Origin of the sequence: Paenibacillus sp. BR2-3 (assembly GCF_046529485.1) — a bacterium.
Lineage (GTDB): Bacteria > Bacillota > Bacilli > Paenibacillales > Paenibacillaceae > Paenibacillus_AQ.
Window position 1 is genome coordinate 865072 of the sequence record NZ_CP126311.1, and the last position, 230686, is coordinate 1095757.

Consider the following 230686-nt stretch of genomic DNA (forward strand, 5'->3'; position numbering starts at 1 on the left):
TTTCAGCGAACTGGTAGACCCCGTCCATTATGCGGTACAGGGCTGTCTGCCCGTCAACGCCGTCTCCGATGTCTGCATTCTGAAGGACAATGGAGCCATCCGGCTGCAGCTCATATTGATCGCCGGTGAGCGAGAATAACACGGAGATTCCTTCCGGTTTCATTTCATAGGCCGTAAAGTCAATGCGTCCACTGTCGCTGTCGGCCTCGGCCAGCACAACCGGCAGACCGGAGAGGGAACCCAGGCTGTCATTAAATTCAAGGCTGCGCAGGCTTTCAAAGCCGGGGATGGTATCTCCGGTTAATGTGACTATGCTGTCGTCACTCTTGATAGCCGCATAATACAAGCGGCCGCTGATATCCGTACCGGCGACATATACTTTTGAGCCATAGAGGTTTTTGCTGGAGACGACATGGCTATACTGGCCCGGCTCCTGGCCTCCCGGCAGCAGGCGCACCGGCTCTGCAATATTCCACGCGAGGTGAACAGCTGTGACCTCTTCTGACGTATCCTGCAGCGGACTAAGCTCACCATATAACTGGATCGCCTCCGCATACTGCCCTGCCCGGGCCTTGCGCCCGGCGCTTTTCAGCAGCTTGCTCGTACTATTATTGATCAATGGGAGCACCTTGGATGAGGCCAAGCCGGCATCCTCGGCAAACTTCCGGTACAGCAGGGCATGTGCTGCAAAGGCAGTAATATATTCCCCTTCCACATCCTTGTCCAGGATAAGCTTGCCGCTCTCCTCCGCTTGCCCCGCTACCCAATTAGCCGTATAATCATGCTTCTTATAACCATTCAGCAGGGACAGAGCGCTGTTCAGAAACTCTTCGACCTGTCCTGCCGCCGCCAGCGCAACCAGCTTCTTCGTATCATGGGATTTGAACCGGGAGGTCAGCTCCTGCTGTTTGAGTTCGGCTCCCCCATAAAAAGCATCGGGGATAAGGAGCAGATTCCATTTAGAGCTATCGTCTGTATTTTCAATAGTGCTCCGGCTTTGTTCCATCTCTGAATAGAATTGCTTCTTAAACTGCTGGAAGTAGGATGTCATCTCTTTCGAGAGGCCTGAAGCCGCCGATAATTGGCGATAATAAGATTCATAGGCACTTCCTGGCTTCATATACTGAGCCTTCACGCGGACAAGGGATTCATAGCTTTTCATTAATCCGGCAAAATCCCCGGTCGCCGCCTGCTCACGGGAGGATAAGGCCAGAGTTGCCAGACTATTCCGGATGGTTGTGATGGGAGCGAGCTTCTCCAAGCGGGCACTTATCTCTTCTTCCTTGTAGTCGATGGAAGAGTTGGCGGCAGCCTCACGATACTGCTTCTCTGCAGCAACAAGGTCGCCCGCAGCATACAATCGGTCGCCTTCCTGTACCGCTTTTATTTTGTCAGAGATCAGAAAAGCTTTCTGTCCGAGCAGAATAAATGCCAATATACACAAAATGATCATAAAATTCCGCGGGTTTATTAATTGTTTGAACGTCATATGTAGTGACCTCTTTCATGCTTGCAGTCCTATTGAAATTCTGGGTCCCACCTGTATTTGGACTCGATGATTTGCGCCACCGTATCTTCGAGACCGTTCCAGGGTTCATGCGGATGCGAGGCAATCAGCCTGGATAACCGCAGGAAGCGATCGCGGGGCAGGTCGTGAACGTATCTGCCGATAAAAGCAGAATACAGCAGGGCATACCGCTTCATTCGCACCGCGGCTCCGGCTACTCCCGTCAGAATGGCCGGACCTTTAACCATACGGAGAATTTGTCCCTCATAGGCTTGTACATACCGGAAAGTCCGGTCCTTGATAAGATCAGGCCGCACCTTGGCTATTTCACCGATATATTCTGCCAGCAGCGGTTCGAAATCCTTCAGCAGCAGCTGTTCCAGCTCCAGATCCATGTCTTTGCGCAGCAGAAAGCCGTGCAGCAGGGCCACGCGCTGTCTGGCGATACGGTCGCCGCGCAGCAGGATGGAGAGCTCCCGCAGCTTCTCGTAAGCCAGCACATCGTTCTCTCGAAGCACGGAGACGGCCTCCTGACGGTTCATCTCCAGCCCTTCCTTGATGAGGCCGATATTGCGTCCGAGCATTTCGTTCAGACTTTGCAGGTTTTCGGTTAACCGCACCTTGCGCTGGATGTAGTAGAGCAGTCCAAGCAGCAGTAATCCTCCCGCACCGCACAGCGCCATCTGGCGGAAGTCCTTGCCGAAGTAGACAGAGACAAGTGTCAGCAGAAGGACCAGCCAGAGACGCGTACTCATCTGCCGCCCTGCCATTGAAGCTGCGCGGTGCTCAACAGGAGAAAGGCTGGCTTTGCCGCATTTCGTACACCTTTCCTCGGAGAGAGCGGTATAACGTCCGCAGTGACGGCAGATGCGCAGCTTGTCAAAAGCGTAGCGGGGGATCTTGAAGGAGCGGAACGTGACAGGCTTTTTCTTATTCATGGACGCTTGTCTCCTTCGTTAAGAGCAGCAAGCAGTCTCTCGTCAATGTCCTCGCGGCTATGCGGATTGCGGCTGCGCGATACATACATGGAAATTTGAATTACGACATAAAGGAACGTAATCCCAAGGATAACGTATGAAATCATGGAAGTGTCCTTTCTCTCGGTCATAAAGTTGAAGTTTACAAGCTTTAATTATATCATAATGACATACTATTGACAGTTTTTAGAACCCTTATCCAGCTTGCCATATTTGCCTACTATAACACAAGAGGAGTCATCAATATGCATCGTAGTCATCGTAGTAACAGATCCATCAAATCTCGGATTTTCAATATCTTCACTGCCTTGCTGCTGGCGCTGTGTATCGCCGTCAGCCCAATCGCGGCTGTACCTGTCTATGCTGCGGCCCCGGCCCCCTCACACATCGACGCCGTTCTGCTTCTCGACGTCAGCAACTCTATGAATAAGAGCGACAGGAACAAAATCGCCAGTGAAGCGATGAAAATGTTCATAGATATGCTGGCCACACAAGGGGATAAGGTCGGTATTGTGGCTTATACCGATAAGGTTCAGCGGGAGAAAGCCCTGCTGCAGATCAGCACCGCTGCGGACAAGCAGGACTTGAAGGATTTCATCGACGGTCTGGACCGCGGCGCTTATACGGATATTGCCGTAGGGGTGGAAGAAGCGGTGAAGGTGCTGCAGAACGGAAGCGATCCGGCACATGAACCTATGATTGTAATGCTCGCTGACGGGAATAACGATTTGAATGAATCGTCCGGAAGAACGCAGAGCCAGTCCGATCAGGAGTTGAATGATGCGGTAGAAGTCGCGAAAAAGAACGGATATCCCATTTATACGATTGGTTTGAACGCCGACGGCAAATTGAATAAGCAAATTCTGGCGGATCTGTCAGACAAGACAGGCGGCAAAGCCTTCGCTACGGATTCAGCCGATGATCTGCCGCAAATCCTGAGCGAGATCTTTGCCAGCCATCTGAAGCTGAAAGTCGTGCCTGTCCAGTCGATAACGGCGAACGGCAGCTATCAGGAAGTAACCGTAAATGTGCCAAACGCCAGCGTATTGGAGGCAAATATATCCATTATGTCTTCTCAGCCGGTGACGGCGAAGCTGGCTGATCCGTCAGGGAACAGCGTGCCGATTCCATCAGCCGATGTGCTGCTTTCGAAGTCCAAAACCTACAGCCTGATCAAGCTGCTGTCGCCGCAGCAGGGAGATTGGAAGCTGCAGGTGAAGGGTGTGGCAAAGGATAAAATCGATATCAATCTCGTATTCAACTATGATTTGGAGCTCAAAATCGATCCGCTGTCTTCAGCTTCCTACAAAAAAGGAGACAAGATTGATATTGCCTCCCATCTGTTCAGCAATGGTACTCAGGTAACGCTCAGCAACTTGTATCAAAATATGAATGCGGTACTCCTTGCAACCGATGTGGATACGGGGGCTGTGGAGGAAATTCCGCTGGATAACTCCGGCGATGTTTTTAAAGGAACATTTGAGGTAAAAGAGAGCCATAATTATGAGCTGAAGGTCCGTGCGGAGGAGCAAAGCTTTTACCGTGAGAGTGATACGGTGAAGATCAGCGCGAAGACGGGAACCGCGGGAACGGGCAGTACCGGAACCGGAGCAGCTGCAGCAAATGGAGAGCTTGCCGGACCAGCCGCTTCTTCCAAAGCGCTATATTTTATAATCGGTGGTGTGCTGCTGTTATTGGCGGCAGGGATCGCGCTGTGGCTGCTGTGGAAGAAGTCCACCCACGGTTTTGCAGGCCAGATGGTGGTTGAAGTGCGTGACGGAAATACCGGAGAGAAAACCTATCCGCAATATAAGAAGCTGAACGGATTCCGGGGAAAATTCACGCTGCACCAGCTGCTGCAGCTGGCGCCTGAGCTTAAGGAAAGCGAGAAGCTGGTCTTCACGCCGGGCAAGAATGACAGGCTGCTGCTTCGCAGCGGGGAAGGCATATCGATCGAAAGATCGGGACGTGCGGCCGACGCCTCGCGCGGACTTGAACTGAAGAGCGGAGACCGGATTTCGGTGTCGCTGCACAGCGTGGATAAGACGATTCTGATCGAATATCTGGTATAGTAGTTAATCGCAGAACTTTTAGGAGGAAAGCATATGAAACCGGTAGTAAGAGAGCATATTCAGCAACTGGATGTATCCCTGGGCGGAGGCATTGTCAGCGACAAAATCAGAGTGGACACCATCGATAACCCGATGCTCATCATCGGACTTGGCGGTACAGGAATCGACGCGCTGCTGCGTCTGAAATATCAGATCAACCGCCGCTTCAAGTTGCCGGAAGATCCGTTGTCTAAGAAGAAACGGGACAAGCCGGACAATGTGGAGTTTCTGGCTTTTGAGACCAACGAGCAGGACCGCGGCAAAAAATACAAAGGCATCGGCCTCGACCCGCAGAATGAGTTTGTGCTTCTGGCGAATGCCGAAATCGGCGGACTGCTGCAAAACCGCAGCATTCTGGAGCCTTATATTACGGAATGGCTGTCGCCTGAACTGAGCATCACTGACGGTATGAACGGCGCCGCAGGCGTCCGGCAGGCGGGAAGACTGCTGCTGTTCACGAAGATTAATCAGGTTGTTGCGGCCATCGACAAGAAGATTAAGACGCTCTCCGTCGGCACAAACAAGAAGCTGATGGTGTTTCTGCTGACAGGTCTGTCCGGAGGGACAGGCAGCGGTGCGTTTCTGGATATCGCCTATATTGTACGGGGGATTATTGAACGCGATTATGGCTCCGCCGGTATTGACCGCGTCAATACGCTCGGGTACCTGTTCACACCGGATGTGAATCTGGCGAACAAAAGCCTAAGCGAGCATACGCGTGAATACATCCGCAAGAACGGCTACGCCGCGTTGAAAGAGCTGGATTACTGGATGAACGTGGACAGCCGGGGCGAGAGGTTCCGCCAGCAGTACGGCAATATTTTAACTGTAAATTCGCCGCTGGCTCCCTTTAATCTGTGTCATCTCATCTCTGCTACGAACACTGAAGGCAAGCTGCTGGAGAACGCCTATGATTACTGCATGAATGTGACGGCGGAGAATATCACCAACTTTATGGCCAGCGAGGAAAAGCAGTCGGGCGAAGAATTCGCCATCCATGACTATATCAGCAACATTCGGACAAATATTGCCCAGATGAACAAAACCTATCCGGCCAACTACGAATACAACATCATCGGGGCTTCTTCCGCCGTGCTGCCGATTGAGGAAATGACAACTTATCTGGCCTACCGCCTGTTCGATAAGATGGAGAATATGTTCCATCAGGCGCCCGGTCAGGAAGATGTAGAGAAATTTGCCCGCAAGCTCGGCATTGATCCGGGCAGCATGATCAAGACCTTTGAGTCCCGTGTGCCCGAGCCGCTGCCGGGGTATCAGAACAGTGAGCGTTTGAGCCATGCCAACGTGATCAAGAATCAGGTAGTGAGCATGGACACAGAGCTGGAACAGAACTTCCTGGCCCGTGCGCGCGAAGAATATATCAAATCCAAGAAGCAGCTTCCGGGCGAAATCGTCGGGCGTTTCGGGGAAGAGCTGGAACGGATCTTCTTGCATCCGGAGCAGGGTCCATTCTATGTCTCGCGCCTGCTGTATACCGAGAAGGGATTTTGCATTCTGAAGCTGATTCTTTCTTACATCGAGGCTCTGCGTGAGAGTCTGCTGCGTCTGCCGCGTGACATTGAGACCGCGCGTGATAGTGCGGATGACAAGCTGGGCGATGCCCGCAGCGCTTTTGTATCGAAGGAGAAGAAGAAGAACGCTTATATTGAAGCCAAGATCAACGAATATTGGCTGCTCGCAGATGTAGAACGCACGGAGCGCATGATTGAATTTTACGAGGACTTATACGAGCTTCTTAATGAGGAAAACAACCGGATATATGGTGTGTTTACGGAAATTCTAAGTGCGCTCAGTTCGATTTTTGCCAAAAATGGCGACATTCTGATTAATGGCGAAGAACAGGCCGACCACAAGGGTAACAAAACGTACTACTGGAACATCGTCAATGTGCCGGATATTTCAGCTACGATCTCGAAGATCATGGATCAGAAGGACGGCGACGATCTCATTCGTGACTTTACCCGGGAAATGCTGAATCATTCCGGACGTTGGGTCAAAGAGCAGGAGATCGATGTTGTCCGTTCCATTTCAGAATTCTTAAGTGATAAGTTCGGCGATCTGATCACCCGTTCCATGGAGGATTTCCTGGTCATGAAATATGGCAACGAAGAGCCGCTGGACAAGTTCGTCGAGCGTATTGTCGCAGGCAAACTGGATGAAGAAGCCGTACCAACCTTCCACCTCAGCAACAGCTCCGGCAGCCTGCACTTCCCGTCATGGGGTTTTGTATCCGTGCCGGTAAAGGCACCTGGAATACTGAAGGGAATTCGTAATTACCAGAACAATGCGCTCGGCAAGTCGCAGTTCACGATCAAGGAGAGCCAGGTCAAGAACCGTATATTCTGGCTGAATACGCGCAATGGGGTACCGTTATTCGTCTATACGCCGCTGCGGGTGTTCGAGGAGAATTATGAACGGACCATTCTCGATAAGGAAGGGATCGGCCGGCATTTGGTGCAGACCGACAAGAACAACTGGACGTATCTGCCTTCCCCGATCCCTGAGAAGTCATGGGGAGACACCTATGTCAATAACCGTGTCCGCGATTATAACGCCAGAGTGCGGGCTGATTTTGCCAAGGCGCTGGAGCTTGGTGTCATTAAGGAAAAAGGAATCGACGAGAACACGAGCAGCCGGTATTCGGTTGTATTCACAAAGCCTTTTGATCTTGAGGTGTTCCTGCGCGGCTATAACCTGCAGCTGCAAGCGGGACGGCCGAATATGGGCGAAGTGAAGAAGGCGGCAGATGAACTGAACCATCTGCGCGACAATGGACTGGAGCGTGAAGGGGTTAAGGACATCTTCGGCAGCATCAATAAAGAACTGGCTCAGGAGAACCTGATTCGTTCCCCGCAGCTCATCTCCCGTGTTCGTGAGGAACTGGCAAAGTATGCAGCTCTGGGAGCCAAAGCGGCAGAGCTGGAAGCCCTGCTTCATCAACATCTGGATGAAGAGAAATGGATGGACCAGTTCATTGAGGCGCTCTATACGGACAGCATCATCAAGAAAGGCGCGCTGTACGTGTATGACCGGGATGAAGAGGAGGATGCCTGGGAACCGTTCGCCAATCTCATGAAAGAACGAAGCTATGTGGAGTTTGCCGTATACCGCCATTTCCGTGAGCTGGATGAGAAAAGCCGCAGTGTGCTGCTGCGCAAGGCGGCCCGCCGTGCAGGCGAAATGACTGCTGCGGAAGACGTATCTCCGCTGCTGTATAAGCTGGAAGGCTTGTACGTCACCTTTCTTGAAGCGCGCGACAGCCTGGAATATGAGCGCGTGGAGCATGCGAACGGGGATGAGATGTACGGATTCTACAAGAGCATGACCGGCAAACTCAGCAGCATCCGCAGAAAGCTGAAATAATCCTATGACCCTAACATCGGCATTATCTTATGCGGAGCAATATGCCGCGCGGGAAGAGGCGCAGCAGAACAAGGGGGATGGACGCAGCAGCATCCATTATCCCGCCCTGTTTCTGTTCGTAGGCGAGAAGGTGACTCCGGCTATTGGTCCTGTACTGGATAGTTGTGAACGGAAATGGGATAACGCTGGCGGTGTTATGGCGCTGCATGCGGTCCCCGAAGGCGGGGATAACGATGGGAGCGGTGAGCGGTCCGGTGCCTCCGTGGACAAAGGGAGTGATGGGGGCGGTGAGCGGTTCAGCGGCGCATCCGGGGACAAAAGGAGCAGACATGAGCGGGTGCAGAGGATGACTCTGCCGGGCACGGCAGGACGTGAGCAACGTACGGTGCGGCAGGACATTTACCGCCAGTTTCATGAGCAGGTCCGGTTTCTGGCGGAGATGAATCGTGCGCTGCGTCGGCTTAGCAACAGCATAGCGGATTACGGACGACTCTATTCCTCCTTTGATGTAATCCATCTCTCTATCATTACGCGGGTCGATGACCCGCTTAATGTGTTCTTGCCGGAAATCACCCTTCTGGCGCGTGCTGTTCTGGGACAATCCTTCAAGTCGGTGCAGACCGATTTGTACGCCTTAATCCATGAGCGGGAGCAGGGTGAGCATTTCGGATATACAAGCTCCGTGGGATTGGCTTTTCTGCGTGAGCTGGAGCATATGCAGTCGGCGGAGTATACATTTAGCGCACCTCTGCTGGTTACGGAAGAGGGATTTTCGATTCCTGTGAATCATGGTCCTGCCTCACTGTTCGATCTGGTTTACCTGTTATCGGACAAAAATGAGCGCGGTATGCTCTCGGCCGGGGGGATGAGCGACAACTATGAAATTATCTCCCACATCAGCCTGCTGAAAAACCGGGTGCGTCCTTCCTCGGATCATGCCATCGGGCAGGGCGGATACAATAATATGACCTTTAAAAGCGGGATCAGGGGCAGTACGGGACGGCAGGGATATGCTTCAGCAGGGTTCTCCAGTGTGAGACGGCCAAACCGGCAAATTGCGCTGGCTGTACTGTATCATGCTTTCCGGCATCTCGTTTCAGACATGCGTGAAGGCAGTGCCTGGAGTATGCGGGAACGGCAGGCATTGCTTATGCTGGACCCGGAGAGCCTGCGGGAGAGAGCCTTGGGTTTACTGCCCGATGAAGCCGGAATTGATGAGATGACGGGGCTGATGAGTCACGGGCATCCATCCTATAATGAGCTCAAACGGCTGTCGCTGCGGGAAGCGGAGCATTTGCTGTTCGGAGACGGCGGTGAGGCTTATTTCCGCAACAACTTTACTTTTGTGTCAGGCCAGCGGCTGGAGGCGTTCGATCCTCTCCGGGTGTGGAGGTCTCTGCTGGCCCGCGGGGAAACGGGAGCCCCGGCAGTATCCTTTTATCAGCTGACGGAGTGGACGGCCGAGAGAGAGGATGCCGGAGGAAGTGTTCTGGTTCAGCTGCGGCAGCACATGGGAAGCCTGCGTGTCATGATCACCTCTGCGCAGGAGGAACTGGAGGCCTTATACGCGGATAGTGTAGAGCGGCAGCCGTTCAAGCGGGTTCCCCTGCTGGATAAGCGTACGGTGCGCAACTTTATCCATTATTTATTCTCAGCCGTTTACGGCAAAAGGTATGATCTGCTGCGGCTGGAAAGCGAGCTTTCCTTGTGCCGCCATCTGGAGTCCGGATTGGAGCAGCTTCATACGGAGAGTATCCGCAGGGTGAAGGCCATGGAGACGCTGGAGGAAGAGCTGCGGGCTGCGGCGCTGGACAGCGTCGGTCATGCGGGCGATGAGATCGGGCAGAACATCATGGAATATTACCGCGTGGTCACAGAAGAGGCAATGAATGATATTGAAGCAAAACGGGGACCCGGCGTATTCTTCAGTGATCGTTACATGGGCGATGTTTCAGCTCTGCTGGAGAAAGGAAAGAACGCCGTAGCAGAACGTCTGATTGATATTTGCCAGCGGGAGGTGCTGAAGGCAGAGCCTTTTACGCTATCCTTCGAGGAAGAGCTGCTGCGGCGGGCCAATGTTGCGGCTGCTTACGACAATCGGCAAGTATTATCCCGGGAAGAACTGTTCAAGCGGCTGTACCGCAGTCTGGAAGAGGGCGCGGTCGTTAATGTCCGGCTGTTCGAATATACCCAGGAGCACAGGCATGAGGAAAAATATTTCTTCGGCGACAGCGGCTCTGAATTTCTGCGCTATGCCTTCACCGTAGATGAGACTACACGTATTTACCGGCTGGGCTTCGTGCATGAGCAGCGCCAAAGCGGCGTGGAGAAGCTGAACCTGATGGGCGGGTTTCATCTGGAGGATCTTCTCTACTACCGCAATGGCAAAGTCTATTACGAAACCTACGTGCAGAACGGCTATGAGCTGCATGGTATAGACGCGGAGCAGCTTCCCGGCCTGCACTAAGGTGTTGATAGCAAACTCTACGGAAAGGATGAGTGATATATGCAGCGTAAAATCAATTTCCTCCTGCTCTTTTTCAGCTTGATCGGAGGGGGAATCGCCTTTGTTATTGGAGAAATACTGCTTGGCCGCTGGCTCGGAGATATGCCCTCTATTATCCTTGCAGGCCTTTATTTTGCCATAGTGGCTCTGGGTGTCGGACTGGGCTGCCTGCTCGCGGAGATGGTATCGCCCCGGCTGAACGGAGCGTCCTGGAAGCAGCGTTATCTGGGTTTATCCTGGAGGATGCTGCCCGTTACACTGGTGCTGCTGTTTGGAGTCGGAGTGGCGACGGAGTTTGTGTATGAACTGAACTTCGGAGGAGCGAAGCCGGTTAAGGATGTCGTGATGGTTATCGATGATTCCGGCAGCATGATGCAGAGCGATCCCAATAACAGCCGATACACAGCTGCTCAGGGCTTGGTTGCCCGCATGGACGGGGATAATCAGGTAGCGGTGCTGACCTTCAGCGACGACGCCACAGTGGTTCAGCCGCTGACCTCGCTCGCGAACCCGGCCGACGTTCAGCGTGTATCGGACGCCATCCTCAATCTGCAAACCACGGAAGGCGGCACTAATATCAGCGCTGCACTCTCGGAAGCGCTGGGCGTAATCAATGGTGACGAGACCGCAGACCGGGGGGCAATGGTTATTTTGCTGTCCGACGGATTCAGTGAATTTGATACCGCACGGGAACTGCAGGATTATTTGGATCGCGGGATTGCGGTCAATACGATCGGTTTGGGACTGGATGACCCTTCCGGGTCTTATCTGCTGCAGGATATAGCCAGAACCACCGGGGGTCAATATTATGATGTTACGGATGCTAACCGTCTGGGGGATGTGTTCCAGCAAATCTATGACCGTTTGGGAGACCGGACCCTGCTGACGGAGCGCAGTGATGAAACGGCGGGCAGTCCTTATTATGCTGCGGTACGTATTTTGTCGCTTATGCTGATCGGTGCCGCACTAGGGGTTGGATTAGGAATCTTGTTCGACAACCGCCACTTGGCCAAAAGCTTTGGACTGGGCGGGATCGCATCCGGTTTGCTCGCCGGTCTTGTTCTTGAGTTTGGTCTGAGCGGTTATTCATTTCTCGACGGAATGATTCGTCTGCTTGCCGTTCTTCTATTAGCTGGAATTATCGCTTTGTTCACTGGAGTGGTTCCCATTGGGGAAGGACGGATCTCCCGCAGAGGCCACAAGGGGACATCAAGCCCGGTGCCTGCCTCCAAGAACATTCCGACACCGCGCAGAGACCGGAGCAGCAAAGGATTTTAGTGGAGTTGAAAGGGGCTTATAGTCATGAGGTACGCCCAACTTAAAGTTGATGGCTCTACGCCGGTAATTAGCGATGTGAGTTCCCGGGTGGAGGATGGGTTCTGCACATTAAGATGGCGCTGGCCGGACGGTGTGCAGGCAGTCTGCATTCATAAGGGTCCCGCGGAAGAGCCGGAGAGCCGTGAACTACCGCCCGGCGGATTAAAGCTGTATACGCGTGAAGAATACAAGGCCAATAACGGTTACCGGGACAGGCTGGATGACATTGGCCTGGTGGCTTACACGATATTCGCCCGTATGACTGAGCATGGGGAGATTGTATTAGTGAGGCAGCAGGAGGGTGCCAACCGTGTTGTCGTCAGCGCAGGCAAAGCCCGTATCTATTATTCCATCCTCCCCAAAAAGGGATTGTTCCAGAAGACGAAAACTGTACATATGGCGATTACGGCGGAAGTGCCGGTTGCGAGAGACATTCTCTGCTATGTCAAAAAGAGGGGCGGCTATCCTGCGGGTAAAGACGACGGTATTCTTTTCCCGTTTGTGCAGGATTTCGCCGCAGGACGCAATGCGCTGCCACCGATTGAAATCGGCAAGGATGACTTTGTGCGCATCTTTTTCACAGACGGGCGCAAGTATGGACTCTACTACGAGCTGGTGCCGGAGTAACCATTTTGTTAGAGTGCTGCTCCTTCCGGGGCAGGCTGTGATACTTGCCAGTTGGTTTTAGTTGCACTTCGTACAATTAAAAGGCCGCCGAATCGGGAAAAAGCTCGATTAGTTGTATTCGGTACACTTATTTTCGGGGGAATCTGCCTAAACAAGCGATGTACCCATTTATAACTGCACGAAGTGCAATTAAAAGCTATATGTCCCGTTTGAAAGGGAAAATAATTGCACGAAATGCAGTTATATTCAATGCAGCAAGCCATGGAGCGAGGTAGCAGGAATGGAGCGAGGTAGCAGGAATTTTCTAACCGGGTTGATCGGGGGACGGACAGGCTTTTACTGATTAGTGAGGGCCCAATGTTGCAGGATTGGCAGCGAAACTGGTTGCATGGGCAAAATGTTTGGGATTGGCAGCGAAACGGGTTGCATGGGCAAAATGTTGCAGGATTGGCAGCGAAACTGGCTTTGCATGAGCAAAGTGTTTTGGGATTGGCAGCGAATAGGCTTTACGAAGTAAAGCTTACAGATCATGCTTACGATGTAAGCTTTACTGCGTAAAGCTTTAAGGAGGAATCAGAGATGTCTTTTTTCAGCCGCTTTATGAGGAAAAACCAGCCGCAGCCGAGGCCGCTTTTTTACGATATTGTGTGTCCGTACTGCTTCACCAAGTTCTCGCCGGAGGATGTTGTATTTCGGGCTATGCACAGCCGGGAGGACGATGAGAATTACGCGCTCGGCGAGGATGATGCCCTGAACAAATACCGGGAGCGGTTTGGCCTGGATACGGTGGAGGATGTGGAGGCGATTATTAAGCCTGCCGATATTCCGGAGGAGCATCACCATTTTACCGACCATGTGCTGACGGGTCTCACGGACCGCTATGGGGTGCTTACGCGCAGACGGCTGTGTCCGTCCTGTCACAATGAGCTGCCTATTACCGCAGGCAAGGTGCCGAGTAATATTATATCGATTATCGGTGCTTCTCAGGTAGGCAAGTCTGTGTATATGACCTCGCTTATTCATACGCTGCAGCACACGACTGCTGGTCATTTTGACGCAGCCTGCATGCCGCTGAATGCCGAGATCAGCCGCAAGTTCCGCACGCTGTACGAAGAACCGCTGTTTGAACGCGGCGATTTGCTGGCTTCTACACAAAAGGAGAGAATGCAGGAGCCGTTTATTTTTCAATTTGTATTCAAGGATGAGGAGAAACCGCCGCTTACGCTCGTTTTTTTCGATGTGGCAGGGGAGGGCATGGTCGATCAGGATTACCTTGGGCTGCACGGACAGCATATCAAGAACTCCGCAGGTATTCTGTTTATGGTCGATCCGCTGCAGATCCGTTCCATCCGTGAGAAAATCCACATTAACATCGGCGACCGCCCGGGGGAATGGGTATCGCAGTATGATGAGCCGCGCGATGTGGTGCTGACCATGTTCGGTGACTTTATCGCCTACCAGGAGAAGAGCAAAACGGATATCCCGACGGCGGTTGTCCTGGCCAAGAGCGACATGCTGCATTCTCTCAAGGATGAAGATGGCGACTATATCAAATCCAACAGCAATGTGTTCAATAACTATGTGCACCGGAAAACACTTAATCTGGACGAGTTCCACAATATCGACGGTGAAATCCGCCGTTTTATCGGTAAAGTTGACCGCCCATTTAAGGATACGATGGATGTGTACTTTTCCAATACCGCTTACTTCGCCGTATCCGCGCTGGGCAGCAATCCGGTCAATCAAAAGATCGAAGGCGTCGTCAGTCCGATCCGCGTGGACGAGCCGTTCATTTGGCTGCTGCACAAGCTTGGCTTTATCGAGGGGAGCGACGGTCCGTGAACATTTTCTCAGGGTCCGGGATCACCCAGCAGATGTACACCCGCGAGCGGCGCGGGGTTTACCGTTCCACGGAAGGCTTCGATACAGTAGCGAAATCCGAGAGTCTGGACAATAATTTTGTCAAAAAAATTCTGCATCCCTTCTGCCTCTACGATGCACCGGCCGAGCTGGCTTTGCGCGGAGAGAAGGACGAGTCGCAATATCCATCTGCGCTGCATCTTTTTCATTCGGAGAATGGGGAGACTGTGGTCGGGTGCAACAGGTATGTGGCCGCGGATTTCACCGGACAGCGCAGCGCTTTTTTTGCCCATAATTTCGTGGTTCCGGCAGCGAGAGCGGATGAAATCCTTCATCGGTACGGAGATTGGCTGCATGCGGATTTCGCTGAAAAACTCGCAGTGGAGCCAGGTGACGATTTACCTGAGCTAACCGCTATCCCTGTCCGCAGGACAGGGCCCCGCCGTGAACCGCTTGCTGTACTCCAGGCGCTGGGTATCGGCGAAACTCTATTCAAGGGCTTGCTGCAGGCCATTATGATCTCAGTAGCCGGAAAGAAGAAAATTTACATCTCACTGGATGTTCCGGTCCACGAGCTGTCCGTCCGGGCAGTGGAACTGACAGAAATCCTGTACAGTGCTCTGCCTTATGAATTCCGCCGGAGGCTGGGTGTGATTACGTACGTCAATGAGCCGAAGAGTCGCAAATATATCCATCTTACCTTTGTGGAAAAGGGAGCTCTGCGTCCGGGTGACCGCGGTATCGAGAAAGATTTCGTATTCGATCTGGCATCCGGACGCACGGGTAATGTTGACTTTGGTGAGGATCGGCAGCCGTATGCCGATTTTGTCTGGAAATCTCTGATGCGTAATCCGGCCGTCATAGAGGATTTTGGACGTTTTGCCGATGAAATGCTTGGGGGAGAGAGCGCAGAGCGCAAGATATCATTGGCTGTCTACAATGAGCTGGCAGTCTTTTATGAGATAGAACAGGGCAATGAGGTACTCTATGAGGATAACAAAAGTGCCGTACTCAGTGGACTGCTGTCCTATCTGAGAACTGACGGTGCACTAGATTCCAAGGTCAGGCTGAACGATTTGTTTCTGGAGCGGTTTGACCGCGAATTCGATCTTATCAGGCAAAAGGGTATGCTTATACCAGCTATCATGGAGAGCTTCAAGGAGTATTTCCTGTTGAAGGGTCATACCTATAGAGGCCGGATTGTTGACTATTTCATCAATGGTCTGCTTAACAGTCAGGCAGCGGGGCTCAAGGATGGGGTTAATGCCGCCTACGCTGTAATAGAGAGCAATGAAGAGCTTAGCAGAGCTTTCTTTACGAGGCTGCTTTCACAGCCCGATTTCCGCAGAATACTGTTTGAGCCCTATGTAGAATCACGGCTTGCCGCAGGGGGACAGGCAGCGGATGTGATGAGCTTTGTGGTCCGGTGGGGCCGGTTTCTCCCGGAGGCGCTGCAGCTGCCTTTTGTCCGGGATGCGGTTAGAGATTATCTGCTGGAAAAGCTGCAGCGGGAGAAGGAATCAGTAGGCGCTGTTGCTGCTATTCATGAAACTGTGACGAGGGCGGAAAAAGAGCGGCGCAAAGGATATGGAGTCGGCTCCGAGACGCTGGTTTTATTGCAGACGATGGCCTCTGCAGCTGACCGTTATTTACTGCATCGTATCTCCCTGGAGGAGATGTCGCAGGAGCAGCTGCTTGAAATTTCCTTTGTACGCTACCCTGGTGAAGTGGCTGACTGGAATCCGCCGCTGGATTACCTGAACAAGCGAAAATCGAAAGTGCTGCGTGCTGCGTACCGCTGGTTCGGGGAAGAAGGGCCGAATGAGCTGATATTCGCGGGGCTGGCTCCGCAGGAGCTGGACGATGTGCAGCTGCTGGGGCGCCGCTGGCTGAAGGAAGCGGATCAGGCGGAGCCTTTTGAACGGCTTCCGCTGGCGTTTTATTACAGCAGTGAACGTGAGGGAGGGCCGCTGGACTATGATGCCCTGCTTGATCTGATCCGAAGCAAAGCCGGTTCCAATAAAGATACGGTATATCGCTTTCTTGCCTGGTCTCAAGGAAATTCCTTGTTCAACCTGTCCAAAAAGAAGCTACAGCCGGGCTACCGGCGGGCCATATTGAAGTATTTCTTGAATCATGACCGTGAAGCGTTCAAGAACCGGGAATTCCGTAAAAGCTATGCTGATGGAGCAGGACCCGCACTGCAAAATGTGTATAATGAAGCCCGTATGCAACTGGCTTCGCCGCTGGCGCGGTGGATACGCCGCAGCCGATTTCAACTCCTGATCTTCGGTTCCTTTCTTGGAATTATACTGATTGCTTCACTCATCTTAATCAGGGTGCTGGATTCTAACGGTAATGAAACAGCCTTTCCGGAAACAACCCCACAGCCGACAGCCATTTCAGGTACCGGGGGTCAGGGAACAGGGATTGCCCCGGTTTCTGTTTATCTGAAGAATTCCCTCGGGAGTAATAGTGAGGGAGTGAGCCGGCTATTGTTCATATTTACCGCAGCAGATGATTATGCCCGGTTTAACCCTACAGAGATTAGTGTGGAATCCTCTGACGGTGTTACCGAGTCCTATAAAGTCTCCGCGACGACCAAGCTAAACGCCGTACCGTCGGCAAGCGCTTCTTCCGGAGCTGCCGGGGCGGACAACAATGCTACTGCTTCTGCTGAACCACAACCAAGTCCGACTTCTTCTCCTATAGGGAACTCTCTCTACCAGGTAGAGGTTGCTCTGGAGACTAATGCGGCTTTGGTAAAAGGAAGTTTGATTAAGGCGGGCGGGTACACGCTTACCCTCATGGCTGAATTGGACGCTGTGCCGGCTGGGGAACCAAGCGCCGGCGCGACAACGGAAGCCAGTGCGAGTCCGGCCACTAATGCGAAATAAAACGATGGGACTGACCCATGAGTAAATTTTCCTCAGGACAGAAGCACAGAGATGGAGAAGCATTGTATGACTTTGCTCCTGCTATTTCCATTAACGTATCGTTTGATTTAAGGTTAAAATCGACGAAGCTGGCGCACTAGGAAGTTAGGGATGATACGGGTCATCTTTTTTTGACTACACACTATCTTCATACATTCTCCTTATTTTTCTGATAGTCTAATGGTAGTTTTCATGAAGGAAAAAGTGCTTCTTGATTCTGAGCGTGTAAGGAGGAGGAGAACGTGAGTATAGAAAAATCCCCACCTAAGGACAAAGCACTGCTGAAAGCAACAGGTTCCGTATTGTTTGCTGTAGTGGCATCTGCTCACCATTGGTTGCATACGCTTTTGATCGCGCTTGGGTTAACGAGTTTCGGAGCCGGTTTGCTGTCGCTGTCTCCACCTGCAAAAATGACATTTTTACTGATCTCCTTGGTCCTGTCTATGTGGTTTGTGGTTGTAGCAAAGCGACGGTGGAAGGTTGCTCGCCCTTCTGCTTGGGTGTATCTTGTATCGTCCGTTATTTCCATTGCTCTTGTTGTCACAGCTCTACCGAAGACGGTTGCTGAAATCGTCAGTCAGCCGCAGCAGCAGCAAGAAGACCAGCACAATCAACATCACGAAATGAAAAAATAATAATTTGACCTGCAAACTGTGTTGTTCTAGAAACAAAAAGAGAGGCAAGGAAAGACAGAAGTGGGGCTCTCCAGATATCGGGAAGCTTTTAGGCTTGAAGAACCGATCAAAACGAGGAGGTAAAAACATGAACAAAAAATGGTTATTGCCCTGTGTTTTGACTTTAGCGCTGGTTAGTACTCCCTTTGTGGGAATTTCCTATGGGTATGCGCAGGAAGTTGACACTTCCATCTTGACGACTACACAATTGAGGAATTTACCACCATTGAAGGAGACGGATCGGATTGAACCAACAGGTAAAGTGAAAGAATTCACCCTTGATATCAAGGAGGGAAAGTGGGAACTGGTGAAAGGCACTTCCGTAGATGCCATTACCGTTAATGGGTCCATTCCGGGTCCGGAAAATTAACGGTAAAGCGTTCCCGGATACACAAGCTGTAAAGGTAAAGAAGGGAGAGGTTGTTCGGCTGCGGCTGATCAATATCAGCAACGCTGCTCATCCGATGCATTTGCACGGCCATGATTTTCGTGTGATTGCCGAGGACGGACATCCCGTCGCAGAACCGCAAGTCATGAATACGATTGACGTCGCTCCCGGTAAAACATACGATATTGAATTTATCGCCGATAACCCGGGGACCTGGTTGTTACACTGCCATGAACTACATCATACCATGAACGGCGAAGTGGAGCCGGGCGGATTGATCGGGGTTATTCAATACGACGGCCAGCCCGCTCTCGAAACAACACCGGGACAGGAAGAGGGAAAGGATAAGACGGACAAATCCGATATGCCTGACAAGAACAATATGACGGCTTTTAAGGATATGGAAAATCACCCGGCGGCATCTTATGTGGAATTTTTACGGACGAACGGAATGATTGCTGGTGTCGGTAACGGTATGTTTTTGCCCGATCAAACGATAAAAGTTAAACACCTGAATCTTTTGTTACAAAAGGTTACCGGCAAGGAATTCAACTTGGAGAAGACTGATCGTCTAACCGTATTTCAAGAGCTAGCCGATGGTTTGGGATTGGCAACTCAAGCGAAGATGCTGACAGACAAACAAACGAACACTTTGCTTGGAGATTATAAAGACCTGGCAGGCATAAGCCTTAGCGCGCTTAAAACTATCGCATTCCTGGTGCAGCAGGGAATTCTTGTTCCGAAAGAAGAAAATGGACTGCTTCGACCCAATGAGAAACTTACCAGGGCGGAGGCGGCTACGGTTATAGCCAAACTGATCCAAAAGGATTTAATTGCGATAAATAATACGGGCAACATGTGAATGTAACTATTAACACCTGATGCCATGGAAAGGGGACATCCCCTAGCCGAGGGAAAAGCTCCCCCCCCGTAATGGAGGCCACTGAAAAAGTCCCTCTTTAAGAAAAAAGGTACAGTTCCTCAAATTTTTGAGGGGCTGTGCCTTTTTTCTGTATAATTAAAGTACTAAACCAAGTAGGTTAGTCACCTTTGTGAACGGCAGTGGTAAAATCTCCAATAACGGCACTTGAAAATTCCCCATAAACAGCAGAGATTCTTCCTTACATCCAGTCCCGGAAATTTTCAGGAAGACCAGACGTATAGCAATGACAAAATAATAACCTTGTAAAGCCGCTTACTGGATTGGCAACAGCTTTTCTATAGACATACACGTGAATAATGGATATGCTTATGTATATTAAAATTAAATATTTTTCGGGAAAAAGGTGCGGGTCCCCAGCAGGGCCTGCTTAATAGGGAAGTCCGGTATAATCCGGCGCGGTCCCGCCACTGTAAATGCGGAGCGACTCTTGCATAGGCCACTGTTCACAAGAAAAGAACGGGAAGGCGAAGAGAAGCGTTGAGGCATAAGCCAGGAAACCTGCCTTTTTCGTAAAAGCTTCTATTCTTCGAGGGGTAAGAATTAGACGCATGCTTTTAGGGACTTGTGTTTCAGAGCTTCTGACACATGATCCTCTCACAGTTGTTCATCAGACCGCCCTTAAGGGGCGGTTTTTAGGTTGGGCTCTATTTCCCCTAAATTCACACACAGAAAGAGGTTAATTATGAAGCGGATTTTTTCATCAAAGCCCTTTGCGTTAGGCATGGCCTTATTGCTGGTCATTTCGGTTCTGGGTACATCTCTGGCTCCATCAGGAAAAGCATTTGCCGCGGAGCAGAATCAGACGGTTAAGGCAGCAACTGTATCTGAGGCTACTTATGCTGCAGCGGAGGCGATTCTCAGCCGTGGCATACAGTCAGACTGGCAGGCCATCGGATTGGCGCGGGGAGGCAGCAAGCTTCCTGATAGCTATAAAACGGCTCTGAAAACTGAAGTTCAGGCGCAAAAGGGTACATACACCAACGTCACGGACTATGCCCGCAAAGTGCTGGCCGCTACGGCTATCGGAATCGATGCCACGAATGTGGCGGGCTTTGATCTGGTAGAGAAGATTTACAATAATGCGAGAATGACCAATCAGGGCATAAACGGCCCTGTGTATAGTCTGCTGGCGTTGGATTCGGGTCATTACAGCGTTCCGGCCAGTGCCAAATGGACGCAGGATAAGCTCGTCAGTCAAATCCTTTCCAAGCAAAATACCGATGGAGGCTTCACACTCTCTACCGGGGCCAGCGATCCCGATGTTACGGCGATGACGTTGACGGCATTGTCAGCCCACCTGGATAAACCTGAAGTGAAGACTGCGGGCGAGCGTGCCATCACCTGGCTGTCCCAAAAGCAGCAGTCGAATGGAGGATACGGTGACAGCAGTGAAAGTGTAGCCCAGGTTATTATTGCTCTGACATCCAGTAACGTAGATCCTGCGGAAAAGCGTTTCACGAAGGATGCAGGTGATCTTATTGACAGACTGTTAAGCTTCCGTACCGCCGATGTTGGATTTGCCCACAAGATTTCCGGAAAATACGATGCTCTGGCGACCGAACAGGCTTTGCAGGCGCTTGTTGCCTACCAGTTGTTCGTAAAAGGGGAAGGCCGGTTTTATAATTTTCCGCAGCCTGTTAAACAGCCCCTTGCTGTTCAGGCTTCAGTTGTTATTGAAGGGCCGCAAGGCTTCATTGCAGAAGGCAAGGTTCAAGCCGTAAGCGCACTTGAAGCCCTCAATAAGCTGACCACCGACAAGAAAATCGTCCTTAAACTGACGAGCAGTGCATATGGCGATTACGTATCAGGAATCAAAGGGATTGAAGCCGGTCTGTACGGCGGCTATGACGGCTGGAATTATGCCGTATCGCGTGCCGGTGAGTGGATTTTCCCGAGTGTCGGGATGAGTGATTTTGTACTTCAGGCATCGGACCGTGTTGTGGTCTATTACGGGGGCAGCGGAACACAGCTTGTAGGTTCTGTCACCGTTACACCGGGTCAGCCAGCAGCAGGTAAATCGTTCGCCGTGAACGTCCAGAAGTCGTCTTTGGACTGGGAGAGCGGCAAAGTGGTAAGTGTCCCTGCCAGCGCTGTACAGGTCAAGATCGGTGCTGCTACGGTAACAACAGATGCTTACGGGACGGCGGCCTTCACTGCCGGAACGAAGGGCGGGATTCAGACTGTGACTGTGACCGGATATAGTGAGGGCAAGGCCCCAAGCGTAGCGCGGTATACACAGCGATTGTTGGTTTCTCCAGTTTTCGCTGACCAGAAGAATATATCTTCATGGGCTGACGCATCCGTTAAATATGCCATTGAAAAAGGTTTGATGGAGGGTGTAGGGGGCAGCAAGCTTACCTTCGCACCGAAAGAGTATATCACCCGCGCACAGTTAGCCGCATTGCTGTTGAGATTGACGGACAACTTACCGTCTTCGTCTTCCGCCGCTTCTTCATTCAAAGACGTGAAGACGAATGCGTGGTATTATGGATATGTTCTGAAGGCAAAGGAGCTTGGGATTATTGAAGGTGTAACAGAGTCTGCCTTTAAGCCGGACGGACTTGTAACCCGCCAGGATATGGCCGTGATGATCGCCAGAGCGTTCAAGCTGCAGAATACATCCACGGCACAGAAGTTCAAGGATAAGGGTACGATCAGCAGTTACGCGCTATCATCAGTAAATATGGTTACGGATAAAGGGTATATGACCAGCTTTAACGGGGCATTTAATCCTTCCGCTTCCGTGACTAGAGAAATGGCTGCTGTTATATCGGTCAGACTGTTTAATCTTCAATAATCGTATAGACATAAGCATAGAATAGAGCAATTAACGGAACGGGGGAGTCTGTGCAACCCTCGTTCCTTTCCCTTTTCAGGAGGTGTTTATAGTAATGTCCAAACAAGCGGCACGTTGGCTATCCCTTCTATCTGCATTGCTTATAGTTGTGTTTCTTGCGGGAGGGTGTTCTTCCGGGAAAGAACCAGCATCTGGTCAAAATAGTGCTTTGAGCAGCCCGGGCAGCGTGCAGCAGCCGACCGCTCAAGCTTCCGGGGATGCGGTGTCTCCTTCCCCGGAAGGAAACGGCATAGAAGACAATCCGTCCTCCGCAGGGAAGCTGGCTGACGCGGCGGAGGCTTCAAGTACGGCAGCGCCGAACCCGGACCCCGGCAGCGCCCAGCCTTCTGCATCAGCTTCGTCAGAGGCGGGGGGCACCTCTGACGGTGCTTCGTCCGACGGCGGCTCTGCCAAGACGCCAGTCCCTACCCAGCCGTCATCGGCAGTGACGGCCAAGCCATCGCCTGCGGCGAAGCCTGCCAGTCCATCCGCTGCTCCGGCTGCCGGAAGCAGCGAGAAAACAAATTTGGTTACAATATCTATCAACGGTGATAACGAGTACGGTCTGATTTTGGCTCCGGCAGCGGTTGAAGTGCAGAGCGGGGACAATGTAATGGATATTTTGAAGCGGGTGACACGCCAGCATAAGATTCAAATGGAGTTTCAAGGTACCGGGCCGGTTGCCTACGTTGAAGGTATTGATAACCTCTACGAGTTTGACAAGGGGGCAGAGAGCGGCTGGATGTACCGGGTGAATGGTGAATTTCAGGCTAAAGGCGCAGGTGCCTATACCGTGACTCCCGGAGACCATATTGAGTGGCTGTACACGCTGGATCTTGGTAAGGATATCGGAGCCAAGCGGCCATGAACAACGGCTTCCGGTCCATGCATCCGTCGGTTGTCCTGCTTTATTATGCGGGTCTGCTGTTATTTGCGACCCTGCTGTTTCATCCCATATTTATGTTAACGGAGCTTGGAGCTGTGATAGGTCTGCTTATCTTGCAGGGGCAGGGACGAATTCTGCTGCGGGGACTGCCTTTTTATCTGCTGGTGGCGGGTTCTGTGGCTATGTGGAATCCTTTATTTTCACACAGGGGCTCCCACATTTTGTTTTATTTTCTCGATCAGCCGATTACACTTGAAGCCGTGCTGTACGGCCTTATGATGATGCTCGTCCTGCTAACGATTATGGTTATTTTCACATCCTATAACGTTACGCTGACTACAGATAAATTTATGTATTTATTCGGTACGGTTGCTCCGAAAAGCTCGCTCCTGGTCCTTATGTCTATTCGCTTTGTGCCTTTGTTCCAGCGGCGTCTGCGTCAGATTGCGTTAATCCAAAGTACGAGAGGCATTAGCGTTAGCTCGGGTACATTGCGCAAAAGAATGGCGGATGGCATGACGCTGCTGAAGGTGCTCTTGACCTGGTCGCTGGAGGAAGCCCTGCAAACTGCCGATTCGATGAAGTCGCGCGGATACGGTGTACGTAAACGCAGCTCGTACGGGATCTATAATATGGATCGCCGGGATATCGCGGCCCTGATTGTATTGGGAGGCAGCGGCTTGTTCACGTTGTTATACAGCCTTCGAGGATACGGAATGATCCAAATCTATCCCCGTCTGAAAACCCCGGTCTATACCTGGGGAGATGCTGTGATGTACGGCAGCTTCTGCGTGTTTTTACTGATTCCATTATGGCTGGAAGGAAAGGAGAAGTGGTTATGGCGATCATACAAGCGGAACGGCTTTCCTTCCGCTACCCCGATCAAGAAAGGGACTCCCTGCACGAGCTTTCGTTCACCCTGAAAGAAGGTGAATTTGTTGTGCTTTGCGGCCCTTCCGGCAGCGGCAAAACCACACTCCTGCGTCATCTGAAACGTGAGCTGGCACCGGTTGGAACACGAAGCGGGGGACTTTGGTACAAGGGGCAGCCGCTGGATGAACTCCGGCCTGAAACAGCCGCGGAAGAGATTGGCATGGTGTTTCAGAATCCTGAGGCCCAAATCGTTATGGATACGGTGTGGCATGAGCTGGCTTTTTCCATGGAAAATATGGGCTATCCGCCAGCGGTTATGCGGAGCAGACTGGCGGAAATCGCCGGGCTGTTTGGGCTGGAGCCTTTGTTATACAAGCCGGTGCATGAGCTGTCCGGCGGACAAAAGCAGCTGCTCAATCTCGCCTCTGTGCTGCTGCTGCGGCCCAAGCTGCTGCTTCTGGACGAACCGACCTCACAGCTGGACCCGGTAGCTGCCCGCGAGTTTATACATATGCTGCATCGGCTCAACGAGGAGATGTCCATGACTGTTATCATAAGCGAGCACCGGCTGGAAGAAGTATTTCCGCTGGCTGACCGTGTATTGCTTATGGAACAAGGGTCTTTGAAGGCTGAAGGCACACCGCGGGAGCTTGTTCACTGGCTCGGACAAGAAGGGCCGCAGTCTCATGTTTCCTATCTTCCGACTGCTTCCCGTCTGTTCCTTGCGCTCTCGCCGGAAGAGGAAAGAATCACCGAAACGGTCGTTCCACTGACGATACGCGAGGGCAAGCGCTGGCTTCAGAATCGGGCAGGGATGTTGAAGAATACCGGTGGAGCGGAGACTGTCGCCATAAATGAGTCCCCCCGGAAGAGTAAAGATTCTCTGCTGACCTGCTTTGAGGTTACTTTCCGTTATGAGAAGAACGGACCCGAGGTTCTGAAGAAGCTGTCGTTATCGCTATACCGGAACGAGCTGCTGGCGATCCTAGGCGGGAATGGGGCAGGCAAGTCCACGCTGCTGCAGCTCATGGCTGGATTATCCAGGCCGCAGCGGGGCAGGCTTACGCTGGCAAAGGGAATCACCGCCGGATATTTGGCTCAGAATCCGCTGCTTTATTTCAGCCAGGATACCGTATCCGGGGAACTTCTGCATATGGCGCGATATGCGGAGTTGTCAGAATCCCATGCACAACAGGAAATTGCCAAGCTGCTTGATCTATTCCAGCTTCATGAGATTTACGACAGCCATCCGCTGGATATCAGCGGCGGGCAGCAGCAGAAAGTTGCGCTGGCCATGGTGCTGCTGTTGTCTCCGGGCATTCTGCTGCTGGATGAGCCAACCAAGGGTCTTGATCCCGGGGCCAAGGAAAGATTGGCCACCCTTTTGAAGTTGTTGTGTGATGAAGGGAAAAGCGTCGTTATTGTCACCCATGATGTAGAGTTTGCTGCAAAGTATGCGTCACGGTGTGCCATGCTGTTTGACGGGAGCATCACTGCGGAGGGATCTCCGGAGATTTTTTTCAGCGCGAATTATTTCTATACAACGGCTGTGAATCGAATCGTCCGGGACTGGCTGCCGCAAGCATTGACTATAGAGGATGTGAAATAATCCATGGGACGTTTTCGCTACCCGCTTCTCCTAGCACTTGCATTATTTGTAGTGGGCTTGGCCCTGACGGCTACCCTGAAGGATCGGCATTATATACTGCTGAGTCTGGTGCTGCTTGCTGTGGCGCTGTTTCCGCTGTTTATGCGGCTGGAGCGCCGCCCCATTGAATCGCGGGAGCTAGTTTTGCTGGCCGTGCTGTCAGCTGTGGCTGCTGTCAGCCGGATTCCTTTCGCCGCATTGCCCAGTGTAAAGCCGGTATCCGCTATTGTCATTTTATCGGCTTATGTATTTGGAGCTGAGGCCGGATTCATCATAGGAGCGGTGGTTGCGCTCGTCTCCAACCTTTACTTCGGGCAGGGTCCCTGGACGCCTTGGCAGATGTTCGCCTGGGGGATGGTTGGACTCACGGCAGGCTGGCTGCGAAATACGTGGTGGATGAAAAGAAGAGCAGGGCTGCTGGTCTTCGGATGGATCTGGGGTTTTCTCTTCGGGTGGATTATGAACATTTGGTACCTCATTGGTCTTCCTGATGCCTTCAGCTGGGGACTGGTTGCGGCGACATACGCTTCGAGCTTTTATTTTGATCTGGCTCACGCTTTGTCCAACGTGTTCTTTCTGTCTATCCTGGCGGGAGGCTGGATCAAGGTATTGCAGCGGTTTCGTAAAAAATACGGGCTGCTGCAGCAGGATGGAAAATAAAATAAGCAGCAAGCCCCCGGTTGTTGGGACTTGCTGCTAAAGAGAGGTTTCTTTGTGTTTTAGGTGTAGATAAGATTTATGAAACGGTTCCCGCTGAAAGCGGCGGAGAGGACGGAACGATTGCGGAAAAGCGGAAGCGTTCGCCTTTGTATCCGGATACAACAGCGATTGTAGCAACGTTCCGTTCGCGGAGCGTCCACTCAGAACACCTACGTAAGTCTTACTCAAAAGGAAAGGGGGTGTCCCACAGCCATTTGCATGGCTTATGGGACACCCCCTTTTTAATATCAGCGAGCAGGTTAGTAGTACCAGCCCCATACAAAGATGAACATGGTTCCGAATATCGTAACCAGACCGACGAATAGTGCATAGGCAATATTAATGTACAGCTCTTTCTTGGTATCTGCCGACTCCCCGATATGCATGAACAGGAACAGCTGCAGAGAAGCCTGGATTAGAGCTGTTACAAGCAGAATAGCCATGTTCGCGGCAGTGGACAGATCCAGGTAAATCACAGCAAGCGCTGCGGCAGAAAGGACCAGAGAGGCGATATAACCCATCACATGGCGAATTGGAAACAATTGCTTCATCATGTCACATCAGTCCTTTCAGGTAGACGAAGCTGAAAATAAAGATCCAGACAACGTCCAGGAAATGCCAGTACAGCGAGAAGATGAAGGTTTTATTGGCCGTAGCCGGATTAATACCTTGTCGCTTAAGCTGGATTAGAATAGCCGACCCCCACAGTAAACCGAAAGTAACGTGGGCTCCGTGCGTTCCGAGTAGTACAAACAAACTGGACAGGAAGGCGCTCGTCTGAAGTGTTGCTCCTTCATGAACATAGGTGAAGAACTCCATAATTTCAATCCCCAGGAAGCCGAGACCCATCAGGAGGGTAATTGCCATAAAGACCATCATGGCTTTCTTGTAGCCGTGCCGCATGGCATGAACCGCCAGACCGATAGTGAACGAGCTTGTGAGCAGCAGGAAGGTCTCCATCAGCACGGGGCCAATTTCGAAAATCTCCTTCCCGCTGGGGCCGCTGGCAAAGCGGTTTACCAATACAAAGTAAACAGTGAACAGAGTAGCAAAGAGCGCTATCTCGGCTCCCAGAAAAATCCAGAAGCCGAAAATTTTATTACTGTTTTCCTCTGTCGAGTATTCAAGCGGCTTGGACGCATCTATTTTCATACAGTCTCACCCCGCAATTTCTTTTCAGTAGCAATAACTTCTTCGGCCGGAATGTAGAAACCGTGATCTCTATCGAAGGACATAGCAGCCAGAACAATGAGAATACCGACTCCGGCAACGATCGCAGGAACCCACATGCTGAATACAAGGAAGAAACCTAAGAAGAAGAAGACAACGCCAAGGATAAAAGGTTTTCCCGTATTGCTCGGCATATGAATCTTAGTGATTTTCTCCTCGAAGAGCGGCACATTATCCTGCTTGGCAGACCAGAATGCATCGCGTGTCTTCACATTTGGAACGACAGCGAAGTTGTAAGCCGGGATCGGGCTGTGTGTTGCCCACTCCAGTGTGCGTCCATCCCATGGATCTCCTGTTGTATCCCTTGGCATGTAGCGTGTGCTCCAGTAAATGTTGTAGACCAGAATGACGAAGCCAAAGGCCAGACCGAGAGCGCCGGCGAACGAGAGCATATTGAGCGGACCAAAGCCTGTCTCCGCAGAGTAGGTGTACATCCGGCGGGTCATCCCCATCAGTCCGAGAATAAACAGCGGGAAGAAAGTTACGTTAAAGGAAATAATAATCCACCAGAAGGCGTGCTTGCCAAGACGATCATTAAGGCGGAAACCGAATACTTTAGGGAACCAGTAATGGAACCCTGCGATAACCGCAAATACGGCGCCCGGAATCAGAACGTAGTGGAAATGCGCTACAAGGAACATGGTGTTGTGATACTGGTAATCGGCGCTCGCCATTGCCAGCATAACCCCTGTTACTCCGCCAATCGTAAAGATTGGTATAAAGGCCAGGGTGTACAGCATAGGTGTCGTGAAGGTAATGCGCCCTTTGCGAAGGGTGAACAGCCAGTTGAATATTTTTACCCCTGTAGGTACAGCGATCGCCATGGTTGTAATGGAAAAGAAGCTGTTGATCATAGCGCCTTGGCCCATAGTGTAGAAATGGTGAGCCCATACCAGGAAGGACAAGAGCGAGATGATCACCATACTGAAAACCATGGAGGTATACCCATACAGGTTCTTTTTGGAGAAGGTGGCGATAATCTCGCTGTAAATACCGAAAGCCGGCAAAATAACGATATATACCTCAGGATGCCCCCATACCCAGAACAGGTTGGCCCACAGCATATCCATACCGCCGTTGGCCATTGTGAAGAACTGGGAACCAAACAGCCGGTCGAACATCATTAAGGCGAGTGCTACCGTAAGTACCGGGAAAGCGAATACGATAATAACGTTCGTAATCAGCACAGACCAGGTAAACATTGGCATCTTCATCAGCTTCATGCCCGGTGCACGCATCTTCAGAATCGTCACAATGAAGTTGATGCCTGTTATAAGCGTACCGATACCGGAAATCTGCAGTGAAAGGGAGTAGTAGTTGTTTCCAACCGTCGGACTGAACTCCAGACCTGCCAGCGGGAAGTATGCGGACCAGCCCGCATCTGGTGATCCACCAATAACAAATGAAATATTAAGCAGCATGGCTCCAAAGAAGAAGAGCCAAAAGCTGACGGCATTCAGCCGTGGGAAGGCAACGTCTCTGGCGCCGATTTGCAGCGGGATGATAACATTCATCAGACCGATGATAAATGGCATAGCCATAAAGAGAATCATTATTAAGCCGTGAGTGGTAAAGACCTCGTTATAATGCTGCGCGTTCAGAAATTTCATTTCCGGTGCTGCGGTTTGCAGACGCATCATCAACGCGTCGATACCGCCTCGGAACAGCATGAGCAGTGCAGCAAGAATGTACATGACCCCAATGCGTTTGTGATCTACGGTGGTCAACCATTCACGCCAAAGATAGCCCCATTTTTTAAAATAGGTCAGTCCGACGATAATCCCGATCGTAGCCAGAGCAATACTAATCATAGCTCCGTATATCAAGGGTTCGCCGGCAACCTTAAATTTTTCTAAATCCATTAGGATGGCTCCTTTCAGGTTGTTCAATCAAACGACAGGCTAGTCGCTTTGGTATGTTTCCTTTTCTACGGGAGAGCTTGGCAGCGGTTGATCGACTTCCGGATTAGGTACGCTGTCGAACTCCGTTTCACTGGAAGGCTCGGGAGAAGGATGGATTTTCTTGTTATCCTGATGCTCCATGCTTCCGTTATCCATATCCACGCCATCATGATCCATGCCCCTATCCATCTGACTATGTTCAACAGGAGCAGGACTAAAGGATAAGTGTGTAGAGGAATAGGATTTGCGTCCGACGTAATCCATCTCCAGAAGGCCTTTGAATTCATCCTCTGTCAGCGGCTGCGCCGTAGTTTTCACTTCTTTAACCCAGTCCTCATAGTCCTTGGCAGTCATGGCAAGTGCCTCGAATTCCATGTGGGCAAACCCTTTACCGCTGAAGTTTGAGTTCTTTCCGATAAAAGAGCCGGCAGTGTCGGCTGAAAGATTAAGTTTAGTAAGCATATCGTTCATCGCGTACTTTTGGCCTGCCAACTGCGGAATCCAGAAGCTGGCTATCGTACCGAACGAGTACAATCTGAATTCAACCGCGCGGTCAACTGGTATATTCACGTAGTTTACCGTTTCAATACCTTCCTCGGGGTAACTGAAATGCCATTTCCAGTCCGAGGACGCAGCGTAAATCACGAGCGGCTTCTGATCTTTATATTCCGCTGCAACGTTCTCTACTTGGGTGGTCGTCTTAACGGTTACGACCGAGAGGAATGCCACGATAATAATCGGAATGGCAATCCAAACCGTTTCCAGCCATTTATTGCCCTCTTCATGCGGAGGAATGTAGTCTTCGTTACTTTTCTTTGCCCGGTACTTTACAAGCACGAAGATGAATAAGATGTAGACAACCGCAAGGACACCGAGCATCACTAGAATGGATAGAATGATCGTGTCAGATAAAGTTCGTGCTGCCGGACCTTTAGGATTCAGGACAGCAATCGAACTGCAACCTGGCAAGAGTAGGACAAGGCTGAGAAAAAAAGCATATAACGGCCCTTTTTTGTTCATGGTGAACTCCTTCCTTCAATTATTCTTTTCGTCTGCCGGAAAACATTAACCTCTATATATACTAAGAATTCCACGAGCGGAATGCAAAAGACATAATTTAGCACATTTCCTAATATCGTCCTTAAAAATGGCGATTTAGTTAAATATATGTGTTCAAAATGTTACAAACAGTCGAAGGATATGATTTAAATCACTGTAGTTGTGCTGTTTTGTGGACATTTTGAGTTGTTCATATTTTGTTCATGAATTCACTATTGTTACTAACTTTGTCACATTATTTTGCTCCGTAATCCCCTGCTTTAACCGATCGGTTACAATCTCTCAAATTTCAGTCCTTCTATCTATGGTAAGTTATAGACAACTCTACTTAGATAGGAGATGAAATCCTGTGTATGCGAGGAAGGTACTGCTATTATTCTTTGCTTTAATCATTGGTTTGGGTTTGGTGCGGGAAGCAGACGCTGCAGCTGCCGAATCTCTCAGATTGGGCGTTAATGATAATTTATCTGAAATTGAAGCCGTTCCTGTGAAGGGTACTTTTTATGTTCCGCTTCGTGATCTGGCGAAGGAGCTTGAACTGGTCCTGACCGTGATGACGGATGAGATTGAGGTTAAAGGACCTAACGGAATCTTGAAGCTGCCAATTGGAAAAGGAACCGGTATTTCTCCTGATGGAAGCGAATTTACGTTGGACACATTTGTGCAAAATGGGAAGCTAATGGTTCCTGTAAAGATTGTCACTTGCTTTGGTTATACGATTTCCTTTAACTCGGAAGGTTATTTATTGAGGGTGCAGGATGCTTCTGCCAAGCTGGACGACGCTGCTTTCGCAAGCCGGTTTAAGGATGATCTGAAACGAAAGGCTGATCCTGTGAAGACTACCTTTTTCATGCTCGGACCGCATATTAGGAGTTATCCTGATCAAGGGAAGCGTATAGCGAAAGAAGAGCACAGCTTGGGGCTGCATGGCATGACGCACCGGAAAGATAAGTTTTACGCTTCTCCTTCAGCCGCATTGGCGGAGATGGAGGGGGATAATGCTGTGCTGAAGAAAGTTGCCCAGGTGACAACTACTTTGATTCGTACGCCATACGGCAGCAAGCCCTATTTTTCGAAGCCGTTCAGAGATAAGGTGCTGAGTGAGGGCTATAATCTGTGGGATTGGAATGTCGACTCGGAGGATTGGAAGTACAAGGGGGATAGCTCGAAAATATACAATTCGGTCATGGTTCAGATTTACAAGCTGCAGAAGACTAAGTTTAATCCGGTAATCCTGATGCATGATCAGAAGGCTACCCTTAAAGTGCTGCCGCGTATTTTGGAGTCCTTGAAGAAGGAAGGCTATCAATTTCAATTTCGGAGCATTACTGATGATATGGTGGCGGTGAATTTTTGGAAGGATAAACGGTGAGGAGTGCCGGTCTTTTATAATAACGGACCGGGTCTATATGATTAAGAAGAAGAGGCAACAGACTTGAGCTGACGCCTCTTTTTTTGTGTGTTAATCTCTGCGTATTAAGTGGAATGGTTGACATAACTCATTTACTGATAGCGCCTTCGTTTTAGGATGCTCTTTTATTCATATAGGTACTTGACAATCATGTTGACGAGCTCGGATTTAAGACGTTCGGCTGGAATACTTCTGGTGGAAAATACAATGGTATCCACAATGATGTTCACTGACTCGAAGACGACGATCGAAGCGGCTTCCAGATCTGAAACCTTAATCTGCTGTTTGTCTAACATCAGGTAATCCAATGTTATGCGGCGGCCCACATCATACTGCTGATCCATCAACTGCTTAATACCTTCATCGCTTAGGTACATAATGGAGAGCTCTTTATGAAATCCGGCGTAAACCTCGTGAGAGAGGATGAGGCTGTCAACCAAGTAGGCGATCAGGTCACGCTTATTCAGATTGTCGTGGTTGATCTCTGCCAGCAAAGCTTCTACCCGGGCCAGAAGCTCATCGCTGTAATTCTTGAGAACAATGATGAATACGGCTCTCTTATCTATGAAATAGGAATAAAAGCTGCCCGTGGATACCCCTGCTGCTGCCGCTATTTGCTTGGTATTGGTCTGATGGTAGCCTTTGTCTGAAAATAGCTTCATGGCCGCCTGGATAATGGCTTCCTTCTTCTTGATGCTCCGATTCTGCTGGGGCGTTCTTATTTTATCGTCTAGTTCACTCATCGCTTTAGGTCCCCCTTGTACTTCGATTGTAGAGGAGGGTATTTCTGATGTCAATAAAATATGAACTATAGTTCATATTTTATTGACAAACGTGAACTTGAGTTCATATAATCTAAACATGAACTTAAGTTCGTATTATACAGAGGGAGTGTGGGAAATGAGTTTAGGAATGAAGAGGGCCTTTTCTTTTACAGCCATCGTACTGGGATTTTTTATGGCGCTGCTGGATACGACGATTATTAATATTGCCTTGCCCGAGATGACGCGACATTTCGGAGGCACGGTGACGCAGATTTCTTGGGTGATGAACGGGTATAACCTGGCTTTCGCTGTATTCATTCTGACGGCTTCGAGGTTAGCCGATCAATTTGGGCGAAAGAAGGTTTTTCTGGCGGGCATTATGCTTTTTACCGTGGCCTCGCTGTTGGCCGGCTTTGCGACGTCGTTAGGTATGCTGATTGCACTTAGAGTTGTGCAGGGACTCGCGGGAGCGGTCATTGTACCGGTTACGATTCCGCTTACCACAACGACGTTTCCGAAAGAGATGCACGGTCTGATAATAGGCATATGGGGCGCGGTCTCGGGCCTTGCCGCTGCAAGTGGTCCGGCACTAGGTGGAATCATCACAGAGAAGCTGAATTGGCAGTGGATCTTTTTTGTGAATGTACCGCTTGGACTGCTGAGCATTGTACTGACGTTTTTGTTCATTAAGGAATCCAGGGACAGCTCTGCAGGTCGATCTATTGATTATGCCGGAATGCTGGGGATAACCGGGGGGATGTTCTTTATTACGTATGCGTTAATTAAAGTCAAAGACTATGGGTGGGATTCCGGATACATCTTGATGCTGCTGACCGTGGGTATCCTGTTTCTTCTGTTCTTCTTCTTTACACAATGGAAGGGGAAGGAACCAATGCTTCCCTTGTCACTGCTAAAAATCAGAACCTTTAACGGTGCAGCCCTGACTTTGTTTGTAGTTGGTGCAGCCCTCATGAATATATCCTTGCTGACATCCTTTTTTCTTACCCGAATGATGGGCATGACTGAATTGAAGGCTGGGTTAGTCTTGTCCATGCTTGCAGTAGGGTCAATCCTAAGCTCAGCTATTTCAGGCCCTTTATCCAATAAATTTGGGAGCCATTGGTTCGCAGTGGCAGGAATAACTCTTTTAGTAGGTGCTACTTACTCCTTGAGCGGCTTGGATGCCAGTTCCACCGTTGTGGAGGTGTTGCTCCGGCTTGGTGTAGCGGGTATTGGAGTAGGCTTCACGATGGCGCCGGTGATGTCTTCCGCAGTTCGTAACGTGCCTGAAGAGAAGGTTGGCATTTCTTCAGGCGTCATTAATATGACGAAGGCACTGGGCAGTGTGCTCGGCGTGGCGATCATTGTGACCGTACTGCAGCAGAATTTAACGGAGCAATTGGGGGCGGCAAATATCCGTGCCATAGAGGCGGTACAAAAGGATGCGGTTCTGGAGCCTTTCGTCAAGAATGCGCTTGTCAGTGTATTGGGTTCTTTGGGGAAGGGTGATGCCTCCGGATCGACGAAGGGTGCTGCAGGAGCAGATGTCTCCAGTGCTGCAATTAAGGGAGTGGAGCTTGCCGCGTCCAAGCTAGCGCCGGAGCAGCAGAAGGCGTTCTTTGCAGATCGCGAGAATCAGTTCCGGGAAATAAAGCGGCTGCTATTACAGGCTGGAGACAAGATGCAGAATGCGTCGGTAAAAGCGTTCAGCCAGACATTTGTGTTCGCAAGCTACCTGCTGCTCCCGGGTATCCTGTTCGCCCTGTTAAGCGATCAGCGCAGGAAACGGCAGGAAGAGAGTGAGTTTACCTATGAGGAGAAACAGGTAACTGAATTATAGAGAGAACTCTAAAGCAGTAGCCATGCTCAGATTGCCTGAGTGCGGCACTGCTTTTTGATTTTGACACAGATATGTCCTCTTCTCTATCGACGGAGTTCACATGCTATGTTATTATGATACTTTGATAACGTGTTAACGAACTAAAGCACACGCTATAGTGTGTTATTTACTAGGAGGAGTAGAGAGAATGAAGAAAAAAGGATTATGGGTCTTATTAGTCATTATGGTTGTTGTTGCTGCACTGGCAGGCTGCTCGAGTTCAGGAAGCAATGATGGCAAGCTGGTTATTGGTATAGATGATAAGTTCGCTCCAATGGGATTTAGAGATGATAACAATGAAATTGTCGGTTTCGATATTGACTACGCGAAAGCGGCGGCTGAGAAAATGGGCAAAGAGGTAACCTTCCAGCCGATTGACTGGTCGGCAAAAGAGTCCGAGCTAAACAGCGGACGTATTGATATGATTTGGAACGGTTATACCATAACGGATGAGCGCAAGGAAAAGGTACTCTTCACCAAGCCGTATCTGGAGAACAGTCAGGTAGTAGTCGTTCTTGCTGACTCCGCTTTGTCGAAGCTGGATGATCTGGCCGGTAAAGAGGTTGGATTGCAAAGCCTGTCGTCGGCTGCCGACGCTCTGAATGCCAGTCCGGTCAAAGACAAGATCGCCAACGTATCCGAATTTCCGGACAACGTTCTTGCCCTGACGGATTTGAAGACAAAACGTCTGGATGGAGTAGTCATTGATGAAGTGGTAGCAAGATACTATATGTCCAAAGAGCCGAACACCTACAAGCTGCTGGATGAATCTCTTGCTCCGGAGCAATACGGTGTCGGTATCAAAAAAGGAAACGAAGCGCTGCTCGAAGAACTGCAAAAGGCGCTGGATGAGCTGAACAGCGACGGAACCGCTGCTGAGATTTCTACGAAGTGGTTTGGAGAGAACAAGGTTCTGAATTAGATTGTTATCATTTAGGAGTCGGTTGGAGAAATGAATCTGGAATATATTATTAGAATTTCCGGGCCAATGTTAGAGGGAGCACGAACGACAGTTTTCTTATTTCTAGTTGTTATAGTGCTATCAATTCCTTTGGGATTCCTGGTAACATTAATGGCTAAGAGCGTCATCAAGCCGTTATCATGGATCGCGCATACCTACATTTATGTCATGCGGGGCACTCCGCTTCTGCTGCAGCTGCTGTTCTTTTGCTTTGGCCTGCCGCAGATCCCGGTGATCGGGCAGTATCTCGTCATGGACCGCTTCGTGGCGGCCAGTCTTGGTTTTATTCTTAATTATGGAGCCTATTTCGCAGAGATTTTCCGCGGCGGCATGCTCTCGATTGATAAAGGCCAGCATGAAGCGGCTAAGGTACTTGGTCTCAGCAAATGGCAGACCCTGCGAAAGGTCATTCTCGCCCAAATGTTCCGGGTCGCTTTGCCTGCGGTGGCGAACGAATCCATCACTCTGGTTAAAGATACCGCGCTGCTCTATGCGGTTGCTGTGCCGGAGCTGCTGAACTATGCTAAAACAGCGGTGAACCGTGATTTCACGGTAACTCCGTTTGTAGTGGCAGGCGTTATTTATTTACTGATGACTCTGGTGCTGACGCTGTTCTTCAAAGCATTGGAGAAACGTTTCAAATTTGAGTAGAAGGACTGTCCAAATATGAGCAGTATGATAGAAGTACAGGATTTGCAGAAATCATTCGGCAGCCTCGATGTGCTGAAAAAGGTTACCTTTTCCGTGAACCCGGGGGAAGCGGTAGCGGTAATCGGGCCTTCCGGTTCCGGTAAAAGTACGATGCTGCGCAGTCTCGTGCATTTGGAAGAGGTGACCGGAGGCAGCATATTCATTCACGGCAAGCCGCTGGTTGAGAACGGTAAATACGTCAGCGCGGCCGACATTCGCGGGATTACCGCGTCGATGGGTATGGTGTTTCAGCACTTTAATTTGTTTCCCCATTTAACCGTGCAGGGGAATCTGGAGCTTGCCCCGCGCACATTGAAACGGGAAAGTGTTGAGGAGATTACAGCCAGAAGCAAGGATCTGCTCTCCAAGGTGGGCCTCGCCGATAAAGCGGACGTATATCCTTCCATGCTGTCGGGCGGACAGAAGCAGCGGGTGGCTATCGCCAGAGCGCTGATGCTGAATCCCGATATCCTGCTGTTCGATGAGCCGACCTCGGCGCTTGATCCCGAGTTGACCGGCGAGGTGCTGCGTGTCATCCGCCAGCTTGCTGAGGAGAACATGACGATGGTTATCGTTACCCATGAGATGAATTTTGCCCGCGATGTAGCGGACCGGGTGATCTTCATGGACAACGGTGAAATCGCCGAGTCAGGAACGCCGGAGGAAATCTTCGGAAGTCCAAAGCTGGAACGGACCCGGATGTTTTTAAGCAGGGTTGAGCTTAGTGACTCCAATAACCAATAATAACAAGGACGCTTCATCATACATGATGGGCGTCTTTTTTTTACGTTGACAAATTGGTTTAACTGTATTATTAATAGTAGTACAGTTAATACACCTGAGGTACAGGTTTAGGTGCTGATGCAACAAGTGAAAGGAGGTTGGTCATGTTCGAACTGGACGTTCGCAGCCGCAAGCCGATATACGAGCAGTTAATTGATAAGGTTAAGGAGATGATTCTGCACGGGATTTTGCATCCTGACGAGCAACTCCCTTCCGTACGGACTTTATCCTCACAGCTAACTGTGAATCCCAACACTATTCAGAAGGCCTACAGAGAGCTGGAACGTGAAGGGTATATTTACTCCCTGCAAGGGAAGGGAAGCTTTGTAGCCCCTATGCAGCAAGGCCAGAATGAAGCTATAAAGGCTGAGGTACGGGACGGACTGCTGCGGTTGATGGCAGAAGCCGTGTATCTGGGGTTTACAGCCACGGAGATTAGTGAACTGTACCGGCAAGCGGAAAGTGTAAGAGAGAGGGGGATTGCTCATGATTGAGGTGCGTTCAGTGAACAAGGGTTTTTTGGGTGAGAAGGCAGTGGACAACATTTCATTAACCGTACATAAAGGAACTATTTTCGGGCTGCTCGGGTCGAACGGTGCAGGGAAAACAACGCTGCTTAAGATTCTGGCTGGCATTTATTCTCCAGAGACGGGAACGGTGAAGGTAGACGGAGTTGCAGTGTATGAACGTCGGGAGATCAAAGAACGGATTATTTTTATGCCAGACAGTCCGTATTTCTTTCCACAATCCTCAATCATGCAAATGGCTGGCTTTTATCGTTCCATTTATCCGGGTTGGAGTCAACAACGTTTTGAGGAGCTAGCGTCCATTTTTCGTCTGGATACCAAACGCAAGCTTAGCCGTTTCTCTAAAGGTATGCAGCGGCAGGCTTCATTCTGGTTGGGTTTAAGCTGCATGCCGGATGTGCTTATTATGGATGAACCGATTGACGGGCTTGATCCGGTGATGCGGCGGCAGATCAAGAATCTGCTGTTTCAGGAGGTTGCCGAGCGTCAATTAACAGTCATCATTTCCTCGCATAACCTTCGTGAAATTGAAGACTTGTGCGATCATGTCGGGATTATGCATGGCGGAAAAATGCTGGTTCAGAAGGATCTGGATGATTTAAAGGCGGACACCCACAAAATCCAAGTTGCCTTTCGTGATGAACGCCATGAAATGGTTCTTTCTGCCAAGCTGCAGATTCTGCATCAGGAACGCCGGGGAAGTGTCAACCTGTTCATTGTAAAAGGGGACCGGGACCGAATTACAGAGGCTTTCCGTGTATACGAGCCCTATGTAATTGATCTTCTCCCGCTGACACTGGAAGAAATATTTATTTATGAGATGGGGGATGCCGGATATGACCTTCAGCCGATTCTTCTTTAATCGCGGTTTAATGCGCCAAAACTTCCGCCAGCACGGATGGATCGGAATCATTTATACCCTTGGCCTTCTGTTCGCTCTGCCGATGCAAATGGTATTGGGAAATGATCCGTATTCGGAGCCCAGGGTAGTACATAATTTATTTCAAATTGGCGATAGTATACAGCAGCTGTTTATCATTTCAGTTCCGATTGCTGCAGGTTTATTTCTGTTTCGTTATCTTCAGGCTAAACCCGCCGCCGATCTTCTTCATAGTATTCCGCTTCGAAGAAGTCATCTGCTTACGGCAAATATGGCCAGCGGCCTGCTCCTTCTATTGCTGCCGGTCTGGCTGACAGCAGCGGTTACCGCATGTCTTCTGCCGTGGAACGGGAATATGTACATTTTCACCGGAGCAGATCTTTGGAGCTGGACGATTGCCTTAAGCATTATTACTGTGTTCCTGTTCAGTTTCAGCGTTTTTGTGGGAATATGTACGGGGCAGACCCTGTTGCAGGGAATAGTAACCTACACTCTGCTTATTCTTCCTGATGCTCTGAGTCATCTGCTCAGATTTCATTTTTCGCTGTATTTATACGGTTATTCTTACCAGTATAGCGTTAGTAACAGTAACGAGAGCTGGTCACCTTTTATAAGGATCATGAACCCCTCTCTTCCGTACAGCTCAGGCGAGTTGGTCATTTACGGGGCTATATCCGTATTGTGTATCGGGATGTCTTATCTGCTGTATTCCAAGCGTCAGGTTGAAAAAGCGGGCCAAGCGATTTCATTCACGTATTTCAATCCGTTATTCAAGGCGGGAGTCATGCTGTGCGCTATGCTGGTTGCAGGGAACTATTTTGCAGAAATGAAGCGGGCTCAGGTAGGCTGGGCTTTCGCGGGATATATCATAGGCGCTATTATTGGCTATATTGCCGCAGAAATGATTATTCGCAAAACGTGGCAGATTATGAAGCGGACAATGACTATTGAATTTGCCGTGTACGGGGGAATTCTGGGGCTCTTGCTATTTATACCTGTATCGGGACTGACTGGATATGAAGCCAGAGTTCCGTCTGCCGACCGTATTGACAGCGTGTATGTGGGAAGCTATTACAGGATGTATCAGCAGGACGATTCTATGAGAGTGTCTGGCAATACTGCCTTTACCAGGGCAAACCCTCTATCCAGTGATAAAGAATTTATTGCGGCAGTACGCAGGCTGCACCTGACGGTTGCGGCCATTCGTCCGGAGAATAAGCTCCGCTCTTCTTATGAGGATGATTATTCCGCATACAAAAATTTATCCATAGCTTACCAGTTGGATAATGGCCGCTTGTTGACCAGAGAATATCTGGTGCCGTTGGCCGGCTTTGAACCGGAGCTGAAGGCTGTGATGGAAATGGAGAGCTATAAGCGTGCTGAATACACATTATCCGAGCTGGATAAGAATATTGACAGAATTCAGTTAAGAAACCGCGATAAAGAAGTCACAATAGCCGACCCTGAGGAGATCTTGGAATTCAAAGCTATTTTGATGAAAGAAATTATGAATTTGTCGTACGAAGACCAGACAGATAATAAGTCGGCACTCGCTTCCATACAAACCATGATTAGTATGGATGATAAACCTAACGTTCCCTTCTTCAATTATTCATGGCGATCTTCCTACCATGAACTAGGGAAATGGCTGGAGACAAAGGGATACGCCGAAAAGGTGCTGACTACAGCAAAGGATGTTCTGTCGGCCGAAATCGTAAAGCAGGCTAACAGCGGCAGTGAAGAGGCTAACAACCGTTTCTACAACCCCGATGATTATTTCCAGCTTGCGAAAGAGGGGAATAGAATGGTTGAGATTACGGATAAGGAGAAGATCGACGCCCTTCTGGATGAGCGGCGTGACACCAACCTAAGGAGCGGTACTTATCTGGTGATGCTGAAATTCAAAACAGGTTATCCCGAATACATCACATTTAAGGAGTCTGAATTAACGCCTGCCTTAAAATTAATAATGCCATAAAAACCAATAAAGACGTTCCCGCCGGAGTTTATTCTCCTAACAGGACGTCTTTATTTATTTCAACAGCGGTTGGAACCCCATATCCAATTTCCTTTCACTGCTCAGACGTATGGGTTTAGACAAGGACCTGAGGCGTAGCCTCGGGTTTTTCTTGCGTAAATGTAAGGATGCGCGCGAACATATGTATGGCAGTCACAGGTTGCTTTTTTAGCAGGCTTTAGCCTGAGACCTCGAACATAAAACATGAACGGGTTGACGTTGACGTAAACTTTCTTAAAGCACTATACTCAATTAGGCGCTTTTTATAGATGGATCCAGCAGCGTGGTATATCCTTTTATATGGATGACGGAGGGAGCGACAATTAAAATGACGTTTAAAAAAAGGGTTTTTCTTATCTTTTTGCTCAGCTCAAGCATACCGTTTATAACCATTTTTATCATTTCATACTATACGATTGATTCCATTTTCAATAACAAAATCGAAAGCGGAATCCAAAGCAACTTGAAGCAGGTCGAGCTTTCCTTCGGGAACACCTTCAGCAATTTGAATCATATTTCCCAGCAGTTGGCTTACAGCGGAACCATAGGAAAACAGCTGGACGAGGTGCTGCATTCCTCGGGAGATTCTTTTACAAATATGAAATTAAGGGATGAGTTAAAAAGCGAATTGAACCTGATTACCTTTATGAATCCCAGCATCGGGTTAGCGTTATACTATTTTGAAAAGGATGACACCACGCAATTCGAGAATTTCAAGGTCAAGGACCATTTTTCACCAGGCAAGCTGCCACTGTTGGCCAAATATTACGGAATTTCCTATTTCGGTCCGCATGTAAGCGTAAACAAATTTTCGGATCAATATGTTTTGTCTGCATTAAGAAGGGTGGAACTGCCTGACCGTGAGGATGTATATGTTTATATTGAATCGGAGTTCGACCTGACCCGGAGCATTTTGAACAACGACCAGTTTGGAGGCGCCGTATCCCATCTTATCGTCGATGGCAATGGTCGGATTGCTTACAGTGAAGCGTCCGGCGTATTTGCGAAGGGTGCAGCATTCCCGGATTCCATCAGGGGAAAAGATATGGGTACGTATCAGGGCTTTCGCTGGTACAAGCAGACCTCGAATCAAGACTGGAGCGTCTTTTCCATTATTTCTGACTCCGATTATAACCAGGAAAAGAACCGGTGGATGCTGCTGATTCTTTTGGCCTGTGCCTTTTTCCTCTGTACGACTACGCTGCTGGCCTGGATATTGTGGAAGATGGTGTACAAACCGCTAAGCATCTTTCAGACGGAGATGAGAGGGATGTCTCAAAATCGGCAAAAAATGCCGGACCATAAGCCCACCCAAATTCCGGAGTTCGATTCTTTGCTTCATCAGTTTGCAGATATGAAGAAGCAGGTATGGAGTTTGTTTAATGAGGTGAAGCAGAAGGAGAAGAATCGGGCGGACATGGAAGTGGAGAAGCTGCTTTATCAGATCAACCCGCATTTCCTGATGAACACGCTGGACACGGTTCACTGGTTGGCCGTCATGAACGGGCAAAACGAGATTGATCGGCTTGTGCAATCCCTAAACAAGCTGCTTTATTACAACCTGGGAAAGCTGGGACAAGCCTCCACCATTGCAGAAGAGATTGACGCGCTCAAGCAGTACCTGATTTTGCAGCAAATCCGCTATGATTTTCAGTTCGATGTCCGGATTGAAGTGGAGGACGATGTACTAAAGATGCCCGTGCCCCGTTTTATTCTTCAGCCCGTGGTTGAGAACTCCCTTTATCATGGATTAAGCGACGATGGATTTATTCAGGTCCAGGTCAAGCTTGAGCGGGATATTATAATCTCCATTCAGGACAACGGCTCGGGAATGTCTGAAGAGGCCATTCATGAACTGTTGAATAACCGCACGGTGGAGCAGAACAAGGTCGGAATGGGAATCGGAATGAATTATGTCAAACGAATGCTGGAGGCCCGCTATGAGGGGGGAGCCAGATTGGAAATAAAGAGTCAAGTAGACCTGGGTACCAAAGTCATGCTAATCTTGCCAATCTCGAAGGAGGAACCCAAGTATGATTAGAGTTCTGGTGGTCGATGACGACAAGCTGGTCAGAAAAGGACTTATTTCGGCTATGCCATGGCAGAAATTCAACATGCATGTTGCCGGAGAAGCCAGCAATGGACAGAAAGCGCTAGAGTTTCTGGAAGGCAATGAAGTGGATCTGCTGCTTACTGACCTGGCTATGCCGGTGATGTCCGGTATTGAGCTTATGCGGGCAGCCCGCCAGCGCTATCCCAACCTGCATATGGTGGCGCTTACGCTTCATCAGGATTTTGAATATATTCAGGAAGTACTTCGGCTAGGCGCTATAGACTATATAGCCAAGGTGCAGCTGGAGAAAGAACAGTTTGATGATGTTCTGGCACGAATAGCGGGGCGCATTCACGAGCAGGCTCCCCTCAACCGTATGACCGTTCACCCCGCTCAAGCCATTTATGAGCATGAGCAGGGATATGTTCTTATAAACTTGAATCGGGAATCCGACGCAAATGGTCTTTCGGATAAGCTGCTCCCTCCTGGTGCGATGGAAGTCAATTCCTGCAGCTGGGTATGGTTTCCTGACGAGGGGGCGGAAAACAAGTTGTTTACCCTTTTGTCGGATCTGGTGGGAAGAGTGCCGGGCTGCATGCTTCTCAACTTGTCCAATCTCCAAGGATCTGCCTGGAGGGAGCTCCAGCAGTGGATTAGGGAGTATATCGAGAGGGCATCTTTCTATGAGTATCACCCGGACCGGCCTGCCACGGTGGCTTCCCTGAAAGACCGCTATAAACCGTATAGCAGGCTGAATGAGTTGGAACTGAACCACATAAAAGAAAGCTGGCTGCATTCCGCATGGCCTCATGATGATTATATCTTTGATCAGAAAATTCGGGATCTAAAAGCGATGAGGCTGCAGGAAAGCCAGCTTCTGGGGCTGATTTACTCCTTTGCGATTGAGTGGAATCGTTTGTACGGACAGACTCTGACCGGCAATATTCCCATGATATATTCGGTTCACTTTTGGTTTCATGTGGAGCAGTGGCTGAACCACGTTCGCGGCATCATCCGGGAATCCACCCGACATACGGCTTATTCGAAAGAGATCATGAATTGTATGTCCACAGCGGTCTATATGATCCAGGAAGAAATGAGCAGACAGCTTACGGCAGCTGAGCTCGCACAACGGCTGAATTTAAGCCGCAGCTATTTCAGCCAATGTTTTAAAGATATCATAGGCAAACCTTTTAACGAGTACTCCCGTTATATCCGGGTGGAGAAGGCAAAGGAGCTGTTATCGCATACAAATAAAACGATCATCTGGATTGCGGAACAGACAGGGTATTCAGATGAGAAATATTTCAGCCGCGTATTTCGCCAATTAACCGGCATGCTGCCCAGCGAATACCGGGCAAATCAACCGGGAGACTCTAATCGATTAGTGTAATAGTGAGGACGAAGAAAGACGCCGTATTACGATCGGCGTTTTTCTTTTTGAAATATAGGAAAGTACAAGTTTTACTCTATAATTTTCCTTATATTTTTACGAGAAACGGGTACCGTCCCTTTAAGGACGGCAAAGCCGTTTCTTCTTATGAAGGTAGGTAAATGTGTACTGGGAGGGGGGCTAATGTTGTCTGCTGACCCTAATTGCCGTCATTATTCTATCCGATCTTCCGTTCATAGCCTATCTCAGCGTATGGTCTTCGTCCTCTATAATAGGGATGTAATGTAACAGATAAGGAAAGAAGGGGAAATGATGTTAAAGAAAAAAGCAATTGTTTTGCTTGCCGCTTCCATGGTCCTTGCAACTGCATGTTCCAGTAATTCGAATGTTACGAACAACTCCAATTCCGCGAGCACAAGCTCACAGCCGGCCGATCCATTTGGAAAATACGAGACACCGGTTACAATCAATATTGCTTACAGTGTAGATCCAAACTTCAAGTCTGCCAAAGGGGAAACGCCTGAGAATAATGTCTGGAAAACAGCCATTAAAGAAAATCTGGGAATCGACCTTCAAATCGCCTGGCAGGTTGCCAAAGAAAATTTTGATCAGAAGATGAATCTGGCCATCGCCAGCAATGATTTGCCGGATGCGATGATCGTTAACCAGGTGCAGCTGAATCAAATGGTAAAAGCCGGAGAAATTGAGGATTTGACAGATGAATACAACAATTACGCATCTCCTGCAGTCAAGAAGATTATTGAAAGTACGAACGGCCTTGCGATGAGCCAAGCGACCTTCGATGGAAAGATTATGGGAGTTCCATCCGTCACCGCGCAGGATTTCAGCTGGCTGTGGATTCGCCAGGACTGGCTGGACAAGCTTGGACTGCAGCCGCCCCAAACCGTAGAAGATCTGGAGAAAGTAGCAAAGGCCTTCGTCGAACAGGACCCGGACGGCAATGGCAAGGCGGATACCATCGGTATAGCCGCAGGCACGGGACTGTTCAATGATTTTACCCAAGGTCCGCCGAACTTCGACTTCGCGGCCATTTTCTCAGCCTACAATTCTCATCCCGGATTTTGGATGAAGGATGCCGACGGCAAGCCGGTTTACGGGTCTATCCAGCCGGAGACCAAAACAGCGCTTGCCAAGCTGCGGGAAATGTATGCGCAAGGCCTGATTGATAAAGAAATCGGCATTCGCAAGGCGGCGGAAGAAACGGTCATTAACGGCAAAGCCGGCATGTTCTTCTGCGGATTTTACGCAGGTTATTGGCCGCTGCCGAGTGCCTGGCAGAACGATCCGAAGGCCAACTGGCAATCTTATGCCCTGCCGCTGGATGCCAGCGGGAAGTATTCTGTGATGAAGACCAATCCTACAGACAGCTATCTTGTTGTGCGGAAAGGATTTGAATACCCGGAAGCGCCAATCAAGATGAACAATTTTTATCTTAGAGACGAATCCATATACGGTAATGAATTTATGCTGGTCCGTAACTTCTTTGCTCCCACTGATGAAATTTCTTTTGAATATAACGCGGCTAAAGAACTTCTGGCCGGCACCAAGAAGCCGGAGGATTTTGGGGACTTCGCGGAATACAAGCTGCTGAGCAATACGTTGAAAACAATTAAGAATTCCAAAAAGGAACCTTACGACAATCTGAGTATTGAGTATTGGAACCAGCCCGATAAGGATTTCATGCGTGCCTATTCCTTGTTCGTGGGCGGGAAAAACCTGCTGGATGGCAATGTGAATAAACTTGAGAGTGCCTCTTATTTGCGGACCGAAACCGTGGTGAAGAAATGGGCTAACTTGTCGAAGCTGGAAAAAACGGCTTTCCTGAAAATTATTATGGGTGCCGCTCCGGTCGATTCTTTTGATCAATTCGTTCAAGACTGGAAGAAACAAGGCGGCGATCAGGTCACGGCTGAAATAGCGGAAACGATAAAATAGGGGGAATTCATGAGGGGGCCATAATTGGCCCTTTCATCCATCCAGAAGGAGAAATAACGGCGTGAAAAACAAGGGATTTTCAAAACATTATTACCTCATGCTCTTACCGGGATATATCTGGTTAATTATGTTCAGCCTTGTCCCGATCTTTGGTGTACTTATTGCGTTTGAGGATTACAGCCCGGTCCAAGGCGTGTTTGGTTCAGAGTGGATTGGTCTGGAAAATTTTCGTTACATGTTTACACTTAATGATAGCAAAATCATCTTCTTTAATACCATCTTCATCGCGGTTATGAAAATCATTGCCCAGCTTATAGTACCTGTTATTTTCGCCCTTCTGCTGCATGAAGTGCAGAGCAGTATATTCAAAAGATGGGTACAGACCTTGGTCTACCTGCCCCATTTTTTGTCCTGGGTCATTCTAAGCGGCATTATTATCGACATTTTGTCTTATAACGGTCCGGTCAACAATATTTTGTCCATTTTCGGTGCCGAACCTGTTCTGTTCATGGGTAAGCCCGGACTGTTTCCATTTCTTGTAGTTGGCAGTGATGTGTGGAAGGAATTCGGATTTAATACCATTATTTACTTGGCTGCACTGACAGGTATTAATCCGGCCCTCTATGAGGCATCGGCGCTGGATGGAGCCAACCGTTGGCGGAGACTTCTTCACATTACCCTCCCCGGTATTGCTCCAACTATCTTTCTGTTGCTGATTCTGAGCCTTGGGAATGTGCTGAATGCCGGTTTTGATCAAATCTTTAACTTGTATAACCCACTCGTATATTCTACCGGGGACATTATTGACACTTGGGTTTATCGGGAAGGACTTCTGAATATGCAGTATGGATTAGCTACGGCGGTAGGACTTCTAAAATCCGCGGTAGGCTTGATCCTTATTACCATTTCCTACTCTCTCGCCAACAAGTTCACCAACTACCGGATTTTTTAATAAGGAGCGTTAAACATGGTTAAAGAAACAACGGCTCTCTCTAAAATATTTAATGTGTGCCTGATCCTGCTGCTGGCGCTTATTGCGTTCATGTGCATTCTTCCTCTCTGGTATACGCTGATGGTATCGCTCAGCAGCAGAGCGGCAGCGGCCGGTGGAAATGTCGGTTTGTGGCCGATTGGCCTCAATGTAAATTCCTATAAGGAAATCATGAAGGACAGCGCATTCTTCCTGTCCTTTTGGGTGTCCGTTAAACGTGTGGTGTTGGGAGCTTCCCTCAGCTTTATCGTCACGGTACTCACGGCTTACCCGTTGTCCAAGAGCAATAAGGAACTTCGGTTTCGGAACCATCTTATGTGGGTGCTGGTGTTCACGATGCTGTTTAGTGGCGGCTTGATCCCGCTCTATCAAACTGTTAAAGCGTATGGACTCATTGACAACATATGGGTGCTGGTGCTTTCCGGCGGACTACCGGTGTTCAATGTCATTCTCGTAGTCAATTTCTTCCGGAACCTGCCCAAAGAGCTGGAGGAAGCCGCATTGGTGGATGGAGCCGGACCCTGGTACATCCTGTTCAAGGTGTTCATTCCCCTTTCCTTGCCGGTGCTGGCCACTATTACCCTGTTCAGCATTGTTGGACATTGGAACGAATTCTTCAGCGGTCTGGTCTTCATGACCAAGCCAAGCAACTATCCGCTACAGACATATATTCAGCAGATGGTAATTCAGATGGACATGTCCAAAATAAATAATGATCCGGAAACACTGAAGCGACTGAGCGAAATCTCCAACCAGACTCTGAATGCCGCTAAAATCTTTATTGCGATGTTCCCGATTCTGATTGTATATCCTTTTTTGCAAAAATACTTTGTTCAAGGTATTACTTTGGGCTCCGTTAAAGGCTGACAATCTCAGCTAAAATCGTAGAGCGGTTGGCCGAGGTTGACAAGCACTGGAAGGCTACATTATGATTTTAACTTAAGGAACACTAGCCCGGCCATGGACGATTAGTTCATGGCTTTTTTTACATCATTCTATGAGAGTTATATGGTTCGATTTCCTGAGGAGGAATACGTATGCCTGAAATCCAAGACTCGATAATCCGACAGCTTAGGGCCATTACGAGGCGGAAGCGCCCGCGTTCGGTCAGAGTGCGGGCATACCGGATGATGCTCTCGACAAGCTGTTTCGTGCCGCGCTGATGGAGGTTGGGGGAGGCATGTTTTTCATCATTAGTCGAAGCACTAGAGGAGGAATGCTGTATGGACGAAGTAAAGGATCATCTGGAGCAGGGCTTGCAGATTGTTTTTATCGGCTTTAACCCCAGCATTCGTTCGGGAGAGCTTGGGCATCATTATGCGAATCCGCGCAATAACTTCTGGAGAATACTGCATCAATCGGGTCTGACGCCGCGGCTGTACGAAGCCTCTGAGGACGAAGAACTCCTTAAGCTCGGCTATGGATTTACGAACATTGTGGCCCGTCCGACACGTGGAGTAGAGGACATTACGCGTGAGGAATATAAGCGTGGCCGTGAGCTTCTCCGGGCTAAACTGGAGCAATACCGTCCGGAAGTGGCCTGTTTTGTTGGCAAAGGCGTATATACGGAGTTCAGCCAGAGGACAAGGGCGGAGTGGGGCTTTCAGGACAGAACGGAGCCTATAGTTGATGGCGTCCGTGAATTCGTCGCACCCTCGTCCAGTGGCTTGGTCCGAATGCCTTTGAGCGGTATTGTAGATATTTACCGGAGGCTGCATGAGGCTGTGACAGAGCAGCTGTAACGGTATTATAATGGCAGCAGGCTTGGATCTTCCGTAGAAAAGGAGTAAAACATGAAATACGACGTTATTTTATTCGATGCCGACGATACACTTTTTGATTATGGAATGGCTGAGGGCCATGCGCTGTCCAGCGCATTTCTCTACTTCGGAATGCCCACGGGAGCAGAAGATTACAAGGCCAGCTACAAGGAGATCAATCAGGTGCTGTGGAGAGACCTGGAATTGGGCCGCATTACTTCCGAAGTGTTGCGGGTAGAGCGATTCAACCGTCTTTTTGCTGCCCACCAGCTTGAACTTGATGCGCAGGAATTCAGTGCTGCCTATTTGCGCTTTTTGAGCGAGGGGGCATTTCTGATCGAAGGGGCTGCAGAGCTGTGCGGGGAGCTGTCCCATTGCAGGCTGGCGATTATTACGAACGGGATCAAAGATGTGCAGACCTCCAGAATCCAGGGTTCTCCGCTGTGCGAAACCTTTGAGCAGATCATTATATCCGAGGAAGCGGGCTGCCAGAAGCCGGAGACCGGTATTTTTGAGTATGCTTTTGCCAAGCTGGGGATTTCCGATAAGGACAAGGTGCTCATTGTAGGCGACTCTCTGACCTCTGATATTCAGGGTGGTATTAATTATGGTATTGATACTTGCTGGTTTAACCCGCTCGGTAAGGTAAATGAATCCGGGATTCAGCCGAAGTATGAAATTAGCAGCCTGTCGGAGCTGTTGGACATTGCCGGTCAGAAGCATAAGCCCGCGAACGCTTAAACCCCGTCCATTGCATAGCAGGCATAAGAAAATAGACCTCAAGGCTTAGTTGGAACAAGCCTGAGGTCTATTTTTATTTGTGAAGCTTATGCTGCTTATGGCCGTGTATCCAGCGGTTTCAGATGGGCCTCAATTTGCTGGCGTTTGGACTCCAGGAATGGCGGCAGGGCCAGGGATTCGCCCAAATGTTCAATGTGCTCGTCTGTAGCAAAGCCCGGACCGTCTGTAGCCAGCTCGAAAAGAATGCCGTTGGGTTCCCGGAAGTACAGGGAACGGAAGTAGAAGCGGTCAACGAAGCCCGAATTAGGAAGGCGGACGGTGCGCACACGCTCAATCCATTGCTTTAGTTCCTCTTCATTATCTACGCGGAACGCTACATGATGGACACCGCCCCGTCCGAGGTGCTCCTGCGGCAGATTGTTACGTTCTTCAAGGTGAACCTCAGTGCCTGAGCCGCCTTCTCCGGTCTCGAATACAATGACATCAGGCTGTCCGGCTGCTGTGGAAGGATATGTGCCTTTGCGGCGGAAGCCAAGCAGACCTTCGAGCACAACGGCGGTATCCTCGGCTGTTTCTACCGTAAGGTGAGCCGGCCCCAGACCAACGATGCCGTACTCAGCAGGAACAGGGCTTTTTGCCCATGGTGTGCCGCCTGCAACCCCTTTATCGTTCTCATCCGATACGAGAATGAAGCGTTGTCCCTCGTGATCCCGGAAAGAGAGTGTTTGCCGACCGCCCAGCTCCGTAATGGTACCGTGTTCCACTTTGTGTTCTGTCAGGCGTTGATCCCAATACGCAAGAGCTTCATCACTGGGAACGCGCAGGGAAAGTGCCGAAATACTATTGTTGCCATCCTGGTTGTGTCCTGCCATCGGGATTTCGAAGAACGTTAGCTCCGTTCCGGGATTACCTTTTTCATCTCCATAGAACAAATGATAAACGGAAATGTCATCCTGGTTGACGGTCTTTTTGATGAGGCGAAGACCGAGCACTTCAGTGTAAAATTTAAAGTTCTCCGGTGCCTTTGCAGTAATGGCGGATACGTGGTGAAGGCCTTTAAGTGTTAATTCCATAATGTAATACCTCCAATTCTGTTTTGGTTACGGGGTCATATCCTGAATGGAAAGGCAAGCTTGATGGAAGTTAATCTGCCCAATCTGGCTAGACCCTATCAAAGTATGGTATATTATTCTCACAATAAAACAAAGTAAGGAGATTGGAAATGGAAAAAACTTTGATTTTTGGCCACAAAAATCCGGATACGGATACGATTTGTTCTGCAATTGCCTATGCTGTGTTGAAAAAAGAGCTGGGCTGGGATGCTGAAGCCGTTCGTCTTGGAGACGTTAGCGGTGAAACCCAATATGCGTTGGATCAATTCGGAGTGCAGGCTCCGCGTCTGGTGGAGAATGTAGCCGACGAAGCGAAGCAGGTTATTCTTGTTGACCATAATGAGCGCCAACAGAGCGCGAATGATATTGATAAGGTACGTGTTGTTGAGGTTATCGATCATCACCGGATCGCCAACTTTGAGACCGCTCATCCTCTTTACTACCGTGCAGAGCCGGTAGGCTGTACAGCAACGATTCTGAACAAGCTGTATAAAGAAAATGGAGTTGCTATTCCTAAGGAAGTTGCCGGATTGATGCTCTCCGCAATCATCTCGGATTCCCTGCTGTTCAAATCGCCGACATGTACAGCAGAAGATGTAGCTGCGGCACGCGAGCTGGCTGAAATCGCCGGTGTGGATGCCGAAAGCTACGGATTGGAAATGCTGAAGGCCGGTGCTGATCTTAGCGACAAGACTATCGCACAGCTTATTTCCCTGGATGCCAAGGAATTCAAAATGGGCGAATACAAGGTCGAAATCGCACAAGTAAATGCGGTGGATACGAACGACGTACTTTCCCGCCAAGATGAGCTGGAAGCCGCGCTTACGTCCATAATCGATGAAAAGGGACTGGATCTGTTCCTCTTTGTAGTGACGGATATCCTGAACAACGATTCCGTAGGAGTGGCTCTGGGTCGTGCGGCAGGTGCCGTAGAGCAAGCCTACAATGTGAAGCTGGATGATAACAAAGCCCTTCTTAAAGGCGTTGTCTCCCGCAAATCGCAAATCGTACCGGTTCTTACAGAAACGATTGCCAAGCTGTAGAACGTTCGAATTAGCACGATAAGTTAAGAGCTTCTGCCAAAATCATTTTGTGATGGCGGCGGGGCTCTTTTTTGCTACAATAGGGAGTGGAGTTTATATTTAAGTAATCAAGCACATACGGGATGGAGGGCTGAAAAATGACAAAAACGCGAAACACAGGATCTCTCCAATTTAAATCATTCGGTCTGGTGCTCCAGGCTTTGGTCATACTGGCGAAGAAAGGAAACGCCTGTTCCAGCTGTGAAATCGCCGAGCTCCTTTCGTCAGAGGCAACGCTTTTAAGACGGATTCTAGCCAAGCTGACCCGTGAGCATATTCTCGTGACCAGAGAAGGGCGGGATGGCGGTTATATGCTGAACAAGGACCCTGAAGACTTGACCCTGGCGGAAATTTACCGGGCTCTTGAAGTGGGGGAATCGTGTAATAAAGCGGTGAATGATACGATGTGCGTCAATGATTTCGGTGTGCAGATGAAGGCGGCCTGCGGAGATATTCTGGAGGAAATGGACCGGAGTGTACTAGGTGTGCTGGAGCAATACACGGTTGCCGATATGGTGCGCAAGGCGGGATATTGACAGGGTCTTGTTGTTTGAATTATACTGTGCGTATTAAGCTACAGTTACTGGAGATTACAGACAGACTCGTGTATGCAGAAAGCAGAAATATATTTTTTTGATGTTAACTGTGTATTTAGGTACACAGAATACAGAGATTAGGATGAGGAGGAAATACTGCGATGGCAACTGATTTGAAAGTAGAGCAGGAGTTCAGCAAGGTGATTCGGGAACGGCATTCGGTGCGGAAATATGATCCATCCTGGAAAATATCCGACGAGGAAATCAAGGAGCTTTTGGGTGAGGCCATTCTTGCGCCTTCTTCCTCCAACCTTCAGCCGTGGCGGTTCATCGTAATCAACAATCAGGAATTGAAGGAAAAGCTGCTGCCGGTTGCCAACAATCAACAGCAGGTTGTAGATGCCTCGGCTGTAATAGCCGTACTTGGCGATACGGAGGCCTACCGCAACGCAGAGACTATTTTTGATCAGGCGCTTGAAGCTGGATTTATAACCCCCGAGGTACGGGATATGATGGCTACGAACACCTATAATGCTTACTCCGGTATGAGCCCCGAGAGACTTAAGGATATCGCTCTTGTAGACGGCGGCTTGATTTCCATGCAGCTGATGCTGGCCGCAAAAGCAAAAGGCTACGACACTGTGCCGATGGGCGGCTACAATGCCGGAGCCTTCCGTGAGCTGTTCCAAATCCCGCAGCGCTATGCAACCGTAATATTGATTGCGCTCGGAAAAGCGGCGGTGGAAGGGCGTCCGACCGTAAGATTGCCTTTGGAGGATGTAACCCACTGGAACGGATTTCAAGCCTAAAATCACAGGAGCAGGGCCGATCAGAACGTACTGGTCGGCTTTTTTGTTTTCCGCGCGCTTTCTGCTACAATATTTCCAGGGCAAGTCGGCAGCTTGAGTAATGTATTGCAATGTGACCATGACTGGGAGGGGAAAAAATGATTCAGGTAGATACGGCGGACTCCGCTCATCGCTTTGATCACGGCTGGCTAAAGGGCAGTCATATTTTCTCGTTCGGGGATTTCTACGATCCTGACAATACGGCATTTGGTCCGATGCGTGTCTGCAACGATGATACAATCTTCCCCGGAAGAGGCTTTGGTGCCCATCCCCACAGCGATATGGAGATCGTGTCGATTGTACTATCGGGAAGGCTTCGGCATGAAGATAACTTAGGCAATGTAGCTGAGACCACCTTCGGCGGCATTCAGCGGATGTCTGCAGGCACGGGTGCGATCCATACGGAGCATAATCCGTCGGAGGATGAACCTGTACGCCTATTGCAGCTTTGGTTCATGCCCCGGACACGCGGGACAGCGCCATCCTATACCACAGGACGCTTTGATCCGGCGAAGCTGGAAGGAAAGCTGTTGCCGGTTGTAGCTGCTGAAGGCTCGGAAGAGGTAGTGGATATCGGTCAGGACATGACGATTTATCTAAGCCGGATGACTGCCGGTCAGGAACTGGTATTTAATCAGGAAGCCGGAAGACGCATTTTTATATATGTCATTGAAGGACAGCTCAGCGCGGGCGGGGATGCGATGCTGCACCCGGGAGATTCGGCGAGGATTACAGAAGTCAGCGAGCTTAAGCTTACTGCGCCGGAAGGGGCCTTCCTCATGCTGGTTGATTTACCGTGAGGCTTACGAAGCCAGCTTTGCTACGCAAAGCTAAGTAAACGCTAACGAAGCCAGCTTTGCTACGCAAAGCTAAGTAAACGCTAACGAAGCCAGCTTTGCTACGCAAAGCTTTTAGGAGGGACAATTATGGTGCAGGAGAGAGTACTGGTTAAACACTCGGTAACTGGCCGCATGCTCGTCAGCAGCACGGAGGGGGTGACCTACACTTTTGATCAAAAGGGTGAACTTACGCTGATTACCTTATGCGGCGTACCTGCCGACAAGGGTGCGGCGGTGGTGGAGCTGAAGTCCGAGCTGAATGTATTTCGCTTTGAAGAACCGGAAGACGGACCGACTATCAAGCATTGGTACTATGTCGGCGACAACCCGGTAGTCTATGACGAAGCGGCTAAGTGTTTAACGTTGTCGGTTCAATCGGAGATTGAGTACCGGCCGGATCAATACTGGGAGTGATCATTGCACGTACTGCCAGGTGTGTCGTTACTATAATTAATTAATTGCACTTCATACACTTATTTTGCCCAAAAATCGCTTCCGCCGGCTTTTAGTTGCACTCGGTACAATTAAAAAACAGCTAAACACTGTTTCGGCACTCTACCGAAGATATAGTTGCACCAAGTGCAATTAAGCGACCGATTCCACAAAAACTAAGCAGTTTAGCTGTACGAAGTACAATTAAAAGCAAAACAGAATATTACTCTATAAACCGAACTAAAGAATTCTATTATGAAAGGGGAGAGTTAACGAGGGGAGGTTTGGAACTGGAGGAGCGATAGCGACCACCTTTGTCCCCGGATGTTCACCGATGCAAGCGGTCTAATCCAAAACATCTGGGGATGGGCAGCGGCCGGAATTCCAAACATTCCCCGTAGTTACGGGTAAACACCCCACAGCATAGGTCAAAATCTTTAGTTCAACTTATATGGCTAGTCCAAGACTTGTTAGTTCCAGATCACTTCCGAGTACATCTAACACTTCAGGTTAGTTATTTACTCATTCCAACCGGATTATATGTATATATTCAAAGCGACAGAAGAAATGACATTGACATAAGCCTCCATCTATACTAGCTTTGTTATGAAACATAACACAATGGTAGATAAAAAGATAGGAGAATTGGAGAACATGGAATTGTTTGCAGCACTGGAGCGGGATGACTATGAGGAACTGCTGTTTTGTCAGGATAAGGCCTCGGGATTAAAAGCAATCATAGCTATTCATGATACGACGCTGGGCCCCGCGCTGGGTGGAACACGGATGTGGACCTATGCTTCCGAGGAGGAGGCGATTATCGACGCTCTTCGTCTGGCCAAAGGGATGACTTACAAAAATGCCGTGTCTGGTCTGAATTTGGGCGGAGGTAAAACGGTTATTATCGGTGATCCCAAAAAAGATAAGAATGAGGCTATGTTCCGCGCCTTCGGAAGATACATACAGGGCTTGAACGGGCGCTACATTACCGCTGAGGATGTTGGGACAACGGAAGAGGATATGAACATTATTTATGAAGAGACGGATTATGTTACCGGAACATCCCCTTCTTACGGTTCGTCGGGTAATCCTTCTCCAGCTACAGCTTACGGCGTTTATCAAGGGATGAAGGCAGCGGCCAAAGCAGCTTTTGGCACGGATTCACTGGAAGGCAGAACAGTAGCCGTTCAAGGTGTGGGGAATGTAGCTTTTAGTCTATGCAAGCATCTTTATGAAGAGGGCGCACAGCTTATCGTAACGGATATCAACAAGGAAGCTGTTCGCCGAACCGTAGAAACTTATGGTGCCAAAGCGGTAGATCCCGCCGATATTATCAGTGTGGATTGCGATATTTATGCTCCATGCGCACTCGGTGCTACGATTAATGATGATTCGCTGCCGCTCATTAAGGCAAAGGTTATTGCAGGCGCAGCGAACAATCAGCTAAAAGAGCCGCGGCATGGTGATGCTCTGCATGGCCTGGGCATTGTGTATGCACCTGATTATGTAATTAACGCGGGTGGTGTAATTAACATTGCCGATGAACTGAACGGTTACAATAAGGAACGTGCATATAAGCAGGTGGCGAAAATTTACGACAGCATCACCCGGGTGCTGGAGATATCACGCACAAGCGGTCTCCCTTCCTATGCCGCAGCGGATCACCTTGCCCAGGAGCGGATATCCATGCTGAAGAATAGCCGCAGCACCTTCCTTCGTGACGGACATCATACACTCAGCAGAAGACAGCTGCGGGGTTAAGCTATCCTTTATAAAGCCTGAACACCACTTGCTACAAAAGTGGAGGTTCGGGCTTTTTTGAAAATATAAGAAAGTATAAGTTTCACTCTATACTTTACCCTTATATTTCTCCGAGAAACGGGTGCCGTGTCCCTATAAGGACGGCGAAGCCGTTTCTTCTTGGTGCAAAGACAGTAGATGTTGTATCTTTGCATATCCAGCTAAAAAAACTCGGTCAGCTCACCCGGAACAATAACCGGTGGAACTGGCCGAGTTTTTAAATTTATTATTGAACCTTTTGCGGTTCAGGATAGGTGACGCCGAGTGTATCGACGGTTACCTTTTTCATCGCGGGCGGGTTCTCCGGCCGGTCAGCGTCGTCACGCGGAAGGTTTACGATCGCGCTAACGACTTCAAGTCCCTCCGTAACTTTACCAAAAGCGGCATAACTGCCATCCAGATGGGGAGCAGCGGCGGTCATAATAAAGAATTGGGAACCGGCTGAGTCGGCTTCCTGCGATCTTGCCATCGAGAGAATGCCCTCGCTGTGAAGCAGATTATTAACAAATCCGTTGCCGGTGAATTCTCCTGCTATGCTGTAACCCGGTCCACCCCCACCTGTACCCTCAGGATCTCCACCCTGAATCATAAAACCGGGGATGACTCTGTGAAAGATGGCTCCATCATAAAATCCTTTTTTAATCAATGAAATGAAATTATTTACGGTGTTGGGAGCAACCTCCGGATAAAGCTCTGCTTTGATCATGCCGCCGTTGTCCATCTCAATTGTAACCACGGGATGGCTTGCCGCTGCCGAAGGGACTCCTTCAGTGGCTGCTGCTGTACTGTTGCTATTTCCCGGCTTGTTGCCGCAGCCCGCCGCGATGACGAGCAGCAAGCACATGAACATTAGAAGGATCGCCGGTTTTATTCTTGTAGGCTTCACTTTCTTACTCTCTCCTTTAGCTTGGATAATCGTTGTCGTCTTTCATCATAACTCCTTTGTCCCATCACTTGCAAAAGCTGAGCAAGCCCGCCGGGCTTGGCACCTATTCCAAAGAGGTTTACAATAATAGGATGCTTCCAGGAAAAAACAGAAAGGACGGGTACACGATGAATTTTTCATGGAAGCGGAACCTGATCGTGCTTTGGGTAGGTGTTTTCTTTTGCAGTACGGCGTATTCGATCTCGATTCCGTTTCTCTCCATTTTTCTCAGCGACGAGCTTGGCGTCGATAATCATTTGGAAATATGGTCCGGTATTACCTTCGGCATCACTTTTTTGGCCAGTGCATTGATTTCACCGTTTTGGGGCTCACTCGCTGATAAATATGGCCGCAAGCCGATGCTGATCCGCTCGGGATTCAGTCTGGCTGCACTTTATTTACTTAATTATTTTGTGCATGATCCGTACTTGTTTCTTGTAGTTCGGGTGCTGCAGGGCTTGCTTGCCGGCTTTGTTCCGGCGGCGATTGCCATGGTAGCGACCAATACACCGGAAGAAAAGACCGGATATGCTCTTAGCATCATGTCTACAGCGGGAGCGTCGGGAAGTATCATCGGTCCATTGATCGGCGGCGTGGTCAGCTATTATTCCGGAAACCGCAACGCCTTTCTTTTCTCGGCCGTCATTGTGCTGGTCTCAGCCCTGATCGCAACTTTTTTTGCCAAAGAACAAAGCTTTGACCGGTCCGCGCCAAGGTCGCATGTCCGGGATGACATCCGGGAGGCCAGAAGCAACCGGGCATTTGTTACGCTGCTGACGCTTGCTGGGATCAGCACCTTCTCCGTTATGATTCTGGAGCCGCTTATTCCGATTTACATGCTGCATATGGGGGTTTCTAAAAGCACGGCCTCGTTAAGCTCGGGAATTGCATTCTCTGCGGTAGGCATAGCAACTGTGCTAATGGCACCCCAGTGGGGGAGAATTGGAAGCCGCAAAGGCTTTGGCCCCATCTTGTTCATTGGACTTATAGGCGGCGGAATCGGAAATATCCTGCAGTTTTTTGTGTCAGGGTATGTAGAGTTCGCACTGCTTCGGTTTGCCTACGGACTGTTCTATGCCGGGGTTCTGCCCTCGGTAAATGCCATGATTGTACAAGTTATTGAGCCCGGCTTCCGGGGCAGGGCCTTTGGTCTTAACCAGGCAGCCTCCCAGCTGGCAACAATGGCGGGACCTATAATAGGCGGCTTGCTGGGTGCTTTCATGCCGATCCGCTGGGTGTTTGTCATCAATGGAATCCTGCTGCTGGCCGCGGCCGTTCTCGTCAAGCTGCGAAAGCTGGAGTCGCAAATTTCCGCTGTCCGTGCGGTAGAATAGCTGGCTGCTTTACATAAAAGGGTTATCCGTTAGCCGTCATCAACAGGCTGCGGGATAACCCTTTTGCTTTTGATTGTTATAAGGCAGGCCGTTTATTCTCCTTGTGAACCATTCAATAAATCGGTACCATGTACAATTTCAATGGGGGGAGAGGCAGGATCAACGGGTGTGTCTTCCTTGATATCATCGGCATCCGGCACATCCTCCAGAGGGGGTTCTTCATCCTCGTTGTCCAATTCTCCCTCTTCAGTATAATCTGTAAGACTGCCGGTCAGTCCTGAGGCACCCGCTGCCAGGATGGCATCCGACTCGAGCAGGTCATCCCGTTCCGGGGCCGTGCGGTTGATAATTGTCGCTTCCGTCTTGTTAAATTTATTATCCATAGCGGTTCAGCTCCTTATATTTAATGCGCCGGTTTATTCACCGTCTTCATGTTCATCCCCGGGAATTGCATGGTTGATCGCTTCTTTTTGATCCTTGTCCTTCAGGGCGCCAGGGAAAGTATCTTCCTGAAACAAGCCGGAATCCACGTCAATATCGCGCTCGGTTATCAGAGAATCTTCCTCGTGGGCTTCTTCTTTGGATGATTTGGTATCGCTCATGGTATATCCTCCTGGTTACATAAGGATTTCAATTGATATATATCTCCTTTACCCTTTTACGTGGCTTCGAATCTGCGCGGAAGGGTAAACGCCGTAATCCTTAATATATTCAGTCAGGAGCAGGATTAACCGTTTGAACCAGAAAAACCCCCTTTTCCGCGGTTTTTTTGCAAAATTAGGCAGGTATAGCTCGAAGCGTGTCGAAACTAAGAATCATATAACTACTTATATTAATAACTAATGACTTACTGAGGTGTCATTATGAGGTTGTCCTTACACAAATCAGCGGTGTTACTAGTGGCGCTATTGCTGCTGACTGCTATAATTTCCCTTGGAGTGGCCATGAATGGAGGCGGAACGCCGGGTTCTTCTCTGCCGGGCTGGGAGCTTAAATGGAGCAGCGCGGCGGTTCCGGATCCGGCAAAGGCTCTGAAGGGTCCCGAAGAGGAGTGGACACTGCAAACGGGTCACAGTCCCGGGATGAAGGCTCCGGAGGGGAAATCTGCGGCATGGGTGCGCATTTCTTTGCCGAATATTGAAGATAACTCTGCAGTGTTGATTGATAAAGTATATGGAAACGATATCAAAGGGTTTGTGAACAACGTCTTAATCTACAAATCAAATGGAACAGCCAGTCTGCACGGCTCCAAAGTTCTGATTCCCTTGTCCAAGGAACAATCGGGAGCACAGCTTTTTTTATGGATCAGCGGCGAAGACCAGCCGGTCGGTATTAAAGGTGGCATCTTAACCGGAAGCTACGGGAGGCTGCTTTCTCTTTACGTGAAACAGGACTTCATGGATATCATTATTGGAGCCTCATTGATTTTTACGGCTGGAGCATTTGCGGTATGCGCTATATTTTTAAAAAGAGAGCTGTTCGTCAGTGGCTTCTTTGTTGTTCTTATTATTGTATCCTCAGGAGTATTGGTGATCACCTATTCCCCTTTTGTCCCGTTTCTTCAGAGCAGTTCCGGCAGATTTATGGATACCTTCTTTGACCTCGCCTTATTCACTTTGCTGCTGTCGTTCGCTTTCCTTTTTGAAAAAATGTTTGGTCCCGGGAAGAAGGGGATCGTAACAGGCATGCGAAGATTTCTGGTCGGCTATACGATCCTCTGTTCCTGCCTTTGGATTCTTAATTTGGGCCTGTCATACCGTCTGGATGGCTTGTACGAATATATGACGGTTAATGTTGCCGTAGTGCTGATGATTCTGCAATTTCTGCTTCTGTTGGGACAGGCTGTATATTACGCCTATCGCGGCAATGCGGACGCCCTTATTTTTTCGGTTGGATTTGCTGCTTTTGCAATGCTGATGCTTGCTGAAATGATCATGTTCTATAGGTCTGAAGGGATACATCACTTCTATTGGTGGAAATGGGGTGTGGTAATGATCGATATTTCGCTGATTGTGATTCTGGGTAGAAGTTTTGCCGGAAACCATCAGCAGGTCGTTCGTTATTCTCATGATCTGGAAAAATTCAATAATGATTTGCAGCGATCCGAGAAAATGGGGATTATCAGCGAGCTGGCTGCTTCTGTTGCGCATGAAGTGCGAAATCCGCTCCTGATCACCCGCGGCTTCCTTCAGATTCTTGGTGAAAGATCAGGCCATAAGGAGAAGGAGTACTTGCAGATGGCAGTTATGGAGCTGGACAGGGCTTCACTCATCATTTCAGATTTTCTTACCTTTGCCAAACCGGAAATAGAGGCGGCAGACCTGCTTGACGTTTCGGGAGAGTTGACGCATGTTGCGGGTGTTCTGGTTCCACTGGCCAATCTGCAGTCCTCCGAGATTGTACTAAAGCTGCAAAACGGACTGTATGTACAGGGGAGCTCTTCCAAGCTTAAGCAGGCGTTTATCAATATCATTAAGAACAGTGTTGAAGCTATACAGGAGAACGGACTGATTACAATAACATTATGGCGATCGGGAAATCACATCATCGTCAGTGTGCGGGATAACGGCGAGGGCATGAAGAGCAGTGAACTCGCCCGGTTAGGGGAGCCTTACTTCTCTAACAAAACCAAGGGAACCGGCCTTGGACTCATGGTAACCTTCCGGATTATCGAGGCTATGGGGGGCACGATCAAATTTCACAGCCAAAAGGGGGAGGGTACCGAAGTTATAGTTAAACTTCCCGCTGGTTAGAACATTTATCTTCCTTTTTTTAGAAGGAAAAGGAAGGGATTAAGCGAAGTAATAGTCTAACAGTAACATTACTTCTGAAATTTGAGGTGCTTGTATGCGATTGACGGTGAAGAGTCTTCACATAGTTGTAGTATTATTTCTTATACTTATGTCCAGCGGTTCGCTGTATGCTTCAGCCGCCGACTCAAATCCTGCTGATGATGAGATCACGAAGTGGCAAATGAAATGGGGAGATGAAGGGGGATTTTCAGGGAATCAGGTTCCTTCCTCCCAGCAGAATCAACCGGGCTGGATGGATGTAGACCCTCTCCGTGGAACGCCAGAATTGCCGGACGGGATATCCTCCGCCTGGACCCGGATGGTTTTGCCGGAAATGAAGTGGACTTCTCCAGCCATTTATATCGATACGTTATATGCTTTGCATGTTAGAGTTTTTGTTGACGACAGACTTATTTTTGAAGGCAACCGGGGTTACATCAAAGATAATTATTCGTTGCTCTTGCCCTTAAGTGTGGAGGATGAGGGCAAAACGCTATCCATTTGGGCAGATACCTTGCAGGAGAGAATCGGAATTAAGGATACGGTGGTTATCGGAGAGCATAACCTGCTGATCCATGATTATATCAAGAATGGATTAATAGATGTGATTTTGGGCAGCTCCTTTATTTTTGTGGCGGTGATCCTTTTTCTGTGCGCCTTTTTTCTGAACAAGGAGTATTTCACGATATCGTCCGGCCTTGCTGTAGTGATAGGTTCTACAGGAATACTGTCAATAACCTACTCGCCCTTCGTTTATACTTTTTACAGCTATTTAGGTCCGGCCAGTATAGTGTTCCTGGATTTGGCTCTGCTGACGTTATTGCCATCGCTTACCTTTCTGTTTGAAAAAATATTCGGCCCCGGAAAATTCTCCCTCATTAGGCATTTCCGCAAATTTCAGGTGGTTTACTCTTTGTTTTTTATGGGTTGTCTGATTATCAACTACCTCTCCGGCAATCGCTATGTGGAGTTTTATTATTTTGTATCCACCAAAGTGATCGGGTATATTATGATTGTCCAATTTATTATATTGATTGCTTGTGTAATTATTTTCTCGATCAAAGGCAATAAGGATGCCATTATTTTTGCGTTCGGTTTCGGAACCGCCGCAGTTACGTGCGTATTGGAGTTGGTATGGTATTTCATCCGTGCCGGCAATTATGACTTGTTCTACTGGAAGTGGTCGCTGGTTATTTTCATGATATCCTTGATCATTATTCTGGGACGGAGACTTGCACTGGAACATCAGCAGGTTGTTAAATATTCAAAAGAACTGGAATTATTCAACAATGAACTGCAGCGCTCGGAGAAGGTGGAGATTATTAGCGAGCTAGCGGCTTCCGTCGCTCATGAAGTACGCAACCCGCTGCAGGTCACCCGCGGCTTTCTGCAGCTGCTCAGCGAGAAATCAAGTGGTGATGAGAAGGAATTTTTATTTATTGCCCTTAGTGAGCTTGATCGGGCATCGGGCATTATTACCGATTTTCTGACCTTTGCGAAGCCGGAATTCGAGCAGATTTCAAATCTGAATGTACATGATGAATGCAAGCATATCGAGAGCATTCTCCTGCCGCTCTGTCATTTGAATGATTGCAACATGATAATGGATGTAGCCGATAATTTATGGGTGAAGGGCAACTCTTCGAAATTCAAGCAGGCTTTTATTAATATTATCAAGAACAGTATTGAGGCATTAAACCAGGATGGGACGATCCATATCGCCGCTTATGGTAAGGGAGATAAAGTTTTTATACACATAAATGATGATGGAGAGGGAATGGATCCCGATGTACTGCTTCGGCTGGGAGAGCCGTATTTCTCTCAGAAGAACAAGGGTATGGGACTGGGACTTATGGTTACTTTCAGAATAATTGAGACCATGCAGGGGGAGATTTCCTTCCGAAGCAAAAAAGGAGCAGGCACCGAATCCGTCACCGTGCTGCCTTTGGCCGCACCTCCGGAGGGTACCCACTCCTTATGAAGTTAGACGTGAGGTTCTACCAGGAGCCCAGGGTACTCGCATCCGTTTTAAGAACTCCCGATGACGGGCTGGGGGGATCACGAGGTAAAACTCATTGGAGCCCTCCTCTACTGCTTTCAAAGTGACATTGTCGGGAATGATTACGCCTAATGCTTCTTTAAGTGCTGCTTTCGGATCAGATAGCAAACGTTGCTTGAAACTTGGATCCTCCCAGGCCTTTTGAATCACTTGATTTCTAAGAATAGCTTCTGACAAAATAATCACCCTTCCCAAATGGTTATATTTTCCTAAAGAATATATCATATGTTTTTTTTGAATTCTATTATTATTTTACAGAATTGACCTATATTATAGGGTGTTTATCCGTAACTACGGGGAATGTTTGGACTTACGGCCGCTCTTGTCCCCAGATGTTTTGGATTAGACCGCTTGCTGCGGTGAACATCCGGGGACAAAGGCGGTCGCTATCGCTCCTACAGTTCCAAACTTCCCCTACGCTACTCTCACCTTTTTATCTTATAATTCTTGAATTCATTTCAGTTATTTCGTATTTTTCGATAGCCAATAATAGAGTCCGCCGCCCTTCAGGAGCATCTTTTCCGTCTCAATTGCCTCTGAAAGATGCTGTAAATTAGCCGTCATTACTTGGTGGAATTAATCCTGGGTGCTCTCATTGCTGACACTGTCTGCCCATTCCATTATGTAACGGTTGAAATAAGTCCAGAAGGATGACTGTCCCGGAAAAAAGAATCTATAGATATTCAGAAACTCCACATAGAGCAAATTGGCCAGCGGCAGCTTGGAGGGGGAGGAGGTAATGGGTTTATCCATTAAATCATCCTGAATGAAAAAGTAAAGCATGAGGAATACATTACCCTTGGACATTTGGCGACAGTCGCCGGGAGTAAGCCGGCAGCTTTCCTGCAACCAGTAGGGCAGCAAATAGCAGATATAGTTTTTATGGCTTCCTGTTTCAAAAACATTAAAATGACTAAGGTAGGATAACCCTTGGAAATTAAGCGGCTCGGGGAATTGCGAGATAATCTGCGAGCAACCTTGGAACACCAAGCGGAGTTCATCCTCATAATCATGAAACCAGTTCATAAAATCATCTCCTGTAAAAAAGCAGTTCAAATTCAAGGGAATTCCTTTACAATGGAAACTTGTGGGATGAAGAGTGCTATGGAATGATATACAAAAATGCTTGCGGAAGGGTGAAGAAAGTGGACAAGATTGTATTCGGGTTGCTGGGCGGAGGCTGGAGAGCGGAGTTTTATTTGCGTATCGCCAAAGAGCTGCCGCATCAATTCGCAGTGGGGGCCATGTTCGTCAGGAATCCTGAAAAGGCGGAGGATTTAAGACGGGTATGGGGCGTTAAGGTATATACCTCGCTTGAAGAATTTATCTCCAGCGGCGGTTATTCATTTGTTGTGCTTTGTGTAAACCGGTCCGTAAGTATGGAGTATATGCTCAAACTTGCGGCTGCAGAAATCCCGGTGCTGGCGGAAACCCCGCCCGCGCCCGATTTGGAGGCTTTAACAGAACTGTGGAAGCAGGTGGGAGGTTCCGCCAAAATCCAAATCGCAGAGCAGTATTTATTTCAGCCCATGCATGCCGCAAGAATCAGCCTTGCCCGTTCCGGTCGTCTGGGAGAAATCAGTCAGGCTCAGGTATCCGCGGCACACGGTTATCACGGGGTCAGCCTGATTCGCCAGCTACTGGGCATCGGATTTCAGAATGTGGCTATTCGTGGACAGAGCTTTCGGTCTTCGGTCATCAAAGGACCCGGCCGCATGGGTCCGCCGGTGGCGGAAGAGGTTGCCGAATCTGTACAGACGATAGCAACCCTGGACTTTGGGGGAAAGCTGGGGGTGTTCGATTTTGTGGGCGACCAGTATTTTTCATGGATTCGGGAGAACAGGATTTTGGTTCGCGGGGAACGTGGAGAAATTGTAAAGGATCAAGCGGCTTGGCTGGAGGAATTTGATACACCGCTTTATAGTAAGCTGCGCCGGGTCGATGCCGGACATGGCGGTAATCTGGAAGGCTTTTACCTCAAAGGGATTATGGGTGGCGGTGAATGGCTGTACCGCAACCCGTTTGCACCCGCGAGATTAACGGAGGATGAGATTGCGATAGCCGAAAGTCTTGCCAGAATGGGACATTACGTTCAGGGGGGACCTTCTTTTTATAGCTTGGCTGAGGGAAGCCAGGATCATTATTTGGCACTTCTCATTGATCAGGCTGCGGCATCCGGGGGGACAGTGGTCAGTTCGGAAACCCAAATTTGGTCGCCTCAATATAAAGCGGCGGAAGGGGTATGATTTATATACGATTTTCGACATATCACTTCAGTTTATGAGGTTTTTTGTCGTTATTTGTACTTTTTTGTTGACAGTTTTCAGAAAGAAGTGATAGTATTTAGGTATTATTTGCTAAACCATAATTTTCCTAAAGATAATGCTGGAGATGAGAATATTGAGAGAATTTTACTGCATTAGATGCCGTAATCTCCATAAAGTGGATATGAGAAATCATTCCTTACGTATTCTGTCCACCGGTTATCACATGGTGAGCGGACAACGCTATCAAATCTGTATTTGTGATTCTTCTTACCTATTTTCTATGTCAGGTACAGGTAATACAGAGGCGTATAACACTCCGGAATAAGTGATGTTATTAACAATAACACCCTGTCTACACGTAGACAGGGTGTTTAATGTGCTTATTTTACAAAGACCTCACACTGAATTCGGAATCATTAGAAAATATGGATATATTTATAGGTTTATCCATAAAAGAAGTCGGTAAATGTGTTATTTATTTGTAATGAAAACGCTCACAGAAAGAGAGTCAACTTGTTATTGTGATTTTTCTCATGTATGATGCTTTTAACAAAGCACAAAACAAACTCGCATTTTCCACAAAAAGGAGAATAGGGTGGTGGGATGAAAATCAGATCAACTTCGGAAGACAAAATGTTTGCATTTTACAGAATTTTTTCTCTGTCCCTCACATCGCTTATGTTTTTCCTGGGTAACACGGGGCCTTCCGTACTCTTTAAATCCCTAATCATAATTGTACTATTTATCCTCGCTCGAGTGTTCGCACTTATTTATCGAAGGCTGCGTGACCAGCCGCGAATTTTCATGCTTACTGTGGGAACAGAGATGGCGGGTATCATTCTGCTGACGTTATTAACGGGCGGCTATGATAGTCCGTTCAAGTTATATGTACTTAATCCCGTTCTAATTGCTGCCGGATCGATATCCTTTTATTTCGGATGGAACCTGATCTTTGGTTATATCGGTATCCTTGTCGTTTTTTGTTACGTTTTTTTGAATAAAACGAATAAAAATTTCTCCGAGGCTATTTTGGAGAACGGTAATTTGTTTCTAGCACTGGTACTTACGGTTATTGTTATGCAAATGGTTGTGCGGATGAAACGTCAGCGCGAAGAAGCAAATGCGCGTACGAACGAAACGATGGAGCATATCAAGTCGCTCTACAACATCGTGGAAACATCAAGCCAGCATGATTTCATGAACATTGGACAGGTAATAACCGATTATGTTGTGAAGCTTACGAAGCTGGACAAAGCATTGTTCTGGTTCGCCAAGAAGAGCGGAGAACCTGCTCCTCAGAGCCGTCAGACCGGCTGGCAGCAGCAGGAGGGACTGTATCTTTTTGCAGAGCTGGAGAAGCATGAACATGAATGGAGACTGCAAAGGGAGCCCGTTTTTAAGAGCTTGCCGGGATTGGGCGATTTTCTGCTGATGCCCGTGCGGATGAGCACCCGTTTTGTAGGAATGATCGGTGTGAAGCTGGAAGCGGCGGAAGGACTGGAAGGACGCAGATGGTATATTCAGCAATTAATGTTTCTGTCCGAGCTTAGCGCGATTATTCTTGAACGTCATGAGCTCGGAGTTATCGAGAACCGGCTGATTATCACGAACGAGCAGAACCGGATTGCGGATGAAATGCATGATAGTGTATCGCAGAGTCTTTTTGGCATTGTGTATGCAACGCATTCATTGAAACAGACATGGAAGAAGATGGCGGAATCCCAACTGGAAGAGCAAATAGAACTTATTCACGATTCGGCAACCAAGGTTGCCAAAGAGCTGCGGATCACGATCTACAGCCTAAGCTCCAAGAAAAGCGGAGGTCCAACCTGGCTGGGTATGGTGAGGTCGCATCTCAAAACATTATCCAGACTTAACGATGTGGAAATCGAACTCAAAATAACGGGTGATGACTTTAGCTTACCCTATCCTTATCATAAAGCCCTTTTCCGGATTATATCGGAAGCGACAGGTAACGCCATTCGTCATGGTGCTGCCAGGAGGATAGAAGTGGAGCTTTCTCTGAGGCCGAAATCGATAAAACTATCTATTAGCGATGATGGTAAGGGTTTTGATACCAGCCTGCTGTGGACGGAGTCGGAAGAGAATACGGGTGGACTTGGAATGAAGAACATGCAGCATTTAAGCCAGTCTTTAGGCGGTGACTTCCAGCTTTCCAGCAATGAGGCTGCGGGGACAAGAATTCTCATCACGATACCTGTCGGTGTGGTCGAATTAAAGAACGCATAAAACTTAGCGAGGAGGTCGTTCAATGAAAATTGTCATTGTAGATGATCACCCTCTGGTAAGAAGAGGGCTGGCAGCAGTTATATCTATGCAACCCAATGTTCAGTTTGCCGGTGAGGCCACGAATGGTCTGGAAGCGCTCCGTGTTTTTGAAGAGATTCAGCCTGATCTTGTGTTGATCGACTTGAAGCTTGCTGATGAGTCCGGGCTGGATGTGATCAAGATGGCCCGTGCAAGTGGGATCACCAGCAAATTTATACTCTTAACTTCATCCGCGAGCCGGGAGGATTTCCTTAAAGCGGAGGAAGTGCTGGTGGATGGTTATGTTCTGAAAGAAGCGCTGCCGGAGGAATTGCTGTTTGCCATCCAATTGGTACATAAGGGGCGGAAGTATTATGACCCCGGACTGATGGAGGACAAAATGCGAATGAGCGTAAGCAGTCCGACAGATGAGTTGACGCCGAAGGAAAAGGAAGTGCTGATTGAACTCGGACAGGGTGCATGCAACCGGGAAATTGCTTCCCGGCTGTATATTAGCGAATTCACGGTCAAAAAGCATGTCAGCCAGATTCTGGCGAAGCTCCAGGTTGCGGATCGTACGCAGGCGGCGCTGTATGCCAATGCCGTAGGGATTACCAAATACGAAATGACATACGAATAAAGCCAATACATTCAAAGCTTCTGCGAAATCCGCAGGAGCTTTTTTGTTGTGTGCAATGCTCACTTGGCAGAGGTATGCGGGGCATATGGTACTAAAGTATACCATTGACCTACACCCAAGCAGTAGACTGACTAACTCCAAAGTGAACAGGAAAGTGATGGAATGAGCCATGTGGGAAAACCAGTCGATTGATAGAATAAAAGCAAGATAACTGAAACTTTCATGATTGCTTTCAACAGTATTTTATACGGAAGGAGGGTTACTGTGGAAAAGACGATTTTGGATTACATTAACCTGATTAAAAAGAGATTATGGCTAATCACGATTTTTGTCCTTATCTCTTGTGCAACAACCTTTTATGTTACAAAAAATTTCGTTGTACCCGTCTACTCCGCCTCCGGTCAGCTGCTGGTCAACAATGTTGCCAATGTCCCAGAGGGTAACAATCTCAATGATTTGAACTTCAGCCTTAATCTGATTGAGAGCTACAAGGAAATTATCCAATCACCCGCCATTATGAAAACTGTAGTGGCCGCTCATCCCGAATTTAATCTGACGGAAGCAGAGCTGAGCCAGAAGCTGAACATTAAATCATCGGAAAAAAGCCAGGTGATCAACATCAGCGCCCGGGATGAGAGCTACACGAAGGCCGCAGGAATTGTCAATGCGGTATCGCAAACGTTCATTCGGAGTCTGCCCCATCTGATGAAGCTGGACAATGTTACATTCTTGACTCCCGCTGATCCGGCAGACATTCCAGCACCTTCCAATAGCGGTTTTATGATGAACTTGATCATCAGCTTTGTTGTAGCACTTATGGCGGCGCTTGGTATTATTTTGCTGCTGGAGACACTCAACAACACACTGCGCACCGAGAAGGAAGCCGAGCATGATCTTGGACTTCCGGTAATCGTCACGATTCCGGTGATTCGCAAACGTGATCTCGGGAAATCGTCAAAAGCAACAGTAGGGGAGGGTGCTTATGTTACGGCTGAATAACAGTCTTATCGCCGACAGCAATCCTTCATCTCATATTTCGGAGTCGTTCCGCTCGCTGCGGACGTATATCCGGCATCTCGGACTGCTGAACAGCAGCAAAGGAACCGTGCTGATGTTCACCTCAGGTGAAGCCGGAGAGGGCAAAACGACAATCCTGGCCAATCTCGCCGTTTCTTTCGTTCAAGAAGGCAAGAAAGTGGCCGTAATCGATTGCAACCTCCGAAATCCCGGACTTCATGCCGTGTTTGGGGTTGAAGGCAGTGACGGACTGGCGGCCTATTTAACCGGATCAGAGAAATCGAGTGACATTTCCGCCTATGGTAGTCTTGCGAACCTCAGCGTGATCCCAGCCGGTATCACCAAAGTCAGTCCTCCGGATTTGCTCGGCAGTGACAAAATGACAGTTTTGCTGCATGAGCTAAGAGAAAGCCACGATTTAATCCTTCTCGATACACCATCTGCCGTAGAGTACAGCGATGCCCGCATTCTCGCCCCGTATAGCGACGGAGTTATCCTTGTTGCACGGTACGGAAAGTCCAAGCGGGATTCACTTCGAAAAGTCAAAACGCTGATGGAGCAAGCAGGGTCCAAGATACTCGGTATTGCCATGAATCAGGCCAAATAACAATGATGTAAGCCTATGCTTACAAAACTTCCGGGAGGTAAAGCGATGAAAAAAGTTAAGAAGGTAATTATCCCCGCAGCAGGATTAGGAACTCGCTTTCTTCCTGCAACCAAGGCGATGCCTAAGGAAATGCTTCCCATCATCAACAAGCCCACCATTCAATACATTGTGGAGGAGGCTATCGCTTCCGGCATTGAAGACATCATCATTGTTACCGGTAAAGGCAAAAGAGCCATTGAAGATCACTTTGACAACGCCTTTGAGCTGGAGTCACGCCTGCTGGAGGACGGCAAGCTCGAACTGCTTAAAGAAGTGCAGCGTTCATCCAAGGTTGAGATTCATTATATCCGGCAAAAGGAACCGAAAGGCCTGGGACATGCAGTATGGTGTGCCAGACGGTTTATCGGTGACGAGCCCTTTGGCGTTATGCTCGGCGATGATATCGTAACCGGTCAGACCCCATGCCTGAAGCAGTTGATTGACCAGTATGAAGAAACACAGAATTCGGTGATCGGTGTACAGGTTGTACCCGACGAATTCACCAACCGGTACGGTATTATCGAACCGGACTTCCAGGAGGACCGGCTGTACCGGGTTAACAACTTCGTTGAGAAGCCGGCACTCGGAACGGCTCCGTCGAATCTGGCGATCATGGGCCGGTACGTATTTACTCCAAAGATATTCAAATATCTGGACCTGCAGGAAAAAGGGGCCGGAGGCGAAATTCAGCTGACGGATGCCATTCAAAAGCTGAATCAAAGTGAACGGGTGTACGCTTATAACTTTGATGGTACCCGTTATGATGTGGGCGAAAGACTTGGATATATTTTGACAACTCTGGAGTTCGCTCTGCAAAGCGATGATTTGCGTTATCCGGTAATGGATGCGATGGCGGAATGGCTCAGCAAGGCCGGACAAACTGCCGTGAACGGGTAAGGGGATTGTCACAGGGCGAAGAAATTCGCACAATTTTAAGGAGGAATGAGGGGAAATGAGCATGCAAAAACTGCCGGAAGATTATGAGTACGTCCTGCCGAAACTTTACATGCTGCATGCCAAAGAAGGAACGAAAGAAGCGGATTCCTACCTGATAATGAAACGGATGATCGACATCATTTTTTCCGCTCTTGGTCTTCTCGTGCTGCTGCCCCTGTTCGTTGTAGTCGCCGTGCTGATCAAGCTGGAGGACCCGAAGGGTAAAGTGTTCTTCCGGCAAAATCGTGTGGGTAAGGACGAGAAGCAGTTTCCTATGTATAAATTCAGATCCATGGTATCCAACGCCGAGGAGCTGAAGAAGAATTTGCTGGCCCACAACGAGGTAAGTGGTGCGATGTTCAAGATCAAGAACGATCCCCGAATTACGAAGACAGGAAGATTCCTGCGCAAGACGAGCATTGACGAGCTTCCTCAGCTATGGAACGTGTTGGTGGGCAACATGAGTCTGGTAGGACCCCGTCCTCCGCTTCCCGAAGAGGTGGCGCAGTATTCGGATTACGACAAGCAGCGGCTTACGGTTACGCCGGGCTGCACCGGATACTGGCAGGTACATGCCAGAAACAGCGTCGGATTCGAGGAAATGGTACAGCTTGATTTGACTTACATTCATATCCGGAGCACGATGCTGGATCTGAAGATTATTGCCAAAACAGGCCTGATGCTGCTCGGTTCCAAAGATGCATATTAACTTTATGGAAATTAGGTGAATGCCGATGCGTGAAAACGGACTCGTTCCCAAGGTTTCCATTATCATCTGTACTTACAATCGTGCCGGCTTGCTTAGTAAAACGCTGCAATCCCTTGTACCGCTGGAGAGTCTGGAGCAAGCCGAAATTATTGTGGTGGATAACCGCTCCACGGATCATACAGAAGCCGTAGTAAAGGAGTTTATTCACAGGTATGTGGATGATATGGATGTCCGCTATATTATGGAGCCGGTTCAGGGCTTGTCCGCAGCCCGGAATACAGGCATCCTGGCTTCCAAGTCACCGCTTATTGCCTTTCTCGACGATGACGCGATTCCTTGCAGGACCTGGATTACGACGATCGTATCCACCTTTGAGAGCAGACAGGATGTGATGGCTATGGGCGGCAAGATTGCTCCGATATTCGAGAGCAGGCGGCCGGACTGGCTGATCAAGCCGTTCGAACTTCCTTACACCATTGTCGATCTGGGCAACCGGATCAGAGAATACCCCGGACGCCTTCATCCCTGCGGAGCCAACATGGCGATGCGCAAAGTCGTATTTGATATCAGCCTGTTCCCCTTGGAACTCGGAAGAAAGGGTGAATCGCTTCTATCAGGCGAAGAGGCCTGGCTGTTCGGACAATTGCAAAAAGAAGGACATTCGATCCTTTATCATCCGCTGATGGCTGTCGATCATTTCGTACCGTCTAGCCGTCTGACGGAAGCCTGGATTATGAAACGTTATTACAGCCAGGGCATTTCCAACGCCATGAAACGCGAAGGGTTGAAGGGCAATCTGCTCCTGCTGGGAAAGACAGCTGCCAAAATAGTCTACATACTGGCAGATTCCGTCATTTCCAGGAGCCAGGGACGAAAGCTTCTGAACAAATGCCGTCTGGAGAGTATTCGCGGAACTCTATATATGATCTGGAACCGAAAGAGGGAATCCGCAGCGGGGTGAGGAAAAGACATGACTAATTTTGAGTGGGCCTCCAAAATGAACGCCTTGCCATACGGGATGCTCTTGTGTCTGTCCGCCCTCTTTCTCGGAACGGCGGTCATCTACCAACCGGGGTTAGCGATAGTTGCAGTGTCCCTGATCATCCTATTGGCCGTTTCGATCTCCAGACCTGAACTGATCAGCTACTTTGTACTAGTTACAACGGCGATATCGATTAATTTCCTCTACAACGGCAGCCTGTTCGGAATGGAAATATTATCGCTATACAAGATGGCTATACTGGCGCTGCTGGTGCCCTGTATTCTGGTAAACGGTCTGCGCTTCAAATTGAGTCATCCGCTATGGGTGATGGTAGCTCTGGTGTTTATCACCTTCGGATTTTCGATCTGGCTGCCGCAGATGACGTCCTCCATTGCTGTCAAAGCCTTTATCGGTCTTTCGCTTCCCTTCGTATTTCTCTTGATCAACTGGAAAAAAGAAGTGGCTGAACGGCATATCAAGATCATCTGCTTGCTGCCGGGAATCAGTATTGTGGCAGGAATACTGCTGCAGGCCGCCCATCTTCATAATTTTCTGGATGTTGAATTTACAGGAGCTGTGCGGATACAAGGAGCGAACATTCCCGCACATCTGGCGATGCTTGCATTCATGGGGATCGCAATCCCGTTTATCGAGATCAAGCGAAATCCGCAGTCTGCGCGTTTCTTTTACAGCATGCTGGCTCTGAATTTCTTCATTTTGGTCGGAACGGGTACACGGGGACCTATACTGGCATTGGTTTTAATGCTTTTATATTACTTTTTCGATATCCTCCGTCAATATCTTAAGGGCAGAACCTACTTTCTGATCCCGCTGCTGTGCTCATTTCTTCTGATCTTCGCCGCGGTGTTCATGCAGCTGGACAATATCAAAAAGCGTTCCTTTGAAAGAACGACGGATACCGGCATTGATTTGTCGGGGCGGGCGGAGGCCTGGGAGTATTTCTTGAATAAGGCAGCGGATTCGCCATGGACCGGAAGAGGGCTGGGAGCAGTCACTGTAGCAAATGATGGAACGCTGTACAAAGGCTTTGTCGTTCCTCACAACGAGTATATCCGTTTTTACTTCGACGGGGGGTACATCGGCTCCATTCTGCTGCTGCTTTCCTTGCTCACTGTGTTTCTTCTGATCTACAGAGCTTTGGCACCGCCGGCCAAACCCTATTATCTGCTCTTTATTGCAGCGTTTCTGATCTATTCATTCTCTGATAACACGCTGTCGACGGTCCAATTCATTATTCCGTTCTGTTGGTACCTGAACTGCCTGTACCGATCTTCACAGTAGGCCGATTCCCCACAAAAAGAAGTGATACGATGAACCAAGTAAATATGTTCGATGTCAACTTTGATAACTATGACTTTATGGATCTGCTTGATTATATTGACAGAGCGATACAGGAAAGGAATCAATCCTACATCCTGACCTGCAACGTCGATCATGTCATCAAGCTCAGGAAAGACAAGGAGTTCCAAACCATTTATTCAAAGGCCGGCGCGGTTGTTGCTGATGGCATGCCGCTCATCTGGGCCTCACGAATGCTTGGAAAACCGCTCAAGCAAAAGGTATCCGGAGCCGATTTGTTCAGCCGTCTCGGCAATGCCTTCGAGCAAAGGAAATACCGCCTTTTCTTTCTCGGCTCGGCACAAGGGGTGCCGGAGAAGGCAATTATGAATCTCAAGGCAGCTTATCCTCAAATCAACGTCGTCGGCAGTTATTCTCCTTCCTACGGGTTCGAGAATAACGAGGAAGAGAACAATCGTATCATCGAGATGCTTACCGAGAGTCGGCCGGACATTGTTTTCGTCGGTGTGGGTGCGCCCAAGCAGGAGAAATGGATTTACCGCCATTACATGTCTTATCAGGCTCCGATATCCATTGGAGTAGGGGCCACTTTTGACTTTCTATCAGGGGCGGTTAAGCGGGCGCCGGACTTTATGCAAAGAACAGGCCTGGAGTGGTTCTGGAGGCTCAGTCAGGAGCCGGGGCGTCTTTGGAAAAGATACCTTGTCGAAGATGCCCAGTTTCTGATCCTGCTGCTTAAGGAGCTGCGCAAGCGGAACAAGGTGAAGGGAGGAGGGCTATGAAGAAGCTGAGCCGGGACGGCATAACATTTCCATCTATGACATCCATCAGGACGGCCGGGATCATGGGCGCATTTGCTGCCTGTTGTATTCTGCTTCCGCTGATGATCGGTTTTGCCAGTGCCAAGCTCAGTTCTTCAAGCAGTGTGCAGGGCATTATTCTATCCGGCATTCTGTTCCCGGCCTTTCTGCTGGCGCTTCTGAAGCCGCGGCTGCTCGTGCCTTACACTCTGCTGATCTGGGCGATTGCCCCGGAGCTGCGCCGCATAGCCGATTGGACGGAGGGAGTCTATCATTCCGTATCGCTGCTCAGCCTGGCGCCGTTGCTGACAGGAGCAACGCTGATCCTTCCGGTGCTGCGGGAGATTCACAGGATCAAACGCTCCTGGGGCTGGATCCTCCTGCTGTTCGCGGCAGCGCTGGCCTACGGTGCCTTAATCGGTCTGGCGAAGAACGGCATGGGCTCGGTATACGATCTGGCAAATTACATGGTTCCGCTGCTGTTGATTCCGTTTTTTGCGGTTACGCCGTTTACTTCCAAAGATATTGACCGTCTGCTTTACGCCTACGCCAATATCGCGGTAATGGTGGCATTGTACGGGATTGTTCAATATTTAACCGTGCCTCCCTGGGATGCCTTCTGGATGAGGCATGCGGATATGATGTCCATAGGGGCACCGTATCCTCTGGAAATCCGGGTCTTCTCTACTCTGAATTCGCCGGGACCTGCGGCCAGCTTTCTTGTATTCGCACTGGTTCCAATGATTCTGGAGAAAAGATGGCAGGGAAGCCTGCGCTGGATCGGTGTACTGTTCGTAGTTATCTGCTTGCTGACAACTCTGGTGCGCTCTGCTTGGCTGGTTCTGCTGGTTATGTTGCTGGTATACATTGGCTCATCGTCTTCGAAGGGCAAATGGAAAACCCTGCTCCAGCTTGCCTTTGTCGCCTGCGCGTTGTTCTGGATCGTTCCGAAGCTGCCCGGTGCAGAAGGTTTGGTAGCGCGGATGGAGACGCTGACCTCCGTTCAGGAGGATCATTCGTACAACGAACGCCTAGGGCTGTGGCAAAATATGCTGCCGATGGTGGCTGCAAATCCCGTTGGCCAGGGAATCGGCAGTGTAGGACAGGGAACCAAGCTTGGCAACGGCGGCGAGCTCGGTGAGTACGGAGTCATGGATAACGGATTTATCGCACTCCTGCTAACGTTCGGGATTGCAGGCGCCATTTTATTCTTCGGTGCACTCTGTGCAGTAGTGAAGCAAATCGTTGTCAGAGTGACCCGTAAAGACAACCAGCAGCCCTACGCGCGTCTGGCCCTGGCGGCCTGGAGCGGTGCGGTGGCCAGTCTGATATCGGATAATGGTTTCCCCGGGCTCAAAGGATATTTAATCTGGATGCTGATTGGCCTCGGCCTCAGCGCAAAAGAGGTTATAGAGAGTAGAAAGAAGGGAACGCCACATGCAGCAATTGAACGCAAAATCATTTCCCACTAACTCGGTCTGGTCTTCGCTCCGGCATTTCACAAGGAGTAAGGGCAGCAGCTCAGCCGCCGTAAAGACCATGTTTGTCAGCGTACTGATTCTCCTGCTTAACATGCTGACCGGTGTGCTGACCGCCCGCTACCTCGGACCGACGGGAAGGGGTGAGCAGACCGCGATGATCAACTGGTCGCAGTTTCTGGCGTTCAGCATGAGCTTTGGTATTCCGTCGGCGCTAATCTATAACGCGAAGAAAAATCCGGACGATGCCGGAATGCTGTACCGGATGGCCTTATTGATAGGTCTATTCTTCGGAACCGCCGCAATGATTATCGGAATAGTGGTTCTGCCGTACTGGCTGAAATCCTTTAGCCCGGAGGTCGTCCACTTTGCGCAATGGTCGATGATCCTTTGCCCGCTGATCGTCGTCTCCCAGGTTAACAATGCCGCATTCCAGTTCAGGGGAGATTACAAGAAGTTCAATGGGCTGAGGTATCTCATTCCAATGCTTACGCTGGCGATGATCGGAATTCTTATTCTTACCGATACGATTAATCCTTTTACTACGGCAATTGCTTATCTGGGACCTTCGGTACCGCTGTTCATCTGGATGACGATCAACCTGCTGCGTACCTACAAAGTGAAAATGCGGAATAAATATCTGCAATTCAAAAAACTGTTCACTTACGGTTTGGGCTCCTATGGGAATGATCTGCTAGGCCAGTTTTCCTACTATATTGACCAGATTATTATCGCCGGATTGCTAAGGCCTGCGGACCTGGGGCTGTATGCGGTGGCGGTGAGCCTGTCACGGATGGTCAACTTTTTCTCAACCTCAATTACAGTGGTACTGTTTCCGAAAGCTTCCGAGCTGTCGAAGGAGGATGCGATTGCTCTTACATTCAAAGCCTTCCGGATCAGTACGACCTTTACTCTGCTGGGATCGCTGCTCTTGATGCTCGTCGCACCTTTAGTTATTCCGCTGCTGTACGGCAAGGATTTCAATACGGCACTCACCGTGTTCCGCCTGCTGCTGCTGGAAGTAACGATTAGCGGAGGAACACTTATTCTGGCACAGGCTTTCATGGCGCTAGGCAAGCCGAAATTCGTATCCATCCTTCAGGGGGTTGGCCTGATTCTGGTTATTCCGCTGCTGTTCCTGTTAATACCAAAGTTTGGATTGTTTGGGGCAGGGGTAGCTATGCTCTCGTCAGCAGTACTGCGGTTTGGATTTATCATTCTCAATATCAGATTTAACTTGAAGGTGAAGATTCCACGGCTGCTTATTAACAGACAGGACATACAATGGATGAAGACGACGATGAATTCTTACATTCGCAAAAAACCTATGGACGCTAACGGATAGAGGCGTACACCTCGGGTCACCGGACTTTTAGACAAAAGGAGGAAACATTCATGGATTCAGTAACAAACGTGCTTGGCGGCCCGGGCAATTATCCCATTTCTGCTATCATCATCGCACAGGATGACGAAGTTCGAATATCGAATGCGATTCAGTCCTGCAGACTTTTCGCCGATGAGATTGTGGTTATCGACGGAGGGAGCAAAGACGGCACAGTGCAATTGGCTGAAAGTCTGAATTGCCGGGTGTACGTCAATCCATGGCCCGGATACGCGAAACAAAGGGAATTCGGAGTGGAACGCGCCGTCCATGATTGGGTATTCCTCATCGATACCGATGAAGTGGTCAGCGATGAGCTGGCAGCAAACATTCTTGAACATAAGCGTGGGCTAACCGACGTAACCGTTGCTTACTCCCTGTACCGAATCGGTGATTTTCTGGGCAGATGGCTGGACCGCGGAGAATATCTGGTGCGACTGTATAACCGCAGGCAGTACGGTATCCGCAACAGTCTTGTGCACGAGATGCCCGATGTCTCGGAAGAGCGGACGGTCCAGCTGGAAGGCATACTTTGGCATCAAGGCTTCCGCAGCGTAAGCGATCATGTGGCCCGTTTCAACAAATATACCGATCTTGAAGCGCAGACCGCTTTTGCCGGCGGTAAACCGTTCCGGATCAGTCATTTGCTGCTTCGTCCGCCCGCGCGGTTCCTGCAAAAGTATTTTCTGCACGGATTGTTCAAGAAGGGAATATCCGGTTTCGCCGTATCCGTGTTTTGGGTCATGTATGAATTCATGGTCGGCTTCAAGCATTACGAATTAACAAGCGCGAACAGGCTGGCGCGGCATAACGCCGAGGGTCAGGCTGAGAAGGAGAAAAAAGGAGAGAGAAGCTATGCCGTACAGTGACGGATTGAATATTATGACCACCGGCCTTAGTTGGCCTTCGTTGCAGCCAGGCGGCTTAAATACGTATTTCAAATCCGTATGCGAGCAGCTCTCCTCCCGCAACCGGGTGCATGCGCTGATTTGCAGCCAGGAGAAGCCGCTGACACCGGAAGAGCTGATTATTCATAACGCCGGTGATCCGAAGGATGCCATCTGGAAACGCAAGGATGCTTTTCAGCGCAAGGCGGCAGATTTGATGGGGAATGGAAGCGGACGGATCGACATTCTGTATTCCCACTTTGCTCCCTATGGAATCGGACCTGCAATAGAAGCGAAAAAACGCGGAATACCCGTAGTCATGACGTTTCACGGTCCCTGGAATGAAGAGATGAAGATCGAAGGCCAGGGCATCAAGCACCGGGTCAAGACAACAATAGCCAAATCCATTGAACATAAAGCCTACAAGCTGGCGGATAAGTTCATCGTACTCAGCGAAACGTTCCGCAACATGCTTCATACGCTGCACGGTGTTCCGCTCCACAAAATCATAGTGATCCCTGGCGCAGCCAATGTAGAAAGGTTCGTTCCGGCAACCAACCGTTTGGCTATCCGGAGAACCTTGAATCTTCCCGAAGGGGCAACAACCGTTCTAACGGTCCGGAGGCTGGTGAACCGGATGGGGCTGCTGCAGCTGCTTGAGGCCTGGAAGTCGGTATCCGAGCGTTTCCCAAATGCGATTCTGCTGATCGGCGGCAAAGGCCCCTTGCGCGGAGAGCTGGAGGAGAAAATTGCCGATTACGGTCTCGGCAATAAGGTAAGGCTGCTCGGCTACATTCCGGATCATGAATTGACGGCGTATTACCAGGCAGCCGACCTGTTCGTGGTTCCGTCACAAGCGCTCGAAGGCTTTGGCCTTATTACTGTAGAAGCCCTGGCTACAGGATTGCCGGTGATGGCAACACCTGTCGGAGGCAACAAAGAAATATTGCAGGGCTTCCGGCCCGAGCTGCTGTTCAAGAGTTCAGCCAGCGAAGATATGGCGGAAGGCATGATTCATATGCTCAGCAACCGGAAGCTCCTTCCGAGCCGCGATGAATGCAGGGGTCATGTGCTTGAGAAATATACGTGGCAGCATGTAGCCGACGGAGTGGAAGCCGTATTTCGTGAAACGCTTGGAAAGGATGTGGCTGCAGGATGCTAAGAGTCGCTTATATTGATCATACCGCGAAGTGGAGCGGTGGTGAGGTAGCCTTGTTCAACATCCTGACCAACATTGGAGAGCAGATTGATCCGCTGGTTATTTTGGCCGAAGAAGGAGTACTGGCCGACCGGCTCCGGGAAAAGGGCATAGACGTCCGTATTATTCCGCTGGATGAAAGTGTCCGTTCCCGCGGCCGCAACGCTGTTAATATTGGCGCTCCGGGAGCGGCCTTCAAGCTGCTGGCTTACGGCCGGAGGCTTGCTCCGCTCCTTAAGCAGGAGAACGTGGACTGCGTGCATACCAACTCCTTGAAATCAGCTTTCTACGGCGCAATTGCCGCCAAGAAAGCCGGTGTGCCGCTGATCTGGCATATCCGGGATCACATAGGCGCTCCGTACTTGAAGCCGATTGTTGCAAAAGCTATCCGGCTGCTGTCACGTCTGCTCCCGAACGGGGTTATCGCCAATTCCCATTCCACGCTAAATGCACTGGAGCTCCCGCGCTCCAAGAAAACGCTGGTTGTCTACTCGGCTTTTGCCAAAGCGATAGGCGGAGGCATTGGAAAGAGGGATCAGCGGGACTTCAACGTACTGCTTGTCGGGCGGCTGGCGCATTGGAAGGGTCAGCATATTGTGCTTGAAGCGGCGAAGAAATTCAGAGATGACGGGCGTGTGAAGTTCTGGCTGGCCGGTGACGCACTCTTTGGAGAAGAAGAGTACAAGAAAGAATTGATTCAGAAGATTGAAAAGGACGGATTAACCCATGTGAGCCTCCTTGGACACGTTGAAGACATACAAGGCTTGATGAATACAGCCGACTTATTAATACACACTTCAATTACACCTGAGCCCTTCGGCCAGGTAATCGTAGAGGGGATGGCGGCAGGACTCCCGGTGATCGCTTCGAATGAAGGCGGGCCGGTGGAAATCGTCATCCCGGGTGAGACAGGACTGCTGATACAGCCTGGAGATCCAGCCATTCTGGCGGACTCTATCACCTGGATGCTGGAACACCCTGAGGAAAGACGAACAATGGCGGACAATGGCATGAAGCGGGTGAAGGAGCATTTTGTTATCGAGAACACCGTCAGGGATATAGTCGATTACTACAAAGGCTTGCTGGCAAGCACCTGACGGATTTCCGGACAAAGGCACATGCTGCCGAAGCATGTTTAATACGATGCTGCTGCTCCATAAAACTTTGAGGATGATTCACATGAAAATTGCGATAGCGCACGATTACTTAATCCAAATGGGCGGGGCCGAACGAGTCGTGGAAGTATTCCACCATATGTATCCGGATGCTCCGATTTTCACGACGGTTTTTAACGGAAGCGGCCTGACTGACAATCTCAAAGACGCGGATATCCGGGCCTCCTGGCTGCAGAAAATTCCGGGAGTGAAGACCAATTTCAAAGGAATGCTGCCGCTATACCCCATGGCCATCCGTGATTTGGACTTTAGCGGTTATGACATCGTCCTGAGCTCCAGCAGTGCTTTTATGAAAAGCATACAGGTGCCGAGTCATACGTTTCATCTATGCTACTGCCATACTCCGATGCGGTTTGCGTGGGATTATGACACCTATATGGAACGCCAGTCCAATTCCGGTTTGTTCAAAAGATTGCTGAAGGTATACATGCAGCAGCTCAAAAATTGGGATCAGCGGACCTCCAAAAATGTGAATCAGTTCGTCGCCAACTCCTCTGTAGTGAAGACGAGGATTCAGAACTATTATCACCGGGATGCCGATGTTATTTTCCCGCCGATCAACACAGCACGCTTTACCAGCTCTACCTCCATTGGCGACTATTATCTGATTGTTTCACGGCTGGTCTCTTATAAAAGAATTGATCTGGCGGTGGAAGCCTTCAATCGAAACGGTCTTAAGCTGTACATTGTCGGTGATGGTCCGGACCGTAAGCGTCTGGAGGGGATGGCCAAAGGGAATGTATCTTTCCTGGGCAGGCTGGAGGACGAACAGGTTACAGGATTAATGGCAGAGTGCCGGGCGCTGATTTTTCCCGGAGAAGAGGATTTCGGCATTACTCCGCTGGAGGCGAATGCGGCAGGAAGACCGGTAATCGCTTATCAGGCCGGTGGCGCACTGGATACAATCATACCCTATGTCAACGGGGTGTTCTTTCAGCATCAGGAGGTTGACGATTTACTGGAAGCAATCAACGAAGTGGAGTCCTATTCCTGGGACATCGGACAAATCATCGGTCATGCCAAGAAATTTGATGAGCAGTCGTTCATGGTCCAATTCAAACAGTACGTCGAACAGGCCTACGTAAATTTTCTAAAAGGAGGATGATGGTATGAAGCTGGCAGTCATCGGCACCGGCTATGTCGGTCTTGTATCTGGCGTATGCTTTACCCTTAATGGAAATCATGTCATTTGCGTGGATAAGGATGAGGAGAAAATCAATAAGCTGAACCGGATGGAATCCCCCATCTATGAGCCGGGCATCGAGGCGTTGATTGAGGCCAATCTTCGTGAAGGGCGGTTGTCCTTCTCCTCGGATCTTAAAGCTTCGGTACGCAAATCCGAAATCATCATTCTTGCTGTAGGTACCCCTTCTTTGCCAAACGGGGAAGCGGATCTGCGGTATATCGAGGGTGCGGCGGCGGAAATTGGAAGCGCGATGGAAGGCTACAAAATTATAATGACCAAATCTACCGTCCCTGTCGGCACGAACGAGAAGATTCGCAAAATGATCGCGGAACATACGGTTCATCCTTTTGACATTGTCTCCGCACCGGAATTCCTGCGGGAAGGCTCAGCCATCAGCGATACGCTCCATCCGGACCGGATCGTGATCGGACTGGATAACCCGGAGCTTGAGCCGGTTATGCGTAAGCTTCATCAAGGGTTTACCGAGAATGTGTTCGTGACCGATATCCGCAGCGCGGAAATGATCAAATATGCTTCGAATGCCTTTCTGGCAACCAAAATCTCCTTCATTAACGAGATTGCCAACATTTGCGAAAAAGTGGGAGCCGATGTAACCGAGGTAGCTCAGGGTATGGGGATGGACCGCAGAATTGGTTCCTCATTCCTGCAGGCTGGTATCGGATACGGCGGCTCCTGCTTCCCTAAGGATACCAATGCACTGATTCAAATCGCCGGCAACGTCGATTATGAATTCAAGCTGCTGGAATCCGTCGTCGAGGTCAATAAAGGGCAGCGGTTCATGATCATCTCCAAGCTGCATGAATCCCTGGGAAGTCTGCGCGGTGCCGTAATCGGCATTTGGGGACTCGCCTTCAAACCGAATACGGACGATGTCCGCGAAGCGCCGGCACGGGAAATCGTGGAGGCTCTTGTGGCAGAGGGAGCTATCGTGAAGCTCTATGATCCGATTGCCGCCGCAAACTTCAGGAAGCAATACGATCATCCGCAGCTCCGCTGGTGCACCTTACCGGAAGAAGCCGCGAGTGGCAGTGATGCGGTGTGCCTGCTGACGGACTGGAGCCTGTTCCGGGATATTGATTTACACAAGCTGGCCCAGAACATGCGCAAGCAGATTCTGATTGACGGCCGCAACGTTTACTCCAAAGAACAAATAGAGGGCACAGGCCTCGAATACCACTCCGTCGGCCGCCCGCAAATGGGCGGACTCAGCGGTTATTCCCAAAGTGTGGCCGGCGCGGTATAGGTTTGGTGTTGGTTTAATCTCTTAATCTCTTTATGGTGTTGTTGCTTTCCGCGGCTAGTTGCCGCCGGGAAGCTTGGCACAAAGTGCCGATTCCCTAAAGCGGGGAATGGATCTTTATAAAACCCTGTTATGGCAGGGGACGAAGAGGAATTTTGGAACTGTAGAAGCGTTAGCGTTCGCCTTTATTCTCAGATTTCAACCGCGTAGGCGGTTCAAAATCAGGAAATCTGAGAATAACAGCGATCGGAAGTCCAAAATTCATCGCAGTCCCCCTCTCACATAACATCCATCTTTTATAACAAGCCATTTTTTCAGCTTTCATACATTAAGGAGGGTTCACCCATGAAACTAGTACTTTTGTCAGGCGGCTCAGGAAAACGGTTGTGGCCTTTGTCCAACGATTCACGTTCGAAGCAATTTCTCAGGGTGCTGGAAAGCCCGTTGGGTGAACCGGAGTCCATGGTACAGCGGGTATGGAGACAGCTGAAAGAGACAGGTCTTGAGCGTTCCTCTTATCTGGCAACAGGACGCGGTCAGGTGGAAATGATCCAAAGCCAACTGGGCAGCGGGGTACCGATTATCGTGGAACCGGAACGCCGGGACACCTTTCCGGCGATTGCGCTTACGGCAACCTACTTATACTCGGTGGCAGGAGTTTCACCCTCTGAGATCGTAGCGATTTTGCCGGTTGACCCTTACGTAGAATCTTCCTTCTTTGAAAGTGTTGCTAAGTTGGAGAGTACCATGGAAGACAGCGGGGCGAACCTGGCCCTTATGGGTGTGATCCCGGAGCACGCGTCGGAGAAATACGGTTACATTATTCCGACAGATGAGGCGGCTGGAGAGAATGGTTTTATGAGAGTGAGTCATTTCCAGGAAAAACCGGAACGCAAGCAGGCCGAAGAACTCATAATCCGGAATGCCTTGTGGAACTGTGGCGTGTTCGCCTTCCGCTTAGGGTATCTGCTGGATATTTTACAGCGTAAAGGGCTGCCTCTGGGCTATGAAGAAATGCAGAAGCAGTATAAACTGCTCGCATCCATCAGCTTTGATTATGAAGTGGTGGAGAAAGAGGATAACATTGTTGTCCAGCCGTACAGCGGATTCTGGAAGGATCTTGGGACATGGAATACACTGACTGAGGAAATGACCAGCAATCATGTTGGAAAAGGGTTTATCACAGCGGATTCGGAAGGTACCTGCCTGGTCAACGAATTGGATATTCCGATTACAGTTATCGGTGCGAAGGATTTGATTATTGCTGCGAGCCCTGACGGAATTCTGGTTACCCACAAGGCGGAAAGTCCACGGATCAAGGAAGTGTTGAAGTCTTTTGAGCAAAGACCGATGTACGAGGAGCGCCGCTGGGGGCATTACCGCGTAATTGATTATGTGAAATATGATGAAGGCAATGAAGTGCTGACCAAGCGGATTTTTATAGCCGAAGGCAAAAATATCAGCTACCAGCTGCACCATAAGCGCAGTGAGATCTGGACGATTGTTAGCGGAGAGGCGAGCATCGTTCTAAATGAGAAAATGCACAAGGTAAAAGCGGGCGACGTAGTACGTATCCCGGAAGGCACGAAGCATGCCATTCTGGCGCTTACAGATGTGGAGTTTATTGAGGTTCAGACCGGCTCAGAGCTGGTTGAGGAGGATAACATCCGCATTACGCTGGACTGGAATGATATCGAACTGCAGCAGTTTATTTCCTAGCACAAACTATCTATTTAAACCGATTGTTACAGCCATGAAACAGGTATTAAGAACTAATTATTAAAATATTTTCATAAATACACTAAATAAAAACTAAATAGAGTCGATATCTACGGTAAGAGGGATAAATCCTTCTAATATGACAAAGGCAAACCTATCGAAAGGTAGGGGCGCAAAGCTATAGGGCCTTTCGCAAGAGTGGCAGCCTGGCTACCGAGAGGAAGATAAATTTTGAAAGCTTACCGTACGTATCGACTGATTTGCACGTTGTTGTCTTTTGTCCTGCTTCTGACTGCCATACCGTTAGGTGTGGGCATCAAGCCCGCGATTTCGGAAGCTGCGGGAAGCTCAGGCATCCCGGTGAATCCGAATGCTTCGCCTGGAGCTGTCCAGCTGCTTAAATACCTGTCCGACATTTCCGGAAAAGGGATTATAACCGGTCAGCATGACTATCTGGAAAGTCCGGATGAATTCAGCAACAAGCTGCTGGCAACCAGCGGCAAATATGCTGCCCTTCATGGCTATGAGCTGGGTGCAATCAGCGGCCAGTCGGAGAGTACTGCTGCCTCGCAGCGGCAAAATGTAGTCAACAGCGCAATCAGCTGGTATAAAAATGGCGGCATGGTAGCAATGACATTCCATGCGAACCAGCCCGGAACAACGTATGACTGGGCCAATGTCTCCAAAAGCTTAAGTCAGGCTGATTTTGACAAATACGTAACACCAGGAACAGCGCAGTATAATAGTCTGATAACGGAACTCGATAAGGTGGCAGTATCCCTGAAAAGCTTGCGCGATGCGGGAGTACCTGTACTGTGGAGACCTTATCATGAAATGAATGGCGGCTGGTTCTGGTGGGGCAAGAAAAGTAACTTTTCAGCACTCTGGAATATTATGTACGACCGTTTTGTTAACGTTCATCAATTAAACAATCTGTTATGGGTATGGAGTCCGAATGCGCCGAATGCCTGGGCCGATCCTTATGCCCTGACTTATCCGGGTGCGGACAAAGTAGACATCCTTGCAGCTGATATATACGAAAACGACTTTAAGCAAAGCCATTATGACAGCTTGCTCAGTTTGGCCGCCGGTAAGCCGATTGCGATCGGTGAGAACGGGCAAATGCCGGACACAGAGACAATTCTCAAGACACAGCCGAAGTGGGCTTTTATGATGAACTGGGGAAAGATGCTCTATGAGAAAAATACTACAGATACGATCAAGAACTTCATGAACAACAGCTATACGATTACCCGGGATGAATATGTTACGGGGTTAATACCGTCAGCCTCGCCGGTACCGACAGTGACTCCGACAGCAACGCCTCTATTAACGGCCCAGTCTGTTGATGGATTGCGGCTTCCGGTCCAGAATGGTCTGCAGGGAGAGTACTTTCGGAATATGACCCTTACAGGCACACCTGCTCTAATCCGGGACGATACCGCTGTAAACTTTAATTGGCGGCAGGCTGCGCCGGACAGCTCCCTGGGGATTAACTACTTCTCCGTACGCTGGAGCGGTAAGATCAAGCCTCTGTATAGCGAGACCTATCAGATTTATACATCATCCGATGATGGCATACGTGTATGGATTGACGGGAAGTCCGTGATTGACAGTTGGACCAAGCAGAGCGGAACCGAGCGTACCGGAAGCATCGATTTGAAGGCCGGCCAGTTGTACGATATCAAAGTGGAATATTATGAGAACGAAGGCGATGCCAGGGTTAGCCTGATGTGGCAGAGTCCGACTCAGGTCAAAGCAACCGTTCCTTCCAGCGCATTATTTATTGGGGCATCCGCCTTCACTGAAATAACAATACCAACAGCAACAGCAACAGCAACACCGACACCGACACCAACACCAACACCAACGCCAACGCCTGCACCCACTGCAACAGCAGCGGTAACTGTCAATCAACAGTCTATAGCAACACCGTCACCGGTATCGGCCAATGGCCTGCGAGGGGAATATTTTAAAAACATGCAGCTCTCAGGTACACCGGCACTTGTACGCAACGATGCCGCTCTTGACTTTAACTGGCGTCTGTTGTCGCCTGATACTGCAATCGGTATTGATTTCTTCTCCGTTCGCTGGAGCGGCAAGATCAAGCCTCTTTACAGTGAAACCTACCAGATTTACACGAATTCAGATGATGGCATCCGTGTCTGGATCGACGGCAAGTCAGTTATTGACAGCTGGGTGAAGCAAAGTGGAACCGAGCGCCAGGGTAGCATCACCCTTAATGCAGGACAGCTCTATGATATCCGAGTAGAGTATTACGAGAATCAGGGAGACGCCAGAGTACGACTGATGTGGGGAAGTCCGAGTCAACTGAAGGGGACTGTGCCTTCAAGTGCGCTTTTTCTACCCGATGCTGTCTGAGTGAGGATACTAAAGCCTTTATAATCATCGACGCACCGGGTACTTTTGCTAAGAAGTAAAGATGTTCTTTTCAGTCGATCCTAGGCCGGCCCTGCTCTTTTGCAGGGCTACTTGGCTATAGTCACCATTTGGCGGATCGGTTGCTTATCCTGAGCGGAAAGGTCGCCCCCCACAGGTCCGTGACGGCAGCCTGGCTACCGAAAGGAAGATTACTTTGAACACTTACCGCAAGTTCCGATTGTATAGTACTATGCTGCCTTTCATTATGATTTTGTCCCTTGTTCCTTGGACGGAGGCCCGCAGTATACCTGCAATTCAAACAAACCTGTCTCCTGTTAATCCTTCTGCTTCCAAAGAGGCCCGGGAGCTGCTGGAGAATTTAGTTGAGCTTAGCGGCAAGGGTATGATATCCGGACAGCATGATTATCTGGAGGAGCCCGATGAATTTAATAACGAGCTTAAGAATTCCACCGGTCAATATGCCGTATTGCACGGCTATGAATTAGGCGCGATCAACAATCAGTCTAAGAAAACGATAGCCCGGCAGCGTCAAGCCGTCGTGGACAGCGCAATAGACTGGTATAAAAATGGCGGAATTGTAGCGATGACCTTTCACCAAAGTCTGCCGGGTTCGTCACCGGACTGGTCCCATGTTTCCATGAGTCTGGATCAGGGTAAATTCAATGCATATGTGACTCCTGGGACACCGCAATACAAAAGTCTGATCGCTGATCTGGATGAGGCAGCGTCCTATCTGGGACAGCTGCGTGATGCAGGGGTTCCGGTCATTTGGAGGCCCTATCATGAAATGAACGGCGGATGGTTCTGGTGGGGAAAAAAGAGTAATTTCAAGGCGCTCTGGAATATCATGTACGACCGTTTTGTGAATACACACCAGCTGGATAATCTGCTGTGGGCGTGGAATCCGAATGCGCCCAATGAATGGTCCGACCCTTATTTACCGTATTATCCGGGGACAGACAAGGTAGATATACTGGCTGCTGATATTTACAATAACGATTACAATCAAATTTATTATGACAGCTTATTGGAGCTGGCGGATGGAAAGCCGATAGGCATCGGTGAGAGCGGGGAGCTTCCGGACCCGGAGCTAATGGCGAATAAGCAGAAGAAATGGGTATATATGATGACCTGGGGGAAAATGCTGACTGAAAACAACAGCACCCAAAAAATCAAAAGCTTTATGGATGACAATTATACGATGACCAGAGAGGATAGGGTTCGCGCCCTGGAAATCGAGGTGAATACGAATGTTTTTTCCCGCAACAGCCTGAAAGGTGAATATTTTAATAATGCAAACCTGACAGGAAAGCCAGCTCTGAGCCGTAATGACAACAAGATTGATTTTAACTGGCGCGGAGGGTCACCGGTTTCGGTTATTGGCAAGGACTCATTCTCGGTACGCTGGAAGGGTAAAATCAAGCCGCAATACAGTGAGAAATATACGTTTTCCGCTTCTTCCGATGACGGTGTTCGGGTATGGGTAGGCGGCAAGCTTCTTATTGACAGCTGGAAGAAACAAAGCGGTGTGACCCGTGAAGGAAGCATTACTCTTACCGCAGGAACTCTCTATGATATAAAAGTTGAGTATTTTGAGAACCATGGCGATGCAAGCATTCGTTTGAGGTGGGAGAGCCCGAATCAGAAGGAGACAGTCATTCCTCAAAGCGCTCTGTTCTTTCCCCAATGAAAGGGCGATTTAATGCCAGACATTCCGGAAGATTGGGAGGGCTAGGAAATGAAAGATTCGAAAACCAGTAGAACCATACTTTTAATATTAAAATTGACAGCAATGACGATCTTGTTTCTGCTGTGCACCTCACTCTTCGGGTCGGAAGGAGCAGAGGATGGTGTCATGGAGGTTGATATGACCAAGCTGTCCTCAGCCGATGTTACGGCATCGATCATGCCGGCGGGAACAGTCCTGTGGAAGCTCGGCAAGCATGACGGATCAGCACGTGAGTTTGTAGCGGCGGATTCATCCCGTGCTAAAGAGGCAATTGACATCAGTTCTACCGCTAATAAAACCACTGCTGCGGGGAGCCTTCCCACAGGCCTGAACGGTACTTCCAATCCCGAGCTGCGCATTTCGTACTCATTAGACAAGATCCCGGCTAACGGGGTCTTATTTCGCGTAAGTATCCTGGACGCCTACAAATCCGTTCCGCAGATGAGTGTATTTTCGAATAAACAACTATCTGGTATGATTCAAATCGCCGGTGTATCGGGCACGAATAATGACTATACCTTTCAGAAGACGTATGAACTATACATCCCCAAGGAACAGCTGAAAACCGGAACGAACGAGCTTAAGCTGCAAACGGCCAGATGTCTGTACTGCTCTTCCGCGGAGGACAAATATATATGGTGGACCTGGGATAATCTCAGTCTCGAATCGCTGAATGCCCCTGCTACTGAGCCTATCCATGGCAGTTATACCTTAACGGGAACAATGGTGAACAACAAACAGTTTTATTTTGATGAAGGTGCAGTTACGCATCTGCCTTATATTCTGAAATGGCTTGGCATTGCCTATAGCGGCAATATCATGCGGACCAGCTGTCCCAGCGATGTAGGAAGGTCCTGCTCCAATATGGGGGACTACTACAAAGCGCTGAAGGATTATAATATGCAGGCTGTCGCCCTGTATCTCTATACCGGCAATATCAAACTGAAAAGTGACGGGTCACTGCCGGATGATGCGGCAAAAAAGCTGACCGACTACTTCCGCAGCTACAGCCCGTACTTCCAGTTTTACGAAGTAGATAATGAGCCGGGCCTGTTTAACCGGTCCAAGGCGGTCAATCTGGCGATTGCAGACTGGCTAAATAAGGAGGGTAAAACCATTGCGCCGCATTTGCAAACCGTTGCCCCGGGTTGGGCCTACTGGCCGGGCTTTAATGAGCGTACCTGCGGTAACCAGAAGGGGGCGGTTCGTCAGTGCGGTGACCCCGATGGTTGGGAGCGTGATCCTGAGCAGCGGCTGGAGCTGGAGAAGGTCACGGATTTAACCAATGGACATTCCTATGGGGAATCGTATATTTTCTCCAATGGGGGAAGCTTTACGGAGAACCTGAAGACGTTCGGAGGCGCAGCGGAAGGCCTGAAGAAAAAAATGCTGACCACCGAATTCGGCACCTCCGACAGTCATACCGATGCCCCGCAGTATGGTGCAACGGAGCGAAAGGCAGCTGTATTCGACCGGATCATGCGCGCGCATATCGGATATGCCGATATGTTTGTGCAGCATGCCGCTTTTTTCAAGGAATTCAGCTTGTTTAAATACGGCTTTAATCTGGAAGAGCATGATCCGGCCACCACGGAGATTTTTTATACCTCTGCATCGGAGGATTCACGCGTAAGTATCATGAGGAGATTAAGTCTGGCTTATGCTACGCACGGTGCACCGCTCACTTACCAGATTTCGAACAAGGATGCCCTTGCCGATAAGCTGGTATATGTCCGGGCGGTCGATACGTCAAAACTTGCGCCGCTGGCAGGTACCGGAGCAACCTCGAACAAAGTACTGGTCAATTTCGTCAACTTTGAAAATACCGTTCAAACCGTGTCCGTTAACATCACCATGCCGAAGAAAACGATATATGAAGGCGAACGTTTTGGAAACGGGGATACGTATAAAGAAGCGCGCAGCTATGTAACCGGCAAGAACGCCGGTCCGGGAATGGCATTTACGGAGACTTTGGCACCGGGAGAGGCTGTACAGTATATTTTGCAGCCCTCCCAGGAAGTGAAGGCTGCTGCGCCTCAAGGGCTGCAGGCCTCGGCCGTAAAAGGGCCGGGTGTCCGTTTAACCTGGCTGGAAGCCCCTGGAGCAAGCTATGAAGTGCTCCGGGATAACGGTTCAGGGGGAGAAATGAATGTGATCGCCTCCAAAGTGCAGGAAACGGAGTACACCGACCGGAATTTGCATGAAGGTACCTTGTATACGTATGCAGTAAGAGTCACAGGCTCTCCCGTTATGTCAAAAACATTAAAGATTACCGCCACCGGACTGGTTCCACTGGATCGGACGGCTTGGAAAGTATCCTCCAATGTGAACACGAAGGCCTCGGACCCCAAGAGTGCCATTGACGGTGACCGGCGTACCCGTTGGGATACAGGTAAGCACCAGGCTTCAGGTGAGGCTTACCAGGTTGATCTGGGAAGTCCCCACACCATAGAATTAATTAATCTGGACAGTACGCTATCCGCGTTTGACTATCCCAGAGGATATGAGCTTTACGTATCGGATGACTCGGATAACTGGAGGCTTATTGCTTCCGGCAGAGGCCGGAAAGAGATAACCTCGATACAATTTCCGCCATTACAAACCCGATATGTGAAGATTGTACAGACCAGCTCCGGAGGCAACTATTGGTCCATTCAGGAGCTCCACATTTACTCCAGGGAATAATTGATTTTTATTCAGCCTCGGTGCAGTATAGCTGCCCCGAGGTTTTTTGCTTTTCCCGCTAAAGACCCGGCAAGGGGCTGTCTGATCGTATAATCCTATGTCTCAGTGCAATACTATTTTGGGTAATAACCGTAATTAAGGAAGGGGTGAAGAATACGATGACCCATCTTGCAGATAATATTATTTTATTACTGGCCGCACTTTTACTGATTGGTGTTCTCTCAACCAAGTTTTCCGCCCGGTTCGGCATGCCTGCACTTGTGCTTTTTATAGCCGCAGGTATGGTTCTCAGCCATTTTGTCTATTTTAACAATGCATCGTTAACGCAAATAGCCGGTATTTTCGCCCTGATTGTAATCCTGTTCGAGGGGGGGATGCAGACGCACATGAAGGATATCCGGCCCGTTATTCTTCCGGCTTTATCCTTGTCTACGATCGGTGTGCTGCTGACCACAGGGATTGTAGGCGTATTCGCGAAGCTTATTCTTGATGTGCCTTGGGCGGAAAGCCTGTTGTTCGGAGCTATAGTCGGTTCAACGGATGCAGCGGCCGTATTCTCTGTACTTGGGGGTAAAAATATTGATAAACGCCTTACCTCTACCCTGGAGGCGGAATCCGGCAGCAACGATCCTATGGCTGTCTTCCTTACAGTCTCTCTGATCGAGTGGATTCAGCATCCGAATACGGCTCTGTGGAGCTTAATAGCATCCTTTGTATGGGAGATGGGCATAGGGCTGCTGCTGGGGCTTGTGCTGGGTAAGCTCGCTGTGTATCTCATTAATAAAATCAATTTGGATTCCTCCGGTCTTTATCCCGTCATGGCCATAGGCTTCGCGGTGTTAACCTATGGTTTAGCCGCCCAAACGCACAGCAGCGGTCTGCTTGCCGTGTATGTTTTGGGCCTTGTCATGGGTAATTCTGAGCTTACTTATCACCGTACCATTATGAATTTCAATCACGGCTTTGCCTGGATGATGCAGATTGCCATGTTTATCCTGCTCGGTCTGCTTGTTTTTCCCCAGGAGCTGGCGAATATTGCCTGGGAGGGGCTTCTGCTGTCGGTTATTCTAATGGTGGTTGCCAGACCGGCAGGAGTTTATATAAGTCTGTTTTTTGCCAAATTTTCATTCCGTGAAAAGACACTGATCTCCTGGGCAGGTCTGCGCGGAGCGGTTCCGATTGTGCTGGCTACCTATCCGCTGCTGGCCGGGCTTGATCAGGGTCGGCTTTTTTTCAATGTCGTATTCTTTGTCGTACTAACCTCGGCGGTGATTCAGGGAACAACGATTTCTCCGCTGGCTTCCCGGTTAAAGCTCGTGGGAAAAGAAGGGCCCGCGCTGTCTCTTATGGAGCTGGTCGCTCTCGGCAAAACAAATTCGGAATTCAATCATATTCGAATTGAAGAGCATATGCCGATTGCGGGCAAGCAAATTTCCAGCCTGAATCTGCCTGATGATATTTTGTTCACCGCGATTATACGTAATAACCACATTGTTGCCCCGCACGGTAGTACGGTGATTACACCGGGCGATATTTTGTACGTCCTTTGTCCGAAAACGAAGCGGGAAGAGACGCAGGCGCTATTCAGGAACGAACCGGGGAGGGCGGCGCAGAGTCAGTCCTTGGGCTAAAGGTGTGATACACATAACATTCACACCAGGGAATGCTGTGCTAAAATCTACAGCAACAAAATTCAGAGATCAGATTGCAGGAAAAGTAGATTTGTGTTACATTGTATATAGATTTGGAATAAGTCTAAATACACTAACAAATATATGATTTATAGGAGGTTTTATTAATGACTACACAATTGAAAAGTGAGACCGAACTGCAAGCTGCGTTGAACCGCCAGACCGCGAATTGGACCGTATTGGGTGTAAAGCTGCATCATTACCATTGGTATGTGAGCGGTTCGCAATTCTTCACACTGCATGCTAAATTTGAAGAGCTTTATAATGAAGCTGCCGGTTATGTGGACGAGTTGGCAGAGCGCTTGCTTGCTATTGGTGGACAACCAGCCTCCACAATGAAGCAGTACTTGGCCCTCTCCGAGCTGCAGGAAGGACGCGGCGGTGAGGATGCCAAGGAAATGGTGAGTCAGCTGGTTAAAGACTTCACTACCGTAGCGGAAGAGCTGAAGGCTGCGATTGCCCAAGCAGAAGAGCAGAGCGACCAGCCGACTGCCGACCTGCTGATCGGTATCCGAACCAGTGTGGAGAAGCATTCCTGGATGCTGAATGCTTACCTCGGCTAAGAAGATTTAAGTCCGGAGGTATAAAACCCTCGATAAACAAAACTCAGGGGCCGGTTAGGAGTCATAAACAGACTCCTAACCGGCCCCTGTATGTTTTTGGGTATGCATTAAGACTTACTTAATGAACACCCCGCCAAAGGGCAGGACTTCCCGCAGAAACCGCTTGATGATTCCGTCGCTATCATTGGTATCCCGCTCAAACCGTCGATTTTGCCGCCCGGCCTGAAACAGTACGGGACCCTTTCCTGTCATTTTCCAGTGATAGCTCATATGTTGGCTGGCCAGGTGATTGCCGTACACGGTGAGCTCCAGCTTCGCATTCTCCGGATAGGCAATAACACTGCCTGCATCTACATACAGCGGATCGAGCGGATCGAGTGCTGCCTCGGACACCGTCCCTTCCGTAAGGATGCCGATACTGCCCTTGCCGGAGAATTTAACCTTCACGACATCCCTTGTGACAAACATATTCTTCATACTCAGCACCCGTGTCTGCATCTCGACACCCTTGCTGTAATAGAATAAATGCCTGAAATCATAGAGAAGGTCGCTTTTCCCGTCAAGCTGCAAGGTTTTGATTCTATACCCTGGGGGGAGCGCAGCGACAAACCGGCAGGGCCCCGACATCTCTGCCCGGATCAGCTTACGCTTGCGGTACATCCCCTTCACATCCATAAATCTGTCCGCCCGCCCCGAAGAAGGGCCTTGATAGGCAATAATCTGCTGCGGATGCAGCACGTAGATCTCTTCATTCTCCAAGATCGTGAAGGCCAGTGCCTGTCCGCTACCGTTGCCGCCTATATCCTGGACATCAACATTCACTATTTAACCCCCTGTTCTTTTGACCCTAGTCTCTTACCGCCAAGCTTTTCGGTTAACGCAGCCGGTCTCCTTTACTGGAGCGGTGGCGCATGCGGAAGCGGATCAAACGTATTAGAATAAAATAGCAGAGAATAAGGCCGGCTCCCGTCAATATGGTGATCTTGATTCTATGCAAATAGTTCTCCCGGGCAATGCGGTCGTCCTTTAGCTGATCGACAACCTGTGTCAGTTGACGGTTTTGTTCCATGAGGGCTGCGTTCTGGGTACGGTAGCTCTCCATATCTTCTATGGTTTGTCCCAATTGATCTTTGGTGGCTCCAAGCTCATTTTTCGTTTTCTCGAGTTCTTCCACGGTCTGTTCATAGCTCTCCTGCAATTGGTTTACCTCACCTGGAAGCTCCGAGAACTGCTGCAGACCCTCATATAAATCACTGAAATAATTCGCTTGTGCAGCAGGGACCTTAAGAGCGGCTGACAACGCAAGCAGGAAGAGGATTGACAACAGCAGCCGGGTCAAACGGCTAAATGGTAGTTTCATCTATATTCACCGCCTGATGTATACTGATATTGCTTATATTTTAACATAGCATGACAACGTCCGACAGATAACGGTAAAAGTTGCTGTCTTTGAGAAGTAGTGCTGCTTATCGTATACTTTGACGGAAAGGAGATGAATAATCATGAGCAAATGGCTCAAAACCATACTGTTTTTGGCCGGGTCGGCTTTTTTGACCAGACTGATCCCTTTTTCCTCCCTGTTTCGTAATCTGGATACCATGATCCATGAGTTCGGTCACGCTTTGGTTACACTGCTGTTATCGGGGAGAGTGCTGAGAATTGAATTATATGCAAATCATAGCGGCGTGACCTACTCGGCAATCCAGGCTGGAGGGAAAGCGATAGGGGTATCCTTAGCCGGTTATCCGGCAGCGTCTTTATTTGCCCTGCTAATTTTTTATCTATATGCCAAGGGAAGGCGGAATTGGGGGCTGCTGCTCATAAGCGGGATTGCGTTGATTATGCTGCTGCTGTATGTGCGGGGTGGGTTTGGCGTACTTTGGTTAAGCGGATTCATTTTGTTGAATATCATCATGGTGCTGGCCGGTAAAGGAGTGCAAAAGTTTTATTATCTGCTCCTGGCATTTCTGACGCTGGAAGAGTCGGTTCTTGGGCCACTGTTTTTGGTAACGGCGTCTCTATTTTCCCCTTCAGGTGCAGGGGATGCCGGTAATTTGGCCCGGCTCACGCCGCTGCCTGCTTTATTATGGGCATTACTATTCTTGGCCTTCTCTTTACTATGTGCCAAACGGGCCATTGGATTTTTTCTTCAGCATTCCCGGACACGATATTTTTCGGCAAAATCAGACAAAAAACAGGTTCAATAACCATCTGTTTGCATTGTCTGTGATATTTTATCTAAGAGCAGCACACTTTTTTGGTGGGTTGGCTCTTTTTTTGTCGATATTATCAAAGCGAACATATATTCCATGACAAGGAGTTGTCCACCATTATTGGTACATTATTTATAAGACCCAAAAAAAGAAAGAGGTGGAAATATGCAAGCAAGTATTCAACCGTTTTTTACATGGAGCAAGGATCATATTTTTGCCGGTGGAGCGCAAAACATTGTTTTGCTTATTGAATGGCGCGGCGTTTCTACACCGGAAGCCGGACGAAAAAGAAACCATAAAGTAGCTGCACGCAATATTGAGCTGCGGATCTGGCTTGAGTCGCACGTATTCCTGACCGGGCTGCACGGCTGCCAGGCTAAACCGGGTGATGAACGGTCGTTTCTGCTCCAGCTTGGCAAAATCCACTCGGGACAAAGAAAATATATCGCTCTGGAATTCACCCTGAAAGCTGCACCTTCGGGCACACATGATGCAGTCTGGCTGCAGTGGCTTTATAAACAGCCGCCCGGTGAGCGTATCCGTGAGCTTCCCGTCCAAAAATTAAGTCTTGAATACAGCCATCATACCGGAGTATTGCAGGAATCCTGCTGCTTCCATGTAGAAAAGCATTTGGAGCTGCTGAAAATGGAAGCTACTTTTGAAGAGGCGGCGCTGCTCAGCAGCCAGGGTCAGCAGAACAAGGCCCGGGATTTAATGACCCGCCAGGCTGATAAACTGCTGCTTCTGGCTGCACGTTCCGGGGATATGCTGCTGCTGAGAGAAGCTGAAAATATGTACAGAAAGAGTGCCTTGGAGTCCATGCCCATACATAAATTAACAGAAGAGCAAGATATGATCCTGGCTGCTTGTGATGTGCACAAATGAAACAAGGCCGATACATACATGACCTTATCCCTATTCTAGGAAAAGGAAGGTAACGAAGAATGTAAGATAATATTGTGGAAATATAGTAAAATAGTTCTATCTGGAGTTCGAATATGCGAACTACATTCTTAGTTATAGATACATATAACTAGTAAATCATGAAATTCCGAGTCTATTTTACTTAGATCAAGGGGAACTGAATATGACAGACCGATTAATCCGGCTAATGCGCATTATTACGCTTATTCAAGCCAAGCCAGGTATTCTGGCCCGTGAGCTGGCGGAGAGGTGCGGCACCAGTGAGAGAACGATCTACCGGGATATGGATGCCCTTAGCGCGATGCATATCCCTATCACCCATTTGGGACACGGTAAAGGTTATACATTTATCGGAAATTTTGCACTTTATCCCTTGGATTGGTCGGAAGAAGAAGCGGCCGCTTTTTCACAAATTAGCTCTATAATAGAAGATATTAAACCCCTGATGCCGGATGGCTTTGAGGGTGCCTATGAAAAAGTCATGGCAGCTGAATATAAGCTAAAGGCGGATAAGGAAGAAAAGATGGAGAGCGCCAAAAAAGAAACGGGTTCAAACCGGATGGAAAAAAACAGCTATCAGCAGGAGCAGTCTCCATTTCTGACAGAAATTCTGGGGTCCGTTCTGAAGCAGAGGAGCATTCAGGCCGACTATAGCGAAAATGCCCATGAGGAGTATGGTACTTTAATTGATCCCTACTGCCTGGTTCCACTTGAAAACCGGTTTCATCTTATCGGTTACTGTCACCGATTTGGACTTATTCGAACCTTTCATATAAACGGTTTTTCCAACGTAAAGCCCCAGCCCCGGAGCTTCTCCAAGGATCACTTTAATTTGCAAACCTTTCTGAAAAAGAAATGGTCCTTGGACCAGGACAGTTTGCAGGTGGAATTCAAAGTGAAATTTTCAGAGCTTCTGCTGGAGCGATTAAAAATAGAGGAGATGGATATTCAGCCGATCAAAATTGACCGTCAGGGCCGCTGTCTCCATTTTGCGGTTGCACTTGAGCAGGATATTCAATTTATCAGCTGGATTTCCTGTCTTGAAGAGGAAGCCGAGATCCTGGAGCCTCTCTATTACCGGGATGTCATGCGTTATCAATTGGAGAAATGGCTGTCGCTATATAAATAGCGATAGTCTTTCTCCTTTTTTTTGGATTTACACCCATAAACAAATGGGATAAATCTTTTTCATAAATTTTCCTTGTCGGACACGATTATATATAGTAATGTTATAAAAAATAACATGATAGATGATTGAAGGTATTATTTCTATCATACGGTGTCAGGTTAAACAATCTCTCTGATCTAGAGAGTTTTTCTTTCCCGGCATTTGACCTGCGTTCAATTTTCAACCAGAAGAGAGGTATTCCCTTGATCCAGCCCATTCTGAAAATAGAGGATCTGCACACCCATTTTTTTACCGATCGAGGTGAGATTCCAGCTGTCGACGGCATTGATCTTTATGTGAATCCCGGCGAGGTGCTCGGTATAGTTGGGGAATCAGGTTGCGGCAAGAGCGTTACATCCTTGTCTATACTGAAGCTCGTTCCGAATCCGCCCGGTAAAATCATAGGCGGGCATATCTATTTCAAAGGCATGGATATCGTGCCTCTGAAAGAGAAGGAAATGCGAAAAATCCGGGGTGATGCCGTATCGATGATATTTCAGGAACCGATGACCTCCCTCAATCCGTTGTTTACCGTGGGTCAACAAATTATAGAAACGGTACGCCTGCACCGGGGATTCTCCAAAAAACAAGCAAAAGAGCATGCGGTAGAGATGCTTCGCAAGGTAGGCATCCCAAGACCGGAGGCTATTATCGATGAGTATCCGCACCAGTTGTCGGGCGGGATGCGACAGAGAGTAATGATCGCCATGTCGATCTCCTGCAATCCGGAGCTGCTGATTGCCGACGAACCGACAACTGCTCTTGACGTAACGATACAGGCGCAGATTCTGGATCTGATCCGGCGTTTGAATGAAGAGCAGGGCACAGCGGTTATGCTGATCACCCATGACTTGGGTGTGGTAGCGGAAATGTGCCACCGTGTAGCTGTTATGTACGCCGGCAAGGTAGTGGAAGAAGGCAGTGTGCACGATATTTTCAATAATCCGCTTCATCCCTATACAAGAGGTTTGATCGAATCTGTACCAAGAATGGAAGAGACACGCGAGCGGCTGTATTCCATTCCAGGCAATGTGCCCATCCTTAGCAATGATATGAAAGGCTGCCGTTTTGCACCCAGATGTCCGCATGTTATGGACATTTGCCATCAGTCAATTCCGCAGTTGACCCTGCAGGAAGAAAGTCACAGCTGCAGATGCTGGCTGCATGAAAGTCAACAGGAGGATGCAGTATGAGTGAGAGTCTGCTTACGGTCAAGGGCCTCAAAAAGTATTATCCGATCAACAAGGGATTCTTCAATAAAGCCCAAGGGTTCGTCAAGGCAGTGGACGATATTTCCTTCTCGGTAAACAGAGGGGAGACCTTTGGTCTGGTAGGGGAAAGCGGTTGTGGCAAATCCACGACCGGCCGTTCGCTTCTTAGATTGATTGAGCCCACGGCGGGAGAAATTTGGTTCGAGGGACAGGATATCACCAAGCTTACTATAGAAGAAATGCGCAGACGGCGCCGGGAAATGCAGATTGTATTTCAAGATCCTTTCTCCTCGCTTGATCCCCGCAACACGGTGCAGCGTATTCTGGAAGAACCGTTGATTGTGCACGGCGTAGGCGATGCCAAGGAACGCAGGGCTGCTGTTGAGCGGCTGGCCGATGTGGTCGGACTCGCGAAGGCGCATTTGCAGCGTTATCCGCATCAGTTCTCGGGGGGACAACGGCAGCGTATCGGAATTGCCAGAGCGCTGGCTCTGCAGCCTAAGCTTATTGTCGCTGATGAGCCTGTCTCTGCACTTGACGTATCCATCCAGTCTCAGGTTATTAACCTGATGCAGGATCTGCAGAGTGAATTTGGATTGACCTACATATTTATTGCTCATGATCTAAGTGTTGTGAAGCACATCTGCGACCGGGTAGCTGTTATGTATTTGGGCAGAATCGTAGAAATTACTGACAAGCACAAGCTTTATGCCCAGCCGATGCATCCCTATACACAGGCGCTGCTATCCGCCGTACCGGAGCCGAATCCGGATCTCCGCAAGGAGCGTATTATTTTGCAGGGTGAGGTACCGAGTCCCGCGAATGCGCCGGTAGGCTGCGCTTTTAACACGCGTTGCCCAAAGGTGATGGACGTGTGCCGAAATGTAAGGCCGCCGCTGCTAGAGACAGAATCGAGACATCTTACAGCCTGCCATTTGTACGATGAGGCTGTAAGAATTCAGCACGCTTAAACACTTTTAATTGTATTTTAGCCTTGGTTTATGGCTGCGCTTTGACGCGGCTGCATATAAACGCGTTAATACTTTCTATTGGGAGAAGGGAGTTTTCTAGAGATGAAGAAGTGGAGCCATCTTGCATTGGTATTAATGCTGAGCGCGGCATTTGCGCTGAGCGGCTGTGGAGGAAACAATTCCGCTAACACAGAAGGAAACACAGGGGGAAATGCAGCGGCTACTACCGCACCGGAAAGCTCTCCGGATGCTGCGGCAACAGCACAAGACACATTGATTGTAGGTCGGGGCGGAGATTCAGCATCGCTTGATCCGGCCATTGTAACTGATGGTGAATCTTTGAAGATCGCTCATCAGGTGTTCGATTCCTTGCTGGAGTACAAACCCGGCACCTCTGAAGTTCAGGCTTCACTGGCTGACAGCTGGGAAGTATCGGCTGACGGCTTAATCTACACCTTCAAGCTGCACCCGGGCGTGAAGTTCCACGATGGTACGGACTTCAATGCGGACGCTGTAGTATTCAACTTTAAGCGCTGGAGCGATCCGGCCAGTGCCTTCAAATTTGAGGGAGATTCCTTCGACTATTTTGATTCCATGTTCGGACCTGACGGCAGTCGTGTAATCAAAGAAGTAAAGGCTGTTGATGCGACTACCGTTCAATTTGTACTGAACCAGCCGCAGGCGCCATTCCTGCAAAATATCGCAATGACCTCTTTCGGTATCGCCAGCCCTACAGCTATTCAGGAGAAGAAAGAAAACTTCAAGAATGAGCCGGTTGGAACAGGTCCGTTCGTCTTCACAGAGTGGAAACATAACGATTCCATTACATTGGATAAGAACCCTAATTACTGGAAGGAAGGATTGCCGAAGCTGAACAAAGTGATCGTGCGCTCCATTCCGGATAACTCGGCACGCTTTAATGCTTTGCAGAACGGTGAAATCGACCTGATGGAAGATCTGAGCCCGGATGATCTGTCAACGCTCGAAGGCAACACCGAACTGCAAAAGATCGAACGCCCACCGTTCAATGTAGCCTACCTTGGCTTCAACTTTAAGAAAAAGCCTTTTGATAATGTGAAAGTAAGACAAGCGCTGAATCATGCAGTCAACAAACAAGCAATCATTGATGCTTTCTTTGCAGGTCAAGCACAAGCGGCAATCAACCCCATGCCGCCATCACTGTGGGGCTATAACGACAGCGTGAAGGACTACGAATATGATCTGGACAAAGCAAAGGCGCTGCTGGCAGAAGCTGGTTACCCTAACGGTTTGCCGGATACTGTAACCCTGTATGCTATGCCGGTATCCCGTCCTTACATGCCTGACGGCAAGAAGGTTGCTGAAGCCATTCAAGCAGACTGGGAAAAAATTGGCGTGAAAACAGTTATCGAGTCTCCGGAATGGGCTACTTACCTGGATGACACAAAAGCCGGCGAAAAGGATGATATCTTCATGCTTGGCTGGACTGGCGATAATGGCGACCCTGATAACTTTATCTACACCTTGCTGGATAAGGATGCAATCCCGGGCAACAACCGTGCGTTCTATGCGAACGAAGAGCTGCACACCATTCTGGTGAACGCTCAGAAGGAAACGGATCAAACCAAGCGTTCGGATCTGTACAAACAGGCCCAGGAAATCATCAAAGCAGATGCGCCTTGGGTTCCGCTTGTGCATACAACACCGCTTTTGGCCGCTAAAGCTAATCTGAAAGGATTCGTTTCGGGTCCAACAGGTACGGAATATTACAGCGAAGTATACTTCGAATAGCAGAATACGGAGTCAGCTTGCCGCCGCGAACAGCGGCGGTAAGTTATGTTCTGGATCCTCGAAGCAAAAGCTCCACTGTGTGGGGTAGTTTACCATTACACCTTTGGAAGGTGAGCCGACTTGAATTCCTACTTATTAAAACGTGTCATGGTACTGATTCCTGTTCTGATCGGGATGACGATTATCGTTTTTTCCATCATTCATGCCATTCCCGGCGATCCGGCAGAAACGATCCTTGGGCAAAAAGCAACGGAGCAATCCAAGCAGGCGCTGCGGGAGCAGCTCGGTCTCGACAAGCCTTGGCTGCAGCAGTATTTTAACTATATGGGTGATTTATTACAAGGTGACTTTGGCACCTCGATTCGTACCAAAACACCGATCGTCAAGGAAATTATGCCTTATTTGGCGGCTACATTGGAGCTTACGACTGCAAGCATGCTGTTTGCCACTTTTGTAGGCGTGAATGCGGGTATTCTGAGCGCCTGGCGGCAAAACTCATGGTTCGATTATACGGCAATGATTATTGCGCTCATCGGGGTTTCCATGCCGATCTTCTGGCTGGGGCTTATGGAACAGCTGATATTTGCATTGAAGCTGCATTGGCTTCCCTCGATCGGGAGGATGGATCAGCGGAATCCGGTGGAGAGTATCACCAATTTGTATGTCATTGATACTATTTTGGCGGGAAACTGGGGCCAGCTCTGGACCGTCATTAAGCACCTGATACTGCCAAGTATTGCTCTCGGAACGATTCCGATGGCGATTATCGCCCGGATGACCCGCTCCAGCATGCTGGAGGTTATGAATTCTGATTATATCCGTACGGCAAAGGCAAAGGGATTGTCGCAATTTCTTGTCGTGTACAAGCATGCCCTCAAGAACGCGCTTATCCCCGTACTGACGGTTATCGGTCTGCAAACGGGCGCACTACTTGGCGGGGCCGTGCTGACAGAGACGATCTTTGCCTGGCCCGGCGTGGGAAGGTATATATTTGAAGCGATCAGCTCGCGTGACTATCCCGTTATCCAGACGGGAATTCTGATCATTGCTTTTATCTTCGTATTTATTAATCTGCTTGTGGATCTCATGTATGCCGCTATTGATCCGCGCATCAATTACAAGTGAGGGGTGAACCTATGGCACAGGCAGCAATCCATGCAACACCCCCGAACGTACCTGCCGAAAAGGGTTCCGGTCCTTGGCGCGATGCGTGGAAGGCCTTCCGTAAGAATAAGACAGCGATGGTCGGGCTTTGCATCATTATATTTTTTGTGCTGATAGCACTATTGGCGCCGTTTATTGCACCCTATGGCTTTAAAGATCAGGAACTGGTAAATCGTTTGAAGGCACCGTCATCGGCCCACTGGTTTGGCACGGATGACCTCGGAAGAGACCTGTTCACACGTGTTATCTATGGCGCCCGCATCTCGCTGTGGGTCGGATTTTTCTCGGTAATCGGCTCGATTATCGTAGGTACTCTTTTCGGAGTGCTGGCCGGCTTTTATGGCAAATGGGTAGATATGCTTATCTCGCGGATGTTCGATATTTTGCTGGCTTTTCCGAGTATACTGCTCGCTATCGCGATCGTGGCCATTCTTGGACCTTCACTGCAAAATGCGCTCTACGCCATTGCTATCGTCAATATCCCCACCTACGGCCGTCTTGTGCGGGCGAAGGTGCTGAGCCTGAAATCAGAGGAATATATTACAGCCGCAAGAGCCATCGGGATGAAGAACAGCCGTATTCTGTTCAGTCACATCTTGCCGAACAGCCTGACACCGATTATCGTTCAGGGGACGCTGGGTATTGCAACTGCAATTATTGAAGCAGCCGCGCTCGGTTTCCTCGGACTTGGTGCCCAGCCCCCTGATCCGGAATGGGGTAAAATGCTCTCGGATTCACGGCAATTCATTCAAAAGGCACCCTGGACGGTGTTTTTCCCGGGCCTATCCATCATGCTGACCGTACTCGGATTCAACCTGATGGGCGACGGTCTGCGCGACATCCTCGATCCACGTATGAAGAACTAAATATACCCAAACAGCCTTTTAGACGGGAAACCGTTTGGAAGGCTGTTTTTTTATTGTTTATATCTATTTATAATTAAATATATACAAACATAACAAAACATATAGAATAATTCATTTGTATGTGCTAGAATCACCTAAATAAATAAAAGCTTCATATTTGGGAGGAATGGGAAATGGTAAAGAAATATCTGGTTGGTATGCTGGTAATCATACTGGGAGTCGTTCTGTTCGTAGGTCTGTCTTCAATAACACCTGAGGGAAACGTAGAAGCCGCGCCTAAGAAAACTGAGATCATTGTTTCGGCAGCAGCAAGTTTACAGGACAGCCTGGACAAAATTTCCATTAAGTATGAGAAGCTTCATCCTGATATTGACCTCGTATTCAACTATGGAGCATCCGGTACGCTGCAAAAGCAAATTGAGCAAGGAGCACCGGCTGACCTTTTCCTCTCTGCCGGAGACAAACAAATGAATGCCCTGGTCGATGGCGGCCTGATTACCGACCACAAAGTGCTGCTTAAAAACCAATTGGTTGTTGTTATTCCAGCTGATTCCAAGGTTAAGCTAACGACGATTACACAGTTAACAGATAAAGCATTTAAGAAGGTCGCTGTGGGACAACCGGAATCGGTACCGGCAGGTCAATATGCACAACAGTCGTTGACAACCAAAAAGGTATGGGATACGCTGCAAAGTAAACTGGTATTTGCGAAGGATGTTCGACAGGTGCTATCTTACGTGGAAACGGGAAATGCGGATGCAGGCTTTGTCTACAAGACAGATGCATTAACTTCCAAAAAGGTGAGAATAGCTCTTACGGTAGGTACGCATGTACACAAAGCGATTAACTATCCGGCTGGAATTGTTAAGGATACCAAGAATTTGGAAGAGACAAAGGCCTTGTATAGCTACCTTCAAACCAAGGAAGCACTCGATATTTTCACAAGCTATGGATTTCTGCTTCCATAAACCACAAATAATGAAATAAGCGGGTTGAATGAGATATGGAGATAAATTGGACTGACTTTTGGGCTCCGGTATGGCTTTCGGTCAAAATCTCTGTGATTACGAGTATAATCGTCTTTATCCTGGCTGCTGCTGCTGCCAAAGCGATGGCACACCGGAAGTTTCCCGGCAGAAGTTTGGTGGAAACGGTGTTGCTGCTCCCGCTAGTCCTGCCGCCCACTGTGCTTGGTTTCCTTCTATTGGTAATCCTGGGACGACGCAGTTGGATTGGGAAGCTATATGAGCAATTCACGGAGCAGACGATTCTTTTCACCTGGGGTGCGGCAGTAATTGCCGCCGTTGTTGTAGCCTTTCCGTTAGTATACCGCACGGTTAAGACAGGTTTTGAAGAGGTTGAACGCGATTTGGAGGATGCGGCCCGGGCTCAGGGAGCCAGCGAGCTTCAGGTGCTGCGTTATGTTTCACTCCCACTAGCCAGCCGTTCTCTTGCTGCTGGCTATGTCTTGGGCTTTGCCCGCGGTCTTGGAGAATTCGGGGCCACGATCATGGTAGCCGGAAATATTCCGGGCCGTACACAGACCGTCCCAACAGCTATATATGTAGCCGTAGACGGGGGTAACATGACCCTCGCCTGGATGTGGGTGTGCTCCATAATCGCCATTTCCGCTGTGATGCTTATGTTTGTAAACCGTAGTGCCTGATTCGGTGAAAGTACAGGAACGCCAATAAGACCATCCCTCGCCTAATAGCGGAGGAGGGTCTTTGTTTTTTACTAGGATAACGTTTCGTAAACAACATTCCCTGATGAGCTAAGGTCATACCCATGAATCGAACCGAGCTCACTGCGGAAGGAAGCTGAGCGCAGAATCTCAATGACTGAATCGATCCATAGCTTATTCTCCGGCTTCTTGAGCATAACCAGATCGTACCGCTCCTGAATAAGTGGAATGAAATCAATGCCCTCCACAATTTTGGCCGCTTTCTCAATACCGATGCCAACATCGGCTTCGCCCCGCGCTACCTTACCTGCTACCGCAAGATGACTGTTCTCCTCCGTTTCATAGCCCATCAGGTCTGACGGTGAATGACCAAGCAAACGCAGCTGCTCATCGAGCAGCACACGTGCGCCGGACCCGCGCTCCCGGTTAATCAGCGTAAGCCCCGCCTGCTGTAAGTGGGCCCACGATGTTATTCCTTTCGGGTTCCCTTTTTGTACAAAAAAGCCCGCACTCCGCGTCAGCATGTGCACGACAATATACGGAAAACCGACGAGCAGCTTGCGAATATAGGGGAGATTGTATTCTCCCGTATCCCCATCGAGCAAATGCGTACTGACGATATCCGATTCTCCATGGTACATAGCAATCAGGCTGTCCAGACTTCCGGCATAGGAACGAAGAGGACGGTCAGCTGACAGGCTTCGTTCCAGGTACGTTGCGAGAATATCCAGCGACATGTCTTGGCCGGTGATGACGATGCTGCGTCCAGCCGATTTGCCGAGCTGTGCAGCAGCGGAATGCAGCGGCAGTGCCGGAACCGGAGCAGGAGCTGCTGAAGGAGGCGGTGATCCAGCCGTTGATCCAGTCGGTGACGCAGGCTGTGTCATCCCTGACCCGGCATTCCGGGCAGCCGAGCCGCTTCGCGAATGCTGTTTATACGCTTCCAAATCCGAAGCGTCGACACGCATTTGTTTGCCGACCCGGTAAGAGGGAAGCTCGCCTTTTTTGATCAGATCATATACTTTCAATTTTGATATCTTCAGCAGCTGGGCTATTTCTTCCGTCGTATAGGATGTTTCCTGAGACATTACGTTCCTCCTGGGGTAACGATTATAAATTTATATTTGCCGTGCCGTCTGCAACTATTCTATGCAAAACACTACTCTATTTACTCCGATGGCGCAATAAGGCACGATGGCTTTCCATATAATTTGTTTTTTTAACATGAAACTTTTTAAGAAAATGACTTATAATAAATAACAAAATATAGCTTGGTAGAGATAGGGATGACGGATATGACATTAATTGAGAAAAGAGAGCACCGCCAGTATCCGGAGATAACCCGCCTGGAAACTTCACGCGCCGCTTATGAGCGTGATTATTCACGCCTGATTCATTCGCCGACCTTTCGTCGGCTGCAGGGTAAATCCCAGGTGTTCGGCGCTGGAACGGGGGATTATTATCGTACGCGTCTGACTCATTCCCTCGAAGTGGCACAGATTGCCCGTGAAGCGGCCAAAAGCCTGCTGCGATCCTATCCGGAGGTGGAGACAGGACAGGCCTCAAACCCCGGGCTAGTCATTGATCCGGAGGTTGTGGAATGTGCGGCCATTGCGCATGATTTCGGCCATCCTCCTTTTGGTCACAAAGGGGAAGAAGTGCTCGATAACATTTTGGATAATCTTATTGAAGAAAAGACCATCCGGGCGGCCAGCCTGACGGGAGCCGATCCGGCGCAAAAGCTGCTTATTCATGAAGATATGAAGCGGAAATATGAGCATTTTGAAGGCAATGCGCATAACTTCCGTCTGATTATGTTTCTCGAGAAACGCGAGAATATTGATGGGCTGAACCTGTCTGACGCTGTGCTGCTGGGGATAAATAAATATCCTTTTCCCGGAACGGTGCTCAAAAAGGGCATGTACCTGCACGAATGGGACTATATCTCTGAAATCCGCAGCCAGTGGGGAATACCGGCAGGCAAAAAGACGCTGGAAGCCCAGCTTATGGATCTATGCGATGATATCGCTTATTCCGCGCATGACTTGGAGGACGGCATCAAGGCCGGCAAAATCGAGGTGCATGATCATTTCATGCATGATCCATATATCCAGCGGCTGATTGTCGAGAAAATCACAACGCTGGAGGACTCCTTCTGGAAAGATTGGACTGAAGCGGGTATCCGTACGAAAGTAGAGGAAGTGCTGACCTCGTTTCTGCGCGTATGGACAGAGAAAATGCCGACGTGTGAGAATGATTACTCCCGCACCCGCCGCGAAGTGAAGGCTTATTGGGTCAGCACCTTCGTCGCCAGTCTCGGTGTTATTGCGGATGATGACTGGAAGAAGGTTACCTTCATTAAGGAAGGCAAAGAAGACGAGGATATGCTGCGTACGGTGAGTGTGCTCAAGAGCTTTGCCTGGGTGACAATGATCCGGGATCTGCGTGTGCAGCGGCTGCAAAAAAGAAGTGAATGGATTTTGCGGCGGCTGTGGGGAGCGTTTCTTGATCCCGATACCTCCAAATCGATTATCCCGACCGATTGGCTGCAGCGCTTTGAGAAGGATCAACAGCAAGCCAAGCCGATCTGGACCTGGGAGCACATGGTGATCGATTATATAGCAGGGATGACGGACGCTTTTGCCGAGAAAATATACAACGAGCTGTACGGGCTCAAGGTAGGGTCAATTTACGATTTGGATTAAATAGAAGTATAGATAAAAGCCTCCGATGCCCATTTACAGATCTGTAAGTGGTACATGGAGGCTTTCGTTCGTTTAAACTTAATACTGGCGGCTGTAATCTACAACATTACGGGCAGGTGAACCGCCGGAAATATAAGACTTGATATTTTCAGTGAAAATATCAACGATCCTGTCGGCATAACGATCCGTGTTTCCGGCACTATGCGGGGTAATAATAACCTGCTTCATTCCCCAGAGCGGGTGATCCGGAGGCAGCGGCTCGGTCTCAAATACGTCCAGCCCGGCCCCGCCCAGCTGCCCGCTGTTCAATGCATCCACCAGATCGTCCGTATGTGTGGTAGCGCCTCGCCCGATGTTAATGTAGATTGACCCTTGCCGAAAGGCAGAGAATACAGGTTTGTTAAATAGATAACGCGTCTTATCGGTTAGCGGGAGAGTATTAATAATAAAATGCCCTTTACTAACAGCTTCCTTTAAGTGTTCTGTGGTATAAACGGAGTCGAAATCGGGCAAAATCGCTCCTGAGCGGCTTACGCCCACGGTCTTCATGCGGAAGGCCTTGGCGATTCTCGCCGTTTCGCTCCCGATTGCGCCGGTGCCGACGATAACGGCTGTTTTGCCGGTCAATTCGCTCTCGGTCCCGTCCGATTCCCAGAGCCGTGCCTCCTGATTGCGTATGGCCGTATGGAGGTTGCGTGTAAAGAGCAGCATGAATCCGAAAATCACAGCGGAGATCGGCTCGGCATGCACGCCGCTGGCATTGGTCAGAATGATCCCGCGATCCTGGAACCGCTGGAGCGGAAGCTTCTCGATACCGGCAGACCATGTCTGCACCCAGCGGAGCGGTGAACCTGCAGCCAGCGTTGTATCTGCGATGCCTTTGGCCCAGCCGATTACAATTTCCGCTTGGCCAAGCAGCTGCAAATCCGGATGTTTGGCATCGGCCTGTGTCAGTGTATAGTCTGGAGCAGCCTCTCTGATTCTCTCCTGCTGCTGCGGTGTCAAAGGCTGCAAACATACAATGGATTTAGTCATATGAATATCCTCCCGGGTTCGTTATGCGATGGATAAGTGATAAAGCCTATGTTGATAAGGATATCAAATCCGCCAAGAAAGGTGAAATTTCAATGAAAAATAAGGAGTCCAGTCGTCCGGAAAGACTGTTCGTTGCCATCCGGCTGCCTGAAGAGCTTCGCGCAGCTTTGGGTCGTCATTGCCGCATATTGTCCACGGAGCTTGATTTCTCAAAGTGGGTGCATGCCGAGGATTACCATATAACGCTGCAATTTCTGGGAGACACTCCGCCGGAAAGGATTCCGGCTCTTATCGCAGCACTGAGGGATGCAACGGCCGGATTTACCCCTTTCGAGCTGTCCTTGCAAAAATGGGGCACGTTCGGACCGCCAGCCTCTCCCCGTGTGCTATGGGGCGGGATTGATGGTGATCTGCAGCAATTACACGCTTTGCAAAGAGCGGTAACCTCCGCCACACTGCCGCTGGGTTTTGCCGGTGAAGACAGGGAATACAGGCCGCATATTACTATGGCGCGTAAATACCGCGGTGATCGCCCTTATACGGCAGAGCGTCTGCAAGCTTTGCAGAAGCCAGAGGGAAATACGAAAGACGTTATTGATAATGTGTCATGGATTGTTGATTATCTGGTAGTTTTTGTAACCAGAATGCATAAAAGCCCGATGTACGAAACGGTCGAAAAAATTACATTTTCCTAGAAAATCGACAGAAATGTATTCAAACCTCCCATTTTCGGTTACATAGAATAGGAATGTGCTGTAATTAGGAGGTAGTATAAGTATATGTTGATATTTAAACAAAGCCGCTGTATAGCGCTGTTGGTCGGCGTAATACTGGTGTGCTTTTCGGCGATAAGCCTGCTCTATCCGGGGGGGATCACGGAGGGCGGGCAGAACAGAATGCAAATGGTTAAGCTGCAATCATCCGGGTTATCCGCTGACTTGCCGTTGACGCTGAAAGAGGATACAGACCCTAAAAGGACACAGAGCACGCTTCTTTCGAAGCGGGCAGCTGTTGCTCCCAAGCTTAACCCATCATGGAAATCGGAGGGGGAAGCGGCATGGATCAGTATCTGGGATTTAATAGACCAAAGCAAGCCAGTCACTTCCGGTATACCGGTGAAGGCTGCTGCAGTCACTTCTCCACCTGCCGCGCAAAAGGCGCTGCATAAGGGAGAGGCAACGGTATCTCAGCAATATCCCCCAACAACATTATTCTTCTCACGGACGGAGCTATTAAGCCAGGAACAGCAGAGCAATGCAACCTGGCGCTACGCGGTATCCGAAGAAGATATGCTTCTGCTGCAGAAGGTTGTAATGGCAGAGGCAGAAGGCGAACCGTACCAGGGCAAGGTGGCAGTTGCCAACGTTGTTCTGAACCGGCTGCGGTCAGCCAATTTCCCAGACACAATTAAAGATGTGATCTATCAGAAAAGCCAATTCAGTCCTGTAGCGAACGGGCGCCTTAAACGCGTCAAGCCGAATCAGGATAGTATTAATGCTGTCAAAGCGGCGCTTTCCGGAGAAAAGGAAGTTACCGACGACACTTATTTTTTCCTGTCGTTAAAGCTTGCCGAGGATCTGACTGTGCACCATTCACAGGAATATGCCAAAACCATAGGAAATCATACCTTCTATAAATAGTCGCCGGAAGAAATTAAGGTAGATGCTGTTCTGCTGACACACGGTCATTCTGATCATCTGGGGGACGCGATTGAGATCTCCAAGAGCAACAATTGTCCGATATTTGCAGTTTATGAGCTTGCGGATTATTGTAAAAGTAAAGGTGCGCAGGTCAAACATATGAACATAGGCGGTTCCTTCATTCGCATGAAAGTCGCGTCTGGATCGGTCTTACTGAAACAATTTCGGTTGCCGAGGGTATTCTGGTACTGCTCGTATTTTTGCAGACGAGGGAGCAGATCCTTGCGGAGCTGACGCACCGCTTTCTTCAGCGGCTTGTCTTTCGGCTTCTCCTGGAGCTGGGCTTCCAGCTTTTGAAGGGCGGTTTCTAATTTTTCGCCGGTCAGTTCTGTTCTTTCGCCGAGTTCGGCAAGGTCACCGCCTTGGTTAGTCTGTTCTTCCCGCTGCTCATTTGCTTCAATGGTAGCAAACAGCGTGTGCACCTTCTCCTGTAACCTGGCTTTGTGTTTGACGACGGCTTCCCCCCAAACGAAGGTGTAACGGTTGGCATTCGCTTCAATCTTGGTTCCATCTACAAAGTAATGCTCCAGAGAGACGTACTTTTCGTCGGCCAAGAACTGAAGCACGGCGGTAAATACGGATTCGAGGACGTCTTTCATCCGCTGGGTGTAAGCGTAGATAATGACTTTGGTTAACATTTTGGGATGATAGCTGTCACGGCCGTATTAACGACACGAACGAGGTGATTTGACGGAATATCTTCTTCTAAATCCATTGGCAGGTAAAGTTGGTCCATGGTATATTGGATGTACAAAGAAATCGCTCCTTTTAAAATGGTGGCTTCGACACTTCCATTTTACCAAAGGGCGATTTCTTTTTGTGATTTTAAAGAAGATTTGGGAGGAAGGGTTTCCGCTGAAAGCAGCGGAGAGGACGGAACGATTGCGGAAAAGCGGCAGCGGTCGCCTTGCTCTCCGGATTTTTACCGTTAAGGAAAATAAATAAAATCTGGAGAGCACAGCGACTTACGCAACGGTCCGTTCGCGGAGCGTTCATCCAAAACACCCACTTCAATCTTTCTCCAAAAACAAAAGGATGTCCCATAGCCATTTCTATGGCTTTTGGGACACCCCCTTTTTTTCTAGGTAACAATTGCAGCTTCTTCATTTCGTGCCTGGGTCCGTGCAGCTCTAAGTTCTGTCGTATCTGCAGGGTTTCCAAGCATCTCCAGTACGGCAGCGGCACAGTGGCGCGGTTGATGCCGGTCAGGAGCAAGACGCCGTCTGCGCTGCTCCTCCAGAGCCGCATATTCACGAAGCAGCAGGGTGTACCATTTATCCACAACTTTTGAATCCAGCACTTCCGCTAAACCAAGCTCCACAAAATACTGGCAGTTCTTCTCCTCCTGGCCGGGAATAGCTTTGTAGAAAAGCATAGGGATACCCTTGGCCTGGCCCTCGGTGCAGGTCATGCCGCCAGGCTTGGTAATAAGCAGGTCGGAAGCATCCATCAGGTTGTTGATTTCACTGCTGTATCCAAGAATTTTTATATTAGGATGGCGGAATAAGGGATTGCTTCGCATTTTGGCAACAAGCTTGTCATTGCTTCCCATACAAAATATAAGCTGGATATCGTCCATCCTCGCCATAAGGGAGTCCATGACGTCTTTGCCGAACATCAGCCCCCAGCCTCCACCCATAATGAGCACAGTAGGAATATCGGCAAGTCCCAGTTCCTTGCGCAGCTGCGTTTTGTTCGAGCGTTCCCAGAACTTCGGATGAACTGGAATACCGGAAACGGTCACTAGCTCGGGAGGGATTCCCCGGCCAGTGAGAATCGACTTAACCCGTGAGGTAGAGACAAGATAGCGGTTGACCTCGGCATTTACCCAACTGCCATGCGCATCGTAATCTGTAATCAGCGTATAGAGCGGCACATTCAGTCCGCGGCGCTTCAGACGGGAAATAACGGCGGCTGGAATCGGATGCGTGCAAATGATCAAATCCGGCTTAAGCTGCTCTATAACCTGTGAGGCATGTGTATAAAAAATCCGGTGAAGTGCCAGCTTGGTCAACCGGTTCAGTGATTTGTGATATTGTGTCTTATACATCATGCCGACCAGCTTAGGCTGGCTGCTGACAGTCTTTCGGTAGGCGGAAAGAATCCAAGGAGCAACCGTTGGGTTAAGAAATCTACCCAGTTCAATAACTCTGCACTGGACATCCGGGTTCAGCAGCTTTATTCCTTCGGCGAGAGCATAAGCTGCCCCTGTGTGGCCCGTTCCGAAGCCTTCCGAAAACAGCAGTACTCTTTTCTTTCGCATAAGTTCACCTGCTACTTTCCTTATCAATAGAATTGCGGCGTCTTCTTATATTATATACCAGGGAAATACCTACTCTTCTCACATTATACAAAATAGACGTAAATAGAAAGTTAAATCACTGCAAAAATTAAAAAATAAAAGATATCTTCTGTATTGCAAATGCGGAGTCAAAGTGCTAAAGTGATAAATGACTGAATGACCAGTATAGTAATTTAGTCATTTCCGGTAATTCAGCATATTTCTGAGAAAGGAAGTGTACAGGTGGTTGTGGTAGATCGAAGGCAGCAGGTGCTTCAGGCCGCGACGAAATCTTTTTCATTATTCGGCTATAAGGCAACAACAATGGATCAGGTCGCAAAAATTGCGAATGTCGGCAAAGGAACCATCTATACCTTTTTTACCAACAAGGAGCAGCTGTTTGATGAGATCCTGCGTGATGTGATGGCTGAAATGAAGCTAATTGCCGAGCGGGAAATCAAGCGCGATAAACCCTTCTTTGATAATCTTCACCGTGTTCTGGATGCCCTGCTGGAATTTCGAAGCGAGCACGAGCTGTTCATTAAACTTTCCCAGGAGAATCGCGAGTTTGGGACACCTCAGGCCGGGGAAGGACTGGACAAGATTGAGAACGTGGTATTGGAATATTTGGAACGGGAGGTGGAGCATGCGATCCGCCAAGGGGAAATTAAGCCCTGTGACCCCCAAATCGTATCGGTAGTCATGTTCAGATTATATATTGTTCTGACCTCTGAACTGAACAAAACGCACGCCCCTTTGGATAAAGAGCAAATCAAGACGTATTTTCATTTGTTTCTGGCCGAAGGTCTGGCGCAGTCCTAAACAATCAGCAATTAAAAAAAGCCGAAAGGCGTTTTTTTTGCACTTAAATGACCGATTGGGGAAAACAGTCATCCGGTGTTTCGAAATATCAAAACATTTTTTCGCAAAACCAGCTTTATATAGAGAGTATATGATAAGGAGAGAACCAGAATGAAATCATTATCCGTATTTATGAAAGACCTTGGTGCGGCTCTCAGAGATCCTAAGGTGCTGATTCCGATGTTTGTAGTCCTTTTTATTCCGGTATTGTACAGCGGATTGTTCCTGAAGGCATTCTGGGATCCGTACGGTAAAATGAACGAACTGCCGGTCGCTGTCGTGAATGAAGATAAAGGTGCCAGTTATGAAGGAAAACAGCTTAGCGCCGGTAGCGATCTGGTGGAGGAGCTGAAGAAAACCGATGGGTTCGATTGGAACTTTGTAACCCGTAAACAGGCAGAAGCCGGCCTTAAGGACAATACTTATTATATGGCGATTGTCGTTCCTCAAGACTTCTCCGCCAAAGCAACTACATTATTGGATGCTGATCCGCAGCCGGCCCATATTATTTTCGAGCCGAATGAAGGATACAATTTCCTGGCCGGCCAAATCGGCGGGACAGCAGTGAAGGACATTAAGGCAAAGGTATCGGCCAAGGTAACGGAGGCTTATACGGAATCTGTGTTCGATAAGTTTGCTGAAATCTCCAGCGGACTTGGCGAAGCGGGAGACGGCGCAACCCAAATTGCGGATGGCGCAGGCAAACTTGATGAGGGTGCCGTCAAGCTGGAAGATAATCTTCTCCTGCTGACTGATGGCACAGGCAAGCTCTTGAATGGTGTAGAGCCCCTCACTAAAGGCGTAACCGATTTGAACACGGGTGCGGCTGCACTGGAGACCGGTAGCAGTACCCTCGCTTCTGGTTTGCAGCAGCTGGCTGCCGCACACGAGAAGCTTCAAGATGGAGTTTCACAGACTGCGGCCGGCAGCAAGAGGCTTAATGAAGGCCTGCAGCAAACGGCAGCGGGTGCTGCGAAGCTGCAAGCCGGAACGCAAGAGGCAGTGGATGGGACAGCAAAGCTGCAGGCTGGCTCGAGATCTGTGGTTGACGGCAGTGCGAAGCTGGCAGCCGGGTTAAAGGCTTCGGCGGATGGCAGCGTGAAGGTAACCGAGGGCGCGAAGGCTGTAGCCGACGGCTTGCAGGAGCTGGCGAAGTCGAATCCTCAGCTGGCCGCAAGTCCGGAAGTGCAAAAGCTGCTGGCGGCGAGCGCAGCAGTCGCAGCGGGCAGTCAGCAGCTCCAGCAAAGCCAGCAGCAGCTGGTGCAGGGTGCAGATCAGCTGCATGCGGGCTCCCAGCAGCTGGATGGCGGGGTAACCCGGCTGCTGGGCGGCGCGCAGCAGCTTAATGCAGGCAGTGCGGAGCTCCTGGAAGGCCAGCGGCAGCTGGCTGGAGGAGCGTCCGCACTGGAGGAAGGCGGCAGCAGACTGACCGCCGGCATGGCGCAGTTTGGTGCGAAGCTGAGCGAGGCCGCAGCAGGCGGCAGCAAGCTGGCTGACGGGGGCAGAGCGCTGGAAGCCGGAACGTCGAAGCTGCTGAGCGGTGTTGAGCAGCTCGGGAGCGGGATCAGCTCTGTAGCGGACGGCTCGAAGAAGCTGGCTAACGGTGCAGGCGAGCTCAAAGACGGCATGGATGAGCTGAAATCCGGCTCCAGCGAATTGGCAACAAAGCTTGGTGAAGCTGCCGGGCAGACAAGTGCTGTAAATAAATCGGATGCCATGATGCAAATGTTCGCTCAGCCTGTAGAAATAGAAGAGCATAAGATCAATGAGGTTCCGAACTACGGCACAGGCTTTGCTCCGTACTTCCTGTCGCTTGGTTTGTTCGTGGGTGCACTGATCTCCACGCTCGTGGTTCCAACGCGTGAATCGGAGGTTATCGGTGCCAGCCGCTTCAACCGCTTCATCAGCCGTACTCTTTCTTTCTCGATGATGAGTCTACTGCAGTCTCTGCTGGCAGCGATTGTGCTATTATACGGACTGGGTCTGCATGTTCAGAACGCAGCGCTCTTCTATGCGTTCACCTTTATAACCAGTTTGGCCTTCATGTGGGTCATTCAGGCGATTGTAACCTGGCTTGATCAACCGGGACGTTTCGTTGTCATCGTTATTCTGATCTTTCAATTGACAACGAGTGCCGGAACCTTCCCGCTGGAGCTCATTCCGGATTGGATGAAATTCTTCAATCCGCTGCTGCCTATGACTTATAGTGTCAGAGGCTTTAAGGCAGTGATCTCAACCGGTGATTACAACGCAATGTGGGGCGATGCAGGTATGCTGACAATCTACGGGGTGGCCTTCCTGGCGCTTACGTTCAGCTACTTCATGACCCGTGACAGGGATAGTGAAGCTGTGGTGAAAAGTGAACAATTGTTGACTGTATAATCGGTAGATACTATGGAAAAATAGCCCATATTCAGGCGCCTCCTTCGGGGGCGCTTTTTGGTTTGGCGGAATGAAAGCGCGTCTTCTTCAGAACAAAAAGTATAAAATAAAAAAGTTGAAACGCTTTCAATGCATAACGGCTTATTCGTTTATCGTGTATATTTATGCATAACAAAGATTTTTTACGCTTTTGCCCACTAAAGCTGTGTCGCAAAAACAAATGTTAATCAATATCATAAAAAAGTTTAAATTGCGCTCATGTCAGGTCGATGATAAAATAATATAACGAATATAGATGAATAATTATTAAGGTTTTGATACAATCAGAAGATATGGATTTTCCTTATCCTGTTCTACTGTTTTATGACCCTTGTGATAACGTCCTACTTTATAATAGAAAGGTTGCGTAAGATGAGACACACTGAACTGCCCCCTAAACAGGGCCTTTACGATCCCCAGTTCGAAAAAGATGCGTGCGGAATGGGGTTTGTTGCCCATATCAAAGGCAAGCCCTCCCATGATATTGTAACCAATGCTTTGACTATGCTCTTTAATATGGAGCATCGGGGAGGCCAGGGAAGCGAACCTAACTCCGGTGACGGAGCAGGCATCATGCTGCAAATTCCACACCGATTCTTTGCCGGAGAAGCCACGAAGCTTGGCTTTGAGCTGCCGGAGCAGGGCCATTATGGTGTCGGTATGATCTTTTTGTCTCATAACGAAGAGATCCGCGCCCGCCACGAAGCTCTGTTAAGCGAAATTATTGCTGAAGAGGGCCAGGAAGTACTTGGCTATCGTGATGTGCCTACCTTTGATGAAATGCTGGGTAAAACGGCTAAAGCAGCCAAGCCTTTTGTACGTCAGGTGTTTATCGGCCGTTCGGTTGATATCACCGACGATCTTGCTTTTGAACGCAAGCTGTTTGTCATCCGTAAGCGCGCTGAGCTGGCTATTCGCTACGGCGGAGTAGAAGAGGGCGTGTCCTTTTATCTGCCGAGCCTATCTTGCCGCAAAATCGTCTATAAAGGCATGTTAACTACTGAACAAGTAGGACAATTCTACCTGGATTTGCAGAACGAGAATCTGGAATCGGCGATTGCGCTTGTGCATTCCCGTTTCAGTACCAATACATTCCCGAGCTGGGAACGTGCCCACCCGTACCGCTTTATGATCCACAATGGTGAAATTAATACACTGCGCGGTAACGTGAACTGGATGCATGCCCGTCAGTCCCTTTTCAAGAGCGATGTGTTCGGAGAAGATCTGGCCAAGATCAAACCAGTTATTAACCCGGATGGATCGGATACGGCGATGTTCGATAATACGTTCGAATTCCTGTACCTGGCTGGCCGTTCCTTGCCGCAGGTAGCGATGATGATGGTTCCTGAACCGTGGAGCAACCATGACAGCATGGATGAGAAGAAGAAAGCTTTCTATGAATATCACAGTACTTTAATGGAGCCGTGGGATGGACCAGCCGCTATGGGCTTTACCGATGGCGTTCAAATCGGCGCAATTCTTGACCGTAACGGACTGCGTCCTTCACGTTATTATGTAACCAAAGACGACCTGATTGTTCTTTCCTCCGAGGCTGGTGTTCTAGATATCGCACCTGAGAACGTACTCTACAAGGATCGTTTGAGACCAGGGCGTATGCTTTTGGTTGATACAAAGGAAGGCCGCATTATTTCCGATGAAGAGGTCAAAGCGGCGATTGCCTCCGAGCAGCCTTACCGCCAGTGGCTTGATGAGCATTTAATCAGTCTTGAAGAGCTTCCTGATGCGCCCGAGCTGCCGAACCCTAAACATGATAATGTGCAGCAGCTTCAGCAGTCTTTCGGATACACCTTTGAGGATTTGCGTAAAGTGCTGGAGCCTATGGCATCCACAGGTCAAGAAGCTATCGGCTCGATGGGCTACGATTCCCCGTTAGCTGTGCTGTCGGATCGTCCGCAGCGTTTGTACAATTACTTTAAACAAATGTTTGCCCAGGTAACCAATCCGCCAATTGATGCTATCCGCGAAGAGCTGGTAACTTCAACAACAACAACGATTGGACCTGAGCGCAACCTGCTCAAACCGGAACCGGAGAGCTGCCGTCAGATCTCGCTGGATACGCCTATTCTTTCCAATGAGGATTTCGCCAAAATCCGCCATGTACGCCGAGCCGGCTTCAAATCGATGTCGATTCCGATTCTTTTCCCGGCGGAGCTGGGTGCAGCCGGAATGCAAACGGCGATCGACCGTCTGTGCGAGGCTGCTGACCGGGTTATTGGCAAGGGTCATAACATTCTTATTCTGTCCGACCGTGGTGTAGACCGCGAGAATGCCGCTATCCCGGCACTGCTTGCTGTGTCGAGCCTCCATCATCATTTAATCCGTCAGGGTACACGGACCAAAGTCAGCATTCTGCTGGAGTCCGGTGAACCGCGCGAGGTGCATCACTACGCGCTCCTTCTCGGTTACGGCGTAAGTGCCGTGAATCCGTATTTGGCCTTCGAGAGTCTGGATGACATGATCAGCCAAGGTTTGCTGCGTGGAATTTCCCACGAGAAGGCCGTGAAGAACTATATCAAGGCTGCGACGAAGAGCGTAGTTAAAATACTTTCCAAAATGGGTATTTCCACCATCCAGTCCTACCGCGGCGCGCAAATTTTTGAAGCGGTTGGCCTGAATTCGGAATTTGTAGATCGTTACTTCACCTGGACGCCTTCCCGCATTGGCGGTATCGGTCTTGAAGAAGTGGCGGCAGAAGTACTATTTACCCACAACCGCGCCTTTACCGACAAAGACGGCAACGATAAAGTACTGGATTCTGGCGGGGAATATCAATGGCGCAGTGACGGTGAAGAGCATCTCTTCAACCCGCAAACCATTCATCTGCTTCAGCACTCGGTGCGCAGCGGCGATTACGCTACGTACAAGAAGTTCGCTGCACTCGTACAGGGTGAGAGTGAGAAGCATTTGACAATCCGGTCCTTGCTGCAATTCAAGCCGGAAAACGCCCCGGTCCCGCTTGAAGAAGTTGAACCGGTAGAATCGATCATGAAACGCTTTAAGACAGGCGCAATGTCCTTCGGTTCGATCAGTAAGGAAGCCCATGAGACGCTGGCTATTGCAATGAACCGTATCGGCGGCAAGAGCAACACCGGCGAAGGCGGTGAAGATCCGGCTCGCTTCATTCCGGACAGCAACGGCGATTCCCGCCGCAGTGCAATCAAGCAGGTAGCCTCTGGACGTTTTGGTGTAACTTCGAACTATCTGGTTAATGCAGACGAGATTCAGATTAAGATGGCCCAGGGAGCGAAGCCTGGTGAAGGCGGACAGCTGCCTGGACGCAAGGTATACCCATGGGTTGCCGAAGTGCGCGGTTCAACAGCAGGCGTAGGCCTGATTTCACCGCCGCCGCATCATGATATTTACTCCATCGAGGATTTGGCAGAGCTGATCTATGATCTGAAGAATGCTAATCCGCGTGCAAATATTAATGTAAAGCTAGTATCTGAGGTTGGCGTGGGTACGATTGCAGCTGGTGTGGCTAAGGGCCGTGCCGATATTATTCTCATTAGCGGATATGACGGCGGAACAGGCGCATCGCCGATGAACTCCATCCGGCATGCGGGTCTTCCTTGGGAGCTGGGACTGGCTGAAACGCATCAGACGCTGATGCTGAACAATTTGCGTGACCGTGTTACTCTAGAAACCGACGGCAAAATGCTGAGCGGACGCGATTTGGCCGTAGCGATATTGCTGGGAGCCGAGGAATATGGCTTCTCCACGGCACCGCTGGTTGCTGTAGGCTGTATTATGATGCGCGTCTGCCAGATGGATACTTGTCCGGTTGGTGTGGCGACACAGAATCCGGATCTTCGCAAGAATTTCTCGGGCGATCCGCAGTATGTAGTTAACTTTATGACCTTCGTAGCCCAGGACCTGCGTGAGATTATGGCGAGCCTCGGCTTCCGCACCATCGAAGAGATGGTGGGACGTACAGATTGCCTCGACGCTGCAAAGGCATCGAGCCACTGGAAGAAGAAGGGTGTAGATCTGAGCAGCCTGCTGCATACACCGGAATTGCCGGAAGGAAGCACACGCTTCCGCACCAAGCGCCAGAACCACGGTCTGGAAGAAACGCTTGATGTGACCAAACTGCTTGAGCTGGCAGCTCCGGCATTGGAATCGGGAACTCCAGTGGAGGCTTTCTTGCCGATTACGAACGTGAACCGTGCGGTAGGAACGATACTGGGCAGTGAATTGACACGCAAATACGGTGCTGCCGGATTGCCGGATGATACGATCCGTCTTTATTTCACCGGATCTGCAGGACAAAGTTTGGGGGCATTCGTACCAAAGGGTATTACAATTACGGTCGAAGGCGACTCCAATGACTATGTCGGCAAAGGCCTATCAGGCGGTAAGCTGATCGTGAAGCCATCTTCGAAGGCGACCTTCGCTGCTGAGGACAACATCATCATCGGGAACACAGCGCTTTATGGAGCAACAGGAGGAGAAGCTTACATCAGCGGAATCGCCGGTGAACGCTTTGCGGTTCGCAACTCCGGCGCGAATGTGGTTGTGGAAGGCGTGGGCGACCATGGCTGTGAATACATGACTGGCGGACGCGTAGTCGTGCTCGGCGGAACCGGCCGCAACTTTGCGGCAGGGATGTCAGGCGGTATCGCTTACGTCTACGACGCAGATAGCAGCTTTGTAAGCCGCTGCAACCTGGAGATGGTATTGCTGGAGCGCGTAGAGGAGCCTGAAGAGATTGCAGAGCTTCAGGGCCTGATCTTAAAGCATGCCGAACTTACAGGAAGCATGGCGGGACAACGCATACTTGACCAGTGGGAAGAGTGCCTGCCGAAATTTGCCCGTGTGATTCCGAAGGATTACAAACGGATGATGCAGCAAATTCGTAAGGTTGAGGATGCGGGGCTGACTGGCGAGGCGGCATTGATGGCGGCTTTCGAAGCAAATATGCGTGAGCTTGCACGTGTTGGCGGCTAGAGAATCATGAATATAGGGACCTGATCTTCTTCCGCTTGCGGAAGGGGTCAGGTCCCTTTTTAAAAATACAAGAAATTATAAGTTTCACTCCATACTTTTTCCTTATATTTTCACGAGAAACGGGGGGCTGTTCCATAAGTGAATTTCTACGACAGAGAGAGCCCTTCTGCATTCTAAAAAAACCTTTGCGTTTGGAGTCCGCTACGGCTAGCTTCAATAGATTGTGAGCAAGTGAAAGCCAACCGACCTCGAGTGTCACTTTTTCCATACCGCGAAGCAGAAATCGCCGGAAGCTCCGGTTGTTTTTCAGTTGTCCAAATACACTTTCGGGTTCCGTGGATCCGGCGTACAGCCAAGGCGTAGCCTTCCTCACTCCGTAGAATTTCCCGAGCCTGGTTTTGATACTTCAGCTGTTCCAGACTGACGACCACTTCCCGATTTCCCGTCGCCTTAGTACAACGTTCCTTCAGGGGGCAGCCGACGCAGTTTTGGCTTCGGTAATGACGCTTGCGAAATGACTTTAGTTAGCATAAGGGTGGTAACTGTCGCGGCCATCGCCGGGATAGGCAGCGTCAAAGATGGTGTCGTCGAGCCAGGGCGGTTTCTTTTTTGCGTTTTTTAAAAGATTGTCGAAACGTTTCCCGCTTAAAGCAGCGGAGAGGACGGAACGATTGTGGAAAAGCGGCAGCGGTCGCCTTTGTCCCCGGATTTTCACCGCTAAGGAGAATAAATAAAATCTGGGGACAACAGCGATTGGAACAACGGTCCGTTCGCGGAGCGTCCACACCAAGCTCTCACGTCGATCCTGCTCAAAAAACGCGGGTGTCCCAAGCAGCCATTTCATGGCTTTTGGGACACCCGCAGCCGTTTCTTCTTACTATTTCAAGCAAACACCCCCTATTTTTATAAAAAGGGTAAATGTGGTAAAATGCAATAGATGAAAGGAAGTGAGATTATGGAGAACATGTTAGTAGAAACGGAGCCAGTAGCCCGCCTGCAGGGCGTTACGAAAAAAATGGGCTCCAAAACGCTGGTTGGCGATTTAACGCTGGACATTCCATCCGGTCAAATATTCGGCTTTCTGGGTCCGAACGGTGCCGGGAAGACCACCACGATCCGTATGATGGTTGGTCTAATTTCTATCAGCCGCGGAGACATTTTGATTTGCGGCCGAAGCATTAAAGATCATTTTGAAGAGGCGGTTGCACATATCGGGGCCATTGTAGAGAACCCTGAAATGTATAAATACCTGACGGGATACCAGAATCTGCGCCAATATGCGCGTATGGTGCAAGGGGTGAACAAGCAGCGGATAGATGAAGTTGTAGAGCTGGTTGGACTTGGGCAAAGGATTCATGACAAGGTGAAGACATACTCGCTCGGGATGCGCCAGCGGCTCGGTGTCGCTCAGGCGCTGCTTCATCGGCCAAAGCTGCTTATTCTGGATGAGCCGACGAACGGACTCGATCCGCAGGGAATACGCGAGCTCCGTGACTATTTGCGCCGTCTTTGCCTGGAGGAAGGGACAACGGTCTTCGTATCCAGTCACCTGCTGTCCGAGATGGAACTGATGTGCGACAGTGTTGCGATTATTCAGAACGGGCGGCTGGTGGATGTAAAACAGCTCAAAGCGGTAGGGAATATGGATGTCCCGATCGGTGAAACTTTGTTCGAGGTTGATAATGCGGAGGTTGCGCTTGAACGGATTGGCCGCGGAGCATTAAAGAACGGAGGAGTTGTCGTAGAAGCGTCGCGCGCGGAAATTGCGGAGCTGAATGCAATAATGGTAAAGAGCGGGGTAAAAGTATACAGTATCAAATCGCTGGCCCGCTCGCTGGAGGATCAATTCTTGGAGATCACAGGAGGTGAAGGCATTGAGTGAATTCGCTGCTCTCATACATAATGAGAATATCAAAATATACAGCCGTGTCCGCACCTGGATTATGCTGATCCTTCTTGCGGTAATGAGTGCGCTGATCCCGGTGCTGTATTATTTCACCAGCAAGAGTGAATCTTCAATGATGGGGCTGTGGGACAGCTTTCAAGTAACAGTGAGTGTCGCCTTCTTTCTGAATACAATCTTCACTGTTGTTGTGGCTTCGGACTCCGTGGCGGGCGAATTTTCCTCGGGGACGATCAAGCTTCTGCTGATTCGCCCGTGGAGCCGCTCCAAAATATTGCTCTCGAAGTACATTTCCATGGTGCTATTCGGTCTGCTAAGCACTGGAGTGCTGATTGCTTTCGGTTTCGGTGCTGCCTATATATTTTCTTCTTCTTCCTCCGGAGAGGGAATTTCCGCACTAACTGCCTGGAGCCCGGCGGAATACTCTTTTTTGGATTTGCTTTGCCGATATACGGAGCTGTTCCTGACGGCTGCGCTTGCCTTCATGGTATCCAGTGTATTCCGCGCGAGTGGGCTGGCTATCGGGTTATCGTTATTTATTATGTTTGCCAAAAATATCATTGTTGCGATCTTTAATCCGGAGCGGTACGAATGGGCCCGGTATTTGATTTTCACCCACATGGATTTAAGGGGTTACCTGTTGTCGGACAACGGTCCGGGCGGAGCCACACTATGGTTTTCCCTTGCAGTACTGGCCGTCTATTATGTCCTGTTCCTGTTTATAGCCTGGGTTGTCTTCCGTAAAAGAGATGTAGCAGCGTAATCACCAGTTCTAGTCAGGTCTTACCCTGCTTCCCTTGCGTCCTGCGGCTCAAGAAGATGACTATCCTTCATGTCAACAGAACCGTTCAGCAGTCCGCCCTCCATGATGGAGAGAGTTCCCGTGGAAAGGTTGCCATGAAGCTGTCCCGTACCCGTCATGATAATTTGCCGGTCTGCGGAAATGTTCCCGTAGACCTTTCCGGCGATAATGATTTCTTCAGCGATAATGCTGGAGCGAACCATTCCTTGTTCACCAACCGTTACGGTGCCGCTGCAATGAATTTCACCGCTAAATGTTCCCTCAATCCGCAAGTTGGTATCGCAATGAACCTTACCCTCCAGAGTGCCACCATGTCCGATGAGAGTGTCGGTCGGCTTGAACGGGGAACGCTGCTGCCTTATTTTCCACATTGATAATTCCTCCTATTCTTTTCGTTTCTATAACTCATGTATCAAGAGCCCGGGTTAACATAGTTCAACGGATTTACGGGTTTGTTTTGTTTAACGACCTGAAAGTGCAGATGTGGTCCGGTGCTGCGCCCTGTATTGCCCAGCCGCCCGATCTTCTCTCCTTTCCTCACATTGTCGCCGACAGAGACGTTCATGCCGCTGAGATGCATATACCATGTTTCCAGTCCATTTGGATGACTAATTACAATATATTTACCACGGGCGCCCTTCTGGTCCACTGCAATCACATCTCCATCCTGTGCTGCATATACGGGATCGCCAGTGTTACCGGCAATATCGATACCGGCATGGAATGCGGATGCTCCCTTGAACGGGTCCGTACGATACCCAAAGCTCGAAGAGATGACACTAGAAAGGGTCGGCCACATACTGGCAGGGGCCAGCTTTGCCTTTTGGACGAGCTCAGTCTTGGCTTGCAGTGTGCTTGCTCGCTCAGCCTGTGAAATGGTAAGTGAAATACTGCTGACCATTTCATCGAGAATACTGCGGATTTCCTGAAAATCATCCTTTGTTTCCTGCACAAGCGTTATAGCTTCATTCTCATGTACTGCGATATACTCGCCGCCAACCTGTGGGGTAATGGCCAGTTTCGCAGTTCCCGTCGTGATCCCGGAGTTTAGGCTTGCCGACTCCTCATTACTCCCCCCGGTACTCTTCTCCGATGTTTCGCTGCCTTGTTTCCGGATCAGGTTCTGCAACTGCTGTTCGAGCTCACCTACACTTTTCAGCTTGTCTTTAATGCTCTCCGCCTCCTCAGAGAGATTGGTCACCTCCATTTGCAGATTCTGCAGAGCCTCTTCCTTGTCCGCGACCTGTATTTCCATGCGAAGATTGCGAAGGGTTAGAGCTTCAGCTTCTGCCTCAAGCCTTGTGATGGATTGGGAAGAATGATAGTGCATGGAGGTTACTAGGGCGGAGATGGACAGGGCAGCCGCAGCCGGTATGGCGAGTGCCATTGGCCTCGAAATCCGAAGCTGTCTGACCGGACGCCCGGCGTCCCGGACGACGAGCAGCGTAATCTGGTTGTGATCCTGCTGACTCTTCATGGCGTCTCCTTCCTGCGGCTTGGGGAGCCGCTATGTGTGGTTGTTTAAAGTCTTTTCTGGCAAGAGGGCTCATCCGTTTTATCCTACTACTCTATGTATTCCATATCTTTAGGGAACATGACAATGGTTTGCTTGAATAAAGGCAGAGAGTTCCGGCAAAACCTGTACTAGAGTATTTTATATTTATCTGCTAAAGCACAGGTTCATATAGGGGGAGTAGGCGTTATGAAGACGTTCGCGATTATTCTGTGTCTTTTTATTATACAAATGGTAGTCATTTTTCTGCTGGAGTTCCGCCGTCCGCAAAGAACCGTTGCCTGGTTGTTCATACTGCTATGCTGTCCTCCGCTGGGATTGCTTTTCTATTATTATTTTGGCAGCGACTACAGACAAGCCCGCAATATTAAAAGGAGAGGGACCTCCTCGCTCCGTGAGATCAGGAAACATGTAGAGTGCAGGAGTCGTATTGTGAAGAAACCGGAAGAAACCGGCAACCCGGAATTTGACAATCAAAGAGAGCTTCTGCTGTTGCTCTCCCGTCTGTCGGAAAACCCGATTACAGGCCGGAATCAGAGCCGTGTTCTATTCACCGGGATCGAGGCGTATGATTCCATGCTGGAAGCCATGGAGTCGGCTCAGGAGCATATCCATGTTGAATTTTATATTTTTCGCGAGGATAAGATCAGTCAGCGATTTAAGGAAGTTATGCTCCGAAAAGCACGTCAAGGCGTGAAGGTGCGCCTTCTTTGCGACGGGATCGGCAGTCATAGCCTAAGCCGCAAGTTTATCAATACTTTGAAAAAAGGAGGTGTGGAATTTCATTTTTTTCTCCCGCCGCTGCTGTCTTTTCTGGACCGCCGCTCCAGTTATCGAAATCACCGGAAAATTGTTATCGTTGACGGGCTCATCGGCTTCACAGGAGGAATGAATGTGGGGGATGATTATTTGGGGCATGATCCCGAAATCGGGTATTGGCGGGACACCCATTTGCAGCTGGAGGGGGACGCTGTCTACTTCATTCAGTTTGTGTTTCTCAAGGACTGGAGGCGGGCCTCCGGTGAACGTCTCAGCCATCCCCGTTTATTTCCGGTACATTCCTGTGAAGGTTCGGAAGCGGTGCAAATCGTGGAAAGCGGACCGGACCTGGAAGTAGATTCCGCTCAAGAGCTTTATTTTGCAGCGATGTGTGCGGCCAAGCACCGGATATGGATTACGACGCCCTATTTCATTCCCGATTCCGCCATTTGCCGTGCCTTGAAAAGTGCAGTGCTCCGCGGAGTGGATGTGCGGGTTCTAATCCCGGGAAAGCCGGATACCTGGCTTGTTTATTATGCATCCCTGTCCTATCTGGAGGATTTACAGGATGCGGGCGTGAAGTTCTATCGATATCAAAAAGGGTTTATTCATTCTAAAGTCATCCTGATCGATCAGCTGCTAGCCTCGGTAGGGAGCGCTAATCTGGATATGAGAAGCTTGTACTCTAATTTTGAACTGACAGCGGTTCTGATGGAACCGGAGAGGATTGCCAAGGTGGCAGCCGAGTTTGAGCAGGATCTGAAGAATAGTGATTTTATTGACCCGCATGAATTCAAGAACAGGAGCCGATTTACCAGGCTAAAGGAGAATTTGTGCTATCTGCTCTCGCCACTCTTATGATAGGAAAGGTATCATTCCTCATTAAAGAGAGTGCAATTATGTTATAATAAAGTATATTACAAAAAATATTCTAAAATTGAAGGGGGAGTCCTATGAATGTGAGTCAACAAATAATTACTAAAAAGGAACATAACAAACCGCAAAAGTCCGGAGCTGTGAAGACGGCCAGACTGGCTCAAAGGATCATTATGATGGTGATCGGGGCAGCCATGATGTCCGTTGCGCTCGAGATATTCCTCGTTCCCAATCAAATGATTGACGGAGGTATCACGGGAATTTCCATTATGCTGTCCCATATTTTTGATATTCCCCTCGGTATTTTATTAACCTTGCTTAACCTTCCTTTCCTGGTCATCGGTTACAAGCAAATCGGCAAGACCTTTGCTCTATCCACTTTGTTCGCCGTTGTTCTTATGTCTATAGGCACTCAACTTCTGCATCCTGTAAATCCTATTACGGTTGAACCGCTGCTTGCTGCAGTATTTGGCGGTGTCATTCTCGGTGTGGGTGTCGGATTGGTCGTACGTTACGGAGGATCTCTGGACGGTACGGAGATTGTGGCTATTCTGGTGGCCAAGAAGCTTCCCTTCTCCGTAGGCGAGGTAGTCATGTTTATTAACCTGTTTATTTTGTCAGGAGCAGGTTTTGTGTTTGGATGGAATAATGCAATGTTCTCACTTATTGCCTACTACATCGCTTTCAAGATGATTGATGTAACGCTTGAGGGTCTTGATCAATCGAAGTCTGTATGGATTATCAGTGATAAATTCCGTGATATCGGAGAAGCGCTGACGGAGCGTCTGGGACGCGGTGTTACTTATCTGGAAGGCGAAGGCGGATTCTCTGGTGACAACAAGAAAGTAATATTTGTAGTCATCACACGTCTTGAAGAGGCGAAGCTTAAAGCCATCGTAGAGGATTGGGATTCCGACGCCTTTATTGCCATTGGCAATATACATGATGTTAAGGGCGGCCGCTTTAAGAAAAGATCCATCCATTAGTCACTCACCGGAAGCCCTATACTACTGAAAGAAGGTATATTTACGGACAACAGAGCACTAAATACGGCGGGAAAATTAGCGTGGACCGTATTCTCATATATAATACCTTCAGTCCCTGAGCTGGACGCCTGATAAGCCCGTAGCATCCTAAATGCTGCGGGCTTATTTTAGTCTCAGAATAAGTTCTTCTACCGGCTGGGGCGGCACCTTTTCAATCAGATCTCCTATACTGCGCAGCCGCTCCTCAATATTGAGGAGGTGGAAGTCTGCAGGTGCCACATCCTTTTCAACTTCCTGCCAGGTTAAAGGAGTGGAGACCGTTGCCAGTGGACGGGCACGCGGTGTGTATGGAGCCGCCAATGTTTTGCCTCCGAAATGCTGAAGGTAGTCGAAATAAATTTTATCTCCCCGCTCCTTCTTCAACCGCTCCAGTGTGAACAGATCAGGATGCTTCTCGGTGACGAAACGTCCGACAAAGTGGCCGATGGTGCGAAGCCCCTGAAAGGTAACCCCTCGATTTACCGGAACGATAATCTGGACGCCGGTAGCTCCTGAGGTCTTAGGAACCGAGGTCAACCCGAGTGAGCTTAAGACCCGGCCAACGATGGAAGCAGCTTCCATAATACGCGGCTCCACCTCGCGGGAGGGATCAAGGTCAATCATCCATTCACAGGGGAGCTCACTCCCTATATAGTGCAGGGAAGGATGAAACTCCAGGGCAGCGAGATTGCCGAGCCAGAGCAGTTCGGGCAGCCCTTCGAGCACAATATAAGTAATCTTGTCATGAGTATAGGTATGAACGAAGGAGGGAAGCGGGTCCGGTGCATTTTTCTGATAAAAGGACATCCCGCCTACGCCGTGCGGATAGCGGATCACCGTCAGCAGCCGCTTCCGGCAGTATCGCAGCAAATAGGGTGACAGGGCTGCAAGCTTTTCTAAATAAATCCGTTTCGTAATGCCCTGCTCCGGCCACAGCAGCTTGTCCGGATTGGTAACAGCGATGCTCTGACCGTTTACGGTAATGGAGCCTTTGACAGGTGCCGGCATAGTGGATACTCTCCTTTAATTTTTTTGTCCCTTAAACCTGCACTCCTGCGCCGGAATGTGCACTGAAGCTTGAATAACAGGCTGCCGAAGCGTTCCGGACGAATTCCATTCCAGAAAATGCACCTTAAAGACCAACTGGGGCTTTATCCATAAGGCACCTGAATACCGCGGGGGAAGGGTAGTAAAGGGCATGGATTCTGTGGTGGCAAGGTCCAGGGCTTCGGCGGTCACTTTTCGCCACTCCTCCACATTGAATCTTCCGGAGCCTGCATGTCCAATATAGTGCAGTCGTCCATCCTCGTCATACAGTCCGAGCAGAAAGGCATTTACCCTGCCATCACGGAAGGTAACACCTCCGGCTACAGCATTGACATCGGAGATGATCTTTCGCTTGAGCCAGCGTTTGTCTTTTCCACCCGGAGTGTACGTACTCGAGATGTCCTTGCACAGGATTCCTTCCAATCCGTTGGTGCGGGCTGCACTCAGCAGTTCTGCGGGATTTTGGTAACTGGGGACCAGTTGGACATTCGGATGAGGGAGAAGCATTTCCGCAAGAAGCAGCTGGCGGCTCGATAGCGGCTGATCCAGGGTCCACTTGCCGTTGCAATACAGAATATCAAACACCATATACATCACTTGAATCTGGTCTTTCGCCGCCCGGATAGCCGCTTCTTTCCTTAAACTGTCGCGCCGCATGACCTCATGAAAGGAAGGCTTGCCGCTATTTAGAGCAATAATCTCGCCATCCAGAATGACGGAGGATGCTTTGCAGTAAGCTGTGATATCTGTGAGCTCCGGATACTGCAATGTGCGGCGATTCCCGCGCCGGTTAATCAGTTCGGCAGAGACCCCGTCATAATAGGACAGCATACGTACGCCGTCCCATTTAATCTGGGCAATCCATGAGTCACCGACAGGAAGCTGTTCCGTAATGACCGGCTCAAAGGGTGTAACAGGCTGCAGCTTCATAAGCCCTTCCCCCTAAGATACCGTTTCTTTACTCTTGGCACTGCGCCGTTTAGGCTTGGGTGTGATTACAGGAGCAGCAGTATCCGTCTTTGATTTCGAAGTCCCTTTCTTGCCGCCACTGCCCGATGCCGCCTTACGGGGCTTGGTGCTTTTGCTGTCGTACGGTGAAGGCCCGGGATCGGTAGGAATATGTTGTACGGCCTCAATACTGGCCTGTAGAGCCGCCATAAGGTCGATAACGTTGCTCTCCTGCCGCGCAGGCACGATATGGAATTCTTCCCCGGCAATCTTGTGGGAAATCAGGTCAAGCATCCTCTGGCGGTAATCGTCGGTATATTTGGCCGGTTCAAACGCTGTGGATAATTGCGCGATGAGCAGCTTGGCCATATCCAGCTCTTTATCATTCACTGTTCCCGCTTCGGGAAGGTTCGGCACTTGAGACACCGGGCGGATCTCATCGGGATAAAAAATAGTCTCAATCGCCAGACATTCCTCCAGCACCCGAATCGCGGCCAGACTGCTCTTGGAGCGGATGGAAATTTTGGCTATGCCGATTTTGCCGGTCTGTCTCATGGCTTCCATAAGTAAACGGTATGCATTCGTACCCGCCTGATCGGGAGATAAATAATAGGTCTTCTGGAAATACATCGGATCAATCTCCGTCAAATCCACAAAGTCAAGAATGGTAATGTTCTTGGTGCTTTCCTCTGTAAGCTGATCTAGCTCTTCTTTATCGAACAGGATGAATTTTCCTTTTTCATACTCGTAGCCTTTGCCTATTTCTTCCCATGCCACCTCTTTGTCGCATACAGGGCATTTGCGCACATAGGACAGCGGATTCCCACATTCCTTATGGATATAGCGCAGAGAAATGTCCTTATCCTCTGTAGCCGAGAACATTTTGACCGGAACATGTACAAGACCGAAACTGATGGCCCCTTTCCATACGGTATGCATGACTGACACCTCCTGCAGGTTTTAAGCTTAGTATGAGGCGAAAGCCATTTTTCTACCCGGATGCATTTTTTGTGAAACCTGGGGAAAAATAAGCCAAGCGTGATAAGCGAATTCAGCATAAAAGGAGGGGTATGGGCAGATGGACGTACAACGCGCACAGGATATTTTTGAATCCAAAGAAATGATAGCCGTCCATTTGGACGGGGAGCCGGTGTGGATTGAGGAAGTGGACAAGGCGAACGGGTTGGCTACTGTACAGGTGGGGTCCCGTCCGACGAATACGCATACGGTCGGCGTGGAGCGGCTTGAGGAGCAAACTCAATAAAGTTGAAACGTATGAGATACGTCGATAGACTTCATTATAATTGGGCACCTGTGCAGGTTACTTATGCGCCAGGGCCTTTTTTTGCTGTATAAGGGTTGACGATGCTGACTGCAAACCAATATATTGGTTAACAAGCCCGGAAACTGAACGGATAAATTCATTTCATGAAAAGAGTTGATTGTTGTGCGTCCAATATTGCTCGGTGTTTGTTCGGCTTTATTTTTTGCTGTTACCTTTGTATTGAACCGCCGGATGGAGCTTTCCGGAGGAAGCTGGGCTTGGAGCGCGTCCCTGCGGTATTTCTTCATGCTGCCCTTTCTGCTGGCCATTGTTGCAGGCCGGGGAAAGCTAAGACCCCTATTAAGCGCTATGGTCAAACGTCCGGCAGCCTGGCTGCTGTGGGGTACCGTCGGTTTCGGCCTTTTCTACGCCCCGATCTGCTTCGCAGCTGCTTATGCGCCGGGCTGGCTGACTGCGGGGACCTGGCAGATCACGATTATCTCCGGTTCCCTGCTTGCGCCATTCTTCGGACAATGGATAGCAGGGCCCGGCGGGCCGTTGTACCAGCGCGGGAAAATTCCCTTTAAAGGCCTTGGGATGTCTCTGATCATTCTTGCCGGTGTTGCCCTGCTTCAACTGGAGCAATCCCAGGCGCTGGCGCCAAGTCAGGTGCTGCTGGGTATTCTTCCGGTACTTATTGCTTCCTTCGCGTACCCGCTCGGAAACCGCAAGACGATGGAGTTGTGCGGTGATCAGCTGGATGTGTTTCAGCGGATTCTGGGGATGACCTTAGCCAGTCTTCCGTTCTGGCTGATCGTAGCTGCATATGGACTGGCCGATACCGGTATTCCTTCCCCGGGCCAATTGTGGCAATCTGCCATCGTAGCCCTGTCATCGGGGGTCATTGCGACCGTTCTTTTTTTTCGCGCTACAGATATGGTCCGCAGCAGTATGACCGGCTTGGCCGCAGTAGAAGCCACCCAATCGCTCGAGGTGCTGTTCGCTTTATTCGGAGAAATGTTGATATTGTCGGCCCCTGCGCCTTCATTGCTATCGTGGGCGGGCATTGCCGTAATCTGTATAGGAATGGTTTTGCACAGCCTGTTGTCCCGGCGCCCGGCCCCGGCAGTTGTTGCGGTAGGACAATCATCCCGATATAATATATAGTATTGAAATTCGGCGGGTATAAGTTAAAAGGTGGTAGTTGCAGTTGGAAAATAATATCGAAACGGTTTTCACTTACCGTTCTTACAGCCCGGCGGATACAGAGCTTTTGGCAGGAGCGATTGCGGCTGCCTCCGTGTCCGGCACAGTTATCGGACTGGACGGCGATTTGGGTGCAGGCAAAACGGCATTCTCGCAAGGCTTCGCCCGCCATCTGGGCGTTCGGGATACCGTAAACAGTCCTACCTTTACAATTATTAAGGAGTATGAGGGAATTCTGCCGCTGTACCACATGGATGTATATCGGCTTTCGCTTCAGGAAGCAGACGAGCTGGGGCTGGATGAGTATTTTTACGGACAAGGGGTTTGCCTTGTGGAATGGAGCAGTCTTATCGCAGACCTGATGCCTCCAAGGCACCTACACATATATATGGAGACGGTTGAATTGGAAGAACGCGTGATTACGGTGACCGGCATCGGTGAGCCTTATGGTGCTCTTTGCCGCAGCCTGATCCGGAATGGGGTTAAGTAGGATGACGAATGAAAAGAATGAGCCGCGCAAGCGGTTTTTGGCGTTGGATACCTCTACGGCATCACTGGGTGTGGCGGTGACCGAGAACAACAGGGTAGTGCATGAAATCAACGCCTCCAGCGAGCGGAATCATTCCGTTCATTTGCTGCCGATTATAGAGCAGGCTTTGCAGGCTTCGGGCACCACTGGAAATATGCTCGGCGGCATCTCCGTAGGTATCGGGCCGGGCTCGTACACCGGAACCCGCATAGCTGTTAGTGCCGCTAAAACACTGGCCTGGGCCTGGAATGTTCCCGTAGCCGGTGTATCCAGTCTGCATGCGCTGGCTTGGGGCGGATTCATGACGGGTCTGAAAGACATCTCCACCACAGCACAGGATCGGCCTGCCAACCAGGACGGTACCGGTCCGGATTGGATTATTCCGCTGCTGGATGCCCGCAGGGGACAGGCCTATACGGCTTTATTCGCAGCTTCTGATGGAGGATGCAGCCCTGAGCGGCTTGCTCCCGATGCTATCCGCCTGATGCAGGACTGGGTACAGCACTTGGCCGAGCTGTTGCAGGAGGCTGAGGTTGCCGGAAATAAGCCGCGCCTTCTTTGGTTTGTAGGAGAGACTTCGCTGCACGGGAGTGAAGAATCATTGCTTCCGCTGTTGGGAATAGCCAGCCTGCGCATTGTGCCTTATGAGCTTGAAGGCCGCTGGACGGGATTTCTGGGAGAAGAACGGCATGGTCAAGCGAGTGATGACATTCATAGCCTGATTCCGAATTATACCCAGTTATCTGAAGCGGAAGCTAATCTGCGCAAGAGCAGTGAAGGAGGCGTCAAATAACGATGGCGGAAGCGGATACAGTAAGAGAGCAAAGTGAGTGGCTTGTATTTCGCCTGATGAAGGTAGAGGATATTCCTGATATTCTGATCATAGAACGGGAAGCTTTTACGATGCCATGGACGGAAGAAGCGTTCCGTAATGAACTGACGCATAATCATTTTGCCAAATATATGGTGATGGAGCTGCAGGACCGGATTATTGGTTATGCGGGCTTGTGGGCCATCGTAGACGAAGCCCATGTAACGAATATTGCTCTGCTTGAGGCGTACCGGGGACGCAAATGGGGAGAACGGCTGCTGGAAGAGCTGATGAAGACAGCCTCGTACCTAGGTATGAAGTCCATCACCCTCGAAGTACGGGTATCTAATGAGATCGCCCAGAATTTATATCGTAAAAAAGGGTTCCGGTCCGCCGGTACGCGTAAAGGCTATTACTCCGATAACCGTGAGGATGCACTTATTATGTGGGCCGATCTGCCGGCTTACGATGAACCTGGTGTTATGGAAGGAAGCGTGGAATAGGAATGGAGACGGATATGGAAAAGGGTGCTGCTCAATCTGTGTATATATTGGCGATTGAGACAAGCTGCGATGAGACAGCGGTGGCTGTCGTTAAGGACGGCTGCGAGGTGCTGTCCAACATCATTTCCAGCCAGATTGAGACTCATCGGGCCTTTGGCGGTGTTGTGCCTGAGGTAGCCTCCCGTAAGCATGTAGAGGTTATCACGTTAATTATAGAGGAAGCCATGACTGCTGCCGGGGTTAAACCGGAGCAGTTAGCGGCAATCGCTGTTACCCAGGGGCCGGGTCTGGTCGGGGCGCTCCTTGTCGGGGTCGTAGCCGCCAAGAGTCTTGCACTGGCCTGGTGCAAGCCGCTGATCGGAACCCATCATATTGCCGGCCATATCTATGCCAACCGGCTTGTGGCTGAACTGCAATACCCTTGTATGACACTGGTCGTGTCCGGTGGACATACGGAGCTGGTCCTTATGGAGCAGGAGGGCAAGTTCCGGATTATCGGACGCACCCGGGATGATGCTGTTGGCGAAGCTTACGACAAGGTCGCCCGGGCCTTAGGCTTCCCTTATCCCGGCGGTCCACACGTGGACCGTCTGGCCCGGGAAGCTTCAGAATCCGTGACCCTGCCGCGTGCCTGGCTGGAGCCTGACTCCTATGACTTCAGCTTCAGCGGACTGAAATCAGCTGTGCTGAATGTAGTGAACCAGACCAAGATGAAGGGCTTAACGCCTGATGTGGCCGCAATCGCCCGCGGGTTTCAGGAATCGGTCGTTGAAGTGCTTGTAGAAAAGGCTGTTCGTGCCGTACACACCTCAGGGGCCAAGCAGCTGCTGCTCTGCGGCGGCGTTGCTGCCAATAAAGGTCTGCGTGCCGCACTGACCGACCGATGCCAGACTGAAGGCATAGAGCTTATAATCCCACCGCCGGTATATTGTACAGACAACGCAGCAATGATTGGTGCTGCAGCCTATGTGAAATGGCGCCATGACGGCGGTACCCCGCTTGATATTGTTGCTGATCCCGGTTTTTCGCTGGAGAAATGGTCGGTTACGAGCTAGTGACATTATTCGTTAGCCCTATTCTCTACGGCAGCGCTGATTGCGGACAGGAGTTCCGCTATTTGTCCGTTAAGTAGAGGAAACCAAGCGATTTCTACCCATTAAGGGATCTAAGCTCCTTAAGAAATAACAATAAACACATGTACAAATCAATGGCGTATCCTTTCCGGGTGTTAGAGCACAGGATAGGGTTTCGCCTTTTTTGATGCTAGGCATCACAATGCTGTACAATTTCACAGCTAGAAATTGGGATGAAAACGTGTACATTTCTTGGGGTTGTGATGATAAGATAATTTTGGGAGGAGAAAGAGAGGCGAGATTGTGGCGCCGTCCATGCAGCATGCAGGGGATCTCCGCTCATTCCCCGCAGCCTGATGCCAGGCAATGGCCAACTGTGCATCCGGATTGTAAGCGCAACTACTTTTAATGAACCCTAGATAATCAGTCTTGAAGGAAGGGGGAAGATATGGAACTTGATGCTAGAAGCAGCCAACTGTTGCAGGAACTGCTAACCAATCCCGGAATCAAGAACAAGGACCTGGAACTGAAATACAGCTTAAGCCGAAGACAAATCGAATACAGTCTGGGCAAAATCAACGATTGGCTGGAGGCCCGTTATTTGCCTCAAATCAAAAGAACCAAAACCGGCTTGTTTCTCATCAATAAAGCATTGTTAACCGCACTGTCAGTGGATCAGGAGCAATCTGCGAACAACGCGTATATACTCTCCGAGGAAGAGCGGACGAATTTAATCATATTGATGCTGCTGAGCAAGAGCGAGGAATTATCATTGTTTCACTTTACGGATGCGCTCGGTGTCAGCAAGAATACGATTCTCAGCGACCTCAAAAATGCGCAGGCAATAGCTGCTTCTTTCAAACTGGTCATCAAGTATTCCCGAGTGCTCGGATATTCGCTAGAGGGTAAAGAATTTAACAAAAGGCAGGCCCTGATCAGCATTGTTTATAAAACGATAGAAATGTACAACGGGGAGAACTGGATCAAAGATCTTGCCAATGTTGCCGCGGGTGAGATCTCCGTCCTGCGCTGCAAAATCGAAGCGGTGGAAGGCAAACTTCATCTCAAATTTACGGATGAGAAAATGGAATCCATGCCATACATTCTCTTGCTGTCCCTAAGAAGGATAAGACAGGGCCAGATTGTTGAAGGGTTTCCTATTCACTGCGACGAGCTAGCCGACACGAAGGAATACAAGGCGGCGGAAGAGCTTCTGCTGGATCTGCCCGGCATTCCTATGGAGGAGAGAATGTTCATCACGCTGCATCTGCTTACGACCAATGTGTCCTCGACGGCCTACTTGTCAGATGATACTCTTCCAGAGCTTACGCTTGCACTTGATGAAATGTTGTCCCTGTTCGAACGAAACGCTTGTGTGACCCTGCAGGATAGGGAGCAGCTTCTGAACAAGATTCTGCTGCATTTAAAGCCTGCATATTACCGGATTAAATATCAGCTGTCGATTACCAATCCGCTTCAGGACACCATTGGCAAGGAATTCAAGGAGCTCCACCATCTTGTTAAAAAATCAAGCACACCCCTTTGCACCCTGATCGGCGGCGACATCCCGGAAAGTGAAATGACTTATCTGACGATGCTCATCGGCGGCTGGCTGTCGAGGCAGGGAGACAGCCTGCAGCAAAAAATCAAAGCGCTTGTGGTTTGTCCCAAGGGTGTGTGCGTATCCAAGCTGCTGCAAAGCACGCTGCGCGAGCTGTTTCAGGAATTTGTGTTTTTCGATTCCTTATCGGTCAGAGAGTTTCACAATTATTCCCTGGAGTATGATGTAGTCTTTTCCACCGTATATTTGCCAACCAACAAGAAGCTGTTTGTCATTAAATCCTTCCTGGAGAAAGAGGACAAGTACCGGCTGCGCCAGCAGGTGATGCAGGAGATGCATGGCTACAGCCCCTCCGAGTTCAACATGGAGCAAATCATGGAGATTGTGGGGAAGTATGCAGTTATTGAGAACAGCCATAGCCTGCGTACAGAGCTTCAGGAGCATTTCGCTCCGGAGAGCAAGGCCAAGAGCAAACCGGCCTTTGACATCAAGATGCCGGATTTAAGCGGGCTGCTGATTCCGGATACGATCCGGCTGGCAGAACGTGCCGACTCCTGGCAGGCGGCTATCCGTATGGGGGCAGAGCCGTTGCTTCGACGCGGGTCAATCACGCCGGGTTATGTGGAGGCGATGATCAATTCCTATGACAGCAATGATCCTTATATTGTGATTGGTCACAATTTGGCTATACCGCATGCGGATCCCAGCCACGGCGTGAATGAGGTCTCCATGAGCCTGCTGCGTCTGGAAGAGCCGGTGAACTATTCGGAGGGCTACTCTATCCATGTCATAGTCATCATAGCTGCCAAGGATAAGCATCAGCATTTGCGTTCCCTGATGCAGCTGATGAAGCTGGCAGGCAGCCAGGAAGATGTCAGGGCTGTCATTGAAGCAGATTCCGCCCAGCTAATTCATGAGGTAGCCGCGAAATTTTCCGAAGATTAAGAGAGAAGGTTATGAAATGAGTATGGATATGATGGATGAATCCTTGATTCTGATCAACGTGCAGGGGGAGAGCAAAGAGGATATTTTGGAGAAAATGGCCAGGAATCTGGTCGAGAAGGGCATCGTGAAGGAAAGTTATATCGCTGCTATTATCGAACGGGAGCAATCGTACCCGACAGGCCTGCCGACCAAAGCGTGCTCTGTTGCCATTCCACATACCGATATTGAGCATGTGAATCAGAAGGCGATCAGCGTCGGTATTCTGCAGAAACCGATAGCCTTTGGGATTATGGGTGAAGAGGAAGAGACCACTCCTGTGGAGCTGGTGTTCATGCTGGCTATGGACCAGAAGCATTCGCAGCTTAAGCTGCTGACGCGTTTGATGCAAATTATTCAGGATGAGGATATGCTGAACTCCTTAATTACAGAAACCAGCAGAACTACGATCAAAGAGCTAATGAACACCAAGCTACAATTCGAAACAAAGGAGGTCAATTAATATGATTAAAAAGAAAATTCTGGTGGCTTGTGGAGCAGGTATTGCTACCTCGACGGTAGTAAATGAAGCGCTCAAAAGCATGTGCAAAGAAAATAATATTCAGGCTGAGCTGATTCAGTGCAAAATTACAGAGGTGTCCTCCTTGGCCGATGGAGCCGATCTGCTCGTCAGCACAACCATAGCCAACAAAGAATATCCGTTCCCGGTCATCAACGCGCGGGCCTTTTTAACAGGAGTCGGTATGGAGGAATTGAAGCAGAAAATACTGGCTGAACTGACAAAGTAGGTGCCCCAAAGAGTGTTTCAAGGAAGAAGCAAGAAGAATCGTCCAATTTATAGGGGGAATATCCATGCAAGGAATGGTTGACGCATTACGCTCATTTTTGGACCTCGGTCCTACCGTTATTTTACCAGTAGCTATCTTTATTCTGGGCCTTGTCTTTGGGCAAAAGCCGGGCAAAGCGTTCCGCTCGGGTCTTACAATCGGCGTAGGATTCATCGGTATTTCGCTCGTAGTGGATCTGCTCGTCAATAATCTAGGGCCGGCGGCAAACGCTATGGTGGAAAGATTCGGTGTTCAATTAAATGTTATTGATGTAGGCTGGCCGGGATCGGCATCCATATCCTGGGCCTCGCCGATAGCGGCCTTCATAATCCCGCTTGGACTGCTGGTCAACGTGATTATGCTGGTTACCAAAACAACGAAAACGATGAACGTGGACATTTGGAACTTCTGGCATTTCACCTTCACAGGCGCAGTTATATATGCGATGACGCAAAGTATCGTGCTCGGATTGATTGCTGCTGTCATTTTCCAAATTGTGGTCCTGAAAATTGCAGACTGGACGGCTCCGATGCTGGAAGACTATTTCGACCTCCCGGGCATCTCTGTACCGACAGGCAGTACGGTATCCTATGCGATAATCGGCATTCCGCTGGTGAAACTGGTGCAAAAAATTCCTGGCATTAACAAGCTTCATGCTGATCCTGAAAGTATCCAGAAGAAGTTCGGGGTGTTCGGGGAACCGATCTTCATGGGACTTATACTCGGTATCGGACTCGGAGCACTGGCTGGATACAATGCAGGAGAAGTCATCAAGGTAGGAATGGCGATGGGCGGGGTCATGTTCCTGATGCCGCGTATGGTGAAGATTTTGATGGAAGGCCTGATGCCTGTCTCGGAATCCGCCCGTGACTTTCTGAGACGCAAATTCGGCGCAGAGAATGTGTATATTGGTCTTGATGCAGCGGTGGCGATTGGACATCCGTCAGTTATTGCAACAGCACTGATTCTCGTTCCGATTACGGTGGCACTGGCGGTCTTTCTGCCGGGCAACAAAGTTCTGCCGTTCGTCGATCTCGCTACGATCCCGTTCATTGTGGCATTCATTGTAGGCGCGGCGAAGGGAAACATCATTCACTCCGTTATCGTAGGTACGATTGTCATTGGCCTGTCACTTTATATGGCTACTGATCTGGCTCCGCTGCATACGCAAATGGCCATCGACGCTCACTTCAATATGCCTGAGGGAACAGCGCAAATCTCAAGTATTGACCAAGGCGGTAACCTGATCAACTATGTCATTTATAAAGTGTTCGCACTCTTTAATTGACGACGGCACACTCCATTACCTGCCCGGGCTAATATAAGCTACAGTCTATATTAGCTCTACGGATCTTAAGAAGTCAGCTGTAACCGAATAAAAAACAGGCTATGTATAGCTAATATTCTAAAAAAACGGCCTATTTAAATAAACCTATCATTTGGTGATTTAAAAAATAGGCCGTTCCTTATATTTACAATTGTAGAATTTCATAAATAACCGCCAAGTAAGCGCTTATATATCTTTGATTATACCTCAAGCCAGCTGCAATGCACCAGCCCGATAGATATAAAACAAAGTGGAGGGACCCTACTATGAAAGCATTGGTGAAAAAAGAACTGGGATTTGGCCATCTGGAAGTTATAGATGTAGAGGAGCCGAACATCGGCGCCGATCAAGTAAAGATTCAAGTGAAGTATGCAGGAGTCTGCGGAACAGATCTGCACACCTATGAAGGCAAATATAAAGTGAAGGCCCCGGTGACATTAGGACATGAATTTTCAGGAGAGGTTGTAGAAATCGGTGAGAATGTGACCGGAGTTCAGGTAGGGGACCGCGTAACCTCGGAAACCACATTCTATGTATGCGGGACCTGCGAATATTGCAGATCAGGACATTACAACTTGTGCAGTACACGAAAGGGATTAGGCACCCAGCAAAACGGCGGCTTCGCCAAATATGTGATCGCCCGCAAAGAAAGCGTGCATAAGCTGCCCGACAATGTGGATTACCTGTCTGCGGCACTAACGGAGCCGTTAGCCTGCGCCCACCACGCTGTCTCCAAAGCGGCAGTTAAACGGGGAGAAATCGTGGTTGTACTGGGTCCTGGTCCGATTGGGCTTCTGACTGCACAAATTGCCAAAAGCTATGGTGCGACTGTCGTAATTACCGGTCTTGAGAAGGATAAGATCCGTCTGGACAAAGCGCAGGAGCTTGGAATAGATCATGTAGTTAACATTCAAAGCGAAGATGTGAAGAAAATCGTGAATAAGCTTACGGAAGGCTACGGGGCAGACGTTGTGCTGGAATGCACAGGAGCTGTACCGGCAGTGACGATGGGGCTCGATTTGTTGACCAAGAAAGGACGTTACGTCCAAGTGGGGATTTTCGCATCACCGGAAATTCCGGTTGATTTCGAGAAAATTATCCAGAAGGAGATTAAAGTGATCGGCTGCAGAAGCCAGAATCCTTTCGACTGGGGACCTTCGCTGCAATTAATGAACGATCATCGTGTCAACGCGGAGGCGCTTGTGACTCATCAATTTGATATTACCGAATGGGAGCAAGCCTTCAAGCTGATGAAGAACGGTGAAGCAATCAAAGTTGTCCTGACTCCGATTCAATAACAAGACATCTACACGATTTAACGGTGGCGGGGCTACTTTAGAGGATATTTTGCTGCTGAAGTCTGTACCGGGAGCAGCGCGGCTAGGAACGAGTAACGCCGTACAGATTATGGATGGTTCGGGCGCAGCAGATTCGTATTAAGTAGTAAGAACTTAATAGAAATAAGGTGAGCATATTGGTAGAGAGCTTTTTGGACTACACTTTAGGGCCGCATGGAAGATACCTTAGCGGGCTTCTATTCAAATATCAGTTTCCCATCAACAGTGCTATATTTTTGTTTGTGATCTATACGCTTATTCGTCCGCTGGCTCCTACGCTAAAGAACGAAAGGAGAAGAATCATGATTAAATTAGCTCCGTCCATATTAGCGGCTGATTTCTCTGCCCTGGGAAGCGAGATAGAGGCCATTGAAAAAGCCGGTGCCGATCTGGTTCATATAGATGTGATGGATGGGCAGTTTGTGCCGAATATTACGCTGGGGCCGGATATCATAAGAGCAATCAGACCCTATACCAAGCTTGTGTTCGATGTACATTTAATGATCGATGAGCCACAGCGCTATATTGACAGGTTTGCAGCAGCGGGAGCCGATATGATTACGGTTCATGCCGAGGCCTGCCGCCATTTGCACCGTACTATTCAGGAAATTAGGTCCACCGGAATCAAGGCCGGTGTTGCGCTAAATCCTGGGACTCCGCTAAGTGCGCTGGATTGTATTGTGGAAGAGGTCGATAGGGTGTTGCTAATGAGCGTCAATCCCGGATTTGGAGGTCAAAGCTTTATTCCTTCGGTCATGGGTAAAATCAAATTCCTTCGCGGAATCATGGATTCACTTGGCAGAGACATCGATCTTGAGGTGGACGGGGGTATCAAGCTGTCCAATGTCAAGAGCGTCGTAGAGGCGGGGGCGAATGTCATTGTAGCCGGATCAGCCTTGTTTAAGACCGGGGATATTCGAGAGAATATTGACCGCTTCAGAAGCGAGATGGGCGTTTTTGCACCGCTTGGGCTGGACTAAAGATTATGGACAATATTACAAAAATCATTAATAAGCCGTTTAGCTGCAGCTGCGGCCGTGTCCATGAGGTTTCTATTGGAAGCGTGTCGCTGGATTATGACCTGGAGGCCATTGATGAGGCTTGTCTGAAGTATTTTGAGGGACCTCATATATTGGTGGTCTCTGATAACACGACCCATGAAATACACGGCCGGTTGATTACCGATGTCCTGAAGCGAAAGGGCTTCAAAGTAGTGAATTGTCTGTTTCAGGATAAAAAGGTGTTGCCAGACGAGCGATCCTTGGGGACGCTGCTGCTGTCTTCATCCAATAAACTGCAAGGCGTGATAGCTGTTGGCTCGGGAACCATTACAGACTTGACCCGCTATGTAAGCGCGAGACTGGGGATTCCCTTCTTGTCTGTTCCTACCGCGCCTTCTATGGACGGCTATGCATCCGGGGTATCTTCATTAATTGCCGGAGGCAAGAAGACTACCTTTCAGGGAAACACCGCAGAAGCGATTCTTGGAAATATCAATATCATTGCCGAAGCGCCTTTGAAGATGGTTCAAGCAGGCTTCGGTGATATTATGGGTAAAAAAATTTCAGTCTGCGACTGGATTCTGTCCCATACGCTCAGGGATGAGTACTTATGTCCTTATACGCTGGATCTGGTGGAGAGTGCTGCTGACGGCTGTATTGAACGAGCTGCTGATATTTATATTCGGGAGCCTCAGGCTATCCAGTATTTGATGAACGCTTTGCTGCTGTCGGGTATTGCGATTTCCATTGTGGGCGATTCCAGACCCGCTTCGGGTACGGAGCATTTGCTGGCCCATTATCTGGAGGGAGCTTACCTGAGACAGGGGAGAGAGCCGATTGCCCACGGAATTGCTGTGGCGGTAGGAACACTGTGTGCAGGTCTGCTCTATGATACTTTGCTGCTCAGCGAAGAATGGAGGGACCAGGGACAAAGTGCGGAAATCAGAGAAGCACTCGGAAGCAGGCTGCCTGTACCGGATGAGATTAAGAAACGGCTGGAGGAGATCGGACTATCCTGCCATCCTATGGACTATGGCATAGATCGTGAACTGCTTCGGGAGGCTCTGCTGCAATCCCGGTTTACCAGACAACGATATACAATTCTCTCCTATGCTGCGGAAATCGGAGCCTTGGAAAGCGTGACGGAAAAGGTCCTGAATACGTTGTGTTCTGCGTAAATGATACGTAATGTGCATCACAATGATGTACATTTTGGAAGCAATAAATTGGGATGAAAACGTGTTCATTTATGAATATCAAAATGATACTATGAAAATGAAGAAAGGAGAGTGAAGCTTACGAATGAAGATCGTGATCTGTAATGACCATGGCGGATTAATGCTTAAACAAGAGATAGTGTTGTTGTTACGCGAACTAAAAGTGGAGGTGACCGATCTTGGCTGTCATTCCCGCGATTCTGTCGATTACCCTGATTATGCGGTTCCGGCAGCATTGCAGGTAGCAGCGGGGGAAGCCGATCGCGGCATTCTTATCTGCAGCACAGGAATCGGCATGTCGATTGCCGCTAATAAGGTGCCGGGTATCCGCTGTGCGCTGGCACATGACGTATTCAGTGCGAAGGCCACGCGTCTCCACAATGACAGCAACATGCTGGCACTGGGCGAACGGGTCATCGGACCCGGTCTTGCCGGAGAAATTGTGCAGGTCTGGCTGGAGACGGAATTTACAGGCGGACGGCACCAGCACCGTATTGATAAAATAGCGGATTATGAAGGCTCCGCGATATCCGGATAAAGAAGAGAGGAAGAAACCATATGAGTACTGCTTCAACCGTAAGTGTTATTCAGGAATTAGCTGTTAACACGATTCGTACCTTGTCTATTGATGCGGTAGAAAAAGCCAATTCCGGCCACCCGGGCATGCCAATGGGCGCTGCGCCAATGGCGTACGCGTTATGGGCAGGGGAAATGAAACATCACCCCGGCAACCCGGACTGGTTCAACCGGGACCGATTCGTATTATCGGCAGGTCACGGCTCGTCACTGCTCTACAGTCTGCTGCATTTGTTCGGCTACGGGCTGACGATAGAGGATCTGCAAAGCTTCCGTCAATGGGGCAGCCGGACGCCCGGACACCCCGAGGCCGGACACACTCCCGGCGTAGATGCAACGACAGGACCACTGGGCCAAGGTATTGCTATGGCCGTCGGTATGGCAATGGCTGAGCGGCATTTGGCAGAGATCTACAATAAAGACCAATTCCCCTTGGTCGATCACTATACGTACAGTATCTGCGGCGATGGAGACTTGATGGAAGGTGTATCGGCAGAAGCGGCTTCGCTGGCCGGTCATCTGGGGCTGGGAAGACTGATCGTCCTGTACGATTCCAATGATATTTCGCTGGACGGAGATTTGAACCTGTCCTTCTCCGAAAGTGTTGCAGGCCGCTTCGCTGCTTACGGCTGGCAGGTTCTGCGTATTGAAGAGGGGAATAAGGTGGACGACATTGTGGCTGCTATTGCCGAGGGCAAAGTCGACAGAAGCCGTCCGACACTGATCGAAGTGAAGACGACGATCGGGTACGGTTCACCGAATAAAGGCGGCAAGTCGGCCTGCCACGGCTCTCCGCTGGGAGCGGCGGAGACAAAGGCAACAAAGGCCGTATATGAGTGGAACCATGAGCAGCCCTTCCATGTACCTCAGGAAGTGAGGTCCCATTTCGCAGAGCTGGCCCTGCGGGGACAGCAACAGGAAGAGGCTTGGAATAAGCTGTGGAACCAATATCAGCTGCAATTTCCGGAATTAGCATGTCAATTTACAGCTGCTGTGTCGGGAACTTTGCCGGAGGGCTGGCAAGAGAGTCTGCCTGAGTTTGCGTCAGGACAATCGCTGGCGACCCGTGATTCATCCGGTAAGACCCTTAATGCAGCAGCCAAGATCATCCCTCAGTTAATTGGCGGATCGGCAGACTTGGCCTGCTCGAACAAGACCCTGCTGACAGGAGAGGACAACTTCAGCCGCTCAAACTACGCTGCCCGCAATATCTGGTTTGGAGTACGCGAATTTGCGATGGGCGCAGCGATGAACGGGATGGCCTTGCACGGAGGTGTTAAAGTGTTCGGAGCGACATTCTTTGTGTTCTCCGATTATCTTCGCCCGGCGATTCGCTTGGCGGCTCTGATGAAGCTGCCGGTTACCTACGTCTTTACCCATGACAGTGTTGCTGTTGGCGAGGATGGGCCGACGCATGAACCGATTGAACAGCTGGCCTCCCTGCGTGCGATGCCGGGACTCAGTCTCATCCGGCCTGCGGATGCCAAAGAGACTGTGGCAGCCTGGCGTCTTGCGCTGGAAAGCAGAGATACGCCAACAGCATTGATTCTCTCCCGCCAGAATCTTCCAACGCTCCCCATTTCGGAGAGCGCAGCGTATGAAGGCGTCGAACGGGGTGCGTATATGGTCTCACCGGGGGAAGGTGAAGCACAAGGTTTGCTTCTGGCTACCGGCTCGGAAGTAAGTCTTGCAATAGCTGCGCAGGAGCGGCTTGCGGTCGATGGTATTATCGTTTCGGTTGTAAGTATGCCAAGTTGGGACCGTTTCGAGCGTCAATCTCCGGAGTACAAGGAGAGTGTGCTGCCGAGGTCTCTGAAAGCACGGCTGGCCATTGAACTGGGATCGCCTTTCGGCTGGAGGGAATATACCGGTGACGAAGGAAGTACCCTTACACTGAATCACTTTGGGGCATCCGCTCCTGCAGAGGTTCTGTTTGCAGAATATGGCTTCACAGCAGAGAAAGTAGCGGAACAATTCAAGGCGCTGCTGGCAACAGCAACCGGAAGCTGGGGGAAATGAGCATGGTCATGGAGAAATTTGTTGTAACAGAGGAGTCGGGAATTCACGCCCGCCCGGCGTCGGTGCTTGTGCAGATCGCCAGTAAGTTCAAAGCGGAAATTAAGCTTGAATATGATGGAAGGACAGTGAATTTGAAATCCATTGTCGGTGTGATGTCACTGGGTATTCCGCATGGACACTCCTTCACCATTTCCAGTTCGGGGGAAGATGAGGAAGAAGCGATTGCAACGCTCAGCGGCGCCATTATTCGTGAGGGTCTTGGACAATGAGCCTGCAAATGCTGAAGGGCATTGGAGCATCCTCCGGTATCGCTATTGCCAGGGCCTACCGTCTGGAGACACAGGAACCGGTGATTGAGAAGGTAAGCAGCAGAGGCTCCCAAAGTGAGCTTCAGCGGTTCGAAGCGGCAGTGGAACAAGGAAAGTCCCAACTGAAGGACCTTATGGAGATTACTGCACAGAGACTGGGGAGCGAGGAAGCGAGAATTTTTGAAGCCCATCTGCTTGTGCTGAGTGATCCGGAGCTGCTAGGTTCGGTAAAGGATAAAATTTATGGCGATGCGGTAACCGCAGAGTTCGCGCTGAAGGAAGTTGCTCAGGAGATTATCGCTGCCTTTGAATCCTTAAATACGGAATATTTGCGGGAAAGGGCCGGGGATATCCGGGATGTGACGCGAAGGGTACTGACAACGATGGGCGGCCAGCTTTATTATAATCATAACCCGATTAACGAGGCGGTCATCATCGTTGCACATGATCTTACGCCTTCGGATACGGCTCAGTTGGACCGAGTATTTGTGAAAGGTTTCACTACTGAGACGGGCGGGCGTACTTCCCATTCCGCAATCATGGCCCGGTCTATGGAGATTCCGGCGGTTGTCGGTACGGCTGGAGCGATGAATGAAATCCAGCAGAATGACCTGCTGATTCTGGACGGAGGGGCAGGAAAACTCTTGGTCAACCCCTCACCTGAAGTTATATTGCAATATGAAGCGAAGCTGCTGGAAGAGAAGCGCCAACAGGCGGAATGGTCCCTGCTGGCAGAACGCTGCACCTTCTCGGCCGACGGTCACCAAGTGGAGCTGGCCGGAAATATCGGCTGCCCCGATGATGTGCAGGGTGTGCTGGATCACGGCGGGGAAGGCATCGGGTTGTTCCGCACGGAATTTCTGTATATGGGCCGCAGTGAAGTTCCTTCGGAGGAAGAACAATTCCAGGCGTACAAAACGGTGTTGGAAAAAATGAAGGACAAAGCGGTTGTCGTTCGTACAATTGATATCGGTGGTGATAAGGAACTGCCTTCCTTGAAGCTTCCAAAGGAGGACAATCCGTTTCTTGGCTTCCGTGCGATTCGGCTGTGCCTGGAGACACCGGGTCAGGAGCTGTTCCGGACCCAGCTAAGAGCGCTGCTGAGAGCAAGCATCTACGGAAACTTAAAGATCATGTTTCCGATGATTGCCACGCTTGATGAATTACGTGAGGCCAAGGGAGTGCTGCAGGAAGAGAAGCAGAAGCTGCGGAGTGCCGGGACAGAGGTATCAGACAGCATCGCAATCGGCATGATGGTGGAGATTCCCGCTTCTGCTGTATTGGCGGATCTGTTCGCTCCGGAAGTGGATTTCTTCAGTATAGGAACAAATGACCTGATCCAGTACACAATGGCCGCAGACCGGATGAACGGACGGGTATCCTATTTGTATCAACCGTATAATCCGGCGATTCTGCGCCTGATCAAGATGGTCATAGATGCCGCGCATAGCCATGGGAAATGGGTCGGCATGTGCGGCGAAATGGCGGGAGACAGAGCGGCGATCCCGCTGCTCCTCGGTCTCGGCCTGGATGAATTCAGCATGAGCGCCTCCTCCATATTGCCTGCAAGAAGCAGTATCTTGCAGTTGTCACAAGCAGAAATGGGTGTTATTGCACAGCAAGCGCTTGGAATGAGCAGTGCAGGTCAGGTAGCGGCATTAGTTAAGAGGCTGCTGCATTGAAAATAAATTGAGTGAAACTGTGGTCTTTGCAACCCAGGCCAGCCCGTTATCTCTTTATGGAGATTACGGGTTCTTTTTTTGCCGTACAGTGTTGAAAAATAGACCTGCCGCATCTTTTGTCAAGATGTGGACAACGTTATCCACATATTATTGTATAACTGTGTAAAAAGCGTGTAAAACCAGCCCTAAAGCCCCTTTTCTGAACAACTAAAAAGGGGATTACATTTGTATTCTTTTATTGTGGAAATTGTGGATAATGTGGATAATTCGGTGGATAAAAATTCCTTGACAACGAAAATAGCGATTTTATGCCTAAAAAAAGGCCCAAGGGGCCTTTTTAGAGAGATAGTTATACACTAAATCTGGGGATAGAGCTGTGGATAAGTGTTTATGAACAAAACCGCAACAGTGTAAAAATATGATCTGCCGATTAAACATTATTCGTCAGCTAGAATTTCCCATTCGCTAAAATGCTGACTGAGCCGCTCTTTTTTGTCCTTCAAAGCCTGTTCATGTTCCTGCAGCGCCATATAATCCTGATAAACCTCCGGCTTGGCCATTTCAACCTCAATGGCGGAAATCTCTTCTTCCAAAGACGCGATGTTTTCCTCTAATTCGGCAATACGCCGCTGGCGGCTGCGTTCCTCACGTTTGGCCTGCTTATCTGCCTCGAATGAGGTGGCGGTGCCTTTCTCTGGGGTGATAGCGGCATCCTTCCCGGCATTTTTGGCGACAGCCGCAGATGCTTGTCCGGCAGCCTCTTTGGCTATATCCTCTAATTCCTGTTTTTTCTCGACATAGTCGTCGTAGTTCCCCAGATAAGGGTCAATACCCACCGGATGCAGCTCTAGTACGCGCTCTGCCATTTTGTTAAGGAAATAACGGTCATGGGAAATGAAGAGCAAGGTTCCCTCGAAATCAATGAGTGCTGCCTCCAGCACCTCCCGGCTGACCAAATCCAAATGGTTGGTAGGTTCATCGAGAATAAGCATATTTGCACCGCGCAGCATTAGCTTGGAGAGCGCTACCCGCGCCTTTTCGCCGCCGCTCAGTGAGGAGACTCTTTTCAGGACATCTTCGCCGCTGAACAGGAAGTTGCCGAGAATGGTTCTAATCCGGGCTTCCTCCAGCATTGGATATTCACTCCACAGCTCTTCCAGAACTGTATTGCGCGGATTCAGGCGGGTTTGCTCCTGATCGTAATAACCGATCTTTACTTTGGTGCCCCAGTTTACACTTCCTGCGGATGGCTCACGGCTGCCGGTCAGACATTGCAGCAGCGTCGATTTGCCGATTCCGTTCGGACCGATAAGTGCAGCTGTCTCGCCGCGCCGCAGCTCGAAGGATGCCCCCCTGAATAAGGGCTCCCCTTCACCAAAGGAGACTGCCGCGTCACGAACCTGCAAAACCTCTTTACCGGACATGAAATCTGGCTCAAAGGAAAAATTGGCCTTTTTCAGGTCTCCCATGGGTCTGTCCAGACGGTCCATTTTCTCCAAGGCCTTGCGTCTGCTCTGGGCCCGTTTGGTAGTAGATGCCCGCACAAGGTTACGTTGAACGAAATCCTCCATCCGGGAAATTTCATCCTGCTGCTTATCGTATTGCTTCATTCTGATCTCGTACTCGGCAGCCTTCAGTTCCATGTAGCGGGTGTAATTTCCGGTGTAGCGCCGGGATTGATGGCGTTCAATTTCCACAATGGTGGTTACAAGCCGATCCAGAAAATAACGGTCATGGGAAACAACCAGAATTCCGCCGGCATATCCGCGTAAATAATCCTCCAGCCACGTAAGCGTCTCGATATCCAGATGGTTGGTCGGCTCATCCAGCAATAGAAGATCAGGGGCCTGCAGCAGAATGCGAGCAAGAGCCAGTCTTGTCTTTTGGCCGCCGCTCAGCGTGGAGATCGGTGTATCCGGTGCAAAATCCCCGAAGCCCATACCGTGAAGAACACTGCGGATGCGTGTATTCATCTCGTAGCCGCCATGATCCTTGAACCAGTCCGAACGGTGGGCGTACCGCGCAAGCAGCTCCTCATAACGCTTCGGATCTTCCGCAAGCCGTGGATCGGCAATCTGCTCCTCCATCCGCCGCAGCTCGGCCTCCGCTTCAATCAGCGGGGCAAATACTGCCAGCATTTCTTCATGGATGCTTCGTTCCGATTGCAGGCCGCTGTTCTGGGCCAAATAACCAATCGTAGTTTCTTTTGATTTATGGATTTGTCCGCCGTCATAAGACATTTCACCGGCCAAAATTTGCAGAAAGGTAGACTTGCCGGCTCCGTTGACACCGACCAGCCCGACTCTTTCTTTTTCATTAACCTGCAGGTTTATTCCGTCCAATACACTAGTAATTCCATATAATTTCGTAATTCCTGTAGCTTGAAGAAGCATGACGATGAAACCTCCACCCTTGCATATTTCGCCTTGGCATCAGAGCCCCGGCCTTAGGGACAACTATTCCTATAGTTTACATGAAAAGCGTTTTCCGTGCGAGAGTGTAAGCATGGCGATAACATGCCCCAGAAACGCCACCCGGAAGTAACGTATGGGCTATCTTGGCGAACCGGGGACAAGAGTGGTAAACTGGACATACAAACAAGAAGAGGTATGCAAAAGAGGAGGAGGCCGCTTGATGTCAGGCCACGATGCAGTTCTCGCTGAAGCAAAGCAGGTGCTGCGCCGCCGGAAGGCTGCCGCCCGGGACCTACTGTCCCCGGACCAGAGGGGTCAAATATCCTCGCTGGTCTGCAATCATGCTTGGAATTGGCTGCAGAAGCAAGGAACGGCTTCCCTGCTGGCCTATGTCGCCTTTCGCTCAGAGCTGGATACCCGTCCTCTCATCGGGAAGGCTTGGGAGGAGCGGCGGGAAGTGTTTCTCCCCCGGGTGCTTCCCGGGAACGGTGTCCTGGCTTTGCACCGGGTCAATTCGTGGGAGGAGCTAACCCCTGGGACCTATGGGATCCCGGAGCCCATGGTCTCTGACGAAGGATTACTCGAACCAGACTTGCAGCCTATGCCGAGCGCTGTATTTGTACCGGGACTGGCTTTCGACCGGCGGGGCGGGCGGCTCGGCTACGGCCGTGGCTACTACGACCGCCTGCGGGCCGCTTGGGAGTCTGTTATTTCATACAAGGAGAACCCTCCGGTATGGATAGGACTGGCCTATGGTATGCAGCTGGTGGAGGAAGTGCCAATGGATATTCATGATGCTTTTATGGATATTCTGATTACGGAGGATGGCGTAGTACACTGCCGGAAGGAGAATGAAGGTTGAAGCTCACCCATTTCAACGAGCAAGGAAGAGCACGTATGGTAGATGTCAGCGACAAGGAAGTGACCCGGCGGACTGCAACTGCGGCCAGCATGGTCAAGATGGCTCCGGGGACGCTGAAAGCCATTAAGGAAGGTTCCATCGGCAAAGGTGATGTGCTTGCTGTTGCCCAGGTTGCCGGTATTATGGCGGCCAAGAAGACAGCTGACTGGATTCCGATGTGCCATCCGCTGCCGCTTACCGGTATTGATATCAGCTTCTCGGATAACAACGAAGATGAACTATATATAGAAGCAACAGTCAGGACGACGGGTAAGACCGGTGTGGAGATGGAGGCGCTGACCGCCGTATCCGCCAGCGCTTTGACCGTGTACGACATGTGCAAGGCGCTGCAGAAGGATATGATTATCGGACCGACTCTGCTTGTCTCCAAAAGCGGCGGCAAGAACGGGGATTATTCACGGGAAGAAGGATGATATCCGTAGTTTCTACATAGTACATAGAGAGGGAGGTCAAACCTATGGCGTGGAAGACAGCAATCCTGACGGCCAGCGATAAAGGGGCTAGAGGTGAACGTGAAGATACGAGCGCCCAGGTGATCAGGGAACTGGTGGAAGAAGAGCTCGGGGGCGAAATTGTTGAGTATCGAATCGTACCTGATGAGCAGGATGAAATTATCGCGGCACTGATTGAATTGACGGATTATTTTCAGGCGGATTTGGTGCTGACTACCGGAGGAACAGATCTTGCCATCCGCGATGTTACACCCGAGGCGACCCGTCGCGTCATTGAGCGGGAGGTACCCGGACTTTCGGAAGCGATGAGGAGCACTGTGATGCAAAAGAACCGCAGTGTCATGCTGTTCCGCGGAATTTGCGGTATTCGCGGACGGACGCTTATTGTCAATTTGCCTGGGACACCCAAAGGTGTGCACGAGAACCTGGCGGCTATTATGGATCAGCTGCCCGAAGCGCTGCTCATGGTGACAGGCCAGTTCCGCCAATAACGGCCTTTAAAAGGGGCATGATCTACATGCCTCCTTGTTAACACTTCCGTTAAAACATTTGTCATAGATAACAGATGCATGTGTGACATAAGTTATGGTATCATTGAATTAACGGAAACGGTATCATGAACGGACAACAGTAACAAGGAGGAATAACCATGCCGAATATTGGTGCTCCAGGACTTATTTTGTTAGTTATATTAGCGCTGCTGCTCTTTGGTCCTAATAAACTTCCAGAGCTTGGCCGTGCTGTAGGACGGACCTTTCGTGAATTCAAGGAAGGCGCGCGCGATATTATAGGCGATGCAGAACCGGCTCAGAAGAAAGAAGTTCCTGCAGCGGCTGCCCCGCAGAACGTTTCTGCAAATGTTCCGCAAGACAAAAACTTGCCGGAATAATAGTACGAGTAACGCAGGGGGGCTATCCTTTAAGTCAGCTCAGACTTACGGGACACTCCCTTTTTTGTGTTTAAAATGAAACTTTATTGCTGGAATGGGATGGTGGCAGCATGTCTCTGGAATCGGAAGAAATGTCGGTGGTTGATCATCTCACAGAACTGCGCAAAAGGATTATCTATGTGCTGGTTGTCTTTGTAGCAGGATTGGCGGGTGGTCTGTTCTGTGCCCGGCCGATATACGATTATTTGATCAACGCAGATTTGGCTCAAGGTTTTGTCCTGCATGCCTTTTCGTTCTGGGACGGAATTGGAATGTATATGAAAATCGCGGTGGCCGTCTCACTAACGGTATCCGTTCCTTTTATCGTCTATCAGCTGTGGGCCTTTGTCAGTCCCGGACTTCGTCCGGAGGAACGCAGCGCAGCTCTGCGTTATGTCCCCTATGTGTTTATCCTCTTTGTGCTCGGCGTCGCTTTTGCCTATTATGTTATTTTTCCTATGGCGCTTTCCTTTACGATTTCTATTACAAGAAGTATGGGACTTGAGGAAACTTACGGCATTGCCCAGTATTTCGGCTTTATGTTCAACCTGGTGCTGCCGCTGGCGCTCTTGTTCGAGCTGCCCTTGCTCGTCATGTTCCTGACCAAGCTTCGTATTCTTAACCCGCTGCGCCTGCGCAAAATGCGCCGGTATGCCTATTTCGCGCTCGTCTTTATTGCGGTGGTCATTACACCGCCTGATTTCATATCCGACTTTCTGGTAACGATTCCTTTGCTGGCGCTCTACGAGTTCAGTGTGTTTCTGTCTGCCTTTGTTTATCGCAAGCAGCTTTCCGCCGATGCGGCGCGGGAGGCGCGTGATCGCCAATCCTAAAATAACTGATGCAGCAGATTAGGTGGCATATTTTGTTCCGTAGTGGATAGAATGAAAGAAGGTATGACTTGTACAGGCCCGTAAAACCAAATTTTTCCCGAAAAAGAGGGCGATTTGCGTAAAAGGACTTGAAATTTCCATTCAAGTTGAGTATCATAAAAATTGTTGTTAGCACTATAGGTTGTCGAGTGCTAATATGCTTTTCATGAGTATCAGGGGATCGAAGAGGTCGGCTGATATTCCTAACTTCTTGTTTTCAAGGTAAACAACATAATTCAAAGGAGGCTATTTTTCATGATCAAACCTTTAGGTGAACGCGTATTAGTGGAAGCGAGCGAAGCGGAGGAAACCACTTCTTTCGGGATTGTACTTCCGGACTCCTCCAAGGAGAAGCCGCAAGAGGGTAAAGTTATCGCAGTAGGCAGCGGAGCTTTGAAGGATGGAGTGCGTGTGCCGCTGGAAGTTAAGGAAGGCGATCGCGTTATTTTCTCCAAGTATGCAGGAACAGAAATCAAGTATGAAGGTAAAGAATATTTGATTATGAAAGAAAGCGACATTCACGCGATTTTGGGATAAGCAGGAGAATTTCATAAGCAGGAACTCAAATTACTTACCACTAAAAAATTCATTGGGAGGTTAATATAAAATGGCTAAGGAAATTAAATTCAGTGAAGACGCCCGCCGGGCAATGCTCCGCGGTGTGGATGCTTTGGCAAACGCAGTAAAAGTAACACTTGGACCAAAAGGCCGCAACGTGGTACTGGAGAAAAAATTCGGAAGTCCGCTGATCACTAACGATGGTGTAACGATCGCTAAGGAAATCGAGCTGGAAGATGCATTTGAGAACATGGGCGCACAACTCGTTAAAGAGGTTGCTACCAAGACTAATGATGTAGCCGGTGACGGTACTACAACTGCAACGGTTCTTGCCCAGGCAATGATCCGTGAAGGTCTGAAAAACGTAACTGCAGGCGCGAACCCGATGGTTATCCGTAAAGGGATCGACAAAGCAGTTAAAGCAGCCGTTCTGGAATTGCAAAAAATTGCAAAGCCAATCGAAGGCAAACAATCTATCGCACAGGTAGCTGCTATCTCCGCTGCTGACGAAGAAGTAGGCCAATTGATTGCTGAAGCCATGGAAAAAGTAGGTAAAGACGGCGTTATTACCGTTGAAGAATCCCGTGGATTCTTGACCGAGCTTGAAGTAGTAGAAGGTATGCAGTTCGACCGCGGTTACATTTCCCCTTACATGATTACTGATACGGACAAAATGGAAGCTGTACTGGAAAACCCGTACATCCTGATCACTGATAAAAAAATCAGCAGCACGCAAGAAATCCTGCCGCTGCTCGAAAAAATCGTGCAACAAGCTAGACCACTTGTTATCATTGCTGAAGATATCGAAGGCGAAGCACAAGCTATGCTGATCGTGAACAAGCTGCGCGGAACCTTCAATGCAGTGGCTGTTAAAGCTCCAGGCTTCGGCGACCGCCGCGAAGCTATGCTGCAGGATATCGCTGCTCTGACCGGTGGCCAAGTGATCACTGAGAAGCTTGGACTGGATCTGAAAAGCACTTCCATCGACCAACTGGGTAACGCCCGTCAAGTGCGCGTAACCAAAGAAAACACTACAATCGTGGACGGAAGCGGCGACAAGGCTGATATTACAGCACGCGTGAACCAAATCCGTGCCCAACTGGAAGATACAACTTCCGAGTTCGACAAAGAGAAACTGCAAGAGCGTTTGGCTAAACTGGCAGGCGGTGTAGCCGTTGTCAAAGTCGGCGCTGCTACTGAAACAGAACTTAAAGAGCGCAAGCTTCGCATCGAAGACGCCCTGAACGCAACCCGCGCTGCGGTAGAAGAGGGTATCGTTTCCGGTGGGGGTACAGCTCTTGTGAACGTATATAACGCTGTTGCTGCTGTAGATGTAACCGGCGACGAGAAAACAGGAGTTAACATCGTTCTTCGTGCCCTGGAAGAGCCTGTTCGCACAATCGCTGCCAACGCAGGTCAAGAAGGTTCCGTTATCGTGGACCGCCTGAAGAAAGAAGTTATCGGCATCGGCTACAACGCCGCTACTGATGAGTGGGTGAACATGTTCGAAGCCGGTATCGTTGACCCTGCGAAGGTAACACGTTACGCGCTGCAAAACGCTGCTTCCGTAGCTGCAATGTTCCTGACCACTGAAGCGGTTATCGCTGACAAGCCGGAACCGGAAAAGGGCGGAATGCCTGATATGGGCGGCATGGGCGGTATGGGTGGCATGATGTAAAAAGGGCAATAAGCCCTTATGCATCAAGGGTTTCCTTGAGTGGAAACCCCGTTTGACCACATTTTGACCACATCTGCATAAATAATGGAGGTCTCTCAGTTTATTCTGAGAGGCCTCTCTTAATTTTGAAAAGTATTTAGTCGGTTGAATATGGTTGAATTAGCGCAAATTATGGTATACTGAAGAAAAGGGAGGTGTACCGTATGACAAAGGTAAAAGATACCTTGCGGAGCATTCTGGAGAAGGTGGAGACGGGAAAGGTGACGATTGAAGACATCCACACGGCACAGTCGATTCTGGATTCGTCGGTTATCATTTCACCGAGCAGCGTGTTGCGTAAGGGGACTCCTCGTCACCGTGTCAGGCGACAGCTCCTAGCGTACCAAATAGCGGCAGAATCCCATTCGCAGCAAGAGGAATATTACACGGTGCAGGAAGTGGCCGAGCGCTTTAAAGTCTCGGACAAGGCCGTATATAAATGGGTTGACCAAAACAAAATTCAGTATGAGCGATCAAGTGAAAACAGCCGGGATATCCGGATCCCGAAGGCACAGTTCAAAAATCCTTCATCCAAGGCAACGATTAATCGGCGGGAACACGAGTTGTTTAAAGGTGCTATTGAGATGAAACTCGTCCGCCGTAAAGACCTATACCATGATGAGGAATAACAGTGAACGATCCCGTTAAAATCATCATATGGGACGGGTGCATACTCGCCGACCGGTTTATCTATCGCAATCATCGGGTTCGCGAAGAATTTGACCGGCTGTACGATATGCACCTTAATGGTCTTGTCGAATTTTGCTTACCCAAAGCGGTACAGGCAGAATTTTACGGGTTGTTGCGCTCCGGAGGCATAGCAATCCGAACCGAACCAGGCGGCCCCATGCAACCAACTGCGTTTACGCATACCGATCTTATGGCTCTCTTTATAACGTTTAGGGGTATATTTAATCTGGCATTTTTAGATTCATTGAAGGATCTGCCCTGGCCCATGTATTCCGACGTATATAAACAGATCGTCGAGGAGATATTGGAAAAGGAATACGGATGGATCCATAAGGGACAGGATGTAATCGAACGCCACTTGGGAAAGACAATCGCTTCGTTGCAGGAGGAAGTATTGAAGGAACGGGGACGAAAGAAACCTTTAAAGGATGCCGATGACTATCCTGTTATGGCGTCTGCCGTTATACATAATGCTGATATCATCGTAACTTACAACCTCAAGGATTTTATCGACCCGTTCGGGCGAATTCGTGTCATGAATCTGGACACGTTCCTTTCGTCTGAAGTCCAAGAGGATTTATTCTGACAAACTCCGATGAATATTCACCGGAGTTTCATGGTATGCGATAAAAATCAGAGGTTCCTCATAAGTTCACCGAACTTTTTGGAAGCCTCTTTTTTCATGGTTTTTGTGACGTGAAGATACACCCTTTTTGTGATCTCATCGTCCTGATGACCTAATCGCTCCATGATCTCATGAATCCCAACTCCGGCCTCAGCAAGTAATGAACAGTGAGAGTGACGCAATGAGTGAGGGGTAAGGCTCTCATTAAGGCCAGCAAGTCTTAGAAGCCTTCTCATGCGGTTCTGAATCGTTTTAATGAACTCAGGATATCCCATGTCCTTTTCAGTTTTGGCGAATACAAAATCGTTATCATAGTAAGTATCACGATGTAACATTTTGAGTTCGTTCTGCCTTGCCTTTAGCTTTTCTAATTCTTTAAATACGATGGGGTCTAGCTCAATGGTTCTCCTTGAAGTGCTTGTTTTAGGAGTTAGAAGTTGATAGTCTGTGGCCTTGTTTTTAGGATTGTAATAGGTCTTAGTAATACTCACTGTATGGTTGTTGTATGAAAAATCCTTCCATTTCAAGGAGCAGAACTCACCTACCCGCAACCCGCTGTACGCTAAAGTTGTAAATATGACATAATCACGTTCTAATCCTTGCTCCTTGGCTTAGGAAACGTGCAAGTTCTTCTTTTTTAAGATACTTAACGGTCTGTTCTTCATTCTCGATTTCATCGACGGTCTTTTGTGGTCCTGGGAGTTTAGCATATTGGGTCGGATCATTCTTTATAACCTCCAACTCTACCGCTTTGGCGAATATCATTTTGCCAGTCGAGTGAATTTCGGCTATTGTATTAAGAGCGAATCCTTTTTCATGAAGATCAATAAGAGCATCTTGATACATCTTCTTGGTGATTTGCTTCACTTGGTAGCCTTCGAAGTATTCCATCAACTTACCGGATTCATGATTCCGAACTCGGACTGTGCTTACTTTTACTGATGTTTGATAAAGCTTCATCCACTCCGAAACAAAATCCTTAAATGATATAATGCTATCAGCATTATTTATGTCATGATGACAATGCACAATCGTATTGACCGTGATACTTTCGACATATTTTGAATGACAGAACTATGATTTTTATATGAACCGACTTCTCTTGCTATGGTATTTACGGATTCATTCTGGGGCGGCATCATTCTTCTTACGATGGAGTATTTAAATTCTTCACTGTATCTTGCCATAGTACCACGCCTCTCTGGAGCCTCTTGACTAACTATACTTTGGGTGGAGGCCTATGACAACTATCCTAACTCAGGGGGACCCTCTTGAAGAGCTTGGTCTTACAGGCTTCTTAAGGGGGTTCTTTTTTATGGACGGCTTTAATTTCTGCTGTAGGACAACCTGATAAGGACTTGCCCGGGATAGAGCGATATCAATCCATTCAACTCTAGCTTGTTCTTAAGAAAATACTAGTTTACCCAATCATAAATACTATAAACGGAGTAGATTAAATTAAAGAGATTCCATGGAAAGTTATGGGACGGTCTTGTGTCGCAATAATGGACAGGTTGATAAGATCACAACAACCTGTGAGCAGAGGGAAATCAGACTAATAAAGAACGGGGGGATATGGATGGATTTGAACGCATTGACTGGCCTTTTCAATGACAACAACGGTTCAGTCGTGCTAAATGTACTTTTATCTATTGCGTTAATCTGGTGTATCAGGCAAATTGCCAATAAAGAAAAGGTCATTCAGAATTATCAGAAACGTGACGAGGAGAACGAGAAACAGCTGAATCAATACAACCGTTCCCTTGTCAAACTCCTTATTGAAAGAGAAAGCACCGATAAATCAAATGGTGAGGAGGTCGTCGACAAGTGAAGCTCCTCGATATATTCAAAAAAAATGTAATCAAACCCAGCCGTGTAAAACGCGAAATTGAGAAATTGGGCAAAATTCAGGAAGCGTATGAGTCTAATGATATCGAAAGCCTTATTGATTTGCACCATTCCGGACTAGGCAAGAGAGGAGATGATCTGCATGGAAATTATTGATTTGACTTTGGTTGCCCTTGAAGCGCTGGCGGTCCTTATCTTTACTGTTTATGTCCTCCGATACCGTAAATATTTTATCGGACATGGACCAGACCGCACTTATAACCTGTATCTTCGCAGCGTCTGGGTAACGTATAGCGCCGTGGCGCTGCTCTGCCTTAACTTGTTGTGGGGCCGGCTGAATATCGTCTTCGGTTACAACATAGACACCCTGTCCAACACGCTGAGGGAGTTTGTAATGATTCTGACGCTTGTTATTCTGGTATATGCCGGTTTGACCCATAAAGACTTGTGGGACAGCAATAAGCATAAGTAACCAACTACTTTATTGGGGGGTCTATTTACTGGAGGCTTCCGCGCTTATTGACAGGATTATATTTAAGGACACCCGCTGGAGGAATCTCAACGGATGTCCTTTTTAACGCTCCTTTTAACCGATCTGCTGGATCGACTCCAAATGCTCAGCCAGTCTGTTCCAGGTATCCGTGATGCCCTGCAGCATGCCCATATCCAGCACCTGCTGCAATTCTTCAGCCGTCGCATAATCCGCACGGTTAATGACCTTTGTCCTGCCATCCGTCTCGATGAAGGTCAGCGTACAGATCGTTTCCGGCATATTTTCCGCCACATTGGCCTCCGCATCGGAGAAATAATCCACATACACAATTTTCTCGGGCACGATGATTTCACGGTAAACTCCCTTGCCCCATGATTCCATGCCGTAGAAATCGCCCTGGTTCTTATCCTCGCATTTCATGCAATAATGCCAAACCCCGCCTACACGGAAATCAACATGGCATACCGGAAGCGTCCAACCTCTCGGACCCCACCAATGCTTCAGATGCTCCGCCTGTGTGAACGCCTGGAATACCAACTCGCGAGGGGCACTGAATTCACGTTCCAGAATAAGCGCCTTTTCCTCTACCTTGGATACCATTTGATTTGTCATTTGTAACATCCTCCCCGATTTCATGAAATGGGTCAAACCAGTCCTGCCCGAGCGTTCACAAAACTCATCCATCATCCCAAGCTCATTCTTGCTGCTCATTTTCGTGTTTCTTGACCTGCAGCTTCTGTAAATAGTCATCCAGGCGGTTAAACCGCTCCTCCCAGAGGACACGGTAGCCCTCCAGCCAATCGTCCAGTTCCCGGAAAGGATCCGGCCGCAGACTGTAGATCCGGCGATTGGCGTCCACCTTGGCCTCCACGATACCAGCCTCACTTAGAACACGCAAATGCTTGGATGCTTGAGGCTGGCGCAGCTGCAGCTGTTCGGCGATTTCCCCTACGGTGAGCGGATGTTCGCGCAACAGCTCGACAATCTGCAGGCGGTGGGGTTCCGCCAGAGCACTCATGACATTTGCATTCATGTTCATCATCCATTCTCTTGCTGTGTATTTCCTTGATGTAAACAATATACTACATAAGGAATATTAAAAACAAATATCACCGTCTTCAATCAAATCCGTTGGCGGGATGGATGGTACGGGCGGCATGATGTAAGAAGGGAGGTTATAAGGGGTTTGAGGTATGAGAGTGTCGCGAGGGTAATAAAAGGGAGACATTGGTAGTGGAATTTAGAGGCTTCCCATGAGTTCACTGATCTTATGATAAGCCTCTTTTATCTTTGGTTTGTTCCGGGTAGAGATAAACACTCTTGGTAGTGTCATCATCCTTGTGATCTAGCGGGCCGTTTCAGATGCTCTTATCCCTTAATTGCTCCAGACGTGATACCTTCAACAAAATATCTCTGTAGAAAAATATAAATAATGATGCTCGGTATGGCCGCCATTAGAGCACCCGCTGCAACCCAGCCGATCTGGACACTGTTCTCACCAAAAAATGTGGATAATGCCACTGTGATAGTCTTTGATTCTGGTTTCTGCAGAAAAAAGACGGAAAATTGATAATCATTCCATATTGAATTGGCATTCATTATGATGATCGTCGCGGTGACCGGCTTGAGCAAAGGCAGTATAATACGGAAAAACATACCGATCTTGCTCGCGCCATCTATCATCGATGCTTCATCCAGTTCTTTGGGAATCGTACCAATAAAACTCGTATATAAGAAAATGGACATCGCCAAGTGGAATGTAACATGAAGCAGCACAACTCCGAAGTATGTGTTCATAAAACCGAGATTAACAAACATTTTGTATAAAGGTACGAGAATCGTAAGGGGTGGTACGATAAGCGCACTAACAAAGAAGCCGTACATCCATTTATTAGTTCTCGTTTGGTAACGGGCCAGAGGAAACGCGGCTAGTGATCCTAGTATGATAATTAATGAGACGGACAGAAACGTAATAAACGCCGTGTTCATAAAAGCCCTGCCTAATTCGGCTTTGTGCCAGGCGCTCACGAAGTTATCTGTGAACAAATAACCCGGGAAAATCCACTTAGAGCTTATATCCCGCATATCCTTAAAGGATACTGTAAGCAAAATGTAGAAAGGGACCAAATGTAACAGTGCAATAAAGAGGCCTGCCAATGTGAATACAATCGTTCGTTTCCTCTGCTTCATTGAGATATTTCCTTTCTGCGCAAAAGGTACAGGGAAACCAGGCTAATGACTGAAATAAGCAGGAACATAAGGTTTCCGAGCGAAGCAGCCATACCGGCATCCTGACGTGCAAAATATAGCTGATACATCATCGTCGATAAGGAAGCGGAAGCATAACCAGGCCCTCCGTTCGTTAAAGCTGTAACAATGTCAAACAGCTTCAATCCGCCGATTAGGTTAATAATTATACTGGTCGTAAAAGCAGGGGCCAATAATGGAAACGTAATGTGAAAGAAACGGTGATGCCTGGAGGCTCCATCAATTTCAGCAGCTTCGTAATAATCTTTTGAAATCCCCTGCAAGCCCGAAAGAAAAATCATCATTGCCACGCCCATAAACTGATAAGTGTTGACAATCGTAATAATCCATACGTTCAATTGAGGATCACCAAGCAGATTAATTGGCTTATCATTAAATGACGTAATAATGTCGTTTATTGCCCCTCCATTAAGTTGGAGCATAAAGTACCAGATATATCCCATAATGATCGGGCTCACAATGGCCGGGATATAGACAATAACTCTCACAAGCGTTTTGCCTCTCCCATGCTTGTTCAGTAACATGGCATAAAGCAACCCTAAAATATTTTGAAAGAGGGTACTGCCTACTCCGTAGATAAGCGTATTTATAATAACGGTGTGTACACGCTTGTCGGTCAACATCCGCGTGTAATTATTTAAACCGACATAGTTCATGAGCTGAGAATAACCATCCCAATCTGTAAATGAAATAAACAATCCCCGAAAAAATGGATAATAAATAAAAGTAATAAACAGCAGAAATGCCGGTATATACATCAGGTTCACTATCAAGGGCGAGCTCGCCAACCCCCGAATCGGCCTCCGCTGTTGTCTTGCATTGTCTGCAACCGTTGTACTCATAGATTCCACTCCTCTTACAGAAACAAGTGGACGGGGCATTATTGCCCCACCCCCCGCTTTTTATTTTTTGGAAAGCCTTTCAAATTCAGTCTTCATTGTCTCGCTGTATTGCTCAGGCGTGATACGACCTGCGATCAGCTCCGTTCCTGTTTTACACAAAACGTCCCACATGCCGTTCGGTAAATAGACGCGGTCAAAATAAGGGAATACTCTAGCTTGTGCATATTTCTCGTAGTAAGGAGTCAAATCATGATTCGTTTCTATATCTTTCAAACCTGCTGGCGTCATTGATATATTTGAAAGTTTGGACATGTTCTCCGGCTTGGCAAAGAACTGCAACAGCTTTTTAGCTTCTTCCGGATACTTTGAGTCTTTCCAGATACCCAGTGTATTACGTTCTCCGCCTGCGAAGGTCGGGTCGTCCCCTTCCACGAAAGCGGGTATTGGCATAACACCGATTTTAACATCGGGATTAATATTATGAACCGCAGTCACGAGTGCCGGTCCGCCCAAGGCAAATGCAACATTTCCATTTCCGAAAAGGTTCGGCAGATCACTGCGCTTAGCTGTCAGCACATCTTCGTTAATTAATCCCTTCTGCTGAAGATCTATCAGACTTTGTGGGAGCGGCGTCCATTGGCTCCAATCGAATGTACCATCGAGCAGTGCTTGCGCCTGGTTATTAGGATAGGTAATTAGTAACGGACTGGCGAACTCGTCGAAGTATTGACCTATCATGGAGTCATCAATCCCGGACAGGTAAAAGGGTGTCGTCTTTCCGCCACTATCCTGTTTGATTTTCATGGCGGCTGAAACCAGTTCATCGAAAGTACGGGGCACTTCGATGCCATACTTCTCAAACACATCAACGTTGTACATCAGTCCATCCTTCGCCTCGGTCAACGGAAGCACGTATACTTTGCCGCTATCGTCAGTGACAACAGTCTGGATCGAATCCGTCAATTGACCTACCCAAGGCTCGTTACGTAAATCGGCTAGATAATTGCCGTAACGGACTTTCGCCCAACCATGTGTATCAAAAATATCCGGAAGATCGTTAGCCGCCATTTTAACCTTCATGCTGTTCTCATAACCGGATGTAGGGAGTTGCAAATTGACTTCAATATCCGGATTCTCCTTCATGAAGTCGGATACAATTTGACGATATGCATCTGCTAGCGGCTCGTCAAGAACATTGACCAGCATGGAGAGTTTTATCTTAGCTCCGTCATTGCCAGCCGTATTGGAACCGGTGCTATTACTCCCCTGACTCACTGGACGCGTTGAGCAACCATTTACAACAAGAACAATCAAGACCAATAAAATGAAAAACCATGTGCGCTTTTTCATGAACATAACCCGCCTTCCTTCTAGTGAACTTTTTTACAGGTTCAGCTTATCACGTTTTAAACCGCTTACAAATGACTCAAAACTACGATGATAGCGATATTTTCTCTGCTTGCCAGCCCTCTATTCTTGAAGTAAAATGAAAACGCCCAAAGCAGCATACCTGGGAAAGGAGTGAAAGCCATTAAAAGAAGAGGTTTGTCCATCCGTTCGAAGCTTATGTTTCTTTTCTCGGTAACGATATTGTTCCCCCTCCTGATTATTGTCTATGCGATGCCCGCTTACTATATCCGATTAAACATGATAGAAACGGAAAAGCTGACCGGAGCCAATCTGGTCGCACTGGCTAACAATATTAAATATTATCTGGACGAATTGGATCGAGTGACGATCATTCCTTATAATTACGATGAAGTGTTACGCGCATTGAAATTAAGATCCGGCGGATTGTACGAGAGTGCCGACGCCTATACTAAATACAAAGCGGATTATGCTTTGTACAGTACGCTTCCGGCAGTAATCGAAAACTTGCGGAAGGAGATATCCGGAACTCTTCTACTGCCATTTGATGGATCTATCTTCTACAAAGACAGCCGAAAGCATATGAACATAGCCCGCAGTGATTACAATTACAGAGGGCAAGACTGGTATCGGCGCGCTATCGAAGCCAACGGAAAAGCGATCTTCATCAAGACACAACCACAAGACTATTTAACGGTCGATTCCGAATCGAAAGTGTTCTCTGTCGCCCGGCTCATTAAAGATCCGGATTCAAGTAATCCTATTGCCGTTATTAAGGCTGATGCCGATACTATCGTGCTAGATCGGATTGTCCGTCAAACCATTGTCAATGATTCGGTCATTGTCATTACGGATAAAGAAGGACAGCTCGTATATGCCAGTAGCCCCATTTCCCGAAGTGTTCTTGAACAAATGGCCGAACATTCAACTACAATTCAATTTAACGCGAAATCTTATGTAGCTGTGTCCAATGTCATTGGCTCAAGTTCCTGGGAAATTACCTCCCTCATCTCCGAAAGCCATCAGGCATCCAAAGTAAGATGGATGTACATTACGGGCCTTATTTTTGCGTTCATCGGCTTCGTTCTTACTCTCTTCCTGTTCTTAGCCTACTCTAGAAAACTGCTTGTTCCATTCAGAGAAATGATTGAGGTTATGCATCATGTCCAAAGGGGGGATATGAGCAAACGTGTATCCATTTACGGAAAGGATGAGATTGCTAAACTGGGAAGAGCGTTGAACAAGATGATCGGGAAGTTAGACGAGATGATAATAAGTGATTATCGATCCAAATTAAATCAACAGAAAGCCGAGTTACGAGCTCTTCAATCGCAGATTAAACCGCACTTTCTTTACAACACACTAAATGGGTTCAGCGGCTTGAATCGTAAAGGGGAGCGTGCTTTGCTGGAAAAGGCGATTTTATCGCTTAGTGGGCTATTACGTTACATTTTGTCATCCGACATGACCATTACGCTGACCGATGAATTCAATATAATTAAGAAATACGCCGATCTGCAATCCATGCGGTTCAGTGATCGGCTTGAATTCCACTGCTCACTCGATCCGAGACTAGAAAAGTTCCAGATTCCGAAGCTGCTGCTCCAGCCACTCGTAGAAAATTCAGTTGTACATGGAACAGAGCCCAGTGTGCACCCTTGTCTGGTGGAGGTTGACGCCAAGCTGAAAGAGAAAAACGGGGGGCAATGTGCGGTCATTACGATTTCCGACAATGGAGTTGGTTTTTCCGTAGATTCAAATAATCTTGGCGACCATATCGGGCTACAGAACGTAAAGGACCGCCTGATGTTGTCTTACCCAGGCAGGTCCAGATTTTTAATTCATAGCGAAGCAGGGCAAGGAACTCGGATTACGATTATCATCGATTTATATGAGGAGGAGCTGATGGCATGAATATTATCGTTGTAGACGATGAGATTTTGGCCAGAGAAACGGTAATCAGTATTCTGAAAGAGATCAGTTCCGACTTTCATATTGCCGAGGCCGACAGCGGGCAGGAGCTCATTGAGCTTACCCGGCAATTGAATCCGGATATAGCTTTTGTTGATATCCAGATGCCCGGCAAGAATGGTTTGGAGGCCATTCGGGCAGCACTTCCCCACACACAGAATACAAAATGGGTGGTGATGACAGGTTTCGCCGAATTTAAATATGCCAGGGAGGCCTTACATTTAGGAGTGATCGACTATTTGTTGAAGCCCGTCGATCCAGACGAAGTCAAGAAGCTTATTGACCATACTTTTATAGGAGCCAAAAAGGATCTTCATTTGCAATGCAAGCAATTGGAGTCACGCGTTTCTTTGCTCTTCAACGGCATGAGCGGATCATGGCAAGATGAGTCCGAATCTCCTCGTTCCTCAGAAATCTGGCAGTGCCAATTGTTTTATGTGGATAGACTGAATCCGGATGATATAGAGGACATTACCGTCTCTTCCTTTTACCGTTCGATTCAGGAGATCACAGATGAATACTGCAGAAAAGATATGCAGGCCGCTATGATCAGGCTGCGTGCCGGAGAGTACGCCATGATCACTAAAGCATCTTCTGAAGAGGGAACAGGGAGAATGTTACAACTGATGGACCTAGCCAGGGAAAAGGTTAGGCAGTATGCATCCTCCCGGCATGCATTGACTGTGATCCGTTCCGGGAAATATCCTGTATTATTGGAGCTTAAGGCTGAAATAATGGAAATTAGCGAACTCTCATATCTCCGCAGCTTGATGGGAAATACCCGTCTTTGGTTCCATAATGACCTACAGGCATTAGCTGGCATACCGGATTATGCAAAGCTCGGAAAAACCGCAATCCAACTAGTGGAAGAATACCATAAAGGTAATTATGTTGGCTTTATTAACAGTAGCGAGAGATTATGCTCGCTACTGATTCTCACTCCGAAGGAACAGACTTCTGTAAAATCTTCGTTGGCCCGGTTCTTAGGGAGCTCGTTTGGCACGGATTGGATGGATGAGACAGAGCCTGCATTGTGGAGTAAACGGCTTGAACAGATGGGGCAGTTACTGTTGTCTAGAAAGTCGGCTCCGGAACAAAGAAAACAGGACTGGATTGATCAGGTGATTGAATATATCGAAAAGAACTATAGCATCGATATTACCGTTACTCGAATTGCCGAGCAATTCCGAGTATCACCCAATTATTTTAGCACCCAGTTTCGAAAACTAAAGGGTGTTACCTTCATTCAGTATTTGACTCGTTTGCGCATGTTGAAAGCCAAAGAATTGCTCTCTAACCCTTCGGCAAAAGTGAATGAAGCCGCTGAGCAGGTCGGTTATTACAGCACCCGGCATTTCACGAAGCTGTTCAAGGAGTTTGTGGGCTGCTATCCTTCAGAGTATAGCAAAAACAGTAAAAACAGCAAAAACTGATAAACGGATTTCTGATTCTCAAAGACTGCGAATAAGAAATCCGTTATTATTAAAGTGGAAATAATTAATTTCTACATAAGGAGTGATTTCAAATGGATTGTTGCGCACCTTCAAACAACACGGAAGAGGTCAGAACAAACTGTCCGTCATGCAACAATAAAGGCAAGAGCGTTGAACTGATCACTCTAAAGTCACTGCTTAAGGCTTCGGCTCTGGAAACCATTGTACCCGATACCTCCTATTTCTTCTGTCCGAACCCGTCTTGCTCTACCGTCTACTTCAGTGAAACCCATTTGCAAATATTCACTGAGGACAATATGAAGGTGCCTGTGTACCAGAAGAATCCGAACATGGATGTTCCGGTCTGTTACTGCTTTGACTGGACGAGAGAACGCCTGATTCAAGCTGCTCACGATAAGCAACAGCCTGCCGACCAAATCAAGGCTCACATTAAGGCGGGACGCTGCGGGTGCGAGGTTAACAACCCGCAGGGGGCTTGCTGCTTAGGCAATGTAACAACATTTATACGGAGTTTCAACAAGGATTAATTGGCGAGTGAGAAATGGAAGACTTCCTCCAATATAATGGAGGCCGCTGCCAATAGATTCGTATTTTCGCCCAGCGTCGAATGGCAGACCTTAAGATCCCGCAGGATAGGGAGAGCATGCACCGATACGTATTTTTTCACATTTTCAATTAACCGTGTATTATTGGAGCCGATTTGCCCGCCAATGATTAAAATCTCCGGATTAAATAAATGGATAAGATTGACCAGGCCCAGGCCTAAAAACTCGGAGATTTCATCGGTTAAATCCAAGGCAAGCGGGTCATCCATTTCCACCGCTCTGCGGAAGATATCCGGAGTGACCCGGGAAATATCATGATCCGCCAGCTCCATAATCGCCGTTTGTCTGCCGCGCGTGGTTGAAGCTATGATCCTAGAATAGATGGCGGACCAGCTAATGTAATTTTCCAAACAGCCCGAGCTTCCACATTCGCACCGGATTCCGTTCCGGTCAACGACAATATGTCCAAGCTCCCCTGCGCCGCCACTCGCGCCCCGCAGCAGAATATCGTGAAAGAAAATCCCCGCCCCGACTCCATCCGAAATAGAGACGTAAATCATATTTTGAATCTTCCCATAGGGACCGAATTTCTTTTCCGCAAGCACCGTGGCGTTCAAATCGTTTTCGACCCAGGTTTTAATATTGAAACGGCTTTCAACTATTTCTTTGAAGTTGATTTTCTCCAAACGCAGCTTGGAGTTGTAATATAGAATTCCTGAATCCCTGTCCACAAGCCCGGGGGTAGTGATTGAGATGCCAAGGCATTTCTCGGAACTGGGACAATGCAGCAAAAAGGCTTCGATTTCCGAAAGTATGACGGCAATGAGTTCATCGCCGATTAACGATTGAATGGGCCTTGTCTGTTTGCGGCTGATATTGGCCTCCAGATCCATTTGCGCAATATCTATCGAAGAATTGGAAATGGATACGCCAATGAGATAAAGGCGGTCGGATGCGAGCTTTACCATAATGGGCTTGCGGCCCCCATTGGAGACACCTTCCCCCATTTCGCACACAAAACCTCCTTTTATCAGCTCCTGTATGGCTGAAGCGACGGTGGTTGCGCTTATCTCATAGCGTTTGGCAATCTCGCTGCGCGAGATCGGGCCATGTTCACGGATTACATTCAATATGATGGACCGATTCAGTTCCTGAACTAGTTTTAGATCCCCGGTTCTTATTTTGTTCACTACGGTTCAACCCCTCTTTTCGGGCAGTATAAGATCTACTTTACTACAATTACTAATTACATCCAATGGAAAAAGTGGAGCTCAATTCAATAATATTCGCCAAACTTAATGCAGTCTGTAAATTAAGTTAACAATAAATCTATAATAGTATGTGATAAAATATAACGCAAGGTCTTGAAAATATATATATTTTGTGTCTATAATAGCTGTAATGACATGTAAATGAACATGTAACAATCATTTTATCTTTCGAATGATAGAAAACATGACGTGATTGTACATCCATTGGAGAAAGTGAGTAAAAGGAGGGAGAAACTTAATCCGTTATGCACTTCAAATTCATAATTCCATAGGGGGTTCTTTTATGAAACGTAAATCATCGATTATGGTATTGCTTCTGATGGTACTGACGGTAGCGGTGCTGTCCGCATGCGGGAACAATTCGGATAAGACGAACGGCGGAAATGCGCAAGCAAACACAGCTGCTGATGGCAAGCCTTATGCAGGAGTCGTATTAAGGACCATCTCCAACCCGTCCAATCAGGAATACTTTACCAAGGTGAACCAGGAATTTCAGGAAAAGACGGGGATTGAGGTGCAGGTCGATACGGTCGGCAATGCCGATGTTACACCCAAATTGATGAATTCCTTCATGTCCGGCGGAAGCACATACGATATTTTTGTAATGGATGTTATCGACCTGCCCCGGTTCGTAGCATCGGGATGGGTTGAACCGGTTGACCCATGGTTGACCGATGATATGAAGAACGAGATGCTGCCTTTTGCCAAACAGGCTTTACAGTATCAAGGCAAGTACTACGGTCTTCCTTACGCTTCGGAATATAAGTCATTTGTTTACAATAAAACGATGGTCGAGAAAGCCGGTTTTACGGGTCCGCCAAAGACATGGGATGATTTTATAAAATACAGCCAGGCTTTGCAGGAAAAAGGAATTGTAAAATACGGCTCAGCATGGGCGTGGAGCCAAGCCGAAGGACTGGTATGTGATTTCGTCGCCATCGCTTCCAGCATGGGGGGGAAGCTGTTTGACGAGAACGGCAACCCTGTCTTCAACAGCCCGGAGAATGAAGCCGCGCTGCAGTTGATGGTGGACATGATCTACAAATACAAAATCGTCGACCCCGCTTCGATCCAATACAATGAAACCAATGTGCTTGACGCGATGTCTGCGGGCGATATCGCCTTTGAATTGAACTGGGGACTGCCGCTGACGCCGCTCAATGATTCCTCCAAGTCCAAGATTGTGAACCAGGCTGATGTGGCTCCGCTTCCCTTTACCGTATCCAGCGCGACGATTGCCGGACCGATGTCCTATGCGATCTCTGCGGGCTCCAAGAATAAGGAAGCGGCCTGGGAGTATATCAATTTCCTGAACGATGTAGAAGGCAGCAAACGGCAGGCGATTGAAATCGGAATGTTCCCGGGCTGGAAGAGCGTGTATGAGGATCCGGAAGTTCAAGCGGGAGTTCCAGGACTGGACAAGATTCTGGAGCAGGCTGAAGTTGCCGTGAACCGACCGCAAATTCCTTGGTACAATGAATGGTCTTCCAAATTCCAGGTTGAGCTTCAGAACGCATTAACCCAAAAGAAATCACCGGCACAGGCCCTGTCTGATGCGCTTACGGAAACGCAGAAAATTCAGGAGAGCAACAAGTAAGGAGACACTCTATGGATAAGAGCAAGCAAAGTAACTCGGTCGTGATTCAGAAAGAAGGACTGTCCATGCGCAAGAACACGGTGCTTCGTCAGGCGGATCGGTCCGTTTCGAACCCGAAAAAAATGGTTTCCGAGTCGAAGTTTGCGCTCCTTTTACTGCTTCCCACTATCGTTATCCTGCTTGGTCTGCTGCTTTATCCGTTCCTGTACTCCATCTACCTTTGTTTTGTCGATCTGAATCTGACGAAACCTTGGGTCGGTACGGAGTTCGTCGGACTAAATAACTTTACCACTGTCCTCAAGGATAACGAATTTTGGCTTAGTATGGAGACTACCCTTTATTTTGCGGTATTCAGTGTTGCGGCGAGCATGATTCTGGGGCTTGCCGCGGCTCTTCTCTTTAATGTTAAATTTCGGTTACGGGGGCTCGGAAGATCCCTGCTGCTGATCCCGTGGGCTATGCCCGGCGTTGTCAATGCGATGATCTGGCAGACGATGCTGCACCCGAACTATGGTCTGCTTAATGGTGTGCTGCTGAAAACAGGCTTGATCTCCAATCCGGTCAACTGGCTGTCGGATCCGAAGCTGGCGCTTGCTTCTGTTATTATGGCGCAGGTGTGGACGTCATTTCCTTTTGTAGCTTTGATGTATCTGGCGGCGCTTCAGTCGATTTCGGGCGAATTAATTGAAGCTGCCAAAATTGACGGGGCCGGCAGTGTGCGTATTTTCAAAGACATTGTCGTGAAACTGCTGGTGCCCGTTACCCTGGTTCTGCTCGTTCTGCGCACTATCGACTCCTTCAGAGTATTTGATCTGGTTTTTGCAATGACCAAGGGAGGTCCCGCCAATTCCACGCAATTATCCGGCCTGTATCTGTACAAGCAGGGCTTTATGTTCAGTAATTTTGGGCTAGGTTCGGCTGGAAGCTACATTCTTACGGGATTTATCCTGCTGTTTGTGCTGATGTACATGCGGATTTTGCGCAAAAAGGATTAGGTTTGAGAAAGGAGGTTCGGCTGTGGAAAAATCCATTAAAAAGGTTCTGTTATTTTCAGGCGTTGCACTTGTCATGATCTTTACTTTAGCCCCTCTGATCTGGGCCTTTATCATCAGTATATCGCCCGGCAAAGAGCTGGCGTCGCTTGCCCGGCAATGGATTCCGGGCAGCTTTACCCTTATCAACTATAAGCAGGTGTTGAGCTTGTCCGATAATGCGGGAATGTTCAAGAACTCGCTGCTTAACAGTCTGATCGTTGCAAGTGTCACAACATTATTCTCCTTGATTTTCGGGTCCCTGGGAGCTTATGCTTTTGCTAGATTGAGATTCCGTATGAAAGACCGGCTGGCGGTAATCTTTCTGATTACGCAAATGGTGCCCAGCATCGCGATTGCGCTGCCGATGTACTTGATTTTTAATCATATCGGGCTGCTGGATACCAAAATGGCTCTCGTGCTGGCCAATCTTTCCTTCGCGCTGCCTTTCATTATCTGGATGATGCGGGCCTTCTTCGAATCCATTCCCAAAGAGCTTGAGGAATCTGCTTTTGTAGACGGGTTGGGACGGTTCGGCGCCCTGGTAAGAATCATCCTGCCGATTTCGGCTCCGGGTTTGTTTGCCATTGGGGTATTCGCTTATTTGAATACCTGGAATGAGTTTAATACAGCCCTTGTATTGTCGAGTTCCTCGCAGTCGAAGACGATGCCGGTCGTAATTAACGAATTTCTCGGGCGCTTCTCCGTGGATTACGGTCTGATGTCTTCTTCGGGGATTATCGGTCTGCTTCCTCCGGTGCTTCTGACTCTCCTGTTTCAGCGGTATCTGGTAGACGGGATGACGGCGGGCGCCGTGAAGGGTTAATAACAGAAAAGAGGTGCGCCATTGCCGCGATTAGAAGTCAGACAGGTAAATAACCGGGAAGAAATGGACAAAGTGTTTGATTTGCTGGGACATGTATTTCCCGAAGACCGGTCTTTTTTTCAAAAAAGGCTGGATTACGATGCTGCGTATGATCTTGAAACAACCTGGATTGCCTTGGCGGATGGAGAATTGGCTGCATCGGTGCAGCTGTTCCCTTACCGAATCCAGATTGGAGCATCCGAATTGCTCGTTGGAGGAATCGGAAGTGTGGCCGCGGACCCTGCTTACCGGGGATTGGGAGCGGTACAGGCCATACTGGCTGAAATGAGTTTATGGATGCAAAGCCACGGGTTCGATCTGTCTTTGTTGTTCACCGGTATTCACGCTTTCTACAGGAAGGCGGGCTGGGAGACAGTGACTGCACCTTTGTATGTACTTGACGCTGAATCGGTACGAATGGAGGACATCGATGCAGCGTCCTATCAAATATCGAGGTTTGAGACCGGAGATTTGGACGAGGTTATCGGGATTTGCGAAAGGTACAACCGGAGAAACGCCAATGCCCGGGTACGGTCGCGCGAGTACTGGGAAGGCTTGTTGAAATGGACCGGCGGTATAATGGAACGTTTCTGGGTTGCGAGAAAAGAAGGGAGAATCGCCGCATACGCCATCGGAGGCAAGGAGAACCAGGGGGAGATGGATCTGCTGGATTGCGCCTATCTGGATGAAGAAAGCGAGGCGATCAAGCTACTTCTGTCCATGCTGGCCGCAGGGGAATCAGTCAAGCGGCTGGAAGCCACTCTGCCTGAGGATGGTATACTGCCGGAAGTGTTCAGGCAGCTCGGTCCCGTGCAGACGGCCTGCAACGATGAAACGATGTGGAAGGTGATCGGATTACCAGCCATGCTGGCAAAGCTTGTGCCGGAACTGACGAACCGGGTCGCCGCTTTGACCGGAGAAGAGCTTGCCGCACTGCCGGAGCGTCTGCTGCTTCGGTGCGGAGCCGAGCGTGCCATTCTTGTGCTGAAGCCGAATGCGATAACCGTTCAGGCTTCGCCATGGGGGTTGTCCTATGACGAGGAAATCAAATGTACGTCTGCCGAATTTTGCGCCATGCTGACCCAAGGCGTTCAGGCAACGGGGCGGGAGTCACTGATTAACCATCCAGCGCTTCAGGCGCTTTTTCCCAAACAGCGGTATGTGATGTGGATAACAGAAAGGTATTAGAGGGCATCCCTTTCCAGAAGGAGACGAGACTAAAATGAAGAATGTTTTGTTGATTGGGGCCGGCACGATGGGAAGGACGCATGCGGAGGCCTATACGGCCATGAAGGAAGTATGCCTCGCGGGTATAGTCGATTCGGATGCAGCCGCTGCGGAGAATGCCGCTGAACAATTCAGCACCCGGGCATTCGGCAGCTATGAGGAAGCGATGATTGAGCTGGATACCGTCGATGTGGTCGACATTTGCCTTCCGACTTATTTGCACAAGGAGTATGTACTTAAGGCAGCTGATGACGGGAAAAATATTATTTGTGAAAAACCGCTTGCCGGCAGCCTGAAGGACGCCCGGGAAATGATCGATTATTGCAAAGAAAAGAACATCAGGCTGTTTGTGGGACATGTTGTGAGATTTTTTCCTGAATATGCAAAAGCCAGACAAGTGATGGAGCTTGATGGTCTGGGCGATATCGCCGTGGTGAAAGCCAGCCGGATATCCGGTTTCCCGCGCGCATGGAATAACTGGTATGCGGATTACAGTAAGAGCGGCGGCCTGCTGCTGGATCTGTCCATACATGATTTCGATTATTTGCGCTGGTGCTTCGGCGAGGTGGAGCGGGTATTCGCCAAAGCCTATGCCCCGGAATCTCCGGAAGGCGGCGGTTATGCTTTGACTACACTGACCTTCTGCAACGGTGTTATAGCTCATGTTGAAGGCTCCTGGTCCCATCAGAAATTTACGACCTCCTTCGAGATTGCGGGTACCGGAGGAATCATTGATTACGACAGCGCCAAGGACAACCCGATCATTTCCTTTAAAAAGTCGGCGGACAAGCCGGCAGAAGGCGTCGCCGTTCCTGAAAGTCCATTGCTTGAAACTCCTTATTACCGGGAGCTGGCCCATTTTCTGTCCTGCATGGAGTCAGGGGAAGAGCCAATCGTTACCGCCGAGGATGCTTACCAGGCGCTGGCAATCTCGCTGGCCGCAATTGAATCATCCCGCAGCGGCATGCCCGTTGCGCTTGCCTGAAGCGTCCGGCGCACAAGACGCCTCATCTCAAATTACGAACAAATACAGGAGGGTCTTATGATTAAAATTGGCGTAGCCAGCCTTGCTCATATGCATGCCATAGGCTATATGGACGCTTTACAACAAATTGACGGTGTGGAGCTGGCGGGGATCTGGGACGAGGATGCAGAAAAAGGTAAAAAGATAGCTGAGCAGTATCAAACGGCGTTTTATCCATCTCTTGATCAACTGGCCGGCAGTGCGATCGACGCGGTCATCGTATGCTCCGAGAATGTCAAACATATCGATTGTGTCATGGCAGCAGCCAAAGCAGGGAAGCATGTGCTTTGCGAGAAACCGCTGGCCACCACGGTAGAGGATGCGCAGGCCATGATCGCGGTTTGCCGGGAGAACGGTGTGCTGCTTCAGACTGCTTTTCCGGTGCGTTTTCAGACCTCCATCAAACGGGGAAAGGAACTGTTGGACAGCGGCATGTACGGCAAAATCCTCGCGATGAAAGGGACGAACCGCGGACGCATTCCTGGCGGCTGGTTCCTGGACCGGGAGCAATCGGGCGGGGGAGCGGTAATGGATCATACCGTTCATGTCGTTGATGTGATGCGCTGGTACATGGGAGCGGAAGTGACGAGCGTGTATGCCGAGGCCGCCAGCCGGTTCTCGGAAGGGAAAATCGACGATTGCGGCATCCTGACGATGGAATTTGATAACGGTGTGTTTGCCAGCCTGGACTGCAGCTGGTCCCGCAACAAAAAGTTCCCGACCTGGGGAGATGTAACGCTGGATGTGGTGTGCGAATATGGCGTGCTGTCGATCAACGCCTTTAATCAAAAAATGAATTCCTACAGCGATGATAACGGAGTGAGCTGGGATTACTGGGGAGACAATATGGATCTGGAGCTAATCCGCGATTTTGTCTCTTCGGTCCGTGAAGGGGCGAAGACCGCTACGGTAACAGGAGAAGACGGCCTCCGGGCGCTGGAAGTGGCACTTGCCGCTTACCGGTCCGCCGAGGACCACCGTCCCGCCGCGGTTGACCTGGCCCGTTAGTGGGACAAGTACAATCCATTCGTTTTCTGGCTGCGTCCGGGATTTGAATTCCTATTATATACATGTTGAGCTGGCCTATAGCTGGACTTCTCTATGAAGGAAAACAATGTACAAATAAACCTCTCCTGTAAATGGTTGCTGGGACTACCATTTATCAAAGAGAGGTTTATTTTTGCTGTTTTTAAAGAGATTTTAGGGATGGTTTCCGCTGAAAGCAGCGGAGAGGACGGAACGATTGCGGAAAAGCGATAGCGTTCGCCTTGGTCTCCGGATTTTTACCGCAAAGGGAAATAAATAAAATTCTTACGACCACAGCGATTGGAGCAACGGTCCGTTCGCGGAGCCTCTCTCTGAACACCCCGTCTTTTTGCTTCACCAGAATATTAACGCAAAGTTTTCAGTGCACCGCTCCAAGCTATTACTTGGTCAAGCATGCCATTAACATTAGTAAGATGCAGATCGGCCGGCTTGAAGACAGATCCGTTCTCGAAATCAGTGAACAGTGACAATGCCGGGTGTACACGAACGTCCGCTACGGACAACTCTCCCAAGATTCCCCGCAGATGTTCAGCTGCACGGGCGCCGCCTACGGAACCATAGCTTACGATACCTGCTGCTTTATTGTTCCATGCATCACGTGCATAATCGAGGGCATTTTTCAATGATGCTGATATGCTGTGGTTGTATTCTTGAACGATAAATACGAAGCCGTCCAAGCTGGCAAGTTTTTCATTCCAAGCTGTTGCTTGTGCTGTAGCATCAGCTTCACCTAGAAGTGGAAGCTTGAAGTCTGCGATATCTACGATTTCATAATTAGCATCCCCGCGTTTATTAGCGACACTTTGTACCCATTCTCCTACCTGTGGACTTAGACGACCTTGACGAGTGCTTCCCAGGATAATTCCGATTTTTAACATTGTTTTTTCCTCCTCAGTAGTAGTTCTTCCAAATAGTTTGCCTAAAAAGCCCATTTCTACACCACTCATTTCTAAAGCTTAGAGGTATTATTCCCGAACTTCCAAATAATTAAATAATCGCAAATGTCTTAGGTTTAAGACTTTTGAATATAAAATAATAATAATGCGGTCAATTCCTTTTGTCAAGTAACTTTATAAAAGTTAGATAAAGCATTGTGAAGCTGATCAGTCGCTTTGGCGGCACCCTGAAATGGTGTATTAATTACAAGATTACTTGTTAAATCCGCTCCGCAGCGCCGAAATGATGTATCAAATGCAGGCCTGTTGATTAACCAACAATTGGTATCTTGTTGTCGATACAATAACATTACCCATTCCGCTTTCAAGAGCTGTAACAGAAGCAGACGAGCAAAAGCGGCAAAGGACATGTGAATATAACGGCTTCGACGGTCTGTAGTGTGCTTACGTTACACACTTAACTGCATTCTGTGCAACTATATGGGAGAAAACGGAGTACATCTTACTTACAATTGCATTTCGTGCAACTAAAATAGAGAAAATATCCGTTTTCCCGCCATTCTCCGCTAAATAGTTGCAGCAAGTACAACTAAGTTGCTTTATGTTGACTTACGGCGAGTAATAATTGCACCAAGTGCAACTATAGGCGGATGAGGTCCGCCAGAATCTGGTCTGCCGGAATCAGGTAACCGTAGGCGGCCTTTTGTATCCATTTTTTGTATAATCAACCGACCTGTATCAAATGCAGCTTCTTTTCGCTATTTTGCATATACCGGCCCCCTTGAAAACTTTCCGCAGAAAGCAAGCTTCGAAATGGTTTCCTTATTTTTTAACGTCATTTGTGAAATTAAAAATTTTAATAAAGTTAATACAAAACCTAAAACAAGTTAACATAACTAAAATAGTTGTCCCCTACAATGTAAATAGAACTCATACTTTAACTCTATGAAAAGGAGAAATGTTTTGCACAAAAGCATATACAATGTGGCGTCCTTTAATGTGCGTTTTGATAATCCCGCTGATCAAGAAAACAGTTGGGAATACAGAAAAGAGCATGTCCTCGGAATGATGCAATATTATTCTTGGGATGTTATAGGATTACAGGAAGTTTGCGGACATCAGCTTGATGAGATTGCGGGGCTATCGGAATACACCTATGAAGGTGTTGGACGAGAGAAGGATCACGTCAGCGAACATGGACCCATTTTTTATAAGAAGGATATATTCGAAAAAGAAGATGGCGGGACCTTTTGGTTATCTTTAACGCCTGATCGCCCGTCGAAATCATGGGATTCCGATTGCAAACGTATCTGTACTTGGACTAGGCTCAGGGATTTACGAAACGGCACGATCTTTGTATTCCTTAACACGCATCTCGACCACATCAGTGAAGAGTCCCGGTATCAGGGTGTGCGGCTCATTAAAAGTTGGATTGAAAAATATGCGTTAGATGTGCCTGTCATTTTAACGGGTGATTTCAATGCTTTCCCGGGCGAAAGGTGTTATCAGGAAATCACACAATCATTTCAGGATACCCGGCTGGCAGCAAATGCTGCACACTATGGACCCATTGGCACATTTACAGGCTTTGATTATAGCATTCCGTGGAAAGAGCTAAAGGGGATCGACTATATTTTTGCCAACGATAAGGTAAGTGTTCTGAAAACCAGGACTATTGTTGACAGCTTCGACAGAAGGTATCCTTCCGATCATTTTCCTGTAACGGCTGCGGTAGAGTTTTAACAATCGAATATCATAGAGGAGCGTTCACTAATTATGAAAAAATCTTTGAACTTATTTCTGCTAATAATCTCATTATGTTTGCTTGTAACAGCATGCGGTGGCAATAACTCTGGCAATAACACTGGGAATTCGACGGCTGCCTCTGAATCTCCATCGGCTGCTGCATCTGAGTCTCCGTCCAGCGAACCTGTAAAAAACGAGAAATTAATTGTATATACCAATGCGAATTCAGATGGCCGGGGCGAGTGGTTAATTGAGAAAGCGAAGACAGCCGGATTTGAGATTGAGCTGGTTGGAGCAGGTGGCGCGAATTTAACGAGCCGCTTAATTGCCGAGAAAAACAATCCTACCGCTGATGTTGTATATGGATTGAATTCCATGCTGTATGAAAACTTGAAAAAAGAAGATGTCCTTGTAAAATACGTTCCAGCATGGGCCGGAGAAGTGGAAGCAGGTTTAAACGATCCTGAAGGTTACTATCATGGTCTTGTGAGACAAGCGATTCTCTTGGCTTATAATTCGGAGAAGTATACTGCAGAGAATGCACCGAAGGATTGGGCGGATTTGTGGAACAATCCGGAGTTCAAAGGCTTGTATGAAGCCCCTACACTTCTGGGTCAAGGCACACCGCAGCTTGTAGTAGCAGGTATTCTTACCAGATACCAGGACGCTAATGGCGAGTATGGCATTTCCCAAGCAGGATGGGATGAAATCAAGAAATTTTATGACAACGGTGTTGGTGCGATAGAGGGTGAAGATTTCTATGCCAATCTGGCCAGCGGCAAAACACCAATTGGACCCGTGGTTTCCGGTGTGCTCGCAGCAAAAGAAGAACAATATGGCGTAAAAGCAGGAATTGTAAGTCCGGAAGTTGGAGTTCCTACGATTGTGGAACAAGCAGCGATTATTAAAGGGACGAAAGAAATGGAAACAGCGGAGAGATTTATTGAATGGATCGGAACAGCTGAAGTACAAGGAGAATTTGCCGCAGAGTTCAATGCTATGCCTGCTAATACGAAAGCCGTTGAACAAGCGAATGATAGTGTGAAGGCCCTTTATTCAACCATCAAACCTCAAACGTTTGACTGGAGCTTCGTTGCGGAGAATATGGGGAGCTGGGTAGAAAAGATCGAACTGCAAATCATGAAATAAAATATAGGTGCAGGAGTAAATATGATTACATTTAAAGACATTCAAATTAAATTCGCTGATTTTCACGCCATCAAAAACTTGAATCTGCAAGTAAAAGAAGGAGAGTTTTTCACCTTTCTGGGTCCTTCCGGGTGCGGGAAAACAACGATTCTTCGCAGCTTGGTTGGTTTTATTAAACCTTCCAGTGGTCAGATTTTGCTTAGTAATAAAGACATCACGAATGTACCCATCGAAAAGCGGGGCATCAGCATGGTTTTTCAAAGCTATGCCCTTTTTCCTACTATGAATGTATATGAGAATATTGCTTTTGGAATGCGGGTTAAACAGGCTTCTAAATCCGATGTGGATCGAGAGGTTAGAGATATTGCCCAGAAAGTAGATTTAAGTGAGGGACAGCTTGGCAAAAAAGTGTCTGAGTTATCCGGCGGACAACAACAACGTGTAGCAATAGCAAGGGCGCTTGTGCTTAAGCCCAGTATTCTCGCGCTGGATGAACCGCTTTCCAATCTGGATGCCAAGCTAAGAGTACAGCTGCGCAATGAATTAAAGGATCTTCAGAAGAAGTTTGGAATCACTACCATCTATGTGACCCATGATCAGGAAGAAGCTTTAACGTTGTCGGATCGGATTGCAGTTTTTAACCATGGAATCGTTGAACAAGTCGGTACGCCAAAAGAGATTTATAATCAATCGAAAACGGAATTTGTGTGCAACTTTATCGGGGATATCAACAAAATTGATCCGGATATTATTCAAAACAGTCGCTTGAAGGATTTCATTGATCCACAAAAAATCTCCTATATTCGAAATGAAAAGGTGAGTTTATCCCCCTTGCCTCAAATTAAAGATGCCGTTCAATTGAAAGGTAAAATTGTGGATCAGGAGTTTTATGGATTATATACAAAGTATTTAATAGAAGTTTCCGGTGGCGGATTGCTCAAAACAATCGAGAAGGAAAGCGGGCTGGACTATAACAAGGTGGGGGATGAGATTGATATCTATATAAATGTCAACGACATCTTGCAGTACTAGGGGGGATTACGTTGAAAATAGAGAGAATCAAAAATGCCCTATCGTCTGTTCCTGTGTCCGCTTTTCTTTTATATGGGCTGATTGCATGGTTTGTAATCACCTTCCTGATTTACCCTAACCTTAATGTTTACTATGAAATATTTTTTAAAGAAGGAAAGCTTTCATTTGAAGCCGCAGAAAAACTGTTGTCTTCCGATCGCGCGATGAAGAGTTTGTATAACAGCTTTCTTCTGGCCGTATCTCTTATTATCACGGTAAACATGGTTGGGGTGCTTTTGGTTCTGATCGTAGAGTACTTTGATATCAAGGGTGCCAAAATACTAAAGCTCGGTTATTTTACAACCCTTATTTACAGCGGTGTAGTTTTAGTATCCGGATACAAATTTGTTTATGGCGAAAATGGGTTTATTACAAAACTCCTGGCCAATCTGTTTCCTTCTTTTGATACGACGTGGTTTCACGGTTACTGGGCTGTTCTATTTGTCATGACGTTTGCCTGCACCTCCAATCATGTTCTTTTTCTAAGCAACGCCATGCGCAAAATTGATTTTCAAACGATCGAAGCAGCGAAGAACATGGGGGCGTCAACCTTTTATATCCTTAGAAGAGTTGTCTTTCCGGTATTAAAACCGACGATGTTTGCATTAACGATTCTGCTCTTTCTGACAGGCCTGGCGGCCACATCGGCTCCTCTGATTTTAGGCGGGACCGAGTTTCAAACCATTACACCTATGATTCTTACCTTTTCCAATAGCACTTCTTCCAGAGACTTGGCCGCGCTGTTGGCGCTCATCCTTGGACTGGCAACCTTGATTTTACTGACGATTATGATCAGATTCGAAAAGAACGGAAACTTTATGTCGGTATCCAAAGTAAAATCAGAGCTTGTGAAGCAGAAAATTAATAATAAGGCTGGAAACATAGCGGCACATATCGGGGCCTATGTGTTATTTTTAATTTACATTATCCCCGTAATTCTGATAGTCATCTTTTCTTTTACCGACGCACAAAGCATTTCCACTGCAACGCTCAGTTTTGACAAATTCACCTTTGATAATTACATCCAGGTGTTCTCCAGCATGTCCGCTTTTAGACCTTATCTGGTCAGCATTTCGTATGCGGCGGCAGCATCCATAACGGTTGTGGCCTTAACTTTAATAGCCTCGCGGATTTTGCATAAATACAAGAACAAATGGACCGATATGCTTGAATATTCTCTGCTCATACCCTGGATGCTGCCTTCGACATTGATAGCGATCGGACTCATTGTAACCTTTGACACGCCAAAGCTTATGATTGGAAATTCCGTTCTGGTTGGAACGGTATGGATGCTGTTCCTTGCCTATGTCATCGTCCACATTCCATTTACACTACGAATGATTAAAGCGTCCTTCTTTAGTTTGGACAGTAACCTTGAGGATGCTGCAAAAAATTTAGGCGCCAAGTCTTTTTATACCTTCAGACGAGTATTGTTGCCCATCATACTGCCATCAACGTTAGCGGTTCTTGCCTTGAACTTCAACGGCATACTGGCGGACTATGACCTTACCGTATTCCTGTATCATCCTTTGTTTCAACCTCTTGGCGTTGTTATAAAAAACAGTACAGACGCACAGGCTCTGGCTGATACAAGAGCGTTGACCTTAGTCTACTCCGTTATTCTGATGATCATGTCGGCGATTACATTGTACTGTGTATATGGGAATAAGGGTAAATTCAGAAAGGGGTAAACCACTTACGGTGGTCGATCAAACAGACGCTACCGTTTCCACTAGAAAATGGGGGTGTCCCAAAAGCATGGAAATGGCTACCGGGACACCCTTCGCTTGTGGAGTAGGATTTAAGTGGGTGTTTAGATGGACGCTCCGCGAACGGACCGTTGCTCCATCGCTGTGGTCGTAAGAATTTTATTTATTTTCCTTAGCGGTAAAAATACGTTCCCCTGGAGCATTGTTTTGTGGACGGGACCAAGATCGAGGCGAACGCCAATCGTTACACCTTTGTTTGGGGAGGCGCTTTCCTTGTAAGAGGGGCGCATAAATAAATAGCGAACCGCAATTGTCTATTACTAGACAGCTGTGGTTTTTTTCATTTTCGCAAGGATTGCCACGGTGCAGGTCTGTTGATTATACAAAAAATGGATACAAAAGGCCGCCTACGGTTACCTGATTCCGGCAGACCAGATTCTGGCGGACCTCATCCGCCTATAGTTGCACTTGGTGCAATTATTACTCGCCGTAAGTCAACATAAAGCAACTTAGTTGTACATGCTGCAACTATTTAGCGGAGAATGGCGGGAAAACGGATATTTTCTCTATTTTAGTTGCACGAAATGCAATTGTAAGTAAGATGTACTCCGTTTTCTCCCATATAGTTGCACAGAATGCAATTAAGTGTGTAACGTAAGCACACTACAGACCGTCAAAGTCGTTATATTCACATGTCCTTTGCCGCTTTTGCTTGTCTGCTTCTGTTACAGCTCTTGAAAGCGGAATGGGTAATGTTATTGTATCGACAACAAGATACCAATTGTTGGTTAATCAACAGGCCTGGCCACGGTGGATCATCCGGTAGTGGCCAAAATAGTAGCGATGGTTGCCCGCGAGGATGCTACTTTATATATTGGCCTCATACGGTTTCTACAGAAGCCTGGAAGATACCCTGAATGAGATTCAGCAGGCTGTTGAAGGTACCTGGAAGTGCAGATAGTCTGGGAGGACGGACTCCTTAAGGAGAAAACTAATAACTCACACAAGCCGCTTGTGTGAGTTAATTAGTTTTCGCGTATAATCAATGCTCAAAAGTAAACATATATATGTCTGGAGAAGCGTAATTAGTTAGGTAGATTAGTCCCTTTGATTAAAGGAGTTGGAGACTTGGAAACTGCTCTTATCGGAAGCTTTTTATCTGCAATGGCAACTGTACTTGGCGCAATCCCCATCCTGTTCGTGAAGCAATTATCGGAGAAGTGGAAGGATGTGCTCGTTGCATTCACAGCAGGGATTATGGTTTCTGCATCCACCTTTGGTTTAATGCCGCAAGCGATTATGGAGTCGGGTATTATCTCGTTAACCTTGGGTCTGATTACCGGGGTACTACTGCTCGATTTGATCGAGAAGAATATTCCTCATATAGATGTAGAGAACAAACCCGGGTATACAAACATGGATACTAAGGCGCTGCTTGTTATCATCGCGCTGTTCATTCATAATATTCCGGAAGGTCTCAGTACTGGATTTAGCTATGCCAGTGAGCAGGCCAGTCTAGGTCCCATGGTGGCTATTGCAATTGGCGCACAAAATATGCCAGAGGGGCTGATCTTGGCAGTCTTTCTGATGAACTCCAGAATAAGCAGGATGAAGGCGCTGGCGATTGTTACGCTTACGGGCCTGATGGAGATGGTCTCGGCGATTATTGGATACTTTACAGCTAGCTCTATACAGAATATGGTCGGTTACGGACTGGCGTTTGCCGCCGGAGCTATGCTGTTTATCGTTTACAAGGAGCTCATTCCGGAGAGCCATGGACACGGGTACGAACGACCATCAACGTATTCATTTATATTTGGATTGTTGGTTATGGTTTATATTACACAATTTTTCGGGTCAGGTGGATGAAGGAAAAAGACGGCCAACGAGATCGCAGTAGTCTGAGCTGCTACATCTCATCGGCCGTCTTGATTTATTTCAGGCGATTATCCCCGCAAAATATTCTCGATCTGCTCCAGCTCTTCTGAGCTGAGCTCCGGCGCATTCAGAGAGGCTACTGCATCCTCGATTTGGCTTACTTTGCTGGCGCCGATCAGGGCAGAGGTTACTTTTCCACCACGAAGTACCCACGATAAAGCCAGCTGCGACATTTTTTGACCGCGTACGGCAGCAATGTCGTTCAGCTTCCGTACCTTGCCGATAACCTCTTCGGTAATCTCCTTCTCGGACAGGAATACGCTTGGTCCGGCAGCGCGGGAATCTGCAGCGATACCGTTCAGGTAACGGTCGGTCAGGATACCTTTTTGCAGCGGTGAGAACGCAATGGTGCCGACCCCTTCCTCAGCCAGTACATCCTGCAGGCCGTCTTCGATCCAGCGGTTGAACATGGAGTAGCTTGGTTGATGGATAAGGCATGGAGTTCCAAGGCGGCGCAGGATTTGTGCAGCCTCACGCGCTTGCTCTGCTCCATAGTTCGAGATACCGACATAGAGCGCCTTGCCTTGGCGGACAATCAAATCGAGTGCTGCCATGGTCTCTTCCAGCGGAGTATTCGGGTCCGGACGGTGGTGATAGAAAATATCGACATAATCCAGCCCCATCCGCTGCAGACTCTGATCCAGACTGGAGACCAGATATTTCTTGGAGCCCCATTCGCCGTAGGGACCCGGCCACATATAATACCCGGCTTTGCTGGAAATGATCATTTCGTCACGGTAGGCGGTGAAATCTTTCTTCAGAATTTGCCCGAAATTTTCTTCGGCAGATCCTGCGGGCGGACCGTAGTTGTTGGCAAGATCGAAATGGGTAATGCCGAGATCGAAGGCTTTTCTTACCATGGCTCTGCCGTTCTCAAATACATCGTTACCGCCGAAGTTGTGCCACAGTCCGAGCGAGATCGCCGGAAGGCGCAGACCGCTTTTGCCTGTGCGGTTATATGTCATACTGTCATATCTGGTGGGACTGGCGTTGTACATTCTTTTTCCTCCTAAAGGTTTATCTAGCACCAATTGTAGCGAAAGAGAGGGTGTAAGCGTATGTCAGTATGGATGGGATTTATAGAACAATGTCATTATTCATATGCCGGATGCGATATGCCTTCGGTGAACAACCCTTTACTTTCTTGAACATGCGCGAGAAAAGCAGGGCATCCTGATAACCGACGGAGTGTGAAATTTCACCAATAGTACATGGAGTCTCCGTCAGCAGTTCGCATGCCTTGGCGATCCGGAAATTCAATAAATACTGCTGTGGTGGGAGTCCGATCGCCCGTTTGAACAATGATGACAAGTATTTGCGGTCCAGCTTCAATGTAGAGGACATCATTTCTACCGTGACATTCTCACAGTAATGGGAATGCAGGAAATGGAGGCATTGCTCAACATATATGCTTTTCTGTTTGGGTAAAGGAAGGATGTCCGAGGAGGCCGGGACCGTTTGCAGCAACAGGGCAAAGAACTGGTAAAGGATTGCTTTTAAGGGGAGATCAAGACTATCAGTAGTCTCTGCAGCCTGTGTAAGACGTTCATATAGCTCCGGCATCATAAGTTGATCCATCGGGAACACCGGATGCTCGGGAGATAATGATGTTTTGGACAAAAGATAATCTACCTGCTCACCGGTGAAGGCGATCCAGGAGTACGTCCAAGGGGTGTGCAAATCTGCTGCATAATAAGTAACAATGTGCGGGTAGGTCAGAAAGGCTTGTCCGGCTTGGAGGTTATGAGAATACTCGCCTACAGATACCTGGCCTGTTCCCTCATGAATGAAATGGATTTTATACAAGTCGCGTACCCCGGGTCCGACAGAATGTCCGGAAGCACACTTCTCCCGTCCCCAATAATGAAGATGAAGGTCGGGATTGCCCCGGAAGGGACGCTCGGAATTGTAATTGAATATAGCCATGGCTGCTTCAGCCTCTTTCCTGGATTAAGGTGGTTCTTGCATAAGGATGATGGATACTTCTTCATTATACAATATATTTTATACGGCTGATAAACCGAAAGAAGTCCCATCCTCTTTGTTGAGGTGGGACTTTCCTATAAATCGAAGGGGGAGGCTTAGGCTTCCATCTTCAGCATAATGAGCTCTTCTACAGGCTCTCCCTGGATCAGATGCTCCTCTACAATCCGTGAAACATCGTCCTGGGTCACGTTGTAATACCATATGCCATCGGGATATACAATGAGAAAGGGACCGTTGCCGCACAGTCCCAGGCAGCTCGTTTTGTTGATTTTTACCGTTTTGTGAATACCCTTCGCTACAAGCTCTTCCTTGAAGGCCTGCATGAGGTCTTCCACCTCCTGGTTGGCGCAGTGCTCACTGCAGCAAAACAGCAGATGATCCTTCAATACCTTTAACCTCATGTTCATGGGTACGCCTCCTGCGATGTAGTGTTTATTAACATATCTAAAGAGAGTATAGCTTTTTACAGGGCAGAAATCATAGCCAAACGGCGATTGTTCTAAAAGGCTTAACAAATAGGGTGATTTTATAAAAATCATGTTAGATTACATAACTTTATATTTAAAAAAATGACAATATTGTGTCTCTATTCCTAAACATATCCTGTTTCATAACTTTATATCTGGATCTTACTTCAAATTTGTAATATTTCAGTTTATCCGGGAGCAGTTTGGTTAATAAAGCTATGAGCAAGTCAATAGTAAACCAAAATAAAAAGCTAGCAGGAGGGAATCGTTATGAATAAGAAAATTGTAGGTGTGTTTTATAGTGAGCATGAGGCTTCTCAGGCTATTCAGGATTTAAAACATCATGGTTTTCAAGCAGAAGATATCTCCGTTATTGCTAGAAACAAACGTGATGTAAATTCGATTAGCGACGAAACGGGAACAAAAGCACCAGAGGGAATGGCATCCGGGGCTGCAACCGGCGGTCTGCTCGGCGGTCTGACGGGACTGCTTGCAGGGATTGGCGCCTTGGCTATTCCGGGCATCGGCCCCATCATCGCAGCAGGACCTATCGCAGCAACGCTGGCGGGAGCTGCCGTTGGTGCCGGTACAGGCGGACTTGTGGGCGGTCTGATCGGACTCGGTATACCGGAAGATGAAGCGAAAAGCTATGATAATTATGTAAGTGAAGGCCGGATTCTCGTTATGGTGGACGCTGACCACGTACAGGTGAATGATGTGTATTCTGTTTTCCGCAACCACCATTCAGTGAATTCTGACCGCTATGTGGACGCCGCATTCAACGGCTCGGGACTGGAAGGTCGCAGTGATACGGGGCTGGATACCATGAATTCCACTTTGGTTAACGAGCGGCGGACCGCAGATTATACGACGGACCGAGATCTGGATGAGGACCGCAAGCTGCGGCTGCGGGAAGAACAGCTGGATGTATCCAAAAACAAGGTGCAGTCCGGTGAGGTTGCGATTCATAAGGATGTCGTGGAGGAGCAAAAAACAATCAACGTTCCGGTTACCCGTGAAGAAATTGTCATTGAGCGGCACTCTGTGAATAATGACTCTACGTCAGATTCCATTGGCGCGGATGAAACGATCCGCATACCTGTAAGTGAAGAAAAGGTTGAAGTCCGCAAAAATACGGCAGTCACCGGCGAAGTGGACGTTCATAAACGTGAATATCAAGATACCGAGCAGGTTAGGGATACAGTGAAGCGTGAAGAAACCCGGGTGGACAAGACTGGCGATGTGAAGGTCAGTGGCAGTGATGAACTCAGCACGGATCGCAGCCGGACCCGTGAAGAAGATTCCATGTATAACAGACGTTAATCTTTGAGAAAACAGCAGCGATTCTCCCTTTATTGGAGAATCGCTGCTTTGCGTTTTTGGTCAGTGGCGGCTTGCTTCAGGAGATGGTAGCTGCCCGGATAGGCTGTGGCATGGACGATACGAACGAGGTGATTTTAAAGAGGAGTGCAGAAACTTTTTCCACTTAAAGCAGCGGAGAGGATGGAACAACGGTCCGTTCGCGGAGCGTCCACCCAAGAGCCCGCGTCCAACCTACGCAAAAAACCAGGGGATATCCAGCAGCCATTTCATGGCTTTTGGGACACCCCCTTTTGTTATTGAGCTATTACATAGACGCCGCATTCTGTCTGCCGGGCAGTCGAGTCGGAATTTCCTTGCCCGGGAGAAAATGAATACTGCGGATATAACGGATGGTGCGGCTCTGCGCCCGCATAATTACAGAATGTGTCTCGGCCCGCTCTTGGCCGATCAAACGGACACCATTCAGAAATTCGCCGGAGGTTACACCGGTTGCGGCGAAGATAACGTCACCCGTGCCTACCATGTCCTCCATGTAGAGCACGCGCGTCGGATTGGCGATGCCCATCCGCATGCACCGCTGCAGCTCGAACGGACCTTCCGGCAGCAATTTGCCCTGCATTTCCCCGCCCAGGCATTTCAGCGCAGCCGCAGCCAGCACTCCTTCGGGTGCTCCGCCGGAGCCCATGTACAAATCAACATCACTGTCGGGCAGAGCCGCCGCGATAGCACCGGCTACATCTCCGTGACTCAGCAATTTGATGCGAACACCTGCTGTGCGCAGTGCTGCAATCAGCTTCTCGTGCCGTTTGCGGTCAAGAACCATCACGGTTAATTCGGAGAGGGACTTGCCGGTATGAGCGGATGCCTTCTGCAAGGTGATCTCAACGGGATCTTCAATGGACAGCTTGCCGGCAAGCTCGGGACCGCAGGCCAACTTCTCCATGTATATGTCAGGAGCGTGCAGCAGGCTGCCCTTACTGGCAATGGCAATCACGGATTGGGCATTGTGCAGTCCGCAGGCAACGACCTCGGTTCCTTCCAGCGGATCAACCGCGACGTCGACCGAGGGGCCGTTACGGTTCCCGACCCGCTCCCCGATATAGAGCATCGGTGCATCATCCATTTCACCTTCGCCGATAACAACGGTACCGTCAATGGAGACGGAATCAAACATGGAACGGATAGCGGTCGTAGCCGCATCATCAGCTGCATTCTTATCTCCCCGGCCAATCCAGCGGGCCGATGCCAGAGCACCCATTTCAGTTACCCGTACAATCTCAAGAGCCAATTCGCGTTCCATATGATTTCCCTCCAGTTCAAATGATAATCAGATATAACCCATGATAATTCCGGCGGTTTCCTCGATGGCCTTGTCGGTAATATCAATAACAGGGCACTCTAACCGGGCAAATAGGGCCTCGGCATATTCCATCTCTTCCGTTATGCGGGCCAGGCTGGCGTATTGGGAGCCAACCGGCAGGCCCAGCATCTTCAGGCGCTCGGAGCGGATTTTCAGCATATGCTCCGGGTCCATTCGCAGCCCGATCAGCCGGTTCGCAGGCAGACTAAGGAGCTGCTGGGGCGGGCCGATCTCCGGTACAATCGGATAGTTGACGACTTTTTTGCCCCGGTGGGCGAGAAAGATGCTGAGCGGCGTCTTGGAGGTGCGGGACATGCCCAGCAGGACAATATCCGCCCTCAGCATCGCGCCGAGGTCGCGCCCGTCATCACAGGCGACAGTGAACTCAATCGCCTCGATACGTCGGAAGTAGTCCTCATCGAGCTGATGCAGGAGACCGGGTTTACGCTGCGGAGCATCATTAAATGTATCAATGAATGCTTGCATCATGGGACCCATAATATCCACAATGCGCAGATCAAGCCGAACGGCCTCCTCGCGGATAGTCTCCCGAAGCTCCGGCTGTACGAGGGTGTAGGCGACAAAGCCTTGACTCTGTGCAGCTTCTTCCATAAGCTTTTTCAGCTCATCCTCATGTCTTACATTGCCGTATCTTCTGATCGTGACGCGCTGATTCTGAAATTGATGAATGACGGCCTGCACGACAGCCTCCGCCGTATCCCCTATAGAATCCGAGCATATTGTTATGAAGTGTGAAGATTCTTCCATACTCTTCTGGTTCCTCCCGTTATCCTCTGGCTTCGAGATCGAGGAGAAGTTTTACGATGGAGGTTTTCGTCAGGCGACCTACTACGTCCAGCTTTGTGCCTGCTCCTTCCACATGGCAGGGAACAACCACCGGCAAACTGTCTACCTCGTGAAAAATCATTTTGTGGGCGGCGTCGAGCACCGTTTCATCAGGCAGAATCGTTACTACCTTGGGCTGGCGCGTCATGACCATGCTTACAGGCATGGATACTGCGCCAGGATTGCCCAGCGTCACTTTCAAAAAATCTTTGCGGGAAGCCACTCCGGCCAGCTTGCCGTCTTCGTCGCAAATGATCAGCGTGCCGACATCCTGCAGAAACAGTGTGACCACGGCGTCCTGAATGGTAGTCGTCTCGCGGATGATAATAGGCACGCTTTGAATATCCTTGACCTGGGTTTCCTGCAGCAGATAGCCGCTGCCCAGACTTGGTGAGGATTTCTTGCCGAGAAAATAACCCACCTTCGGTTTGGCGTCGATATAATCGAGCATAACCAGTACAGACAGATCGGAGCGGATGGTCGGCCGGCTAAGGTGCAGGCTTTCGGCAATCTGTTCTCCAGTAATCGGAGCTTTTTTTTTCACAATATCAATGATTTGCAGTTGACGGGATGTCAGTTCGATCACGGGTTACCTCCACTTCCAGATACAACAAGGTAGTCCTTTATAGAAAAGGAGCACCGATTGCCCGTTCCCCCTTTCATATATGAGTCTTATTGAGAAAATAATCTGCTTTATGGATTATATAATACGCAATAATGATCATTAATGCAAGATATAGTACGTACTATATCGGATTTTTTTTGAAGAATTCGTTTTCATTCTTTGGTTCAGGATAATTCGCTTTAAAATGGTTTTCCGCCAAGTCGCGGAAAATTAATACATATAAATTCGCGGTTACCGGCGTTAAAATGGATGGGTAAGGTTACCGGATTCAAGGAAATAAACCAAACAATTCAAAGAGGGGGCTGGATTATGCAGCATCGTAACCTGAAACCTTTCCCGGAACATTTTCTTTGGGGCGGTTCCACATCGGCCTATCAAATCGAGGGAGCATGGGACGAAGACGGCAAAGGTCCTTCTGTAATCGATATCGGGCACCGGGTTGAGGGAACGGCCGACTTCAAGGTAGCCAGCGACCATTACCATCATTATAAACAGGATGTCGCTCTGCTTGCCGAAATGGGATTTAAAGCGTACCGCTTTTCGATTGCATGGACGCGTATCTATCCTGAGGGCACAGGAAAATTAAATGCGAAGGGAATAGATTTCTATAACAACCTGATCAACGAACTGATCTCTTATAAAATAGAACCGATAGTTACGATGTATCATTTTGATCTGCCGTATGCGCTGCAGAAACGAGGCGGCTGGTCTAACCGGGACACGATCGACGCTTTTGAAAATTACTCCAGAACGCTGTTCGAACATTTCGGGGATCGGGTCAACTATTGGCTGACCATTAATGAGCAGAACATGATGATTCTTCATGGTACGGCAATAGGGACGGTGGACCCGAATCTGGAAAATCCGGAAAAAGAGCTGTACCAGCAAAACCATCATATGCTTCTGGCCCAGGCCAAAGCGATTGCTGCTTGCCACGATATGCTTCCGAATACCAAAATCGGCCCTGCGCCTAATATTTCCTGTATCTATCCGGCGAGTTCAAAACCGGAGGATGTGCTGGCTGCCCATAATTTTAGTTCCATCCGCAACTGGCTCTATTTGGACATGGCCTGCTTCGGACGTTATAACGACGTGGCTTGGAGTTATTTCGAGGCGAAAGGCTACACACCGGTTATTTTGGAAGGTGATATGGACATATTGGCTGCGGCCAAACCGGATTTTATTGCTTTTAACTACTACAATTCGATGGCCGTAGCGGAAAGCACCGGGAATTCAAGCGACGTTGGCAGCACGGGCGATCAGCAGATCGTTGTCGGCGAAACGGGCGTTTATAAGGGGCACAGCAATCCCTACCTGCAGAAAACGGAATTCGGGTGGGAAATCGATCCCGTCGGTTTTCGGATTACGCTCCGTGAGATCAACGAACGCTACCACCTGCCATTAATCGTTACGGAGAACGGCTTGGGCGCTTACGATCAATTGGAAGACGGCGATAAGATTAATGACGACTACAGGATTGAATATTTGCGCCGGCATCTTGAGCAGTGCCAGCTGGCCATTTCCGACGGCGTTCCTTTATTCGGATACTGCCCTTGGTCGGCTATCGATCTCGTTAGCACCCATCAGGGAATAGGCAAACGATACGGCTTTATTTACGTCAATCGTGATGAATTCGATCTGAAGGACATGCGGCGAATCCGCAAGAAAAGCTTTTTCTGGTACAAGGATTTGATAGAATCTAGCAGCTTAACTGAATAGGGATACAGTGAATAAACCTCCAATTCCATGGGTTCAATGGTTTGAAGGTTTATTCGCTTTGGCTCAGGCTGCTTTTGAAACCTACTAATGAACTGGAGATGGGGGACTATTCCTGTGCATTCCCGCGTATATGATATCCTGCACATTCTGTTAACTGAATCTGTGGTAACGGGCGAATATTTGGCAAATACGATTAAGGTTTCTTCCAGAACGATCCGCAATGATATGAAAGAACTTGATTCGCTGCTTTCCCGGTATGGAGCAAGCATTAAATCCCTGATGGGAGCTGGCTATCAGCTTGAAGTTATTGATGACCAATTGTTTCGCAAGCTGTTGAAGGAAGTGATCCGCAGCGATAACGGGAAGCCCGGGGACATACCGGAATTCGAGGAGGATCGAAGCCGATTTCTTCTGAAATGCCTGCTTCTGGCCGAAGGTTACGTCAAGCTGGACGATTTGGCGGACAAAATGTATGTGAGCAGATCGACCATTCAGAATGATATCAAGAATGTAAAACAAATATTGAAGAGATACGACCTTTGCCTTGATAAGCGCCCGAACTACGGTATCAAGATCAAAGGGATCGAAAATAAGCTCCGCTACTGCCTTTCGGAGTTTATTTTTAATCGTAACGATGAGAGCAGGAACGCTTGCGGTTTCCCGCTGCCGCTCCTTTCGCAGAACGAAATGGCTGTGATCCGGGACTGTATTCTTGAGCAGGTTGAGGAGAATGGAATCTCTCTTTCTGATATCGCGCTGAACAATCTTGGAATCCATATCGCAATCGCCTGCAAACGAATCCTTGAACAGAAATACGCTTCCTTTTATCCGGAAGAAATCATAAGAATCGAGACTCAAAAAGAATATGGAGTAGCGCAAAAACTGGCCGCGATGATCGGGAAGGAGCTGCATTTGACATTTCCCTCGGCCGAAATTGCATATATTGCCATTCATCTCCTTGGGGTCAAGACCATTACGGATGCCCACATCAATCTGACGGAAATCAAAAGCTTTATTACCGGGGAAATCTATCAGCTGACCGAGGAGATTCTGGAAATGATCGAAAAAGACCTGCAGCTGGGTATACGGTATGATACAGAATTGTTTATAAGCTTAAGCCTGCATCTGAAGCCTGTCATCAACCGGTTCAACTATGGGATGAAGGTGCGGAATCCCATGCTGGATGACTTTAAACACAATTATCCGGTCGCCTTTGAGGCGGGGATACTGGCCGCAGAAGTGATCAGGCGCGAACTTGGCATAGTGATCGACGACAATGAGATCGGTTATCTGGCCATTCATATCGGAGGAGCCATGGAGCGTAAGAAAATGGAGAACAGGCCCAAGCGCTGCATGATTGTATGTGCATCAGGGGCGGGAAGCGCCCGGCTGCTGTATTACAAGCTGCAATCCGTCTTCGGGACCAAGCTGGACATTGTCGGAACGACAGAATATTACAAGTTGGACCGGTTGCCGCTTCACTCCCTTGACTTTGTCATCAGTACGATTCCGCTTCCGGATACACTGCCGATCCCCCATGTTGAAGTGAAAACCTTTCTTGGCGGAGAAGATATCGAACGGATCGGCCAAGTCGTTTCGGGGTCCGGCTTTCCCGCATTGGAATATATGCGCAAGAAGCTGCTGTTTCTTCAACAGAAGTTCGACAGCAAGGAGGAAGTGCTGCATTTTCTGGGCAGTAAGCTTCTGGGACTCGGATTGGTGGACGAATCCTTTACGGATTCTGTCTTCAAGCGGGAGTCGGTCTCCCCGACTTCCTTTGGCAACTTTGTCGCCATTCCGCATCCGTTGAAGCCGCAGACCCAATCGACCTTCTGGGTGATATGCACGTTGCAGAAATCCATTAACTGGGACGATAAACCGGTTCAATTGATTTGTCTTCTCTGCGTGCAGCGCAACAGTACGGAGGATCTGCAGAAAATGTACGACATTCTCGCAAGCATTCTAAATAATGAAGAACTGGTGCAGCAGCTCCTGAGGTGCAAAACATATCAGGATTTCATACATGTATTTTGCACGCTGACCTAAGCCGACGTTTGGATGATAAAGCAGCCAATATACAGGATGGTCTGTGAGGTTTTGTTTTTCCGTATTATGGCGGCAAAACACTAGCTGTAGATGTAAGCGTTTTTATTCTACAATGAACCCATAACCAATCAAACTTATCCAACCTAAGGAGGAATACAAGATGAATATTTTACTTTGCTGTGCTGCCGGAATGTCTACAAGCCTGTTGGTAACAAAGATGGAGAAGGCTGCTGCCGATCAGGGAATAGACTGCAAAATCTGGGCGGTTCCCGGAGATACGGTCCGAAACCATATCGACCAGGCTGACTGTCTGCTGCTCGGGCCGCAGGTACGCTATATGCTGCCGCAGATGAAGAAATTTGCCGCTGAGAAAGGCATCCAGGCGGAGGTCATCAATTCGGTTCACTATGGCATGTGCAACGGTGCAGAGGTATTGAAACATGCGCAAAAGTTGGCTTCCTCCAAAAATGCTAACAGAATAGGAGGGTAATGTATAATGAACAAATTTAACGACTTTTTGGAAAATAAGGTCATGGGCGTTGCCGGACGGGTTGCCTCCCAGCGCCACCTGCTGGCCTTGCGCGACGGTATGATTCTTACGATGCCGCTGGTCATCATCGGCTCGCTGTTTCTGATCTTGTCCAATCTGCCCATACCGGGTTATTCAGACTTCATGGCCGGAATTTTCGGGGATCAATGGGCAACTAAATTATCCTATCCCGTAGGGGTTACGTTCGATATTATGGCGCTGATCGCCACTTTTGGAATCGCTTACCGTCTGGCACAAAGCTATGAGCTGGATGCTCTGACAGCAGGTGCCATATCCGTATCGGCATTCCTGCTGGCGACTCCTTTCCAGGTGGGGTATACGCCGGAAGGACAAACCGAGGCTATTATGGTCGGAGGAGCTATACCAACTTCTCTTATGGGAAGCAGAGGCCTGTTCGTTGGAATGATCATCGCCATGCTGTCTACCGAAATATATCGTTGGGTCGTTAAGAAGAATTTTGTTATCCGACTGCCGGATGGCGTACCGCCTTCAGTCAGTAAATCGTTTATTGCCCTGATCCCCGGATTTTTTGTGCTTACATCCGTATGGGTTATCCGTCTGATCGTGGAGCAAACCAGCTTTGGCAGTCTGCACGAAGTGGTTGGTAAAGTCATCGGCGGACCGCTTGGCGTGCTCGGGGGCAGTCTTGGAGGCAGTATCGTTGCCGAACTCGTAATAGTGCTGCTGTGGGTAAGCGGCCTGCATGGCGCCAATATCGTCGGCGGGGTAATGGCCCCGATATGGTATGGTGCGATGGATGAGAACCGCATCGCGTTTCAGAACAACGAAGCGCTCCCGAATATCTTCACCCAGCAGTTTTTTGATAACTTTATTAATGTGGGCGGAAGCGGCGCAACCTTGGCGCTGGTCATCTGTATGATCCTGCGGGCGCGCAGCAAGCAAATGAAGCAGCTTGGGCGGCTGGCGGCCGGACCCTCTTTGTTTAACATTAATGAGCCGATTATTTTCGGCATGCCGGTCGTACTGAATCCGCTGCTTATTATACCGTTCATTCTTGCTCCGGTGTTGGCGGTTATCACCACTTATATCGGAATGTCGACAGGGCTTGTGGCAAAACCGGCCGGAATTGCGGTCCCTTGGACGATGCCTCCGCTCCTGTCGGGTTACCTGGCTACCGGAGGGAAGATCTCGGGCGCGTTTATGCAACTGTTCAATATAGGCATGACGTTCCTGATTTATTACCCCTTCTTTGGAATGTGGGATAAAATGAAGCGCAAAGAAGAGGATCAGGAATTCATGGATACTGAAGCAGGTACGGACCGTCCAACGAATGCAGTAAATTTATAAACATAAAAAGAAAGCATTAGAGAAGGAGATGGAGAATATGGGTACTGCAGATATCACATCCGCTGACAGCAGTTCTGAAGAGCTGAATGCCACAGAAATTGTATTTCAGATTATATTACATGCAGGAGATGCGCGAAGTTCATGTATGGAGGCCATTCGATATGCCAAAAACGGTCAGATGCCGGCGGCACGGGAGGCGCTCGAAAGCGCCAAAAAGGAGCTTGTTGCTTCCCACAAAATTCAAACCCGTCTGATCCGCAAAGAAGCATCGGGAGAAAAGATGGAGATGACCGTCATGATGGTTCATGCCCAGGATCATCTGATGAATGCCATTACCATTCGGGACATGGCTGAAGAGTTTATAGACCTGTACGAAAAAATTGGAAATTTAATCCTGGAGGTACGAAAAAATGAATAGCGTAAAAATCGTTACGATCGGCGGCGGTTCCAGTTATACGCCGGAACTGATTGAAGGCTTCATCAAACGCTATAACGAGCTTCCCGTCCGTGAGCTGTGGCTGGTAGATATTGAAGAGGGCAAGGAGAAGCTGGAGATCGTAGGGAGTCTGGCCCGCAGAATGGTAGAGAAGGCGGGAATTCCCATGAAGATTCATCTGACGCTCGACCGCCGGGAAGCCTTGAAAGGCGCCGATTTTGTTACAACCCAGCTGCGGGTAGGTCTGCTCGACGCCAGAATAAAGGATGAAAAGATTCCGCTCAAATATGGGGTGATTGGGCAGGAGACGAATGGACCGGGCGGATTGTTTAAGGGACTGCGAACCATTCCGGTCATTCTCGGAATATGCAAAGACATGGAGGAGCTGTGTCCGGACGCCTGGCTGGTGAATTTCGCCAATCCTGCGGGTATGGTGACGGAAGCGGTGCTGAGATACAGCAATATTAAAAAGGTAGTCGGGCTGTGCAACGTTCCGGTGGGCATGAAGATGAATATTGCCGAGCTTCTAGGTGTGGAAGGCTCGCGTGTTCATATTGATTTTGCCGGATTGAATCATATGGTATTCGGATTAAACGTTTATCTTGACGGGGGGAATGTTACCAGCCAAGTCATCGGAAAACTGACTGACGGCAGCGTATCCGGCGTTACCATGAAGAACATTAAGGATATGCAGTGGGAACCGGAGTTTCTGCAGGCGCTTGGAGTTCTCCCCTGTCCGTACCACCGGTATTATTACCAGACCCGGAAGATGTTCGAGCATGAGCTGGAAGCGTCCCGGAATGAGGGAACAAGAGCCGAAGTCGTCAAGAAACTGGAGGCGGAGCTGTTCGAGCTGTACAAGGACCCGCAGCTTGACATCAAGCCGCCGCAGCTGGAGCAGCGCGGAGGAGCTTATTACAGTGATGCCGCCTGCAATCTGATCAATTCCCTGTACAATGATAAAGGGGATATCCAGACGGTGAACGTGCGCAATAACGGGGCAATCGCGGGTATTCCGGACGATTCTGCCGTGGAGCTGAACTGCGTTATCACCAAAGACGGACCGAAGCCGTTAGCGGTCGGCGAACTGCCCGTACCGGTCAGAGGCCTGGTGCAGCAGATCAAATCGTTTGAACGGACGGCGGCCGAAGCGGCAGTAACCGGGGATTACAAGATAGCGCTCATGGCGATGGTCATCAATCCTCTCGTACCTTCCGACGGAATCGCCAAGCAAATTCTTGATGAAATGCTGGAAGCGCACCGTGAGCATCTACCGCTGTTCTTCCGCACGGAACCTGCTGCGGCTCTGGTTTAAGTTATACCATTCGTTTTATAACCTTCCATTACAAGGGCGTTACGCCTTTGCAGTGGAAGGTTTTTGCCGTCTCCCTGAGTACATAATAATCGAGCCTAATACGGTACTATATCAGATTTTTTTTGATAAATCGGCTCTGAGCCGTGGTTTTAGGATTAAATGCTTCAATGCGTTGCCGTTGACGAGCACTGTGCCCACAATGATAGTAGCCACGCCGAGGAGTGTAATCCAGGAGACTGCCTCATTATAGAACAGTACGCCTACGCCGACTGCAATGGGGGGAGAAACATAGAGCCAGGTGGCTGGAAAGACCGGATTGGTCTTGGCAACGAGCCAGTAGTACAGGCTGTGACCGACCATGGAGCCCATAACGATCAGATAGAGAAGGGAACCGGCTGCCTTGAACGAGAAAAGAAACTCAGGCTGCACGTTCTCGGTGAAAAATGACAGTATGAGCATCAGCGTACCGCCGTACATCATTTGTGCCGCATTTAATGCGATCGGAGAGACATCCGGGAAGGCAGCGATAACTTTTTTGGAATAGAGTGTTCCCGAAGCGTAGCCGCATTCGCCGATCAGGATGACAGCGCAGCCTATCAGCCATAACGACGATACATCCAGCGAAAGACTGGGCAGAACTAGTAAAAGTACACCAACAAAGCCGATCAGACAGCCGTAAAGCGAGAGCGCGGGTGCCTTTTGACGAAGAAAAGCGGTTTGCAGCACCAGAATCATTATAGGTCCGGTAGCCGACAGTACGGCTGCAAGTCCCGAGGATACATATTGTTCGGCCCAGTACAGGGTGGAGAAGGTTCCGAACGTCAGCGCAGCTCCGGTGATGAGCATTTCTTTGCGCAGCAGCAGAGAGAAGCTGGCCTTACCCTTCCAGACCATCCACAGAAACAGTATAAAACCGGCAAGAAAGAAACGTATTCCTGCTGAGAAGAAAGGGGGGAGACCGGCATCCACGCCGATTTTGATCGCCAGGAAGGTCGTAGCAAAGATAAGACAGACGAGACTATAAGCAATAAATATCATGTTCAGTTCTCCTTTAGCGGCTAAGTATTCGTTTAATCATATAGGGGAGGAGGCAGAACAGATTAAAGGCAGCAGAACAGATGGGAGCCGATTTCGTGTACAATAGAAACAAACGAATGTTCAGGAAGCCTGAAACGGCGTCATTATACATAAAAGGGGGACAGAATGGGATGAAAAAAATAGCGGAAGTCCAGCAGACGCATCCGTTATTCCGGCAGGTATATGAGTTCATGACCAACCGGATGGAGCGTGGAGAATGGAGTGCGCATGAAAAATTGCCTTCCATCCGGCTGCTGGCTGAAGAGCTCAAGGTGCACCGGCTGACGGTGTTCAAGGCGTATAAGCAGTTGAAGGAAGACGGCAAGGTATATGTGAAGGATAAGTCCGGTTATTATGTGTCCCCGGGCAGTTCGCTTTCGCTGGACTTTGAGGAGAATGCGGTGGTGCCCTCCTATCTGCTGTCGAACCCTCTCTCGGAGATTCAGCGCGTACCGGCCAAGTATCAGTTCTCGCAGGCGCTTATCGATCCCAATCTGCTGCCGAACCTCTATTTATCCGATTATGTTAAAAAAGTGTTCGACCTGTATCCAAAGGTTATGGGAACGTATTCCACGGTACAGGGGGATGAAGAACTACGGGAGACGCTGAGCAGGCATTTCCGGGAGCATCACCGGCTGCAGCTGTCGCCGGAGGAACTGTTGATTACTTCAGGGGCCCAGCAGGCGATTAATCTGATCGCCAAAATTCTGCTCGGACCTATGGACACGGTGCTGGTGGAACGGCCGACATACAGCGTTGCTATGGATATTTTTCGCCGGGAGGGGGCGAGGCTTGTCCCGGTTGACATCACTCCGGAGGGATATGATCTGGAGAAAGTGGAAGCTCTGATGGCGAAGCATAAGCCGCGTATGTTCTATATGAATCCGACCCATCACAACCCAACCGGATATACGGTCCCGGCGCGGCAGCGCAAATTGCTGGTGGAGCTGGCGGAGCGCTACCGCTGTCTACTGGTGGAGGATGATCCGTTCCGTGATATGTATTTTGGAGAGCCGCCGCCAACGCCCTTTTTCGCTTATGATACGGAGGGCTGGGTGATCTATATCAGCAGCTTCAGCAAGTATGTGGCTCCCGGTCTGCGGATTTGTGCCGTCGCCTGCCGATTCCCGTTCATGGAGCGGCTCATCACGGCCAAATCGCTGGCGGACAACGGCACACCGCTGATCAATCAGAAAATCTTTCTCCATTACTACACCTCGCCGCGGCTCCAGCAGCACCTTGGAAAGCTGCGGATTGCGCTTCAGGTACATAAGGAAATTATGGAGGAGGAGCTGGCTGCGGCAGGCTGGAAGTGGACAGCACCGCAGGGCGGGCTGAATTTGTGGGTGAAGCTGCCGGATCAGATCCCGGTCCCGGAATTGTTCCGATTATGCACGGAGCAGTCTATTGCCTTCGTTCCGGGCGAGATTTTTGATCCTCTAGGGGAGCTGAAGTCATGGATCAGGCTCAGCTATTCCTTTGCGAATGAAGGGCAGCTTCGGGAAGGGATGCAGCGCCTGACGGCTTTGGCGCGAACCTTGTGAGGGGTTACACCCACCCGAAAATACGGGCAAGCTGGGCCACGGCAAACGTAACGCCAATAGCGATACCGAGCGGAATGACAGCTGAGAGTACGGCCCACTTCAGGCTTTTGGTTTCCTTGTAAATATTAACAAGCGTGGTGCCGCACGGATAGTGGAGCAAGGAGAACAGCATCATATTCAGCGCAGTCAGCCAGGTCCAGCCGTGATTTAGAAAAACATCCTTTATGCCGCCAAGGCCGTCCATATCAACCATTGCACCAGAAGACATATAGCCCATGAGCAGAATCGGGAGCACGATTTCATTTGCAGGCAGTCCGAGGATAAAGGCCATAATAATATATCCGTCCATGCCGAGCAGATTAGCGAAAGGATCGAAGAAAGCAGCCATAAGGTTCAGAATACTTTCCCCGCCGACAAAAATATTGCCCAGCAGCCAAGTGATAATTCCCGCCGGAGCAGCAATGACGATGGCCCGGGTCAGTACGTTGAGGGATTTTTCCTTGGAAGACCGGAGAATGGTTTTCCAGATTTGCGGGCGGCGGTACGGCGGGAGCTCCAGTGTATAATGCGTGGGAACACCGCGCAGCGCAGTTTTGGACATCACCCAGGATACAGTCAATGTGACTACAATGCCAATCAGCACCAAACCCATCAGCACCAAGGCTGTTGTTAGCGTTCTGAGTGCTCCTGTAGCGGCAGCTCCTGCCATGAATAAGGAGGACAAAAGAATCAGAGTCGGCCAGCGGCCGTTGCAGGGCACAAAATTATTGGTCAGAATAGCCAGCATGCGCTCACGGGGAGATTCGATAATCCGTGTAGAGAGGATAGCGGCGGCATTGCAGCCGAAGCCCATCGACATGGTCAGCGCCTGCTTGCCGTGACCTCCCGATTTCTTGAATAAGCGGTCCATGTTAAAAGCGACACGGGGCAGGTAGCCGAAATTCTCCAGCAGCGCGAAAACGGGAAAAAAAATCATCATCGGCGGCAGCATGACGCTGATAACCCACGAAGTTCCCCGGTACAGTCCGAGAACAAGTACGCCATGCAGCCAATCCGGTGCATGCACCGCCTGAAATCCGGCGGTCAGATAGCCTTCTATGAAGCCAAAAAAGGAAGCAAGCCAACCCGAAGGGTAATTGGCTCCGGCAATGGTAATCCAGAACACGATGCCGAGAATTCCCAGCATAATGGGGAACCCCCATATTTTGGAGGTGACAATATTATCGAGCTTGTAGGTGCTGTGCAGCTTTTTCTTATCGCGGTAGGTTACGGCATCGCCGCAAATGCCTGCGGATACACCGTAAATTCCGCTGACAATCTCATCACGAATCGCGCCTCCGTCAGCGAGCTTTTTGGCTGCCGACAGCAGGGAATCAAGAGCATCAGGCCCATTAGTGGCATGCGGTGATTCCATGACCCATAACCTCCTTTGTCCCGGGAATAGCTTTGCCGTTAAAGTTGCTTTTGAGTGAAGCAAGCAGACTGTTGTCACCGTCCAGCAGACGCAGTGCAATCCAGCGTGCCGGATATTTGGACCCGAACAATTGCTCTACCATCGGTGTCAGCTGGGCAATACTCCGTTCAATCTCATCGTTGTAGGTGATCACCAGCGGCCCCGCCGTGAAGGCACCGGTAGCGACACGCTCCACCTGATCCAATAACGCGTCAATGCCTATTTTATTACGGGCCGATATCGCTACGACAGGGACGCCGAGCCGTTTCGAGATCGCCTTCAGGTTAATATCAATACCGAGTCTGTGGGCCTCATCAATCAGGTTGATGCAGACAACCGCCCGTCCGGTGATTTCCAGCACCTGCAGCGCAAGGTTGAGATTGCGCTCCAGCGAAGTAGCGTCAAGAACGACGAGTGTCACATCAGGCTGCTCAAAAATAATATAATCTCTGGCGGCTTCTTCATCGGCGGAATTGGAATACAGCGAGTACGTTCCAGGAAGATCGACTGCCCGGTAGACATGGCTGTGATGGGTGAACTCACCCTCGGCGGTAATGACCGTCTTGCCCGCCCAGTTGCCCGTATGCTGACGCATTCCGGTCAGCAGGTTAAATAGAGTACTCTTGCCCGTATTGGGATTGCCCGCAAAGGCGACAGTATAATGGCTCATGCTTCTCCACCTCCAATTATTTCTCCGTAAATCAGTGAACTTTCTTCTCTGCGCAGGGCTATGGTTGTGTTGCTGATTCGAAAGGCGGTAGGGTCCCCAAGCGGGCTGCTCCGGAGCACCTCCACGTCATTTCCGACCACAAATCCGAGGTCCAGCAATCTTCTTCTCAGCACACCCTGCACCTCGATGCCGCTGATACGCAGCAGGCTTCCGTTTTTGGCTTCAGACAAAGGTATACTAGCTCCAGCCATTAGATCTCCCTCTTTCATTTATGTTCGGCGTTATATCCGGTATTTCGAATGTAATGTAATTTTGTAGTGTGCCACAATATTAGTATACGTAAATAACTTTGTCCTTGCAACAAAAATGTTTCCCTGAGGCAAAAAAATATAAACACTCCTGCCGAAAAAACAGACGTTCTGGGTCTGCCACCAGGCACCCACCTTAAGAGTGGAGCGTCATGCATTCTTAGGATCACTTCCATCCGGAAGAGTGCTTCATGTTGCCGCGAACCAGAATGGACAGACCGAGCAGCAGCGGGATGGCAATCTGGAAGAGGGTATCTATCTTAAGGCTAGGTCCCAGACCAAAGGTAATATGCTGCGTGTAATCCCTCGCCAGAAAGGAAGAAGCATAGATCACTGCCCCTACGGGAAAAACGCACCATTTCGCTGATTTCCGGGTCAGGCCTGTAGCTCCTTTTACAGCGCAATAATAGAATATCATCATCTTGATCTGCAGCCCGATGAAAAGCTGAATCGTGACCAGGATGTCAAGCCGTTCAACAAATTTCAAACTGGATAAGGTCCGAACTGTTTTTAGAAAGGGAAGCTGGCTTATTCCGGCTATAGTCGGCCCGAGTACAGCCACATTCAACGCGTTCATGAAAATTAGAAAGAGGCTGATGGTTATGTAGGCCGAGAGCGTATTCCTGACAGGAACCCCGGGCTTATTCCATAAAGACCACAGCATCAGAAATACAATCATTTGGCCGAACGGAAAAGAAACAATATCCGGCAGAGCAGCCTTAATAATCGGCCCCAGGCCGTTCTCGAATATAGGCAAAAGGCGGTTGAAATCTATGGAGCCCATGATTCCAAGCAGCAGAACAAGCAGGCCGTAAAAGAAAAGAACGAGCGGCAGCAATACCTCGGGCAGCCGAAAGACGACCTCGGTACCCTTCCATATGGCGTAAAGCGCGGTCAATACAAAAATCAGCATTGTGATTGACATCGGGGTTAGCGGTAAAAGTGTCATTGCCGTCAGTTCGCCCAAATCGCGTACATTACGCATGGATTCGTAAGCGAAATAAAGGCAATAGATGCCGCCGATGATGGAACCGGCAAAACGTCCGAAATGGAATTTTAACATACCGATCAGGTCCAGCTTGGGGGAGCTAAGTTGAATCCACAACAGCAGGAGAAGAAGCAAAAATCCCGCCGCCGCTCCAGTGCCCATCGCCAGCCAGGAATCCTGTTTGGCCTTGCTGCCTAGAAGAAACAGCGGCGTACTGCCAATCTCGAACAGCATGATCATAAATATAATTTGCAGGGAAGACACTTGTTCCTTTTTTTGCATGAACTGAATTAACCCCCTAACCATTGGATAATCGCTTTACCGGCGGGTTGAAAGAAGGCAATATACAGAGAAGAGACGCTAAGGTTGGGTATCCCTGTAATTCCGGATATATGCTTATAAGCACACCATGTAAGAATACAACCGTACCAAAAACAGTGCCGCTTACATTCCTTACCCCCCAGCTGTTTGCATCCCCAATAGAAAGCAATGGCATAGAGAACAAGAATTATAACTATTCTCATAGAGATGCACCTCAATCCTGCTCTACGGACTTAAAGGATTTGCTGCTTAAGCCCACCCGGTCAATTTCCATAGTAACGTGGGGGCGGATTTCAATCTTCTGGAATACGGTATCCCAGCTTTTATCCTTTTCAATTTGCTTCCACCGCTTACGGTCACTGCGATGAATCTCCACTGCAAAGCCCGTGACGTCGGCATTCAGCTTCATAACCGCCCGCCAGGAGTTTTCTACTAACTCCAGCACGTTCTGCTCGACAGATTCTTCCATTTGCGAAATAGCTGCCCTGTCATTCAGATCCATAACGCTTCCGAGCTCCGTTATCACACCGGTGCCTTTTATGTTTACATCCATGATGTAATGGTCTTTTGCCCATACAGGATGAATAGTAGTCGTTGATTTCTGGAGAGTAAACGAGGCGTCAGTCTTCTCGCTTACTTTCGGCTGCGAGGCGAAGGGAATATTAGCAATCTTGATCTCATTGGTCAAAAAAGATAAACCCAATGCTTCCTTTTGGGACAGCCAGCCTACCATATGCTCTCCCTTCAGAACGCCAAGCTTTCCTAGAGCCAGCCGGGAAGGCAGATCCGTGCGGCTGGTTTCGGTCGTCTCATTCATAACCTCACCGCCTGTAAGCAGGATTTCCGGAATAATCGCACTTTTGGATTCAGAGGATAAGGCCATAGCTAACTCAAACAGCCGGACACCTGGATAAAAGGAGACCAATCTGGACTCCTGCTCGATCATCAGTTGGACTCCTGCCCCCTGATTCTTGGTCAACTGCATCAACTGATCCAGAATGTCGCCCGCTTTGCCTTTAGCAATAAATACATAGACGGTTTCTCTGGCATCCTGCTCCCGCAGAAATAGATCAATTAATTGGTTGATGCCACCCTTGCGTGCCAAGCTTTCTCCGATGACTGTAATCCGCGAGTGGGAGAAGAATATTTCACGGGTGCTTGTCAGATGGGTTCTTTCGATGGTCTCCATAATCGTTCTTCCCTTTACCGTAAAGGTCAGGAAAGGAGGAGAAATCGAGCTGCCGCCCCCGCCGCCTCCCATGCTAGTGGAGCCGGATAAAGGGTTGACCACCTGATAGGTGACCTTCCATTGATTGTCCTCCCAATCATAGGCTGAACCAGACGCAATCCCCACCTCACTCAGCTCCCGGTCATCCCAGCAGCTGGTTAATAGAGCGGATAACAGAGGGAGACACAGCAAATAGCAAATAACCTTTTTTCTTGAATGCTTCCGTTCATTCATGTTTCCCACCCCTTTCTCTTGGACTTAAGCTGCCGAAATCGCTCCCACAATATAATCGCCAGCGGAAGGAGTGCGTTGAACAGAATAAAGACCAAAAAACGGCCTTCTTTGTTGTAGGTATTCAATTTCGCAGAGTTCTGCCAGGTAAACAGGCACTCCATAGCGATCACCAGGCCGAGCGCCCCAATAAACGGTCTGCTGCTCTTCACACGGAAGGTCTGCTTGAAGCACTCTACGGTAACAAATAAAAAAATCGAAAGCTTAAGGTAGATAGACAGCACCCAATAGGAGATGAACAGAATATCCATGCGCTCGACAAATCTTCCGATGTGAAGAATGCCGACGGCTGAAAATCCCGGATAAGCGCTAAGCTTGATATAATCCGGCCCAAAAACCAACAGGGATATAATCAAAGAAAACATCATCAGCAGACAAACGGACAGAAGACCCAGCCAGCCGATAAAGCGGGCTTTCTGCGGGAACTTTAAATAAGGGGCGAGAAACAGGAGAACGGCTACCTCGGACATCCATGTGACAGGCGTCAGACTCGCAAGCGTCAACGACGCAAAGGAATGGTCGAAAAGAGGAAGTAGACGATGCACATTCATGTATCCTGATAACCCAAACAGATTAAGGGGCAAAAAGAACAGGTAAAGCAGTATTACGATGCTGTTCACTCTGGCAATGGACTCTATTCCCTGACTCACCATATAAATCGTAATAAACAGGATAAGGATGGTCAGTACAGCGATAGGAGTATTCAAGAGTACATTATCTTTGATGAAATTAACGAATTCGCGCAAAATCGTTGATGAGGCATCCAAATAGAACTGCAGCAGCAGCAAGCCGAGGACGGTAGCCAGCAGGGGCGAGCTTCTCCCGCCAACCCAATCCAGGAACGGGGTGCCATTATTATATCTGATTACTGTTCCAACAAGCGCAGCAATTCCAAGCCCGATCAGGGTGGATAAAATAATCACGAGCGGCGCGTCCTGTTCTGCATAATTGCCGATAATCACGGGTAGAACGACGGAAGCCGTTGGTAAAATAGTATTCACTATCAGCATGACAGCCTGAGTAGTGCTGATTTTTACGTTCAAGATGGATCATCTCCCTGCGGCTTTTGTTTACCTTCGGCTGGTTTCGGTTTCTGATGCGAAGCTTGTCTCCGTGTTTCTTTGCCCAAATTGGTCTTCGGACGGGTTTTCATATCCCATAGAGGTACGCGAATGAATATATCCTTGAGATAAGCCGGAGTCATAGGGGCCACCGGAGACAGGTACGGAACTCCGAACGAACGCAGTCCTGCCATATGGATGAGCAGCACAATCAGAAAGGACATAATTCCGAATAAACCCAAGATGGCAGCAACCAGCATCATGACAAAGCGGATGAGGCGAATCGAATTGGCGATAGCCAGTGACGGAATGACAAAGTTGCAAATGGCGGTGAAGGAGACAACGATAACCATTGCGGCCGATACGATTCCGGCCTGAACGGCGGATTGTCCCAGCACAAGTGCCCCGACAATGGAAATCGCCGGACCGATGGTGCGGGGCATGCGTACTCCGGCCTCCCGGAGAACATCGAAGGTCAGTTCCATCAGCAGCGCTTCCACCAGTACGGGGAAAGGTACGCCTTCGCGCTGGGCGGCCAGGCTGATGAGGAGTGTTGTCGGCAGCATTTCCTGGTGAAACGTAGTTGTGGCAATATATAGAGCAGGAAGAAGCATGGACACAAAGAAAGCCGAGTAGCGGATCAAACGTAAGAAGGAAGAAATATCATAACGCTGATAGTAGTCTTCACTGGATTGGAAGAAGTTGAAAAAGGTAGAGGGTGCCATTAAGCCAAAGGGCGTTCCGTCAATAAGGATACCGATTTGTCCTTCCAGAATGCCTCCGGCCATTGCATCAGGGCGCTCCGTGTTCTGTATGGTGGGGAAGGGTGTCAGACTGGAGTCCTGAATGAACTCCTCAATGTAGTTACTCTCCAGAATACTATCCGTATTAATGGAATCCAGCCGGCGGCGGATTTCGGCCAGCACCTGCTCGTTCGCAATACCGTCCAGATAAACGAGGGCAACGCCAGTTTGGGTGCGCTGTCCTATTTTATATTCCTCGATCCGCAAATCGGAGGTTTTGAGTCTTCGGCGCAGCATGGAGGTGCCTGTCCGCAGGCTCTCGGTGAAGCCTTCCTTGGGGCCGCGAATTACACCCTGGGAAGTGGGTTCGTTGATGCTTCTTTTTTCCCAGCCGGAGGTATCCGCAGCGAGTGCCTCCCTATTCCCATCGAGAAGAATGAGCGTGTAGCCCTCAAAAAGCAGTCCCAACATATTTTCGATCGTTTTACACTCGTTAACTCCACCTACTGGCAGCATTTGATCTTTAATTAGGGAAAAGGCTTCTCCCACGGAGATCGAATCAGATTTCAGGGTGATGTGTTCCATCAGCGGCTGTAACACGGCCCGGTTTACCGTCTCGGAGTTGACTAAGCCGTCAATAAATACAAAAGCCAAAGAGAGAGAGCTTAAGGACTGGTTAGTGAACTCTCTGAAAACAACATCCGAGCTTTTACCGACACGGTTACTGATCTCCTGCAAATTATTTTTCAGCGACAGATCCAGCGGCTGAGGGGCAGGTACAGATGTGACGGGATCTTCGAGACGGGTCTTCTTGTGGTTTGACTTTTGTTTATTGTGCACGCTTAATCCTCCTTTCTGATATCTATAGTTGATTTAGTATCCCCTGGTCTTGAATCCTTATTCTTCCTGTTTAACGTAAATAAAGGGTACTCCCTGTCCGAATCAGACTTGGAGTACCCTTATGAGTTATGTATTCATTTGTGTTTTTCTATCATTCTTGCATTTTGCGGGTGCCATTGAAGATGAGCCGCAGAATGGTCCCTTTTTCTGGCCGAGATTGTAGTTCCACCTTATGTACGAGTCTAGCGCAAATCTCATGAACCAGATGCAATCCCATTCCGGTTGATTCATGGTATTGGCGTCCGCGTTCACCGGTGAAATAAGGATTAAATACCCGTTTAAGATCCTCGGGTGAAATACCGAGTCCCTGATCAGCGATTTGGAGAATGCTATCCGTTCCTTGTCGGTATACAGTGATCGTAACCGATTTATCGGTTCCTGGCGTATAATTCACAGCATTGGTTAAGATTTGGAAGTTTCTCCATTCTTAAGACTTAGGGAAGAGGCCATCTTATTCCATTTTAGCTCCAAACTCAGCGGCTCACTAACAAAGGAAAGCGGAACATAGGTGGTTCCGTTATTGCTAAAGGCAAGCTCAGTTAATGAAACGGGCTTGTCGTTGATATAAGCGGCAGCTTGGCCCAAATATAAGGTGAGCTTGACGTCCTTTTTTACAATATCCATCCGTTTCTCGGTCGCGTTCCAGGTCGTTGTTATACCCGCATAGCCGCTCAGGAAACGGAAGGGGATGAAGGAATGGTTATCCTTGTCTACAAACACAGCATTTTTGACCGTTGGAGTCGCTGCTATAGCTGAAAAAAAGGTGGTTGCACACGTGACTAAGATTGGCTTAATTCGGCATGGAAGCACCTTCTGGAATCAGGAAGGCCGGGCCCAAGGACATACAGATAATTCATTGGACGAAGAAGGCAGGCAACAAGCGGCTGCGATTGCAGAACGTCTAAGCGGTGAACAGTGGGACTACATTTATTCCAGTGATCTGCTTAGAGCGAGACAAACGGCAGAGATCATTGCGGAAAGATTGGGCATTGAAATTGCGGGACTTGTACCAGGTATCCGTGAGATGAATGGTGGTTTAATAGAGGGAACAACAGAGGCAGATCGGATTGAACGCTGGGGCACCTCCTGGAAAAGCCTTGATCTGGGGCTGGAAAGCCCCGAAGCAGCCAGAATCAGAGGCAGTCAGGCCATTATGGACATTGCCGCCAAACACCCGGGAAAAAATATATTGATTGTAAGCCATGGAGCGATTCTACGCCACAGCCTGAGAGAGTTGGTACCGGACCTCAGCGTGGATGAAGTGCTGAAAAATACTTCGATCACTCGGATTGCTCAACTTGAGGATACCTGGAGCTGTGAGCTGTATAACTGCGTGGAGCATTTGAAGATTTGAGATGATAGACCTCACTCACTATGGTGAAATTGCTGTAACTTATTGGGAAAATGATGGGGGTTTACATGAAGACTACTCATAATAGGATTGTTATTTCACTTGCGTTAGTAGTTATTGTCGTAATTGTACTCATTCTAACGATAGGTAACTTTGGAGATTCTCTTGTAAATACTAGTAACCAGATGAACTAATCGTTCTTTTAAATTAAAAGGGGCTGTCCCAAAAGGTAGGTTTTTCTACGAAGGAAATAGGCTATTCCGGTTATTTTACTTTAGCAGGAAAAACTCCATCTAATTCATAAAAAAAACCGTTTTTTTGAGGATTAGAGGGAAATTATACCACTAATCCTCAATATATCCGGCCAATTAATGAAGAGGCCAAAACTCCAAATTAGATGGAGAAAATCCCGTTAAATCATCTCCGTAAGATTTGCACGTCTGAAATAACAGGAAAAATTCCTGTTATTTCTTATAAATCAAAAAGTGTAGACTTCTGAGTCAGCCTCTTTTAATTTACGAACCAGAATCCTTTCCTATATGCCCCTATTTATCGCTCTGTGAACTATCAAACATCAAATGGATAGTTGTCTCCCGAAAGTCCTTATCTTTTCCGATCTATGCACCCGGAGAATGGAACGAATTCACAGGCTTCTTCCGTCCCTTCATCAGGAACAGGCAGAGCAGGGCAATGGCCATGCTAATCGCAGCCCCGAAGAACAGAATAGAGTAATCGAACTGATCAATTAATAGTCCAAGCAGAGGGGGCGAAGTAATCGCCGCCAGTGAAGACACAAGATAATACATTCCAGTACGCGTACCGATGCTCTCTTCCGTACCCGTAGCTACTACGTAAGGATAGGAGTTGATATTAATACAAGCCCAGAATAGCCCCCCCAGCAGAAGCAAACTCCGCAGTATGAGCAGATCCTTGGCAAAGCCCACCAGTGAAAACACAGCCATCAGGCCACAAACGCCGATGATAATCATCTTCTTTTTCCCAAAACGCCCCCCTAGCCAGCCGCTCGGAATAGCAAACAGCACAAAAGCCAATGAGAAGAAGGTAAGAGAGAAGGAAGCGGCTTCTTCGCTCAGACCCAGATGATGCTTGCCGTATAGGGTGAACAGGGTCTCTACACCCTGATAAGCCACGAACCAGAAAAAGATAGCCGCCAGCAGCCATACGGTCGTACGGTCGAGTTGTCCCCTGAATGAAATACGGGAAGGTTTTGCAGTTACCTCCGTAATTGCTTCCTTCCCCTGATTCACTCCGTCTCGGTTCTCCTTAATATAACGTGAAACGATAAATAGACATAGAAGTGTAATCAAGCCGGCCACGATAAAAGGCAGAGCAGGGCTTGCTCCGTAAAGAATGGAGCCAACGCCAAAAGCTAGAATGGAGCCGATGCCGCCCAGAAAATTAATGTACCCATTAGCCTTCGTACGCTGCGCATCGGGTGTAATATCCGGCATCAGCGCAACCGTTGGAGATCGGTACAGGCTCATAGCGAGGTTCATCAGCATCATGAACAGCAGCAGCGTGAACAGTCCGGTATGGAACGGAATCAGCATGGTAAGGACAGCGGCCAGAGGCATTCCGATCATCAGATACGGCATTCTGCGACCATAACGGGTAGAAGTTCGGTCACTTCGGTTCCCAATCCAGGGCTGCAGGAACAAGGCGAAATAATTATCGATAGTCATCATGAAGCTGATCAAGGCGACACTGTGCACGTATTTTTCCAGGAAAAAAGGCACAAAGGCATTATATAGACTCCACGTAATACTGATGCTGAAAAAGCCAAAGCCGAGCAGCCAGACTTTTTTCACGCCATCACACTCCTTTAGCTGCCAGAAATCCGGCCAGCAGATCAGGATGATCGGTAATAATGCCCGATACACCTGCGTCAATGAGCGCTTTCATCCGTTGCGGATCATTCACCGTGAAAGGGTGATAGTCCACGCCGTGTTTTGCCGCTTCAGCCACGAATTCGGGCAGCACCGCATAATGATAGGCATGAAGAGCGTTTGCACCAAGTATAGCTGCATAGTCCCACGGACGGTACAACCCTTCCATATATAATATCCCGGTTCGGATTTCCGGGGCGATACTCTTGCAATAGGCCAGCGAATAATGATTGAAGCTCGACAGCACGATTTGTTGACTCATGTTAAAGGCCCGTATGGCCGCAATGACTTTTTCCTCCATACCCGGGTATAGGAAAACTCCGTTTTTGAGCTCAATGTTGAGGATGATGTCCTGTCCCTGTATTAGCTGCAGCAAATCCTGCAACGTCGGTAGAGTCTCCCCGCCGAAGTCTTTTCCAAACCATGATCCGGCATCGAGCCTAAGCAGCTCTTCCAGCGTTTTATCCTTCACATAGCCAGATCCAGTAGTGGTACGCTCCAGTTCTTCATCATGGATGAGGACGAGCTGCCCGTCTTTGGTCATTTGCACATCGGTTTCGATGCCTGTCGCGCCAAGCTCAAGGCTTCTGCGGAAGGCAACCATCGTATTCTCCGGACATACTGCCGATGCACCCCGGTGCGCAAAATTCACTATTCTGTTCATTAATTTCTATCCCTCCAACTCTTCATTTAGGGTAACCTGCTGGGTTAGGCTACCCTTCTAATTCCACATCAAGCAAAGGAACCCTGTCCGAAAAATTCGGAAGGGCTGCATTTCTGCAAATTTAACATAGCGATAACACTATAAAAGATAATCAGCTGCGGTCTCCGGCAGGAATTCCTTTAGTGTCTGTCTCCTTCTAAAAGTAGCCCTGTCTCAAACGGATTGTACCTGCCTCTGAAATTCGGTAGACTTGAATCTGGCAGCATTTTTTTGATATTTTTAGTAGGAATGGTTATAGAGAGACTGGAGGGGAAGGTTAACTTGAAACATTGTCATGAATGCGGTACAAAGCTGGTCGGGAAAGAATGTGAGGTCGGGCTTGACGTGGCTGAAACCTTTCTATTAGCGATTATTGAAAAGCTGACCTGATCCAATATAAAAGAGCGGAGTCCTTGCAGTTCGTTCTGCAGGAACTCCGCTTTCTTGTTAAGTTGGGCAGGAACAGGATGTTTGATACGCTTGAATATATGTTCAGCTAACCGCTTTTATTAATACCTTCAACTCAGCAGCATTGAACCCTTTGACCACATGATTTCCGGCCACGGTTACGGGGACTCCCATAAACCCGAGTTTCTCCACTTCCTCTTGATACTGAGTGCTGGTCATGACATCTCTTACTTCAAAGGGAATCCCTTCTTCGGTAAGCAGCTGCTTCACCATATTACACTCACTGCACCCGGCTGTGGAATAGACGATTACTTGTTCGCTCATTGGTTAACAGCTTCTTGGATCGCTGCTTGGGTGATTTTCCAGTGAGAGGTATTCCAGCGCACTTCGCCATCCTCCAGGAGGAAAATTTGCGGAGATTCATGCTTAATGCCGAAATCCTCGGCAATTTGGAGGGACAAAGGGCGATCTTCAATAACATGAACGATGGCCGCAGAGGTGTCCGTGTCCTTCAGGAATTCTTGAAACTCATCGTGGGCCTTGGCGCTGATCGGACAAGTTGTACTATGTTTCAGCAGCAAGTGCTTTCCGGGTTGCTCCATAAATTGCTGCAAATCATCTGTGGTATGAAGTTGTTTAATGGACATGTTATCACCTTCCTGAAATTAATCTCATATTATGGGACTGTACTGATGATTGTAGCATAGTTCAAAATTAAATCAATTGCAGTCAAGGGGAGCGCTGCAGCCGGGACCTCTACTTGCTGAATTCGGAAGTTTGGAAAAAAGTTTCAGTCCAATTCAGACAAAGGTCAGTGTTGAGGGAGTCGTAGAGGCTTAATTGCATTCCGTTCAATTATTTCTGTCTTTTGGCGCTTGGAGGATTACATAATTGACTCCATTGTGCAATTAAAAGCAAGAGTTAGCGGTTGATTCGGATTTCTACAGGGTGGAATTGCGACGGGAAGGCTTATTTAAGGTACCGCGAGCGGCTTTTTGTGTGCTGGGGAACAGTCAGACAGATCTTCGTAAAAAAGTTGAAGCGTTTCCAAAAAAGAATTGAAACGTTACCAATTTGATGCTATTATACGTTTATCGAAGAAATTTGTATGGAGGAACAACATGTCAAGTATCAAGGATGTTGCCAACTTAGCGGGAGTCGCGGTGGGAACGGTCTCCAGAGTGATCAACAACACGGGGGCAGTTAAGCCCGCTACACGCGACAAGGTAAAAGCGGCGATAGAGGCCCTGAATTATGTGCCGAACGAAGTTGCGCGCAATTTCAAAATGCAGAAGTCCAATATGATCGCCCTGCTTCTTCCAAGTATTTGGCATCCGTTCTTCTCCGAGCTGGCCTATTATATCGAAGATGAGTTGGACCGCGAAGGCTTCAAGCTTATCCTGTGCAATAGCGGAGGAAAGCCCGAGAAGGAACTGTATTACTTTGATATGCTGGAGCAAAACAAGGTTGCCGGTATTGTCGGGATTACTTACAACGATATTGAGAACAGTGTAAAAACTGATATCCCGATGATTAGCATCGACCGCCATTTTAACAACAAAATCACCTGCATTACTTCGGATAATTTTGAGGGAGGCCGGATGGCGCTCAGGGAATTGGTAAAAGCCGGTTCGAAGAAGCCCGCATTTCTGGGTAGTGTTCCTTCTGATTACAGTGAGACCATGCTCAGAAAGGAAGGCTTCGTTCAAGAAGCAAAGGCGCTTGGTGTTCCCGTTGTTGTCTATGAAGAACCTGACCCGATTAAGGATGATGACCAGTATTACAGTAATTTTCTTACACAGCATAAGGATATTGACGGTGTATTCGCCATTACCGATATGACAGCAGCTAAATATATCGAGAGAGCTAAGCTTGCCGGTATCCGCGTTCCTGAAGATGTGAAGGTAATAGGATACGATGGGATTCAGGATCATTCGTTTTTTCATCCCTTGCTGTCCACAATCCGGCAGCCCGTAGAAGAAATGGCCAGAACGGCCGTGAGACTGCTGCTGAAGAAAGTGGATGGGGAAACGCTAGATGGAGAGATTTATCGAATCTCAGTAAAATATAGAGAAGGCGAGACTACCTGATCTATTTTTTTCATATAAGTTGGAAACGTTTCAATCAAAGTTGGAAACGTTTCAATAATATTTTATCGAAAGGAAGAAATTATTATGAATGCCTCCAAAACCTCTTTCAGAAAAATACTGGGGAGCTATCAGCTTTATCTTCTGGTTCTGCCCGTTGTCGTCTACTTCGTCCTGTTCCAATACGTACCGATGTACGGTGTACTGATTGCTTTCAAGGATTTCTCACCGACAAAAGGCATCCTGGGCAGTCCCTGGGTAGGCTTCGAGCACTTTCAACGTTTCTTTGATTCATATTCCTTCTGGACGATCATTAAGAATACACTCGGGCTCAGTGTGGTCTCGCTCGTTGTCGGGTTCCCTCTGCCGATTATCCTTGCATTGCTAATGAACCAGCTAATGGTCAAGCGGTTCAAGAAATTCGTACAGACCGTTTTGTACGCGCCGCATTTCATTTCCATTGTCGTGCTGGTCGGGATGATGTTTGTCTTCCTGTCACAAAACGGTGTCGTCAACACCATGATTTCCTCGGCAGGTGGAGAACGCATCAGTTTTATGTCCGATCCGGCGTGGTTTAAGCCGCTGTATATTTTGTCCGGCGTATGGCAGGAAACAGGCTTTGCCTGCATTATTTACTTGGCTGCGCTGAGCGGAGTCAATCCGGAAACGCATGAAGCTGCTATTGTAGATGGCGCGAATAAATGGCAGCGGATCCTAAACGTGGATATTCCTGTCCTGATTCCGACGGCCGTCATCCTGCTGATTCTGGCCTGTGGCAATATCATGAACGTCGGATTTGAGAAAGCGTACCTGATGCAAACGCCGCTTAATCAGCCTTCAGCTGAAATTATTTCGACTTATGTATACAAGGTAGGTTTGCAGCAGGCACAATACAGCTTCTCGGCGGCGGTAGGTCTGTTCAATTCAGTTATTAATCTGATTCTGCTGCTATTTGTCAACGGAATCGCCAAACGGTTGTCCGGGTCCGGACTATGGTCATAGGAGGAAAAAAATCATGAGTACAGCAGCTATACGTAAAAAAGACGATATGTGGTTTGACATCCTAAATATTATTATTCTTTCTCTCATCGCACTTGCCGTCTTGTATCCGCTTTATTTTGTGGTGATTGCTTCTTTTAGCAGTCCGGATAAAGTCAATACAGGAGAGGTCTGGCTCTTCCCCAAAGGGATTACCTTTGAAGGGTATGAACGAATCTTTCAGGATAACCGGATTTGGATCAGCTACTTCAATACCATTAAATACACGTTGGTCGGCACCTTTGTGAATGTGTCACTTACCCTGATGGGAGCCTATGCGCTTTCACGCAGGGATCTCGCTGGACGGAACGTAATTATGCTGTTCTTGCTGTTTACGATGTTCTTTTCGGGCGGTTTGATCCCGACCTACCTGCTTGTGAAAAAACTTGGAATGTTAAATACGATGTGGGCGCTTATCCTTCCCAAATCAGTGGCCCTGTTCAATTTGATCGTAACGCGGACATTCTTTCAGTCTACACTGCCGAACGAACTGCTCGAAGCCGCCAAAATGGACGGATGCTCCGACTTCCGCTTCTTTTTCCGGATGGCGCTGCCACTGTCCAAACCAATCATAGCGGTAATCGCCTTGTATTACGGTGTAGGGCATTGGAATTCTTATTTCGATGCACTTATCTATCTCAACAAGGAGAATGCTTACCCACTGCAGCTCATTCTGAGAAATATCCTCATCCAGAGCCAACTTTCTGCCCAGATGTTGGGAGGAAATATCGACGGGCTTGCCGCGCAGCAGCGAATTGCAGAACTGGTGAAATACGGAGTTATTATCGTTGCTTCCGCACCGCTTATGATCGCTTATCCGCTGATGCAGAAATATTTTGTGCAGGGCGTGATGATCGGCAGCGTTAAGGGATAAATAAAGCTTTGACTAAGCTTAGGGGGGATGCGGGCCAAGGAAGAGAAATCAAGGATTATAGGCAATGCAGTTAAGACCTATTTAATCAATTAATACATTGGGGGCGAAAAGCTTGAGAAAAGTTTCGGTTGTACTAACAGCTGCAATGATGTCAGTGGTCTTGGGAGCATGCTCGGTAAACAGTGGAAACAGTGGTAATAATGTCAAGACTCCTGCGGTTTCGATAAATGAGACGGGTCTGCCTATTGTGAAGGAGAAGGTAACGCTTAATTTTGTATCACCCAAATCTCCGATTGCTCCGGATTATGGGGATATGACGCTATTTAAAACCCTTGAGGAAGCTACGAACGTCCATATTGAGTGGAATAATATTCCGGGCGATGGATATCAGGAAAAGAAAAATCTGATGCTCGCCAGCGGCGATCTGCCAGACGCTTTCTATGCCTCGGGCTTCTCCGACTACGATCTGGTGAAATACGGAGCGGATGGAACGATTATCTCTCTTGAGGATCTGATTGAGAAATATGCGCCGAATCTGAAAGCGCTTTTTGAAAGAAGTCCGGAGCTTAAGAAGGTTGTAACTGCACCAGACGGTCATATTTACTCGCTGCCGCGAGCAGAGGAAATGGACCTGGTCAACATGCCTAATATTATGGTTATCAATAAAACCTGGCTTGATAAATTGGGACTTCAGATGCCAACTACTATTGAAGAGTATAAGCAGGTGCTGATTGCCTTCCGGGATAAAGACCCGAACGGAAACGGCAAGAAGGATGAAATTCCATTGTCCTGGTGGTGGCAGGGCTGGTGCGGTAATGAAGGTGACCTGTTTGCCCTGTTTGGTCTGCCCGACAACCCGTTCGAAGATGACCATAGAGTCGTAAAGGACGGCAAGGTTATTTACACAGCGGTACAGCCGGAGTATAAAGCGGCTCTTGAATATCTTCACGGCTGGTATAAAGATGGCCTTATCGATCAGGAGGTAGCGACGATAGACCCTGCTAAGCTGTTCGCAAAAGGTAAATCGACAGATGCAACGCTGGGCTCCTATATGTGGTGGGAAATTGAAGAGGTAGTTGGAACGGATCGCGCCAAGGATTACGTTGTTATGCCTCCACTCAAAGGAGTAAACGGAGAGATTATTGTTGGACATTCCAACTATTCCGAATATGGCCGTGATGCTTTAGTCATCACGAAGGCGAACAAGTCCCCTGAGATTACCATGAGATGGGTGGACCAACTGTATGAGCCGAAAATGTCCGCACAGGTCAACTGGGGCCCAATCGGAGAAGTGTATGAGGAAGATGCGAACGGTATGCTGGTGAACAAGAAGCTTCCTGACGGAGTAGCTATGGGCGAATTCCGCCAAAAAGTGGCACCAGGTGGACCATTTGCGGTTCTGAAGGAGGACTTCGGAACGGTTGTGGATATGGAGCCTCGGGCAAAAGAGCGGCTTGAAATTCTGAAAACCTACTATCAGCCATACCAGACATCGGAATACTTCCCGGCTATTTTCTTTCGTTCGGAAGAGACGGATACCATTAACCGTCTGAGTACGGATATCAAGCAGGTTGTAAAGCTTAAGAAAGCTCAGTGGCTAATGGAGGGTGGCATCGAGCAGGAATGGGATGCTTATGTGAAGCAGCTGGAAGACATGGGTCTTCCGCAAATGATAGAAATTTGGCAGAATGGTTTGGACAATTTTAACAAGTAATATCGTACCGACGGAGCGCAACAGGTTTCAGCGTTGCGCTCTGATTTTTTGAGAGACAGGGTGATTCACCAATGACAACATTATCGTATACCGAAGCTTTTCGTCCGCAATTTCATTTTACACCGGAAGCCCATTGGATGAACGACCCGAACGGGATGGTTTATTTCGAAGGGGAATATCATTTGTTCTATCAGTATCATCCGGAGAGCACGACATGGGGGCCCATGCACTGGGGCCATGCCGTAAGCCGGGATCTTATTCATTGGGAGCATCTTCCTATCGCTCTGAAGCCTGACCATAACGGATTTATTTTTTCTGGTTCCGCTGTTGTGGATGAGAAAGATACAAGCGGGTTCTTTTCCGGTGGTTCCGGTTTGGTAGCTCTGTTTACCCATGCGGATGAATATCCCGATACCGGAAGACCGCGTCAAAGACAAAGCCTTTCTTACAGTTTAGATAAAGGCAGAAGCTGGACCATGTACGAGGGTAACCCAGTATTAAGCGATGAGACTATCACTGATTTTCGAGACCCTAAGGTGTTTTGGCATGAACCGCTGAGCGTATGGGTGATGGCAATTGCTGCCGGAGACCATATTCGGTTCTACACGTCAGGAAATTTAAAAGAGTGGTCATTGGCCAGTGAGTTCGGAGCGACCGAAGGCTCACATGACGGAGTGTGGGAATGTCCGGATTTGATTAAGCTGCCTGTGGATGGCAACCCCGGGTATCATAAATGGGTTCTGATTGTCAGTATCGGAGATCATCCCGAGCTACGGGAAGGCTCGCGGATCCAGTATTTTGTCGGAGATTTTGACGGGTACCGCTTCACGAATAACGCTTCTCCCGACACGATTTTATGGCTGGATCACGGGAGAGATAATTATGCCGGAGTAACCTGGTCGAATGCAGATCAAGAGAACGGTGGTAAGCTGTATGTTGGCTGGATGAGCAACTGGAAGTACGCGAATTTGACCCCAACCAGCACTTGGAGAAGCGCGATGACATTGCCGAGAGTGCTTTCACTGGTTACCCGTAAGGATGGTGTTCGTGTGGCTCAAACTCCGGTAGTAGAAGTGGAAAAACTGAGGCGGAGCACGGTTTCATGGGAGGACATTATAGTAGAACCGGGTTGCAACCTTCTTGCAGGCCACCACGGAGATCGGTATGAAATTGAAATTTCTTTCGAGCCTGGAAGCGCGTCAGAGGTCGGCTTAAAGCTGCGCACGTCAGGTGATGAAGAAACGGTTGTAGGGTACGATGTATTGAACCGGTTGCTGTTCGTAGATCGTTCCAATTCCGGGACTACAGACTTTCAGCCTCACTTCGGATGCAAACATAGCGTGCCGCTTGAACTTGTAGACGGTATGGTCACACTTCGTCTGTTTATGGATTGGTCTTCCATCGAAGTGTTTGCGGACGAAGGAGCTGTAGCGATTACGGATCAGATTTTTCCGGATCTCTCCAGTACAGGTATGGAGCTGTACACAATTGGAGGCAGCGTGAAGGTGATTTCTTTACAGCTGCATGAGCTGGATTCAATATATACCGGAATGAATACGTAAGACTAGGTGCATATTAGGGCGTTATAAGCTGGATGTTTAGGAGGGATTTACTGCGTGTCTAATGTAGGGACTGGAGTTATTCAAGAAAACGAAGTGCTCTGTGTCGGTGAATTGTTGATCGATTTCTTTTGCACCGAAGCGGGTGTGAATCTTTCTCAAGGAGAGCATTTCATGAAGCAGGCAGGGGGGGCGCCGGCTAACGTAGCCGCTGCTGTATCCCGTCTGGGCGGCAAAGCTGCATTTGCAGGTAAAGTGGGTAGTGACCCGTTCGGCGATTTTTTAGTCCAAACACTGAACGAGGTTCGGGTGAATACTGAGTTAGTAGCCAGAGATACTCTGTCTTTGACAACAATGGCTTTTGTATCCCTGCAAAAAGACGGGGAACGCGACTTTATGTTCAATCGCGGTGCGGACGGAAACTTTACCCGGTCGGATGTTCCGTTAAGTCGGCTTAAGCAAGCAACCATAGTCCATTTCGGGTCCGCTACCGCCATGCTGGGTGGATCTTCCTTAGATGCTTATTTTTATTTGATGGAAAATGTGAAGAGGGAGGGGCAATTCCTCTCCTTTGATCCCAATTACCGCAGCAGCCTCTGGGGCTCGCGGACGCAGGATTTTGTAGACTTCGCCCGAAAGGGTGCATCTATGGCCGATTTCGTCAAAGTAAGCGGGGAAGAACTGGAGCTCATTACCGGAAACGGGGATGTTACCTCAGGAGTGAAGCTGCTGCATGAGCTTGGGGCAAGAACCGTTGCTGTAACGTTGGGGAGAGAAGGCACGTTCTTCTCCAATAACGAATATCATGCGGAAGTGCCAAGCATACCAGTACAATCGGTAGATTCTACCGGCGCTGGGGACGCCTTTGTTGGCGCCGTCCTGTTCCAATTGTCCCGTCCGAATATGAATTTCGAGGGGATCACCTTTTCACAATGGGCAGATATTATTACTTTTGCTAATAAAGTCGGAGCTTTTGTCTGCACAAAGGTCGGTGCGATTTCGGCTTTGCCGTCTTATAAGGAAGTGGAAGGATAGAAGCGTGCCTTTTACGCAGGAGAAATAGAGAGATCAACATATTGGCGCAAGAAGGGTATCCCACCAAGGGATACCCTTCTTGCGTTCTGCCGGATTATCGTCAGGAAGCTGCATCGTCAGTTTGCGTGAAAAAGGGCATAGACCAAACCAGAATAAATCCTTATTATGCCTATGTATACATGTATAAACTGATTTACACCTGTATGTACTGATAAAAGCACGAAATGGGATAATGACCATTCAAGGGGGATTTCAATAATGATCGTTGATTCTTTAACACATCTGCTGGAAGACGAGGCTGCCTTCGGCCCGAAAATTTAAAGAGGACTGCTATTTTTACGCGACCACAGATTTCACCGGCCAGGCTGCCGGACGTCACGAGGTAGACGAAGAACTCTTTTACTTCATTAATGAGTATGAAACGAAGGATGCGGAAGACTGTTTTTGGGAAGCACACAGAAAGAATCTGAACCTTCATTATATTCTGGAGGCAAAGAGAAAATCGGTTACGCAGCGATTGAACGTCTTGAAGTGAAAGAGGAATATAGCGATGAGAAGGACGCGGTATTTTTCAATGGAACACTGGAATCCGCAGTAGCTGTAAGCTCCGGGGATATTTTGAAAATTAAAATCTAAGATTTCTCCGAGAAACGGATGCCGTCTTCAAAGGACGGCGCAGCCGTTTCTTCTTGAAATATAAAGAAGGTTGGCTACATATGTTTGATCAGAGGTCACAGCATCTTGTAATAAAATACTGTCGCATGAAGCTCCCCGTTAGCAGACCGCGTATAGTCCGGGATTCTGCCACCCTCTATGTATCCAAGCGATAAATACAGAGTATTTGAGGGATCGCCCGCACGCGTGTCGAGCACGATAAGTTTTCTTTCGTCGGCAACAGCTGCAGCTTCTGCGGTTTCCATCAGCAGCCCGGCAATCCCTTTTCTGCGGTGCTCCGGATGTACCATTAGCTTGGCAATTCCTGCTCTGTGTCTAGCGTTGGCCTTCGATGCCAGTTGCAGCTGTACCGTCCCCACGATGATATCATTCTCTTTGGCTACCCACAGCATAACCCCGGGTTGAATCACGTCCCGCCAATATAGAAGCCTCCTTGGGATCAAGCGGCGGCAGGAAGCCGATAGATGCTCCGTCCTCCACGACTCTAATGAGCAAATGGCTTAAGTCCTGTTCCATATCGGCGTTTAACGATTCTACTAAAGTCATTGTAATCTTAGCGTTCATCAGAGGATCTATCCTTTCGCTATTCTTTTATTTTGCATACATTCATTATATGGAAGTGAGTAACGTTTACAATATTGATTGAAAATGACCGGATATCACTTCACCTGAATAGCGAAGAAATAGTCCGCTTGTCCTTGGTCCAGGAACCATTCGCAATTAATGCTATAGGTATAACACCCTTGGAAGCAGGGCGTGACTTTCGATCTGTGAACCGGCTGGAGCCACAGTTGTCTTCATCATGGGTGGAGAGGCAGTATCAGCATCTACAAAGAGGATATCGTTGCCGCCTTTGCCTGAGACCTGACTCCAGCTATAGGACCCGCGATACACCTTTATATCCTGGCCTTCAATAAGAATGACCGGCAAAGGCGGTTTGTCTGCAAAGACCCATTTCGAATATAACGAAGGAGCTGTGGATGGTTCAGCTTCCGGGCTGCTCCCATGGCTTCCTGTCCGGTAACCCGCGTAAAAAGCTCCGGCAATGAGAATGAATGAGATCAGGATCGTAATAAATTTATTGTTCATGGTATCGCCCCTAATGCCTTTGACGTTCGTTTATGGGTAAAAGTTACACAAGAGGAACAAATTTGTCTGTAAGCGATTACGCTGAAGATCGGTATCATAGGACACCCTTTGGTATCTATATATTAGTTGGAGACCCAAGACATGAAGGAGGGATTCCAAACTGAGTTCTTATTTTCAGCGGATCATCACGTTATTGCTCGTACTCGGTTTACTCTGTTGTGCTTTCTTTACCGGAAAAGCAAGCGCAGCAGGCAATGATCTGATCATCATCAACAAAAAGGTGAACAAACTGGCATTCTTTAGCGATGGGAAGCTGGAACGGACTTTTCCAGTCGCTACGGGCAGAACCCAAAGTCTAACCCCTGAAGGCAGCTTTAAAATCGTAGTGAAGATCAAAAACAGACCCTATTACAAAGAAAAAATTCCGGGAGGAGATCCACGCAATCCGCTGGGTGACCGCTGGCTGGGTCTGGAGGTCAACGGTACCTACGGAACCACGTATGCCATTCACGGTAACAGCAATGAGAATTCGATTGGAAAGTATGTCAGCTCCGGGTGCATACGTATGCACAACGAGGATATCCACTGGCTGTTTCCAAGGGTGCAGAAGAACACGATGGTCGTAATCACCTCAAGTGATGCAGGGATGGAGACCATTGCTGTGAAGCATGGGTACACGCTCGGAAGGAAGATTTTTGCCGGAACCCTGGTCATTAACGATGTATCTGTGAAGCTGAATCAGGAGCTGGTCATTGAAAAGGGCCGTATTTATTTGCCGCTAAGGGAGACCCTGAATTTACTTGGGGGAGGGGTGAATTGGAACGCTCAAAAGGAAATTCTGACGATTACATGGGGAAAGCGTACGATTATCCATAAGCCGCAGTCAAACACAGCTAAAGTGAATGGAAGGGACGTCGCTATGCTGCCTTCTCTGAAACAAAATAACAGCGTAATGATTCCGCTGAAAAACATCCCCGGATGGTTCGGGCTTCAGGTAAAGTGGGATTCACAGAAAAAGACGGTTATTCTTTCGGACTGAATAAAAGGGGTCGGCGGAACGGAATCTTGCCAACCCCTTTTTTTATCCTAATGATGAAGCGGTCAGGCTCTTATTGGAAGTTTCTGTTTTGACTCGAAATAGAAGATGCGTTCGAACCTTGACCTATGCCGGAACCCATACCGGAACCCATACCGGAACCCATGCTGGAACCAATACCTGAGCCCATACCTGAACCCATGCTGGAACCAATACCGGAACCAATACCTGAACCCATGCTGGAACCAATACCTGAGCCCATGCCGGAACTCATACCTGAACCTATACCGGAACTCATACCGGAGCCCATTCCACTACCCGAACCAATGTTTGAAGAGAACTGGGAAGTCATCGGTGAATGCATGGAGGAAGTATGCATTGGTTGCTGGTTATAGGACGTATTAAAGGATGGATTAAAGCCTGAAGCGGATGTGCTGTAGCTGCCAGCTTGCGAGCTTTGCTCCAGCTGTCTACAGATCTGGGATACCTGCTGCATTTGCTGCAGAGCTGTTTGATGGCCGTGCAGTGTGGATTGAATCATTTGAACGGATTTGTGCTCGCGCTGCGCCAGTTCCTCCAGTCTGATTGCATTTTGCTGCTCTTGCTGAAGCATTTGCTGATACATTTGATTAGCCTGTTGTGTCTGGCTGACAAGCTGCTGAATGATTTGTTCACATTGGTTAATTTGGCTAGACAAGTTTGAATTCAAGATCGTTATCCTCCTTGGAATGGCTCATTTTGAGACTAGGTTATTATCTCTAAGGAAAGTCTGTGTTATTCATTACAGAACCAGTTAGAAATAGAACGTTTTTTTGTCTCATTTGGAGGAAATTGGTTGTGACATGGCGAATAGGAAGGACTGATGATTTGCTTAATCCGATTAAGGCACTCTGCAAGATACGTACTCATCAGCCGGTTCCCCAAGCCTCTTCCACGTAACGCCTGATCAACCGCCATATGCTCGACAAAGCGGAATCCCGGGAATTCCCAGACAGCCATAAAAGCGATCACGGTGCCGTTATCATTCAGGTCTGTAACCAGACGATATCTTGGATCAGCAAGCAATGCCCATTGCGCTTCACGTGTTCGGAATTCGGGAACGAAGCCTCCATAATGGCAAAAATTTCAGTAAAGGGGTATTCATACATGTTCCAATGCTCACTTTCTATGGGGTGTCGGGATATGCATATTTAACATTGTACCAAAGAGAAGAGGAGGAGGTTTTTATTGAAATACTGGAAGTTAGGTATACTTGGATTTTTACTGATTTCTATAACAATTTGTGTATTTTTATACCTCAAACCCGTCGATATTAATAGGGAATATAGTTCCGTGGCCTATTCTTTTGATAATGATTTCGAAAAGAAAACAACGATTATACTGAGAGGGGAGCTTTATAGGCGCCTTTTTGATAAACCTACTGTCATAGGGAACGCAAGAACTTTGGGCACAATAAACGCTTCTTATAATCTGGATAAAGTTTGGTTGAAGTTAAATGATATCGATAAAAAATATAATATGAACGGGTATGTGTTTGGACCTGCAAGCACTAAAATAGAGGCAAACGAGCTAATAAGAGAATTAGTTAATTAGTCCAGTCAATCAGAAAAGGATGGGAAACCCATATGGAATTTTCAAAAACGACCGAAATCCAAGCACTCTACAAACAGCTGATAGATGCATGGAACAACCATTACATATTGAACATAGAGCAATTAGAAAAAAAGTTACATAAAGCAATTGAACGTCAAGAGGAAAAATAATTAAAGGGAGAGACAAATGGACATTCACCAAATAACAAGCAGGTTCACCTATACTTTTAATTCACTCCTGGAAGCTAAGGTGAGGAATTTTTTAAGGAAAAGTATTTTCCTGTACTTAATTGCGGCTTACTTATTTATGAATCCGGCAACCGAAGTAAAGGCTGTAGACAATAAGGTTTTATTATTTTTTATAATTTACATAACTCTTCTTGTGACGGGTGTAGCGGCCATAATACTATCCGCCTATATTCAGTTCAATAAAAGGAAAGATACGGCTCTAATCATAAGTTTTACTGAAGGGAAAATAATGGTCACAGATGAGCTAACCGGAATAACGACCGAAAGAGATTGGGAATGGATAAAAAGAGTACAATTATTGAAGGAAACCTATTATTTTGACATTAAGGCTAAGAGAACAGAAGTAATTATTATGAGAAGAAACAAGCTGTCGGAAGCGGAAGATACGGCCTTGCAGGGCTGGATAAAAGAGAAGAGTAAATTGGTGCTTTAGACATTTTGGAGGCAGTACTTTCAGTAACGGGATATTCACTGATATTCTTTTTGAGGGGTAAGGAGAAGTTATAATATCTTTCCAACTGGAATGCTCCATTCGAGAAAGGATTCTTCTTCTGAAAGGCGTGTTTTTGGACTTATTATAGTAAAGGTCTATAAGTCCATGGAATACCCATTAATAATTTGTCCGTTGTTGATGATTTTTATAATATTTGGATGAAGAGTAAGCATGGTCGTTCTGCTCATTTAAAACAAGCACAAACGGATTGGACGCTTCATGAAGATTATAATGAGTTAAAAGTGCAATATGAGCTATTGAAAAAAGAATTTCAAGCCGTATCCAAATGATTCTATTTAAAAGCTAAAAGAGCAATTCTGCAAGGTAACCTGCAGGTTGCTCTTTTTTTACTTGCGCCTGATATAATGAGTAACAAATGAAGTGTTCCGTTGGAAAGAAGGGATTTGGACATGTATCTGGAGTTGAATGAGAGCGAATATAAGGTGACTGCTGAAGGGATTACGGTTGAGTTGTTTGCCAAAGAGTTTGCGCTTCTGCAGTTTATGTACCGGAACAGGGGGCGTACATTCAGCCGGGAACAGCTGCTGGACAAGGTGTGGCCGCTGGAATATCCGGCAGAGCGTACGGTGGATGACCATATATACCGGCTCCGCAAGAAGCTTGGCAGCCTTCAAGGGCTTGATATCAAGACCCTTCGCGGCTTCGGTTACAGTCTGACTGTACCCAATTCCCACACTTTGGCTGCTGCCCATCCAACAGCGCAAGATGCAGAGCTGCGTGAGACGATGCGGGAAGTGTTCGTGAAATATCATCAATATGGCCAAGGGAGGTCGATGCTGATCCTTGCGCGCCAGCAGGATGTGCTGGGATATGAGATGGACTCGTTTTATTCGGTATATGTTCATTTTGTGCAGGGAGATCTGGAATGGCTGTTGAATACAAGCGAGGTTCCTATGGGGGAGCGGTTATATTGGCTGCTGCTGTTTTTCATGTTTTCCGGGGAGCCGGAGGGGAAGCTGGCCTACTGCGAACAAGCGTTGGAGAAGAAATTAATGTCGCCTTCCCAGCACCGGGAGATGGAAATTCTCAACATTCTGGATTTATATACGGTGGCGGGTGTGCCGGACAAAGCGCTGCAACGGCTTGAGCTAACCCATAAGGTAATCGCTGAATTACAGATGGAGAAATTCCGGCTGCCTGTCGCCATTTCGGAGATGTTTGCCCATCTGGCAGCGGGAACGCAGAACGAAGAACTGAACCGGATGGCCACGGCTATTGAGGAGCTTTTGCTTGAAAAGCCTTTTCTCCGTGAGATCGGCAGTTATAAAGTTGTAAAGGGAATGTGGGCTTTGAGGCGAAAAGAGTGGCGTGAAGCGGAGAATCTGATGGACGAGGGACTTGGAGTACTGGATATGTCCGGATTCATCCCACTCCGGCTACTGGCTCTGCACCGGATTGTTCATTATTGCAGAAGGTTTCAGGCCAAGGAAGCCCTGGAGCACAAATATACGAGGTTATTTGAAGAAGAGCAGGAACAACTCGGCCTGAACCGGCTGATGAAACCGCTGGAAGCGGCAATTCACAACTATCTCCACGCTCTCTGATATTTCTCTGACAATTCCCCATTACATTAGGATCAGGAACAACGTGATTCTTAATTGTAATTTTGGAGGAATGTCCTATGAACGCTGCAACACCGGCAGGATCAAGCCTGCTCCATAACAAAATATACATCCGTGTGTACAGCGCATTTGCCGCTGCGGCCTTCGGTGACTGGTTCGATACACTCGCCATTCAGGTGCTTGTAGGGTACCGGTGGCACGCAAGTTCGCTCATGCTGGCATTGATTCCTGTATCCATGGCCTTACCCGGTATCCTGCTGGGCTCTGTTGCAGGTGTGGCTGCGGATCGGCTGAACAAGCTGACAATAATGCGTATCTGCGATCTGCTCACCTCAATCCTGACCGCGCTGGTCTTATTCGCTCCGAGTATGGGTTGGCTGCTTCCCTTGCTGACACTTCGTGCCGCAATTTCTACACTCAACGTACCGTCGCAGCAATCTTTAACCCGCCGCATTGTGCGGGAAGATCAGTTGCTGCAAGCAACCTCACTCAACGGCCTCGTGAACCAGGGCTCCAAAATCGCCGGTCCCCTTCTGGGCGGCTTCGCTCTATCCGTGCTCACACCTCAGTGGTGTATTTTGCTCAATGCCATCCTGCGGGCCTGCTCTTATCTTCTCCTGCTCACCGTCAAGAACGCTCAAACAGGAGAAGAAAGCGATAATTCCGCTGCAAAAGAGAAATCGATACCGCTTCGCACGATGTGGAGAGAAGGCTGGAGTTTTATTTTTCGCAGCAGGCTGCTGTTGAATACCATACTGTTCGGATTGGCCGGAGCACTGGCTATTCAGATGATTGATTTTCAGTTTACCAGCCTTTTTCGAGTGATTTCCCCGGATAAGGAATCTCTGCTGGGCTGGCTAGTGGCTGCTTCCGGCGCAGGTGCCGTACTCATTATTATACTCATGAATAAAATGAATCGCGGAACGGGGTATGGTTGGAAGCTTGGAACCGGTTATTTGCTTATCGGAGGGTCAATCGGGGGCTTGGGTCTGCTGCAGCCGGGCGATGGCCTCATTCCGGTCCTGCTGCTGGGATTCGTGATGGGCATCGGGAACGGTGTTATTATGATTACCTTCAATTATTGCCTCCAAAAAGAAACACCCCCGCACATGACGGGCCGGGTATTCGGTATTCAGAGTACAATACTTAGCGCTGTAATGATTGGAGCACCTCTGCTTGGTGGCATTCTGGTTCAAGCTGTCGGCCCTGGCCGCATATTTGTAAATTTTGGGGTTGTGATCGCGCTGCTTGGCGTGGTTGGACTTCTCTTTGGGCGGGTGCTGTGGCCTGCGGGGAAGGACGACGGGGTAAGCCAGATAGAACA

At 48.8% G+C, this 230686-nt stretch carries 211 protein-coding genes, 3 pseudogenes and 2 riboswitches (2 of these 216 running past the window's edge); of the genes and pseudogenes, 152 read left to right on the top strand and 62 right to left on the bottom strand.

Annotation, left to right across the window (positions count from 1 at the left end; translation table 11 throughout):
• The 3 genes in view from PaeBR_RS04145 to PaeBR_RS04155 are tightly spaced (at most 29 nt apart) and all read right to left on the bottom strand, a layout consistent with a single transcriptional unit that may run on beyond the window.
• Positions 1-1489: the 5' portion of a hypothetical protein gene (locus PaeBR_RS04145; RefSeq protein WP_410513626.1), read on the bottom strand. It extends 284 nt beyond the left edge of the window; the window shows 1489 of its 1773 coding nt (coding positions 1-1489); the start codon lies at positions 1487-1489; its stop codon lies off the left edge, out of view.
• 29 nt (positions 1490-1518) lie between these two features.
• Positions 1519-2445 carry a hypothetical protein gene (locus tag PaeBR_RS04150; RefSeq protein WP_410513627.1) on the bottom strand — a complete coding sequence of 309 codons (927 nt, stop codon included), beginning with the start codon at positions 2443-2445 and terminating at the stop codon, positions 1519-1521.
• A complete protein-coding gene (locus tag PaeBR_RS04155) occupies positions 2442-2591 on the bottom strand; it encodes a hypothetical protein (protein ID WP_410513628.1) in 150 nt (49 codons plus the stop codon). Before PaeBR_RS04155 ends, PaeBR_RS04150 begins: the two co-directional genes overlap by 4 nt.
• A gap of 138 nt (positions 2592-2729) precedes the next feature.
• On the opposite strand from PaeBR_RS04155, the gene PaeBR_RS04160 reads away from it, so the two are divergent.
• From PaeBR_RS04160 to PaeBR_RS04235, 16 genes are all read left to right on the top strand, one after another.
• A complete protein-coding gene (locus PaeBR_RS04160) occupies positions 2730-4556 on the top strand; it encodes a vWA domain-containing protein (RefSeq protein WP_410513629.1) in 1827 nt (608 codons plus the stop codon).
• Positions 4557-4589: 33 nt separating this feature from the next.
• Entirely contained in the window at positions 4590-7979 is a 3390-nt protein-coding gene (locus PaeBR_RS04165) for a tubulin-like doman-containing protein (protein WP_410513630.1), read from the top strand.
• Between the two features lie 4 nt (positions 7980-7983).
• Positions 7984-10446, top strand: coding sequence for a transcription initiation factor TFIID (locus PaeBR_RS04170; RefSeq protein ID WP_410513631.1), 2463 nt, complete (start codon positions 7984-7986; stop codon positions 10444-10446).
• Positions 10447-10485: 39 nt separating this feature from the next.
• Positions 10486-11763, top strand: a complete 1278-nt coding sequence (locus PaeBR_RS04175) for a vWA domain-containing protein (RefSeq protein WP_410513632.1) — start codon at positions 10486-10488, stop codon at positions 11761-11763.
• A 24-nt stretch (positions 11764-11787) separates the two neighbouring features.
• Positions 11788-12429, top strand: coding sequence for a beta-mannanase (locus tag PaeBR_RS04180; protein WP_410513633.1), 642 nt, complete (start codon positions 11788-11790; stop codon positions 12427-12429).
• A 357-nt stretch (positions 12430-12786) separates the two neighbouring features.
• Positions 12787-12987 (top strand): hypothetical protein, encoded by a 201-nt coding sequence (locus tag PaeBR_RS04185; RefSeq protein ID WP_410513634.1) that lies wholly within the window; start codon positions 12787-12789, stop codon positions 12985-12987.
• Positions 12988-13008: 21 nt separating this feature from the next.
• Positions 13009-14271, top strand: a complete 1263-nt coding sequence (locus PaeBR_RS04190; RefSeq protein WP_410513635.1) for a hypothetical protein — start codon at positions 13009-13011, stop codon at positions 14269-14271.
• The gene (locus PaeBR_RS04195) at positions 14268-17186 is read left to right on the top strand and encodes a glycosyltransferase (protein ID WP_410513636.1); all 2919 of its coding nucleotides are present in this window, start codon (positions 14268-14270) and stop codon (positions 17184-17186) included. The genes PaeBR_RS04190 and PaeBR_RS04195 overlap by 4 nt, the downstream gene beginning before the upstream one ends.
• Positions 17187-17467: 281 nt before the next feature.
• The gene (locus PaeBR_RS04200; protein ID WP_410513637.1) at positions 17468-17860 is read left to right on the top strand and encodes a hypothetical protein; all 393 of its coding nucleotides are present in this window, start codon (positions 17468-17470) and stop codon (positions 17858-17860) included.
• A 127-nt stretch (positions 17861-17987) separates the two neighbouring features.
• The gene (locus tag PaeBR_RS04205) at positions 17988-18269 is read left to right on the top strand and encodes a hypothetical protein (protein WP_410513638.1); all 282 of its coding nucleotides are present in this window, start codon (positions 17988-17990) and stop codon (positions 18267-18269) included.
• Positions 18226-19149, top strand: a complete 924-nt coding sequence (locus PaeBR_RS04210) for a multicopper oxidase domain-containing protein (RefSeq protein ID WP_410513639.1) — start codon at positions 18226-18228, stop codon at positions 19147-19149. The genes PaeBR_RS04205 and PaeBR_RS04210 overlap by 44 nt, the downstream gene beginning before the upstream one ends.
• A gap of 405 nt (positions 19150-19554) precedes the next feature.
• Positions 19555-19751, top strand: a riboswitch (cobalamin riboswitch).
• Positions 19752-19912: 161 nt separating this feature from the next.
• Positions 19913-22027, top strand: a complete 2115-nt coding sequence (locus PaeBR_RS04215; RefSeq protein ID WP_410513640.1) for an S-layer homology domain-containing protein — start codon at positions 19913-19915, stop codon at positions 22025-22027.
• A 94-nt stretch (positions 22028-22121) separates the two neighbouring features.
• Positions 22122-22934, top strand: a complete 813-nt coding sequence (locus tag PaeBR_RS04220; RefSeq protein ID WP_410513641.1) for a DUF4430 domain-containing protein — start codon at positions 22122-22124, stop codon at positions 22932-22934.
• On the top strand, positions 22931-23875 hold the full coding sequence (locus PaeBR_RS04225; protein ID WP_410513642.1) for an energy-coupling factor transporter transmembrane component T: 945 nt from the start codon (positions 22931-22933) through the stop codon (positions 23873-23875). Before PaeBR_RS04220 ends, PaeBR_RS04225 begins: the two co-directional genes overlap by 4 nt.
• Positions 23791-25434: an ABC transporter ATP-binding protein gene (locus PaeBR_RS04230; RefSeq protein WP_410513643.1), complete on the top strand. Its 1644-nt coding sequence runs from the start codon at positions 23791-23793 to the stop codon at positions 25432-25434. The genes PaeBR_RS04225 and PaeBR_RS04230 overlap by 85 nt, the downstream gene beginning before the upstream one ends.
• Before the next feature lie 3 nt (positions 25435-25437).
• Positions 25438-26133 carry an ECF transporter S component gene (locus PaeBR_RS04235; protein ID WP_410513644.1) on the top strand — a complete coding sequence of 232 codons (696 nt, stop codon included), beginning with the start codon at positions 25438-25440 and terminating at the stop codon, positions 26131-26133.
• Between the two features lie 299 nt (positions 26134-26432).
• Here the strand turns inward: PaeBR_RS04235 and qoxD are convergent, their stop codons facing one another.
• The 4 genes from qoxD to qoxA are packed head-to-tail and all read right to left on the bottom strand — an operon-like array spanning position 26433 to position 30323.
• A complete protein-coding gene (gene qoxD, locus PaeBR_RS04240; RefSeq protein WP_410513645.1) occupies positions 26433-26726 on the bottom strand; it encodes a cytochrome aa3 quinol oxidase subunit IV in 294 nt (97 codons plus the stop codon).
• A gap of 1 nt (position 26727) precedes the next feature.
• Positions 26728-27324, bottom strand: a complete 597-nt coding sequence (gene qoxC, locus PaeBR_RS04245) for a cytochrome aa3 quinol oxidase subunit III (RefSeq protein WP_410513646.1) — start codon at positions 27322-27324, stop codon at positions 26728-26730.
• Positions 27321-29264 (bottom strand): cytochrome aa3 quinol oxidase subunit I, encoded by a 1944-nt coding sequence (qoxB, locus tag PaeBR_RS04250; RefSeq protein WP_410513647.1) that lies wholly within the window; start codon positions 29262-29264, stop codon positions 27321-27323. The genes qoxC and qoxB overlap by 4 nt, the downstream gene beginning before the upstream one ends.
• Before the next feature lie 39 nt (positions 29265-29303).
• Entirely contained in the window at positions 29304-30323 is a 1020-nt protein-coding gene (gene qoxA / locus PaeBR_RS04255; protein ID WP_410513648.1) for a cytochrome aa3 quinol oxidase subunit II, read from the bottom strand.
• 388 nt (positions 30324-30711) lie between these two features.
• On the opposite strand from qoxA, the gene PaeBR_RS04260 reads away from it, so the two are divergent.
• On the top strand, positions 30712-31734 hold the full coding sequence (locus PaeBR_RS04260; RefSeq protein ID WP_410513649.1) for a polysaccharide deacetylase family protein: 1023 nt from the start codon (positions 30712-30714) through the stop codon (positions 31732-31734).
• Positions 31735-31898: 164 nt separating this feature from the next.
• On the opposite strand, the gene PaeBR_RS04265 is transcribed toward PaeBR_RS04260, so the two are convergent.
• On the bottom strand, positions 31899-32516 hold the full coding sequence (locus tag PaeBR_RS04265; protein ID WP_410513650.1) for a TetR/AcrR family transcriptional regulator: 618 nt from the start codon (positions 32514-32516) through the stop codon (positions 31899-31901).
• Positions 32517-32673: 157 nt separating this feature from the next.
• On the opposite strand from PaeBR_RS04265, the gene PaeBR_RS04270 reads away from it, so the two are divergent.
• The 14 genes from PaeBR_RS04270 (at position 32674) to PaeBR_RS04335 (ending at position 49168) form a co-directional block, all read left to right on the top strand.
• Positions 32674-34377, top strand: coding sequence for an MFS transporter (locus PaeBR_RS04270; RefSeq protein ID WP_410513651.1), 1704 nt, complete (start codon positions 32674-32676; stop codon positions 34375-34377).
• 187 nt (positions 34378-34564) lie between these two features.
• Positions 34565-35338, top strand: coding sequence for an amino acid ABC transporter substrate-binding protein (locus PaeBR_RS04275; RefSeq protein ID WP_410513652.1), 774 nt, complete (start codon positions 34565-34567; stop codon positions 35336-35338).
• 30 nt (positions 35339-35368) lie between these two features.
• The gene (locus PaeBR_RS04280; protein WP_410513653.1) at positions 35369-36028 is read left to right on the top strand and encodes an amino acid ABC transporter permease; all 660 of its coding nucleotides are present in this window, start codon (positions 35369-35371) and stop codon (positions 36026-36028) included.
• Between the two features lie 15 nt (positions 36029-36043).
• A complete protein-coding gene (locus PaeBR_RS04285) occupies positions 36044-36811 on the top strand; it encodes an amino acid ABC transporter ATP-binding protein (RefSeq protein WP_410513654.1) in 768 nt (255 codons plus the stop codon).
• A 143-nt stretch (positions 36812-36954) separates the two neighbouring features.
• Positions 36955-37344, top strand: coding sequence for a GntR family transcriptional regulator (locus PaeBR_RS04290; protein ID WP_410513655.1), 390 nt, complete (start codon positions 36955-36957; stop codon positions 37342-37344).
• Positions 37337-38239: an ABC transporter ATP-binding protein gene (locus PaeBR_RS04295; RefSeq protein ID WP_410513656.1), complete on the top strand. Its 903-nt coding sequence runs from the start codon at positions 37337-37339 to the stop codon at positions 38237-38239. The genes PaeBR_RS04290 and PaeBR_RS04295 overlap by 8 nt, the downstream gene beginning before the upstream one ends.
• Positions 38214-40235: a DUF6449 domain-containing protein gene (locus PaeBR_RS04300; protein ID WP_410513657.1), complete on the top strand. Its 2022-nt coding sequence runs from the start codon at positions 38214-38216 to the stop codon at positions 40233-40235. Before PaeBR_RS04295 ends, PaeBR_RS04300 begins: the two co-directional genes overlap by 26 nt.
• 367 nt (positions 40236-40602) lie before the next feature.
• On the top strand, positions 40603-42315 hold the full coding sequence (locus tag PaeBR_RS04305; protein ID WP_410513658.1) for a sensor histidine kinase: 1713 nt from the start codon (positions 40603-40605) through the stop codon (positions 42313-42315).
• Positions 42308-43720 carry a helix-turn-helix domain-containing protein gene (locus PaeBR_RS04310; RefSeq protein WP_410513659.1) on the top strand — a complete coding sequence of 471 codons (1413 nt, stop codon included), beginning with the start codon at positions 42308-42310 and terminating at the stop codon, positions 43718-43720. The genes PaeBR_RS04305 and PaeBR_RS04310 overlap by 8 nt, the downstream gene beginning before the upstream one ends.
• Positions 43721-44032: 312 nt before the next feature.
• Complete coding sequence (locus PaeBR_RS04315) at positions 44033-45676, top strand: extracellular solute-binding protein (protein ID WP_410513660.1); 1644 nt, start codon at positions 44033-44035, stop codon at positions 45674-45676.
• Between the two features lie 61 nt (positions 45677-45737).
• On the top strand, positions 45738-46628 hold the full coding sequence (locus PaeBR_RS04320) for an ABC transporter permease (RefSeq protein ID WP_410513661.1): 891 nt from the start codon (positions 45738-45740) through the stop codon (positions 46626-46628).
• A 15-nt stretch (positions 46629-46643) separates the two neighbouring features.
• A complete protein-coding gene (locus tag PaeBR_RS04325; RefSeq protein WP_410513662.1) occupies positions 46644-47534 on the top strand; it encodes a carbohydrate ABC transporter permease in 891 nt (296 codons plus the stop codon).
• 356 nt (positions 47535-47890) lie between these two features.
• Entirely contained in the window at positions 47891-48409 is a 519-nt protein-coding gene (locus PaeBR_RS04330) for a mismatch-specific DNA-glycosylase (protein ID WP_410513663.1), read from the top strand.
• A gap of 51 nt (positions 48410-48460) precedes the next feature.
• Positions 48461-49168 carry a YjjG family noncanonical pyrimidine nucleotidase gene (locus PaeBR_RS04335; protein WP_410513664.1) on the top strand — a complete coding sequence of 236 codons (708 nt, stop codon included), beginning with the start codon at positions 48461-48463 and terminating at the stop codon, positions 49166-49168.
• Between the two features lie 95 nt (positions 49169-49263).
• On the opposite strand, the gene PaeBR_RS04340 is transcribed toward PaeBR_RS04335, so the two are convergent.
• A complete protein-coding gene (locus PaeBR_RS04340) occupies positions 49264-50241 on the bottom strand; it encodes a ring-cleaving dioxygenase (protein WP_410513665.1) in 978 nt (325 codons plus the stop codon).
• Between the two features lie 149 nt (positions 50242-50390).
• Between PaeBR_RS04340 and PaeBR_RS04345 the strand changes: the two genes are divergently transcribed.
• The 6 genes from PaeBR_RS04345 to PaeBR_RS04370 all read left to right on the top strand — a co-directional run bounded on the left by PaeBR_RS04345 (position 50391) and on the right by PaeBR_RS04370 (position 55778).
• Complete coding sequence (locus PaeBR_RS04345; RefSeq protein ID WP_410513666.1) at positions 50391-51323, top strand: manganese-dependent inorganic pyrophosphatase; 933 nt, start codon at positions 50391-50393, stop codon at positions 51321-51323.
• A gap of 137 nt (positions 51324-51460) precedes the next feature.
• The gene (locus tag PaeBR_RS04350; protein WP_410513667.1) at positions 51461-51898 is read left to right on the top strand and encodes an RrF2 family transcriptional regulator; all 438 of its coding nucleotides are present in this window, start codon (positions 51461-51463) and stop codon (positions 51896-51898) included.
• 161 nt (positions 51899-52059) lie between these two features.
• The gene (locus tag PaeBR_RS04355; RefSeq protein ID WP_410513668.1) at positions 52060-52707 is read left to right on the top strand and encodes a nitroreductase family protein; all 648 of its coding nucleotides are present in this window, start codon (positions 52060-52062) and stop codon (positions 52705-52707) included.
• A gap of 137 nt (positions 52708-52844) precedes the next feature.
• The gene (locus PaeBR_RS04360) at positions 52845-53546 is read left to right on the top strand and encodes a pirin family protein (protein WP_410513669.1); all 702 of its coding nucleotides are present in this window, start codon (positions 52845-52847) and stop codon (positions 53544-53546) included.
• Positions 53547-53672: 126 nt separating this feature from the next.
• Positions 53673-53999 (top strand): hypothetical protein, encoded by a 327-nt coding sequence (locus PaeBR_RS04365; RefSeq protein WP_410513670.1) that lies wholly within the window; start codon positions 53673-53675, stop codon positions 53997-53999.
• A 672-nt stretch (positions 54000-54671) separates the two neighbouring features.
• Positions 54672-55778: a Glu/Leu/Phe/Val family dehydrogenase gene (locus tag PaeBR_RS04370; protein ID WP_410513671.1), complete on the top strand. Its 1107-nt coding sequence runs from the start codon at positions 54672-54674 to the stop codon at positions 55776-55778.
• A gap of 265 nt (positions 55779-56043) precedes the next feature.
• Here PaeBR_RS04370 and PaeBR_RS04375 read toward each other — a convergent pair whose 3' ends face one another.
• Positions 56044-56667, bottom strand: a complete 624-nt coding sequence (locus PaeBR_RS04375; RefSeq protein ID WP_410515070.1) for a peptidylprolyl isomerase — start codon at positions 56665-56667, stop codon at positions 56044-56046.
• A 203-nt stretch (positions 56668-56870) separates the two neighbouring features.
• Here PaeBR_RS04375 and PaeBR_RS04380 point away from each other — a divergent pair, with 203 nt between their 5' ends.
• Complete coding sequence (locus PaeBR_RS04380; RefSeq protein ID WP_410513672.1) at positions 56871-58076, top strand: MFS transporter; 1206 nt, start codon at positions 56871-56873, stop codon at positions 58074-58076.
• A gap of 92 nt (positions 58077-58168) precedes the next feature.
• Here PaeBR_RS04380 and PaeBR_RS04385 read toward each other — a convergent pair whose 3' ends face one another.
• The gene (locus tag PaeBR_RS04385) at positions 58169-58459 is read right to left on the bottom strand and encodes a hypothetical protein (RefSeq protein ID WP_410513673.1); all 291 of its coding nucleotides are present in this window, start codon (positions 58457-58459) and stop codon (positions 58169-58171) included.
• 33 nt (positions 58460-58492) lie between these two features.
• Complete coding sequence (locus PaeBR_RS04390; protein ID WP_410513674.1) at positions 58493-58678, bottom strand: hypothetical protein; 186 nt, start codon at positions 58676-58678, stop codon at positions 58493-58495.
• A gap of 267 nt (positions 58679-58945) precedes the next feature.
• On the opposite strand from PaeBR_RS04390, the gene PaeBR_RS04395 reads away from it, so the two are divergent.
• Positions 58946-60829, top strand: coding sequence for an ATP-binding protein (locus PaeBR_RS04395; protein WP_410513675.1), 1884 nt, complete (start codon positions 58946-58948; stop codon positions 60827-60829).
• Between the two features lie 148 nt (positions 60830-60977).
• Positions 60978-62849 carry an ATP-binding protein gene (locus PaeBR_RS04400; protein WP_410513676.1) on the top strand — a complete coding sequence of 624 codons (1872 nt, stop codon included), beginning with the start codon at positions 60978-60980 and terminating at the stop codon, positions 62847-62849.
• Here the strand turns inward: PaeBR_RS04400 and PaeBR_RS04405 are convergent.
• Together PaeBR_RS04405 and PaeBR_RS04410 are read right to left on the bottom strand one after the other, a co-directional pair.
• The gene (locus PaeBR_RS04405) at positions 62844-63104 is read right to left on the bottom strand and encodes an NHLP leader peptide family RiPP precursor (RefSeq protein ID WP_410513677.1); all 261 of its coding nucleotides are present in this window, start codon (positions 63102-63104) and stop codon (positions 62844-62846) included. The genes PaeBR_RS04400 and PaeBR_RS04405 overlap by 6 nt on opposite strands.
• A 399-nt stretch (positions 63105-63503) precedes the next feature.
• Positions 63504-63953, bottom strand: coding sequence for a hypothetical protein (locus tag PaeBR_RS04410; RefSeq protein WP_410513678.1), 450 nt, complete (start codon positions 63951-63953; stop codon positions 63504-63506).
• Between the two features lie 83 nt (positions 63954-64036).
• Here PaeBR_RS04410 and PaeBR_RS04415 point away from each other — a divergent pair, with 83 nt between their 5' ends.
• The 23 genes from PaeBR_RS04415 (at position 64037) to PaeBR_RS04525 (ending at position 93868) form a co-directional block, all read left to right on the top strand.
• Complete coding sequence (locus PaeBR_RS04415) at positions 64037-65173, top strand: Gfo/Idh/MocA family protein (protein WP_410513679.1); 1137 nt, start codon at positions 64037-64039, stop codon at positions 65171-65173.
• 825 nt (positions 65174-65998) lie between these two features.
• The gene (locus PaeBR_RS04420; protein ID WP_410513680.1) at positions 65999-67444 is read left to right on the top strand and encodes a sensor histidine kinase; all 1446 of its coding nucleotides are present in this window, start codon (positions 65999-66001) and stop codon (positions 67442-67444) included.
• 22 nt (positions 67445-67466) lie between these two features.
• Positions 67467-68102: a response regulator gene (locus tag PaeBR_RS04425; RefSeq protein WP_410513681.1), complete on the top strand. Its 636-nt coding sequence runs from the start codon at positions 67467-67469 to the stop codon at positions 68100-68102.
• 264 nt (positions 68103-68366) lie between these two features.
• Positions 68367-69101 carry a YveK family protein gene (locus tag PaeBR_RS04430; RefSeq protein ID WP_410513682.1) on the top strand — a complete coding sequence of 245 codons (735 nt, stop codon included), beginning with the start codon at positions 68367-68369 and terminating at the stop codon, positions 69099-69101.
• Entirely contained in the window at positions 69085-69726 is a 642-nt protein-coding gene (locus PaeBR_RS04435) for a CpsD/CapB family tyrosine-protein kinase (RefSeq protein WP_410513683.1), read from the top strand. Before PaeBR_RS04430 ends, PaeBR_RS04435 begins: the two co-directional genes overlap by 17 nt.
• A 45-nt stretch (positions 69727-69771) precedes the next feature.
• The gene (galU, locus tag PaeBR_RS04440; protein ID WP_410513684.1) at positions 69772-70662 is read left to right on the top strand and encodes a UTP--glucose-1-phosphate uridylyltransferase GalU; all 891 of its coding nucleotides are present in this window, start codon (positions 69772-69774) and stop codon (positions 70660-70662) included.
• 55 nt (positions 70663-70717) lie between these two features.
• Positions 70718-71410, top strand: coding sequence for a sugar transferase (locus PaeBR_RS04445; protein WP_410513685.1), 693 nt, complete (start codon positions 70718-70720; stop codon positions 71408-71410).
• 25 nt (positions 71411-71435) lie between these two features.
• Positions 71436-72371 (top strand): glycosyltransferase, encoded by a 936-nt coding sequence (locus tag PaeBR_RS04450; RefSeq protein WP_410513686.1) that lies wholly within the window; start codon positions 71436-71438, stop codon positions 72369-72371.
• Between the two features lie 9 nt (positions 72372-72380).
• Entirely contained in the window at positions 72381-73694 is a 1314-nt protein-coding gene (locus tag PaeBR_RS04455; protein ID WP_410513687.1) for an O-antigen ligase family protein, read from the top strand.
• 29 nt (positions 73695-73723) lie between these two features.
• A complete protein-coding gene (locus tag PaeBR_RS04460; RefSeq protein ID WP_410513688.1) occupies positions 73724-74494 on the top strand; it encodes a WecB/TagA/CpsF family glycosyltransferase in 771 nt (256 codons plus the stop codon).
• Complete coding sequence (locus PaeBR_RS04465; protein ID WP_410513689.1) at positions 74491-75984, top strand: O-antigen ligase family protein; 1494 nt, start codon at positions 74491-74493, stop codon at positions 75982-75984. The genes PaeBR_RS04460 and PaeBR_RS04465 overlap by 4 nt, the downstream gene beginning before the upstream one ends.
• Positions 75950-77335, top strand: a complete 1386-nt coding sequence (locus tag PaeBR_RS04470) for a lipopolysaccharide biosynthesis protein (RefSeq protein ID WP_410513690.1) — start codon at positions 75950-75952, stop codon at positions 77333-77335. The genes PaeBR_RS04465 and PaeBR_RS04470 overlap by 35 nt, the downstream gene beginning before the upstream one ends.
• Before the next feature lie 50 nt (positions 77336-77385).
• Positions 77386-78240, top strand: a complete 855-nt coding sequence (locus tag PaeBR_RS04475; protein WP_410513691.1) for a glycosyltransferase family 2 protein — start codon at positions 77386-77388, stop codon at positions 78238-78240.
• Positions 78227-79420, top strand: a complete 1194-nt coding sequence (locus PaeBR_RS04480) for a glycosyltransferase family 4 protein (RefSeq protein ID WP_410513692.1) — start codon at positions 78227-78229, stop codon at positions 79418-79420. The genes PaeBR_RS04475 and PaeBR_RS04480 overlap by 14 nt, the downstream gene beginning before the upstream one ends.
• Complete coding sequence (locus tag PaeBR_RS04485; protein WP_410513693.1) at positions 79414-80553, top strand: glycosyltransferase family 4 protein; 1140 nt, start codon at positions 79414-79416, stop codon at positions 80551-80553. Before PaeBR_RS04480 ends, PaeBR_RS04485 begins: the two co-directional genes overlap by 7 nt.
• A gap of 82 nt (positions 80554-80635) precedes the next feature.
• Positions 80636-81736 (top strand): glycosyltransferase, encoded by a 1101-nt coding sequence (locus tag PaeBR_RS04490; RefSeq protein WP_410513694.1) that lies wholly within the window; start codon positions 80636-80638, stop codon positions 81734-81736.
• A 4-nt stretch (positions 81737-81740) separates the two neighbouring features.
• Positions 81741-83081, top strand: a complete 1341-nt coding sequence (locus PaeBR_RS04495; RefSeq protein ID WP_410513695.1) for a UDP-glucose dehydrogenase family protein — start codon at positions 81741-81743, stop codon at positions 83079-83081.
• A 342-nt stretch (positions 83082-83423) separates the two neighbouring features.
• Positions 83424-84797: a sugar phosphate nucleotidyltransferase gene (locus PaeBR_RS04500; RefSeq protein WP_410513696.1), complete on the top strand. Its 1374-nt coding sequence runs from the start codon at positions 83424-83426 to the stop codon at positions 84795-84797.
• 137 nt (positions 84798-84934) lie between these two features.
• Positions 84935-85015, top strand: a riboswitch (cyclic di-GMP riboswitch).
• A 13-nt stretch (positions 85016-85028) separates the two neighbouring features.
• A complete protein-coding gene (locus tag PaeBR_RS04505) occupies positions 85029-87179 on the top strand; it encodes a PA14 domain-containing protein (RefSeq protein ID WP_410513697.1) in 2151 nt (716 codons plus the stop codon).
• Positions 87180-87417: 238 nt separating this feature from the next.
• Complete coding sequence (locus PaeBR_RS04510) at positions 87418-88890, top strand: glycosyl hydrolase (RefSeq protein WP_410513698.1); 1473 nt, start codon at positions 87418-87420, stop codon at positions 88888-88890.
• Between the two features lie 48 nt (positions 88891-88938).
• Positions 88939-91614: a discoidin domain-containing protein gene (locus PaeBR_RS04515; protein WP_410513699.1), complete on the top strand. Its 2676-nt coding sequence runs from the start codon at positions 88939-88941 to the stop codon at positions 91612-91614.
• A 158-nt stretch (positions 91615-91772) separates the two neighbouring features.
• The gene (locus tag PaeBR_RS04520) at positions 91773-93245 is read left to right on the top strand and encodes a potassium/proton antiporter (protein WP_410513700.1); all 1473 of its coding nucleotides are present in this window, start codon (positions 91773-91775) and stop codon (positions 93243-93245) included.
• Positions 93246-93412: 167 nt separating this feature from the next.
• Positions 93413-93868 carry a Dps family protein gene (locus PaeBR_RS04525; protein WP_410513701.1) on the top strand — a complete coding sequence of 152 codons (456 nt, stop codon included), beginning with the start codon at positions 93413-93415 and terminating at the stop codon, positions 93866-93868.
• A 114-nt stretch (positions 93869-93982) separates the two neighbouring features.
• Here PaeBR_RS04525 and PaeBR_RS04530 read toward each other — a convergent pair whose 3' ends face one another.
• Positions 93983-94690 carry an AIM24 family protein gene (locus PaeBR_RS04530; RefSeq protein ID WP_410513702.1) on the bottom strand — a complete coding sequence of 236 codons (708 nt, stop codon included), beginning with the start codon at positions 94688-94690 and terminating at the stop codon, positions 93983-93985.
• A 52-nt stretch (positions 94691-94742) separates the two neighbouring features.
• Positions 94743-95228 (bottom strand): hypothetical protein, encoded by a 486-nt coding sequence (locus tag PaeBR_RS04535; RefSeq protein ID WP_410513703.1) that lies wholly within the window; start codon positions 95226-95228, stop codon positions 94743-94745.
• A gap of 142 nt (positions 95229-95370) precedes the next feature.
• Between PaeBR_RS04535 and PaeBR_RS04540 the strand changes: the two genes are divergently transcribed.
• From PaeBR_RS04540 to modB, 10 genes are all read left to right on the top strand, one after another.
• On the top strand, positions 95371-96075 hold the full coding sequence (locus PaeBR_RS04540) for a M50 family metallopeptidase (RefSeq protein WP_410513704.1): 705 nt from the start codon (positions 95371-95373) through the stop codon (positions 96073-96075).
• 171 nt (positions 96076-96246) lie between these two features.
• Positions 96247-96966: a hypothetical protein gene (locus tag PaeBR_RS04545; protein WP_410513705.1), complete on the top strand. Its 720-nt coding sequence runs from the start codon at positions 96247-96249 to the stop codon at positions 96964-96966.
• A 202-nt stretch (positions 96967-97168) separates the two neighbouring features.
• A complete protein-coding gene (locus tag PaeBR_RS04550) occupies positions 97169-98134 on the top strand; it encodes a helix-turn-helix transcriptional regulator (protein ID WP_410513706.1) in 966 nt (321 codons plus the stop codon).
• A 242-nt stretch (positions 98135-98376) separates the two neighbouring features.
• A complete protein-coding gene (locus PaeBR_RS04555; RefSeq protein WP_410513707.1) occupies positions 98377-99366 on the top strand; it encodes an ABC transporter ATP-binding protein in 990 nt (329 codons plus the stop codon).
• A complete protein-coding gene (locus tag PaeBR_RS04560; protein WP_410513708.1) occupies positions 99363-100355 on the top strand; it encodes an ABC transporter ATP-binding protein in 993 nt (330 codons plus the stop codon). Before PaeBR_RS04555 ends, PaeBR_RS04560 begins: the two co-directional genes overlap by 4 nt.
• A gap of 102 nt (positions 100356-100457) precedes the next feature.
• Entirely contained in the window at positions 100458-102125 is a 1668-nt protein-coding gene (locus PaeBR_RS04565) for an ABC transporter substrate-binding protein (protein ID WP_410513709.1), read from the top strand.
• Between the two features lie 120 nt (positions 102126-102245).
• Positions 102246-103250: an ABC transporter permease gene (locus tag PaeBR_RS04570; protein ID WP_410513710.1), complete on the top strand. Its 1005-nt coding sequence runs from the start codon at positions 102246-102248 to the stop codon at positions 103248-103250.
• Positions 103251-103261: 11 nt separating this feature from the next.
• Positions 103262-104155: a nickel transporter permease gene (nikC, locus tag PaeBR_RS04575; RefSeq protein ID WP_410513711.1), complete on the top strand. Its 894-nt coding sequence runs from the start codon at positions 103262-103264 to the stop codon at positions 104153-104155.
• A 173-nt stretch (positions 104156-104328) separates the two neighbouring features.
• A complete protein-coding gene (modA, locus tag PaeBR_RS04580; RefSeq protein ID WP_410513712.1) occupies positions 104329-105123 on the top strand; it encodes a molybdate ABC transporter substrate-binding protein in 795 nt (264 codons plus the stop codon).
• A gap of 35 nt (positions 105124-105158) precedes the next feature.
• Positions 105159-105821 carry a molybdate ABC transporter permease subunit gene (gene modB, locus PaeBR_RS04585; protein WP_410513713.1) on the top strand — a complete coding sequence of 221 codons (663 nt, stop codon included), beginning with the start codon at positions 105159-105161 and terminating at the stop codon, positions 105819-105821.
• Between the two features lie 71 nt (positions 105822-105892).
• Here modB and PaeBR_RS04590 read toward each other — a convergent pair whose 3' ends face one another.
• Positions 105893-106927 carry a substrate-binding domain-containing protein gene (locus PaeBR_RS04590; protein ID WP_410513714.1) on the bottom strand — a complete coding sequence of 345 codons (1035 nt, stop codon included), beginning with the start codon at positions 106925-106927 and terminating at the stop codon, positions 105893-105895.
• Between the two features lie 207 nt (positions 106928-107134).
• On the opposite strand from PaeBR_RS04590, the gene PaeBR_RS04595 reads away from it, so the two are divergent.
• Positions 107135-108544, top strand: coding sequence for a deoxyguanosinetriphosphate triphosphohydrolase family protein (locus tag PaeBR_RS04595; RefSeq protein ID WP_410513715.1), 1410 nt, complete (start codon positions 107135-107137; stop codon positions 108542-108544).
• Positions 108545-108622: 78 nt separating this feature from the next.
• Here PaeBR_RS04595 and PaeBR_RS04600 read toward each other — a convergent pair whose 3' ends face one another.
• Complete coding sequence (locus tag PaeBR_RS04600) at positions 108623-109579, bottom strand: D-2-hydroxyacid dehydrogenase (protein ID WP_410513716.1); 957 nt, start codon at positions 109577-109579, stop codon at positions 108623-108625.
• A gap of 23 nt (positions 109580-109602) precedes the next feature.
• Here PaeBR_RS04600 and thpR point away from each other — a divergent pair, with 23 nt between their 5' ends.
• From thpR to PaeBR_RS04615, 3 genes and pseudogenes are all read left to right on the top strand, one after another.
• On the top strand, positions 109603-110274 hold the full coding sequence (gene thpR, locus PaeBR_RS04605) for an RNA 2',3'-cyclic phosphodiesterase (protein ID WP_410513717.1): 672 nt from the start codon (positions 109603-109605) through the stop codon (positions 110272-110274).
• A gap of 84 nt (positions 110275-110358) precedes the next feature.
• Positions 110359-111219 carry a cell wall hydrolase gene (locus tag PaeBR_RS04610; RefSeq protein WP_410513718.1) on the top strand — a complete coding sequence of 287 codons (861 nt, stop codon included), beginning with the start codon at positions 110359-110361 and terminating at the stop codon, positions 111217-111219.
• Between the two features lie 6 nt (positions 111220-111225).
• A pseudogene (locus PaeBR_RS04615) lies at positions 111226-111393 on the top strand (MBL fold metallo-hydrolase); the annotation flags it as partial.
• Here the strand turns inward: PaeBR_RS04615 and PaeBR_RS04620 are convergent.
• The gene (locus PaeBR_RS04620) at positions 111345-111878 is read right to left on the bottom strand and encodes a hypothetical protein (RefSeq protein ID WP_410513719.1); all 534 of its coding nucleotides are present in this window, start codon (positions 111876-111878) and stop codon (positions 111345-111347) included. The pseudogene PaeBR_RS04615 and the gene PaeBR_RS04620 overlap by 49 nt on opposite strands.
• A gap of 147 nt (positions 111879-112025) precedes the next feature.
• Between PaeBR_RS04620 and PaeBR_RS04625 the strand changes: the two genes are divergently transcribed.
• Complete coding sequence (locus tag PaeBR_RS04625; protein WP_410513720.1) at positions 112026-112211, top strand: hypothetical protein; 186 nt, start codon at positions 112026-112028, stop codon at positions 112209-112211.
• A 149-nt stretch (positions 112212-112360) separates the two neighbouring features.
• Here PaeBR_RS04625 and PaeBR_RS04630 read toward each other — a convergent pair whose 3' ends face one another.
• Positions 112361-113542, bottom strand: a complete 1182-nt coding sequence (locus tag PaeBR_RS04630; RefSeq protein ID WP_410513721.1) for an MGDG synthase family glycosyltransferase — start codon at positions 113540-113542, stop codon at positions 112361-112363.
• A 261-nt stretch (positions 113543-113803) separates the two neighbouring features.
• Here PaeBR_RS04630 and PaeBR_RS04635 point away from each other — a divergent pair, with 261 nt between their 5' ends.
• The 3 genes from PaeBR_RS04635 (at position 113804) to gltB (ending at position 121810) form a co-directional block, all read left to right on the top strand.
• Positions 113804-114382, top strand: a complete 579-nt coding sequence (locus PaeBR_RS04635; protein WP_410513722.1) for a TetR/AcrR family transcriptional regulator — start codon at positions 113804-113806, stop codon at positions 114380-114382.
• A 150-nt stretch (positions 114383-114532) separates the two neighbouring features.
• The gene (locus tag PaeBR_RS04640; RefSeq protein ID WP_410513723.1) at positions 114533-116803 is read left to right on the top strand and encodes a YhgE/Pip family protein; all 2271 of its coding nucleotides are present in this window, start codon (positions 114533-114535) and stop codon (positions 116801-116803) included.
• A gap of 411 nt (positions 116804-117214) precedes the next feature.
• Positions 117215-121810: a glutamate synthase large subunit gene (gene gltB, locus PaeBR_RS04645; protein ID WP_410513724.1), complete on the top strand. Its 4596-nt coding sequence runs from the start codon at positions 117215-117217 to the stop codon at positions 121808-121810.
• Between the two features lie 4 nt (positions 121811-121814).
• Here the strand turns inward: gltB and PaeBR_RS04650 are convergent, their stop codons facing one another.
• From PaeBR_RS04650 to PaeBR_RS04660, 3 genes are read right to left on the bottom strand one after another with little or no spacing between them, the layout of a single operon-like run.
• Complete coding sequence (locus PaeBR_RS04650; RefSeq protein WP_410515071.1) at positions 121815-122090, bottom strand: hypothetical protein; 276 nt, start codon at positions 122088-122090, stop codon at positions 121815-121817.
• Complete coding sequence (locus tag PaeBR_RS04655; RefSeq protein ID WP_410515072.1) at positions 121984-122280, bottom strand: hypothetical protein; 297 nt, start codon at positions 122278-122280, stop codon at positions 121984-121986. Before PaeBR_RS04655 ends, PaeBR_RS04650 begins: the two co-directional genes overlap by 107 nt.
• Before the next feature lie 50 nt (positions 122281-122330).
• Positions 122331-122654 carry a hypothetical protein gene (locus PaeBR_RS04660; protein ID WP_410513725.1) on the bottom strand — a complete coding sequence of 108 codons (324 nt, stop codon included), beginning with the start codon at positions 122652-122654 and terminating at the stop codon, positions 122331-122333.
• Positions 122655-122774: 120 nt separating this feature from the next.
• Between PaeBR_RS04660 and PaeBR_RS04665 the strand changes: the two genes are divergently transcribed.
• Both PaeBR_RS04665 and PaeBR_RS04670 read left to right on the top strand, forming a co-directional pair.
• Positions 122775-123692 (top strand): ABC transporter ATP-binding protein, encoded by a 918-nt coding sequence (locus tag PaeBR_RS04665; protein WP_410515073.1) that lies wholly within the window; start codon positions 122775-122777, stop codon positions 123690-123692.
• The gene (locus tag PaeBR_RS04670) at positions 123685-124476 is read left to right on the top strand and encodes an ABC transporter permease (protein WP_410513726.1); all 792 of its coding nucleotides are present in this window, start codon (positions 123685-123687) and stop codon (positions 124474-124476) included. The genes PaeBR_RS04665 and PaeBR_RS04670 overlap by 8 nt, the downstream gene beginning before the upstream one ends.
• Positions 124477-124496: 20 nt before the next feature.
• Here the strand turns inward: PaeBR_RS04670 and PaeBR_RS04675 are convergent, their stop codons facing one another.
• On the bottom strand, positions 124497-124886 hold the full coding sequence (locus PaeBR_RS04675) for a bactofilin family protein (RefSeq protein ID WP_410513727.1): 390 nt from the start codon (positions 124884-124886) through the stop codon (positions 124497-124499).
• A 41-nt stretch (positions 124887-124927) separates the two neighbouring features.
• Complete coding sequence (locus tag PaeBR_RS04680; RefSeq protein ID WP_410513728.1) at positions 124928-125992, bottom strand: peptidoglycan DD-metalloendopeptidase family protein; 1065 nt, start codon at positions 125990-125992, stop codon at positions 124928-124930.
• Positions 125993-126217: 225 nt separating this feature from the next.
• Here PaeBR_RS04680 and cls point away from each other — a divergent pair, with 225 nt between their 5' ends.
• Positions 126218-127648: a cardiolipin synthase gene (gene cls, locus PaeBR_RS04685; protein WP_410513729.1), complete on the top strand. Its 1431-nt coding sequence runs from the start codon at positions 126218-126220 to the stop codon at positions 127646-127648.
• Between the two features lie 92 nt (positions 127649-127740).
• Entirely contained in the window at positions 127741-128649 is a 909-nt protein-coding gene (locus PaeBR_RS04690; protein ID WP_410513730.1) for a YitT family protein, read from the top strand.
• A gap of 162 nt (positions 128650-128811) precedes the next feature.
• On the opposite strand, the gene ligD is transcribed toward PaeBR_RS04690, so the two are convergent.
• The 3 genes from ligD to PaeBR_RS04705 are packed head-to-tail and all read right to left on the bottom strand — an operon-like array spanning position 128812 to position 131622.
• A complete protein-coding gene (ligD, locus tag PaeBR_RS04695) occupies positions 128812-129696 on the bottom strand; it encodes a non-homologous end-joining DNA ligase (protein WP_410513731.1) in 885 nt (294 codons plus the stop codon).
• Positions 129697-129711: 15 nt separating this feature from the next.
• Positions 129712-130665: a DNA ligase gene (locus PaeBR_RS04700; RefSeq protein ID WP_410513732.1), complete on the bottom strand. Its 954-nt coding sequence runs from the start codon at positions 130663-130665 to the stop codon at positions 129712-129714.
• 12 nt (positions 130666-130677) lie between these two features.
• The gene (locus PaeBR_RS04705) at positions 130678-131622 is read right to left on the bottom strand and encodes a Ku protein (protein ID WP_410513733.1); all 945 of its coding nucleotides are present in this window, start codon (positions 131620-131622) and stop codon (positions 130678-130680) included.
• 139 nt (positions 131623-131761) lie between these two features.
• Between PaeBR_RS04705 and PaeBR_RS04710 the strand changes: the two genes are divergently transcribed.
• From PaeBR_RS04710 to ptsP, 17 genes are all read left to right on the top strand, one after another.
• Positions 131762-131947, top strand: coding sequence for an H-type small acid-soluble spore protein (locus PaeBR_RS04710; protein WP_410513734.1), 186 nt, complete (start codon positions 131762-131764; stop codon positions 131945-131947).
• A gap of 183 nt (positions 131948-132130) precedes the next feature.
• A complete protein-coding gene (locus PaeBR_RS04715) occupies positions 132131-133114 on the top strand; it encodes a multidrug resistance efflux transporter family protein (RefSeq protein WP_410513735.1) in 984 nt (327 codons plus the stop codon).
• A 43-nt stretch (positions 133115-133157) separates the two neighbouring features.
• A complete protein-coding gene (tsaE, locus tag PaeBR_RS04720; RefSeq protein WP_410513736.1) occupies positions 133158-133643 on the top strand; it encodes a tRNA (adenosine(37)-N6)-threonylcarbamoyltransferase complex ATPase subunit type 1 TsaE in 486 nt (161 codons plus the stop codon).
• Between the two features lies 1 nt (position 133644).
• The gene (tsaB, locus tag PaeBR_RS04725) at positions 133645-134475 is read left to right on the top strand and encodes a tRNA (adenosine(37)-N6)-threonylcarbamoyltransferase complex dimerization subunit type 1 TsaB (RefSeq protein ID WP_410513737.1); all 831 of its coding nucleotides are present in this window, start codon (positions 133645-133647) and stop codon (positions 134473-134475) included.
• A 2-nt stretch (positions 134476-134477) separates the two neighbouring features.
• Positions 134478-134996: a ribosomal protein S18-alanine N-acetyltransferase gene (gene rimI, locus PaeBR_RS04730; protein ID WP_410513738.1), complete on the top strand. Its 519-nt coding sequence runs from the start codon at positions 134478-134480 to the stop codon at positions 134994-134996.
• A gap of 2 nt (positions 134997-134998) precedes the next feature.
• A complete protein-coding gene (tsaD, locus tag PaeBR_RS04735) occupies positions 134999-136051 on the top strand; it encodes a tRNA (adenosine(37)-N6)-threonylcarbamoyltransferase complex transferase subunit TsaD (RefSeq protein WP_410513739.1) in 1053 nt (350 codons plus the stop codon).
• A gap of 466 nt (positions 136052-136517) precedes the next feature.
• A complete protein-coding gene (locus PaeBR_RS04740; protein WP_410513740.1) occupies positions 136518-138575 on the top strand; it encodes a BglG family transcription antiterminator in 2058 nt (685 codons plus the stop codon).
• A gap of 16 nt (positions 138576-138591) precedes the next feature.
• The gene (locus PaeBR_RS04745) at positions 138592-139074 is read left to right on the top strand and encodes a PTS sugar transporter subunit IIA (RefSeq protein ID WP_410513741.1); all 483 of its coding nucleotides are present in this window, start codon (positions 138592-138594) and stop codon (positions 139072-139074) included.
• A gap of 1 nt (position 139075) precedes the next feature.
• Positions 139076-139360, top strand: coding sequence for a PTS sugar transporter subunit IIB (locus PaeBR_RS04750; protein WP_410513742.1), 285 nt, complete (start codon positions 139076-139078; stop codon positions 139358-139360).
• Between the two features lie 64 nt (positions 139361-139424).
• Positions 139425-140687 (top strand): PTS galactitol transporter subunit IIC, encoded by a 1263-nt coding sequence (locus PaeBR_RS04755; RefSeq protein WP_410513743.1) that lies wholly within the window; start codon positions 139425-139427, stop codon positions 140685-140687.
• A 305-nt stretch (positions 140688-140992) separates the two neighbouring features.
• Positions 140993-142024 (top strand): zinc-binding dehydrogenase, encoded by a 1032-nt coding sequence (locus tag PaeBR_RS04760; protein WP_410513744.1) that lies wholly within the window; start codon positions 140993-140995, stop codon positions 142022-142024.
• A 341-nt stretch (positions 142025-142365) separates the two neighbouring features.
• On the top strand, positions 142366-143043 hold the full coding sequence (rpe, locus tag PaeBR_RS04765; protein ID WP_410513745.1) for a ribulose-phosphate 3-epimerase: 678 nt from the start codon (positions 142366-142368) through the stop codon (positions 143041-143043).
• A gap of 5 nt (positions 143044-143048) precedes the next feature.
• The gene (locus PaeBR_RS04770) at positions 143049-144242 is read left to right on the top strand and encodes a sn-glycerol-1-phosphate dehydrogenase (RefSeq protein WP_410513746.1); all 1194 of its coding nucleotides are present in this window, start codon (positions 143049-143051) and stop codon (positions 144240-144242) included.
• A 124-nt stretch (positions 144243-144366) separates the two neighbouring features.
• Positions 144367-144819 (top strand): ribose 5-phosphate isomerase B, encoded by a 453-nt coding sequence (gene rpiB, locus PaeBR_RS04775; RefSeq protein WP_410513747.1) that lies wholly within the window; start codon positions 144367-144369, stop codon positions 144817-144819.
• A gap of 20 nt (positions 144820-144839) precedes the next feature.
• The gene (gene tkt / locus PaeBR_RS04780; RefSeq protein WP_410513748.1) at positions 144840-146876 is read left to right on the top strand and encodes a transketolase; all 2037 of its coding nucleotides are present in this window, start codon (positions 144840-144842) and stop codon (positions 146874-146876) included.
• 2 nt (positions 146877-146878) lie between these two features.
• The gene (locus PaeBR_RS04785) at positions 146879-147145 is read left to right on the top strand and encodes a phosphocarrier protein HPr (protein WP_410513749.1); all 267 of its coding nucleotides are present in this window, start codon (positions 146879-146881) and stop codon (positions 147143-147145) included.
• Complete coding sequence (gene ptsP / locus PaeBR_RS04790) at positions 147142-148866, top strand: phosphoenolpyruvate--protein phosphotransferase (protein WP_410513750.1); 1725 nt, start codon at positions 147142-147144, stop codon at positions 148864-148866. The genes PaeBR_RS04785 and ptsP overlap by 4 nt, the downstream gene beginning before the upstream one ends.
• Before the next feature lie 437 nt (positions 148867-149303).
• On the opposite strand, the gene PaeBR_RS04795 is transcribed toward ptsP, so the two are convergent.
• Entirely contained in the window at positions 149304-151259 is a 1956-nt protein-coding gene (locus tag PaeBR_RS04795) for an ABC-F family ATP-binding cassette domain-containing protein (RefSeq protein WP_410513751.1), read from the bottom strand.
• A 241-nt stretch (positions 151260-151500) separates the two neighbouring features.
• On the opposite strand from PaeBR_RS04795, the gene PaeBR_RS04800 reads away from it, so the two are divergent.
• The 9 genes from PaeBR_RS04800 (at position 151501) to PaeBR_RS04840 (ending at position 158005) form a co-directional block, all read left to right on the top strand.
• A complete protein-coding gene (locus PaeBR_RS04800) occupies positions 151501-152142 on the top strand; it encodes a 5-formyltetrahydrofolate cyclo-ligase (protein ID WP_410513752.1) in 642 nt (213 codons plus the stop codon).
• Positions 152139-152615, top strand: coding sequence for a cyclic pyranopterin monophosphate synthase MoaC (gene moaC / locus PaeBR_RS04805; RefSeq protein WP_410513753.1), 477 nt, complete (start codon positions 152139-152141; stop codon positions 152613-152615). Before PaeBR_RS04800 ends, moaC begins: the two co-directional genes overlap by 4 nt.
• Before the next feature lie 44 nt (positions 152616-152659).
• The gene (locus PaeBR_RS04810; RefSeq protein WP_036649810.1) at positions 152660-153145 is read left to right on the top strand and encodes a molybdenum cofactor biosynthesis protein B; all 486 of its coding nucleotides are present in this window, start codon (positions 152660-152662) and stop codon (positions 153143-153145) included.
• Positions 153146-153303: 158 nt separating this feature from the next.
• Positions 153304-153543 (top strand): twin-arginine translocase TatA/TatE family subunit, encoded by a 240-nt coding sequence (gene tatA / locus PaeBR_RS04815; RefSeq protein WP_410513754.1) that lies wholly within the window; start codon positions 153304-153306, stop codon positions 153541-153543.
• Between the two features lie 110 nt (positions 153544-153653).
• Entirely contained in the window at positions 153654-154415 is a 762-nt protein-coding gene (gene tatC, locus PaeBR_RS04820; protein WP_410513755.1) for a twin-arginine translocase subunit TatC, read from the top strand.
• A 294-nt stretch (positions 154416-154709) separates the two neighbouring features.
• Positions 154710-154991 carry a co-chaperone GroES gene (gene groES, locus PaeBR_RS04825; protein WP_307588449.1) on the top strand — a complete coding sequence of 94 codons (282 nt, stop codon included), beginning with the start codon at positions 154710-154712 and terminating at the stop codon, positions 154989-154991.
• 70 nt (positions 154992-155061) lie between these two features.
• Positions 155062-156690 (top strand): chaperonin GroEL, encoded by a 1629-nt coding sequence (groL, locus tag PaeBR_RS04830; RefSeq protein ID WP_410513756.1) that lies wholly within the window; start codon positions 155062-155064, stop codon positions 156688-156690.
• Positions 156691-156893: 203 nt separating this feature from the next.
• The gene (locus tag PaeBR_RS04835; RefSeq protein ID WP_410513757.1) at positions 156894-157358 is read left to right on the top strand and encodes a helix-turn-helix domain-containing protein; all 465 of its coding nucleotides are present in this window, start codon (positions 156894-156896) and stop codon (positions 157356-157358) included.
• 2 nt (positions 157359-157360) lie between these two features.
• On the top strand, positions 157361-158005 hold the full coding sequence (locus PaeBR_RS04840) for a hypothetical protein (protein ID WP_410513758.1): 645 nt from the start codon (positions 157361-157363) through the stop codon (positions 158003-158005).
• A 47-nt stretch (positions 158006-158052) separates the two neighbouring features.
• Here PaeBR_RS04840 and PaeBR_RS04845 read toward each other — a convergent pair whose 3' ends face one another.
• Together PaeBR_RS04845 and PaeBR_RS04850 are read right to left on the bottom strand one after the other, a co-directional pair.
• The gene (locus PaeBR_RS04845) at positions 158053-158595 is read right to left on the bottom strand and encodes a site-specific integrase (protein ID WP_410513759.1); all 543 of its coding nucleotides are present in this window, start codon (positions 158593-158595) and stop codon (positions 158053-158055) included.
• Positions 158596-158629: 34 nt separating this feature from the next.
• Positions 158630-159004 (bottom strand): phage integrase SAM-like domain-containing protein, encoded by a 375-nt coding sequence (locus PaeBR_RS04850; protein WP_410513760.1) that lies wholly within the window; start codon positions 159002-159004, stop codon positions 158630-158632.
• Between the two features lie 619 nt (positions 159005-159623).
• Between PaeBR_RS04850 and PaeBR_RS04855 the strand changes: the two genes are divergently transcribed.
• From PaeBR_RS04855 to PaeBR_RS04865, 3 genes are read left to right on the top strand one after another with little or no spacing between them, the layout of a single operon-like run.
• A complete protein-coding gene (locus PaeBR_RS04855; protein WP_410513761.1) occupies positions 159624-159875 on the top strand; it encodes a hypothetical protein in 252 nt (83 codons plus the stop codon).
• Positions 159872-160048: a hypothetical protein gene (locus PaeBR_RS04860; protein WP_410513762.1), complete on the top strand. Its 177-nt coding sequence runs from the start codon at positions 159872-159874 to the stop codon at positions 160046-160048. The genes PaeBR_RS04855 and PaeBR_RS04860 overlap by 4 nt, the downstream gene beginning before the upstream one ends.
• Positions 160035-160364 (top strand): hypothetical protein, encoded by a 330-nt coding sequence (locus PaeBR_RS04865; protein WP_410513763.1) that lies wholly within the window; start codon positions 160035-160037, stop codon positions 160362-160364. Before PaeBR_RS04860 ends, PaeBR_RS04865 begins: the two co-directional genes overlap by 14 nt.
• Before the next feature lie 114 nt (positions 160365-160478).
• Here PaeBR_RS04865 and PaeBR_RS04870 read toward each other — a convergent pair whose 3' ends face one another.
• From PaeBR_RS04870 to PaeBR_RS04890, 5 genes are all read right to left on the bottom strand, one after another.
• Entirely contained in the window at positions 160479-160997 is a 519-nt protein-coding gene (locus tag PaeBR_RS04870) for an SRPBCC domain-containing protein (protein WP_410513764.1), read from the bottom strand.
• An 82-nt stretch (positions 160998-161079) separates the two neighbouring features.
• A complete protein-coding gene (locus PaeBR_RS04875) occupies positions 161080-161418 on the bottom strand; it encodes an ArsR/SmtB family transcription factor (protein ID WP_410513765.1) in 339 nt (112 codons plus the stop codon).
• 335 nt (positions 161419-161753) lie between these two features.
• Positions 161754-162575 (bottom strand): carbohydrate ABC transporter permease, encoded by an 822-nt coding sequence (locus PaeBR_RS04880; RefSeq protein WP_410513766.1) that lies wholly within the window; start codon positions 162573-162575, stop codon positions 161754-161756.
• Positions 162572-163495 (bottom strand): carbohydrate ABC transporter permease, encoded by a 924-nt coding sequence (locus tag PaeBR_RS04885; protein WP_410513767.1) that lies wholly within the window; start codon positions 163493-163495, stop codon positions 162572-162574. The genes PaeBR_RS04880 and PaeBR_RS04885 overlap by 4 nt, the downstream gene beginning before the upstream one ends.
• Positions 163496-163555: 60 nt before the next feature.
• Positions 163556-164701 carry an ABC transporter substrate-binding protein gene (locus tag PaeBR_RS04890; RefSeq protein ID WP_410513768.1) on the bottom strand — a complete coding sequence of 382 codons (1146 nt, stop codon included), beginning with the start codon at positions 164699-164701 and terminating at the stop codon, positions 163556-163558.
• A 315-nt stretch (positions 164702-165016) separates the two neighbouring features.
• Here PaeBR_RS04890 and PaeBR_RS04895 point away from each other — a divergent pair, with 315 nt between their 5' ends.
• The 3 genes from PaeBR_RS04895 to PaeBR_RS04905 all read left to right on the top strand — a co-directional run bounded on the left by PaeBR_RS04895 (position 165017) and on the right by PaeBR_RS04905 (position 168815).
• The gene (locus PaeBR_RS04895; RefSeq protein WP_410513769.1) at positions 165017-166777 is read left to right on the top strand and encodes a sensor histidine kinase; all 1761 of its coding nucleotides are present in this window, start codon (positions 165017-165019) and stop codon (positions 166775-166777) included.
• Entirely contained in the window at positions 166774-168267 is a 1494-nt protein-coding gene (locus PaeBR_RS04900; protein ID WP_410513770.1) for a response regulator, read from the top strand. Before PaeBR_RS04895 ends, PaeBR_RS04900 begins: the two co-directional genes overlap by 4 nt.
• A gap of 92 nt (positions 168268-168359) precedes the next feature.
• The gene (locus PaeBR_RS04905) at positions 168360-168815 is read left to right on the top strand and encodes a putative iron-sulfur cluster-binding metallochaperone (protein WP_410513771.1); all 456 of its coding nucleotides are present in this window, start codon (positions 168360-168362) and stop codon (positions 168813-168815) included.
• Here PaeBR_RS04905 and PaeBR_RS04910 read toward each other — a convergent pair.
• Positions 168812-170023, bottom strand: coding sequence for an ROK family transcriptional regulator (locus PaeBR_RS04910; RefSeq protein ID WP_410513772.1), 1212 nt, complete (start codon positions 170021-170023; stop codon positions 168812-168814). The two genes, PaeBR_RS04905 and PaeBR_RS04910, sit on opposite strands and share 4 nt — an antisense overlap.
• Positions 170024-170387: 364 nt before the next feature.
• Between PaeBR_RS04910 and PaeBR_RS04915 the strand changes: the two genes are divergently transcribed.
• The 7 genes from PaeBR_RS04915 to PaeBR_RS04945 all read left to right on the top strand — a co-directional run bounded on the left by PaeBR_RS04915 (position 170388) and on the right by PaeBR_RS04945 (position 177108).
• Positions 170388-171701 carry an extracellular solute-binding protein gene (locus tag PaeBR_RS04915; RefSeq protein WP_410513773.1) on the top strand — a complete coding sequence of 438 codons (1314 nt, stop codon included), beginning with the start codon at positions 170388-170390 and terminating at the stop codon, positions 171699-171701.
• Positions 171702-171712: 11 nt separating this feature from the next.
• Positions 171713-172696, top strand: coding sequence for a carbohydrate ABC transporter permease (locus PaeBR_RS04920; RefSeq protein WP_410513774.1), 984 nt, complete (start codon positions 171713-171715; stop codon positions 172694-172696).
• Between the two features lie 22 nt (positions 172697-172718).
• Complete coding sequence (locus PaeBR_RS04925) at positions 172719-173558, top strand: carbohydrate ABC transporter permease (RefSeq protein ID WP_410513775.1); 840 nt, start codon at positions 172719-172721, stop codon at positions 173556-173558.
• Positions 173559-173579: 21 nt separating this feature from the next.
• A complete protein-coding gene (locus PaeBR_RS04930) occupies positions 173580-174785 on the top strand; it encodes a GNAT family N-acetyltransferase (protein WP_410513776.1) in 1206 nt (401 codons plus the stop codon).
• Between the two features lie 34 nt (positions 174786-174819).
• A complete protein-coding gene (locus tag PaeBR_RS04935; protein WP_410513777.1) occupies positions 174820-175809 on the top strand; it encodes a Gfo/Idh/MocA family protein in 990 nt (329 codons plus the stop codon).
• A 60-nt stretch (positions 175810-175869) separates the two neighbouring features.
• Entirely contained in the window at positions 175870-176856 is a 987-nt protein-coding gene (locus PaeBR_RS04940; protein WP_410515074.1) for a Gfo/Idh/MocA family protein, read from the top strand.
• A gap of 93 nt (positions 176857-176949) precedes the next feature.
• Entirely contained in the window at positions 176950-177108 is a 159-nt protein-coding gene (locus PaeBR_RS04945; protein ID WP_410513778.1) for a hypothetical protein, read from the top strand.
• A 131-nt stretch (positions 177109-177239) separates the two neighbouring features.
• Here the strand turns inward: PaeBR_RS04945 and PaeBR_RS04950 are convergent, their stop codons facing one another.
• On the bottom strand, positions 177240-177827 hold the full coding sequence (locus PaeBR_RS04950; RefSeq protein WP_410515075.1) for an NADPH-dependent FMN reductase: 588 nt from the start codon (positions 177825-177827) through the stop codon (positions 177240-177242).
• A gap of 963 nt (positions 177828-178790) precedes the next feature.
• Between PaeBR_RS04950 and PaeBR_RS04955 the strand changes: the two genes are divergently transcribed.
• The 5 genes from PaeBR_RS04955 to PaeBR_RS04975 all read left to right on the top strand — a co-directional run bounded on the left by PaeBR_RS04955 (position 178791) and on the right by PaeBR_RS04975 (position 185335).
• Entirely contained in the window at positions 178791-179534 is a 744-nt protein-coding gene (locus PaeBR_RS04955) for an endonuclease/exonuclease/phosphatase family protein (protein WP_410513779.1), read from the top strand.
• Between the two features lie 33 nt (positions 179535-179567).
• Positions 179568-180686 carry an extracellular solute-binding protein gene (locus PaeBR_RS04960; protein ID WP_410513780.1) on the top strand — a complete coding sequence of 373 codons (1119 nt, stop codon included), beginning with the start codon at positions 179568-179570 and terminating at the stop codon, positions 180684-180686.
• Between the two features lie 21 nt (positions 180687-180707).
• Positions 180708-181718, top strand: a complete 1011-nt coding sequence (locus tag PaeBR_RS04965) for an ABC transporter ATP-binding protein (RefSeq protein ID WP_410513781.1) — start codon at positions 180708-180710, stop codon at positions 181716-181718.
• A 17-nt stretch (positions 181719-181735) separates the two neighbouring features.
• Positions 181736-183448 (top strand): ABC transporter permease, encoded by a 1713-nt coding sequence (locus PaeBR_RS04970; protein ID WP_410515076.1) that lies wholly within the window; start codon positions 181736-181738, stop codon positions 183446-183448.
• A 1146-nt stretch (positions 183449-184594) separates the two neighbouring features.
• A complete protein-coding gene (locus PaeBR_RS04975) occupies positions 184595-185335 on the top strand; it encodes a ZIP family metal transporter (RefSeq protein WP_410513782.1) in 741 nt (246 codons plus the stop codon).
• A 77-nt stretch (positions 185336-185412) separates the two neighbouring features.
• On the opposite strand, the gene mgrA is transcribed toward PaeBR_RS04975, so the two are convergent.
• From mgrA to PaeBR_RS04990, 3 genes are all read right to left on the bottom strand, one after another.
• Positions 185413-186402: an L-glyceraldehyde 3-phosphate reductase gene (gene mgrA / locus PaeBR_RS04980; RefSeq protein ID WP_410513783.1), complete on the bottom strand. Its 990-nt coding sequence runs from the start codon at positions 186400-186402 to the stop codon at positions 185413-185415.
• A gap of 79 nt (positions 186403-186481) precedes the next feature.
• Entirely contained in the window at positions 186482-187330 is an 849-nt protein-coding gene (locus PaeBR_RS04985; protein WP_410513784.1) for an AraC family transcriptional regulator, read from the bottom strand.
• A gap of 155 nt (positions 187331-187485) precedes the next feature.
• Positions 187486-187797: a (2Fe-2S) ferredoxin domain-containing protein gene (locus tag PaeBR_RS04990; RefSeq protein ID WP_410513785.1), complete on the bottom strand. Its 312-nt coding sequence runs from the start codon at positions 187795-187797 to the stop codon at positions 187486-187488.
• Positions 187798-188127: 330 nt separating this feature from the next.
• On the opposite strand from PaeBR_RS04990, the gene PaeBR_RS04995 reads away from it, so the two are divergent.
• The gene (locus PaeBR_RS04995; protein ID WP_410513786.1) at positions 188128-189180 is read left to right on the top strand and encodes a YsnF/AvaK domain-containing protein; all 1053 of its coding nucleotides are present in this window, start codon (positions 188128-188130) and stop codon (positions 189178-189180) included.
• A 304-nt stretch (positions 189181-189484) separates the two neighbouring features.
• Here PaeBR_RS04995 and glpX read toward each other — a convergent pair whose 3' ends face one another.
• The 3 genes from glpX to PaeBR_RS05010 are packed head-to-tail and all read right to left on the bottom strand — an operon-like array spanning position 189485 to position 191972.
• Positions 189485-190480, bottom strand: a complete 996-nt coding sequence (gene glpX, locus PaeBR_RS05000; protein WP_410513787.1) for a class II fructose-bisphosphatase — start codon at positions 190478-190480, stop codon at positions 189485-189487.
• Positions 190481-190507: 27 nt separating this feature from the next.
• Positions 190508-191308, bottom strand: coding sequence for a pyruvate, water dikinase regulatory protein (locus tag PaeBR_RS05005; protein WP_410513788.1), 801 nt, complete (start codon positions 191306-191308; stop codon positions 190508-190510).
• Positions 191309-191327: 19 nt separating this feature from the next.
• The gene (locus tag PaeBR_RS05010) at positions 191328-191972 is read right to left on the bottom strand and encodes a helix-turn-helix transcriptional regulator (RefSeq protein ID WP_410513789.1); all 645 of its coding nucleotides are present in this window, start codon (positions 191970-191972) and stop codon (positions 191328-191330) included.
• A gap of 348 nt (positions 191973-192320) precedes the next feature.
• Between PaeBR_RS05010 and PaeBR_RS05015 the strand changes: the two genes are divergently transcribed.
• The 6 genes from PaeBR_RS05015 to PaeBR_RS05040 all read left to right on the top strand — a co-directional run bounded on the left by PaeBR_RS05015 (position 192321) and on the right by PaeBR_RS05040 (position 199385).
• Positions 192321-193730 carry a glycoside hydrolase family 1 protein gene (locus tag PaeBR_RS05015; RefSeq protein ID WP_410513790.1) on the top strand — a complete coding sequence of 470 codons (1410 nt, stop codon included), beginning with the start codon at positions 192321-192323 and terminating at the stop codon, positions 193728-193730.
• Positions 193731-193844: 114 nt separating this feature from the next.
• Positions 193845-195776, top strand: coding sequence for a BglG family transcription antiterminator (locus PaeBR_RS05020; protein WP_410513791.1), 1932 nt, complete (start codon positions 193845-193847; stop codon positions 195774-195776).
• 160 nt (positions 195777-195936) lie between these two features.
• Entirely contained in the window at positions 195937-196266 is a 330-nt protein-coding gene (locus PaeBR_RS05025) for a PTS sugar transporter subunit IIB (protein ID WP_410513792.1), read from the top strand.
• Positions 196267-196272: 6 nt separating this feature from the next.
• Entirely contained in the window at positions 196273-197634 is a 1362-nt protein-coding gene (celB, locus tag PaeBR_RS05030; protein ID WP_410513793.1) for a PTS cellobiose transporter subunit IIC, read from the top strand.
• Positions 197635-197671: 37 nt separating this feature from the next.
• Complete coding sequence (locus tag PaeBR_RS05035) at positions 197672-198052, top strand: PTS lactose/cellobiose transporter subunit IIA (protein WP_410513794.1); 381 nt, start codon at positions 197672-197674, stop codon at positions 198050-198052.
• On the top strand, positions 198045-199385 hold the full coding sequence (locus PaeBR_RS05040; RefSeq protein ID WP_410513795.1) for a 6-phospho-beta-glucosidase: 1341 nt from the start codon (positions 198045-198047) through the stop codon (positions 199383-199385). The genes PaeBR_RS05035 and PaeBR_RS05040 overlap by 8 nt, the downstream gene beginning before the upstream one ends.
• Before the next feature lie 111 nt (positions 199386-199496).
• Here PaeBR_RS05040 and PaeBR_RS05045 read toward each other — a convergent pair whose 3' ends face one another.
• Positions 199497-200423, bottom strand: a complete 927-nt coding sequence (locus tag PaeBR_RS05045; RefSeq protein ID WP_410513796.1) for a DMT family transporter — start codon at positions 200421-200423, stop codon at positions 199497-199499.
• A 170-nt stretch (positions 200424-200593) separates the two neighbouring features.
• Here PaeBR_RS05045 and PaeBR_RS05050 point away from each other — a divergent pair, with 170 nt between their 5' ends.
• On the top strand, positions 200594-202006 hold the full coding sequence (locus tag PaeBR_RS05050; RefSeq protein WP_410513797.1) for a PLP-dependent aminotransferase family protein: 1413 nt from the start codon (positions 200594-200596) through the stop codon (positions 202004-202006).
• Between the two features lie 4 nt (positions 202007-202010).
• Here the strand turns inward: PaeBR_RS05050 and PaeBR_RS05055 are convergent, their stop codons facing one another.
• The 9 genes from PaeBR_RS05055 to PaeBR_RS05095 form a co-directional block, all read right to left on the bottom strand.
• Positions 202011-203420 (bottom strand): nucleoside recognition domain-containing protein, encoded by a 1410-nt coding sequence (locus PaeBR_RS05055; RefSeq protein ID WP_410513798.1) that lies wholly within the window; start codon positions 203418-203420, stop codon positions 202011-202013.
• The gene (locus PaeBR_RS05060) at positions 203398-204129 is read right to left on the bottom strand and encodes a FeoB small GTPase domain-containing protein (RefSeq protein WP_410513799.1); all 732 of its coding nucleotides are present in this window, start codon (positions 204127-204129) and stop codon (positions 203398-203400) included. Before PaeBR_RS05060 ends, PaeBR_RS05055 begins: the two co-directional genes overlap by 23 nt.
• A complete protein-coding gene (locus PaeBR_RS05065; protein WP_410513800.1) occupies positions 204126-204380 on the bottom strand; it encodes a ferrous iron transport protein A in 255 nt (84 codons plus the stop codon). The genes PaeBR_RS05060 and PaeBR_RS05065 overlap by 4 nt, the downstream gene beginning before the upstream one ends.
• 223 nt (positions 204381-204603) lie before the next feature.
• Positions 204604-205707 (bottom strand): GerAB/ArcD/ProY family transporter, encoded by a 1104-nt coding sequence (locus PaeBR_RS05070; protein ID WP_410513801.1) that lies wholly within the window; start codon positions 205705-205707, stop codon positions 204604-204606.
• Between the two features lie 253 nt (positions 205708-205960).
• On the bottom strand, positions 205961-207208 hold the full coding sequence (locus PaeBR_RS05075) for a Ger(x)C family spore germination protein (protein ID WP_410513802.1): 1248 nt from the start codon (positions 207206-207208) through the stop codon (positions 205961-205963).
• Positions 207205-208308 carry a GerAB/ArcD/ProY family transporter gene (locus PaeBR_RS05080; protein WP_410513803.1) on the bottom strand — a complete coding sequence of 368 codons (1104 nt, stop codon included), beginning with the start codon at positions 208306-208308 and terminating at the stop codon, positions 207205-207207. Before PaeBR_RS05080 ends, PaeBR_RS05075 begins: the two co-directional genes overlap by 4 nt.
• Positions 208305-209909, bottom strand: coding sequence for a spore germination protein (locus PaeBR_RS05085; protein ID WP_410513804.1), 1605 nt, complete (start codon positions 209907-209909; stop codon positions 208305-208307). Before PaeBR_RS05085 ends, PaeBR_RS05080 begins: the two co-directional genes overlap by 4 nt.
• Positions 209910-210060: 151 nt before the next feature.
• Entirely contained in the window at positions 210061-210363 is a 303-nt protein-coding gene (locus PaeBR_RS05090; protein WP_410513805.1) for an ATP-binding protein, read from the bottom strand.
• Between the two features lie 8 nt (positions 210364-210371).
• Positions 210372-210689: a copper amine oxidase N-terminal domain-containing protein gene (locus PaeBR_RS05095; protein WP_410513806.1), complete on the bottom strand. Its 318-nt coding sequence runs from the start codon at positions 210687-210689 to the stop codon at positions 210372-210374.
• Positions 210690-210744: 55 nt separating this feature from the next.
• Between PaeBR_RS05095 and PaeBR_RS05100 the strand changes: the two genes are divergently transcribed.
• Entirely contained in the window at positions 210745-211323 is a 579-nt protein-coding gene (locus PaeBR_RS05100; protein WP_410513807.1) for a histidine phosphatase family protein, read from the top strand.
• Between the two features lie 614 nt (positions 211324-211937).
• Here PaeBR_RS05100 and PaeBR_RS05105 read toward each other — a convergent pair.
• The 4 genes from PaeBR_RS05105 to ytxJ form a co-directional block, all read right to left on the bottom strand.
• The gene (locus PaeBR_RS05105) at positions 211938-213149 is read right to left on the bottom strand and encodes an SLC45 family MFS transporter (protein ID WP_410513808.1); all 1212 of its coding nucleotides are present in this window, start codon (positions 213147-213149) and stop codon (positions 211938-211940) included.
• 4 nt (positions 213150-213153) lie between these two features.
• Complete coding sequence (locus PaeBR_RS05110) at positions 213154-213891, bottom strand: glycerophosphodiester phosphodiesterase (protein ID WP_410513809.1); 738 nt, start codon at positions 213889-213891, stop codon at positions 213154-213156.
• A gap of 531 nt (positions 213892-214422) precedes the next feature.
• On the bottom strand, positions 214423-214662 hold the full coding sequence (locus PaeBR_RS05115) for a glutaredoxin family protein (protein WP_410513810.1): 240 nt from the start codon (positions 214660-214662) through the stop codon (positions 214423-214425).
• Positions 214659-214985 carry a bacillithiol system redox-active protein YtxJ gene (gene ytxJ, locus PaeBR_RS05120; RefSeq protein WP_410513811.1) on the bottom strand — a complete coding sequence of 109 codons (327 nt, stop codon included), beginning with the start codon at positions 214983-214985 and terminating at the stop codon, positions 214659-214661. Before ytxJ ends, PaeBR_RS05115 begins: the two co-directional genes overlap by 4 nt.
• 474 nt (positions 214986-215459) lie before the next feature.
• Between ytxJ and PaeBR_RS05125 the strand changes: the two genes are divergently transcribed.
• The 8 genes from PaeBR_RS05125 to PaeBR_RS05160 all read left to right on the top strand — a co-directional run bounded on the left by PaeBR_RS05125 (position 215460) and on the right by PaeBR_RS05160 (position 223281).
• On the top strand, positions 215460-216428 hold the full coding sequence (locus PaeBR_RS05125) for a LacI family DNA-binding transcriptional regulator (RefSeq protein ID WP_410513812.1): 969 nt from the start codon (positions 215460-215462) through the stop codon (positions 216426-216428).
• Positions 216429-216512: 84 nt separating this feature from the next.
• Positions 216513-217427 (top strand): ABC transporter permease, encoded by a 915-nt coding sequence (locus PaeBR_RS05130; RefSeq protein ID WP_410513813.1) that lies wholly within the window; start codon positions 216513-216515, stop codon positions 217425-217427.
• 13 nt (positions 217428-217440) lie between these two features.
• Complete coding sequence (locus PaeBR_RS05135; RefSeq protein WP_410513814.1) at positions 217441-218337, top strand: carbohydrate ABC transporter permease; 897 nt, start codon at positions 217441-217443, stop codon at positions 218335-218337.
• A gap of 145 nt (positions 218338-218482) precedes the next feature.
• On the top strand, positions 218483-220051 hold the full coding sequence (locus PaeBR_RS05140; RefSeq protein WP_410515077.1) for an ABC transporter substrate-binding protein: 1569 nt from the start codon (positions 218483-218485) through the stop codon (positions 220049-220051).
• A 71-nt stretch (positions 220052-220122) separates the two neighbouring features.
• A complete protein-coding gene (locus PaeBR_RS05145; protein ID WP_410513815.1) occupies positions 220123-221613 on the top strand; it encodes a glycoside hydrolase family 32 protein in 1491 nt (496 codons plus the stop codon).
• Between the two features lie 78 nt (positions 221614-221691).
• Positions 221692-222645: a carbohydrate kinase family protein gene (locus PaeBR_RS05150; protein ID WP_410515078.1), complete on the top strand. Its 954-nt coding sequence runs from the start codon at positions 221692-221694 to the stop codon at positions 222643-222645.
• A 298-nt stretch (positions 222646-222943) separates the two neighbouring features.
• Positions 222944-223180 carry a YhcH/YjgK/YiaL family protein gene (locus tag PaeBR_RS05155; protein WP_410515079.1) on the top strand — a complete coding sequence of 79 codons (237 nt, stop codon included), beginning with the start codon at positions 222944-222946 and terminating at the stop codon, positions 223178-223180.
• A complete protein-coding gene (locus PaeBR_RS05160; protein WP_410513816.1) occupies positions 223090-223281 on the top strand; it encodes a hypothetical protein in 192 nt (63 codons plus the stop codon). The genes PaeBR_RS05155 and PaeBR_RS05160 overlap by 91 nt, the downstream gene beginning before the upstream one ends.
• A gap of 95 nt (positions 223282-223376) precedes the next feature.
• On the opposite strand, the pseudogene PaeBR_RS05165 reads toward PaeBR_RS05160, so the two are convergent.
• Both PaeBR_RS05165 and PaeBR_RS05170 read right to left on the bottom strand, forming a co-directional pair.
• Positions 223377-223884, bottom strand: a pseudogene (locus PaeBR_RS05165) (GNAT family N-acetyltransferase).
• Between the two features lie 162 nt (positions 223885-224046).
• Positions 224047-224409, bottom strand: coding sequence for a hypothetical protein (locus tag PaeBR_RS05170; protein WP_410513817.1), 363 nt, complete (start codon positions 224407-224409; stop codon positions 224047-224049).
• Positions 224410-224602: 193 nt separating this feature from the next.
• Between PaeBR_RS05170 and PaeBR_RS05175 the strand changes: the two genes are divergently transcribed.
• Positions 224603-225448, top strand: coding sequence for a L,D-transpeptidase family protein (locus PaeBR_RS05175; protein WP_410513818.1), 846 nt, complete (start codon positions 224603-224605; stop codon positions 225446-225448).
• A gap of 70 nt (positions 225449-225518) precedes the next feature.
• Here PaeBR_RS05175 and PaeBR_RS05180 read toward each other — a convergent pair whose 3' ends face one another.
• On the bottom strand, positions 225519-226154 hold the full coding sequence (locus tag PaeBR_RS05180; protein WP_410513819.1) for a hypothetical protein: 636 nt from the start codon (positions 226152-226154) through the stop codon (positions 225519-225521).
• Between the two features lie 65 nt (positions 226155-226219).
• A pseudogene (locus tag PaeBR_RS05185) lies at positions 226220-226525 on the bottom strand (GNAT family N-acetyltransferase); the annotation flags it as partial.
• Between the two features lie 147 nt (positions 226526-226672).
• On the opposite strand from PaeBR_RS05185, the gene PaeBR_RS05190 reads away from it, so the two are divergent.
• From PaeBR_RS05190 to PaeBR_RS05210, 5 genes are all read left to right on the top strand, one after another.
• Entirely contained in the window at positions 226673-227038 is a 366-nt protein-coding gene (locus PaeBR_RS05190; protein WP_410513820.1) for a hypothetical protein, read from the top strand.
• Positions 227039-227070: 32 nt separating this feature from the next.
• A complete protein-coding gene (locus PaeBR_RS05195; protein ID WP_410513821.1) occupies positions 227071-227208 on the top strand; it encodes a hypothetical protein in 138 nt (45 codons plus the stop codon).
• Between the two features lie 136 nt (positions 227209-227344).
• Complete coding sequence (locus tag PaeBR_RS05200; protein ID WP_410513822.1) at positions 227345-227719, top strand: hypothetical protein; 375 nt, start codon at positions 227345-227347, stop codon at positions 227717-227719.
• Positions 227720-228189: 470 nt separating this feature from the next.
• A complete protein-coding gene (locus tag PaeBR_RS05205; RefSeq protein WP_410513823.1) occupies positions 228190-229344 on the top strand; it encodes a winged helix-turn-helix domain-containing protein in 1155 nt (384 codons plus the stop codon).
• A gap of 77 nt (positions 229345-229421) precedes the next feature.
• Positions 229422-230686, top strand: partial view of an MFS transporter gene (locus PaeBR_RS05210; RefSeq protein ID WP_410513824.1) — the 5' portion only. The gene runs 25 nt beyond the window's last position; 1265 of the gene's 1290 nt are visible here — the first part of the coding sequence; the start codon lies at positions 229422-229424; its stop codon lies off the right edge, out of view.

Bases quoted from the DNA above. Each gene is read 5' to 3' on its own strand.
- PaeBR_RS04150 (WP_410513627.1), bottom strand. From the start codon at position 2,445: ATGAATAAGAAAAAGCCTGTCACGTTCCGCTCCTTCAAGATCCCCCGC.
- PaeBR_RS04155 (WP_410513628.1), bottom strand. From the start codon at position 2,591: ATGATTTCATACGTTATCCTTGGGATTACGTTCCTTTATGTCGTAATT.
- PaeBR_RS04160 (WP_410513629.1), top strand. From the start codon at position 2,730: ATGCATCGTAGTCATCGTAGTAACAGATCCATCAAATCTCGGATTTTC.
- PaeBR_RS04165 (WP_410513630.1), top strand. From the start codon at position 4,590: ATGAAACCGGTAGTAAGAGAGCATATTCAGCAACTGGATGTATCCCTG.
- PaeBR_RS04170 (WP_410513631.1), top strand. From the start codon at position 7,984: ATGACCCTAACATCGGCATTATCTTATGCGGAGCAATATGCCGCGCGG.
- PaeBR_RS04175 (WP_410513632.1), top strand. From the start codon at position 10,486: ATGCAGCGTAAAATCAATTTCCTCCTGCTCTTTTTCAGCTTGATCGGA.
- PaeBR_RS04180 (WP_410513633.1), top strand. From the start codon at position 11,788: ATGAGGTACGCCCAACTTAAAGTTGATGGCTCTACGCCGGTAATTAGC.
- PaeBR_RS04185 (WP_410513634.1), top strand. From the start codon at position 12,787: ATGTTGCAGGATTGGCAGCGAAACTGGTTGCATGGGCAAAATGTTTGG.
- PaeBR_RS04190 (WP_410513635.1), top strand. From the start codon at position 13,009: ATGTCTTTTTTCAGCCGCTTTATGAGGAAAAACCAGCCGCAGCCGAGG.
- PaeBR_RS04205 (WP_410513638.1), top strand. From the start codon at position 17,988: ATGAACAAAAAATGGTTATTGCCCTGTGTTTTGACTTTAGCGCTGGTT.
- PaeBR_RS04210 (WP_410513639.1), top strand. From the start codon at position 18,226: ATGCCATTACCGTTAATGGGTCCATTCCGGGTCCGGAAAATTAACGGT.
- PaeBR_RS04215 (WP_410513640.1), top strand. From the start codon at position 19,913: ATGAAGCGGATTTTTTCATCAAAGCCCTTTGCGTTAGGCATGGCCTTA.
- PaeBR_RS04220 (WP_410513641.1), top strand. From the start codon at position 22,122: ATGTCCAAACAAGCGGCACGTTGGCTATCCCTTCTATCTGCATTGCTT.
- PaeBR_RS04225 (WP_410513642.1), top strand. From the start codon at position 22,931: ATGAACAACGGCTTCCGGTCCATGCATCCGTCGGTTGTCCTGCTTTAT.
- PaeBR_RS04230 (WP_410513643.1), top strand. From the start codon at position 23,791: ATGGCGATCATACAAGCGGAACGGCTTTCCTTCCGCTACCCCGATCAA.
- PaeBR_RS04235 (WP_410513644.1), top strand. From the start codon at position 25,438: ATGGGACGTTTTCGCTACCCGCTTCTCCTAGCACTTGCATTATTTGTA.
- qoxD (WP_410513645.1), bottom strand. From the start codon at position 26,726: ATGATGAAGCAATTGTTTCCAATTCGCCATGTGATGGGTTATATCGCC.
- qoxC (WP_410513646.1), bottom strand. From the start codon at position 27,324: ATGAAAATAGATGCGTCCAAGCCGCTTGAATACTCGACAGAGGAAAAC.
- qoxB (WP_410513647.1), bottom strand. From the start codon at position 29,264: ATGGATTTAGAAAAATTTAAGGTTGCCGGCGAACCCTTGATATACGGA.
- qoxA (WP_410513648.1), bottom strand. From the start codon at position 30,323: ATGAACAAAAAAGGGCCGTTATATGCTTTTTTTCTCAGCCTTGTCCTA.
- PaeBR_RS04265 (WP_410513650.1), bottom strand. From the start codon at position 32,516: ATGAGTGAACTAGACGATAAAATAAGAACGCCCCAGCAGAATCGGAGC.
- PaeBR_RS04270 (WP_410513651.1), top strand. From the start codon at position 32,674: ATGAGTTTAGGAATGAAGAGGGCCTTTTCTTTTACAGCCATCGTACTG.
- PaeBR_RS04275 (WP_410513652.1), top strand. From the start codon at position 34,565: ATGAAGAAAAAAGGATTATGGGTCTTATTAGTCATTATGGTTGTTGTT.
- PaeBR_RS04280 (WP_410513653.1), top strand. From the start codon at position 35,369: ATGAATCTGGAATATATTATTAGAATTTCCGGGCCAATGTTAGAGGGA.
- PaeBR_RS04285 (WP_410513654.1), top strand. From the start codon at position 36,044: ATGAGCAGTATGATAGAAGTACAGGATTTGCAGAAATCATTCGGCAGC.
- PaeBR_RS04290 (WP_410513655.1), top strand. From the start codon at position 36,955: ATGTTCGAACTGGACGTTCGCAGCCGCAAGCCGATATACGAGCAGTTA.
- PaeBR_RS04295 (WP_410513656.1), top strand. From the start codon at position 37,337: ATGATTGAGGTGCGTTCAGTGAACAAGGGTTTTTTGGGTGAGAAGGCA.
- PaeBR_RS04300 (WP_410513657.1), top strand. From the start codon at position 38,214: ATGACCTTCAGCCGATTCTTCTTTAATCGCGGTTTAATGCGCCAAAAC.
- PaeBR_RS04305 (WP_410513658.1), top strand. From the start codon at position 40,603: ATGACGTTTAAAAAAAGGGTTTTTCTTATCTTTTTGCTCAGCTCAAGC.
- PaeBR_RS04310 (WP_410513659.1), top strand. From the start codon at position 42,308: ATGATTAGAGTTCTGGTGGTCGATGACGACAAGCTGGTCAGAAAAGGA.
- PaeBR_RS04315 (WP_410513660.1), top strand. From the start codon at position 44,033: ATGTTAAAGAAAAAAGCAATTGTTTTGCTTGCCGCTTCCATGGTCCTT.
- PaeBR_RS04325 (WP_410513662.1), top strand. From the start codon at position 46,644: ATGGTTAAAGAAACAACGGCTCTCTCTAAAATATTTAATGTGTGCCTG.
- PaeBR_RS04330 (WP_410513663.1), top strand. From the start codon at position 47,891: ATGGACGAAGTAAAGGATCATCTGGAGCAGGGCTTGCAGATTGTTTTT.
- PaeBR_RS04335 (WP_410513664.1), top strand. From the start codon at position 48,461: ATGAAATACGACGTTATTTTATTCGATGCCGACGATACACTTTTTGAT.
- PaeBR_RS04340 (WP_410513665.1), bottom strand. From the start codon at position 50,241: ATGGAATTAACACTTAAAGGCCTTCACCACGTATCCGCCATTACTGCA.
- PaeBR_RS04345 (WP_410513666.1), top strand. From the start codon at position 50,391: ATGGAAAAAACTTTGATTTTTGGCCACAAAAATCCGGATACGGATACG.
- PaeBR_RS04350 (WP_410513667.1), top strand. From the start codon at position 51,461: ATGACAAAAACGCGAAACACAGGATCTCTCCAATTTAAATCATTCGGT.
- PaeBR_RS04355 (WP_410513668.1), top strand. From the start codon at position 52,060: ATGGCAACTGATTTGAAAGTAGAGCAGGAGTTCAGCAAGGTGATTCGG.
- PaeBR_RS04360 (WP_410513669.1), top strand. From the start codon at position 52,845: ATGATTCAGGTAGATACGGCGGACTCCGCTCATCGCTTTGATCACGGC.
- PaeBR_RS04365 (WP_410513670.1), top strand. From the start codon at position 53,673: ATGGTGCAGGAGAGAGTACTGGTTAAACACTCGGTAACTGGCCGCATG.
- PaeBR_RS04370 (WP_410513671.1), top strand. From the start codon at position 54,672: ATGGAATTGTTTGCAGCACTGGAGCGGGATGACTATGAGGAACTGCTG.
- PaeBR_RS04375 (WP_410515070.1), bottom strand. From the start codon at position 56,667: ATGTTCATGTGCTTGCTGCTCGTCATCGCGGCGGGCTGCGGCAACAAG.
- PaeBR_RS04380 (WP_410513672.1), top strand. From the start codon at position 56,871: ATGAATTTTTCATGGAAGCGGAACCTGATCGTGCTTTGGGTAGGTGTT.
- PaeBR_RS04385 (WP_410513673.1), bottom strand. From the start codon at position 58,459: ATGGATAATAAATTTAACAAGACGGAAGCGACAATTATCAACCGCACG.
- PaeBR_RS04390 (WP_410513674.1), bottom strand. From the start codon at position 58,678: ATGAGCGATACCAAATCATCCAAAGAAGAAGCCCACGAGGAAGATTCT.
- PaeBR_RS04400 (WP_410513676.1), top strand. From the start codon at position 60,978: ATGTCCAGCGGTTCGCTGTATGCTTCAGCCGCCGACTCAAATCCTGCT.
- PaeBR_RS04410 (WP_410513678.1), bottom strand. From the start codon at position 63,953: ATGAACTGGTTTCATGATTATGAGGATGAACTCCGCTTGGTGTTCCAA.
- PaeBR_RS04415 (WP_410513679.1), top strand. From the start codon at position 64,037: ATGATATACAAAAATGCTTGCGGAAGGGTGAAGAAAGTGGACAAGATT.
- PaeBR_RS04420 (WP_410513680.1), top strand. From the start codon at position 65,999: ATGCTTACTGTGGGAACAGAGATGGCGGGTATCATTCTGCTGACGTTA.
- PaeBR_RS04425 (WP_410513681.1), top strand. From the start codon at position 67,467: ATGAAAATTGTCATTGTAGATGATCACCCTCTGGTAAGAAGAGGGCTG.
- PaeBR_RS04435 (WP_410513683.1), top strand. From the start codon at position 69,085: ATGTTACGGCTGAATAACAGTCTTATCGCCGACAGCAATCCTTCATCT.
- galU (WP_410513684.1), top strand. From the start codon at position 69,772: ATGAAAAAAGTTAAGAAGGTAATTATCCCCGCAGCAGGATTAGGAACT.
- PaeBR_RS04445 (WP_410513685.1), top strand. From the start codon at position 70,718: ATGAGCATGCAAAAACTGCCGGAAGATTATGAGTACGTCCTGCCGAAA.
- PaeBR_RS04450 (WP_410513686.1), top strand. From the start codon at position 71,436: ATGCGTGAAAACGGACTCGTTCCCAAGGTTTCCATTATCATCTGTACT.
- PaeBR_RS04455 (WP_410513687.1), top strand. From the start codon at position 72,381: ATGACTAATTTTGAGTGGGCCTCCAAAATGAACGCCTTGCCATACGGG.
- PaeBR_RS04460 (WP_410513688.1), top strand. From the start codon at position 73,724: ATGAACCAAGTAAATATGTTCGATGTCAACTTTGATAACTATGACTTT.
- PaeBR_RS04465 (WP_410513689.1), top strand. From the start codon at position 74,491: ATGAAGAAGCTGAGCCGGGACGGCATAACATTTCCATCTATGACATCC.
- PaeBR_RS04470 (WP_410513690.1), top strand. From the start codon at position 75,950: ATGCAGCAATTGAACGCAAAATCATTTCCCACTAACTCGGTCTGGTCT.
- PaeBR_RS04475 (WP_410513691.1), top strand. From the start codon at position 77,386: ATGGATTCAGTAACAAACGTGCTTGGCGGCCCGGGCAATTATCCCATT.
- PaeBR_RS04480 (WP_410513692.1), top strand. From the start codon at position 78,227: ATGCCGTACAGTGACGGATTGAATATTATGACCACCGGCCTTAGTTGG.
- PaeBR_RS04485 (WP_410513693.1), top strand. From the start codon at position 79,414: ATGCTAAGAGTCGCTTATATTGATCATACCGCGAAGTGGAGCGGTGGT.
- PaeBR_RS04490 (WP_410513694.1), top strand. From the start codon at position 80,636: ATGAAAATTGCGATAGCGCACGATTACTTAATCCAAATGGGCGGGGCC.
- PaeBR_RS04495 (WP_410513695.1), top strand. From the start codon at position 81,741: ATGAAGCTGGCAGTCATCGGCACCGGCTATGTCGGTCTTGTATCTGGC.
- PaeBR_RS04500 (WP_410513696.1), top strand. From the start codon at position 83,424: ATGAAACTAGTACTTTTGTCAGGCGGCTCAGGAAAACGGTTGTGGCCT.
- PaeBR_RS04515 (WP_410513699.1), top strand. From the start codon at position 88,939: ATGAAAGATTCGAAAACCAGTAGAACCATACTTTTAATATTAAAATTG.
- PaeBR_RS04520 (WP_410513700.1), top strand. From the start codon at position 91,773: ATGACCCATCTTGCAGATAATATTATTTTATTACTGGCCGCACTTTTA.
- PaeBR_RS04525 (WP_410513701.1), top strand. From the start codon at position 93,413: ATGACTACACAATTGAAAAGTGAGACCGAACTGCAAGCTGCGTTGAAC.
- PaeBR_RS04535 (WP_410513703.1), bottom strand. From the start codon at position 95,228: ATGAAACTACCATTTAGCCGTTTGACCCGGCTGCTGTTGTCAATCCTC.
- PaeBR_RS04540 (WP_410513704.1), top strand. From the start codon at position 95,371: ATGAGCAAATGGCTCAAAACCATACTGTTTTTGGCCGGGTCGGCTTTT.
- PaeBR_RS04545 (WP_410513705.1), top strand. From the start codon at position 96,247: ATGCAAGCAAGTATTCAACCGTTTTTTACATGGAGCAAGGATCATATT.
- PaeBR_RS04550 (WP_410513706.1), top strand. From the start codon at position 97,169: ATGACAGACCGATTAATCCGGCTAATGCGCATTATTACGCTTATTCAA.
- PaeBR_RS04560 (WP_410513708.1), top strand. From the start codon at position 99,363: ATGAGTGAGAGTCTGCTTACGGTCAAGGGCCTCAAAAAGTATTATCCG.
- PaeBR_RS04565 (WP_410513709.1), top strand. From the start codon at position 100,458: ATGAAGAAGTGGAGCCATCTTGCATTGGTATTAATGCTGAGCGCGGCA.
- nikC (WP_410513711.1), top strand. From the start codon at position 103,262: ATGGCACAGGCAGCAATCCATGCAACACCCCCGAACGTACCTGCCGAA.
- modA (WP_410513712.1), top strand. From the start codon at position 104,329: ATGGTAAAGAAATATCTGGTTGGTATGCTGGTAATCATACTGGGAGTC.
- modB (WP_410513713.1), top strand. From the start codon at position 105,159: ATGGAGATAAATTGGACTGACTTTTGGGCTCCGGTATGGCTTTCGGTC.
- PaeBR_RS04590 (WP_410513714.1), bottom strand. From the start codon at position 106,927: ATGTCTCAGGAAACATCCTATACGACGGAAGAAATAGCCCAGCTGCTG.
- PaeBR_RS04595 (WP_410513715.1), top strand. From the start codon at position 107,135: ATGACATTAATTGAGAAAAGAGAGCACCGCCAGTATCCGGAGATAACC.
- PaeBR_RS04600 (WP_410513716.1), bottom strand. From the start codon at position 109,579: ATGACTAAATCCATTGTATGTTTGCAGCCTTTGACACCGCAGCAGCAG.
- thpR (WP_410513717.1), top strand. From the start codon at position 109,603: ATGCGATGGATAAGTGATAAAGCCTATGTTGATAAGGATATCAAATCC.
- PaeBR_RS04610 (WP_410513718.1), top strand. From the start codon at position 110,359: ATGTTGATATTTAAACAAAGCCGCTGTATAGCGCTGTTGGTCGGCGTA.
- PaeBR_RS04620 (WP_410513719.1), bottom strand. From the start codon at position 111,878: ATGAAAGACGTCCTCGAATCCGTATTTACCGCCGTGCTTCAGTTCTTG.
- PaeBR_RS04625 (WP_410513720.1), top strand. From the start codon at position 112,026: ATGTACAAAGAAATCGCTCCTTTTAAAATGGTGGCTTCGACACTTCCA.
- PaeBR_RS04630 (WP_410513721.1), bottom strand. From the start codon at position 113,542: ATGCGAAAGAAAAGAGTACTGCTGTTTTCGGAAGGCTTCGGAACGGGC.
- PaeBR_RS04640 (WP_410513723.1), top strand. From the start codon at position 114,533: ATGAAATCATTATCCGTATTTATGAAAGACCTTGGTGCGGCTCTCAGA.
- gltB (WP_410513724.1), top strand. From the start codon at position 117,215: ATGAGACACACTGAACTGCCCCCTAAACAGGGCCTTTACGATCCCCAG.
- PaeBR_RS04660 (WP_410513725.1), bottom strand. From the start codon at position 122,654: ATGAAATGGCTGCTTGGGACACCCGCGTTTTTTGAGCAGGATCGACGT.
- PaeBR_RS04665 (WP_410515073.1), top strand. From the start codon at position 122,775: ATGTTAGTAGAAACGGAGCCAGTAGCCCGCCTGCAGGGCGTTACGAAA.
- PaeBR_RS04675 (WP_410513727.1), bottom strand. From the start codon at position 124,886: ATGTGGAAAATAAGGCAGCAGCGTTCCCCGTTCAAGCCGACCGACACT.
- PaeBR_RS04680 (WP_410513728.1), bottom strand. From the start codon at position 125,992: ATGAAGAGTCAGCAGGATCACAACCAGATTACGCTGCTCGTCGTCCGG.
- cls (WP_410513729.1), top strand. From the start codon at position 126,218: ATGAAGACGTTCGCGATTATTCTGTGTCTTTTTATTATACAAATGGTA.
- PaeBR_RS04690 (WP_410513730.1), top strand. From the start codon at position 127,741: ATGAATGTGAGTCAACAAATAATTACTAAAAAGGAACATAACAAACCG.
- ligD (WP_410513731.1), bottom strand. From the start codon at position 129,696: ATGCCGGCACCTGTCAAAGGCTCCATTACCGTAAACGGTCAGAGCATC.
- PaeBR_RS04700 (WP_410513732.1), bottom strand. From the start codon at position 130,665: ATGAAGCTGCAGCCTGTTACACCCTTTGAGCCGGTCATTACGGAACAG.
- PaeBR_RS04705 (WP_410513733.1), bottom strand. From the start codon at position 131,622: ATGCATACCGTATGGAAAGGGGCCATCAGTTTCGGTCTTGTACATGTT.
- PaeBR_RS04710 (WP_410513734.1), top strand. From the start codon at position 131,762: ATGGACGTACAACGCGCACAGGATATTTTTGAATCCAAAGAAATGATA.
- tsaB (WP_410513737.1), top strand. From the start codon at position 133,645: ATGACGAATGAAAAGAATGAGCCGCGCAAGCGGTTTTTGGCGTTGGAT.
- rimI (WP_410513738.1), top strand. From the start codon at position 134,478: ATGGCGGAAGCGGATACAGTAAGAGAGCAAAGTGAGTGGCTTGTATTT.
- tsaD (WP_410513739.1), top strand. From the start codon at position 134,999: ATGGAGACGGATATGGAAAAGGGTGCTGCTCAATCTGTGTATATATTG.
- PaeBR_RS04740 (WP_410513740.1), top strand. From the start codon at position 136,518: ATGGAACTTGATGCTAGAAGCAGCCAACTGTTGCAGGAACTGCTAACC.
- PaeBR_RS04745 (WP_410513741.1), top strand. From the start codon at position 138,592: ATGAGTATGGATATGATGGATGAATCCTTGATTCTGATCAACGTGCAG.
- PaeBR_RS04750 (WP_410513742.1), top strand. From the start codon at position 139,076: ATGATTAAAAAGAAAATTCTGGTGGCTTGTGGAGCAGGTATTGCTACC.
- PaeBR_RS04755 (WP_410513743.1), top strand. From the start codon at position 139,425: ATGCAAGGAATGGTTGACGCATTACGCTCATTTTTGGACCTCGGTCCT.
- PaeBR_RS04760 (WP_410513744.1), top strand. From the start codon at position 140,993: ATGAAAGCATTGGTGAAAAAAGAACTGGGATTTGGCCATCTGGAAGTT.
- rpe (WP_410513745.1), top strand. From the start codon at position 142,366: ATGATTAAATTAGCTCCGTCCATATTAGCGGCTGATTTCTCTGCCCTG.
- PaeBR_RS04770 (WP_410513746.1), top strand. From the start codon at position 143,049: ATGGACAATATTACAAAAATCATTAATAAGCCGTTTAGCTGCAGCTGC.
- rpiB (WP_410513747.1), top strand. From the start codon at position 144,367: ATGAAGATCGTGATCTGTAATGACCATGGCGGATTAATGCTTAAACAA.
- tkt (WP_410513748.1), top strand. From the start codon at position 144,840: ATGAGTACTGCTTCAACCGTAAGTGTTATTCAGGAATTAGCTGTTAAC.
- PaeBR_RS04785 (WP_410513749.1), top strand. From the start codon at position 146,879: ATGGTCATGGAGAAATTTGTTGTAACAGAGGAGTCGGGAATTCACGCC.
- ptsP (WP_410513750.1), top strand. From the start codon at position 147,142: ATGAGCCTGCAAATGCTGAAGGGCATTGGAGCATCCTCCGGTATCGCT.
- PaeBR_RS04795 (WP_410513751.1), bottom strand. From the start codon at position 151,259: ATGCTTCTTCAAGCTACAGGAATTACGAAATTATATGGAATTACTAGT.
- PaeBR_RS04800 (WP_410513752.1), top strand. From the start codon at position 151,501: ATGTCAGGCCACGATGCAGTTCTCGCTGAAGCAAAGCAGGTGCTGCGC.
- PaeBR_RS04810 (WP_036649810.1), top strand. From the start codon at position 152,660: ATGGCGTGGAAGACAGCAATCCTGACGGCCAGCGATAAAGGGGCTAGA.
- tatA (WP_410513754.1), top strand. From the start codon at position 153,304: ATGCCGAATATTGGTGCTCCAGGACTTATTTTGTTAGTTATATTAGCG.
- tatC (WP_410513755.1), top strand. From the start codon at position 153,654: ATGTCTCTGGAATCGGAAGAAATGTCGGTGGTTGATCATCTCACAGAA.
- groES (WP_307588449.1), top strand. From the start codon at position 154,710: ATGATCAAACCTTTAGGTGAACGCGTATTAGTGGAAGCGAGCGAAGCG.
- groL (WP_410513756.1), top strand. From the start codon at position 155,062: ATGGCTAAGGAAATTAAATTCAGTGAAGACGCCCGCCGGGCAATGCTC.
- PaeBR_RS04835 (WP_410513757.1), top strand. From the start codon at position 156,894: ATGACAAAGGTAAAAGATACCTTGCGGAGCATTCTGGAGAAGGTGGAG.
- PaeBR_RS04850 (WP_410513760.1), bottom strand. From the start codon at position 159,004: ATGAAGCTTTATCAAACATCAGTAAAAGTAAGCACAGTCCGAGTTCGG.
- PaeBR_RS04855 (WP_410513761.1), top strand. From the start codon at position 159,624: ATGGATTTGAACGCATTGACTGGCCTTTTCAATGACAACAACGGTTCA.
- PaeBR_RS04865 (WP_410513763.1), top strand. From the start codon at position 160,035: ATGGAAATTATTGATTTGACTTTGGTTGCCCTTGAAGCGCTGGCGGTC.
- PaeBR_RS04870 (WP_410513764.1), bottom strand. From the start codon at position 160,997: ATGACAAATCAAATGGTATCCAAGGTAGAGGAAAAGGCGCTTATTCTG.
- PaeBR_RS04875 (WP_410513765.1), bottom strand. From the start codon at position 161,418: ATGAATGCAAATGTCATGAGTGCTCTGGCGGAACCCCACCGCCTGCAG.
- PaeBR_RS04880 (WP_410513766.1), bottom strand. From the start codon at position 162,575: ATGAAGCAGAGGAAACGAACGATTGTATTCACATTGGCAGGCCTCTTT.
- PaeBR_RS04885 (WP_410513767.1), bottom strand. From the start codon at position 163,495: ATGAGTACAACGGTTGCAGACAATGCAAGACAACAGCGGAGGCCGATT.
- PaeBR_RS04890 (WP_410513768.1), bottom strand. From the start codon at position 164,701: ATGCTGGTCAATGTTCTTGACGAGCCGCTAGCAGATGCATATCGTCAA.
- PaeBR_RS04900 (WP_410513770.1), top strand. From the start codon at position 166,774: ATGAATATTATCGTTGTAGACGATGAGATTTTGGCCAGAGAAACGGTA.
- PaeBR_RS04905 (WP_410513771.1), top strand. From the start codon at position 168,360: ATGGATTGTTGCGCACCTTCAAACAACACGGAAGAGGTCAGAACAAAC.
- PaeBR_RS04915 (WP_410513773.1), top strand. From the start codon at position 170,388: ATGAAACGTAAATCATCGATTATGGTATTGCTTCTGATGGTACTGACG.
- PaeBR_RS04920 (WP_410513774.1), top strand. From the start codon at position 171,713: ATGGATAAGAGCAAGCAAAGTAACTCGGTCGTGATTCAGAAAGAAGGA.
- PaeBR_RS04935 (WP_410513777.1), top strand. From the start codon at position 174,820: ATGAAGAATGTTTTGTTGATTGGGGCCGGCACGATGGGAAGGACGCAT.
- PaeBR_RS04945 (WP_410513778.1), top strand. From the start codon at position 176,950: ATGAAGGAAAACAATGTACAAATAAACCTCTCCTGTAAATGGTTGCTG.
- PaeBR_RS04950 (WP_410515075.1), bottom strand. From the start codon at position 177,827: ATGGGCTTTTTAGGCAAACTATTTGGAAGAACTACTACTGAGGAGGAA.
- PaeBR_RS04960 (WP_410513780.1), top strand. From the start codon at position 179,568: ATGAAAAAATCTTTGAACTTATTTCTGCTAATAATCTCATTATGTTTG.
- PaeBR_RS04965 (WP_410513781.1), top strand. From the start codon at position 180,708: ATGATTACATTTAAAGACATTCAAATTAAATTCGCTGATTTTCACGCC.
- mgrA (WP_410513783.1), bottom strand. From the start codon at position 186,402: ATGTACAACGCCAGTCCCACCAGATATGACAGTATGACATATAACCGC.
- PaeBR_RS04985 (WP_410513784.1), bottom strand. From the start codon at position 187,330: ATGGCTATATTCAATTACAATTCCGAGCGTCCCTTCCGGGGCAATCCC.
- PaeBR_RS04990 (WP_410513785.1), bottom strand. From the start codon at position 187,797: ATGAACATGAGGTTAAAGGTATTGAAGGATCATCTGCTGTTTTGCTGC.
- PaeBR_RS04995 (WP_410513786.1), top strand. From the start codon at position 188,128: ATGAATAAGAAAATTGTAGGTGTGTTTTATAGTGAGCATGAGGCTTCT.
- glpX (WP_410513787.1), bottom strand. From the start codon at position 190,480: ATGGAACGCGAATTGGCTCTTGAGATTGTACGGGTAACTGAAATGGGT.
- PaeBR_RS05005 (WP_410513788.1), bottom strand. From the start codon at position 191,308: ATGGAAGAATCTTCACACTTCATAACAATATGCTCGGATTCTATAGGG.
- PaeBR_RS05015 (WP_410513790.1), top strand. From the start codon at position 192,321: ATGCAGCATCGTAACCTGAAACCTTTCCCGGAACATTTTCTTTGGGGC.
- PaeBR_RS05025 (WP_410513792.1), top strand. From the start codon at position 195,937: ATGAATATTTTACTTTGCTGTGCTGCCGGAATGTCTACAAGCCTGTTG.
- celB (WP_410513793.1), top strand. From the start codon at position 196,273: ATGAACAAATTTAACGACTTTTTGGAAAATAAGGTCATGGGCGTTGCC.
- PaeBR_RS05035 (WP_410513794.1), top strand. From the start codon at position 197,672: ATGGGTACTGCAGATATCACATCCGCTGACAGCAGTTCTGAAGAGCTG.
- PaeBR_RS05040 (WP_410513795.1), top strand. From the start codon at position 198,045: ATGAATAGCGTAAAAATCGTTACGATCGGCGGCGGTTCCAGTTATACG.
- PaeBR_RS05045 (WP_410513796.1), bottom strand. From the start codon at position 200,423: ATGATATTTATTGCTTATAGTCTCGTCTGTCTTATCTTTGCTACGACC.
- PaeBR_RS05050 (WP_410513797.1), top strand. From the start codon at position 200,594: ATGAAAAAAATAGCGGAAGTCCAGCAGACGCATCCGTTATTCCGGCAG.
- PaeBR_RS05055 (WP_410513798.1), bottom strand. From the start codon at position 203,420: ATGGAATCACCGCATGCCACTAATGGGCCTGATGCTCTTGATTCCCTG.
- PaeBR_RS05060 (WP_410513799.1), bottom strand. From the start codon at position 204,129: ATGAGCCATTATACTGTCGCCTTTGCGGGCAATCCCAATACGGGCAAG.
- PaeBR_RS05065 (WP_410513800.1), bottom strand. From the start codon at position 204,380: ATGGCTGGAGCTAGTATACCTTTGTCTGAAGCCAAAAACGGAAGCCTG.
- PaeBR_RS05070 (WP_410513801.1), bottom strand. From the start codon at position 205,707: ATGCAAAAAAAGGAACAAGTGTCTTCCCTGCAAATTATATTTATGATC.
- PaeBR_RS05075 (WP_410513802.1), bottom strand. From the start codon at position 207,208: ATGAATGAACGGAAGCATTCAAGAAAAAAGGTTATTTGCTATTTGCTG.
- PaeBR_RS05110 (WP_410513809.1), bottom strand. From the start codon at position 213,891: ATGAACAGAATAGTGAATTTTGCGCACCGGGGTGCATCGGCAGTATGT.
- PaeBR_RS05115 (WP_410513810.1), bottom strand. From the start codon at position 214,662: ATGAGCGAACAAGTAATCGTCTATTCCACAGCCGGGTGCAGTGAGTGT.
- ytxJ (WP_410513811.1), bottom strand. From the start codon at position 214,985: ATGTCCATTAAACAACTTCATACCACAGATGATTTGCAGCAATTTATG.
- PaeBR_RS05125 (WP_410513812.1), top strand. From the start codon at position 215,460: ATGTCAAGTATCAAGGATGTTGCCAACTTAGCGGGAGTCGCGGTGGGA.
- PaeBR_RS05130 (WP_410513813.1), top strand. From the start codon at position 216,513: ATGAATGCCTCCAAAACCTCTTTCAGAAAAATACTGGGGAGCTATCAG.
- PaeBR_RS05135 (WP_410513814.1), top strand. From the start codon at position 217,441: ATGAGTACAGCAGCTATACGTAAAAAAGACGATATGTGGTTTGACATC.
- PaeBR_RS05140 (WP_410515077.1), top strand. From the start codon at position 218,483: ATGATGTCAGTGGTCTTGGGAGCATGCTCGGTAAACAGTGGAAACAGT.
- PaeBR_RS05145 (WP_410513815.1), top strand. From the start codon at position 220,123: ATGACAACATTATCGTATACCGAAGCTTTTCGTCCGCAATTTCATTTT.
- PaeBR_RS05170 (WP_410513817.1), bottom strand. From the start codon at position 224,409: ATGAACAATAAATTTATTACGATCCTGATCTCATTCATTCTCATTGCC.
- PaeBR_RS05195 (WP_410513821.1), top strand. From the start codon at position 227,071: ATGGAATTTTCAAAAACGACCGAAATCCAAGCACTCTACAAACAGCTG.
- PaeBR_RS05200 (WP_410513822.1), top strand. From the start codon at position 227,345: ATGAATCCGGCAACCGAAGTAAAGGCTGTAGACAATAAGGTTTTATTA.
- PaeBR_RS05205 (WP_410513823.1), top strand. From the start codon at position 228,190: ATGTATCTGGAGTTGAATGAGAGCGAATATAAGGTGACTGCTGAAGGG.